The sequence below is a fragment of the Vreelandella sp. 162(4c) genome, from assembly GCF_058152265.1.
The window spans coordinates 3,437,326-3,668,011 of sequence record NZ_CM176981.1; the positions used below are offsets into that span (position 1 = coordinate 3,437,326).

Consider the following 230,686-nt stretch of genomic DNA (forward strand, 5'->3'; position numbering starts at 1 on the left):
GATTATCCCCTTAGAGGAGGCATTGAATACGGGTAACAGCAGTCAGTTTAATACCGCAAGGGAAATGGTGAGTGACTTAAATCAGCAGTTAATTGAGGCTGTTAGTGCTTACAATGATCATCGGGCTGAACGAAACAAGTCGATGATTGCCGATTATGAGAGCGGCATGCAGTTTCTTACTTATATTGATATCGCTGTACTTTTGATTGCCGCGTTAATCGTTCTGTTTGTTCGCATCGCGATGGTGGGCTCTATTGTAAAACCACTAAACGAAGCAGTGAAGCATTTTGAGCGTATTGCCCAAAATGATCTCTCTGGTAAAGTAGATGACCGTGGTAGCAATGAGATCGGCAAGCTGTTTAGTGCTATGCAGCATATGCAAAGTAATTTGGTTAAAACCGTTTCTGAGGTACGCGATAGCAGCGGTTCGATTCATATCGGGGCGCGTGAGATTGCCAGTGGTAACTCGGATCTATCCTCGCGTACCGAGCAGCAGGCGTCTTCCCTGCAGGAAACCGCCGCCAGCATGGAGCAGTTAACCGCTACCGTTAAACAGAATGCCGATAACGCCCGCCAGGCCAGCCAGTTGGCGAACGATGCCTCAAGCACTGCAAGCAACGGTGGTGAAGTGGTTGAGCAAGTGATTACCACCATGCACGGTATTTCTAGCAGCTCGCAAAAAGTGGCGGATATTATTACCGTTATCGACTCTATCGCCTTTCAAACCAATATCTTGGCACTCAATGCTTCTGTGGAAGCAGCGCGGGCAGGCGAACAGGGTCGTGGTTTTGCCGTGGTGGCGAGTGAAGTGCGTAACCTGGCCAGCCGCAGTGCCGATGCCGCCAAAGAGATCAAAGCACTGATTGAGGCGTCATCCACCCAGGTGAAAGAGGGCTCAGCATTAGTCGAAAGCGCCGGTGCTACGATGCGGGATGTGGTCTCCTCTGTGCGCCGGGTGACCGATATTATGGATGAAATCTCCGCGGCTTCTCAGGAGCAGAGTTCGGGCATTGAGCAGGTCAACCAAGCGGTTGCCCAAATGGATGAAGTGACCCAGCAGAACGCGGCCCTGGTTCAGCAGGCGTCGTCAGCGGCAAGCTCGTTGGAAGAGCAGGCGGCGCGGCTTGAAAGCGTTGTCTCGGCTTTTCGTTTAACTGAGGGGGAGAGCCGTACGCAACACGCCCCGCTTACCTCGCCCCAGCACACGCCACAACACTCATCTCAACAGACACCAGCGCTGATGCGGCCAGCGACGCGTAGCCAAACCAGTAGCAAAACCGCGGCTAGCGCTGAAGATGATTGGGAAGCTTTTTAAGCCAGCGTTTCTCGCCGCTTAGGCTGCGTTCCCCCCTCCGCCATTGCTGTAAGAGGGGGGGGAGTGAGCGCTTAGTTACCTGACGAGTTTAGTGCTACTGCAACTTCTTCAACCTGTAGCGCCAGACTCTGCAGGCCGCCGCCGGAGAGGTACCACAGCGCGGGCGTTAGCATAATGACCCGCGCTTTCTCAGCTCCCGCATCTAAGAGCGTTTGCGCTAAGGCATCCGCGTCGGCGGGTTCATCGCCAATCGCGGCGCTGCGATCAATCACCAGTACGACCTGCGGATCAATTTCGCTAATCGCCTCAGGAGAAAGCGGGGTAAAGGTACGGGTACCGCGGGTTTCAGAAGTGACACTTTCGGGCATCTCTAATGCTGCAATGCCCAGTACGTCGTGAACGACCGGGTGCTGATTCAGCATCAGATTGCCGCCGTTGTGGGTTACCACCAGCGTGCGAGGAGCGTTGCTTAGCGCTTCGCGCTGGGTCTCAATCTCGGCATGCAGTGTACCAAGCGCCTCTTCGGCTTTGCTTTCCACTGCTAAACGACTCGCTAGTTCGCGTACATTAGCGTCAAAAGTAGCCAGGTAGTCGTCACCCTGTAGGCTGGTGTTGAGCAGCGGGGCGATTTCGCCAAGCCCCTCTTCCCACTCACCCTGGCGGCCAGTGTAAAGAATCAGGCTAGGCTCGCTTTCGCCAAGGGCATCCATATCCGGTGAGCGCAGGCCGCCAATATCGGTGACGTCATCGGCTGCATACTGCTCAAGATAGCCAGGCAGGCTGGCTTTCGGTACACCCACTACCTGCTCGTTTAAACCTAGTGCATCCAGCGTATCCAGGCTGCCTAAGTCGAAGGTGGCGATTCGCTGGTCGGCGCTCGCGGTGGCGCTGGCAGTTGCTAAGAGTATAGCGGTGGTAGTGGTAGCGAACTTCATTGGGCTTCCTTTTGTGAGAAAGAATTTTATATGCGATGTTTTCTCATGTTCTCAAGGATGCTGACTTTTGTCGCTACTGGGTGATGGAACAGTATGTTGCAGAAAACGCGACCGCCCTCACAAACTGAGGGCGGTGGGTAGCGCTAACGGCTGTTTAAAAAAAAGAGGGTAAAGAGGTTAAGAGGCGACCCGGAAAGGATTGCGTGGGTCGTTATCCCAGGCCAGGAAGGGTTGGCCGGTCTCCTGGGGCACCATGGTGATGCAGTTATCTACTGGGCAAGTGATCTGGCAAAGGTTACAGCCCACACACTCCTCTTCGATCACTTCATAGCGTCGCGCGCCGTCCTGCTCGGTGAGCTTGGCAATCGACTGGTGGGAGGTATCCTCGCAGGCGATATAACAGCGGCCGCACTCGATGCACAAATCCTGATCGATCTTGGCGATGGTTTTGAAGTTGATGTCGAGGTGTTTCCAGTCGGTGGTTTGCGGTATCGCCTTACGGGAGAACGCCTCGATGGAGTCGTAGCCTTTTTCCGCCATCCAGCGAGAGAGGCCGTCTTTCATCTCCTCCACAATCCTAAAGCCGTTGAGCATCGCTGCCGTACACACCTGCACGCTGCCGGCACCTAGGGCGATAAACTCCGCCGCATCCCGCCAGGTGGAAATGCCGCCAATGCCGGAAATGGGTAGCGTTGGAGTGGACGGATCACGGGCAATTTCTGCCACCATGTTCATCGCGATAGGCTTCACGGCGCTGCCACAGTAGCCGCCGTGAGTGCTCTGGTGGCCCACGGTGGGCTTGGCGACCATATTGTCCAGGTCGATACTGGTAATCGAGTTGATGGTATTGATCAGCGATACCGCGTCGGCCCCGCCGCGCAGCGCCGCCTGGGCACCGACGCGAATATCGGTGATATTAGGTGTGAGTTTGACGATGACTGGTTTGGAGTAGTGCTTCTTGCACCAGTAGGTGACTTTCTCGATCAGGTCGGGGTTTTGGCCCACCGCCGCGCCCATGCCGCGCTCCGGCATTCCGTGGGGGCAACCCAGGTTGAGCTCGATGCCGTCCGCGCCAGTGGCTTCCACTAGCGGCAGAATGTAGGCCCAGGCTTCTTCATTACAGGGCACCATAATGGAAACGATCAGCGCACGATCGGGCCAGTCCTTTTTCACCTGAGTGATTTCTTTAAGGTTGATCTCCAGCGAGCGGTCGGTAATCAGCTCGATATTGTTAAAGCCGATCACCTCGCGGTTTTTTCCGTAGTGGGCTGAGTAGCGGGAGGAGACATTCACCGCAGGCGGCTCTTCGCCAAGGGTTTTCCATACCACGCCGCCCCAGCCAGCTTCATAGGCGCGTACCACGTTGTAGGCTTTATCGGTGGGCGGTGCAGAGGCCAGCCAGAATGGATTGGGGGCTTTAATACCGGCAAAGTTAACCGATAGGTCAACGCCATTGACCACGCTGTCACCGCTGTCTTTCTTACCCGGTGGTGTAAAAGTGAGTGTGTTCATGCGGCCTCCTGCTTGGCGACAAGCGCCTGATGAATGGCGTGAGCCGCCAGTTTGCCGTGTTGCACGGCCTGAACGGTAAGGTCTTGACCGGGCTTCACACAGTCGCCACCGGCATACACATTGGGCAGTGAGGTTTGGAACATCTCATTAACGTGAATGCGCTCGCCGTCCCGGGCAAGCTCAGCGGCGGTGGTATCGCTTAGGCTCGCGCCTTCGAAGCCTTGGCCGATGGCGGTGAAGACAGCATCGGCGGCGATCTCAAAGGTTTCTCCAGTAGGGGTTAAGCGGCCCGCTTGATCCTGGGTCTTGGCAAAGCGCATGCCCGTCACGCGGCCTTGATCATCCAGCAGAATCTCGTCGGGCTGGGCCCAGGTCACCATCCGCACGCCGTTGGCTTTGGCAATCTCTTGTTCATGGTCGGTGGCGGACATGGCTTCAATGCCGCGACGATAAACCAGCGTGACCTCGGTGGCACCTAAGCGCGCCATTTGAGTCGCCATATCAATGGCGGTATTGCCCGCGCCAATCACGATACAGCGTTTGGCCACCGCAAGGCTGCCCAGATCGTCGGTCTGGCGGAGAACCTTGATGTAGTCCACCGCTGGCATCAGACCAGGTGCTTGCTCCCCGGTTAAACCCAGGGCATGGCTAGCGCCCAGGCCCAAGCTGAGAAACACGCTATCGTACTGATTATGGAGCGTAGCAAGCTCCAGGTTTGCGCCCAGCCGTTGGCCGTACTGGATCTCGATGCCACCGATCTCAAGCAAGAATTCCACTTCCTTACGGGCGAAGTCGTCGGTCATTTTGTAGCGGGCGATGCCGTACTCGTTCAGCCCGCCAGGCTTTTGTTCGGCTTCAAAGATGGTCACCTGATGACCGAGCATCGCCAGTCGGTGCGCGCAGGAGAGCCCGGCAGGTCCGGCGCCGACCACGGCCACATGACTGCCGGTAGAAGTGGCGCGTTTGAAGGGGTGGCCGTCGAACTGCATATGGTCGGTGGCATGACGCTGCAGCAAACCGATCAGCACCGGCTGGCATTCGGCGTCGTGGTTGCGCACGCAGCTACGCTCGCAAAGAATTTCCGTGGGGCACACCCGGGCGCAGCTGCCGCCTAAAATGTTGGCTTCCAGAATGGTTTCCGCCGCGCCGTTGATATTGTTCTCGCTGATCTGGCGAATAAAGCTGGGAATATCAATATCCGACGGGCAAGCCTCGACGCAGGGCGCATCAAAGCAATAGAGACAACGCTGACTTTCGATCATCGCCTGGCGATGGGTCAGCGGCGGATGTAGATCGCTAAAGTTGCTTGCCAGCGTATCCGGGTCGTAGGTGCCGACCTCTTTTGCGCTGGGTAGGTGGTTCAGTGGGCTAGTCACAGTAAAGCCTCCGCTGTTGTTATGGGCACAGCTGTTATCTTTTTACGGCCATCGGCGCATTCAGCTCGGCGCGCTTGGCCAGCAATTCGAAGACACCGGGGTAGGCGGGGCGCTCCAAATAGCGGCCCGCACCGCGCTCGGCGCGCAGCTCACCATCCCGCCACACCCATTTGCCCTTGCTAATGGTGTGACGGGCAATGCCGCGCACCGTTTTGCCCTCGAAAATGTTGAAATCGACGTTCTGGTGGTGGGTTTTGGCAGAAATCGTCCGGGTGCCGTTGGGATCCCACACCACGATATCTGCATCGGAACCTACTTGAATCGCCCCTTTGCGCGGGTAGAGGTTGAAAATCTTGGCGGTGTTGGTCGATGTCAGCGCGACAAACTCCTGGGGCGACAGCTTGCCGGTGTTGACGCCTTCATCCCACAACACGGCGAGGCGGTCTTCCACGCCAGCGGTGCCGTTGGGGATTTTAGTAAAGTCATCCTTGCCCGCGGCTTTCTGATCGGCACAGAAACAGCAGTGGTCGGTGGCGGTGGTTTGCAGATTGCCCGACTGCAAGCCGTGCCAGAGCGCTTCCTGGTGGCCCTTGGGCCGGAAGGGCGGGCTCATCACGTGGGCAGCGGCGCGGCCCCAGTCGGTATCTTGGTAGACGCTATCGTCGATGAGCAGGTGCCCGGCTAAGCATTCGCCATAAACCGGATGACCCTGCTGGCGGGCGTAGGCAATTTCATCGACGGCATCTTTGGTGGACACGTGAACCAGATAGATCGGTGCGCCCAGGGTGCTGGCAATGCGAATCGCCCGGCTGGCCGCTTCGCCTTCCACCTGGGGTGGGCGCGAAAGCGGATGGGCTTCCGGCCCGGTCACGCCCTGGGCGAGCAGTTTTTGCTGCATGTGGTAGACCAGCTCACCGTTTTCGGCGTGAACCGTAGGTACCGCGCCTAGCTCCAGACAGCGCGAGAAGCTTTCCACCAGAATGTCATCAGTGGCCATGATCGCGCCCTTGTAGGCCATAAAGTGTTTGAAGCTGTTCACCCCGTGTTCATGAACCAGGGTGCCCATTTCCTCTCGCACGCTATCGTCCCACCAGGTAATCGCCACGTGGAAGGCAAAATCGGTGGCGGCTTTTTCCGCCCAGCCTTGCCAGGTTTCGAAGGCCTCAAGGAGCGACTGACCTGGCTGTGGGATCACGAAGTCGATGATCGAAGTGGTGCCCCCGGCCAAGGCCGCGGCGGTGCCGGTATAGAAATCTTCGCTGGCCACGGTGCCCATGAACGGCAGTTGCATGTGCGTATGGGGATCGATACCGCCGGGCATCACCAGTTGATCGCTGGCATCGACAATTTCACACCCTTCAGGGACATCTAGATCGGTGCCAATCGCATGGATTTTACCGTCGACACACAGTACGTCTGCGCGGTAGGTATCGGCGTGGGTGACCACGGTGCCGCCCTTGATTAATAAGCTCATCGTTCGCTCCTGTTGTTTTTAAATAGAAAACTTAACCAGCAACCTGTTTTTTACCAGCAGAATCATTCACCGTCGGTCAGGCGGGTATAGGTTTCCGGGCGACGGTCGCGGAAGAACTGCCAGTTGTTGCGTACCTCCCGCACCATGTCCAAATCGATCTCGTGCACCAGCAGCTCGTCTTCTGTTTCGCTGGCCTGAGCTTCGATTTTGCCGCGGGGGTTAACGATATAGCTGGAGCCGTAAAAGTCGCCGATGTTCCACGGCGCCTCGGTTCCAACTCGGTTGATCGCAGCGATAAAGCAGCCATTGGCGGCGGCAGAGGCAGGTTGCTCTAACTCCCACAGGTATTGGGAAAGACCGGCCACGGTGGCGGAAGGGTTGAAAATCACCTCAGCGCCGTTGAGAGCAAGCGCCCGCCAGCCTTCGGGGAAGTGACGGTCGTAGCAGATATACACGCCGATTTTGCCGTAGGCAGTATTGAACACTGGCCAGTTGGATTTTCCCGGCTTGAAGAAGAATTTTTCCCAAAAACCGGCTACTTGGGGAATATGGGTTTTGTGGTACTTGCCTAAGTAACTGCCGTCAGCGTCGAATACCGCTGCGGTGTTGTAGTAAACACCGGTTTCAGTCTCTTCATACACCGGCACGATGATCACCATGCGGTGCTCGGCGGCGAGCTTCTGCATCATCTGGCAGGTAGGGCCTTCCGGTACCCGCTCGGCGGCGGCGTACCACTTGCCGTCCTGGCTGGGGCAAAAGTAGGGCTGGTTAAACACTTCCTGGAAGCAAAGCACCTGCACGCCCTGGTCAGCCGCTTGCTGAATCATTGGCAGATGTGCCTCGTTCATGGCGTCGCGAATAGCTTCTGGTTCAAGATCGGTGCTGGTTTTCAGGCCCATCTGAATCAACCCGATTTTCATATTCTGCATGAGACGCTCCCTCTGATTGTTGATGTGTAGCGTATGTTTGTAGTGTTCTTGAAACTAGTTTTGTAAAGCTGACGAAATAGACAGCTTTTGTTGAAAGTAGCGCTGGGTAGGTGGTTTTAGCAAGTCTTTAAAGGAGATTTGTTAAATCGTCTTTAACTCATTGAGTTTGCTTATTTTTATTGTTCCATTTTGTGATATTCACTTTTTTGGTGAGGTCTTGCACTGTTTTGGATGGTTTTTTTATTCTTTTAAAATCATTGGTTTGGTATATTTATAGCGAGTGTTTTTGGTTTTTTTCTGTTTGAAATTGGTGCAAATATTTTTTTTGATCTAGCTTTGTTTAGTTGGTTTTTGTTTTAGGTGGGGAAAATATAAAGATAACAAGCTAACAATAATAATGTTGTCCAGGAAGGCAGCTTTTTAATCAATGAGTTAATTGACCTGCTTTTTCAAGTAGGCATGCTTATTGCTTGTTTTCTAAAAGCTATGGTTTCTAAGAACGATGGTTTTGAAAAACAATGGTTTCTAAAAGCCATGATTTCTAAGCGCCTTTTTGAAAAGCTCCACTGGCCGTGGGAGCTAGGCAGCGCAATAACGCAATGCTGAGGAGATAAAAAATGACCGAAACAACCTCTCAGATGGTGGATCGAGGTGGGCTGATAGAGCTAGATGTAGGGGACGATGTACGCAGTAGTTCGCGCTTTAATGAGGATATTGCGCCTACCCAGGCCAGCGAGCGCACCTGGAGTAAGTGGAATATTGCGGCACTCTGGGTAGGCATGTCGATCTGCGTGCCCACCTACACCCTAGGCGGGGTATTAACCGCCTACTTCGGGCTGAGCGTGGGGGAGGCGTTGTTTGCCATTTTGTTGGCCAACGTGATCGTGCTGATTCCTCTTACCTTAAACGCCTTTCCCGGTACGAAGTTTGGTATTCCTTTTCCGGTGGTTTTACGCTCTTCGTTCGGTATTTTAGGTTCCAACGTACCCTGTCTGGTGCGCGCCCTGGTCGGCTGCGGCTGGTTTGGTATTCAAACCATGTTTGGCGGTTTGGCCATTCATCTGTTGCTCTCCGAGTTGATTCCCGCTTGGGCTGCGATGGGCGGTGTTGGTGAAGTCATCGGCTTTTTTGTCTTTGGTGCGATGAATCTCTATGTGGTGATTCGTGGTGCAGAGTCGATTAAATGGTTGGAAACCTTCGCCGCACCGCTGCTGTTAGCCGTTGGTGTTGGGCTGATGATATGGGCGTGGCCAAATATGTCGATGTCCGAACTACTGGCACAGCCGCCGTCGCGGCCTGAAGGGGCATCGGTATACGGCTACTTCTTCGCGGGCTTAACCGCCATGGTGGGTTTTTGGGCCACGCTGTCGCTGAATATTCCCGATTTCAGTCGCTTTGCCAAAAGCCAAAAAGATCAGATCGTTGGTCAGGTGATTGGGCTGCCGCTAACGATGTTTTTCTTTGCCGCACTCGGTGTCGTGTTAACCGCTGCTTCCGAAACGCTGGTAGGGGAAACCGTTGCCGACCCGGTACGTTTGATTGGCTATATCGACAGCCCCTTCTGGGTGGTACTGGCGATGCTGTTGATCATTATCGCCACGATCTCTACCAATACGGCTTCTAACATCGTGTCGCCTACCAACGATTTTCAGAACATTGCGCCCAAATTGATTAACCAGACGCGCGGCGTGCTGATGACTGGCGCGGTGGGCGTGTTGTTGATGGGCTACGATCTGCTGCAAAAAGCGGGCGTTATTCCGCCAGGGGTTTCTCTGGAGCAGATGTACTCCAACTGGCTGCTGGGTTACTCCAGCCTGCTGGGGCCCATCGCGGGCATCATGGCGGTGGACTACTTCCTGATCAAAAAGCAGCGTTTGGATGTGCCCAGCCTGTATATGGATAACCATGCTTATCCTGCGGTGAACATCGCGGGTTTTATCGCCTTTGGCGTGCCGGTGGCGCTTACGTTGCTATCGCTGTTAACTGGCACCATGAATTGGTTCTACGACTACGGCTGGTTTACCGGCTCGGCGCTGGGGGCAATTGTTTACTATGTGGCAAGCCAAGTGTTGGCGTCATCGCCCCAGGCGGGGCCAGCGCCGATAATGGCCAATGAGGCAACCGAGCAGCGTTAAACATACTGCCGGGTTTAGCTGCTTTTGATTAAGCGTAGAAACGCATCGACCACTCGGTTGGGGCGGCGGTCGTGGCGGGTGATCAGCACAAAGGGGATGCGGTAGTGCTGCGTGTTGGCATGCAACGCTCGCATCTTGCCCGCTGCCACCCACTGTGCAGCTACGTGTTCAGGCAGAAAGCCGATAAATCGCCCGGTAAGAATCAAAAAAGCGGCGCCTTCTCGGTCGGATGCTGAGGCACGAAGGCTTAGCGCATCATGCGCCTGTCGGGCCTCAACCGGTAGCGGATAGCGGGGCGAAATAGCCGAGTGTTGGGCGATATCAGCACCACTGAGCGTGTCGTCGTCCTCCGTAAACAGCGGATGGCCAGCCGCGCAGTAAAGATACGATGGCTCGTCGTAAAGGTGCCGCGCTTCTAAGCTGGTGGGCAGGTTCACTGCAGGCACTACGCCGACGTGCAAGTGGCCATCCATGACGCCTCTAATGACCGCGTCAGAAGGCTCCATATGAATGTGCAGCGTTACCTCATGCTCCGGCGCGCTAAGCTCTGCCAGGGCGTTGGTCACGTGCATGGCGGGTAGCGTTACCAGGTTGTCGGTGATGCCGATATTCAGCTCGCCTTTGATCGTTTGATGCAGCGCGTTAACGTCGCTTTTAAACGTTTCAAGCGCGGTCAGTAGCGTTAACCCTGCCTGATAAATCTCTTTACCCTCTTCGGTTAAACTAAACCCGCCACGCCCCCGCTGGCAGAGCGAAAACCCCAGCCTCCCCTCCAAGTCGTTCATGTGTTGGCTAATCGCCGAACGACTAATGCCCAGCGTGGTTTCCGCCGCGGTAAAGCCACCGCACTCAACGACCGTCTTAAAAATACGGATTAGGCGTATCTCGTAGTCGCTCATTTGGCCCAGCGATGCCATAACAATTTCCTGGTAGATTGGCTATCCATGCATAACGTCACGCTTTTCAGGGCATTAACGGTGATAAAAACTGATATACATCCTAAAAGCACCGCGGCACTATCGGATAAAGCCACGTGTCAGCGCGTGTTATGTATCATTTTTAGTTACTTTTTACACTGTATCAGGTGTCCCCCTGGGTTACCTGAATAAGGCTTCTGCGCGATGTCCGCTACCTCCAATGATGTAAATGATGATGTATTGAAAGCCACCAAGACTTATCGCCAACAGCGCCGCCATGTGATTGCGCTATATCTGCTAGCACTGCTTGTCATGATGGTGCTTTTCGGCTGGCTGCTGAGTGAACAGTATCGGCAAGAAATTGAGGCCGCCGAGTCGCGGATTACCGCCCGCGCTAATGTGGTTGCTGAGTGGGCAAAAGGCGTATTTGCACAAAGCGGGCAAGCGCTTTTTGGGCTTGCTGAGATGCTAACCCTGCAAGGCATGCCAGATAGCGATAATGCCCAGGCCCTTCAGCGCTCGCTAGAAAACCTGACCCTGTATGTGCCCATGGTGGACGAAATCGCTGTGTTGAGCGCTGAAGGCCGAGTAATGGCGAGTGGCCGCAGCAGCCGAAGAGCAGGTGCTGATATCAGCGATACGACGTTGTTTAATGCCTTTAAGCAAGCAGGACAAGAAGAACTGATTACCCCGCTTTACTGGTCTATCAGTGACCAACGCTACTATTTGTACCATGGTCGACGATTAGAAACCTCGTCCGGCGAGTTTGCTGGGGTGGTCATCTCTAGCATTGTACCTGAAGTGTTTGCCGACGCCCTGGAGCAGATGAGTGTCTATGACGGCGAGAGCATTGCCCTGGTCGACCCCGGATTAAAATTTATTGCTCGCTACCCGACCCCCGAAAAGCCATTTTCGATTGGCAGTCAAATTGAGAGCCCAGAAACGGCCGAGTGGCTTACCCGTGGTGAGTCCACATGGTCAATCAACATTGACTCACCTATTGATGGCCGCAAACGGCTGTTTCGCATGCTGAGAGTAGGCAAGTATCCGATGCTGGCTGTGGTTGGCGTTGATCTTCACGAATTGCTCTCGGCCTGGCGGCAGCGTGCTTTGATTTTAATGTTGGTGACGGCAGTGATTGCCCTGCTGGGTGCTTGGGGGGCGCGCCACTACCTGAATCGTTTAGCGTTGTCGCATCAACTACGTCAGCGTATTGAGGAGCGTGAACAGGCCCGTGCCGAGGCCCAAATCGCCGCTGCCGCCTTCCAGACGCACTTAGGCATCCTTATTACCGATCCACAGGGCATCATTCTTAAGGTGAATGAGACCTTCAGCCGCATTACCGGCTATAGCGAAGCGGAGATAGTGGGTAACAATCCGCGCATGTTTAGCTCTGGGCTACAAAACGCCGCCTTTTACCGCCGTTTATGGAAGCGTGTTATCAAAACCGGCAACTGGGAAGGCGAGATATGGAACCAGCGTAAGAATGGTGAACTGTTTCCCGAGTGGCTAACCATTAGCGCTGTCTACAGCGTTGAGGGCACCTTAACTCACTACGTGGCCACCATGAGCGATATCAGCGAGCGTAAAGCCGCTGAACAAGAGATTCATCAGCTAGCATTTTATGACACCTTAACCGGGTTGGCCAACCGGCGGCTGTTTATGGATCGCATAGGTAATGCCCTTAAAGAGCTTCAGCGCCATCAGCGTTGCGGCGCACTGCTATTTATCGATATCGATAACTTTAAGCAAATCAATGACACTCTGGGGCACTATGCGGGGGATCAAGTATTGCAGAGCGTTGCTCGGCGAATGGGGCAGATGTTGCGCGATACCGATACCTTGGCGCGGCTGGGAAGCGATGAATTTGCGGTATTAATCGAAGGCGTGGATAGCAATTACGCTCAAACCACCCGGCTGGCAGAGCGTATTGCGCACAAGCTGCTGGCAACTCTTAACGAATCAATCACTCTGGCCGAAGAGAGCATCACGGTGACGGGGAGTATTGGTATTGCGATCATGGCCAGCAATGAGTACGGCGTGGATGACTACCTGCAGCAGGTAGATATGGCGCTCTTTCAGGCTAAGAACAACGGCCGCCATGGCGTGTGCTTTTTTGACCCCTCGATGCAGGCTGCGCTTCTGGCCCATGTGAAATTAGAAGCGGATCTGCGCCAAGCGCAGGCCAGCCAGCAGTGGCAGCTCTATTATCAGCCCCAAGTGGATCACCATGGCGTGATCACTGGCGTTGAGGCGCTGCTGCGCTGGCATCATCCTGAACGCGGCATTGTTTCACCAGGCGATTTCATTCCGCTGCTGGAAAGCAATGAGCTGATAAATGATGTAGGCGAATGGGTATTGGAAGATGCCTGCTATCAATTAGCGCGTTGGGCGCAGCATCCACAGCTCAGCAAACTGACCATATCGGTGAATATTAGTCCGCTTCAGTTTCGCGATGAGCAGTTTCTGGCTCGTGTAGAGGGGGTGTTTGCGCGCACTCAGGCGCCGCTTCAGCGGCTAAAACTGGAGGTGACCGAGTCACTGTTTGTGGAAGCGCGAGACGACGCCAGAGATAAAATGCTTGCCCTTAAAGCGCGCGGTGTACGCTTCTCTCTGGATGATTTTGGCACCGGCTACTCGTCCCTGGCCTATTTAGCGCAACTGCCGCTGGATCAACTGAAAATTGACCAATCCTTTGTGCAGCAGGTGCTCGAAAGCCAAGCCAACGCAGCGATTGTCGAGAGTACCATTGCCCTGGCAGAGAGCCTCAATCTAGAGGTCATTGCAGAAGGCGTAGAGACCAAAGCGCAGCAGGCGTGGCTACTGGCGCACGACTGTCACGCTTATCAAGGCTATCTGTTTGGGCGGCCGGTTACTGCAGAGGCCATCGAGAGATTGATTACGGGCGCTTAACCCAGCGTCAGTAAGCGGAGTTGGCCTTCGATATCGAGAGCGGGGCTCGTATCGGGAAGAATAACTTCCAGCCGGGAGTCTTGCCGCCACGCGCTGCTTTCAACGCTCAGCGTACCTCCGGCGCGGTTAAAGCGTTTCCAGCCGCTATCGGTATGAAACACGCCTTTAATGCGTGCCTCTCTGGGGAGTTCTCCCAAACAGGTGGCCAAGCTATCCAGGTCGAAGCGCTCGCTTGGGTGCCAACGTAACCCCGTACTGGTGTAGCCCAGCGAAGTGCCGGTTTCACGCTGGGGCTTGCCGGGCGGGGGCGGAAAATCAAAAAAAGACCCGGCTAAGCTGGGTGTTGCCGCCAACTGTTGATGGTTGGCGGGTACGCTGATATCGCTCCCTTCGGCGCGTCCGCTCTGGGTCAACAGTCCTATGGGTAGTTCGCCTTGGGGAGCTTCCTGCACCCATTTACGCGGCGGCCAGCGCTGTGCCACAAACGCATGAGCGGCGCCGAGCTGCTCGGGCGTGCTCTGGTCGAGCATGGTGAGTGCCACGGCATCGGCCATATCGAGCTGGTCGCGGAAGGTGTCGTGCGTTCGGGAGCGGGCGTCATCTAATCGGCGTGGGTCGAGAGTAGCAATAATATCGCGTACCTCGACCACTTCCTGGAAGGCTTCCCCTCGCAGTAGATCCAACAGACCTGCCGGGTGGCCAAGGCCTGAGGGCTCGATGATGACGCGATCAGGCTTGCTGCGTGCGAGTAAATTCACCAGCGCCGCTTGCAGTACAAAGGCGAGCTGGCAGCAAAGGCAGCCGCCGGGAAGGCCCTTCACCACCACATCGTCACGGGCATCAAACATCGCCTGGTCGATGCCGATTTGGCCAAACTCGTTGACCAAAATGGCCCAGGTTTCATCCACAGGCTTCTGTTCGATGAGGCTGTGGATAAGCGTTGTTTTACCGCTGCCGAGAAAGCCGGTAATGATATGCACCGGCACTTTTGCCAACCGTTCTGACGCTGCCAACGCCTAGCCCCCTGTCATATTCATAAAGCGTACTACCTGCACATCGCCATCGGTGGTGAAGTGATGGCGTTCTGGCTTAAGCGGCAGGGCGTTGATGATCGCCTCTTTTAGCGCCTGCATATTACCGGGGTGACGGCGCAGCACGGCGCGAAGGTCGACCGAGTGTTCGTTGCCTAAGCACAGCAGCAAACGGCCTTCCACGGTCACGCGCACCCGGTTACAGGTATCGCAAAAGTTGTGGCTATGGGGGGAAATAAACCCAACCCGGCTGTCGCTATCGGCCATCTTGAAGTAGCGCGATGGGCCGGGTGTGGTTTCGGTCGTGGGGATCAGCGGATAGCGCGTTTCGATCAAGTCTTGAACGTCATCGCTGGAGTAGAAGGTTTCCGCCCGTGAGTGGTCAGAAACATCGCCCAGCGGCATCTCTTCGATAAAGCTAATATCGAGGTTTTCCTGGCGTGCAAAGGTGACCAGGTCGATTACTTCGTCGTCATTGCGACCTTTTAAGATCACCGCGTTGAGCTTGATGCGTTTAAAGCCCGCTTCCTGGGCGGCATGAATGCCGTCGATCACTTTGGCTAAATCGCCGGTGCGGGTGAGCTGCTTAAAGCGCTCCGCATTTAGCGAGTCCAGACTAATGTTCAGCCGCCGCAGACCGCTTGAGTAAAGCTGCTTGGCGTGCTTGCGTAGGCTGGCGCCGTTAGTGGTCATGGTGAAGTCGTTAAGGCCTGGCATGGCGCCGATCTCATCGACCAGTTGCTCAATGCCGCGGCGTACCAGCGGTTCGCCGCCGGTAAGGCGAATTTTCTCGACCCCCAACTCAGTGAAGGCGCGCGCCACCATAGCGATCTCTTCCAGCGTCAGTACCTGGGCGCGGGGCAGAAACGTCATCTCCTCGCTCATGCAGTACACGCAGCGGAAATCGCAGCGATCGGTGACCGAGATGCGCACGTAGCTAATGCGCCGACCAAAGTCGTCGATCAGTTGCTGGTCAGCGTCTGGCTGGACAGATCGCTGCTGATTAGCTTGTGGTTGTGCGGGTCGTTGCTCGGTCATAGCCATCCCGTTAGTGGTTGTATGCTGACTACCTCGCCTGGCTGGGCGCCTGCCTGGTCGTCGGCAAGCTCAATCAAGCAGTTAGCAGCCACCATCGAGGTTAAAATGCCCGAACCCTGGGCGCCGGTACTACGCACGAGTAACCGTCCTTCGCTATCAGTATGGTAAACGCCACGGATAAAGTCAGTGCGCTTCAAGCGACTTTTTATGGCGGTGTCGGCAATCGCAGTAAGGCGATGGGGTGTTGATGTCGGCTGCCCATACAGCCGATCCAGCAGCGGCGAGACAAACTGTAGAAAGGTTACCATGACCGCCACCGGATTGCCGGGCAAGCCAACAAACGGCGTGCGCTTTTCACCCAGCCAGCCGCAAGCCATGGGGCGCCCAGGTCGCAGCGCTACCCGCCAGAAGGCTAGGCGGCCTAACTGTTCCAGAGCCTCACGGGTAAAGTCAGCCTGGCCAACGGAAACACCGCCGCTGGTGATTACCAAATCGCTCTGCTCTGCAGCGTCTTCAAGGGCCGTTTTAATGGCGTTTAAATCGTCTGGGAGAATGCCCAGGTCAATGACATCGGCGCCGTGTTCGGCAAGCAAGCCCATCAGGGTGAAGCGATTGGCATCGTATATACCTGCTTTGGGCAGCGGCTCACCGGGAGCAGCGACTTCATTGCCAGTGGAAAAGATCGCCACCCTTGGGCGCTGACATACGGCAACATCTGCGTAACCTAACGACGCTAAAAGCCCTAGGGCCGCCGCATCGAGCCGTGCTCCCGCAGGCAGTGCCGTGTCGCCGAGACCAATATCCTCACCGGCCTGGCGAACATGTTGGCCGTGTTTGAGGAGTTCTGGCGACGCGATGATCACATGCCCAGGCTGCTCATCTAACGGTTCGCGGAGCTGTTCACTCATCACCACGGTATCGGTGCCCGGCGGCAGTGGGGCACCGGTGGTGATGCGTACACAGTGACCGGCAGGTACTAATTCGCGGCGATACTGACCGGCCAACACCTCTCCAGCCAACGGCCAGCGGGTCTGCTTGGCTCCAACACCTTCTCTGGGCAAGGCTAGCGCTACGCCGTCCATGGCCGCATTGGTATTTTGCGGCACGTTAATGGGGGCTTTCACGGTTGTGGCCAATCGGCGACCATGAGCCTGCGCCAGCGGAATCCGTTCGCTGCCCAGCGGGCGTTCAATCAAGGTGGCGAGCGCCTGACGCGCTTCGTCCACGCTGAGCATCTGCTCGCCAAGATCAAAGCAGGAGAGGGTCATTTCACCTCCTTGCTCGAAGAACCCATGAGTACTTTTTCCAGGTGCAGCTTCTCTTCCTCAGTATTAAGGTTAGCAAAGGCATCAGGGCAGTCCGACATATCAACCTTGCACCAAGCATGGCGAGCATACCAACGATCGATCTTACGCTCGCCCTCGGCCAAGGTGGCGGCCAAATCATCGGCCAGCGAGGTACGCAGTAGTGCAACTACCGGGTGCAGCCGTTCGCCATCAAAAGCCACAGCGATATCATGCTGGCCAATACCTTGTACCATGCGCGCCACTAAATCGTCAGGTAGGGCGGGGGAGTCGCAGGGAACGACCAGTAGCCACGGCGTTTTTGCCGCCTGCAGGCCGCTATAGATCCCCATCAAAGGGCCTTTAAAGCCGCCTTCGGCACCGTCCATTACAACATCCGCTATAACGCGATCGGCGAAAAAGCGATAGGCGTCAGCATTGCGGTTGGCGTTAATCAGTAGCTCGGCCACCTGACCTTCAAGGCGCTTCACCACATGGCCGACGAGTGGCAGGCCCGCAAAAGGCTCCAGCCCTTTGTCACGACCGCCCATTCGGCGCCCTTCGCCGCCCGCGAGAACCATGCCAGTGAGGTCGTGAGTAGGGATCATGAGCTTGCCTTTTTTGATGAGCGGTATTCTTGCGATGAACGGGCATGGGATGGGCGCGGTGGAATAGCGTCCAGGGCTAAACGGTTTTGGGTGTTGATCGCTTGGAAATGGCGCCCTTTGGCGCGGGCAATTAACATCACGCCGAAGCGTTCGGCCAGTTCGACGCCTTTTTGGGTGACGCCTGAGCGAGAAACCAGCACGCTAATGCCCATTTGTGCCACTTTGAGTACCATTTCGGAAGTCAGTCTCCCGGTGGTGTAGAAAATATCCGCATTGGCGCTGTCGGCCTGTTGTAGCCATTGGCGCCCCGCCAAGGTATCCACCGCGTTATGCCGTCCTACGTCTTCAACAAAGTCGAGTACGTCGGTTTGCTGGCACAGCGCGCAGCCATGAACGGCGCCAGCGCTGCGGTAGGTCTCGTTGTAGGCGTTAAGGTTTTGCAGCAGCTGATAAAGCGTGGATTGTGCCAATTGAGTATCGGGTAGCGCCGTGAGAGCGGTTTGGTCGAGCAGTTTACCAAATACCGTGCCCTGGCCGCAGCCGGTGGTGACCGTACGGGTGCTTAAGCGTATTTCTAAATCCTCGGGCAGATGGCGAGTAATCACTACCGCGGCTTCTACTTCCCAATCGACTTGCACGGCCTCTAAATCAGCCGCGGCGTTCAGCAGCCCCTGATTGCGCAGATAGCCGACCACCAGAGCCTCCGGGTCGTCACCCAAGGTCATCAAAGTGACAATTTCACGCTTGTTGAGGTAGACCGTCAACGCTCTTTCAGCGGCAATCGCCTGCTGGCGTGCATCGCCATACTCGTCAACGATGCTGATCTCGGTAGTGGCCGGTAAGCGGGCTCGGCTTAACTGAAGGGCGTGCATCCGCAATCCTCGCTGCTGATATGAAAGCATCTGAGCCTGATAAAATACCTGAGTAAAAAGGTCAGAGTTGACGATGATGGCGCTGGAGAGGCTTACTTGTCTACCTGTTCGACTGCTATCCGTTCAAAGTCTAGGTGCTTCGCTTAAGTACTGTGCTCAAGTGCTGTGCTTAGATACTTCGCTAAGGGGTTTAACGCGATGTCTGATAATTTACGTTCACTGAGTATCACCCTGGTCGCCGAGGCTAAGCAGGTGAAAAGCTTTACGCTAACCCAGTGGCGTATTGCAGAGCTTACCCTGAGTGATCAGGGCCCCAATGTGCTTAACCTGCAGTTGTCGATGACCGAGCGTGCTGCCTACCGTTTCAACCTGACGTCTGCCACCCCACGGCTATTTGTGCGAGCGGGTTTTACTGGGCAAACACCCAAACCTGATGCGATTACCGCTAGTCAGGACGTGGCAGCCGGTTGGATGGACGGTGAGCAGCAGGTGCTCGAAGCATCAATGCCCATGGCCATTCAGGTCTGGATTGAGAGCTACCTCGCACGCCACGGCGAAGCGCCGATGGAGATGCGCAAGAAAAAACGCAAAGGAGCGGGGCGCGCCAAAGAGACCCCCACCAAGGAGCAGCCGCAATGAGCCGCCTAGAGCGCTGGTCGCGCCTAAAACGCAACGTTCCCCAAGAGCAAGATGCGCCGCCGGTTACAGAGCCCGTTGAGGAACTGGCGGCCAAATCGGATATTTCACCTGATGCCGCGCAGGAAGCGCCAGAGCAGGCATCACTAGAACAGTCTCCTGCAGAACAATCGCCTTCAGAACCAGCACCTAAGCCCGGCAGCTTAGACCACACCTTGCCCGACCCTGAAACGCTGGAAGCGGGCAGCGACTTCAGCGCCTTTATGGTGCCAGGAGTAAGCGGAGCCCTGCGGCGGCGTGCTTTGAAACGCCTGTGGGCCACCGGCAACTACAACGTTCGCGACGGCCTGGATGACTATGATGCCGACTACAATCAGCTGTTAAAGCCCATGGACTCCGAGCTCGCCAGCAAACTGCGCCGCTGGACGCATAAAGTGGAAGAGGCGGTTGATAAGTCGCTAGACGAGCCCGAGTCCCCAAAAGAGTTGGCAGAGAACGAGCAAACAAGTGAGAAACCGGTCGCGCTAGAGGACGACTCCTCAACACCTCGCGATGATGGTGTCAAAACTGTAGAAAACACCTTACTAGACGACCAGTCTGATTATTTATCTGATCCTAAGACGAAAACATGAGATTAGTGATAAAATTATAAAAATAAAATTATTGGGTGTGTTAACAGTCGCCAGCGTTGGCAGCGTTGACGGTAATTAATTTGGCAAAATACGTATTTCGCCATAGGCTGAACTTAGCTTCTATGCATTGTTATGCCACAATAGTTAGATAGTATAACTCAAAATTATAATAAGAATTATTCACTGACCGTGAGAGCGCATGAATCAACGAATCCAACTGGCGTCGCTAGACGACCAGCGCAATGCCGAGGCTCGGGAGACGGTACGCCAGCGTATCTCGTGGCCCGCTAACCTAACGCCTGCCAATGTGACCTATCACAGCCGTGGTCATGCGCTGCTGCTCGGCAGTGAGCGCGATACCCGACAAGCCGCGCGTATTCTGCAAGGGCGTGGTTTGGCTTCATTGACGCTGGTTTTCACCGCGCCCAACGCCGCAAATGTTGACGACGGGGTAAACGATAGCGATTTGCTTGCTGCCACCGAGATCCTCACCACCCAGGCGCTAACCCGCGCCCAGGCAGAAAAGCTGCGCATTAGCGGCCATTTGGGCATGTTCAAAACGCTGCTTGATGGCGATGAGCCGCTTGATCTTGCCCGTGCGCTGATCGAGAGAGAGGCGTTTGACCTAGTCCTGGATTTAAATGCCTCTCCTTGCCTACCGGTGGAATTACCACCGCCTGGCTATGTGGTAATGCAGTGGCAGAATGTCGAGCAGCGCAACGACATCCTCGACGATTTTGTGGGGCTGGTGGGCGAATTCGACAAGCCGCGTTATTTTCAGGTCAATAGCGACTTATGTGCCCACTCTACCAGCGGCAACATTGGCTGTACCCGCTGTTTGGATGTTTGCCCTGCGGATGCCATCTCCAGCATTCAGGGGCGGATTGAATCTCACATCGAGATTGATCCCTTTCTCTGCCAAGGCGTGGGCAGTTGCACCAGTGCCTGTCCCACTGGCGCTATCGAATTTCGCCTACCGGAAACGCGCCGCCAGCAGGATACGCTCTCTGCTTGGCTGGGCGCCTACCGCGAAGCGGGTGGTCAAGCGCCGGTGCTGCGTTTTATTACCCATGATTCCCAAGACGCTGAGCGCGCAGCGGGCGTAGTGCCCGCAGGTCATGTCATCGACGCACCGCTAGAAGAGCTGGGCGCAGCGGGCCATGACCAGTGGCTAACCGCTCTGGCCGCCGGTGCCGCCGAAGTGCGTATCCAACTGCACCCCAATATGCCCGCCCGCTTAAGCGCCTTTTTGACCGATCAGCTCACTCAAGCGCATGCCCTATTGGACGCCCTAGGCCATGACCGTGCTCGCATAAAGCTGATCGAGATAGCCGATGATGCAGGCAGGGATGCGCTACCGGCACTCACCCCGTTGACAGAGTCACCGCTAAGCCTGCCTGAGCCAGAAAAGCGTGCGCGCTTTAACCGTGTGCTAGCGCGGTTGGCTGAATTGGGCAACCCCAACGGCGAGCGGGCTGCTATGCCAGCAGGCGCTGCCTACGGCGCCATTCAAGTCGATAGCGATGCCTGCACGCTCTGCCACGCCTGTGTCAGCAACTGCCCGACCCCGGCATTAAAATCAGGCGGCAAAACGCCCGCGCTGAGCTTCCTTGAAGCGGACTGTGTGCAGTGTGGTTTGTGTGAGCAGGCTTGCCCGGAAAATGCGATTACTCTGATGCCAGGCTTTCTGGCATCCAATGCCCGAGAAACGCGCCACATCTGTCACGAAGAAGCGGCCTTTGAGTGCATCAACTGCGGTAAGCCGTTTGCCACTGTCAGCACGGTCGCTACTATTAAACAGAAATTGGCTAACCACCCCTACTTCGCCGGCGAGGCGATGATCCGCCTGGAAATGTGCGAAGACTGCCGGGTAAAAGATGTCTGGAAAACCATGATTCGCGACCCTGACGCGCAACTGAAGGTATAAGCCGATGACGGATGCACTGCCCACGCTCAAAGAAGCGGATGCGCTACGCGCCGATATCTACCGGCTGTTAGCCACGCTACTGCGCCAAGCGCCAGATCCAGAACTACTCGACTGGTTGGCTGAGCTAACTATCGAGCAAGATGGTAGCCGCCTGGCAGAGTGCTGGCAGTCGTTGGCGGTAGCGGCCAACGGTGCGGATGCTGAGAGACTGCAGCGAGCTCACTTTCGCCACTTGGTCGGTGTGATTCAAGGTGAGGTGGTGCCCTACGCCTCCTGGTACCGCAACGGCGAATTGATGGAGGCGGCGCTGGTGGCGCTGCGCCAAGACCTAAAAGTGCTTGGCTTTGAACGCAGTGAGCATACCCGGGATCCGGAAGATCATCTGGCTGCCCTGTGTGAAGTGATGGCGATGCTGATCGACGCCGAAAGCTCTGAGCAGGGTTATTTCTTTAGCCAACATTTAGCCCCCTGGGCGGCCAGCTGTTTTGCCGACCTGGGGCAGGTAGACACCGCTTTCTATGCAGCGCTGGGGCAGTTGGGTAGCGCTTTTATGGAGAGCGAACAGGCTCGCTTGAGGGTTGATGCGGGCCATACGCCAGTGCGTATTCTTGAGCCTTAACGCAGGCTTCATAAAAGAAACAGCAAAAAAAGACCCGCATAAAAAAGCATGCAAGAGGAGAAACCCATGCAACCGTCACACAACGCTGAGCGCCGTCGGTTTATGAAAACCGTTGGGTTGGGAACCGCCGCTGCTGGCGCCGCGGCGGCAGTCGGTCATGTCACTCTGGCACAGGCTGACACTGCCCCGGTGAAAAACGAAAAACCAACGGTTAACTACCGTGAGACTGATCACGTCCGTGCTTATTACGCCTCGCTGCGTGACTGACGGCGGAATGCCAGGAGATTTGCCATGCGCTTAACTCGCAAAACAGACACCCCCAAGGCCTCAGGGCTGGGTATTTCCCGTCGCCAGTTCCTCAAACGCAGCGGTGCAGCCACTGGCGGTATGGCCGCCGTTGGCTTTATGAGTGCGCCCATGATGCAGCGCTCAGAAGCAGCCGATAAAACCCCCGTGCTGGACTCGCCGGTCGAGACCAAACGCACCATCTGCTCCCACTGCTCAGTAGGTTGTGGCGTGTATGCTGAAGTTCAAGAGGGCATTTGGACTAAGCAGGAACCCGCTTTTGATCACCCTATCAACCGTGGCGCGCACTGTGCGAAAGGTGCTTCGCTGCGCCAGCACGGCCACTCCACGCGGCGTCTCAAGTACCCAATGAAGTTAGTCGCGGGTGAGTGGGAGCGTATGAGCTGGGATGACGCCATTAACGAGATTGGCGACAAACTGCTTGAGCTGCGCGAAGAGCACGGCCCGGACAGCGTTTACTGGTTGGGCTCGGCTAAGTTCAGCAACGAGCAGGCGTATTTAATGCGCAAGCTTGCCTCGCTGTGGGGCACCAACAATACCGACCACCAGGCGCGTATCTGCCACTCCACCACCGTGGCCGGCGTGGCGAATACCTGGGGTTATGGAGCGATGACCAACTCGCTCAACGACATGCATAACAGCAAGGCGATTCTGTTCATTGGCTCCAACCCCAGTGAAGCGCACCCGGTGGCGATGCAGCATATCCTGATCGCTAAAGAGCGCAACAATTGCGACATTATCGTCGCTGACCCTCGCTTTACCCGTACTGCCGCCAAGGCCAACAAATACGTGCGTCTACGTCCCGGTTCGGACGTCGCCTATATTTGGGGCTTGTTATGGCACATTTTTGAAAATGGCTGGGAAGACAACGAGTACATCAATCAGCGCGTTTACGGTATGGATGAAGTGCGCGCTGAAGTCGCCAACTTCCCGCCCAGCGTTGTAGAAGAAGTCACCGGTGTCCCCGAAGCCGAGATGTACGATGTCGCTAAACGCCTCTCCGACAACCGGCCTGGCTGTGTGGTCTGGTGTATGGGCGGCACCCAGCACACCACCGGCAACAACAATACCCGCGCTTACTGCATTCTTGAGTTGGCGCTGGGGAATATCGGTGTGGCGGGCGGCGGCGCTAACATCCTGCGTGGCCATGATAACGTACAGGGGGCGACCGACCTGGGCCTTGGCTGCGATTCATTGCCTGGTTACTACGGTTTGGCGGAAGGTGCCTGGCAGCACTGGGCGCAGGTGTGGGATCTCGACTACGAGTGGCTTAAAGGCCGCTATGACGATACCGAGTATGCCGATGGTAAGCCCATGTACACTGCCGGTATTACCGTATCGCGCTGGGTCGATGGCGTGCTCGAAGAGGACGAGAATATCTCCCAGCGTACCGCGCTGAAAGCAATGTTCTACTGGGGCCACGCGGTTAACTCCCAGACTCGCGGCGTCGAGATGCAAAAAGCGATGCAGAAGCTTGAGATGATGGTCATCGTTGACCCTTATCCTACCGTTGCTTCGGTTATGCATGATCGCAGCGACGGCGTGTATCTGCTGCCAGCGGCCACCCAGTTCGAAACCACAGGCAGTGTCACCGCGACTAACCGCTCGATTCAGTGGCGTGACCGCGTGATTGAGCCGCTGTTTGAGTCCAAGCCCGACCACGAAATCATGTACCTGTTTGCTCGTAAGCTGGGCTTCGGTAATGAGTTGGTCAAGAACTACCAGATGAACGGCGACGAGCCGCTCATCGATGACATTCTGCGCGAAATCAACAGCGGTATGTGGACGGTCGGTTACACCGGGCAAAGCCCCGAACGCCTCAAAGAGCACCAGAAAAACTGGCACACGTTCAGCTTCGAGAATCTGCGCGCAGAGGGCGGCCCGGCGGACGGTGATTACTACGGCTTGCCGTGGCCCTGCTGGGGCACGCCAGAGTTCGGCCACCCAGGCTCGCCTAACCTTTACGACACCAGCGTGCCGGTGATGGAAGGTGGCATGGGCTTCCGTGCCCGTTTTGGTATCGAGCGTGACGGCGTCAACCTTCTGGCGGAAGGTTCAGCGCCGGTAGGTGGCGATATCGACGACGGCTATCCAGAGTTCAACGACCAACTGCTCAAAGACCTAGGCTGGTGGGACGACCTGACCGCCGAAGAGAAACAGGCGGCGGAAGGCAAAAACTGGAAAACCGACCTCTCTGGCGGTATCCAGCGTGTCACCATTGAGCATGGCTGCGCGCCTTACGGCAACGCCAAGGCACGCGCTGTGGTCTGGACTTTCCCCGACCAAGTGCCGAAGCACCGTGAGCCGCTCTACACCACGCGTCGCGATTTGGTTGAACGCTTCCCTACTTGGGACGACTTCGACTCCATCATGCGCCTGCCGACCATGTACAAAACCATTCAGGATCGCGACAACACTGGCGAGTATCCAATGATTCTCACCTCTGGGCGCCTGGTTGAGTATGAAGGTGGCGGTGAAGAGACGCGCTCCATGTCGTGGCTTGCCGAGCTGCAGCAGGAGATGTTTGTCGAAATTAACCCGGCGGACGCCAACGACCTCAGCATCAAAGATGGTGACGATGTTTGGGTAGAAGGGGCAGAAGGGGGCCGTGTGAAGGTCAAAGCCCTGGTCACTCCTCGCGTCGATCGTAACGTAGCGTTTATGCCGTTCCACTTTGGCGGCATGTTCCAGGGCGAAAGCCTGCGTGACCGTTACCCGGATGGGTCTGATCCGTACATCATTGGTGAGGCGGCCAATACCGCCACCACCTACGGCTATGACCCGGTGACACTGATGCAAGAGACCAAGTGCACCATCTGCCGCATTGAGCGGGCTTAAGCTTCGACCGACCTGACAGCACGGCGGTGCGGGAGCCATCCCGCACCGGCATGAGGAGAACACCATGGCTCAAATGAAATTTATGTGTGACGCCGAACGCTGCATTGAGTGCAACGGCTGCGTTACCGCCTGTAAAAATGCCAACGATGTCGAGTGGGGCATTCAGCGCCGTCGCGTGGTCACGCTCAACGACGGTGAAGCGGATGAAATGTCCATCTCCGTCGCCTGCATGCACTGTGACGACGCCCCTTGCATGGCGGTGTGCCCCACCGACTGCTTCTACAAAACCGATGACGGCATCGTGCTGCACGACAAAGACCTCTGCATCGGCTGTGGTTACTGCCTTTACGCCTGCCCGTTTGGCGCCCCGCAGTTTCCCCAGCAGGATGCCTTTGGTGAGCGCGGCAAGATGGACAAATGTACCTTCTGCGCGGGCGGCCCGGCCGAAAGCAAAGAAGAGGAGTACGAGAAGTACGGTTCCAACCGTATTGCCGAAGGTAAACTGCCGCTGTGTGCTGAGATGTGCTCCACCAAAGCGCTGCTTGCCGGTGATGCCCAAGACGTGGCCGATATCTTCCGTCAGCGTGTTGTCCATCGCGGGCACAAAGATGGCGCCTGGTCTAATAACCCTCAGGCCAGTGCCGACAACCTAGCCTATGATGCTGCCCATAAAGGGTAAGGAGGCGTGTCATGAACCTGTTGACTGCACAGGCATCCGGTGGGGTGCCACGCTCAGGTAAAGGGCTCGCCCTGGGTATTTGGCGCTTTATGTTGGTGGCGTTTGCTCTGGTGCTTAGCCTCGGCTTCACGCAAGTGGCGTTGGCTCAAGCGGATCCTGACCGTGAAATGAACACCGCTGCCCCCGGCATTACCGCCGACCAGTGGCGTCAGGTACGCAGTGGAGAGACCGGGCCTAACTACCGTGACTCGCGTTATGAAAGCGACTACAGCTTGATCAATGCAAGCGGTGAAACCTGGCGGCAGATTCGCAACCGCTGGGTGTCGCCGTTTGGTTTGATTGCGGTATTTGGCATGGCGGCGCTGATCGCGCTGTTCTACTTCATTGTCGGGCGTAAAGAGCTTGAGGCGCCGCGCACGGGGCGTCTACTTTTGCGTTGGACGCTGATGAAACGCGCGCTGCACTGGACGGTAGCAACGCTGTTTATCATTCTGGCGCTGACCGGGATGACGCTGCTGTTCGGTAAATTCGTGTTCCGCCCACTGTTTGGCGATGGGATTTGGGCCTGGATGATTGCGGCGACAAAAGTGCTGCATAACTACCTAGGGCCGATCTTTGGCATTCTGCTGGTGATCCTGCTGGTCAGCTTGATCAAAGACAATATTCCTAAAAAGCACGACTGGGTATGGTTCAAGAAAGGCGGCGGTATGATTGGCAAAAAGCATGTGGATGCTGGTTTTGCCAACGGTGGTGAAAAAGCCTGGTACTGGCTGTTAGCGACGGTGGGAATCTTAGTGGTTGCCAGTGGCTTCGTGCTCGACTTCCCCAACTTCGAACAGGGCCGTGACACCATGCAGTGGGCCAATATTATCCACGCAGTTGGCGCATTGGGGCTTACGGCGGTTTCCCTCGGGCATATCTATATCGGCACGTTGGGTACCGAAGGCGCGCTAGAAGGTATGACCACAGGCTATGTGGATGAGACCTGGGCCAAAGAGCACCATAATCTTTGGTACGAAGAGGTCAAAGACCAAACGCTATCGGAACAAGAGGTGGCGGCCCGCAAGTCATCTGGCGGCAGCAATGAGCCGTCGGCAACGCGAACCAGTTAATAAGCATTTAATGGTCGCTAAGACACCGCCTTTCGGCGGTGTCTTTTGTTATGCTTCACCTTAAATTATTAAATAACCCAAGCCATGTATGAGAGGAACGGTTATGTCAGCGTTTGATGAGTTAGACCCAACCACGCGCACCGAGCTTGAAGCCGCCGCGTTTCGCCGCTTGCTACAGCATCTGGACGATAACAAAGATGTCCAGAATATCGATCTGATGATCCTGGCGGACTTTTGCCGTAACTGTTTATCTAAATGGCTGGTGAGTGCCGCTGAAGCGCGGGATGAAAGCCTCAACTACGAAGAGGCACGTGAGTACGTTTACGGTATGCCTTACAGCGAGTGGAAGGAGCTTTATCAGCCGCCCGCTACGCCTGAGCAAATGGCGGCCTGGGAAGCACACCACGCCAAAAAGAAAGCAGCCAAACAAGGGTGATGTCGATGAGTGAGCCAATGGTGCCCCTCAACATAGCCGTACTCACGGTCTCGGATACCCGCACGGAAGAGACGGATCGTAGCGGTCAAGCCCTGGTCGAGCGGCTAACCAACGCCGGTCACACTCTCGCTGAAAAGCGCATCGTGCCTGACGATGTCTATCGTATTCGCGCGGTGGTCGCGAACTGGATCGCCGAGACGGATGTGCAGGTGGTGATTACCACCGGCGGCACCGGCTTTACCGGCCGTGACTCCACGCCCGAAGCTATTTCGGTGCTGCTGGATAAGCGTATTGAAGGCTTTGGCGAACGCTTTCGTCAGCTAAGTGGTGAGGAAATTGGCAGTTCCACCATCCAGAGCCGCTGCCTCGGCGGCTTAGCCAACGCCACGGTAGTGTTCTGCCTGCCTGGCTCAACCGGCGCCTGCCGCACCGGCTGGGACGGCATTCTGGCAGAGCAATTGGATAGCCGCCACAAACCCTGCAACTTCGCTAATCTGGTCATCCCAGGTCGAGGCCAGCATGGTTGAATGAGTGGCATATTTTCCAGGCTGCCGCTTGCTGTAGCAACAAGTTTGCGTGGCGACTTGTATTGGGGTTGCGCTGTCGTCGCGCTCTTGAAAGTTAGTGTCAATGCAATAGCTGCATTGGTTTTAAACAGCTAGCTCAGTGCTTCTTCCTTTAGAAAGTTTAGTAATAAAGGGTGATTCGCTAGAGCAATATTGATTCGAAGAGCTGACCCTGACTCGTCATTGCCTAAAGTAAACAAATTTCCAGGTGCTAGGAAAATCCCCTGTGCAGAGGCTTTTTTTGCTAGCTCAAGGCCGTCTACGCTTTTTGGTAAAGGGCACCAAATGTAGTAACTCCCGGTGGGTGGCTGAATTTGGTTGAAACCAATATTTCTCAACGAGGAGATCGCTGCTGCGCTAGCCTTGGCCACTCTTTCGCGTAAACGAGTCATTTGGCGACGATAGCGACCATGAATGATCATTTCATGGATCATCCTTTCAATAATGCTTGAACTGGTAACCACCGTGAGCATTTTAATATCAATCAGTGACCGAACCAGCGTCTGATTAGCTGCAATGTAGCCACAACGCATACTGGCAGATAGCGTTTTGGAAAAAGTGCCAACGTATATGACTCGGTTAAGGCCATCGAGCGAAGCAAGGTGGGGCGTTGATCGGGGGAGAATATCACCAAAAGGGTCGTCTTCAATGATGGTTAAATCATGCTGTTCAGCGATACGTAATAAGGCATGCATATTCTGGAGAGACATGGATGTGCCGGTAGGGTTGTGAGCCATAGGCTGAACAAACAAAAGCCTTGGCCGGTATTCCCGGATACTCTGTTCCAGCATATCGAGATCCAGCCCTTGAGGCCCTCTAGTGATGCCGATGGTTTTGGCACGCTGTAGGCGTAATTTACCAAACATTGGGTAATAACCAGGGCTTTCAACTAGCACCACTTCACCGGGCTCTACAAAATGCCTAACAATCAGGTCGAGTGCATGGTTGGCGCCGAACGTCATCAAGATTTGATTTGGATGAACGCTAATTGCACGATCGTTTAGCGTTCTGGCGATATCTTCTCGCAGGCCGATCAATCCCTGAGGGTTGCCGTATTCGAACTCATCTCTGGCGTCATTATCCTGATTGCTGCGTTTGAAATAGCGGCGTATGTCCGAGCTTTCCATCCAACTTGCCGGCAGGCGTCCATCTCCGGCTCTGACTTCATAATGCTGATTCAATTGTTCTCTTAATAGAGAAACCAAGTCGACCGCTTCAGTAAAATGTTCAGGCTTGATAGCTGGGTGAGCTGGTCTGGTTGCTTCCACATAAAAGCCAGAACCGCGCCGAGGGCTGATATATCCGGTCGCGACTAAGCGGTCGTAAGCATCAATTATAGTATTTTTTGAAACCCCAAAGCTCAGGGTTGCATTGCGAATGGAGGGTAACCTTGTCCCCGCCGTTAGCTGCCCCTGCTCAATGCGCTCAATAACTGTATTGGCAACTTGTTGCGCTCGAGGTGTTTTTTGCTTCATAAAATGCTCAATTGTACCCATTAATGAAAGGGTACAGTACATGGGTCAATTTTGAATATTGTACCTTGTCCAGTTTTCTCTATCACCCTAACTTAAGATAAGAGTATGTTTTATTTCTAACAATAATCGGTGATGCAGCAGTCTCTAGTTAGCGCTAATAGCACTGCCATTCACCATGGAGAGCATCGTGAACTTAACAACTATAAATAAAAGCTGGTTCTTTTTAAAAACGATCGCAGCTGTGTCCACTGTGACAGCCTGTGTGGCTCCTTCTGTTGCTATTGCCGAGGATCTGCCCAGCGTAAACTGGCGAATGCAGGCGCTTTGGGATGCGGGGACAACGCCCTATGAATACGAAGAAAAATTTGTAGAGCGGGTATCCGAATTAACTGATGGGAAATTTGAAATTCGATTGTTCGCCGGTGGACAATTAGCGCCATCGGCCCAAGCATTTGAAGCTGTACGTGCAGGTGCCTTCCAGATGATGAAGACATTTGACGGCTATGAAGCAGGTTCTATACCTGCTTTCGCGTTCACCAGCACAGTACCGTTTGGTTTTCCTGAGTCTGACCAGTACGAAGCTTGGTTCTATGAGAAAGGGGGAATTGAGCTGGCTCGTCAGGCCTATGCGTCAGCAGGTCTCTACTACATTGCACCTACGGTTTATGGGCAAGAACCCATCCATTCTAAATTTCCTATCGAATCTCTGGATGATCTGGATGGCAAAAAAGGCCGTTTCGTTGGCTTGGCCAGCACGGTGATGAGCGAATTTGGTGTGTCTACGACAGGGTTGCCTACGGCAGAGGTGTATCAAGCACTTGAAAAAGGGGTCATTGATCTTGCCGATCGCGGCGACCTGACCGCTAATTTTGAAGCAGGCTTGGGAGAAGTGGCCGGATATATAGCTGTACCTGGCTTTCACCAACCCACGACAGCTACCAGTTATGTAGCGAACCAAGCGGCTTACGATAGTTTACCTGACTCTTACAAAGCGGCCTTGGAAGTGGCTGCCCGTGAGATTTCGTCTTCTTTACGGCAGCACATCCTTGCCCAGGATACTGTTGCTCTCGAAGAGTTCGAAGCGCAAGGCGTACAGATCACCCATTTGAGCCCCGATCTCATTGCAGAAGGGCGCCCGACCGCGATGAATGCATGGAGGAGAGCGGCTGGAGATGACGAATTGGCTAACGAAATTCTCAATAGCCAAATCGAATTCATGCAAGAACTTGGCTTGATTGACTGAGTTCCTACCTTACGGTTCCGCGCGCTGGCAATCCGGTAATAGGCCGGATTGCCTTCCCATCGAGGTTCAATTATGGCTGTTCTTCTTGGCTACTGCCGCCTTATAACGGCTCTTAACCGTTGGGTGGCCACGGTTGTATCGGCTTTTGTCTTCATTATGGTGGCCGTCATCAGCTACGAAGTAGTGTCCCGCTATTTTTTCAATGCACCCACTACCTGGGCTATGGAGCTTGCGACACTATTATTTGGCCCTTACTTCTTACTGGCTGGCCCTTATATTCTACATACTGCTGGACACGTCAACGTTGACATACTTTACCGTAAACTGCCGTTTAAGTTGGCAGGCTTAGTAGACTGTCTAACATATGCGCTGATTGTTGTAGTAACGGTGATTTTTATAGATCAGAGCCTACCTATAGCGCTGAATGCCTACGCAAGTGGTGAAACTTCATTTACCTCTTGGAATCCCCCCGTCTGGCCGGTGAAAGCGCTTATTCCGATCGCTTTTTTATTGCTTCTCATGCAAGCGCTGGCTGAAATTATTTGGGCAGTTAAGCGTATTCAAGGTCAAGAGGTGAAAGCATGAGTTCTACTCTTGTCCTTTCAATGATGTTTGTCTCACTGTTGGTATTGTTGCTCAGCGGGATGCCTTTAGCATTTGTACTGGCATTTTTGGCAATTTTATTCACAGTCATACTGTGGGGAGCTGATGCACTAGTGCTGACCGTTCTCCAAACCTTTGATGCAATGACATCAGACATCTTGCTGGCTATCCCACTCTATGTGCTGATGGCAAGCGTGCTTCAGCGCTCAGGTATTATTGAAGCGTTATATCGTGCAATGGAGCTCTGGTTCCGACGTTTGCCGGGAGGATTGGCCGTCGGTACCGTGGCGATCTGTACGGTGATGGCGGCGATGACCGGCATTGTTGGGGCGGCTGTTGCGGCAATGGGCATCCTCGCATTGCCATCTATGCTACAGCGCGGTTATGACCAGCGATTAGCACTGGGCACAATCTGTGCAGGAGGTACATTAGGCATTCTGATTCCTCCCTCAATTATTACGATTGTATATGCTTCTACTGCCCAGATATCAGTTGGCAAAATGTTTGCTGCCGGTATTGTTCCAGGAATAATACTGGCAGGACTGTATATTTTTTATATTATTCTGAGAGCAATTATCCAGCCAAACCTAGCTCCTCGGCAGTCTGGAGAGCAGACAAACCTAGGGGAGATGTTGAGTTCTCTTAAAGCTCTGATACTACCAGTACTGATTGTTTTATCCGTGCTGGGTAGTATCTATGCAGGTATTGCCACGCCCACCGAGGCAGCAGCAGTGGGTGTTGTTGGGGCGTTGATTTCAGCGGCCTTTCAGAAGCAGCTGACATTTAAAAACTTATCTGCTGCATCTATGGATACCTTGCGTGTGACCACTATGATTATGTGGATCACGATTGGGGCGAAGATATTTGTATCCATCTTCACCGGCACTGGCGGGGCGGACTCGCTTCTACAATTCATTCAAGACCTTGAAATGAATCGCTGGTTAGTACTGCTTTCCATGATGCTGGTTTTAGTCTTCCTTGGGTTATTCCTGGATGAAATTGGCATCATCCTTTTATGTGTGCCTGTCTTCTTACCTATCATAAACGCCTTTCAATTTGATCCGGTCTGGTTCGGAGTGCTTTTCCTTATTACTGCTCAGATGGGTTATATCACCCCGCCTTTTGGCTACACGCTTTTTTACATAAAGGGAGTACTGCCACCTGATATTGGTATGGGAACTGTATACCGGGCCATCGTACCCTTCTTAGTTTTGCAGCTCATTGCATTAATTTTATTTATGCTTTTTCCCGAAATCGTTACTTGGCTGCCTGAACAACTTTCACAGAAAGTACGCTCTTAAAAAAGGAGATAAAAACAATGACTACAACGACTTCTCGTATTCCAGGGTTGCACAAAATGTCACCTGAAGAGCGGCTACAAAAGGTAGTGGAAGTCACTGGGTTGAGCGAGGATGTTGTCAGGCACCTGGGTAACACGGGCAACCTGGATTCAGCCACAGCCGACTCCATGATCGAGAATGTCATTGGCACCATGAACATTCCTTTGGGTGTGGCGACCAATATGCTGGTAGATGGGCATGATGTCCTAGTGCCCATGGCGACAGAGGAGTCTTCGGTGGTAGCTGCTGTCTGTAACGCAGCCCGTCAGTGCCGTTCAACCGGCGGTTTTAAGACAGACATGTCGAATTCTCACATGATTGCCCAGGTTCAGTTGCTGGGTGTTCCGAATCCTGAATTCGCTCGTTTGCAGATACTAGAGCATAAGTCGCACGTTCAGTTGATATGTGATGAAACAGATCCGGTCTTGCTTAAACACGGCGGCGGGTTCCGTGATATGGAGGTGCGTGTTCTGAAAGGACGCACTGGGCCAATGGTGGTCACCCATCTGATTGTCGATACTCGTGATGCAATGGGCGCTAACGCAGTGAATTCCATGGCGGAAGCCGTAGCCCCCCATATTGCAAAATGGACGGGAGGGAAGACCTATCTGCGTATTTTGTCCAACTTGGCGGATCGTCGGTTAGCGAGAGCACGGGCTACTTGGGCTTTGGACGAAATTGGTGGTGCAGAGGTTCGTGATGGCATATTGGCCGCCTATGACTTCGCCGATATTGACCCTTATCGCGCAGCCACGCATAACAAAGGCATCATGAATGGGGTAAGTGCTGTGGTACTGGCAACTGGAAATGATTGTCGGGCCGTAGAGGCGGGAGCCCATGCTTATGCTGCCCGTACAGGGCAGTACAGCTCATTAACACGATGGGAAGCCGATGCTGACGGAAACCTGACCGGCACTATTGAAATGCCTTTGGCGGTAGGCTTAATTGGTGGAGCCACGCGCTCTCACCCTACAGCGCGTATTGCGCTGGATATAATGAACATAACGACTGCCGAACGGCTTGCCTGCACTATTGCTGCAGTCGGTTTGGCTCAGAACTTCGCTGCACTCAAAGCACTAGCGACGACGGGCATCCAAAAGGGTCATATGGCACTCCATGCGAAAAATATTGCGGTCATGGCAGGTGCGGTTGGTGACGAGATTGAGAAAGTAGCCGACGCGTTGGTGAAGCTTGGTAAGGTAAGGGTCGATGTAGCAGAAGAAATTCTCAACGAGGTGCGACAGTAACGCCTTAGCCAGCTTATATAGAACTGACTAGTCGTCTAGCTAGATGTAACCACTACGGGCTGTTTCTGAACGTTGATCGTGGCATTCTATCTACAGCGCTAATCTACTCTTTAAGGTTAACGACTCCGGTTTTTCTGTTTTAGAGACGACTATGCCATCACTTCATAATACCCAGTTCATGCTCGCCAACCTGGTCATCCCTGGCCGAGGTCAGCATGAGTGACTTGCAGCCAATATCAGCCGCGCTTGAGGCGCTACTGGCAGACGTCAGCGTAATAGGCGTCGAGAGTGTTCCGCTGGAAGCCGCTGCCGGGCGTGTGTTGGCCCAAGCCGTCACCGCACAGCTGGATGTACCACCCTTCGATAATAGCGCGATGGATGGCTACGCCTTGCGCGCTGCTGATGCGGGGCAGTGGCTGCCGGTGAGTCAACGCATTGCCGCCGGCACACAGGCGAAAGCGCTTGCGCCAGGAAGCTGCGCACGTATTTTTACCGGCGGTGAGATTCCTCCCGGTGCCGACTGCGTGGTGATGCAGGAGCGCGTACAAGTTGACGGTGATCGTGCGCTGATGCCTGCGGATATTCCCGCAGGTGATAATGTCCGCCGCCAAGGGCGTGACGTGCGCCAGGGCAGCGTACTGTTAGACGCTGGTGAGCGGCTCGAAGCAGCGGCCCTTGGCCACTTGGCAGGTCAGGGGATTACTCAGGTCAGCGTGCGCCGGCGCCCCTGTGTGGCGCTGCTTTCGACGGGCGATGAGATTATTGATCCGGGTACGCCACTAAAGCCGGGGCAGCTTTACAACTCAAACCGGCCGATGCTTAGGCGCCTGTTAGAGAACTTTGGCGCCGAGGTGGTGAGTACCGTTAGTGTTCCGGATGACTATGCCCGCACTGTGGCACTGTTAACGGCCGCCGCTGCTGAGGCAGACCTGGTGGTCACCACTGGCGGCGTCAGCGTCGGCGAAGAGGATCATGTCAAAGCTGCGCTGGAAGCGATTGGCCAGCTCGATATGTGGAAGCTGGCGATCCGCCCCGGTAAGCCGCTGGCACTGGGTCGTTTGCCTCGCGATGACGGCAGCCAGGTGCGGTTTGTCGGTTTGCCAGGCAATCCGGTCTCGGGGTTTGTTGGTGCCTGGTTGTTTTTGCGTCCCTTACTGGGCGCAATGCTTGGTTGTCCAGCGCTAACATCGCTGCCAGCGGTGACCGCGAAAGCGGGGTTTGCTACCTCCACCGGCCCACGTGAGCACTATATGCGTGTAACGCTTGAGTTCACGCCAAGCGGGGTGACGGCGACGGCCTTTGAGGATCAGAATTCCGGGGTGCTTTCATCCTGTATTAACGCCGATGCTTTTGCAGTGATTCCGGCCAATAGCGACATAGCCGAGGGCGATGCCATTAGCTGTTTGTGGTTGGCTGGCTAAGAGCAGGGGCTGAGAAAGCTAAGGATTAAGCTTGCGGGCATCCAGTAGCAGTACTAGCTGTTGCTGGACGAAGGTTAACCCGCATAGCGCCGTGGAAAATCGGCGGGAAAGCAGCAGTTTAGGCAGCGGGTAGAGGGTGTTGGCCGGCAGTTGCTGAAGCGTTATGTCACCGCTCACGCCCAGTTGCCAAGTGCTGTTGTTGTCGCTGGCTGCTTGAGCGTCGCGTAGGGTGAGCCAGCGGTTAGGTGGGGAGCCATGGTCACCACCTTCATAAAGCAACGTTTGAGCATTGGCAGTGCGCGGTGCCGTGGGGTGATCGGTCATGGCCAGCACATGGCGCGCTTCCAAGGCGGTACGGTAAGGCCCTACGCAAAACAGCACCAAGGCAACCTGGGCCTGTTCATGATGGCCGCGATGCAAGGGCACTTTAACCGAGCCCCTGCTGGTAGGCGTCGAAGAGCGCCTCTGGGTCAAGCAGGGCAAGCGCTTCTTGCTCATCTATCTGCCATAGCGCGCTGACATAAGGGCGCAACGTGCCGGAAAGCGTCTCTGGCGGCGCTTGCAGCATACTTTGAGTGACCTCGCACACATCATCAAGCTGTTCAATACGCACACCGCTAGTAATCCCTGCCGCGCTCACTAACAGAATCATCCCCTTACTGTTACCTTCCGGTGCAGGTAAACCGAGTAGTCGATGCAGGCTAATGACGGACTCGATTGTGCCCCGCAGGTGCAGCACACCTTCGGTAGAGGAAGGCAGTCCCGGCACGTAATAGACGGGTTGGTCGCTGGATAGAATTTCACTCACCGCGCTGCCGGGTAGTGCAAAAGGCTGGCCGTTGAGCCGGAAGAGCACTAGCTGTTGGGTAGGCTCATCAATATCTACCACCGCCTCAGCATCGCCGTGTGCTGCTAATGCCTCGTCAAGGGTTTGGGTAGCGGGCGGCTGGTCATTTGCCTCGCCGTTGCGGGGAAATTCAGCGGTCATCGGCCAGCTCCGGCGATATCACTACCTGATTGCGACCTTGGTGTTTGGCGCGGTAGAGCGCTTGGTCGGCGCTTAAACGCAGCGGCTCGGTAGAAGGTTGTGCGGGGAAGCTGCTAATGCCTGCACTGAAGGTGCAGCGAAAGCGAACCTCACCGGTGTGAAAATCAATCAGTGCAAAATCCTCGCGCAGGCTATCGATCAATGTGGCGGCTTTCTCGGCATTAATGCCCTTTAGCAGCACAACAAACTCTTCTCCGCCGTAGCGGCCGATAATATCGGAGAGACGCAGGCGACTCTTTAATAGTCTTGCCAGGGTGATAATTACCTGGTCACCCGCCAAATGACCGTGGGTGTCGTTGACATGCTTGAAGTGATCAATGTCGATCATCGCCATGGCGTGCTGGCTATTATCACGGTGCGCCTGAGCGAGGTTTTTATTGATCAGTTCAGTGGTGGTGCTGTGGTTATACAGCCCGGTCATGCTGTCGCGGGTCATTAATGAGCGCAGCAGACGCAGGCGTTCGGCGCGCAGTTGCACGGCAGAGACCAGCTCTTCGGGCTGAACGGGTTTGGTGAGAAAGGCTTCAACCCCCGCAGACATAGCGGATATCTGCTTTTGGCTGTCGGTTTCACTGGAGAGATAGATAATCGGTAGACCCAGGTGTTCCGGCTGCTGGCGAATAATCGATGCCAGCTCTTCCCCAGAACACACCGGCATATACACATCGACCAACAGTAAATCGGGGCTAAAGCGCTCCATTACCGTGAGCGCATCGGCGGGATGGTGAACCTGATGAGTCAGCATTCCGCTCTCTTCAAGCAACAGAGCGTGGTAAGCGGCTGCTTCGGGCTCATCATCCACCACTAGCACCTTGAGTGGCTCTTCTGCCGCCGGAGCGGTCAGTTCATCCACTGCCAGCATCAGATCCAGCGGTTTTACCGGTTTGGTAAAGTAGCCGCCGCAGCCTGCACGAACGGCACTCAGGCGCGAATGAAAGTCGCTGTGGGCCGACAAAACGATGGCAGGAAGCGGTTGGCCTGTCAGTTTGTTTAAGCTGGTCAGGGTTTCAGTGCCTGCCGTCTGCCCTTGGGGGAACTGCACATCCATGATGACTGCGTCAGGGCGACGAGTGAGCACGGCGTTAAAGAATGTGTCTGTATCGATAAACTGAACGACTTCGTGACCAAAGCAGCGTAGGTGATGGATTAATTGATCGACCTGCTCGGGCTCATCGTCGCACAGATAAATTAACCGCTGGCGCTTATTGCGCAGTGGCTCAACTTGGCTGGAAAGCTCGAAGCTGTTTACGGCCGCCAGCGCTTGCTGTTGACCGTGGTGGGAACGCAGGTGCTGCTGCTCGTGACCCATCTGGAGAAGCAATTGACTGATAAACGTATCGATATCGGCGCGGGCGGGGGAGGTAGTAAGCGCCTCTTGCGCCTGATCCGCCAGCTGGGCAAGCCGCTCAAATCCCAGCGACCTCCCGGTTCCTTTCAAACTATGAAAGAAACGGTGCAGCTCTGGCGCGAGTCGCGCCTGTTCTTCGCTCGTCGTGCGACTCTGCTGCCACAGCTCGGCGGTTTGCGCTAAGCGGGACGGAAGCTGCTCAATAAAACGCTCACGCAGCTGGTTCAGCTTATCGTGCAGCGAAGGGGCGGGCTTAGACATCAAACTACCTACGTAAGTGAACGAAAGCGGCGATCCATTCCATCAGTGATCCATTCCCACTAGCGATGGTTACTCATCAAGCGCCTGTTTTACTGCGGCTTCCAGGTTGGATGCCAGCTCGGCATCTTTACGCAAACAGGCATCCAGGCCTGGTGTTTGCTGAAGCGTTATGTCCGGCGTGTCTCCGGTGAGTAAAATAAACGGTAGGTGATTAGCCTGCTCGCGCAGCATCGCCAGCAGTGCTACCCCACTGATGAGGGGCATGTGCATATCGCTGACAATCAGCTTGATATCGCTGCGATTATCTAGCTGCTCAACGGCTTCCATCGCGTCAATGGCCAGCAGCGTCTCATGGCCCTGATGCTCAAGCAGTGCCGCCGTCATTTCCCCGGCAAGCGGATCGTCGTCTACGACCAGGATAGGCATTCCATGACCTCATGGTAGTTGTGTCTTTAATGGCTATGTCATTAACCGTCGTGTCAGTATCACTCGTGATTAACCCAGTAGGGCCTGGAGTGTCTCAACTAAATTGTTTTGGTCAAAGCTACCTTTGACGATATAAGCGTCAGCACCGACTTCAATACCGCGTCGCCGATCAGCCTCCTTTTCCCGCGAGGTGATAATAATAATTGGCCGATAACGATAAACCTCATTTTCGCGCAGTCGGGCAGTCAGCGCAAAGCCATCCATTACCGGCATCTCAACGTCGGTAAGTACGGCATCAAACGGCTCTGCCAGTGCTTTGGCTAATCCGTCGCGACCATTTTCGGCCAGGGTAACGTGGTAGCCCCACGCTTCGAGTACATCTTTCTCTATTTCGCGGGTATTCAGTGAGTCGTCGACCACCAAAATGCGTTTCGCGAGAGCGGAGGATGCACGCTCTTCGTTAGCACGTTGGGCACCGTGTCGGGTGGCTTCCAGTAAAGCGGGTACGTGGAGTAGGCTTACCAGCGCATTGCGTCCCATGGAAACCATGCCCGAGACCAGTGGTAAATAACGCAGATGCACGGGCAGTGGCTTGATGATCATATCGCGTTCATCAATCAGGGAGTCAATAATCAGAGCAAGCTTCTGGTGCCGCTGGTGGACGACCAGCAGTAGGGTGGTATCAGTACCGGACGCCGTCTCTGGTAGCTCAAGCAGTTGGGCTAGCGATACCACCGGCACAAATTCATTGCGTAAAATCAGCGTGCGCTGACCCGCAGCATCAATAAATGATTGTGATGAGCACTCTACCAACTCTGATACGTAAGGCGCCGTTACCCCTAGGTTGACGCCGCCGACGCTGACCAGCAGTACCCGCATCATCGCCAACGAGAGTGGCAGGCGCAGAGTAAAGCGGGTGCCGTTACCGCGTTCGCTGGCAAGCTGCAGGTCGCCGTTAAGCTCATCCACCACGGTGCGCTTGACCACATCCATGCCCACACCGCGGCCAGAAAAGTCGGTAATCATGCTCTTGGTAGAGAAGCCCGGCAGGAATATAAGCTCTAGCGTTTCCTGTTCGCTCAGTGCATGGAGCTGCTCTTCGCTCACCAACTGCTTGGCGAGCGCTTTTTGACGTACCGCTTCAAGCGAAATACCCGCGCCGTCGTCACGCATCTCTACCACCACCCAGCCAGCATCCTGCCAGGCTTCGATAATCAACTGCCCACGGGGAGGTTTACCCGCTACCTGGCGCTCGGCAGGCAGCTCTAAGCCGTGATCCAAGGCATTGCGCAGCAGGTGAATAAGCGGATCCGACAGGCGATCAATCATCTGGCGATCAAGTTCGATTTCGCTGCCTCGCACCCGGCAGTCGACCTGTTTGCCGAGTGACTGGGCCAATTCCCGGGACATATGCGCGAGTGGATCAAACACCACGCTTAACGGCAGCATGCGCATTTGCAGTGCGCGGTCGTGTAGGTCGCTCATCAGCGAATCGTGGCTTAACACGCTATCTTTCAGCTCACGGTGAAAGGCGTGAAAAGGCCCCTGCTGTTCGGCAGGAGGTGTGATGCTTAGCTCACGGGCTTGATCAACCAGGGTATGTAAATGATGATGGCCGGAAAGCACTTCGCCCATCAAACGAATAACATCGTCCAGTCGATCCAGGCGAACCCGCACAGTATCGCTGAGCCGCAGTTCGCTCTCCGCCACCAGCGCAGCGGAGGAAGGCGGTGTTGAGGAGGACGGTAGCGCAGGCACAGAGGATGGCGCCGCCTCAGCGGGAGTAATGGGCGGGGGTGGGGCCTGACCGAGGGCAGCCGCTTCCAGGGCGCTACATAGCGCCTCATCAGCCGCGGGTAGGTCGTCACCTGTCGCTCCTTCGGCGAGTCGACTGACTAAGTCAGCAAGACCGTCAACCGCCTGGCTGAGCAGGCTGGTCACCGTTGGCGTTGCGGTTAGGGTGCCGTCGCGCAGAGCGCTGAGCAGCTCTTCAGTGCTATGTGCCAGCGCCGTAATTGGCACCAGTTTAAGCATTCGCGACGAGCCTTTCAGCGTATGCGCTGCGCGGAACAGGTCGTTGATCTGTTCGCGATCAGCATGGCCCTGCTCCAGTGCGCTAATTCCTTCTCGCAAGCGGGGCAGGTGGTCGGCTGCCTCTTCCACAAAGCGTTGTATAAAGCGGCGAATATCCAGCGCCATAATTAACCCACTCCCTGGGTGGTACTGGTTGATGCCAGTGTTAGGTTCACCGCGTCTAAATAACGTTCGGCTAGAAAGCGCGCATCGCCTGGCGGTAGTGGTGGGGTGATGGTGTCTAGCCCTCCATCAGAGGTGGGCGCAGTGGTCAGCAAACGAACCACCGCAGCATAGCGCTGCTTGCGCTGTAATGGCTTGTCGGCCAGTTCGCCTTGGCGATAAAGTTCAGCTAAGTAGAAATGGGCCGGCCAACACTCCGGGGCGACGTAAATGGCCCGCTTAAAATGCTCGTAGGCGAGCTGGGGCCGCTGCTGCCAGCGGGCGACCAACCCGGCCAGCACCAGCGCATCGATCGACCACGGCTGTTGCTTAAGCAGCACCTCAAGCAGCGTAGCGGCGTCGTCAAACGCATTTTGGTTAAGCAACCGATGGGCGGTGTGCAGTTGGTGGCTAATGCTGTCCGTTGGCTCTTTTTCCGTTGCATGCTGACGTGGCGCCTGGGGTGTCACATCAGTGCAGTTGTCTAACGCTAGCTGTTTATTTGCGCTCTCAGCAACGCTAATACTGTCTTCAGTAATACTGTCTTCAGCCATGTTGTCCATCGCAAGTAATGAGGGCTGAAGGGGCGTCTCTGGCACTATCGCGGGTTGCTCTGCATGGCGAAAGTAAAATACGCCCTGAGCTTCGGTCAATTCAAACACGCCGAGATCGTTACCCAGGGTTTCGGTGACGCCGCAGAGTAAAATGCCATTGGGGGCCAGCAACTGGCTAAGTTGCTGATGGATATGGCGCCGCGTCTGCTGGTCAAAGTAGATCGAGACATTGCGAAACAGAATTACATCAAAGGGGCCGACGGGGCTGTCTTCGTTGGCGTTTAACAGGTTAAACGGCCGAAAGGTTACCCATTGGCGCAGCGGTTCGTGAAGCTTGTAGCGCCCCTTGTGGGGGCTGAAGTAACGCTTTTTGAAGGCGGGGGAGAGGGCGCGAAACGCCATGCCGCCATAAACTGCCTGGCGTGCCTTGGCGAGAACTTGGTGATCCAGGTCGCCGCCGGTAAGAGTAAACAGCGCTTTGGCCCGCTCGCCAAAGCGCTCAAACAGCATCATCGCTACGCTATAGGGCTCCTCACCGGAAGAGCAGCCCGCGCTGAAGATAGAGAGCGGCGGCTGCTCTGTCGTTAGGCGTTGCGGTAAATAGGTGTTGACCAGCCAGTCCAGGGCGTCAGGTTCGCGAAAAAAATAGGTTTCGTTGACCGTTAACTGGCTGACAAATTGATCGAATAGCGCCGGGTCGTGGCTTAATTGCTTGAGGAGCTGAGTGATGTCGGTTAGCCCCGTGGAGGCCTGTAAGCTGGCTACTGCTCGGAATAGCCGGGCTTCGGCCAAGCCATCTAGGTGTAAACCGCAGCGTTGATGCACCAGAGCTTTGAAGGGAGCAAACGCACTCATGCCAGAGGCTCCGGTCGGCTATCCATGCAGCCATGGACATCGCGTAGCAGCCGATCCGGAAGGCTATCGAGCGGTAATTCATACTGTATGACGCCTGCTTTGACGGCTTCCTGATTCATGCCATAAATCACCGAGCTGGCTTCATCTTGCGCGAAGGTGGTTCCGCCTGCGCGATGTATCGCCCGCATACCATTCACTCCATCGCGGCCCATGCCGGTCAAAATAATACCAATCGCATCGCTGCCGTAGACCTCCGCGACACTGTGCAGCAGCACATCGCAACAGGGGTGGTACAGGGAGCATTCAGGACTGGGTTGAAGCTGGAAGCGGTGGCGGGAGGATACGCATAAGTCACGCTCGGAAGGTGAGAGGTAAATATGCCCAGGGCGTAGCCGTTCGCCCTCTTGGCCCACGCTAACCGGCATAGTGCAAAGGGATGCCAGCCATTGTGCCATGCCATCAATAAATCCATGACTGATGTGCTGGGCGATCACAATGGGGGCTGGAAACCCGCTGGGTAGCCTCCGCAGCACCCGCACTAAAGCTTGCGGGCCACCGGTTGAGCAGGCGATCGCGACCACGTGCTGGAAGTTACGCGGCACCCCCCGTGGCGTTACAGCAAATGTCGCTATTGGAGGAGAGGGGGGGGGTGCTAAGCCGCGTCGACGTAGACGAGTGATGACCGCCACACCGGAAAGCAGGCGTACACGCTCCAGCAAGCGTTCGGCATCGGCTCCTTCCAGAGTGGGTTTAGGCATGACCTCCAACGCGCCTACCTCAAGGGCTTGATAGGCGGTTTGCGCATCGGAGCGGTCACTAACTACCAGAATGGGCACCCCTTTGCTGTACATGATCTCTTCGATCGCGGTCAAGCCGTCCATCACCGGCATGTTGAGATCCATGGTGATCAGATGCGGCGCAAGGCGCTTGGCCAGCTCCACCGCTTCGCGGCCATTCGCGGCTTCCCCCACGATCTCAATATCATCGTCCCGGCTGAGGATATCGCGTAGCACGTCGCGGGCTACTTGGCTGTCGTCGGCAATGACTACCCGAATTACACTCATCCGGTATCCTTATCAGCGATTTTTATTTGTTAGGGTGAACTCCTGCACCAGCGCGTTAAGCTCAGCCGACATATGGATCATGTCCTGGCTAATATCGGTAATACTGCGCACTGAGTGTGCGTTGCGAGAACTGGCCGTATCGATATCGCGTAGGGCCATCACCACCTGGCTGCTGGCGGTTTTTTGCTGCTGTGTGGAGAGCGATATCTGCTGGGCCGCGCTGCTGGTTTGACTCGCTGCCTTGAGCAGCGCCTCCAGATCCTGGGCGGTACTCATGCTTGCCTCAACGCCCTGCTCGATTGAGGAGGCACCTTTTTCAGAGGCCACCACCAAGCGATTAATCGCCGTCTGAATATCATCGGTATGCGCTTCAATCTCTTGGGTTGAGTCGGTCACGCTGTCAGCCAAGCGGCGTATCTCACTGGCGACAACCGAAAAGCGGCGGCCCGATTCCCCTGCGCTTGAAGCTTCCAAGGCGGCATTAAAAGCGATCAGCTTGGTCTGAGCGGCCAGGGTGTTGATCAGCTCCATAACCTTGTTGATCTGTTTGGATTTCGCCCCCAGCGTCATGATCTCTGTCAGGCTCTGTTCGCTGTCGCTACGGATATCCTGCATTTTTGACTGTAGCAGCTGCATGGCCGAACTGCCTTTCCGGCTGCGCTCCAGCGTCTGATTGGCAACGTCGACCACCGACTGAGAGTGATCGGCAATTTGGGTTGATGAGGTAGAGAGTTCTTCCATGGTGGAAGTTATTTCCGCTACCGAAGAGGCCATTTCCTCGACCGCTGCGGCCATGGTTTGGCTTGCTTCATGATCGATATCGCTACCGTGCACACCGGAAAGCCCGGCGGTTTTCGCCAGCCGGTCAGCGACTTGCGTTAGTGCCTGAGCGTTTTTGGCCACTGCCGCAATAGCGCGGGAGAGGCGCTCAAGGAGCTCGTTGGTTTGGTTGGCTAAGTCGCCAAGTTCGGCTTTGTCATCGGTGCTGACCCGCCGCGAAAGATCCAGGCTGTAGGTGATGTCTTTCAACTGGCGCTGGAAATCAATCAGCGGGCGGATGAGACTGCCAGTCAGCGGGTAGAGTACCAGCAGCCCAACGAGCAGAATGAGCAGCCCTATACCGCTGGACTCCAGGAAGCGCTCGTGGGTGGACGCCAGGTACGTCTTTTTATCGACTTCCACCATTAGGTAGCGCTGCAGCTCGGGGAGCCAGATCGTGCTGACCAACACTTCTTGACCGTCACGGGTCGCTTCATGCACCTGTAGCTGCTCGTTTTGCAGCAAACGCTGCGACGCTTGCTCTGGTAAGGCCTCGGTGGCTGTTGCGACAGTAGGAGCTGATTCATCACTACGATTGGCTTCGCCGCTGCGAACAAGCAGCTCACCCTCGGCGCTGAGCAGCGAAGCGTGTCCGCTACCGCCTAAGCGAAAGTCATCAATCAAACTGGCCATTTGGGAGAGATCAAGCCCCGCACCGGCCACGACCAGCGGTCGACCGTTGGCGGCATTTACCGTGCTGCGATAATTGACGTACACAAAGGCATCGTCGGGTGAGAAGGTGTCGCTATCTAAATTTAGCTCGTAAGCGTTGTCGCTGTCAGTAAAGTGGTAGTACCAGTCATCTTCGCTGCCGGGGGGCTGGATAATGCGCTGCAGAAATTCACCGTTGCGCAGCTGGAAATAGTAGCCCCGACCCTGGTGTTGAGCGGCGATAAACAGCAGCTCGGTGTCTAACTGCTCCATAAGACGCGCTAGATACGCCGCAATGTCGTTTTGTCGCTCTTCCGGTAGGCCTTCGCGAACCCACTGCTCAATAAAGTAGCTATTGGCCAAGCTTTCGGAAATGGCAAGATCCTGGCTAAGGCTGAGGTTTATATGCGCTGCCAGCCCTTTGACCTGTGCCGGTAGCTCTTGATTAAGCAGGTTATCCAGCCGCGCTTGGCTGTGTGAACGCGCTTGAAGATAGAGCGCCAAAAGCATCGCGAATGCTAAGACTGTCCCAAAAGAGAGAAATAGACGAAGCCGTAAAGGTAGGGATTTCCAGCGCGCCATCATGTTCGCCGTTGCTCCAAAGTAGACGGTGGCCCTAACGACGCTGCTCAATAGCGCTCAGGGTTAGAAGTAGAGTGATACTTACCACTCTACTTAGGGTAGTGGCAACGATTTCAGCTTTTTTGTGAGGACTGGCTAGCCTGTAATAAGTGTATTTTGGTACTTGCGCTTACACGATCGCGTGGGGCACAAAGCAGGAGGAGTCTTTGGTGATGCGACCAACGTCTTCACGAATGCCCATGCCGCAGGCGCGGTCGCCCACTACCCAACTGCCAATTAAGGCGTGGTTATTACCAAAGCGCGGCATCGGGTGGTAAGCCTGCCGAATCCATGGGCTGTCGGTATAGGGGCCGTCCACGGCCTCCCGCTGGCCAGTTGGAGTGATTAGCTCCACATTGCTGCCTTCCCGGGAGAAGAACGGTTTACGCACCCAGCCCGCAGGCAGTGGTGGGCTATTGGCATCCTCAAAAAACGCCGGTAGTAGATTGGGGTGGCCTTTAAAGTGCTCCCATAAAAGGGGCAGAATCCCCTTGTTGGAGAGAATGGCTTTCCAGGGCGGCTCAAACCAGTGGGTGTTTAGCTGTGGGATATATTCGCCAAACGCATCGTCGGCCATCTCTTCCCAGGGGTAGAGTTTGAACAGGGCGTGGATAGGCTGGTCATCAAGGTCAACAAAGTGCTCTGCCCCGGTTTGTAGGCCAATATCCTCGGTGTAGATAAAAGGCGCCTTGAGCCCCGCCTGCACCGCCACATCCTGCAGGTAGTGCACGGTGGCGCGCTCTTCAGCATTATCTTTGATGCAGGAGAAATAGAGTGTACGCGCTTCAATGCGATCGCCAAGGTGCGCCATGGCATTGATCAGGCGCTCTTGAATAGAGTTGTACTGATCCGCATGGCGCGGCAGGATGCCTTGCTGGATGGCTTGCTCAAGCCACACCCACTGAAAAAAGCCCGCTTCGTAGAGCGAGGTAGGGGTGTCGTAGTTGAGCTCCAGCAGTTTCGCCGGGCCATCGCCTGAATAGGCAAAATCCATTCGTCCGTAGAGGTGCGGCTGACCCGACTTCCAGGAATTATGGATGCTGTCCCACATGTGTTCAGGCAACGCCAGACGCTGCATAAGCGCATTGGAGTGGCAAACCTTGTCCACCAGCTCCATGCACATTTCATGCACTTCCTCGGTAGGCGCTTCGATATCTCGCTCTACCTGCTCTAGGCTGAACTGGTAGTAGGCGTCCTCTTTCCAGTAAGGCTCCCCGTCGATGGTATGAAAATGAAAGCCCAGCTCGTGAGCCAGGGCTTTCCAGTTGCTTCGTTCAGGGATATCGATTCGCAGCATAGTAATATTTGCCTGGGGGTTATGAGCCCCAGCCGCCGCGGGCAGAAGAGCGTGAGCCAAAGCCTCGGCGCTGAGACGCGGCTTGGCGGTTCTGAGCCACTGAGCTACGCATGGCATCGTTACGCTGAGTGACGCGCTGAGTCGCCTGGCTAGAGGCCGTGTTCCAGTTGCCCTGGTTCTGGCGATTGCGGTACACCGGCTCCTGATACACCCGCTCGAAGGAGCGTCCACGATTGGTGTTGGACATCATGCTGCCGACCATATAACCCATCATGGCAGGCATGAACCAGCTGCCGCCGGTGCTACCCGTAGCCGCTTGAGACTGCTCTTCGGTCGGCGCGGTACAAGCGCCTTCACCATTCTCCGCTTCGCACTCCTCCAGGGTGCTATAGCGCGGCACCTCTTTTAATGAGGCTTCGTAAGCATCTTCGCAGGCGCTACGGGTATAGACATTCTCCGCAACGCAATCTTCAACGCTTTGAAAGCTGCGCGGCTGGTCGAACTCTATATCGGTGATTTGCTCTTCCTGGGGCGGTTGGCCACAGGCGGTAAGACCAAAGGCGCTGGCGCCCATCATTGCCAGTGACAAGCGCCCGCTGCGCTTGCGGCGCGGCAAATGAGGGGTACTATCGTGTTTTGACATGCAGGCTCTCCTTTACCACGTCGTTACCAAGTCATCGAAGCGGCGTTGAGTAAGCCGACTGCCACGGCCACGCTGGCCATTAAAATGCCGTAGGCCTGGTGGCCTTCGGTAATGTGCTGAGACAGGCTTTCGCCCTGCTTGCGCAGAAACAACTTAACGCCAAAGAAGGTGGCCAGCTGAACGATAAAGGCGACAATGCCCCAGAGCACAAAATCGATGAAGCTAATGGAGTTTGCCATCGCGCTGTACAGCGGAATGGTGAAGCCTAAAATGGAGCCGCCATAGGCAGAAGCAGCGGCCGCATTACCTTCGCGAATCAGCGTCCACTCGTGGTGCGGGGTAATCCGGCTGTAGCAGTACATAAAGGCGGCGAGCAGGATAATCGCCGTGACTAGATAGGCGATAAATGATGGCAGGCCGTAGAGGTAATTCACCATGGTGGTTGCTTCCTTTTCAGTAGCTTAAAAATAGACTTGCGGGTCAAACAGCGTCGATATCGACGGAGGCCACATCTACCCCCACGTTGTGCACCGCCATAAAGCTGCCTTCGCCATCGCTTTCTGCGCTCAGCAGTAAGTACTCCATACGCTCAGCACCTTCGATGGTACGCTCATAGAGCATGGCATGGTGGGTCACATGGCGCGCCGACACGCTCTCGGTGGTCATTACCTGCTCTTCGAAAACCACCGGCGGCGACCACAGGCTGTCACCATTCCCCCACACTCGCTGATAGGTGCAACTGCGCGCCTCCTCAGTGGTTGAGGTGAGCGCGATGGTTTGGGCGCCGATGCTGTCGGGCTGTTTATCTTCACCGTTTATCAAATTATCAAATTCGGCATCCGAGAGATGGGCAACACGGTAAAAGTCGAACAGCTTATATTCAAGCACCTGACCGTTCTCAATATTGGCCTGCAGCCAGGTGTCGTTATCCAGATAGAAGCGCACCAAGTGCGCTCCTTGACCAAGATCGACGTGCCCCACGGCAGCTATATGATGGTAGGCATCGTCGTTCCAGCGAAACAGTGCATCGGGGTGGGCGCGCAGGCCGATCAGCTTAATATTGACGCGCCCATCCAGGCGTAGGCCCTCAAGGTCTTCCTGGCTGATACTCATAGGCAGGCCAGCGGCCACCGGGCGGCCTTCGTTAGGCTCGGGTGGCTTCTCCGTAGTAGCGCGAAAAAGTGCCTTGAGGGTGTTAAACATGGCCTGGCTCCCTAATAAATTTAAACGCTGATTTGCTCTTAACGCTTATTCCTGTGCGGCGTTTTTCTTCGCTTTCAGGCGCGCTAACACGTCGTCTGCTTTGCGATTCTGGCCACCCACCCCGGCTGCTTTCAGGCGTGCTTCAAGCGAGCTGCCGCTCTCTTCTGCGGCCATGTCGTCAGCGGCTTGCATTTGCGCTGAATTAAGCTGCTGGCGCTCTTTGATGCGCTCCAGTGACTCCATGGCGCTGCTCATGGCGCTGTTCTGGCCTGAGTGGCGAGCCGCAACGGCAGATTGGGCTTTTTGTGCTGACTCAGTCGCCTTAACGACGCTCACCTGCTGCTTGAGTTGGCGAAGCTGATTGTCGGTGCCGCGAATCGCGCCGCGTAGTTTTTCGATGCTGGCGTCGTACTCGCTGACAATAGCGCGCTCCGCTTCCAGGTCATCCTGCAGCGTCACCATGCGTTCAGCCACTTCCACGGCTAGCGCTTCTTCACCTTTATCCAGCGCGGCCTCAGCGCTTTTTTCCAGTTCGGCGATTTTGCTTTCCAGGGCGTCAGCTTTATTGCTGTTTAGCTGGCGCTGGCCCATCAGGCGGGTGAGTTCGGTTTTAGATTGGCTCAGGTGATTTTCCGAGTCGCGGATTTCCTGGTCTAAAATGCGCAGTGCTTGGGAATCCACCACGGCTTGACCGGTTTCATTCGCTTTGCCACGCAGGGCAGTCATAATTTTGCTTAACATATAAGTGTCTCTTCTTTAAGAATATCTTTAAATAAAGCGCCACTGTTTCAGTGTGCATGTCAGTGGCGATGACCGATTAACTCTGTTTTCGATAACCCCTGTTAGGCTTAGGCAAAGTGCGTTTGAATCAGTTCGGCGACGTCCATGGCCGCGCTGGCCGTGGCGTGTAGCTCGGCACAAATCGATTCAAGCTTTGAGTCGCCAAACAGCTGTCCGTAAGCCACATAAAAGTCGTGACCGTCGATTTCGACAATGCCCACGGAAGCCAGCGGTAACGAAATGCCCTGGCGCAACAGCACTTCGTTGAGCTCAGCGGTATTGTTGACGCTATCAACGGCCACAATGGGCGCCATGGCGACCCACTCATTTTCGCTGCGCGAGAGGGTAATCGGCAAGTTGCCGTAGTCGTTAAGCTCCCAGATCAGGGTCTGATTCGTCTCATCCAGGCTGATCGTGCCCTCGGGCCACTCAAGGGGGGCCTCTGTAGCGTTGTTGGATGCTGGCTGGCGGACTAATTTATATAGCTCGCTGGCGGTGATGCCGTTGGTAACGGTAGGCGTAGTCAAGGCGATCTGCTCCATCGTTCGTTAAGTGACCTTACCTTAACATTTAGTAGAGCAAATGGTTCCTTTTCGCAAAAAAACGCCCCGCCTCTTTCCCTTATCGTGTCAGGTGAAAGAGTTGGGGCAAACATTTAGGGGTGGGTAACGCTTAGGAATGGCGACTAAGGCGTTTGGTAGGTGTCGTTGAACCGTTTGCGCAGTTCATTTTTCTGTACTTTGCCCATGGTATTGCGCGGCAATTCATCGACAAAGAAGACCCGCTTGGGCTGCTTATACTTAGCTAGCCGACCATCTAAATGGGTGATTACTTTCTCCTCTTCAAGCTGGTTTTCTCCAAGATCAGCGCCTTGCTGGCGAACCACCACTGCGGTAACGCCTTCGCCAAAGTCAGGGTGCGGTAGACCGATCACTGCGGATTCGGCGACTTGATCAAGCTCGTCGATCACCTGTTCCACCTCTTTGGGGTAAACGTTGTAGCCGCCGGAAATCACCAGATCCTTGTCACGGCCAACAATATGCACATAGCCCTGCTCGTCGACCATGGCGAGATCGCCGGTAATGAAAAAGCCGTCGTCTAACAGCTCTTCGCGGGTCTTTTCGGGCATTCGCCAGTAGCCGATAAAGACATTCGGGCCGCGAATCTGCAGCATGCCAATCTCACCAAACGGCACCTCCGCGCCAGTTTCTCGGTTGGTAATGCGCATCTCCACACCGGGTAGCGGCATGCCCACAGTGCCTGCTCGGCGGGCACCGTCATAGGGGTTGGAGAGGTTCATATTGGTTTCAGTCATGCCGTAGCGCTCAAGAATCGCATGCCCCGTTTGGGCTTCAAATGCCTCGTGGGTCTCGGCGGTGAGCGGAGCGGAGCCGGAAACGAACAGCCGCATGTTGGCGGTAGCTTCTGGGGTCAGTCGTTCGTCCTGAACCAAGCGCGTATAGAAGGTAGGAACGCCCATCATCACAGTGCCACGGGGCAACTCTTCAAAAATGACATCGGCATCGAACTTAGGCAGGAAGAGCATGCTGGCGCCCGCCATCAAAGTGACGTTGCAGGCGACGAATAAGCCGTGGGTGTGGAAGATCGGCAGCGCATGAATCAGCCGGTCATCAGCGCTGAAGTGCCACGCTTTGGCCAGGGTCTTGGCGTTAGAGGCGAGGTTTTTGTGCGTTAGCATGGCGCCTTTGGAGCGCCCAGTGGTGCCTGAGGTATAGAGAATCGCGGCCAGGTCGCGTTCGCCAAGTGCCACGATGTCTTCTCTTGGTACTGCCGCTTGGGCGGTTTCCATCAGGCTACCATCGGCGGCGCTGCCCAGGGTGACCACCGCCGGACAGCCGGTTTCAGCAGCAAGCGACAGTGCTTGCTCTTCTATCTTGGGGCGACAAACGAACAGCGCGGGCTCGGCGTCATTTAAAAAGTAGCGAATCTCATCGCCGGTATAGCCCGTATTGAGGGGCAAATAGACGCCGCCGATGCGCAGGCAGGCCAGGTAAAGCAGTATCGCCTCAGGACTTTTATCCACCTGCACGGCAACGCGGTCGCCTTGCTTAACGCCTAGCTCGGTTAGTGCGCCGGCAAGCTGCGCACTGATGGTCAGCGCATCGGCGTAGCGATAGCGGCGGCCATCGCGGGTAGTAATAAAATCGGCCTCTGCGCGCTCGCGCATTTTGGCAGCAAAGGTTTCAAATAGGTTGTGGCTCATTTGGTGGTCTCTCCTTTGGCCAGCTTGCGAGCGCGTTTGGCGAGGTCGCGCACCTCATTCGAGCAAGCAACGGTCGCCTTGGCGGTATAGTTTTCGTGATTGCGCTCGATATCGTCCAACACATACAGATAGTTAACCATCAGTCCAGCGGCTTGTTTAAAGCCCTTCTCGGAGATATCGCCCAACCAATTAATACGGTGGAGTTCAGCGCCGTTGCCGAGGTGAAAGCGGGCCACCGGGTTGAGCGGCAGGCCGTGGCGGTTCTTCTCTTCGACCAAGTAACGGGCGGCCAGTGGGCGAATCGCGGCTTTAAGCTGCTCTTCAAGCGCTTTGTCCTGATGCCATCCTGGGGTTTCAAGCCCTTTGAGTGATTTACGCAGCGACGAGGGAAGCTGCTCATCCTCACGCTGCTCCTGCAGCCACTGGGCGAAGCCAGGTACCGGCGAGAGGGTGACGAAGTATTTAAGCTGCGGCAGCTCCTGGGAGAGCTCTTGCACCACCTGCTTGATCAAAAAATTACCGAAGGAGATGCCGCGCAGGCCGGTCTGGCAGTTGCTGATACCAAAGAACGCCGCAGTATCGGCATCCTCGGGCTCATCGATGGCTTTTTTAGTATGACGACTCTCTACGGAACCCTCTCCAGAACTTTCCCCCGACAAGATGGGCTGTATACGGCTTGGCAAGCCCTTGTGGAGGGCCACTTCCACAAAGATCAGCGGCTCGTCGCCAATGGCGGGGTGGAAGAAGGCGAAACAGCGGCGATCGCGGGCATCCAGGCGCCGGCGCAGATCATCCCAATCCTGTATTTCGTGTACCGCTTCGTAGCGGATGATCTTCTCTAGAATCGAAGCGGGAGTGTTCCAGTCAATGCGTTTGAGCATCAAAAAGCCGCGGTTGAACCAGGAGCCGAACAGATGGGCGAAATCGTCGTCGATGGGCGCTAATTCCGGTTGTTCGCGTAGTAGCCCCAGCAGGTCTTCACGCATTTTAACCAGCTCATAGGTGCCGTCGCTGGCCAGGTTTAAACGCCGAAAAAGCTCTTGGCGCCGGGGCTCGCAGGCTTCAAACAGGCGCTGTAGCGATTGGTTGTCGCGCACCTCTTGATACGCCAGATAGGCCGCGTCAATGGGGCCGGGCTCGGCCGCAAAGTCAGCCGTTAAGCGGGCAAAAAAGCTGCTTTTTTCAGCTGCCGAAAGGCGCTGATAAATCGCCAAAGCACGGCTTGCCAGAGCGATGCTGGAGGCTTCGCCATCGCTTTCCAACAGCTTGTGGCAGGCGTTAACCAACTGCCCATGGTCGGGCGTTAAAGTCTCGGGATGGCGGCGCCGCAACAGTGCATCGCGCTGAGTGATGTTGTTGAACAGCTCCTGCAAAAACAGCATGTTCATGGTCGAACTCCTTAACCCATGATCAAGTTAGGTAGCCAAAGCGCGATGCCTGGGAATAGACACAGCAGCAAGATACCCAGCACCATACATAGCGCGTAGGGCAAGCTTCCCATCAGAATGTCGCGCAGCGAAATATCCGGTGCGATACCTTTAATAATGAACAAATTGAGACCCACTGGCGGTGTGATCAGACCGATCTCCAGGTTGATGGTCAAAATCACCGCAAACCAGTAGGGGTCGAAATTAGCCGCCAGGATGATAGGTAACAGAATGGGCGCGGTCATCACGATCACGGCCACGGGGGGCAGGAAGAAACCGGCCACCAGCAGGAAGAGGTTAATCACCCCCATCAGCGCCCAGCGGTTGATCTCCAGATCAGCAATCGCGGCGGCGACGGTTTGGGTGATAAACATTGAGGAGAGCGCATAGGCGAACACTTCGGCGGTGGCGATCACCAGCATGATCATCACGCTTTCGCGCAGCGAGTCGCGCATAATCAGTTTTATCGGGCCCAACTGCCACATGCGGTAGATCAAAATAGCCAGCGCCAAACAGAGGAATGCACCCACACCCGCCGCCTCTGACGGTGTTGCCACCCCGCCGTACAAGGCAAACAGGATACCCGCGACCACGCCCAGGAAAGGCAGAACACGCACTAGCGCTTTCAGGTTGGTATCAACATTCTGCTTAACGTTCTGCTTTAGCCGTTCGACGGACTCCGCCATCGGGTTGTTATAGCCACCGGCCATCTTGCAGGCGATCATCGTCCAGATCATAAACAGGCCTGCAAGCATAAAGCCTGGCACCACCCCGGCAATAAACAGTCGACCAATAGAGGTTTCGGTGGAGATGCCGTAGATAATCATGGTGACCGACGGCGGAATCAGGATGCCCAGGGTGCCACCCGCGGCAATACAGCCCGCCGCCACGCCATCCGGGTAGCCGCGCATGCGCATTTCGGGAATGCCCATTTTACCAATTGCCGCACAGGTGGCTGGTGACGATCCCGAGAGCGCAGCAAAGATAGAGCAGGCGCCGATATTGGAAACCGCCAAGCCGCCGGGCAGCTTGCCCATCCATAGATCCAGCGAGCGATACAGATCGCGCCCGGTGGGGGAGGAGGCCACCGCGGCGCCCATCAGAATAAACATCGGAATGGCGACAAAACCAAACTCGGCGATGCGGTCAAAAAAGGTTTCCCCGAAGTAGGTGAGCTCAGCAAGACCACGGTCGTAGATCAGCGCCAGCATTGATACACCGCCCAGGGCGAAAGCGATAGGGGTGCCAATGGCCATCAGCGCAATCAGCGCGATGGCGACAATAATGCCTAAGGTAATGGGATCCATGCTTAGCTCTCCCCACGCAGAATTTCAGCTACATATTGCAGCGACAGCAGGGTGGCGCCGACGGCCATGGGCAGCAGGGCGGGCCACAGCGGTGGATTCCAGACGGAACCCGTCGTCCACTCACCGTGAAGTGCCTCAAAAACATAAACCCAGCTGGCATACGCCAGGGCGGCACAAAAACCTAATCCAAACAGGGAAGCGATCAAACGCATGATGGTGCGGGTAATACCGCCCAGCGCATCGGGAACAATAGTGATAGCCACGTGCCCTCCGGTCATCAGCACATAAGGGCTCCCCATCAACATCGCAGCCGTTACTGAGAAGATGGTGAATTCGGTCTGCCAACTGGTGCTCATTCCAAGCAAGTAGCGAATAAATACCATCTGGCAAATCACTAATACGCCAGCGATAAACATGGCGCAGGCTAAATAGGCGGAAAGCCGCGAAAGCTTGTCCATGACGCGAATGTAGCCGCCGATGATGCCCCCGCGCGCCAGGGCATTGTGAGTCGTTGCAGGTGCCATATTTCCCTCGTCAAGCTGGTTATTTCGCCAAGCTAAGCAAGCATCAGTTGAAAACGGCCACCCCGAAGGGCAGCCGAGCCGTTAGGCGTTTATGGGTTGCTTACTCGACGGCCAGCGCTGCATCGATAATGGCCTGGCCATTGGGAACATTGTCGGCAAAGTTTTTGTAGGAGGTTTCCTTGGCGATATCGAGCCAGGCGTTGTAGTCGTCTTCGCTCATGCTGACCACCTCAACGCCGTTCTCCTCGTAAAGATCGACCATTTCCTGATCAATGGCGGCGGCCTCTTCAGCAAAGAAGGCTTCGGCGGCTTCACCGGCTTCTATCAGCGCTGCTTGCTGTTCCTCGTTAAGCTCTTGCCATACCTGCTCAGAAATAAGAATGGGTTCGTACATGTACCAGAGCGCGAAGTCGCCCGGCTCGGTCAAGCATTCAACCTGTTCATAAAGCCGGAAAGAGATAAACGACATCGACGAGGTATTGGCGGCATCCAGCACACCTGTTTGCATGGCGGTATACACCTCGGAAGAGGGCATGGAGGCAATGGAGGCGCCAGCGGCCTCAAGCATTTGTTCAAATGCAGGTCCGGCAGCACGGAAATTTTGGCCCTCGACGGTATCCGGGGAGGTAACGCACTGTTCGCTAGATGCAAAGCCACCGGATAACCAGGCATCTGCAAGTACTCGAGCGCCACCTTCGCGAATGACTTCTTTAATCATGTCCATATATTCAGAGTCATTCAGGCGTTGAGCATGGGCCTGATTACGCACTAAGCCCGGCATCAGCGTAGCCGAAAACTCTGGATGCCGACCACTAGCGTAGTCCAGCGGTAGAGAGGTGATATCGAGGCGACCACGAGCGATAGCGCCCCACTGTTCACGCGCTTTGAACAGCGATTGGCCCGGATAAACTTCTATGGTCAGCCCTACATCCGCATCGGCTACTTTGCGGGCCATCATTTGCACCATTTCGTCGCGAACATCTCCCTGCCCCCCGGGGAATTGATGCGACGCGCGTAGCACGGTATCGGCAGAGGCGTGGGAAGCGGCAATGGCGAGGCCGAGGGCGGCAGCAGTTGAGATCAAATAGCGTTGCATGAGGCGTCTCCAACAGTTGTTGTTGTGTATTTGGATGGGCTGTATGTATCTATCAGTCGAGCTGATATATATATCAATAGGCGCTATGTATGCTAATGTCAACTGTATGACAGCATTAAAACGGCTAAGACGAGCCGCGATCCAAGGAGGTAAAAGATGACCGGCACCAAGCGATCCAATGCTCAGCGATTAAGAGATTCTCTTGAGGATGACATCATCAATGGCCGCCGTTTACCGGGAGAGCGCCTGGATCCAGAAGCCTTGGGTCGTGAGTTTGAGGTCTCGCGTACCCCAGTGCGTGAAGCCTTTCAGCAACTGGTTGCCAGTGGCTTGGTGACCGTTTCGCCTAAGAAGGGCACCTTCGTTGCGAAAGTGGGCATTGATCAACTCATCGAGATGTTCGAAGTGATGGCGGAGCTTGAGGGCATGTGTGGACGCTTGGCTGCACGGCGAATTACCGAACCAGAGCTGGCGGCATTAAAAGAAGCCCACCAGCGCTGCGAAGCGGCGGCGTTGGCCGGTGATAGCGACGAGTATTACTACGAAAATGAAGGCTTTCACAACTGTATCTACACCGCTAGCCACAACACTTTTTTGGCCAGCGAAGCGCGCCAACTTAAACAACGTTTAAAGCCTTATCGGCGCCTGCAGCTTCAGGTGCGCCAGCGGGTAAATAACTCCCTCAGCGAGCACCAAACCATTGTGGAAGCCATTGAACAGGGCGACCCCGTGGCGGCCCAGCAAGCACTGAGCGACCATGTATTGATTCAAGGCGAGCGCTTTAGCGATTTCGTTTCCAGTGTACGCAGGATGGAGGCACCGTTAGAGAGAACAGGCTGATTTATCTTATAGCTTATTGATTGGTATGCCTGTATCGGTTGGGTCGCGGTTGTCTTCACAGAACATAGTTTTTCACAAAGGTTTTTTGAGAAAAGCTATTCAGAAAAACAGGGCGGCAAACGATATTTCCAACTGGGCAAGATTGATTGGTAGGCTTGACCAAGTTGCAATAGCGCTAGCTCGGCTCGATGGGGTGCGATTACCTGAATGCCCATCGGTAGGTCGTTATCATTAAAGCCCGCAGGTACGTTTAATACAGGGCAGCCTGAGAGAGAGCCAGGTATGACAATTTGCATCCACCGGTGATAGGTATCCATTGGTTTGCCTGCAATTTCGCTTGGCCACTGGGTTGTCACAGGAAAGGGGAAGCACTGCGCGCTGGGCAGCATGACATAGTCGTAATGCAAGAACAGTTTATTTAGCTCTGTATACCACTGGCTGCGCGTCACATTGGCTTTATGGACATCCAGTGCAGACAAGGCAAGCCCTTGTTCTATTTCCCACTGCGCTTCTGGTTTCAATAAACGCCGCTTTTCAGGGGCTTGATAAGTGTCTACCAAGTTACCGGAAATAGCCCATTGCCGCAGTGTCAGCCAGCTTTCCCAAAGTGATTCCATCGACATCGGCATATCAGGTTGCTCAATGGTGCAGCCAATCTGTTCAAACTGTTTAACTGCGTTTTCGCATAGCTCAAGTACGCCGGGTTCGAGGGGCAATTCTCCCTGCCAATCGCCAAGCCATGCAATGCGTTTACCATGCTGGCAAGCGTTCAAAGAGCCAGAAAGGTTGGTTAAGGAGTCGGTTATAGAGAGTGGAACACGTGGGTCGTGACCAGATTGCGTGACCAGTAGACCTCGAAGGTCTTCGATATTTCTGGCCATAGGGCCTTCGGTGCTCAACTGATGCCCAAAAAGATCGGGTGCTGATACTGAAGGAATGCGCCCAAATGTAGGTCTAAGACCGTATAAATTTTGATAAGCAGCCGGGTTACGTAAAGAGCCCATCATATCGCTACCGTCGGCGACCGGTAGCATGCGAAGTGCCAGGGCTACCGCGGCTCCGCCGCTTGAGCCACCGGCTGTTAGATGTGGGTGATAGGCATTGCGCGTCGCACCGAAAACAGTGTTGAAGGTTTGGGAGCCCAAGCCGAATTCAGGGGTATTGGTTTTTCCTATGATAATGGCGCCATCGCGCTTAATCCGTGACACCATAATCGTATCAGTGTCAGGTATTTGGTTGGCCATAAGGGGAGAGCCAAGCGTCGTCCTTATACCTGCTGTAGAAGATAAATCCTTGATGGCTTGAGGAATCCCGTGTAACCAACCACGAGATTGCCCTTTAGCAAGTTCCCTATCTAATTGCGTGGCTTCAGCAAGCAAATCATCAGTGTCGCGCAATGAGACAATCGCGTTAACAATAGGATTGAGTAGTGAAATATGGGCGAGATAATCCGCGATTACCTCTTTGCAACTAATATCACGTGAGTGAATCGCATTCGATAGTTCTATCGCATTCATCCCAACGGTAGGAGGCATGCTATAGGCCTTGGGCCAAGGAAGAGGTTCGGGTAGTGAAAGCGGGGAAGGTGAAAGTATATTCATCGGTGAGAAATATCCATTTTTTGCTAAGTTATATACTTCATAAGCTATAATGGATATTTAAGGGGCTGGCAAGCTGTAAGCTGTCATGGTGGCCCCGTTAGATAAACCAGGCTGATGAATACTCTTCGGATAGCGTATCTAGCGAAATGTCCATATCGGTGGGGTAATGGTCCTTGCCGACATAGGGTGCAGCGCTGACACTCTCTCTAATGCTTCGATTCCCCGTTAGCGGAGAGAGACTGTGACTCGCCATGTTGCTCTATTTGCCTACCCCGACTGCCAACTACTGGATGTCAGCGGCCCCTGGCAGGTGTTTGCCAGCGCCAATGCGCTAAGCCCCCAGCCGTTGTATCAGTTGACCCTGGTCGCCGATGCCGTTGGCCCGGTTGTCACCAACGGCGGCCTAGCCGTGCACGCTACGCACACCTACCATCAACTTACCCCTTTACTGCCCCTGGATACGCTGTTGGTAGCGGGTGGCAGTGGTGTCATCCAGCAGAGTGAAATAGCCGCCGTGAAACAGGCGCTTTGTGAGATCGCCCCAGAGGTACGACGACTTGGGTCCATCTGCTCTGGAGCATTTTTGTTAGCCGCTGCAGGGCTATTGGATGGCTGCCGCGTTACCACCCACTGGCGCCATGCCCAGCAATTAGCCGAGGAGTACCCCGCGCTTAGCGTCGAGCCCGATGCGTTGTATGTCGAAAGCAACGCTCGCTATACCAGCGCAGGCGTAACGGCAGGGATTGATTTGGCGCTTTCGCTGGTAGAAGCAGATCACGGTGCTGATCTAGCTGGTCGAGTGGCCCGTGAGCTAGTGGTGTTTTTGCAGCGCCCTGGTGGGCAGTCGCAGTTCAGCGAGATACTGCGACACCAACAAGAGGCGGGGCCGCTGCGCCGCTTGCTGGATCAGCTCCACGCCGACCCCAGCGTAGATCACGGGCTTGAGAGCATGGCCGACCTGATGGCGGTCTCCCCGCGCCATTTAACCCGGTTATTTAGGCGCTACTTAAATACCACCCCCGGCGCTTACCTGACCCAACTACGTCTTGAACAAGCGCGCTTGGCGCTGCTTAACGGGCGCGAAAACGTATCCCTCGAGCGCCTGGCGCAACGCTGGCGGCTGGGCGGCGCAGAACAACTGCGCCGCCAGTTTCAGCGTTACTACGGCGTATCACCCTCGGTATATCGCCAGCGCTTTGCGTCTTCCCATACAGATGATTCTATTCAGGAGAGCGTTTCATGCCTTTAACCGTCACCCTATTGTCGCTCTGCCAGGCGCTACTGGTTACCGGTAATGTCTTACTGATTGCCGTTTCGCCGCTGATTGGGGCGTCTTTGGCGCCAAGTGCGTCCTGGTCGACCGCGCCGGTCGCCACCCAGTGGCTGGGGCTGATGTGTGCCACCATTCCCGCCTCGTTAATTATGGCCAGGCTGGGCCGAAAGCGCGGCTTTATACTGGGCAATCTTTTGGGATTGGTGGGCGCACTGGTTGCCGTGCAGGCGCTGATTGGCGAGCGTTTTGGGCTATTCTTGCTGTCGACCTGGCTAATCGGAATCGGCATTGGCTTTGGCCAGCTCTATCGCTTTGCCGCGGTGGAAGCCGCCCCCGCGCCGATGCGTGACCGGGCGATTGGTTTGGTGATGGGTGGCGGTGTGTTAGCCGCGTTTGCCGGGCCATGGCTGGCCAGGGTGAGCCGTGAGCTGGGTGAGGTGCCGTTTCTGGGCAGCTTTGTAGGCTTGGCAGCGCTCTACGCACTGGCGTTAGTGGTGCTGATGCTGACGCAACTACCGCCTGCTTCCCGCACCCACGGCGAAGGCAATGCACTGCCGCTGGGTAAGATACTCCGCCAGCCTGGATTTATTGTGGCGGTGAGCGCGGCGATGGTCGGATACGGCGTGATGAATCTGGCCATGACCGCCACGCCGCTCGCCATGGCGGGGGCTGGACACCACTTTAACCATGTTTCAATGACCATTCAGTGGCACGTGGTAGCGATGTTTTTACCCTCATTCTTTACTGGCCATTTGGCCACCCGCTTCGGCGCCAAGCAAGTCATTGTGGCAGGCTGTCTGCTGCTGGTGGCAAGTGCTTTGGTCGCTCAGTTGGGTATCAGTTTAGCCGGTTTCAACGTGGCGCTGATTTTGCTGGGCTTGGGCTGGAATTTTACCTTTTTGCCCGCCACCGGGCTGCTCACTGAGAGCTACCGCCCGGTGGATAAAGCGCGCACCCAGGCCGCCAACGAGTTTTTAGTCTTTGGCACCGCCGCTATCACTGCGTTGCTCGCTGGGCCCTTGGTCAGTGGATTGGGCTGGGCGACACTTAACCTAGTGTTGATCCCTATCTCGCTGGTGCCCTTGGCGGTGCTGGTTTGGCAGCACCGAACCAAGCTGGCAAACGCTTAAAAATCCCCCGGCGCGCACTGCAGGCAAGTAAGCCCGAGCGCGCGCCACTGGGCGACCACGGCATCACGATCATCCAGCACCAGCCAAGGCGCAAAGCCGTCGCTGCGCATGCGCTCCAGTAACGCCTCTTTTACCGCTTCATCATCCACATGGTCATCGCCCTCAGGGCGTAGATACATGGCATCAAAGGGGATGGTGTGGCGCTCTAGCCAGCGCTGGGTATGCGCACGATGGCTATCCGGGCGGCCGCTGCAGATAACGATCTGCTGGCCTTGGGCCTTCAGGATTTTAACCAGCTTGGCCACCGCTTCGATCACCGGCGCTTCGGCCATATGGGCAAAGAAGGGCTCCCACTGTTTTTGACTGCCCAGCACCCAGTCGCTGACCTGGTGGGGGTGAAACTCGGCTAAGGTGCCGTCGACATCGACAATGACTGCGGTCATACAAAACTCCCTAAACTGGAAAGGGTGACTAAACGTGAATGAGCAGATAAACGCTGGGCGGTGCAGAGGCGCTCGCCTAGTAGTCCATGCCAGGCATTCAATTCGTTATTGGCAAGCTGGGTAAATAGCGGCACCACTTGAGTAGCGCCCAACTGATCGGCGAGCGCCACCAGGTGCGACGCACGTAGGTGAACATTCCAGCGCTGCCAGCTGATTTGGCCTGCCGCTAGCTCGGCGCGGCGGTCAGGGGTCAGATAACCTGTGTGAAGTAGGTGGTGGTCGGGCCACTGTTCCGGCGTATCACTGCGATCGCACATCAACTGAAGGGTTGGCGGGCAAGCGTTTTGCCGCGCTAACAGCGAGCGAATCGAGGGGTCGAGCCCAGGCCGACGCAGTGTGGCAGGCAGTGCCAAGAGCGCGGCCAGGTTGTCGCGAATCACCGGGTCGATGGCGAGCGTTAACTGCCGCCGGTCAGCCTCTTCCGCCAGCCAGAGTGCCATCTCCAGGGCGCGGCCGGTTTCCGGTACCGGAAACGCCAGCGGCTGATCAAGGCGCTCACTAATAGCCTGAACACAGTACGCTTGGGGCTGGTCGTAGCTGCCGTAGGAGGCATCCAGTAGTGCAATATCCGCTTTCGGCGGGGTATCAAAAGGAAACAGTCGCGACTCAAAACAGGCGTCGCCGCTATAGTAAACACCGCCCCCTACCGCTAAATGTAGCCACACACCGCCTAGCGAGTGCCCCGCTTGGCCGGTGGTAACGGTGATGCCTTCCATCTCTAGCGTGCCGCGTTCGGGCAAGGGGCGCCATAGCCGGTTTTTGGGCAACGATTTAGCGACTAACGGGGTGCAATAAAGCGGCACGTTCTCCGCTAGCTCGGCCACGCCGCCGATATGGTCGATATGGTCATGGCTGATCAGTACGGCATCCACATCCAGGTTGTTCGCCCAAGTAATGGTGTCATCCGGGTGGAGTGCACCGCCTGCATCCAGCAGTAGGCGTTTTCCCTGGGCTTCTACCACTATCGCGGCAGGCCCTTTGGCGCCTAAACCACTGAGAATCTCGATAGTGACACTCATTGGTCGGGCTCCAGGCACCAGCCCTGCTGAAGGTCGACGGCAACCTGGCTACCCAGGTCAGGCGCGGTGTGGTGGTAGGCCAGCAGTGTTTCCCCACTGGGCAGGCGCAGTGTGAGCTCATAGCGCTCGCCGCGGAAAATCACGTTTTCCACCTGTGCGGCAAGCTGGTTATGAGTGGGAGTTGCGGAGGAAGCGGTTGCTGCGCTGATCTGAATATGTTCCGGGCGCACCAGCACGCTTTGGGTTCGTTCGGACTCGATGGCGTTCAGCCCGCGCATCAGGGCAGCGCCCTCAAGGAGCTTCCCTGGGTGACCTGCGGCGACCTTTAATTGGCTGCCCTGGCCGATAAAGCCCGCTACCCAGGCGGTTCTCGGCTGCCTGTAAAGGGTTTCAGGGGCGCCCCACTGAACCAGCTTGCCCGCTTTCATCACGGCGATTTTGTCCGCCAGCGCCATGGCTTCGGTTTGGTCGTGGGTGACATAGACCAGCGTGGCGCCAGTGCGCTGGTGAAAATCGCGGAAGCTGTGCTCCATGGTGGCGCGCAGGTGCCGATCAAGGTTGGCCAATGGCTCATCCAGCAGTACCACCGAAGGGTCGCTGACCAGGCAGCGCGCGAGAGCGACGCGTTGGCGCTGGCCTCCACTGAGGGCCTGGGGCATGCGGTCGGCGTAGGCATCAAGCTCCACCAGGGCCAGGGCCTGCTGCACCTTTTGGTGATACGCCGCCCCGCGCAGGCCGCGCAGCTTGACCGGGTAGCCGACGTTGTCCGCCACGCTCATATGCGGCCATAGCGCATAGGATTGGAACACCATGGCCATATTGCGCTGTTCAGGCGGCACATGGGTATCGGCGCTGGCCAGGGTGCGATTGGCTAATTGAATCGTACCGTCGTTGATCGTTTCAAAGCCTGCCAGCATGCGTAGCATGGTGGTTTTGCCACAGCCGCTGGGGCCGAGCAGGGCGACAAACTCGCCTGGATTGATCGTCAGCGACAGCGCATCAACGGCCGTCTGCTCGCCAAAGCGCTTGGTGACACGGTCGATCGTTAGCCCTGCTGTGCTTACCGCTGATGTGTTCAGCTCTGCCATGGAATGACTCCTTTAGGTAAACGCGGCGCCAGTAAACTGAGTGTCAGCATCAGCGAGGCGACCATGATTACCACCAGCACTGACACCGCAGAGGCCAGCACGCTTTCGCCGCCTTCGTCGAGGTTGAAAATCAGCACGCCGAGGGTTTCGTTACCGGCGCTCCATAGCAGGGCTGACACGGTCAGTTCGTTGACCGCCAGCAGAAACACCAGCAGGCCGCCTGCGAACAGCGCGGGCGCGACCAGGGGTAAAATAATGCTGCCCAGGCGCCGCCAGGGGCCTGCACCCGCGAGCTGTGCCGCCTCTTCAAGGGAAGGATCCAGCTGCGCCAAGCTGGCGGCGACGGGCTTGACGCAGACCACCAGAAAGCGCGCCAGGTAAGCGATAAAAATCAGCCCCAAGGTGCCGTAGAGCGCCACATTGATAATCGGCAGCGGGCGAACAAATAGCAGGATGCAGGCAATGGCCAATACCACGCCGGGAAGCGCATAGGGAATCTCAATGGCACTGAGTACCATACCCCGCCAACGCTCCGGCAGGCGCTGTAGCCGGTAAGCCAATGGCAGACTGAGCAGCATCAGCACCACAGCCGCGCTGCCCGCCAGCCACAGACTGTTGTTCACCGCTCGCCATGTGGCGCCTTGGCGACCCACCACTTCGGCGTAAGCGTTCAGGGTGGCGGTCTCGGCGTTTAATGGCACGCCCATGGCGGGTACCAGCGAGCTGATGATCAGGGCAAGCAGCGGCGCGACCAGAATAATCAGTAAGATCCCGACGAGCGTGGCGGTCACCAGCGAGCGCCAGCTTCCCAGGGTGAAATCATGGGAGCGCCCACTATGGCCGCCCAGCCCGAAGCGGCTGCGATTCATCAATTGCTGCTGCAACGCCACCCCGGCCAGTGCCAGTAAACCAATCAGCAAGGAGAGCGCAGCCATTTCTGCCAACACCCCGGTGCCAAAGTTGGCCATACGCTGGTAGATCAGCGTGGGAAGCACGTAATAGCCTGCGGGAATACCCAGCATGGCGGGGATGCCGAAGTTGCCGAGACTTGAGATAAACGCCATCGCGCCCCCGGCGATCAAGCCGCTACGGGTCACGGGTAGAATAATATGACCCCACACTTGGGTTTGTTTGGCGCCGCTAATGCGAGCGGCTTCAATAAGCTCCCGGGGCAGCGAAAGCAGGCTGGTGCGCAGGGCCAGAAATACCAGCGGAGCGCTCTGAATGCCTAGCAGTAAAGCGATCCCTTCAGCTGAGTAGAGCGGCTGCGGGCTGCCCAGTGGGGGCGCCAAGCCTATGCTTTTCAGTAGCGGGCTGGCCGGACCAAAGAGCTGCAGCCAGCTCAAGGCGGTAACCTGGGGCGGAATCATCATTGGCAGCATAAAGCAGAACACCAGCCACGATTTTCCGCGCACATTGGTGAGCGTGATGGCAAAGGAGAACAGGCTACCCAGGATCAGGGCGATCAGCATGCCGAGCCCCGATGTATACAGGCTATGCCAGAGTGCTCGCCAAGTGCTGGCACTGCTGAGCACCTGCCACAGCGGTGACTGGCGGCCCTGAGCAAGATCGCTCAACGCCTCCATCAGCAGACGCAGGCTGGGTGCCAGGCTCAGCAGTACAATGGCGATCAGCAGGCTTGAAAGCAGCCAGCGGTGCTGGCTGCCGTACTTGTTGTCGCTGCCGTACTTATTGTCATAGTTGAGAGCGGACGTCATGATTACCCGCCGAAGAGGTCACTAAAACGCTGTTTAAGCTCTTCTTCCTGCGCCAATGCCTGCTCGGTATCAACCGGCATCAGGGTAATACTATCGCGCTCGGGGAAGCCTTCCGGTGGGGTAACGTCGTTGTGAGCAGGCAGATAGCCTTGCTGGCTGACCAGCTCCTGACCCTGCTGGGAAAGCACAAAATCAACAAACTTTTGCGCGGCATCGACATTCTCTGCGCCTTGCATAATGGCGACCGGCTCGGTCACCGCGCTTACGCCCTCTTCCGGGAACACGAATTCGACCGGCGAGCCTTTGGCTGCTTCACGAATTGGCAGGAAATCCACCACGATGCCGTAGGGCTTGGTGCCCGCGGCCACGGCGTTAAATACGCCGCCATTGCCGCCCTGGGCTTCGGTGCGGTTTTCATGAAGCGCTTCGTAATACGCCATGCCAAGGTCAGGGTTGGCAGTGATCGCCGCCATATGGATCAGTGCCGCGCCGGAGTAAAGCGGACTAGGCATGGTGACCAACCCTTCGTAGTCAGGCCCCAGCAGGTCTTGCCAGCTCTGCGGCTGATGCTCGGCGCCGGTGTTATAGACAATCCCGGTGGTGATCAGCTTGGTGCCGTAGTAGTAGCCTTCTGGGTCATACAGGTCGGCGTCATAGGCCTGGCGCTCATCGCTTAGGTGAGGCTGTAAATGGCCCTCTTGCTTAAGTGATTCCATGGTCATGCTGTCGGCAATCAGCAGCACGTCAGGGTTGCTCACCCCGGCCGAAAGCTCCGAGCGCAGCCGAGTCATCAAGCGCGTGGTACCGTCGCGTACCCACTCCACTTCAATATCGGGATAGGCTGCTTCAAAGGCGTCAACGGTTTGCTGTGCATCGCTATTGGGCTGGCTGGTGTAGAGCGTTAGCGTTTCGTTCGCCGCTACCTGAGCCGAAAGGGAAAAGCTGGCTACCGCGATGGCAGTAGTAAGGGCAGATGTCGGAATAGATAACAGGGGGCGCTTCAACATGGGTAAACCTCCAGTGAGTGAACCCCACCTAAGCTACTGTCATCTGCTTACAACAAAGTGACACTATGCTTTCGTTCAACATTTTGTGGCTTTCGTTTGCTGCACTTTTTGCTTTCGTTGTGCCGAGAGGGGTTATGCGCCAGTTCGAACGTCGACAACAGCTGTTACAGCGAATCCACTCACAAGGGCGCCAGTCGGTAGACAGCCTGGCAGGCGAGTTTGGGGTTTCTGTGCAAACCCTGCGTGGGGATATTCGCCACCTAGCCGATAAAGGCCTGGTGCTGCGCCGCCAAGGGGAGGTGCTGCCGTTTCCCGAGCAGGAAAATATCGGCTACGACCAGCGTCAGATCGTTAACGTGGCGGGTAAACGGCAGATCGCGGCGCGGGCAGCGAGCTTGGTACAGGATCATCAAGCACTGTTCTTAGGCACGGGCACCACGGTTGAGCAGTTGGCCGATGCGCTGAGTGATAAGCAAGGCCTGCATATCATGACCAATAACCTGCATGCGCTGATTAAGCTGTGCCAGTTGAAGTGTGAGTTAGTAGTAGCCGGTGGGCGAGTGCGTCGTCGCGACCAGGATGTGATTGGCGGCGATGCCTGGCGCTTTTTTCAACGCTACCGTGCCGATGTGGGGATTGTGTCGGTGGGGGGAATGGATAGCCATGGCCAGCTTTATGACTACAACGACGACGAAGTGATGGCCCGTGAGGCGCTGTTGGCCCATGCCGGTTATCGCGTGTTAGTGCTGGATAAAACCAAGTTCGACCTGCCACTACGCTGCGCCGCGGGTCAACTTGGTGATTATGATGCCGTAGTGACCGATGTACCGCTGCCAGACAAACTACGCAGCCCCTTGGCTGCCCAAGGCGTTCGGTTTTTGGGCTGACGGTGCACGCTTCTCGTTACTGCTATGCTGATAGATTGCTAGTGCCGAAGCGAGGAGTGCGATTATGGCAGGTGGATGGGCAAAAGATGGCGCCGAACAAGAGCAGATGGAAAGCACGCTAGAGGATGCGGTGCAGCGTGCGCGTAGCCAGTTGCCCCGCGGCGAAAGTCTTGAGGTTTGCGAAGAGTGTGGCAATCCCATTCCTGAACCGCGCCGTAAAGCGATTCCGGGCGTTAGACTGTGTGTGGTGTGTCAGGGTGAATTGGACAAAAAGCAGTCGGCCTATAGTGGCTACAACCGTCGTGGTAGTAAAGATAGCCAACTGCGTTGAACGGGCTTGTGTCTAAGCGTCCTGGTCGGTGTCCGGCAACTGCTTAAAATAGACATAGCGGTGAAGGCGAATCGCTGGGCGAATCAGCAGTTGGATGCTACCTATCACAAACAGCCACACGCCGACAGTTTGAACCGCACCCTGGTAAAAAAAGCAGACACTGCCGATCGTAAACCAAATGCCCAGCATAAAGTCGTTGATCATGCTAAGCACCTCATAGCGTTGGTGCACAACGAGTTCGCGATGCCCAATGATGAAAGTCCAGTCGTTAGTCACCGGATCCTGTTGGCGCTGCATCATTAGTCTCCTGGTTGAATGTTCAATTAATGAAAATTGGGATGAGTTTCGTTTAACATGTGTACCAATATTCATTTTAACTAAACGCTATTGTGGCACACTATCGTCGTACTCAAAGGTAGTATTAGGCTTCTGATGTTCATTGATGATACATGAAAGCCACAAGTAACCGGGTGCGGCATTGAGGGCGAGTAATGATCAATGACACGCTGCTGACAGCGGTGGAAGATGAGTTGCGTAGAGGGCCTTGGCGGTTACGTTTTGCTGATGAAGTGGAAGCAAGGTTTGAAGAAGATACTCAGCGCCAACGTGGCCGTAGCATGGTCATGGCAGGGTTGATATCGGCGATCATCTACTGCTTGTTTTTGATCAACGACCACAGCTTTCGACCGGATACTTTCGCCACCGCGCTAGCGTTAAGGGTGGGGGTAATGCTGCCTTTTGGTATGCCAATTCTGTGGTGGGTTTACCGTGGTGTGTCTCCAGCCCAACGTGAAACGTTAATGGCGAGTACGGTGATCGTTGCTACGGTGATTTCATGTTTGATCTTGGTGGAATCCACCGTTCCTTACTCTTACCTGGATGTTTTCTCTTTCGGCCTTATTTTGCTGGTGGGTAATATTGTTTACTCACTGCGGTTTAACTATGCCTGCGTCTCATCTGCCATTTGTATATTTATAATACTGCTTTTTGTTCTATCTTATGACCCCATGCCGCCAGAGGCGAAGCGGCTAGCAATATTTACTATTATTGCTCAGACGCTGTTTACGTTAGTGGCCAACTATCGTTTCGAGCAGAGCGAGCGAACCTCCTACTTGCATGTATTGAAAGAAAAGCTCCGCGCTGGCTATTACTTAAAAGATAACCAGGAACTGTCGCGCATGTCGGTGACTGATCCTTTAACCAATCTTGCCAACCGGCGCCAGTTCGATACGGTTTTTCCTGTGCGCTGGCAGGAGGCTACCGATAAAGGCCTTTGTTTAGGGCTGATGGTGATCGATATCGATCATTTCAAAGCTTACAACGACTACTATGGGCATCCTCAGGGTGACGAGTGCTTGCGCCAAGTCGCTACTGCCATGCAGGCCAATAGCCGTGATGCCGATTTAGTGGTGCGTTTTGGCGGTGAAGAGTTTGTAGTGCTAATAGCCAATGCATCGCCTGAGGCGGCAAAACCGGCGGCCGAGCGCATTCGGTGCAACGTGGAGGCCTTGGAAATTCCTAATCACGGTGTCTCGGCGCAAAGCGTTGTTACCGTTAGCGTTGGCGTTGCAGTACTCTACCCGAAAGTTAGCCTTGCCCCAGCCGAACTATTATCCCAGGCAGATGAAGCGCTTTATGAAGCCAAGCGGCAAGGCCGCAACCGTGTATGGGTGGCTAGTGCGATTGATTCATCATCTGGCGATAATGCTATTGATGGCTTAAGCGCATCAGCCTAATCGCGGAGATTAACGGGCCCTAGCCAAATACGTAAACGTTTGTGAGGAGAGAACTGTGGAGATTGATCAACATTACCGCGCGCTAAGCGTTGACACTCTATCCCAGCGGCTTGGTGATGTTGAGGTGGTAGTTAGACGCGTGGGCGGAGAACCCGCGAGCTGGGACATTCGCGAGGTGGGTGACGGCAACCTCAACCTAGTGTTTATCGTCTCCGGTAACGTAGGCAGTGTAGTGGTTAAGCAGGCGCTTCCCTATGTACGTATGGTTGGCGAGAGTTGGCCGCTGCCGGTCTATCGCGCCCACTTTGAGTATTACGCCTTGGTGCGTCAGGCCAAGCGTGCACCGGGCATTGCCCCTGAAGTCTACTACTTCGACAAGCCCCAGGCGCTGTTTGTGATGGAGTATCTGCATCCCCACACTATCTTGCGCCGTAAGTTGATCAACGGTGAGCGAGTCGCTCGACTTGGCGAAACCATCGGCAAATTTTGCGCCCGCACGGCGTTTCGTGGCTCAGAGCTTTCGCTGAGTAGCCCAGAGAAAAAGGCGGACGTGGGGCTGTTTTCCGGCAATGTAGCGATTCCTGCCATCACCGAATCACTGGTATTTACCGATCCTTATTACGGCGCTGAAATGAATCACCACACCCCGGAGCTTTCACCGGTGGTGGACGAATTGCGCCGCAACGCGCGTTTAAAGGCCAGAGTACAGCGGCTGTTGATGAAGTTCACCGCGAACACCGAAACCATGCTGCACGGTGATTTGCACTCCGGCTCGATTATGGCCACTGATACCGACGTGCGGGTCATTGACCCCGAGTTTTCCCAGTACGGGCCGATGGCTTTTGACCTGGGTATGGCGGTGGCCAACTTCCTGATGGCCTACTTCAGCCAGCCCGCTCACCGTCACGAAGGTGAGCTTGATGAGTATCAGGCTTGGATCCTTGATGTGATCGAGGCGTGCTTTAGCCACTTTGATGCCGAGTTCCGCCACCTGTGGCAAACCGAGCGGACTGGCATTCTATTTCCCAAGTCGCTATTTGAAGAGCAGGGCAACAGCGCAGATGATGCCTGTGATGCACTGCTTGAAGAGATACGCCTGGATGCGCTGGCCTACTGCGGCATCGAAATGCATCGCCGTGTTTTATCACTGGCCCACAACGCCGATTTCGAAGAGATTGAAGACACCGCGCTGCGCGCCAAGCTTGAAGCGCGCAATGTGCTGATGGGCCAAACGCTGATTATGGAGCCGGAAGCCTATAGTGACCTTACCGCGCTGGCGGATTTAGCCAGGACGTATAACCAGCAAGAGGTTTTATAAGCGCTTGTCCCGTACCGCGGCATAACGAATCTCGCGAGGGACGAGCGTATGAGGCACCCGCCGCCTGGATGATGCCACCGGGCTTCATCCGGCCTGGGGGGCATCTTCGGCAACGCTCGCGCGTTGCTTCGCGGGTGCGCTGGCGCTTACGCCGCGCTACAGCTGCTTCCCACGATTCACTACTTACGATTTACTATTCACTAATCAAAGCTGATCCAGGCGATCGAACTTCCCGGCGATATCGCTTTCGGTCCAGTGGGGTACCCAGCCTTCCACATTATCGAAGAAGCGCAGCGCAGTGAATTCTGGCGCAGGGCCCATATCGAACCAATGGGGCGTGTTGGTGGGTACGCTGATCAGGTCATTGCGGGTGCACAGCACCTGATACACCTTGTCATCGATGTGCAGACAAAATAGCCCTTGTCCTTTGACGAAGAAACGCACTTCATCTTCATGATGGCGGTGCTCGTTTAGGAACTTCTGCCGCATGGCGTCTTTGTCTGGGTGCGTGGGTACCATATGCAACACATCGACGGTTTGATAGCCGCCTATGGCTTTGACGCGGTCGATGTCGTCTTGATAAAGCGCCAAAATATCTTCCTGGGTGGCGTCGTCGGAAATTTCGCCCGGCGCTGCCCACCGCTCAAACAGCACGCCCACCTTGTTTAGCTCAGCGGTAATCTGCTCGCCGTCGGTGGTGTCGATCAGGGCATCGTTAGGGTTCTGATCAGCAAAAACTTTCAGTTGCGACATCGTCGGTTCTCCTAAAGCGCAATTTCATCAAAGCGAGTAACGCAAGCATGGGTGTTGCCCGCCTGTGTGCCTTCGCGCACCAACTGCAGGGTTTGCATGCCTGCCTGTTTGGCGGCGTCCAGTTCTTCGACCACGTCCGACAAGAACAGCACCGCTGCTGGCGGCAGGTCAAGCTCGGTGACAATGCGATGGTAAGCGGCAGCCTCACGTTTATGACCAATATGGGTATCAAAGTAGCCGCTAAAGAGCGGGGTTAGGTCGCCCGCATCGCTATAGCCAAACAGCAGCTTCTGCGCCTGCACCGAGCCGGACGAGTAGACGTACAGCGCCTTGCCCGAGTCTTTCCACTGGCGCAGGGCAGGGGCTACATCGCTATAGAGATGGCCTTTAAAGTCGCCGCGCTGGTAGCCATCGGCCCACACCATACCTTGCAGTGCTTTCAGCGGAGTAACTTTTTGGTCAGTCTCGATCCAGTGCAGCAATTGGTCGATCACTGCCTCAAGGGGGGCGTTAGGGGAGCCCATTTCGCTGCGTACGGCATCAATTTGCTCGGCAACTGCAGGTGTATCTGCATTCGCAAGTAGAAAGTCGGGCAGCTTGGCGTGGGCGTAGGGAAAAAGCACCTTATGGACGAAGTTAATGTCCGTGGTGGTGCCTTCAATATCGGTCACAATGGCGTGAACAGTTGAATTACTCATTTAAGACCACCGACTCTCTTCAAGAACACAGGCAAGTAAAAACTCAATCGCTTCCAGGTGGCGGCGGCAACTGGCAATGCTATCGCCCACGGCATATATGCCATGCCCCGCGACCAAAAAGCCCCAGGGCATCGGCCAGCCGCTGCGTACGTGCTCGGCCAGTTCTTCCATATCCTGGGAGTTGGGCACTACCGGCAAGCGGATGGTAGCCTCGTGGGTCACGTTGCCCGCTAAGGCTTTTTGCATTTCAAAGCCGCTGAGCTCTATGCCCTTAGGAAATCGCCGCGACAGCACCGTGCTGGCCACGGTGTGAGTGTGCAGCACGCAGTTAATCGATGCGTCTAAGCGATAGAGCGCGGCATGTAGATCGCTTTCTGCGCTAGGTTTCCCATCGCCGGATAGCACCTTGCCATCCAGGTTGCAGAGCAAGAGGTCATCGGCCTGAATGCGGGTTTTATCGCGGCCAGAAGCGGTGACAAGATAGCCCGCCTCGGTACGGGTGGAAAAATTACCTCCGGTGGCTGGCGTCCAGCCTTGCTGCGCCGCCCATGAAATGGCGGCCAGCAGTTCAGTTTGTAGCGTCATCATAGGATCTGCGTCGCCTCTTCTAGTGGCAGCCATTCTATATGATAAGCTTCGCGCCTGATAAGCCGCGCCGTTGTTACGCTAGTTAAGTGCTCAAGGAGTCCATCAATGCCCCACTTACAGTCACGCAGTTTACGGGTCTATGCCGACCACCTTGAGTATTTGGATCAAACCCAACTGCCCCAGGTGGAGCAGTGGGTGCGTTGTGACTCGCCAGAAGAGTGGCAGCATGCGGTGAAAACCCTGGCGATTCGCGGGGCGCCGCTGATTGGTTTGAGCGCCGCCTTTGTGCTGGCCCAATACGCCGCTCGCCATCCACAAAGTGATTGGCAGTTGGTAAGTGATCGCTTACGCGCCACACGCCCCACTGCAGTCAACTTAATGTACTGCCTGGATGCCATGGAAGCCTGCTTTGAGCAAGGCGCCAACGCCCTGGCCGAACGTGCCGCTGAGCTGTTTTCAGAAGACCGCGCGCTATGCCAACGCATGGCTGAGCGGGGTGCTGACTTGCTGAAAACGGGTGACCGTGTGCTGACCCACTGCAATACTGGCGCGCTGGCGACCGCCGGGGTGGGGACGGCCATTGGCGCGTTGGCAGTGGCCAAACAGCGCGGTGTAGAGCTGCATGTGTTTGTGGATGAAACCCGCCCGCTGCTGCAAGGCGGCCGCTTAACCGCCTGGGAAATGGCCGACCTGGGTATTCCCTACCAGCTAATTACCGACAGCATGGCCGCCAGTCTAATGGCAGCAGGGAAAGTCGACAAAGTGATGGTGGGCGCCGACCGTGTCTGCGCCAACGGCGACTTCGCCAATAAAGTGGGTACTTACATGCTGGCGGTGATCGCTCACTACCACCAGGTGCTGTTCTATGTGGTGGCTCCCTACACCACGGTTGATCCCGCTTGTGCCACTGGTGCGGACATTCCTATTGAACAGCGCGACCCCGCCGAGATCCGCGGCGTCACTGGTGCCTTTGGTGAGGTTACCTGGGCACCCGATAATGCACCGGTGTGGAACCCCGCCTTTGACGTCACTCCCGCCAAACTCGTGACGGCTTGGGTGTTGGATACCGGCGTATTTGATGCCGCCGCGATAGCACGCGGCGAACACTGCCTGGGGCGCGGCGAAAATTAGGAGCGAAAGTTAATCGCTAGCCCAATAGCGTTAGCTCATAGACATGGCGGATATGCTGACCATCCCAGTCATAGCCAAGATGCCGTCCTTGCCTTGTGGCGGAGAGCACGGGCGGCCGTAGCACAGCGGCACACTCGCCTTCAGGGTCTCGAACGCTAGGGTAAACGATGCCGTCCGTGTGTTCCTCCCAGGCTTTTCTCCCCAAGGTTTGCCCAGCTGCCCAGCTATCCGGTCTGAGAAGCGTTTGGGCCGCATCCTGTCGGCGTAAATCAATTAGTTGGCCCGTTAAATCTGACAGATAAACACGCTGCTGAAGCATCATGGGCGGTTCGTTTGACTCCCCCATAAAGCGCTCTGCGTGGTAAACGGTTTCGGCAATGGCGGTGGCTTCGGTGAGTGCGCAGTAGTAGGCGCCAAAGGTGCCATCGCTAAAACGCGAACCGGTCGCGGGGAAGTGGCAGAAGGCCGCCATGACGGGCGTCCAGCCGGGGCCGTAGCGACGGTCGTCATCACGAACCAAGTGAATAGCTCCCGTTTCCTCACGTAGCCTTGCGGAGGTTTCACCCTCCAGCTCATTGAGTAAGTCCCAGTCATCAGCGTTGCTGTTGACGCCTTCGAATAAATCAATGGGAGGGAAACGCGAGGGAATAACGCGGTAACTGGGCCGCCACGTAACGTTGCTCAACGGGAATGTCACGTATGCCCCCCACCACGCGCGGCATCCAAATGCTGGCGAACAACGTAGAGGTCGGAGACTTGTCCGTTTAACAGGCGCTCCATTGGTGTGTGACCGGCAAAAAGAGGGTTACGGTTGGCTCGCTGCAACCAACTGTTAGCCGCTTCTTTGTTGGGCAACAGTATATGCAGCGCTTTGTAGATGCCGAGGATCAACGACATTCGCTCCAGATGATTGGCATCCAGGCGGGCATTCTCTGGTGCCTGCTTCCAACGCCGATAGGTGGAATCAGGCACCCCGAGCAGAAGAGCAGCTTCACTCTCTTTCAAACCCCATGCGTGTGAAATGTTGGGGTAGGTGCGCATCGCAGCGACCCCCATTTCGCGGCGCTTGTCGGCGGTTTTGTGTTGAATAGCCATCTATCTTCCTCCTCACTTATGTATAGAATACGCCAAGTGAGCGATTTTTGAAAATATTGACCATTTGAGCTTTTTTTAATGCCCGGCGCGCTGGTTCAACTGCTTTGCTCGGCTTCCTGATGCGACAGAATGACATCCAAAAAGCCCTCGCCGTAATCCGCCAGCTTGCGCGCGCCGATGCCGGAGATTGCGCCTAATGCCTCCAGGCTTTGGGGGTTCTGCTCGACCAGTTCGGCCAGGGTGGCGTCGTGGAAGATCACATAGGCTGGCACACCCTGGGCTTCGGCCAGTGCCCGGCGGTGCTGACGCAGGGCTTCCCACAGCGGGCCGTGGCCCTGCGGGGCAGAGGCGCCTTTGCTTCCCCGTCGGGCGGTTTTGGCTTTGCTGGGTTTGTTGCTTGGCTTGCGCAGAGTGAGGCTCTGCTCGCCGCGCAGCACTGGCTTGGCATTGGCAGTGAGCTTAATGCCGCCGTGGCCCTCCATATCCACGCTCAAAAAGCCGCTGGCAATCATCTGGCGAAAGAGCGCCTTCCATTCGTTGGCGGAGAGGTCTTTGCCTATGCCGTAGGTGCTGAGTCTGTCGTGACCAAAGCGGGTGATGCGCTCGTTGCTTTTACCTAGCAGCACATCCACAAGGTAGGTCACGCCGAAGCGCTGCTCAGTGCGGTAGACACAGGAGAGCGCCTTTTGCGCCGCCACGGTGGCCTCCCAGGTCTCGGGTGGGGTCAGGCAGTTGTCGCAGTTGCCGCAGGGGGCGTCCAGATGATCGCCAAAATAGTGCAACAGCGCCTGGCGGCGGCAGCTGATGATTTCACACAGCCCGAGCATGGCGTCGAGCTTCTGTTGTTCGATGCGCTTTTGATGGTCGGCGGCGCTGGAGTTCTGCTGCATCTGGCGCAGCGTGATCACATCCTGAAGTCCATAGGCCATCCAGGCATCGGCGGGCAGGCCGTCACGCCCGGCGCGGCCGGTCTCTTGGTAGTAGGCTTCGATACTCTTGGGCAGGTTGAGGTGGGCCACAAAGCGCACGTCGGGCTTGTCGATGCCCATGCCAAAGGCGATGGTGGCCACTACCACGACACCATCTTCACGCAGAAAGCGGGTCTGATGCTGCTGGCGCTGCTCGGGGGGAAGCCCCGCGTGGTAGGGCAGTGCCGTCAGCCCCTGGCGTTCCAGCAAGGCGGCGGTCTCCTCCACCTTGCGCCGGGAAAGGCAGTAGACGATACCCGCCTCGCCGTCGTGGTGTTCGCGAATAAAGCGCAGCAGCTGTTCCTTGGCGTTGCCCTGATTTTCGGCGATATGGTAGCGAATGTTGGGCCGGTCAAAGCCGCTGTTGTAAAGCGCCGCCGCCTGGAGCTGCAGATGCTCCATGATATCGCCCCGGGTGGGCACATCGGCAGTGGCGGTCAGGGCGATGCGCGGCACCTGGGGGAAACGCTGGTGTAGCTGGGAAAGCTGGCGATACTCAGGACGAAAATCGTGGCCCCACTGGGAGACGCAGTGGGCTTCATCAATGGCGAACAGCGCAATCCGGGTCTGCTCCAGCAGCATCTGCATACGTGGCGTGGCCAGCCGCTCGGGCGCGACGTACAAAAGATCCAGCTCCCCGGCCCGTAGGCGATTCTCTACCTCGACCGCCTCATGGTAATCGAGGCTGGAGTTCAGGTAAGCCGCCCTGACCCCGTTCTGCTTAAGCGCCGCCACCTGATCCTGCATCAGCGCGATCAGCGGCGAGACCACAATCGCGGTGCCTTCGCGCAGCAGTGCAGGGATCTGATAGCACAGCGACTTGCCTCCGCCGGTAGGCATCAGCACCAGCGCATCGCCACCGGCCATTACATGCTCGATGATGGCCTGCTGTGGGCCGCGAAAGCTGTCGTAACCAAATACTTCCTGCAACACCTTGAGGGCTGCCGGGTGAGGGTCGCCGTGCATCAATGCTCTCCTTATCTCGTGCTTGAGGAAGAATTGTCGCACGAAAACTCAAGGGATTTTGCCTAGCGAATCCCTGCGCGCAGATAACGACTGCACAAACTGGCGCTGGAAGAGCAAAATCTCTACCGAGTTGGTGACCTATAATGGCCGGATAAAGTTGTTCCAGTGGTGACTAATCGAGACCAGCCCGTAAGCAAGGTAGGTGGGCTTGGCGAGCGGTACATACACCTTCCACAAAATTTCCAGCCAGTACGAGAGGGAACCGCGCTCGCCAGCAGGCGAGCGCGCGGATAGCCAAGACTCAGGCCAGGAACTGGCTGCTCTCGACCAGTTCGGCGATGCCAATGCTCTCCACCGTGACATAGAGGCCGTCCCGGGCGATGACCACGTCATTGTCCATCTGATTGGCGCTGCCGAGCAGATCTTCCTGATCCGCGAACAACTCACCCATGAACACCAACCAGTCCTGATCCCCCGCATGCTGGTTGAAGTCCTTGATCACGGCACTGCCTTGATACCCCTCGTCGAACATGAACAGGTCGTCGCCCACTCCTCCATAGAGTACATCGTTGCCGCCACGCACAATCAAGGTATCGTCGCCCTCACCACCATAGAGTTGATCATCGCCCAGGCCGCCTACCAGCGTGTCATCTCCCTCGCCGCCATGTAGCAAACTACCGCTCTCCAGCGCCGTTAGGGTGTCGTTTCCTACACCGCCGAAGGCCACTGTTCCAGTGAGTTCGTCGTCGCCAGCGCTGCCTTCTACATGCTCGCCATACTCCAGGTCTTGGCTGAATAGGCCGAATGGGTCGAAGCGTTCGTCCTCGAGTCCGCGCTCGCCGACACTGTAGCGCTGCTGGGTCAATGAAATGTCGAGTAGCGACAGGCCCTCGAACTCCACGTAACTGACATTGTCCACTTGCTTCAATCCAAGATCCTGCTTGGAATTGAGGAACAGCGTGCCGTCCGAGAGTTGATAGGCATCCCAATCCGCCCCATTGCCTTTGAGGCGCAGAGTGTTGATCCCTGAGCCGCCATCGACGCGATCGGCACCGCTGGATAGCCGAATCAAGTCATCTCCCCCACCAGTGTAGATGTAGTCGCTATTCTCACCGCTGCGAACCTTGTCAGCATGTTCGGTGCCAATTAGAAACGCGGGTTGGCCGAAATGGTTCGAGCTCGAGGTCTGTTTGTCCTCTACCCAGACCGACGAGCGTGATAGAGAGGAAAGACTGGAAACAACCACCACGCTGTCACGGTCGGTGTATTCATAGAAGGGCGAATCAGCGATACGCTGAATGGCATCCGTGAATATGCCATCGATATGGGCATACCAGCTCACCGGAACGTTCAGCAGCGAGAAAGCCGGTAAGGGCCACAATGGTGAACCATACATATCGTTGAACAGTACGATATTGTCCGCGTTCGACTCGTAAGAGGTGTTGGGGTGGGTCAGCAGTGGCCCTTCTTGTTCCTGCAGCGCCTCAAGGAAGGTATCTGCGTCTCCTGCCACACGATGCACCGCATCATTCTCGTAGCCGTAGTTGTACACCACTTCGGGGTCGTCATAGATCAGTGGCGACTCGTGACCGATATAGTTGGCCTCAGCGAAGAAGCCGTTGGCCAACTCCTCGCGAAAGCGCGCCATAATGTTCACCATCCCGCCCCCCAGGCTGTAGCCGGTGATCAGTGTGTCCTCAGCCTCCAGGCCGTTGGTCTGACTGTAATTCTTGAGCGCAACGAGCAGCGGCTCAAGGTTGGGTGCGATGGTGCCAGCATTGAGTTGCAGGTAGTCGACAATATCCACCGGCGAGTTGGTGCCGGTGAAGGTCAGCGATACCCGGGTCAGCTGTCCCTGTTCATCGAACTCACCCAACAGCTTGGCCTGGGGGCCAGTCGGTAGGGTGCCGGTAATCGGGCTCTCGATGATGTAGTGGCCGGCCCCATCGACGGCGCTCGCGGGTAGGCCAAGCTCGGTCGGTGTCAGTTCCCGCCATCCCCCGGGCAGTTCGGTATCTATCTCATTGGGGTAGGCACCATCGGGGAACAGGTCTGTGAATCCTTGTACTATTTCCCGAGTCTGCGGAATGCCAAGGGCGCCCGACAGGCTGGCGTAGGTGGCGAGCTTGTGGGATGTCAGCAGCAATTCGATGGATGCTTCACTGGTATAGTTTTTGTAGTCGAGCATTGCCATTAAGATACCTCCGTATCTCGTGCTATATGGTTGTTATTGTTGATCCATGATGCTGAAGTCACTGCATCTACGAGTGTGCCAAGGGCAACTCGAGGTATGAAATGACTGATTAAAACACTCGTATCATTCGAGTGTTTTAATAGCACAAGATATCCCCGCAGGAGGCAATGCGACATTAGTGGCGAGACCTTGGTCGAATGAGACAGGCCGCCTTACTGGGTAAGTTGTGGAGGGGGGGGTAAAACAGGGAGTGCAAGGCGCCCCCATCCTTCGTTGTTGGCTTGCCGTCTTGAATAAAGCGGGTTTACCTAATCCCCGCCCGTAAAAACGACTGCACAAACTTGCGCTGGAACAGCAGGAAGGCGACCAGCAGCGGGGCGATACTGAGCAGTGTTGCGGCGCTGACCGTGGCCCAGTTAACGCCGGTTTCCGGGGCGGAGAAAACCCCAAGGCCGACCGTTAACGGGCGGCTCTCTACCGAGTTGGTGACCACTAACGGCCAGATAAAGTTGTTCCAGTGGTGGCTAATCGAGACCAGCCCGTAAGCAAGGTAGGTGGGCTTGGCGAGCGGTACGTAGACCTTCCACAAAATTTCCAGCCAGTTGCAGCCTTCGATGCGGGCGGCGTCTTCCAACTCACGGGGGATGGTTTTAAAGGTTTGGCGGAGCAGAAAAATACCCAAGGCGCTGGCCACGTAAGGTAAGCCAATCCCGGTGATGGTGTTAATCAGCCCCAGCTCGCTGGCGATGCGGTAGTTCTCGACAATCAGCACTTCGGGGAACACAAAGAGCTGAATCAGCACCAGCATAAATAAAACATTCTTGCCGGGAATCGGAAAGCGCGCAAAGGCAAACGCCGCCAGGGTACAGACTACAAATTGACCGATCACCACCCCTGTCACCAGCGCAAAGGTGTTCAAGTAGTAGCGGGCAAAGGGCGCTTGAGACCAGGCGTTAGTGAAGTTCTCCAGCGTCAGCGGGGCGAAGAGCTCAAAGTTCACCATAAACTCGCTGGGGTGAAAGGCAGCCCAAAAAGCATACAGCAGCGGAAAAATCCAAATAATCGCCAGTAGCCACGCGGCCACTGTTTCCAGTGCTGGAATTGAGACGAAACGGGAGCGGGGCGCATAGGTAGTGGTCGTATTCATTGATAGTGCGTCCTGCGATCTAAAATCGTGAACTTAAGCGTGGCCACTACCGCAAGCACCAGCAGAATAACCACCGTAATGGTGGCTGCCGTGGTGCGGTCAAAGAACGAGAACGCATTCTCGTAAACGTAGTAGAGCAGCAGGTTGGTGGCGTTATTGGGCCCGCCCTTGGTCAAGATAAACAGGTGATCCACGACCCGCACCGAGTTAATCAGCGCATTGATGAGCACAAACAGCGTGGTGGGCATGAGTAGCGGAAAGGTGACACGCCAAAAGAAGCTCCAGCGGCTAGTGCCTTCTAAGTCAGCTGCCTCTTTTAACTCGGGTGGCATGCTCTGTAGTGCCGCCAAGTAGAAGATCATAAAAAAACCGGCTTCTTTCCACACCGACATCACGATCACCGAGCTTAACGCAACGCTTGGATCGCCCAGCCAGTTCACCCCGGAAAAGCCCAACATGCCGAGCAGTTTATTGAATAGGCCAATCTGCGGCGCGTAGAAAAACATCCAGATATTGGCCGCGGCAATCATGGGTAGAATGGTCGGAGTGAAATACGCCATGCGCACAAAGCCGCGCCCGCGAAGCTTGCCATTGACGAACAATGCCATGCCTAGCGCCAGTGCGATGGAAGTAGGAATCGTACCGACTGCGTAGATTAAGTTGTTACGAGCTACTTTCCAAAACGTCGGATCATCGAACAACACCTGATAATTTTCAAGGCCTACGAATTCAGTGGGTGCACCGCGAAAGCCGGGTAAAAACAAGCTGTTAATGACCGTTGTTACGGTCGGTAAATAAGCAAAAGTCGTCAGCAGTAGCGCAGCGGGAAGCAGTAGAAGCGCGCCATAGAGCTGCATTTTGCGGTGGTTGGTGAATGACATAAAGACGTACCGCACGTTGGAAAAGCCGGGGCATGCCCCGGCGACAGTGAAATGCCTAGATTAGCGGGCGTAGCGGCGCAACACGCTGTCGGCCTCTTGCTGCGCCTGACTAAGCGCTTCTTGCGGCGTCATTTGACCGGTTAATGCCGCCTGCACGGCGTTATCCAAGGCGCGGCGAATGCGGCCACCCTGGTAGGTGGAAAGCTCTGCCGTGCCGTGTTCAAGCTGGTCGCGGGCGACTGCGGCGGGTGGGAACTCTTCCACATAGCCTTGTAACGCATCGGTTTCGTAGGCGGCGGGGCTAACGCCCATATAGCCAGTCTCAATCGACCAGGCAGCGGCGCGCTCGGGAGCGGTCATCCAGCGAATGAAGGTCATCGCCGCGCGCTGTTCTTCTTCAGTGGCGTCTTCAAAAATGTAGAAATTGCCGCCGCCGGTGGGGCTGCCGCGCTGGGTTTTCATCGGCAGCATGGCGACGCCAAAATCGAAATTGGCTTCGCTGCGTACGGCGGTCAGGTTGCCCGTGGTGTGCCACATCATTGCCGTGGACTCTTCAAGGAAGTTCTGGCGCAGGGTGCCCCACTCGATGGTGCCGTCGGGCATGGCATTGTGCTCGCTGGCCAGTGATACCCAGTACTCCAGCGCTTCAACCGCTGCGGGGTCGTCGAAGTAGACCTCGGTGCCATCTTCGCTCATTAGCCGGTGGCCGTTCTGAAAGGCAAAGGCTTGGAACATCCAGTAGGGGTAGCCAGTCGACGGCACCATCACGCCCCACTGCTCGCCGTTGGAGGCTTCGCGAACGGTCGCGGCCATCTCGGCCATCTCTTCCCAGTTTTCCGGGGGTGTTTCGGGGTCTAGGCCAGCGGCTTCAAAGGCGTCTTTGTTCCAAAACAGTACGATGGTGGAGCGCTGGAAGGGGATGCCGTAGGTTTTGCCATCCAGTTGGCCATTTTCCATCAGCCCTGGATAGAAGCCATCGAGCCATTCGCGCTCTTCATCGGTTTCGACCAGGTCGTCAAAGGCGACGATGGCGTTCTGCTCAATCAGCTCGTACAGGTCGATGGAGAACATGACCGATAGTTGGGGCGTATCATCCGCTTCCATCGCCGACATGGCGCGCACGCGGGTGTCGTCGTAGTTGCCGGCGTAGATCGCTTCCACGTTGATATCGGGGTATTCGCTTTCAAACTCTTCCACCAGATTATCAACGACGTCGGTGAGTGCACCACCCACCGCGACCGGGTAATACATGGTCAGATCGACGCTATCCGCGTTTACCTGGGCGGCGCTTAACAAGCCCGCTGCCAGGGCGGTCATTGTAAAAGGGGTACGCAAACGCATAGGAGACTCCGCAAGTGTCAATACTGCTGTCAGTGTTGGAAAGAGCCCACCGCCGGTGGACGAGGAACGCTTCGAGATGAGCTGGGTAAGGGGGGCGGCGTCAGGTCATCACGCCGCAGGCCTTCGGCATCGAAAAGGTGTGTATTCTTTGAAGCCCAATAGAGGCTGCATGGCTGGCCTGTCAGTGCCTGCTTGCCGCTAAGCCGCACGCGAAGGGTGTGCGATCCCACCGCGACATAAGCAATGGTGTCCGCTCCCAGATACTCTTCACTTAATACGTTAGCGGGTACGCCGGAAGCGGGTGCGGTTCGTAGTTCGATATCTTCCGGGCGGATGCCCAAGTGTCCACCAATGGCATCCAAGGGGGCTACGGGGGTACTTGGTTCGCCTTCGATAACGGCGCCATTCTCACCGGCCACTAGGGGCAGCAGGTTCATGGCGGGGCTGCCAATAAAGCTAGCGGCAAAAGCGCTAGCGGGGCGGTTGTAAAGCTCGTCCGGGGTGCCGTCCTGCACGATTTTGCCGTGCTGCATCAGAATCACACGATCGCCCATGCTCATGGCTTCCACCTGGTCGTGGGTAACGTAGATAACCGTCATATTCAGGCGGTTCTGTAATGCTTTGATTTCCCGGCGCATGTCGCTGCGCAGCCGGGCGTCCAGGTTGGATAGCGGTTCATCCATCAGGCAGATCGGGTGTTCGGAAATAACCGAGCGCGCCAAAGCAACCCGCTGGCGTTGGCCGCCGGAAAGCTGGGCAGGTTTGCGGTTCAGATAATCGGTTAAATCAACCAGTTCGGCCACTTTGGCTAGCCGCTCGCGCTGCTCGGCTTTGGGTACCTTGCGGCTGCGCAGGCCAAACACGATATTGTCAGCCACACTCAAATGCGGAAACAGCGCGTAGGACTGAAACACCATGCTCAGCCCACGGTCGCCGGGTGGCAGGCGTGTGACGTCGCGCTCGCCGATATGAATCCGCCCGTTGCTGGCCTCTTCCAGGCCCGCGATCATGCGTAGCGTGGTGGATTTACCGCAGCCTGAAGGGCCGAGCAGAATGACAAATTGCCCAGGCGTGACATCGAAGGAGATTGCATCGACGGCAGTGGTCGCGTCCCAACGTTTAGTGACGCGTTCCAGGCGAATACGCGATTGGTTTGACATAGCACACACATCACCGGCTGTTGGTTGTTATTGGTTCAGCTTGTGTTGAAGGTGTTGCCGTTTCATGACACTTACATGGATGGTTTATGACAGCCGCTGTGTCAAGCAGAAAATCACTTGGCGACTTTAATGCCATAGCGCTGCAGCCGACGCACCACGCTGGATTGACTAATGCCCAGCCGCTTGGCAATGGCATAGGTGCTTGGGAGCGTGTTGCACAGCTCTTCAAGCGTTTCACGCTCCAGCCGCGCTAGGTACTGTTTGAGGGTTTCCTGGGGCTCGAGTGCTACTGCCGACGCTGCTGGCGAGGCGCTCGGCAAACTGGCTGGGTGCTGCTCGGCGTGAGGAAGCGCAGTAGGTACTTCGATTTGATCGGTGGGGCTGGAAAGCCAGGCTCTCTCTAGCCAGTTCTCCAGCTCGCGGACGTTACCCGGCCATTCGCCACCCATCAGCGTCGACCAAACGCGGGTATCAAGGATTTTTTGCCGCCCATAACGCTGGTTGAGCCGGTTTAAACACGCTTCAACCAGGTCGGGGATATCCTCCCGGCGGTCACGCAGCGGCGGCAGGGTGACCGGGATCACATTGAGGCGGTAGTAAAGATCCAGACGGAAAAGTCCGGCCTCTACTTGCTTGCCCAAATCCTGGTTGGTCGCCACGACCAAGCGAAAATTGACCTTGCGTGATCGGGTGTCACCCAGCCGGGTCAAGCTGCCGTCCTGAATCACCTTGAGCAGTTTGGTTTGCATCAACAGCGGCAGCTCGCCGATTTCATCCAAAAATAGCGTACCGCCCTCGGCCTGCTCTAACAGCCCGGCTTTGCCCTGGCGAGCGGCACCGCTGAAAGCGCCGGGCTGGTAGCCAAACATCTCGGATTCAAACAGATTCTCTGGAATCGCCGCACAGTTAACGTCAATAAAGGGGCCGTCACAGCGCTGGCTCCAGCGGTGTAGCTGCTTGGCAAAGGCGGTTTTACCCACACCTGATTCACCCAGCATCAGCACATTGGCATCCGAAGGGGCGACCCGCTTAAGCAGTAGCGCAATTTCACGCATCACGCTGCTACGTACCTGCAAATTGTCCAGGGCGTCATCCAACGCCTGCTCTTCCGCGTCTGGCGCTGCCTGACTGCGCTTTAAGTGTTCGCTAAAGCGTTTTTGTAGCAGCGCATACTCGTCCTGCAATAGCTGCAAGTCGGTTAAGTCCCGCGAGCGGCTGATAATGCGCTCCAGCTTGCCGTCGACGAATACAGGGTAGGCTTCGGCAATCACCCGGCGACCTGTTCCGGTGACCTGCATAAGCTGCGCAGGCCGGCGGGTGCGCATCACTTCCATGGTGATAGAGGGCTTGAGCACCCCGGCCGCTTGCAGTTGCTGCACACTACTGGAGAGCAGCTCTTCTCGGGATACTCCGTAGACCGCTTCGGCCCCTGGGCTAATGTCAACTACTTGCCCATCGCCACTGACGATAAAGAAGTGGTCGTTTGCGGTCTCCACAATGGTTCGCAGCACGCGTTTATCTATTTCACTCATCGCAGCCGACTCCTCTGAGTGATTCATTTATGAATCTTTAATTCATAAATGAATTAAAAAAGCCTCTGGTTGATTCATTTTTGCATTGTTTGGTCGCTAATCCCACCACTTTATAGGCATCTACGACTTGGCATGGTCTGTGCAATGTCTTTAGAAGGTTAGTAAAAAGAGCTAGGCCAATACCTACACCGTGCTCACCGCCAAAAATATAAGGAGATGTGTATGTCGGAGTTTAATCAGCCCCTGGGTGGAAACACCATGCCGCGCTTTGCAGGCCCTGCCACCATGATGCGCTTGCCTACTCAAGAGACAGCCGAGGGATTAGACGCTGCGTTCATTGGCATTCCCATGGATATCGGCACTTCAAACCGCCCCGGGACGCGGCTTGGGCCACGCCAGATTCGCGATGAGTCGCGCATGCTGCGCCCCTACAATATGGCGACCCGCGCCGCGCCCTTTGAAAGCCTGCAGGTGGCGGACATTGGTGATGTACCCATCAATACCTTCCACCTGCCTAAAAGCGTCGACATCATCACCGCCTTTTACGATGACGTGCTGAAACATGATTGCATTCCGCTGACCCTGGGCGGTGAACATACGCTCACGCTGCCTATCCTTCGCGCCATGGCCAAAAAGCACGGCCCGGTGGGATTGATTCATATCGATGCTCATGCCGATGTAAACGAGCACATGTTCGGTGAGCCAATTGCCCACGGCACGCCGTTTCGTCGTGCCCAGGAGGAGGGCTTATTGGCCCATGGCAAGGTAGTGCAAATCGGCCTGCGCGGTACCGGCTATGCCGCTGAAGATTTTGACTGGTGCCGCGACCAGGGCTTTCGAGTCGTTCCCGCCGAAGAGTGCTGGTATCGCTCGCTAGCGCCCTTGATGGCCGAGGTGCGTGAGCAGATGGGTGATATCCCGGTTTACATCAGTTTCGACATTGACGGCCTGGATCCTTCTGTTGCCCCCGGAACCGGCACGGTGGAGATGGGTGGACTGACCTCTAGCCAAGGATTGGAGCTGGTTCGCGGTGCCGCTGGGCTGAATATTGTCGGCGGCGACCTGGTGGAAGTGTCACCACCTTATGACCCCAGCGGCAACACCGCGCTGATGGGCGCCACGCTGCTGTATGAAATGCTTTGCGTACTGCCGGGCGTTAAACACAGCGAGTGACGCCGACCAAATAGCTAACAAAGAAATAGCGACTAAATAAAAAAGTACTGACCTAGCTACGCCGCCAGCCACCTCCAATAATCACTTCCAATGGGTGACCCCTATGTCGTATAGCAACGTTAAATCGGAACAGCCGACCTCGTCGGCACCGATACCCCGCGCGCACTTACTGAAATTTATCATTCCATCGCTAATTGGGGTGCTGCTGTTTCTCGTCCCTTTTCAAGTGGGCGATACCATCAATATCGGCATGGGGCTCATGGCCGATAGTCTGCAGGCTTTGCTGGGCTCGGCGCTGCCGGCCATTGCTGTCGTTGTGCTCTGCCTGTCGGTGGTAGCGACGATTTACGCCAAGCTAGCTAACCCTTCCTGGGCCAAAAAGGGCATGCTGCACGAAATGTTTCATGTCGGGCCAGTGTGGTTGGTGATGCGCGTTTTAGGCGCGCTGTTTGCTGTGATGACCTATTTTCAGTTCGGGCCTGAGTTCGTGACCGCTTCCTTTACCGGTGGCGTGATGCTCAATGACCTGGCGCCGGTACTGCTCACCTTCTTTTTCTTTGCCGCGCTGCTGCTGCCGTTTCTGGTCGAGTTTGGCTTTATGGAGTTCATCGGCAGCCTGGTACGTAAACCGTTTCGGATAATTTTTAACTTGCCGGGACGCAGCGCCATTGATGCCACCGCTTCATGGATGGGCTCGGGCACTGTCGGTGTGCTGATCACCACGCAGCAGTACGAGCAGGGATTCTATAACCGCCGGGAAGCCTCGGTGATTGCCACCAATTTTTCCGTGGTGTCGATTGCGTTTGCGCTGCTCGTCACCAGTTTTGTCGATATCAACCACCTGTTCGTGCAATTCTACTTTACGGTGGTGGTTTCGGGGTTAATCGCTGCGGTCATTGTGCCGCGCTTGCCGCCCCTGTCGCGCAAATCCAATGACTACTACGAGCCTGTAGGCTGCCAACTGAATGAGGAGCGGACGGAGAAAGTGGGTCTGTTTCGTTACAGCTTGATTCAGGCCACCAATCGCGCCGCCGGTGCTCCCGGCCCCCGTGAGCTGGCACGTTTGGCGCTCCTCAACGTGATGGATATTTTCCTCGGCTTACTTCCTCTGGTGTTTGCCATTGGTACGGTGGCGCTGATTCTGGCGGAATTTACCCCGCTGTTTACCTGGCTTTCCTACCCCATGGTACCGGTGCTTGAGCTGCTGCGGATTCCTGAAGCAGAAGCGGCGGCGCCTGCCACGCTGGTGGGTTTTGCTGATATGTTCCTGCCCGCGGTGTTGGCGACCAATATCGAAAGCGAACTCACCCGCTTTGTGATTGCATGCCTGTCGCTCACCCAGTTGATCTACATGTCGGAAATCGGCGCGCTGCTGCTCAAGTCGAAAATTCCCATCAAGCTCTGGGAGCTGGTCGCCATCTTCCTGCTGCGTACCGCCATTACGCTGCCGATTATTGCCTTCATGGCCCACACGTTTTTCTTCTAAGGGGCCTGCAATGAACGCTGATGCAACGAGCAATCAATCGACTATGACCTGTGCCGAACTGCTGATCCGGCTGCTGCGCGATACTTACGGGGTACGTGCCCTGTTCGGCATCCCGGGCGTGCATACGGTGGAGCTTTACCGCGGCCTGGAAGGCAGCGATGTGAGGCACGTTACGCCACGCCATGAGCAGGGCGCCGGGTTTATGGCCGACGGCTATGCCCGCGCCAGCGGCCAACCGGGGGTGTGCCTGATTATTACCGGGCCAGGGATGACCAATATCGCCACCGCCATGGGCCAGGCCCTGGCGGACTCGATCCCTATGTTGGTGATCTCCAGCGTTAACCGCCGCGACACCTTAGGGTTAGGCCAAGGGCGACTGCACGAGCTGCCCAGCCAGCAGCAGATGATCAGCGGCGTGGCGCGGTTCAGCCACACCCTGTTGGACGCCAATACGCTACCCGAAGTGCTGGCCCGCGCCTTTGCCGTGTTCAACGGCGCGCGACCGGGCCCAGTGCACATCGAAATCCCCATCGATCTGTTCAATGCACCGGTGAAAACGCCGGCGAGTTGGCAGGCGCCTAGGCTCTATCGGGCCGCGCCTGATCCAGAAGGGCTTGCCGAAGCCGCCCGTTTGTTACATGCGGCGAAACAGCCCCTGGTGCTATTAGGCGGTGGCTGCGTTTCAGCCCCAGAAGCAGCGCGAGCATTAGTAGAAAATCTTGATGCCCCCACGGTAACGACCATTAACGCCAAAGGGTTGCTAGGACGTGACCATCCGCTGGATTTGGGCGCTAATGCCGCGTTGCCCGCAGTTCGTGAACTAGCCGTCAATGCCGATGTGATTCTGGCGGTGGGCACCGAGCTTGGCGAGACCGACTACGATGTGGTGTTTGATGGCGGCTTTCATCTCAACGGCACGCTGATTCGTATTGACCTCGACCCAGAGCAGTTGGTGCGCAATCAGCGCGTAACGCTGGGGCTAGTCGGCGATGCTGGGCGTAGCCTTGAACTTCTTCTTGGGTACTTCCCCGAGCCGCTATACCGCCACGGCAAGGCGCGAACCGCGGCCGTATTGAGCGCGCTGAGCCTTCACAACGACCCGGCCTTTAGCGACTTTGTGCCGTTGTATGCAACGCTTGCCGAGCATCTACCCGAGGCCATTCTGGTAGGCGATTCCACCGCGCCGGTGTATGCCGGTAACCACTTGGTCAGCCAACCGGCCCCCAGGCGTTACTTCAATGCCTCTACCGGCTACGGCACCCTGGGCTATGGGCTACCGGCGGCGCTGGGCGCACAGTTGGCGCGAGCGGATCTGCCGGTGGTGGCACTGGTGGGCGATGGCGGGGTGATGTTTACACTCTCGGAAATGGCAACGGCCGTAGAGGAGCGCCTGCCCGTGGTGATTGTGCTCTGGCATAACGCTGGTTACGAAGAGATTCGTCGCTATATGGATGCCAACGGTGTGGCGCGCCTGGGCGTGGATATTCAGGCGCCCAATTTCCTCACCCTGGCCGAGGGCTTTGGTTGTCCCGGCGTACTGGTAGAAAGCCCCGCGGAACTTGCCAAGGCGCTCGCCAACCGGGAAACCAGCGGGCCTCTACTGATCGAAATTGACGCCGCTGCCTGGCAGAAAAACCTGATGCCACCAGGAGATAACAATGAAGAATAATCATGTGCTCGGCCAGGACACCCTGTCAGCCGACGACGTTGAACACAGCCTTGGACTGCCGGGAACCTTTGCGCTGTGGCTCGGCGCCAACGTGGTAGTGACCACTATTCTAACCGGCATGTTTTTAGTCCCCGACCTGACCTTTCAGCATGCGATGCTGCTGATATTAATCGGTTCGGCGATCGGCATCATCCCGCTGGTATTGATCGGGGTAATGGGCCAGCAAACCGGCATGACCACCATGGTGCTGGCGCGGGGCACCTTCGGCAGACAAGGCGCTAATTTTCCCGCCTGGGTGAATCTATTGGCGCTGATTGCCTGGAGCTGGATCCAGGCGCTGCTCGCCGGCATGAGTCTGGACTACGCCGTAGAAAGCCTGACCGGTTACTCCAATGTGGCGCTCTTTACGGTTATCTGTGAATCCCTGGTGGTGCTGATTGCCCTGCGTGGTCACCTGGGGATCGAGAAAGTCGAGAAAATAGCGGCCTTGCTGATGCTGGGGCTCTCGGCGGTGGTGCTGTTCGCGCTTAATCGCCATTACGATCTGCCGAGCATCACCCAGCTGGAACCCGAAGGCGTGTTGGGCGGCGGCGTGGTGTTCGATATTGTCGTGGCAACCGCTTTTTCCTGGATTCCGTTAGCTGCGGACTACAACCGCCACTGCCGCTCGCTAAAAGCCGCGGTGGTGGGCACCTGGGGCGGCTACGTGGTGGCAACGCTGGTAGCGATGGGCCTGGGTGCCACGGTGTCAGCGCTGTCGATCAGCGTGGGCATGGAGCCCACCTACGACCCGACGACCCTGCTCAGCGGCTTCGGTTTCGGCCTGCCCGCCGCCCTAGTGATTTTCTTCTCGGTGCTGACCACTAACGTGATGTGCGTCTACAGCGCGACGCTTTCGTTCATGAGCGTGCGTCCCAAGGTGTCGTTCTGGAAACCGGCGTTGATCATTGGCGTGGTGTCGGTCATTGGTGCGCTGATCCCCGGCATTCTCGACCAGTTCCAGACCTTTCTGTTGATTATCGGCAGTGTCTTTATTCCGGCCTTTTCCCTGATGATCGTGGATTACTACCTGCTGGGTCGCCAGCGCTATACCTCGGCACAGCTGATCCAGGCTGAACATAGCCTTCCCGCCTTCAACTGGCTGGCGCTGGGCAGCTACGCGGTCGGGGCGTTGCTGGCTTACTACTGGAACTGGGTCGCGCCGCTTGATTTTGGCGCGTCGCTGCCGGTTTTCGTGATCACCGGCGCGCTCTATTTCGTGGTCAGCAAGGTCGCGGTCGCCAGGCGGGTGCCCGCATGAGCCTTGAGCGCATCACTGCACAGCAGTGGTACCGTACCGTCCCCAAGGCGGACGGTATCACTCTGATCGACGAACCGTGGATCAAGCCGTTTTATCGCTGCAATATCTGGCATGTCCAGGGCAGCAAGCGTGGCATGGTCGTGGACTTTGGTCTGGGCGCGGTGCCGCTACGCCAGCACGTGGCGCAGCTTGCCGAGCGTGACCTGCTGGCGGTGGCCAGCCACACGCACTTTGACCATATCGGCGCCGCCCACGAGTTTGGCTGTTGCCATGTGCATGCCGCCGAGGCGGACATCCTGGCCTCACCCGACAATACGCGTACCCTGGCCGACCAGTTTCTCAGCGATGACATGTTTGAGGCGCTCCCTGCCAAGCCTTATTCGCACAGCCGCTACCGCATCACGGCACCGCAGCAGGTGTGCCCGCTGGCGGATGGCGAAATACTGGACTTGGGGAACCGTCAGTGGGAGGTGATCCATACGCCGGGCCACTCCCCCGGCGGCATCGCCCTGTGGGAGGCGGCCACCCAGACGCTGATCTCGGGCGATCTGATTTACGATGGCCCGCTCATTGAAGACCTCTGGCACAGCGATCTTACCGACTACGCTGCCAGCATGCGGCGGCTGCGCAAGCTGCCCGTCCGCACCGTCCACGGCGGCCATTTCCCCAGCTTTAGCGGCCAGCATCTCACAACGCTCATCGATGATTGGCTTCGCCAACACGACTTCTAAAGGAGCCTCGACAATGCCCATGACCTCCCAGACCGATTACCCTTCGGTTGTTGACCACCAATTCATCAACAATCAATGGGTGCCCTCGGCGGGCACCCGCCTGCTCGACGTAATGAATCCTTTCCGCGAAGAGCGGATTGCCCAGGTTACGGCAGGTGACGCCGCGGATGTCGACGCCGCCGTCAAAGCCGCAAAGCTGGCGCAGCCCGCCTGGCAGGCGCTGGGCGGAACCGCACGGGCTAAATACCTTGAGGGGTTTGCCGATGCACTGGCAACGCGCCGAGACTCGATTATCACGCTTTCAGCGACCAACAACGGCAAGCCGCTTGCAGAAGCGGAGATCGATCTAGACGATGCCATTGCCTGCTATCGCTACTACGCCGGGCAGGCCAAGGCACTGGATGCCCGCCAGGGCGAGTTGGTTAGTGTGGAAATGGAGGGCGTTGAGGCGCGCATTTATCACGACCCCGTGGGCGTCGTGGGGCTGATCGCGCCGTGGAATTTCCCGCTGGTGACCAGCGCCTGGAAGCTGGCGCCCGCCTTGGCGGCCGGTTGTGCCGCGGTGCTTAAACCGTCCGAAATTACGCCGCTCCCCGAGCGGGTGCTGGCAGAAATAGCCCTAGAGATTGGCCTACCTGCTGGGGTGCTCAACCTTCTAAACGGCGACGGTGAGGGCATCGGTGCACCGCTGACCCATCATGCCGACGTGGACAAAATTTCTTTTACCGGCAGTAACCGCGTCGGTGAAGCGGTGATGCAAGCGGCAAGCGCCCGTACCGCCAGCGTCTCCCTGGAGTTGGGCGGAAAGTCTCCGATCCTGGTGATGGAAGATGCCGACCCCGAACAGGCCGCCGACTGGGTAATGGCGGGTATCTACTTCAACGCCGGGCAAATCTGCTCCGCAACTTCGCGTTTATTGGTGCACGAAAACGTGGCCGAAGCCCTTTATGCCGCGCTTGCCGAACGTATGGATGCGCTGACGCTGGGCGACCCCCTCGACGAAGGCACCGACTTAGGGCCCTTGACCAGCACCAGGCAGCGCGACGCCGTGCAGCGCTATCTGGATCTGGCTGAACAGGAAGGGTTGACGGTCGTGCGCGACGGCCAACACCGCACGCTGCCCGCTCAAGGCTACTTCCTGGCGCCCACGCTTTACCGGGATGTACCGCTAGAGAGCCGCCTGTGGCAGGAAGAAATTTTTGGCCCGGTGCTCTGCGGACATAGCGTGGCAAGCGAAGCTGAGGCGGTTCAGCTTGCCAACGACAGCGTCTTTGGTCTGGCAGCCACGGTGATTAGCGGCGACCCCGGGCGGGCAAAGCGCATTGGCCGCCAGCTTAAAGCCGGTAGCATCTGGTACAACAGCGAGCAGCTAGTACTACCTGAAACCGCCTGGGGCGGCTTCAAGCGCAGCGGTATTGGGCGTGAACTAGGCCCTTGGGGGCTAAGTGCTTATCTGGAAGTGAAGCATGTGATTGGGCCTGCCTAACGCTTAGGCGTGAGCTTTAGGCATGAACTTATGGCATCGCATAACGCCGAGTCGATTTCCCGGCTTTTACCACCTGCCCCGGCACATCATGGCCGATAAGGTCGGGAAGGGTGGCGGCGACTTCAAGCAGTGCATCCAGATCAACACCGGTATCGACGCCCATGGCTTCAAACATATGCACCAGGTCTTCGGTGCATACATTACCGCTAGCGCCGGGGGCGAAGGGGCAGCCGCCGAGCCCACCTAGTGAGGCATCAAAGCGGGTAATCCCTGCTTGCCACGCCGCTAGGGCGTTGGCCAGACCCATGCCGCGAGTGTTGTGGAAGTGCAGCGTGAACGGTGTTTCCGGCCAGCGCTCAAGCACGGCTTCGCATAGGCGTTTGACCTGGGCAGGGTTGGCCATGCCGGTGGTATCGCAGAGCGTGACGCCCTGAATGCCAAGGTCGATAAGCTTCTCAACCAGTTCCAACACCCGTGCTTCGGGTACTTCGCCCTCAAACGGGCAGCCAAAGGCGGTGGAGAGCGAGGCGTTGATAAACGCACCGCTGACTTTGCTGACCTCCAAAATCGCCGCGAATTGTTCAAGGGATTGCTCTGGCGTCATGCGCAGATTGGCCAGCCCGTGGCTGTTGCTGGCGGACATCACCAGATTGATCTCATCCACCTGGCAGGCAAGCGCTCGCTCGGTGCCTTTTACATTAGGCACCAGCACGGTGATATCGACCCCTTCACGACGCTGAATGCCGGTTACTACGTCGGCGGCATCGCGCAGGTTGGGAATCGCTTTAGGTGAAGTGAACGACGTTGCTTCGATGCGTCGTAGGCCGGTGGTGGAGAGCGCATCGATCCAGCGGATTTTCCCTTCGGTGGGCACAAAGCGTGCCTCAATCTGCAGGCCATCACGGGGGGCGACTTCGTTGATTTCGATTTTTGCAGGGCAGGGCGATGGTTGGCTCATTGGCTTATGCATAGTGCTGTCCTTAAGTACTCTTCTTAGATTATGCCCGCTTGGCGCAGTTTGGCTCGGGTTTCATGGTCAATGCCCAGCTCATCCAATACGTCGTCGGTATGCTGGCCAAGCGTGGGGCCGCCGTCGCCGATTCGCCCAGGGGTAGCGCTCAGCTTGGGCAGTACGCCGGGTACTTTTAGCGGTTTACCGTTGGGGCGAGTAAAGGTTTGAATCATCTCCCGCGCCAAATAGTGGGGATCAAAGGCGATATCTTCCGCCGTGTAGGGGTAGCCTGCGGGCACACGGGCTTCATCCAGTGCCTGTAAAATGGCATCCCGTGGGCGCTCTTCCGTCCAGGACTGAATGGCGGCATCAATCATATCGGCTTGCTGGCTGCGCCCATCGTTGTGGGCCAGTGCCGGGTCGTTGGCGAGATCATCACGACCAATCACGCCCATTAAGCGTTTGAAAATGCTGTCGCCGTTACCGGCAATCAGCACGTAATCGCCACCCTGGCAGCGGTAGGCGTTTGAGGGGGTAATGCCGGGCAGGGCGCTGCCGCTAGGTTCGCGCACCTGGCCGCTGGCATCGAACTCGGGCAGTAGGCTCTCCATCATGGCAAATACTGATTCATACAGGGCAACGTCGATCTCTTGGCCCAGGCCGCTGCGGGTGCGCTCCTGAAGAGCGAGTAGTGTACCGATGACGGCGTACAGCGCGGAAAGCGAGTCGCCGATGCTCACGCCCACGCGCACGGAAGGCTCCCCCGGCTGACCGGTAAGATAACGCAGCCCGCCCATGGCTTCGCCAATCACGCCAAAGCCGGGCTTATCGCGGTAAGGCCCCGTTTGCCCGTAGCCGGAAATATGCACCATGATCAGCCGTGGGTTGAGTTGGGAGAGTGCCTCCCAGCCTAGCCCCCAGTTGTCTAAGGTGCCTGGACGGAAGTTTTCCACCACCACATCGGCCTCGGCGGCGAGCTGGTGCACCAAGCCTTGACCTTCTTCGCTGCGCAAATCCAGCGCCACCGAGCGCTTGTTGCGGGTCTGAACGTGCCACCACAGCGAGGTGCCCTCTTCAAGCATTCGCCATTTGCGAAGTGGATCACCGGTGCCCGGCGGTTCGATTTTAATCACGTCGGCACCGAATTCGCCCAGCAGTTTGGTGGCGAAAGGCCCCGCAATCAGTTGGCCAAGCTCAAGTACTTTTAAGCCCTGTAGCGGAAGCTGGCGCGCTTCGGAAGCATTCATTAAGGCTCTCTCTTATCATTGGATTATCACTATTAGCCAGCATGCGTGAGCTAAACAAGGGCGACAATTAGGCAATGGATAACAAAGGGTTCGTGGCTGGCGAAGGTGTGGGCTACCATAGGGAGCTTGCTTTCAAGGAGTTCGTAGGATGCGCCGCTTTGATTTTGTCACCCTTAAACTGTTTATCTCCGTGGCGGATGAGGGGCGTCTGACGGCGGCGGCGGAGCGTGAACACTTAGCTCTCGCCGCGGTGAGCAAACGCATAAGTGACCTGGAAACGTTGGTCGGCACCACGCTGCTCTATCGTCGCCCCAGAGGTGTAGAACTGACTCCCGCAGGTCAGGCGTTTTTGCACCATGCCCGCCGTATTATGGATAACATTGAACGCCTGCAGGCCGAGCTCAGCGAATATGGCGAAGGCGTCCGCGGTCATGTGCGTATCCACTCCAATACTTCGGCGATCATTGCCTTCCTTCCCCAGGATCTCAGCGCCTTCTCACACCTCTACCCGGAAATCAAAATTGATCTTCAGGAGCGGGTCAGCAGCGAAATTATCGCTGCCGTTCGCGACGGACTGACCGATATCGGTATCTTTGCTGGCCATGTAGCGGCGCCCGACCTTCAACAGCTCTTCTATCGACAAGATCGACTCGTGTTAATGACCCCTATCGATCATCCTTTGGCTGGGCGTGAAAGCATCGCTTTTAATGAAGCGCTAGCTTTCGATTTTATCGGCTTGCAGCAGGATGCCTCGCTGCAGTCGCTGTTGAACGAACAGGCTAACCTGGCGGGTAAAGCGCTGCGCATGCGTATTCAGGTACGCAGCTTCGATGCCATTTGCCGCATGATCCACCATGGTATGGGTGTTGGCGTACTGCCTGAGCAAACCATCTATCGTGATCTGGGAGACTTACAGCTTAAAAGTATCCCGCTTAGCGATCCATGGGCTCAGCGCGAACTGGTGATTGGCATGCGGCGCTATGCCTCGTTGCATGTGACTGCCCGGCATTTGGTGGATCACCTTACCCAGAAAGAGGATGAGCAATAGTTCAAGAAATTCTCCTTATGGCTTCGTGGTTTGAGAAAGCAAAGCTCCAATAGCTACCCTTTCAATGGCCTAAAGCAAGCTAAACAGTGGTTGATTAAAGGAGCTCGGTATTCATCTTTGGTCGTACGGCCGTGATGGGATGGATTTAAAAGCCCGTTATAGCAGCGTTTCTAGCCATCGTGTTTTACGAAGTCAGCCTTCTTGAACGTCGATTTGAGCCCTTGGGATGCATGTTTCAAGATCACGTAAGCGTTACCTGAAAGTTACAAGAACCACACCCAATAACGACAACCGTAGAGAGTCTATCCCATGCGGAAACAACTGTTTGCCACGCTGGCTACCCTAGGCATGCTAACGACGGCGCCGTTCGTCTTGGCGAATCCCATCGAAATCCAAGTTAACAACACCATGAGTGAGGGCGGTTCGGAAAGTGCTGCGGTGGAGCGCTTTGCTGAGTACTTAGAAGAACAGGCACCGGGTCGCTTCGATGTTCGTCCCTTCCTGGCGGGTTCATTGGGCGGCGAAAATGCCGTTTTGGAACTACTGAACCTTGGTCAAACCCAGCTCTCTATCACTGGCGGTAACTGGCGCCAGCAGTACGCGCCTGAATACGATGCCATTACTGTGCCCTTTGTGTTCTCAACCTGGGACGAAGTCGATGCCTATATGGAGAGCCCCTCCGGCCAGGCGTTGATTGAAAAGGCGGAGAGTCAGGGCGGCCTTAAATACTTCGGCACCCAGCACCGCGGCCCGCGCCACATGACCGCCAATAAAGCCATCGAAACCCCGGAAGATCTTGATGGTTTCCGCATGCGCCTTCCTGCGCTGCCAGTATGGATGGAAGTGTGGGAAGAGATCGGCGCCCAGGTCGTCAATGTGCCCGCTCCCGAAATTTACCTTGCCATGCAAACGGGGCAGGTTGATGGTCACGAGAACTCGCTCTCATCGCCCTATACCCGCCGCCTGTGGGAAGTGCAGGATCATCTCATCATGACCAGCCATGTGCAGTTCCCGTGGAACTGGGTGGCGAGTGCGCGCTGGTGGGAAGGTCTTGAAGCCGAGGATCAGGAACTGATCGAAGAGGCCATTCATGTGGCGCGTCAGCACGGTACCGAGCGTGAGCGCGAACTCGATGAGTACTACCTGGAAGCACTGCAGGACGAAGGCATGACGGTTATTGAGCCTGATATTGCCGCTTTCCGCGAAGCCGCGTTACCGGCGATTGATCGTGTCATGGCCGAAATGGCCGACGGTGTTCGTGAAGATGCCCTGGGTAACCAGAGCGAGTAACACACCTTTGGCAAAAACAGCGGCGGCCCATTGGGCTGTCGCTGTTTTACAAGACAAGCCAGTTTTTCATGACAAATAAGTTTTCATAACCAAAAAAAAGACGTCAGGGTAAGGAGTTCTGCTGTGGAAGACGCTGTAGCGCCCAGCCAAGGGCCGGATCGAATCGCTTTCTATACGCTGCGCGGCGTCACCCGCCTGTGCGATGGGGTAGGCGTGGCGTTAATGGCGGCCATCCTGCTATTGATCGTGGCGGCGGTCATTGCCCGCGACTTGTTGGGGCTGGGCATGCCCTGGACCGAAGAAGTAGCGTCTATGTTGGCCATCTACGCGATTGGCTTTGGCTCGCTATCGGCGTGGGTGCGCAGTGAACACCTGGTGGTCGATCTGTTTAGCCACAAGCTTTCCGGGCTGGGTAAGAATATTCAGTATCGGTTTACTGCACTGGTTTCCTGCGGTTTTTTTGCGCTTGCTGCTTGGGGTGCATGGATCATGTCGGACATGAGCGCCAACAATAAAACCGTCTCGTTAAGTATCAGCTTCAGCTATCTCTATTACGGCATCTTTTTCAGCTTTGTGGGCATGGCGCTGATTGCCCTTTGGCAAACTTTGCGCGGCCCGGTGGCGTGGTTGGAAACGTCCCATGAAGAGGAGGCTTCTCAACCATGACCGAACTACTGATTTTCGTCGGTGGCCTGTTAGTACTGATGGCCATTGGCTTGCCTGTGGTGGTCGCCATTGGCGTGACCTCCTTTATCGCCCTGGTGGCTACTGGTACCGGTGGGCTGCCCGTTGAGTTACTGCCGCTGCGCATGGTGCAAACGCTCAATAACTTTACCCTGCTGGCGATACCGTTGTTTATTCTGGCCGCCAACATCATGAATATTGGCTCCACCACTACGCGTATTTTCGACTTCGCCACCGCGCTGGTGGGCTTTACCAAGGGCGGCCTGGGTCACGCGAATGTGGTGGCTAGCTCCATTTTTGCCACTATGTCGGGCACTGCCGTTGCCGATGCCGCAGGGCTTGGTAGCATCGAAATCAAAGCCATGAAAGAGCGTGGCTATGCGCTGGATTACTCCACCGGTGTTACCGCTGCTTCCAGCGTTATTGGGCCGATTCTGCCGCCCAGTATTGCCTTGGTTGTGTACGGCTGGTTAGCCAATGTGAGCATTGGCGGGCTGTTTATGGCGGGGCTGCTGCCGGGTATTTTGATGGCGCTGCTGCTGATGGGGATGACCGTGCTACTGGCTGCCAGTGGCAAGGTGGTGATGCCCAAGCCCACACCCTTTGATGCCTGCGAAGTCGCCCGTACCGGTAGGCGTGCCATCTTGCCATTAATGATGCCGGCGATTATCGTCGGTGGTATTTGGGGTGGTTTCTTCACACCCACCGAGGCGGGTGCTATTGCCTCGCTCTACGCGGTAATTCTAGGCGGGCTGATCTACCGTGACTTGAACTGGCGAGACCTCTATAACGCTTTCCGCCGTACCCTGATGTTCAGTGCAGTGATCCTGCTGATTATTGCGGTCTCCAGCTTTTATGGCTGGATCCTGGTGCGTATGGGGATCCCTCAGGCGTTGGCGGGGCAGGTGGCCAGCATCGATATGCCAACGATCCTGCTGTTGCTCTGCTTTGCGCTGTTCTTCCTGCTTATCGGCTGCTTTATGTCGGTGATTGAAAGCATCCTGATTTTTACCCCGATTGTGGTTCCCGCGGCGCTAAGTGCCGGATTAGACCCCGTGCATTTCGGTATTGTGATGGTGATCACGCTTTCAGTAGGGGTTATTACCCCGCCCTTTGGCACGGTGCTGTTCCTGATGGTGGGCATCACACGGTTGCGCTACGGCCAGGTCGTCACAGCGATCATGCCGTTCTTACTGCCGATTATCGCCACCATTCTACTGCTCATCGCCGTGCCGGGGCTGGCTACTTGGCTGCCAGACGTTATGGGGTATTGATGAAAAGGAAAGCGAATGAAAATGCCGCACAACGCGTTTAAGCAGCAGCTGCTGGCGGGGCAGCCCCAGACGGGGATTTGGCTCGGCTTGGCCAGCGCCTACACCGCCGAGATCGCTGCCACGGCAGGCTTCGACTGGCTGCTGCTTGACGCCGAGCATGCTCCCAACGATGTATCGAGCCTGCTTGCTCAACTACAGGCACTGGCCCCCTATGACAGCCACCCGGTGGTGCGTCCGCCCACCGGGGATACGGTGCTGATCAAGCGCTACCTGGATATTGGCGTTCAGAACCTGTTAATCCCCATGGTGGATACGGCCGAGCAGGCTGCCCAGCTGGTGGCGGCCACACGCTATCCACCCCGCGGTAGTCGCGGCGTTGGTCATGTGCTGGCACGCGCCTCGCGCTGGGGGCAGGCAGAAGACTACCTCTCCCGCGCCGATGACGAAATCTGCCTAATGCTGCAGGTGGAGAGCCCCCAGGCACTTGCCAATCTGGAGGCAATCGCCGCAGTAGAAGGTGTCGATGGGGTGTTCATTGGCCCGGCGGATTTATCGGCCTCAATGGGGCACCTGGGCAACGCCAGTCATCCTGACGTCACCGCGGCGATTAGCGATGCTATCACCACAATACGTGCGGCAGGGAAGGCCGCAGGTATCGTGACGGTGGATGAGCAGGCAGCCCGCGGCTATCTTGCAGCGGGCTGCACCTTTGTTGGGGTGGGTATAGATACCCTGCTCTATGCCAATGCCCTGCGCGGTCTGGCGGAGCGGTTCAGGCACGAATGAACAAAGCGTCGGGGTTACTCCACGGCAGGCAAGATCCTGCCTGGATTCATCAGCCCCTTGGGGTCGAACAGCGCCTTAACGCCGCTGACCAGTTCCCGCTCAACAGGCGATAGCCGTGCCAGGTAGGGTGCCTGCTTGGTGCGGCCAATGCCGTGCTCGGCGCTGATGCTGCCGTTGAAACCGTCAAGTACCTCAAACAGCCGCTCCTCCAGGTCGTGCAGGTGGGCTTTCTTATCGCTATCCGCCATTGCCGTGGGCGGTAGAATGTTGAAGTGCAGATTGCCGTCGCCCACATGCCCGTAGGCAATAATTTCGCACTCGGGCGACGCCGCTATCACCACCTCGCTTGCCCGGGTAACGAAATCGGGTATCGTCGAGATGGGCACCGAGATATCGGTACGCAGGTGCTCACCGCGCCGCCGCTGGCCTTCCAGCATGCTTTCACGGAACTGCCATAGCTGGGCGGATTGGGTGTCGCTGGAAGCCAGCGCGCCATCCAGCACCAGCTCGCGCTCCATGCCGGTTTCCAGCAGCGCTTCCAACATCGAACCCAGATCCACTGGCCCCGTGGCCGCGACCTCCATCAGCACGTACCAGGGGTACGCGTCTTCAAGCGGGTCACGCAGCTCTGGCGTCGCTTCAATCGCCAGTTCGATACAGCGGCGAGGAATCAGCTCAAAAGCCGTCAGCAGGTCGCAGCACTCCCGGCGCGCCAGACCATACAGGTTGATGACCGCTTGGACGGAGGGCAGGCCCAGTAGAGCAGTCCGGTTCTGGGTAGTGCGTGGTGAAAGCTTTAACACTGCGCCCGTAACAATACCCAGCGTACCTTCACTACCGAGAAACAATTGCTGAAGGTCGTAACCACGGTTGTCCTTGTGCAGCGCATTCAGGCTTTCCCAGACGCGCCCATCGGGCAGCACCACTTCAAGCCCCAGCACCAGCTCGCGCATCATGCCGTAGCGGAGTACGTTAAGTCCGCCCGCATTGGTGGCAATATTGCCACCAATCTGACAACTGCCTTGGGCGCCCAGCGAGAGCGGAAAGTCACAGTCATGATCAAAAGCTGCCAGCTTGACGTTCTCAAGGATGCAGCCAGCGTCTACGGTAATGGTGAAGTTAATCGGATCAATGGCGCGCACGCTATTTAAGCGCTCAAGACTGATCACCAACTCCTGATCATTGGCAGCGGGCAAGGCGCCCGCCACCAGACCGCTATGGCCGCCCTGGGGCGTCATCGCGATTCCTTGGGCGTAGCAGCGCTTTACCACCTCGGCGACTTCTTCCGTGTTAGCCGGACGGGCCACCGCCAGCGGTGTGCCCAGCGTATCCCCCGCCCAGTCGCTAACGTAGCGCGCTATGGCGTCTGGTTCGCGCAGCAGGCCTCGCTCGCCGAGCAGGCTGATTAGCTCATTTAGAAAGGAGGTGGTGTCTGTCATTCATTCTCTTCCTGCCAGGCCGCGCCCTCGGGGAAGCGGTGCTGTGCTTGGGATTCTGCGTGCATGGCGATACTGTAACCTGGCGCTTCAGGCACTTGATAGCGGCCACGGTTGATTACTACTGGGTCGATAAAGTGTTCGTGCAAGTGATCCACATACTCAAGCACGCGACCTTCAAGGCTGCCGGATACCGCGATATAGTCGAATAGGGAGATATGCTGGGTGTACTCGCACAGACCGACGCCACCGCCGTGGGGGCAAATCGGCACGCCGAACTTGGCGGCCATCAGCGTTACTAAAATCACTTCGTTAAGCCCGCCCAAACGTGCCGCATCGAGCTGGCAATAGTCGATGGCATCCGCCTGGAAGAACTGTTTGAACATCACTTTGTTGTGACAGTGCTCGCCAGTGGCGACGCCGATAGGCGCAACCCGGTGGCGGATTTCGGCGTGGCCGAGAATGTCGTCAGGGCTGGTGGGCTCTTCTATCCATAGCGGGTCAAATTCGGCCAGCCGACGCATCTTGGTGATCGTCTCGTCGACTTCCCACACCTGGTTGGCGTCCATCATCAGCACGTTGTCCCAGCCGATCTCTTCGCGCAGCAGCGCCGCTCGGCGGGCATCCTCTTCGATGTCGCCGCCAATCTTCTGTTTGAAGTGAGTCCAGCCTTCGGCCAGCGCTTCACGCGCCAGACCGCGCACTTTCTCGTCGCTGTAACCCAGCCAGCCCGCTGATGTGGTGTAGCCGGGGTAGCCGTCACTGCGCATTTCGGCTTCCCGTGCGGCCTTGCCGGGGGCTTGGCGGCGTAGCAGGCAGATCGCTTCTTCCGGCGTTAGTGCATCAGCCACAAAGCGGAAGTCGAGACAGCGAACCAGCTGTTCCGGCGTCATGTCCACCAGCAACTTCCAGACCGGCTTACCTTCGTTTTTCGCCCACATATCCCACACGGCGTTAACGATAGCGGCGGTGGCTAGGTGAATTGCGCCTTTATCGGGGCCGATCCAACGCAGCTGGCTGTCGCCAGTAATTTCTCGCCAGAACGTGCCCATGTTGTCGGTTATCGACTCAAGCGTTCGTCCCTCGATCAGCGGCGCTAGGGAGTGCAAAGCGGTCACCACAATCTCGTTGCCGCGGCCAATGGTAAAAGTTAAGCCGTGCCCCTCGGGGCTGCTGTCATCGGTGTGCAGGATGACGTAGGCGGCGGAGTAGTCCGGCGCGGCATTCATGGCATCCGAGCCATCCAGAGAACGCGAGGTGGGAAAACGAATATCCTGGATCTCGACGCGAGTGATGGTTGTCATTGTGCGCTCCTAGGCTGTGATATGAGTGGCGTATTGATTGTTAGAATCAGCGGCGCGCTAAGTGGCGCATCAGTTCGCGAATACCGTAGGTCCAGGGCGGCAATTGATCGCTTCTGCCTACCCGGTTGACCAGGGCGCCCAGGGCCGGGGTGGTGATGGTGACGCGATCACCCAGGTGATGGGTAAAGCCCTGGCCTTCCCCGTCGCGATCCTGAATGGGCGAAAACATGGTACCGAGGAACAGCATAAAACCATCCGGATATTGGTGGTGGTCGCCGATAGTTTGGCTTACCAAGTCCAGCGGGTCGCGGCTGATTTCGCGCATATCGCTCTCGCCCTGGAGCAAGAAGTCGTCATCCTCACCCTCGATACGTAGCGATACCTGGCAGTTGCGCACGCTGTCGATATCGAAATGGTCATCAAATAGGCGAATGAAGGGGCCAATGGAGCAGGAGGCGTTGTTGTCTTTTGCCTTGCCGAGTAACAGTGCGCTGCGCCCCTCCACGTCGCGCAAGTTGACGTCGTTGCCTAAGGTCGCGCCACGCACCTGACCACGGCTATCGACTGCCAGGACAATTTCCGGCTCGGGATTATTCCACTGCGAGGACGGGTGCAAGCCCACCGGGGTGCCAAAACCAACTGATGAGAGTGGCTGGGCTTTGGTAAATACCTCCGCATCGGGGCCGATGCCGACTTCCATATATTGCGACCACCCACCGCGCGCTTGAAGCGCTTTTTTAAGCGACATCGCCTCTTCAGAACCCGGCGCAATCTTGGAAAGGTCGGTGCCGATCAGTGCCTGCAGGTCGTTGCGCAGCTCCACCGCTCGTGCTGGGTCGCCGCCCGCTTGCTCTTCGATCACTCGCTCTAACAAACTCACAGCGAAGGTGACGCCGCAGGCTTTAACGGCCTGAACATCGCAGGGGGCTAGCAGGTAGGGCGCTTGTGGTTGGGGTAACTGAGAGTTTTCCAGCAGTGCCTCGACACTACCTAGGTTGGGGCCTTCCGCTCGCTGCACTACCGCTTGTAGGTCGTCGCGTTCCAGCAGGTCAGCCATGGTGGGCCCATAGGCGGTAATGTCGATCACCTGACCGTTGTTGACGGTCACTAGCGCGGGGCCAGGATGGCTGCCCTCCAGCCAAACGCGGCCAACCAGCAGCGCGTTACCCAGGTCGGCGGGAAGTGTGTCCGTCGATGAAAGTGGATTCATGTACTTCTCCATTCGTTCTTAGAATTAGTTTTAATCGTTAGCAGTGGTAGGAGACTGGCGCTAAACACGCCATCGCCTATCATGTTATAGATGTCGCTTTGTATGACAGGTATGCCAGTTCATTGCTTACTTTAGCGCACCGCTCCATTTCGGGTCGATAGTTAAATCTATCTAGAGGACGACGGTTTCGCTAAGTGTGGCTCTCACAATAAAAGCAAAAGTGTTAAGGAGAATTTCATGTTAGACGAGTGGAACGGTAAGCGAGTACTTATCACCGGTGCTAGCCGTGGCATTGGCGCGGCTGTGGCGAAGCAATTGGGGGCGCTGGGAGCGCATGTAGCGGTGCACTATCACAACAGTGAAGCGCCCGCTGAAGCAGTGGCTAAGGCGATTCGCGATGCGGGTGGGGAAGCCTTTACCGTTAAAGCAGACGTCAGCCACACCAGCGAGACCCAAAAACTCGTCGACGATGCCGCCGAGCGTCTGGGCGGTTTAGACCTGTTGATCAATAACGCGGGGGACATGCTGGGCCGGGTTGGCTTAGGTGAGATGGACGATGACCAATATGACCGGGTCATGGATCTCAATGTCCGTTCAGTGATTATGGCTAGTCGGGCGGCGCTACCGCATTTTCGTCGCGCAGGTGGCGGCAATATTATTCACACTACCTCGATTGCCGCACGTAATGGCGGCGGGGGAGGCGCTGGCCTATACGCCTCAGCAAAAGGCTTTGTGAGCACGATAACGCGAAATATGGCCAAGGAACTTGCCGGGGATAATATCCGCGTGAATGCTGTGGCCCCCGGTACGATTGCGACCGATTTTCATGAGCGCCACTCAAGCGATGCTCATCTAAACGCAGCTCGGGCATCGATTCCCATGGGGCGTTTGGGCACGGCGGAAGAGTGCGTGGGCGCGTACGTTTTTCTGGCGACCGATACGCTCAGTGGCTATGTCACTGGTCAAATCATTGAGGTCAACGGCGGGCAGTTAATGCCATGAATAGCTCCCCACGCTGTTATGAAATTGCTATCACCATGGGCGACCCTGCTGGCATCGGCCCTGAGATTATTTGCCGCGCGCTGAGTGCTATGTCCGCCACCGAACGTGCCACGGCGATGGTCATCGGTGACCCGGCTATTTATCGCCGTGCGGCGGCAAGTGTTGGTGTTGTGCTTGAGTTCGTGCCATTGGAGCAGGCAGAGAGCGATAAGGATTGTGTGGCGGTCGGTGTGGTCGAGGTGCCGAAAGGCGTTGAGATTGCTGATGGTCAAATTAGCGCCGGTGCGGGTGATATGGCGTTTCGCTGCGTTCATAAAGCCGTGGAATTGGTGCAGGCGGGGCGGGCGCAGGTGATTGTCACCGCCCCGCTGAACAAGGCGGCGTTGCATGAATCTGGGCACCATTACGATGGCCACACCGGGATGCTGGCATCGCTGACCGGTGCGCCCTCGTCGTTTATGCTGCTGGCATCTGAGACGCTTTCGACGCTGCATGTTTCCACTCACGTGTCGCTACGTGATGCGATCGACCGGGTGACCCCTGAACGCATCATTGCCACCGTTGAAGCAGGACACGCGCACTTGCTCGCGTTGGGTATGAATGCCCCGCGCATTGCCGTGGCAGGCCTCAACCCGCACTGCGGTGAAGGGGGGATTTTTGGCGACGAAGATAGTCGCTGTATCGCCCCAGCGGTGGAACGCTTGCGGGAACGGGGTTTTGATGTGAGCGGGCCGATCTCTGCGGATACGGTGTTTTACCGCGCTTCGAAAGGCGAGTTCGATTTGGTCATCGCCCAGTATCACGACCAGGGCCATATTCCCGTCAAACTGATTGCTTTTGATACCACGGTCAATGTCAGCCTTGGCTTGCCGCTGCAGCGTACCTCGGTGGATCACGGCACCGCCTTTGATATTGCCTGGCAGGGCAAAGCCGATGCCACCAACATGGGGTCAGCGATTGCCTATGCGCGACGGTTAGCCAGTGGCGCCAAGGCATGAGCGGCTGCCGATTGGCGATTATTGCCGATGATCTTTCGGGCGCGCTGGACACTTCAGCACCCTTTGCCGCGCGAGGCGCAGATGTCCGCGTGGTGATTAGCCTGGAGGCATTAGCGACAACGCTAGAGGCATGGCAAGGCCAGTGGCCAGAGGTCATCGCCGTGAATACCCAGTCCCGCCATCTGCAATCTGAGGAGGCGGCGCTTCGGGTAAGCGAAGCAGTGCGTTTGCTCACGCGAGTCGCGCCGCAGGAGTGGTTCAAGAAAGTCGATTCAACCCTGCGTGGCCAAGTAGTCGCAGAGTGCACAGCACTGCGGGAAGCGCTTGGCTTTCCCCTGCTGTTGGCTCCTGCGGTACCGGCCCAGGGGCGAGCAGTGCGTAATGCCGAAGTGTGGGTGGACGGCATTCCACTGGCTGATACCACCTACCAACAGGATGCCCTCTCAACACCTCTGATCGGCCCCATTGATCAGGCATTTGCCGTCAGCGGACAACCGCTGCAGCGCTATCGCTCTGGTCAGGGCGCTCAACTCCCTAACGGGGACTGTATCGCCGATGCCCAAAGCGACGAGGAGCTTGCTGCGCTCTATCAGCTCGTGTCGAGTGCTGGCTGCCGCCGAGCAATGGCGGGGGCTGCGGGGCTGGCAACGGCTATCGCCCAGCGCTTTTTCGGGCGGCCTGATGCACCATTTCGAGCGTTGAATAGCGTCAATGCAGTGCTTTATGCCATCGGTTCTAGAAGCTCTCGTGCTGCCGAACAGCTCCAACAGTTGCGACAATACGTGCCCGGTTTGGCCGTGATTAAAGCGTGTACCGAGCCCTCTGCTACACCCTGTAATAGTAGCCCTGTCTTAGGGGCCTATGTGGTCGTGCCCGGAGAGAGTGAGGAACGCACGGCAAACCAAGTCGCCGAGTCGATGGCTTCCAAAGTGGCCGACCTTACGTCTGCCTGGCGGGACGATGATCCGTGTTTGCTATTCTTAACCGGTGGGGATATCGCCATGGCCGTGCTGACTCAACTGGGGGTGAGTTATATCTGTGTCGAAACGGAGTGGTCACCCGGGGTGGCGCTAGGGAGTATGGATGGCGATAGGCGAAAGCGAGTGATGACTAAAGCAGGTGGCTTTGGCGATCCTCAGTTGCTTGTGCGCTTACACCATCAGTTTGCTCCACGGCTTGTAACATCATAGGCACTACTAAAATCGTTACCTGGATAGTTGCGCGATTGCGGGCAGCCAACTAAGTTTGAAGCTGGTGGTATGACACGTATACAGTACTGTGATCGGTTACGTTGGTTGCCGCCGCTTAAAAAATAACCAATACATCACAATAAATAGCAGCAAATCACACTATCCAACAACAAATCCAATGGTTGTGAGGAGTACACGATGAGTCACAAACGCCAACACTCGCTTAAGATGGCCCGCCTGCTGACCGCTACGCTTATCGCCGGTGGTCTCTCAGTGACCGGTGCTGTGCATGCGCAAGAAGAACTCACCTTTGCTCACGTCTATGAGACATCCGAGCCCTACCACGAGTGGGCACTGTGGGCGGCAGATGAAATCGAGGAGCGTACTGATGGCCGTTATTCGATCAGTGTCCACCCGGCGTCATCACTGGGTAAGGAGTCGGACATCAACGAAGGCCTACAGCTTGGCACGGTTGATCTGATCTACACCGGCAACCAATTTGCCGGTCGTTTCTATGGCCCGGTGGGGATCGCTGGCGCGCCCTATATGTTCCGCGATTTTGACCATTGGCAGGCCTATGCTGATAGCGACCTGTTCAAGGAAATCGCCCAGGGCTACCAGGATGAAACCGGTAACGTACCGCTGGCCATGAACTACTACGGGCGTCGCCATGTAACCTCCAACGAACCGATCAATACGCCGGAGGACATGCAAGACCTGAAAATTCGTACGCCCAATGCGCCAATGTACATGATGTTCCCCGAAGCGGTGGGCGCCAACCCCACTCCGATCGCTTTCTCCGAGGTTTATCTGGCGCTGCAGCAAGGTGTGGTGGATGCTCAGGAAAACCCACTGCCGACCATTCGCGCCAAAGCGTTTCATGAGGTGCAGGACTATATCAATCTGACCGGGCATATCACCGATTCGCTAATCACCATCGCCGGTGGCCCGTTGTGGAATCGCCTCTCCGAGGAGGATCGTGAGGTTTTCCGTGAGGTCTACACCGAAGCCGGCGAGCGCATCACTCAAGATATCCTGAAATCCGAGGAAGAGCTGGTGGCTTGGTTCGAGGAGCAGGGTGTGACCGTCAACGAAGTCGATATAGAACCCTTCCGCGAAGCCACGATTCCTGCCCATAACGGTGAAGCGGCGACTTGGGATCAGGAAACCTATGATCGTCTGCAGGCTATCGGCCAGTAATCAGGCTATCGGACGGTAATGCCGTGAGGCCTGAGTTTTCCAGAATCCGTACGTTTCCGGGATCGTTTTTTTCGTAGACCAAGACTCGCCCCGCCCAAGCCTCGGGTGGGGCGAAGCGGGAGCCTTCCATGAGCCAAACTGACTCTACTGACGAGACCAGCCTTGCAGGTCTCGACGATGATTCCTTCAACATTCACGACTATGCCCTAGAGGATTTCCTGACGCTTGGGATCTTCTGGCTACTGGCACTGGATGTCTTTATGCAGTTTTTCAGCCGCTATGTGCTGGGTAATTCCATCGCCTGGACGGAGGAGATGGCGCGCTATCTATTGGTTATGGTGGGCTTTATGGGCAGCACCATGGCCGTGCGAAAGGGATCGCATATCGCAGTGGAATTTTTCTATCGCTACATGCCGGGGTGGCTGGGGCGCGTGATGTCGACGCTGGTAGACCTGATCAATATTGCCTTCTTCGCCAGCATGGCCTGGATCACCTTCAAACTGGCTGATCGTACCAGTGCCATGATGACCTCTGTGGATATTCCTAAAAGCTGGCTTTACTACTTGGTGATGGTGGGCTTTATCATCATGCTGGTGAGAGGGGTGGAGGTGGCTATTCGTCACTGGCGCTCGGGCACCAGTGAACTGCTCAATACCCAATAACAACACGCCAACACGCTACTCTCTCGGAGATCACCCCAATGCCCAACATTCTGGCTGTGAGGCGCGGCGGTGCGATAGTACCGCCATTGGTCGCGGCTGTCGCGATACTCGGCTGTATCGCATTGGCCGCCACCCAGCACTATTTACTGTTCCTGTTTGCGGCGCTCTTTACCCTGCTGGTGATGGGGGTACCGATCGCCATTAGTCTTGCCGGCTCGTGCCTGCTGTATGTGCTGCTGACCGGCAGAGTCCCCGATGTTGTCGTGATGCATCGCATGATCAACGGCGTCGACAGCTTTCCCCTGTTGGCGATTCCGTTTTTTATACTCGCCGGTAACCTAATGAACAATGGTGGCATTACTGTGCGGATATTTGACTTTGCCAAGGCCTTGATGGGCTGGATGCGTGGCGGTCTGGGGCACGTCAATGTAGGCGCCAGCATTGTTTTTTCCGGCATGTCAGGAGCCGCAGTCGCCGATGCTGGGGGGCTAGGTACCATTGAAATCAAGGCCATGAAAGATGCCGGTTACGACGAGGAGTTCTCGGTGGGTATCACTGCGGCATCTTCGACCATTGGCCCGATTATTCCGCCGAGTCTGCCGATGGTTATCTATGGCGTAATGGCCTCGGTGTCGGTCGGCCAGTTGTTCGTCGCCGGCCTGATACCGGGCCTGTTAATGGGGCTGGTGCTAATGGCCATGATCACGATCATTTCACGGCGGCGCGGCTATACCCGCGATGCGGTGTTCTCGTTTCCGGTGCTTGGTCATACGTTCAAGCGCGCCTTCCTGTCACTCTTAACACCGGTCATCATCGTCGGCGGCATAATGTCGGGGGCCTTCACTCCTACCGAAGCGGCGATTGCTGCGGTGGTCTACGCCTTGGTGCTGGGGGGAGTGGTTTATCGTAGCCTGACCTGGCGCCGCCTGCTCAAGGTGAGCATGGAAACTATTGAAACCACTGCCGTGATCCTGCTGATCGTCGCTGGTGCCTCGATATTTGCCTGGATCCTGACCAGCAACCAAGTCACGCAGCATGTCGTGACCCTGCTCGGGCCATTTGCCGATAACCCCATAGCCACGCTGATCATCATCAACCTGGTGCTGATTCTGGTGGGCTGCTTTATGGAGACCATCGCGGCGATCACCATCCTGGTGCCGGTATTGTTGCCGGTGGCCATTACCGCTGGCGTCGATCCGGTGCACTTTGGCGTGATCATGGTGCTAAACCTGATGATCGGCTTGTTAACGCCGCCGGTAGGCATGGTGCTGTATGTACTGTCGCGAGTGTCCGGAATTTCCTTCGAGAAATGCATGCGTGGCACGCTGCCGTTCCTGGTGCCGCTGGTCATCGCATTGCTATTGGTTACCTTCATTCCAGCTATCTCGCTGTGGCTGCCAACACTGATTTATCGTTAAGCATTACCGGGGCTGGCCAATGGTCAGCCAGTAGCCCGACTGAAACCAGGAGCTATCGATTAATGAAAGATACGTCGTCAAATTTCCGCGTCGCTCGCGAAGACCTTGCCCGCTTCATGCAAGCCGTTCTGAAGGCGGCAGGTGCTGATCAGGCATCAGCAAACGCGGTCACTCGCGCGCTGATTACTGCCTCACGTATGGGCACCGACAGCCATGGCCTGCGTCTGCTGCCCCACTATCTGCAGGCCCTCAAGGGCGGGCGGGTCAACGGCGCGCCCGAGATGCAGTTCCACCAGCGCCTGGCGGCGACCGGTTTTCTGGATGCTGACGATGGGTTGGGACACCTCGCGGGTTATACCGCCATGGAGCACGCCATGGCGATGGCCGAGACGGTGGGGATGGGCGCCGTTGCGGTGGGCAACTCGTCGCACTTCGGTGCGGCGGGGTGCTATGCGTTGGCAGCGGCTGAGCGCGGTTATCTCGGCATGGCGTTCTGCAATTCGGATCCTTTCGTGCTGTTGCATGAGGGCGCCAAACCCTTTCACGGTACCAACCCCATCGCCTTTGCGGCGCCGGTGGCGGGCGAGTCGCCTTACCTGCTGGATATGGCGACCAGCTCGATTCCCTGGAATCGCGTGCAGCAGTACGGGGCTATTGGGCGTGAACTGCCTGACCAGGTCGCGGCGGATGCTGCCGGGCAGGTAAGCCGCGTTCCTGGTGAAGTGGCCGCACTGTTACCGCTGGGTGGTAGCGGCTTCGGCTTCAAGGGCGCGGGGTTGGGTGGCATGGTTGAGGTTCTGAGTTCGATGCTGTCGGGTATGCAGCATGGCTTTAAGCTGCTGCCCATGGGTGGGCCAGACATGGCGACGCCACGCGGGGTAGGGCACTTCTTCCTGGTCATGCAACCGGATGCGTTTGTGGATGCAGGCACTTTTGCGCAAGGAATGGCCGAGTATCTAGCCGACCTGCGCGCCCAGCCTGCTGCACCCAATGCCCAGGTAATGGCACCAGGTGATCGCGAATGGCGCTGCCAGGCCCAGCGCGACGCCGAAGGCATTCCGCTTGATTCTGCCAATCAAGTAGCCTATGCCGAGATCGCCGAGCAGTACCAAATAGCGCCGCTCTCTCGGCTGGTTTGAAGGATAATGACCAGAAATGCAGTAAAATGGCGGAAAATTCCAGGTTAACCAGGGGTGACTGCCTATGAGCAGATACCGGATCGAGCGTAAAACGCTATCGGAACAGGTCGCTGAGCAGCTTGAGGCGGAGATTCTCGAGGGGCGGCTGAGTGAAAACGATCAACTGCCATCAGAGAGGGAGTTGATGGAGCAGTTTGGTGTTGGCAGACCCGCGGTGCGTGAAGCACTGTTCCACCTGCAACAGCTAGGACTTATCGCCATCAACAGCGGTACCCGCGCCAGGGTAATTCGTCCCACCGCTGAGGCGGTGATGGCCAGGCTTTCTGGGGTAACCCGACAGCTACTTTCTAAGCCCGATGGTCAACAGTATTTCCAGGAAGCGCGGGCCATGTTCGAGATATCTTTGGCTCGCTACGCGGCGCGTAATGCCAGTGAAGAGGATCTAGCGAGGCTGCGCGATGCATTAGCGGATAATCGCGATGCAATAGGTGATGAAGCACGCTTTAAACGCTCTGATAATGACTTCCATGGCGTGTTGGCCAGCATTGGCCGTAACCCCATTTTTGATGCTATCCATGTGGCGCTCTCTGAGTGGTTGGACGATCGCCGCGCGCTGGTGCTGCAACAGAAGGACGAAGACAAAGCGGCTACCGCTGCGCATACCGAAATCATCGCAGCGATAGAGTCTCGTGACCCAGATGCGGCCGAAGCAGCCATGCGGCGCCACCTAGACCGTCATTACGGCACCTATATGCAGCTTAAAAAGCGCCTCTCGGACGCTTCTTAATTTTCATGCTACCCAATTAATCCTGCCGCCTTTTTTATTCGGCGGCAGGGATGGGATCACTCGGCCATTGTCGATTCAGCAATCTCTTGGAATTCAGTCACGAGATCTTCGCCGATGCGTGGTGCCCACTCTTCGTAAACCGGCTGCACGGCTTCCTGGAAAGCGGCAATCTGCTCGTCATTAAGACGGGTAATTTGCATGCCGCGCTCTTCAAGCTGATCCCGTGCCCAGTCGTCGTACTCGCTGGAAAGCTGGATTTCGTAATCCGCTGCTTGCAGCGCGGCTTCCTGAACAAGTTCCTGATACTCTGGATCGAGGCGATCCCAGGTACGCTGAGAGATCATCTTGATGAAGGGTGTATAAACGTGACGGGTTTCGGAGCCGTAATCCTGCACCTCATAGAAGTTGGAGGTCAGGATGGTGCTCCAAGGGTTTTCCTGGCCATCGACAACGCCTTGTTCCATGGCGGAGAAGAGTTCACCAAATGCCATCGGGGTCGGGTTGGCGCCCAGCGCTTCCCAAATAGCCAGGTGCACTGGGTTCTCCATGGTGCGAATAGACAAGCCACGAACGTCCAGGCCCGCCACATCTTCTGGTGAAGCGACTTCACGAGCACTATTGGAGAGCTGGCGGAAGCCGTTTTCAGAGAATGCCAGGGCTTTTAGACCAGTGCCATCGAAGGCATCAAGCATCTCCTGGGCAGCATCGCTACGCATGGCCTTTATAGCCGCTTCCCGAGTAGGCAGTAGGAAAGGAAGGTCAAAGACTGCCAGCTCCTCGACATAACCTGTGGCGGGTGAAGAGGAAGGGTAGGTCATATCCAGCGTACCGGTTTGCAGCATTTCCATCATCTGCACGTCATCGCCAAGCTGGCTGTTGGGAAAGATATTAACGCTGATACGCCCTTCGCTGCGCTGGTCGAGAATATCCGCAAAGTATTGGCTAGAGATATATTGAGGCGAGCTTTCCGCCAAGCCCAATCCCATGCGCAGAGTGACGCTGCCGTGGTCACCCACGGTGCCACCCTCTATCTCTGGCGGATCGGAAAGGTCAGGCGTTTGCGCGTAGGCAATGCCTGAGCTGAGCAGTGTAGCGCCGGTCATTAATAGGGTGCGTTTCCAAAGATGGTGCATAGTCGTCGCTCTCCTGGCGTGCTGCAGGTCGCTACGCTAAGGGGATATTCCTAGCGAGCTGCAGCGTGGTTGATTGTTGTTGTGTGTAAGCGGCACTCGCTTATAGAGGTGTAAGTGCCGCTCCCTTAGGTGAATGTCTAACGTTTTTGGTATATGTTCAACATATACTTTTGTATGTATCGACGCCGCGGGTAAGAACGCGTACCGTCATGGCAACTCTTCCCTACATTTTAGGAAGCTTTCTTCATCGTTAGTGTTGGTGGGCAGTTTGAGTGCCTAAAGCGCGCCTGCCGACTTGTATATTTACTTTAGGCGTGGAGCGGAACCATGGCCAATTTTCAGCGAATAACTCCTGAGCAGTTGCGTTCACGCTACTGGTTCGATAACCCTGATCACCCCGGAACCACGGCGCTATGTATTGAGCGCTACCTCAATTACGGTATTACTCTGGATGAGCTGACCAGCGGTAAGCCGATCATTGGTATTTGCCAGTCGGGCTCTGATTTAACCCCGTGCAACCGCCACCACATTGACTTGGTCAAGCGGGTTAAAGACGGAATTCGCGCCGCAGGTGGCGTGCCGTTTGAATTTCCCATGCATCCTATTCATGAGAACGTGCGCCGACCCACTGCTGCGCTGGATCGGAACCTCGCTTACTTGGGCATCGTGGAAGTGCTCCATGGCTACCCGCTAGATGGCGTGGTATTGACCACCGGCTGTGATAAAACCACCCCGGCTGCGCTGATGGCCGCGGCAACGGTGAATATTCCGGCCATTGTGCTCTCCGGTGGTCCGATGCTAAACGGCTGGCGCGGTGCCGAGCGGGTGGGCTCAGGCACGATTATCTGGGAGCTTCGCAAGCGGCTGGCCGCAGGGGATATCGACTACGCAGAGTTCCTTTCCCGTGCCAGCGATTCAGCACCCTCGATAGGCCACTGCAACACCATGGGCACCGCCTCTACCATGAATTCCATGGCGGAAGTCCTGGGCATGAGCCTGCCGGGGTCGGCGGTGATTCCTGCGCCCTATAAAGAGCGCGCAATGGTGGCTTACGACACGGGTACGCGGATTGTCGATATGGTGTGGGAAGACCTGCGCCCGCTGGATATTCTGACCCGGGAAGCGTTTGAGAACGCCATCGTGGCGTGCTCGGCACTGGGCGGTTCATCCAATGCGCCGGTACATATCAATGCGATTGCCCGCCATGCAGGCATCGAGCTGGATAACGATGACTGGCAGCGCCTGGGCCATGAAATTCCACTGCTGGCCAACGTAATGCCTGCCGGTGCTTTCCTGTGCGAAGAGTTCTACCGCGCCGGTGGTGTGCCCGCGATCCTCCATGAGCTACACACTGCCGGTAAGCTGCACGGCGAGGCGCTAACGGTCAATGGCCGCTCCATCGGCGATAATTTGCAGGGCCGTGAAACTCAAGACACTGATGTGATTTGTCGCTATAGCGACCCGTTGGTGGATCATGCGGGCTTCCTCAATCTCAAGGGCAATCTATTCGACTCGGCGCTGATGAAAACCAGCGTGATCTCGCGGGATTTCCGCGAACGCTTCCTGAATGACCCCAATGACCCGGAAGCCTTTGAGGGCAAGGTGGTGGTATTCGATGGCTCCGAGGATTACCACGCCCGTATTGATGACCCAGCGCTGAACATTGATGCACGCACCATCCTGGTAATGCGCGGTGCAGGGCCGGTAGGGCATCCTGGCGGTGCCGAAGTGGTTAATATGCAGCCGCCGGAGGCGCTGATCAAACAGGGCATCGAATCGCTGCCGTGCCTGGGCGATGGTCGCCAGTCGGGTACTTCCGGCTCACCGTCGATTCTCAATGCCTCCCCGGAAGCCGCTACCGGGGGTGGCTTGGCGCTGCTGGAGAGTGGCGACCGTCTGCGGGTCGATCTCAAGCGCGGTGAGGTGCAGCTGCTGATCGAACCCAGTGAACTGGAAGCCCGCCGGGAGCGTTTAGCCCAGCAGGGCGGTTACCGCTACCCTGGCCACCAGACGCCTTGGCAGGAGATCCAGCGCAGCATGGTCGAACCGCTGGACCGCGGTATGACATTGGAACCCGCCACCAAGTACCGCGATGTGGCTCGCCAGCATCCGCCCAGGGATAATCACTGAAGAGGCGAATACTAAAGATGAGTCGTTGGAGTACCTTATCGCATCGCCAGCAGGGACTACTATTGACCGCTGGCGGGGCGCTGATCATGGCCCCGGATGCCCTGCTGATTAAAGTGGCCGATCTGCCCGATGCCGAGATATTGATGTGGCGTGGCTTTCTTTCGGGCTTAGGTTTTCTACTGATCGCCCTGATGCGCTATGGCCGTGGCACGCTGGCAGCCTACCGTCGCTGCGGCTGGACGGGTATCGCCGTGGCGCTGCTGTTCAGCCTGACCACCTGCGGTTTCGTGCTGGGCAACCAGTACACCAAAGCGGGCAACGTACTGATGATACTGGCCAGTTCGCCGTTAATCGCTGCCGTGCTCTCCTGGATCATCCTCAAGGAGCGTCTGCCAAGGCGTACCTGGTTAGCGATATTGCTGTGCATGGTGGGTGTCGCCATGATCGCCCTCGATGACGCGGGCGCAGGTTCTTGGGTCGGAAACGCTTTCGCTTTGATGGCGGCAACGACCCTGGCGATTAACTTTACCCTCTGCCGTACGCGGCCGGGGGTGGATATGAGCCCGATGCTGGTGTTCAACGGCCTTATTGTGGGTAGCACCGCAGGGCTGTTTTGGCTGGCGGGCAGCGAACCAACCCTGCCTGCAGCCAACCAGCTTGCTGTCGTTATCCTGCTCTGCCTGATTATTGTGCCTTGCGGCGTGACGCTACTGCAGCGTGGGCCGCTCTATCTGCCCTCCGCCGAAGTGGGCCTGCTAATACTGCTGGAAGTGGTGATAGGCACGCTGTTGGCCTGGTGGATTCTGGCCGAACAGCCCGCGCCAATGGCCATGGTTGGCGGCGTTCTGGTGCTGGGCACACTGGGTGCTAAAGGCCTCTATGAACGGCGGCTGGAACTGAAACAGCGGGCGGGGCTCGATGCTACGCCGTCGATAACAGTCGACCGGTCAAGTACGGTATGATTGACAGGAATCGAAATAGGGCCTTATCGCAGTGACGTCATCTCCTAGTAAGCCAGTAGCTCGCCCCAGTATTGCCGAACATCTCGCCGAGGAGATCTTTGGTGGGCGCTATCACCCCGGTGACTTAGTACCCCGAGAAATGGATCTATGCGAACGCTTTGCGATCAATCGCTCAGCGGTGCGTAGCGATCTTCGCCAACTGGTCGATGCCGGGATTATTGAGCGGATTTCTGGTCATGGTTCCAAGGTGCGCGAATACTCAGAGTGGCATATTCTTGATGCCCAGGTGACTGACTGGCTGACCCGCTACGCTGCCCCCAACCCGGATATTCAGCGCGAGATTCTTGCCTTCCGTCTGGACGTTGAGCCCTATGTGGCGATGACCGCCGCCAAGCGGGCCAAGGCGCGTGATTTAGTCGCCATCGAAGAAGCCTTTGAAGGGCTAGGGCAGAATCTACGCAATGCCACCTGCGAAGAGGAGCGGCGGCTGCACAGTGAGTGTGATGTCGCTTTTCACGAGGCGATCTTCAAGGCGACCCACAATATTGTCTGGGCGCAGCTATCGCATATCCTGCGACCCTCCATCTACATGCTGATTTCCATGTCCAACGAGAACGCCCCAGATCCTGAAGAGAGCCTGGAGCGTCACCGTCAACTGATGGAGAGCATCCGGCTGCGCCGCCCCCGGGAGGCGTTTTTAGCGTCCCAAGCGGTGTTGGCAGGTACCGCCGCAGCGCTAGGGCTTGAGCACAGCGTTAGCTCATTAGGGCGCAGCGTTGAGCTGCCCCACACCACCCCCTGAACCCATTTTCAATGGTTAAAAACAAAGGCAAGCGTATGTCTGACTTCAACTCTGGCTTTAGCTCTGGCTTTAAGTTCGGCCTAGTGGGCGTGGGTAAAATTGTCCGAGACCAGCACCTTCCTGCCATAGCCGCCACCCCAAACTGCCATCTTGTCGCCACGGCGGATCCTCATGCCTCGCTGCCGGAACTACCCGCCTATCAAGACCTGGAAGCGATGCTAGACGCCCACCCTGAAATCACCGCCGTCTCAATCTGCACGCCGACGCACCTGCGCTACTCCCAGGCGCGGGCAGCGCTGATGCGTGGCAAGCACGTGCTGCTTGAGAAGCCGCCAGGGGCGACGTTAAGCGAAGTGGAGGATTTGATTGCCTGCGCTCAGAAGCAGGGCGTTAGCCTATTTGCCGCCTGGCATTCGCGGTTTGCCCCCGGCGTGGCTCAGGCCCAGCAGTGGTTAGCCGATCGCCAGGTTCAGCGGGTTGAGATCGAGTGGAAAGAGGACGTGCGGGTATGGCATCCAGGCCAGGCGTGGATCTGGCAGCCCGGTGGCATGGGGGTTTTTGACCCCGGTATTAACGCGCTGTCGATTGCGACTGAAATCCTGCCCCAACCGTTCTTTCTGCAACGGGCGCGGCTGCTGGTACCGAGTAACGCGCAAACTCCGATTGCGGCAAAGTTATCCTTTATTGATCCAGAAGGCGCGGCGATCGAGGCCGATTTCGACTTCCTCCAGAGCGGCCCGCCAACCTGGGATATGCATATCGACAGCGATGGCAACCGTCTGAGTCTCACCCAGGGCGGCTGTCGATTGGTCATCGACGATGAACTGATCATTGAAGAGGAGGAGCGCGAGTATCAAGGTTTATATGCGCGCTTTGCCGAGCTGATCGCCAACGGGCACAGCGAGGTGGATGTGGCCCCGCTGCGCCAGGTCGCCGATGCGTTTCTATACGGTCATCGTGAGGCTACCGAAGCGTTTATCGAGTGAAGGCTTTATCTGGAAATATGAGGTAGCCAAGAAGCTATCTTAGTGGCCTTAATCGGATACGATCTTATTGCGTTTTATACAGCTGTCATACGCTTGGGGAACGAAACTATCTTCCCCCACGTCGTCTCGAGCTAACGTAAGAAACTCGCAAAGCGGTGGCAGCATATGGGGGGCTAGCTGATAGGCGTTTAACGTTTCAGTCAGGTAGCGCATATCTTTTTCAGCATTACCAAGACTGAACTGTAACTTTGTGCACTCCTTCTGCAGTACCCACTCCATAACGGGAGCGAACATCGCGCTGTTGGCTCCCCCTTGTGAGCAAATTTCCAGGAGTTTGTCTTGTGAAACGTCCATGCCAGCCGCCATAGTGGCCGCCTCACTGACTAGGGCAGCAGCCCCTAACGAGAGAAAATTATTAATCAGTTTCAGTTTATGCGCTGAACCAACCTTACCCACATGAAAGATGTTTTCTGCGAAACTTTCCATGACCGGCGTAATACGCGCCACTGTGGAGGCATCGCCACCCACCATGACATTTAGTCGTCCATCTCTGGCTTCACGAGGCGTGCGTGCTAAAGGCGCGTCAACGAGTACCCCCCCTTGATGTTCTACGTTTTTCGCAAGGCGCTCAGTTGATTCGGGATGAGCTGTAGAGCAGTCGACGATAATAAGCCCTTCGTGGCTTCCGGCCATTAAACCGTCAGCCCCGCTGACGATTTCGTTGACCTGTTCGGATGTCTTTACGCAGATAAAAACAATATCACTATTTCTTGCCATCTCTGCGGGAGTGCTAACTTCTGTCGCGCCTTCCTTGCATAGCGCTTCAAGGGGGGATCGATTCCTATGGGCCATCACCGTTAGCGGATAACCGTTACGTACGATATGTCTGGCCATTTCCTTGCCCATTAAGCCGAGCCCAATGAATCCGATGCGTTCTTGTTTCATAGTCGCCTCTGATGAGTTGGTTCACCACACCTGAATATCGCCCACTAGACCTTTGCATGAGCGGCTGTTATTGCAGTGCCCGAGGGAAAGTAACCCCCAGACGTTCCGACCAATCGGCTAGAGCTTCGGGAACACCGTCTGGAAGAGGCACGCCCTCCTGCGCATAACGCTTATGGAGGGCAAGTCCGCGCTCGCCAGGAATCCGTACTGGAGGGCTACCTTCCGCAACAGGATTGTTACGGCAAGCATCCACCAAAGCGCCAGTTTCGCGTTTGAAGGCGTCAAGCCCACCAAAGGCTTCGGGATCCATGATCTGTACCATGACCGAGGCACCCCATTGTGCAGGCGCCTGCACACGGCCAAATCCAGCGAGCCCAGACGTTAAGGCTTCCACCATTAGCCCCAGCGCATATCCCTTGTGGCCGTGGTCAAGCCCACCAATTGGCATGATGCTCCCCTTAGGCTCATCGAACAGCACGCTAGGTTGATCGGTCGCATTGCCCTGGTGATCCTTAAGCCACGGATACGGCAGTTGGCTGTTTTGTTTGTGAAGTCGGCCGACCATGCCATTAGTGGTAATGGATGTGCTGACATCTAACAGAACCGGGCCTGAAGCCGTCGGATAGCCCACAGCGATAGGGTTAGGGGTGTGGGTCGCTTGCAAACCGCCATACGGGGCAACCGACTTAGTCGCCGGATCGGATGATTCGATCACCACCACGAGGTCTTGATCAGTGGCACGTTTCAGATAGGCTGCCAAGCAGGCGATATGATTTGAGCATCGAATCACGACTGTCCCTGTGCCGCAGGAGCGAGCCATCAATTCGGCGGTTTCCATCGCTTTAATGATCAACCAGGGGCCGGGAAGATAACGACCATCCCATGTCTGCACGGCAGCGCGTTTGGAGATTACCTCATACTCACCTGACACAGGCATCCGGCCAGACTGAATCTCGCCAAGGTAAGGGGATAGTAGCTGAAGCCCGTGAGTCGTGTGTCCCATTAAATCGCCTTCGACGAGTATCTCGGCAACTGCTTGAGCCTTTTCTTCTTCGAGCCCGGCTGCCACAAGTAAAGCGGTGCTGAATTGAGTAATGTCCTGCACGTCGTAATGGTGGCTCATTGTATTTATTCTCCTAAATTTGTTGTTGTCAGGCTCTCTTAATCATTGCGCCGTCTGAGTTGATTGATTAAGGCGCTATGGTCTAACTCGCCATCCCCTTGATCGACGAGCTCTTCAAAAAGTGTGTTGACCAATGACGAAATCGGTAGCTTAAGATGTAGCGTGTCGGCAAAAGCCATCGCGGTCTGGGTATCTTTCAATTGCCATTTCGCTGGCCCACCCGGGGTAAAGTTTTCCTGAATCATACGCTGCCCGTGTATACGCAAAATGGTCGAGTCAGCAAACCCACCTTCAAGCGCACTGAGCATTCGCTCGGGGTTTGCCCCGCCCTGTTCTGCCAATAGTATGGCTTCTGCCACGGTAGCAATGGTGTTGGCCACAATCATTTGATTGGCGAGCTTAGCAAGTTCCCCGCTACCTGCAGGGCCAACATGAACGGGCCTGCCGAGAGATAAGAGAATGGGTTCTACTGCTTTAAAACTTACGGCATCGCCACCCACCATAATGGCCAGCGTGCCGTCGATCGCTCCCTGCTCACCGCCGGAAACCGGCGCATCAAGGTAATTAATCTGGCTCTTGGCGGCTTCTCCTGCTTGACGGCGAGCGGTTTCGACAGGTATTGAACTCATGACAATAAGTGTGGCGTCACGCTGCATGGCATTGAGTAGGCCGCTAGGGCCCAACAGCATTTCATCACACACAGGCCCAGAGCTAAGCATAACGATAACGACATCGCTTTCGGCAACGGCTTCTTCGGGCTTTTCTACGATGGTGGCACCCACCGACTCTAAACGGTTGGCTTTGCTTTTTGTTCGATTCCAGACAAGCACTTGGTGTCCTGCATGTGCCAAGCGTGCTGCCATCGGCGCACCCATAATGCCCGTGCCAATAAATCCGATAGTACGTGACGTTGTCATTATTAGTTCCTCTATCTAGATGAGCCATTGAAGAGAAGGGGCGGTGCGTTTCTATATCTCATGCAAGATTTCAGCTACGTTTCTCAGCTACGTTCCAGCGTGATGGGGCATCCACGTTCGTTATTTGGTTGTTAGCGCAGGTAAAGCGGTATATCGATATCACCTGATTCTCGGAAGTTAATCAGCCGGTCGAGTACCTTGGATTCTGAACGCTCTAAATGGGTTGCCAAGGCTTTGCCTGCTTGCGCAGGTTGTTGCAGGCGCATTTTTTCAAATATCCATAAATGTTCATCGAAGAAAGGATCTTGATCGGGAAGCTTTAATACTCGTCCAAGCAGGTGTTTACTGACTAATAAGATAGGATGCGTGCGCCGGAGCATATTCATGACCTCCTGGTTATCACCTAAACTAACGGCGGCATGATGGAGGTCATTTTCTAACTCATCCAGTAGCTCCCCCTTTATATCAGGATAGCTCTCAGCAGCGTGTTTGAGTTTGGTAATATAGCCTTTAATGGCACTTTCTGGCATATGTTTTGTGGATCGCGCAATCATATAAGGTTCTAATTGGCGACGTGCTTCATAAAGATTATGTAACCGCTGATCATTCAGAGGCACCACGCTCCAGCTATTATATTTAATCTTCTCGACTAAACCGATAGACTGTAAATAGAGCAAGATTTGGTGAGTGACTGTGCGGCTGACATTAAGCGTTTTGGAAAGCTGCAGCTCATTGAGTTCAAACGCACCCTTAATCGAACATAAAACGATGTCATGCTCAACGCTGTCGATATGCGCCCGCCAAGAAACGATACGGTCTACTTTTGGGGCATGGCCAAGTTGTTTGAAATCATGCTCACTGAGCGCACGTCGCACTACCTCACCTGGCGATGCGCCTACTAAATAGCCGCGCCCCTCAAAACGGCAGATATACTGCTCTTCGTGCAACCGGCTTAATGTTTGCCGAACGGGCGAGCGGCTAATACCAAACAGCTCCGCTATATTTCCCTCAAGCAGTACTAAACCGGGTTCAAGACGTTTCCCAACAATACTCTGCTTAAGAGCCGTGTAGAGTTGGTCGCGCAGCGTTTTTGTCATAGTCAGTTAATGGCTCTCTAATGGAAATTTAGGTGACGGCACCTACCAGCCAGGGAACGAATTCATTATTACCGTAACCCAATGATTCGCTGGCGCTCATATCACCTGAAGCGATGGCAATAATGCGCTCAAAAATCTGCTCTCCAACACTTTCTACACTGTCAGTGCCATCAACAATAACGCCACAGTTTATATCCATGTCTTCATGCATTTTCTCATACATGGAGGTATTCGTTGCGAGCTTAAGGCAGGGGGCGGGTTTGAAGCCTGAGACTGAACCTCGCCCAGTGGTAAAGCAGACTACGTTAGAACCGGAGGCGATTTGACCCGTGACCGAAATCGGGTCATAGCCAGGGCTATCCATAAAGTTAAAACCGCGCGTGGTCATCTTCTCAGCATACAGCAGCACGTCGTTAAGGCTCGACGTTCCGCCTTTAGCTACTGCGCCCAATGATTTCTCAAGGATAGTTGATAGCCCACCCGCTTTATTGCCTGGGGAAGGGTTGTTGTTTAGCTCAGCGCCATTTATCTCAGTGTAATGTTTCCACCAGGTAATCCGGTCGAGTAGTTTCTGGGCGACGTTCTCATTAATGGAGCGGTCTATCAGGAGGTTTTCAGCGCCATAGATTTCGGGGGTTTCGGCGAGTATAACGCTGCCACCATGTTGCACGATAAGGTCGGCGGCATGGCCCAAAGCTGGGTTCGCGGTAATACCTGAGTAGCCGTCTGACCCGCCACACTGCAATGCAACCACTAAGTGCTCAAGGGGCGCAGGTGCACGCTGCTGTTGGCCGTGTTGGGTGGCCATTTGCATGATGTGATCACAGGCCGTTTTGATGCTAGTGCGTGTCCCTCCCGCGTCTTGAATATTAAAGTAAGCCAGCCGCGAGGCATCTTCCAACCCCTTTCTTTTGACTAATGTTTTGACCTGGTTGGTCTCACAACCCAGGCCAATGATGAGTACAAAAGCAAAGTTGGGGTGCTGGGCATACCCTGCGATAACACGCTCAAGAAAGGCAAAACCTTCTGAGTCAGTATTCATGGCGCAACCAGAACCATGGGTAATGGCCACTACACCATCGAACCCCATTTGGCTTAATTCCCCAGACTGATTGAGCGCGTCCGCAGCGGCTTTAGCCACCGTGGCAGAACAGTTCACGGTAGAGAGAATACCAATATAGTTACGCGTTCCCACGCTACCATCAGCCCGTTGGTAGCCTTGAAACGTCCGTGAATGGCTAACGGTGACGGTTTTTTGATGGGGCTGAAAATCTTCCAATGAAGAACTAAGTTCAATCATGGTGAGGTTGTGGGTGTGCACATGCTCACCAGGATTAATATCCCGTGCAGCCAGCCCAATCAGTTGGCCATATTTAAAAACGGCCTCACCATTTTTGATAGGCGTGAGCGCAACTTTATGCCCCGCATCAATATTTTCTTGAGCAAGCGTGCCCTTTTTATCAATGGGTATATCTTTTGGAACTGCTTTTGAGGCAACGCCTACGTTATCCCGCGGATTGAGATGAATAATAACTGACGGGGAATTAATGAGATTCATCGTTTACCTCAAGCTGATTATTGGGCTTTTGTTGCAAGGGTCAGGCGCAAGCTTAAAAGCGATCATTGTGGGTGCACTCTAGCAAGCCGGCCGCGTACGTCGATTAGACTATTGTTCTATATAATGTTCATTGAGCGCAATGGTCATCTAGTCTAGATTGCTTTCATACACGCGGCGCACAAAGCTAATTGCCGATTGCGGCTCAGTTGGAAGGCCAGCTCACGATTACGCCGCAGATGGATGATGTGATTTGGATACGGCGCGGCCATCCATCGCTTCTTACGGCCTGTGTGTTACCAAGATCTCCCCATGGCCTTGCTGCCGGAGGCGCTGAAGGAGAGCAATCCCCTGAAGGTAATCCGCTTGGTGGATGGGCAGCGTGAACATGCCCATATTTGAGCCGCCGTTCACAGTTTTGCTAGGCGTTTTTTGTAAAGGCCTTGGCAGCTGCAAAATACATTACTAGACTGTTATCACGCAGTCATACTGTATGACACCTTGAGTGAAGAGATTGCTGGGTTCACGAGCAAAACAATAATGAGAAATGACAATGCCCCACATAATCAATTATTTAACAAAAATTCAGTTCGGTGAAAGCGCTATTGCTGAATTAGCCAATGAGCTGCAATTGCTGAAGATAAAACGACCGTTGTTTGTGACTGATAAGGGGCTCAGTGCTACCCCTCTTATCACACACGTTATTGAGTCTGCTCAGCTTGATGATGGCGCATGTGTTTTCGATGATACGCCGTCCAACCCTACGGAAGTAGCGGTAGAGCAAGCGCTTACTTACCTGCGTGAAAGCAAATGTGATGGCATTATTGCCATTGGCGGTGGTTCCAGCATTGATTTAGCTAAAGCGGTCGCCTTACTTTTTAATCATCCTGGGCCGTTACGCCAATACGCTGCGATTGAAGGCGGCGTGACAAAAATTAAAGCCGATGTGCTGCCATTAATAGCAATACCGACAACGGCGGGAACCGGTAGTGAGGTGGGAAGAGCCTCATTGATTACCATGAAAGACAATCGCAAACTTGGCTTTCTTTCTCCTTATCTGATTCCTTCGGTCGCTATTTGTGATCCTCGTTTGACGCTAGGTCTACCACCTTTTTTGACTGCCGCCACGGGTATGGATGCGATTGCTCACTGCGTTGAAACCTTTTTAAGCCCCAAAGTGAATCCTCCGGCTGAAGCGATTGCTTTAGATGGGCTGACGCGCGCTAGCAAATATCTAGTAGAGGCAGTTGAAAACGGAGAAAACTTAACGGCTAGAAATGAAATGATGATGGCGGCCCTTGAAGGCGCCATGGCTTTTCAGAAGGGGCTGGGAGCGGTGCACTCCTTATCCCATGCATTAGGCGGCCTGCACGAGTTAAAACTTCATCACGGTACGCTCAATGCTGTGTTGATGCCGACTGTGCTTAGATTTAACCAGCCCGGCTGTGAGGAAAAGTTTGCTCGTCTCAAAGAGGCGATGGGCCTCAACCCTAGTGACGATTTAGCTGAAGCATTTGAAAAGCTCAATGTGAAATTGGGGATGCCTGCTGGCTTGAGCGAAATGGGCGTCATGGAAGAGCACTTGGATCAACTGGCTCAGTGGGCATTGGAAGATCATTCCACGGCGACCAATCCGCGCGCGCCCTCTAAGGCAGACTTTTATGACATGCTCAAAGAAGCTTTCTGATAAATAGAGTTCTGTCCACTTAATAGTCCGTAAAGGAGGTCTTTGACAAGAAAAACGTAAAGTAATAAAGCATGCAGTTCCAAAAATGATAATTAATTGTAAGCAATACATTACTAAAGGAAAATGAATATGATAATTACAAACCATTCCCTTAAAACTATTTTTGCTTCAAGTATAGCCGCAGCTGTTATGACAGCGTCTGGCTCTGCCCTTGCGGATTACCCCGAACGCCCCCTTACGTTGATTGTGCCTTGGGCTGCTGGTGGTGGCACTGATGCGACGGCGCGAACTATCGCCCGTGCTCTGGAAGAAGAGCTGGGGCAGAACGTCAATGTTGTCAACCGAACAGGGGGCAGTGGCGTTGTTGGTCATACCGCCATGATTAATGCTGAGCCGGATGGTTATACGATTGGCTTGGCTACTGGCGAAGTTAACATGATGCATTGGTTGGGTTTAACTAACCTTACGTATGAAGATTTTACGCCTATTGCTCAAATCAACTACGACTTTCCAGGCATACAGGTAGCAGCCGACTCTCCTTATGAAACCCTTGAAGAGCTCCTTGAAGCGATACGCTCTGAACCTAAAGGCACGTTTACTGCTTCGGGTACTGGCCAAGGCGGTGTGTGGCATTTAGCCTTTGCTGGCTTTTTGATGGATCAAGGTATTCCCGCCGACCAAGTGATTTGGATTCCTAGTGAAGGAGCAGCACCAGCGATGACTGAGCTGGTGTCTGGGGGGATTGATATCGTACCAAGCTCGGTGCCTGAAGCCCGCTCAATGATCGAGGCCGGTCGCGTTAAGAGCTTTGCGGTAATGTCTCCAGAGCGTATACCCAGCTTCCCTGATGTGCCCACTACTAATGAGTTAATCGGTAGTAGCTATCAAGTGGGCGAGTGGCGTGGAATTGCAGGGCCTAAAGGCATGGATCCAGAAGTAGTAGCAACACTTGAATCAGCACTAGAGGCTGCTTACAACAGTGATACTTATCAAGGGTTTATGAGTCAGCAAGGGTTTGGTACCGAGTGGCGTAACGCGGAAGAGTTTGGCCAACTCATGGAAGATATGGATAGCGTATTCGGTGAAATTGTTGAACAAGTTGGCTTAGCTAACTGAGGAATGACAATGCGGGATTTTTTCGCCGGAATAGCGTTCGTTATTGCTGGGATTGTTACGATCATTACTGCCCAGCAGTTTCCTACTCTACCAAGCCTGCAGTATGGGCCTTCGCTTTTCCCCTCCCTCATAGGGGGGGGATTTTGCCTCGGCGGGGCTGTACTTGCCTTGAATGCATTATGGCTTAGAAAAAAAGCTGTCGCGCAAGAAGCACACGGTAATCCATCCCTAGCTGGCTCACTGCCTGAGAAAAAGAATTGGGCAATGTTGTTGCCACCAATATCTATTGTCTTTTATATCCTGGCAAGCGACTACCTTGGTGCAATGTTGACGATAATGATCATTATGTTTTTGCTGATGTTATTAAGAAAAACATCACCCTACATAGCATTGGCAACGTCTCTAGCAGTGTCGTCAGCTATTTATTTTATCTTCTCGCGCTACTTGCTCGTTCCATTGCCGCAAGGTCTTCTATTAGGGGGTAGCCTGCCATGGATATCTTAATGAATGGGGTTGGGCTGGTTTTAAATTTTGAAACCTTGCTGGTTATTTTAGCGGCGTCACTGTTTGGTATATTTGTAGGTGCAGTCCCCGGCCTTACTGCGACAATGGCAGTAGCACTATTAGTACCGTTGACTTTCTACATGGATACCATCCCGGCTATTGCTGCCATTGTAACGACATCGGCGATGGCGATCTTTGCGGGTGATATCCCGGGCACCTATCTAAATATACCGGGCACGCCTGCATCGGCTGCTTATGTAGGGGAGTCCTACGCATTAGCGAAAAAAGGCAGGGCAAGAGAGGCCTTAGGTATTAATTTAGTATGTTCTGTTTTTGGCGGTATTTTTGGCACCATCGTTTTAATTGTTGTGGCTCAATCCCTTGCTGAGGTAGCGCTGCAGTTCAGTGCATTTGAGTACTTTTGGCTTGCGGTGCTCGGGTTAAGCTGTTCAATTTTTATTTCAGTTGGTTCTAGAACAAAAGCATTCCTCTCACTTCTTTTTGGCATTCTGCTTTCAACCGTCGGGCTTGATATGATGAGTGGTGCTCCACGTTTTACATTTGGAGTGCCCGACCTTATGGCCGGTATTAACTTTATACCCGTTATGATTGGTATGTTTGCTCTAAATGAACTGATGAGCTATTACGCTTCAAAATCTGAGAAGAAAACAATCAGTATCGTCGATAACGATAGTGTCTTCCACAATGTACCTGGGCATATTAAACGTTACTGGCGTAACATGATACGTGGTAGCTCAATCGGCACGTTGATTGGTGCACTGCCGGGCGCGGGTGCAGATATTGCGGCCTGGATCTCGTATGGTGTGGGAAAGGGTAGGTCAAAAGAGAGTGCCAAATATGGCACCGGTAATATAGAAGGCATCATGGATGCAAGCTCCGCTAATAATTCCGGCATCAGTGGTGCATGGGTGCCCGCTTTAGTCTTTGGGATTCCTGGTGACTCTATTACGGCCATCGTCATTGGCGTTTTATACATGAAAGGGATGAATCCTGGGCCCACTATTTTTATGGATGGGAGTGGGTTGATCTATGCGCTGTTTATGGTGTTTATTTTAGCTAACTTGATGATGCTACCTATTGGCTATATGGCTATCCGACTTTCAAAGTTTTTCATCCTAACACCCAGCCGGGTACTCATGCCCATAATATTATGCTTTTGTATTGTAGGGGCTTTCGCTATCAATAATAGCGTTGTGGATATTTGGTTAATGCTTATTGTAGGGCTAGTGGCTTATGTATTGGCTGTGAATGACTTTCCAATGGCGCCAGCCATTCTTGGGTTAGTGTTGGGTTCCGTTGTTGAAAATAATTTCATGAGCGCAATGTTGCGTACCGGTGGTGACTTAACGAGCTTCTTTGCAAGACCAATCAGTGCGGGGCTTGGCATTGCGGTGATTCTACTATGGTGCTCACCGCTTTTGATTAAAGCTTATCGCTATCAGCAGCATAAATCAGGAAGTGTATATTAGGGCCTGTTGACGTTTCATCGCGAACCGCGTTGCCCCACAAAGCGCGTCAGACAAGGCGCAAAACGCTGGGAAGGGTGGTTCCCTTTTCAAGTTTTGCAACGCCGTATGGCGCGCTTTGTGGGGCAACCCGAAGGGCTGGGCCCGTTTTTATCCGCGGCGGCGTTAGTCGTCGTTCATTTGGAACCACCAAACGTCTCTCCTCCTGCCTTGCCGCGAATAAAAACGGGCTCCAGCGCGGCCGCGAGTGAAACGTCAACAGGCCCTAGTCTGTCAGTTACTATGAAATAAGCGCAGCGAGGCAAATATGGCCTCGCTGCGCTAGTTCGTAAGTCTGTTTTATAAGACTATCGTGAAGCCATCGCTGGCTTTATTACGTTATTCACGCTTGCCATCGACCAGGCGCGATACTCCTGCAGGATTGCCATCACGAATAGCGTCGGGCAGTAGCCCTTCCGGCAGCGCCTGATAGCACACTGGGCGCAGGAAGCGGAAAATCGCAGCGCTACCTACTGAGGTCGTGCGTGAATCCGAGGTGGCAGGATAAGGGCCGCCATGCACCATGGCGTGGCACACTTCTACACCCGTCGGCCAGCCGTTGGCCAGGATACGTCCGGCCTTGCGCTCCAGCGTCGGCAGCAGTTGCTTGGCAGTCGCCAAGTCACCGTCATCCATCTGCAGCGTAATGGTGAGCTGGCCTTCTAACTGAGCCGCAACGCGGGCCACTTCCTGGGTGTCAGCACAGGCGATCACCAATGAAGTCGAACCGAACACCTCTTCCTGTAACGCGGGGTCGCTCAGAAACGCCTCGGCTTGGGTAACGAACAGCCCGGCCTGGCAGGGGTGAGCTGTCTCACCTGCCTGGCCGCGTGCCACCTCGGTCACCTTGGCGTGGCTGGCGAGTCGGCCTACGCCCTGTTGGTAGGCATCATGGATACCCGGCGTCAGCATGGTCTGGGCAGCACTGCCCTTAACTGCTTCACCGGCCGCCGCAACAAAGGCGTCCAGTTCAGGGCCCTGAACCGCAATGACTAGCCCCGGGTTGGTGCAGAACTGCCCGGCACCCATGTTGAGTGAACCGACAAATCCCTCCGCAATCGCTTTACCGCGTGCCTTGAGGGCTTCCGGAAGTAGAAACACCGGGTTAATGGAGCTCATCTCGGCGTAAACCGGGATCGGCTGCGGCCGCGCCTGGGCGGTAGCCATGAGCGCCGTGCCGCCGTTACGTGAACCGGTAAAGCCTACTGCCTGGATGCGAGGGTCGGCAACCAGCGCCTGACCGATTTCGCGGCCCGAGCCAAACAGCAGCGAGAAAACGCCCTCAGGGAGTTCGCACTTGGCAACGGCGCGTTGAATGGCGCGACCTACCAGCTCAGAAGTGCCGGGGTGGGCAGAGTGGCCCTTGACCACTACCGGGCAGCCGGCGGCCAGTGCGGAGGCGGTATCGCCACCGGCAACGCTAAAGGCGAGCGGGAAGTTGCTGGCGCCAAACACTGCCACCGGGCCCAGGCCGATATGGCGCTGACGCAGGTCGGCGCGGGGCAGCGGCTGACGATCGGGCATGGCCGGATCGATACGTACATCCAGCCATTCACCTGCGCGCACTACCGAGGCGAACAGCCGCAACTGGCCACAGGTACGTCCACGTTCGCCCTCTAAACGCGGGCGGGGCAGGCCGGTTTCGGCCATGGCACGTTCGATCAGCTCATCGCCGATCCCTTCGATCTCGGCGGCAATGGCTTCAAGAAAGCTGGCCCGCGCCTCTAAGGAGGTCTCGCGATAGCTATCGAAAGCCGCCTCGGCTAATGCGCAGGCCTGTTCGACCTCGGTCTTGCTGCCGCCGGGGTAGGCGGGCGCCAGCGTTTCGCCGGTGGCGGGATTTACCGCATGAATGTCAGCCTGTTGGCCGCTAATGGCCTGCTGACCGATCAGTAGTTTACCTTCCAGAGTCATACTTCCTCCTGCTGGGGTGGTTAGAGTACGTTAAAGCGACTTTACGCTGATGGGCGGTGGGTCTGCTTCCACCCGTAGAGGGTTGCGCAGGGCGCGACCAAACTCCTTGATTTTGATCTCAAAGCGATCGCCCTCGCGCACCTTGATGCCGTCGGCGAAGCTCAGTGTCGCGGTACCGAAAAAGTGCACATGCACATCGCCGGGGCGGCGGAAGCCCGGGTATTTAAAGTGGTGATATTCCAGGTTGGCCAGGCTATGGGCCATGTTGGCCTCGCCGGTGAGAAAGGGCTTCTCCCACACTGTTTCACCACTGCGATGAATAGCGCTGGTGCCTTCCAGATGATCAGGTAGTTCGCCGATCAACAGTTCGGGACCAAAGCTGCAGGCGCGTAGCTTGGAGTGAGCTAACCACAAGTAGTTGAAGCGCTCGGTCACGTGATCAGAAAATTCGTTACCGAGGGCGTAGCCGACCCGCCAGGGCTGGCCGTCATCACCAATCACATAGAGGCCCGCCAACTCAGGCTCCTCGCCTGCATCTTCGGCGAAGGCGGGGGATGGAATCTCCGCTTCTGGCGCCACCACGCACTGGCCATCGCCCTTGTAGAACCACTCCGGCTGTGCACCTACCTGGCCTGCATCGGGTTTGCCGCCCTCCACGCCCAGCTTGAACATGCGCATGGAGTCGGTCATATCCTCCTCCGCGGCCTGGGCTTTGGCATGCATTGCCGAGCGGGTATCGGCACTTCCCAGGTGGGTAAGGCCGGTGCCGGTGACCAGGCAGTGGGCCGGGTCGGTATGGGTCAGCGGGGGTAGCAACTGTTTAGTGTCGACCAGCGCTTGATAATCCAGGCGTGTGTCGGTCAATGCTTCCGTCAGCATGTCGCTAAGTGGCTTGCCGGCGGCAATGGCCCGATTGGCCAGGGTGTAGGTGTCGCAGTCGAGCAGTCTGACCTGCTCTTCGCTTTCGACCAGGGCGGCGCGAACCTGGCCCTGGTGGTCACACTGAATCAGTCGCATGGCGGTCTCCTTATGCAGAGTCAGTCAATAGTGTAGCGGTCATCATAGTGGCCAAATGGCCAGTTGCGGCCACATCAATAGCGCCGCGAGTACGCACAGCTGAATGGCCATAAAGGGTAGTACGGACAGGTAAATATCCTTGAGGCTGATATCCGGCGGTGCCACGCTTTTAAGGTAGAAGGCGGCGGGCCCAAAGGGTGGCGACAGGAACGATACCTGCATATTCACGGCGAATAGAATGCCGAACCAGATCGGATCGAAACCGAGCTGAATAACGATGGGTAGAAAGATCGGCAGAGCCAGCATGGCGATCCCGATCCAGTCTAGGAATAGCCCCAGCACGAGCATAATCGCCATCATCACCAGAATGATCACAATGGGCGCTACATCGAGTCCCAGGATCAAGCTCGAAACAAAACGGTTGCCTCCCATTAAATTATAGACGCCCACCAGGGCGGCGGCGCCGATGCCGATCCAGATGATCATGCCGCAGGTATTCATGGTCTGCCCAAGGCTATGGTGCAGCATACCCGGGGTGAATTCGCCGCGAACAATAGTGGCGAGCAGTACACCGAAAACACCCATGGCCGCGGCTTCGGTGACCGAGGCGATACCACCGTAGATAGTGCCCAGCACTAAAAAAGCGATCAGCCCTGGTAACAGAATGGCCTTGACCGCGTCCAGCTTAGTGGCGAAAGGGTTATCCTGGGTATCTCTATCTAACGGCGGGCCCAGTGCGGGATTTCTCAGGCAGCGCACCAGCACATAGGCAATGTAGCAACCCATCAAAATCACCGCTGGCGTCACGGCTGCGGCGAACAGGTCAGCAATCGATACGCTGGCGATCAGACCGTAGATAATCAGCACGATTGAGGGCGGCATCATGGTGCCCAGGGCGCCCCCGGCACACACCACCCCAATAGAGAGGTGTTTGTCGTAGCCCAGGCGGAGCATTTGGGGCAGCGCCAGAATCCCAAGCAGCACGATCTCACCACCGATAATGCCCGAAAGAGCGGCCAGGAAGAACGCTACCACGATGGTCTGCACCGCCACGCCACCTGGCAGGCGACCGGCGAAGACGCGCATGGCGTTGAACAGGTCTTTGGCGATTCCGGAGCGATCCAGCAGTGATGCCATCAACACGAACATGGGCACCGCCACCAGCGAATACTCGGTGATAAACCCATAAACGCGGCTGGTGACCAGGGGCAGCGCCGCCTCGCCGAACCAGCCGAAGGTGAACGCCATCGCTACCAAGCCGGTGATAAACGCCAGCGGCAGACCGGTGACCAGTAGCGCGAAAATGGCCCCGACCATGAGGATCGTTGCGGTTGAAATATCCATCAGCGAGCCTCCTCGATGTTGGCAGCGGGTTTCGCTTTAATCGATTCCCACAGATGCAGGCAGGCCTGTAGCGTCATCAACACCAGAGCAAACAGAATCATGCCCTTGACCATAGCGGGAAAGGGCGGATTCCAAGAGGTGCCGGAGCGCTCCAGCGACCACTCACCGAGCGGGTTATGCGAAGCTCCCCAGAACATATGAAAGGCGGCATAGCTCATCGTCAGGCAGAAAATCAGAGTGAGCAGGTCGTTGAAACGATCCATCCAGCATTTCAACCTGGGCCCGGCGCTGTCGTAAAGCACCTTGACGCGGATATGGCTATTGCGCGCCATGGCCGCTGGGCCGCCCAGTACAAAGATAACGGCGATCAGAAACACGACGGTTTCGTGTACCCAGGAGGTGGGGTTGTTGAAACCGTAGCGCATAAAGACTTCGACGACGCTGATGCCCATCGCGACCAGCACGAGCCAGGAAACGGCACGGCCGCCCCGTGCAATTAAGCGGTCTAAAGCATTACGTTCGGGAGACACCTCCTCCACCGTTTCGAGGATCTCGGGGAGATCCTGGGTATTCGGCGAAGGAGTTTGATTGTCAGGCGTTTTTTGGGACATGGCGCGACTCTACGCGCAGCGCTCGGGGTGTTTGCCCGAGCGCTGCGTTGGTTAGATTAATGAGGCCGGTTGTGAGCAGAGAGTTGAGAGCACAGAGTTAGAGCAGATTGCGCGAGCGCAAAAAGGCGGTCGCCGAGTCATAAATCTTCTGAGTCATCTCATTTTCACCCGCCCACTCTTGCCACTCCTGCTCAGCCGCGGTGCGGAATTTCTGACGCTCTTCTTCGGGCAAGTTGAAGGGGTGAACGTCTGGGTCATCCTGAAGCCGCTGCAGGGTCTCAATATCCTGCTCCTTGAGGCGGGCAATCAGGTCGTAGGCCATGCCATCAAAGGCGGTATTGAGGGTCGTCTGTAGCTCCTCGGGCAAGCCATCCCAGATGTCTTTATTGATCGACACAGCGATCATGGGCATGGAGTGAAAGCCAGGGTAGAGCGGGTAGGGGGCGAAAGCGTGCAGACCCATGGCGTCGTTATTCGAGAGCACCGTGGAGTCTGCGGCGTCGATTACGCCTTTTTCCAGGCCGGTATACACCTCAGAGCCCGGCAGATTAACGGGTGTGGCGCCAATGCGCTCGAAGATGTTGTACACCATGCCTTGAGGGGCACGGATTTTTAGCCCTTCAAAGTCAGCGATGGATTCGATGGGCACCGTGGAGGGTACCGACTCCAACGGAAAGGTCGCTGCGCAAATGGGCGCCATAGGGTTCGACCAGTTCGTTGTAAAGCTCTTCACCGCCGCCGTATTTCATGTACTCCAGGAAATCGTAGGGGTTCTGCCAAGCACCAACAAGATTGCCGAGCATACCAAAAGCCGGATCCTGGCCAGAGAAGTAGCTGGGGTCGGTCATATGACCCTGCAGAATCCCTGAGCTAACGGCGGTCAATGTCTCAGTAGGGCCAACCACGGAATTAATCGGCATTACCTCGATTTCAACACGGCCATCGGTCATTGCCGTAATTCGCTCGGCCCACTCTTGTTTGATCTTAAAGCTGGGTTCGCCCGAGGTTTCTGACGCCTGAAATTTCCATTCGTACTCGGCTGCCTGGGCCGCAGAGAGGCCCAGCAGTAGCACGGAACCAGTGAGTAGCGAGCTGTATTTCGATTTGAGCATAGCACTATTCCTCAAGTTTTTTGTTGTGGAGAGCGTGGTGGTTAACGCTGTAATGCAACGGGCCAATGACCCACGTGGGAGGGTAATGTTGAACATTAAGAGCAATTGTTCAACATATACTTTTGTATGGTCGACTAGATTGACGGGGTAGTTTAGTGTCTTGCGCATTCGGCACCCACTCTCGACGCCAACTCTCAGGTCGTCAGCCGTCACCGAACTAAAACAAGGAGTTAACCTCATGGGCCAACGTCAACGTCCGCTGCGCAGTGCTGAATGGTTTGGCACGGCTGATAAGAACGGTTTTATGTACCGCAGTTGGATGAAAAACCAGGGCATTCCCGACCATGAGTTTCAGGGCAAACCGATCATCGGTATCTGCAACACCTGGTCGGAGCTCACACCTTGCAATGCGCACTTTCGTAAGTTGGCGGAGCACGTGAAGCAGGGCGTGCTGGAGGCGGGTGGCTACCCGGTGGAGTTTCCGGTGTTCTCCAACGGCGAATCCAACCTACGGCCTACCGCGATGTTTACCCGCAACCTGGCCAGCATGGACGTGGAGGAAGCGATTCGCGGTAATCCCATCGATGCGGTGGTGCTGCTGGTGGGCTGCGACAAAACCACCCCGGCGCTACTGATGGGTGCGGCAAGCTGCGACATTCCCACCATCGTGGTCACCGGCGGGCCAATGCTCAACGGCAAGCACAAAGGTAAGGATATTGGCTCCGGCACCGTGGTCTGGAAACTCTCTGAGCAGGTCAAGGCGGGTGAGATTTCACTCCACGACTTTATGGCCGCCGAAGCGGGCATGTCCCGTTCTGCGGGCACCTGCAACACCATGGGCACCGCCTCCACCATGGCCTGCATGGCGGAATCCCTGGGCACCTCGCTACCCCACAATGCGGCGATCCCTGCGGTAGACTCTCGCCGCTACGTGCTGGCACACCTTTCGGGTAACCGGATTGTCGAGATGGTCAACGAAGACCTGCGGCTCTCCAAGATCCTTACCAAGGAAGCTTTCGACAACGCCATCCGTACCAACGCCGCCATTGGCGGCTCCACCAATGCGGTGATTCACCTCAAGGCGATTGCCGGACGGATTGGTGTGGATCTGACCCTGGACGACTGGAGCCGAGTGGGGCGCGGCACGCCCACGGTGGTCGATCTACAGCCCTCGGGGCGGTTCTTGATGGAGGAGTTCTACTACGCCGGTGGCCTGCCCGCGGTGCTTAGACGTCTGGGTGAGGCCGACCGGCTGCCCTTCAAAGACGCCTTGACCGTCAACGGCAAAACCCTGTGGGAAAACGTCCAGGACGCCCCGCTGTACAACGACGAAGTGATTCGCCCGCTGGATAATCCGCTCACCGCGGACGGCGGCATCTGCGTGGTGCGCGGCAACCTCGCCCCTAATGGCGCGGTGTTAAAGCCCTCGGCAGCCACGGCCGAACTCATGCAGCACCGAGGTCGTGCGGTGGTGTTCGAGGACTTCGACGACTACAAGGCGCGCATCAACGACCCGGACTTGGACGTGGAAGCCAATGACATTCTGGTCATGAAGCACTGCGGCCCACGTGGTTATCACGGCATGGCGGAGGTGGGCAATATGGGCCTGCCGCCCAAGATCCTCGCCCAGGGCATTACCGACATGGTGCGCATCTCCGACGCCCGCATGAGCGGTACCGCCTACGGCACTGTGGTACTACACGTCGCCCCCGAAGCCGCTGCCGGTGGCCCGCTAGCCGCCGTGCGCAACGGTGACTGGATTGAACTCGACTGCGAAAGTGGCCGGCTGCATCTGGAACTCAGCGACGAAGAACTGGCCTCGCGCCTGGCCGAAAGTGACCCCACTGCCGCCTCAACGCTGATTGCCAGCCAGGGCGGCTACCGCCAGCTGTATATCGAGCGGGTGCTTCAAGCCGACGAAGGCTGCGACTTCGACTTCCTGGTGGGCTGTCGGGGTTCTGATGTGCCGCGGCACTCGCATTAACTGGACTGAGCAATCACTTCCCGCAGAGTGCTCATTAATGCGGCGGCACCGGGGGAGAGTCGCTGGTGGCGTAAGCTCACCAGCCCATAGGGCTGAACGCTTAGCGCCTCGCTAAATGGCAGTAGATGAAAACGCTGCGGTGGGCAGAGCAGGTCAGCGGCTTCCCGTGTAGTCACCGTGATGGTATCGGATTTGTCGACGAGGGCCAGCGACAGCAGCAGGTCAGCGGTATCGACGATCTGGCGGGGCGGCGCGACCTGATGGTGCAGAAATAGGCTATCCACCCGCTGGCGCATCAACGCGCCAGCGGGCTGCAGCGACCAAGGGAAGCCCGCCATATCAGCAAGGCTCAGCGTTTGTTTATCGGCTAATGGATGCCCTTGGCGGCACACAAAGCAGAGTTCCTCCTCGCCAATCTCCTCGAAGACAAAGCGCTCGGCATCGACGCCTGCGGGTATGCGGGTAATCGCGAAATCCAGTTCGCCTTCCAGTAGGCGTGGTACCAGCACTTTGCTGACATCCACATCTACGCTGATTTTTAGCCCTGGCCGGTCGCGGTGCACCCGTTCGATGGCGCTGGTGAGCAGCGTAACCGCTGGCGCCATTACCGTGCCGACGGCTACCGTGCCGGCACTGCCCTCGCCGAGAGCGTTTAGCTCCTCACCGGTGTGGCGTAGCGCTGAGAGCATGCTGTGGGCGTGGCGAATCATAATTTCGCCATACCAGTTAGGCGTTAGCCCACGGGGGTGGCGATCGAACAGCCGAATACCCAGGTTGGCTTCCAGGTCGCTGAGCAGTTTTGAGGCGGCGGGTTGGCTCATATTGAGCTGAGCCGCCGCGCGGTGCAGGTTGCGCTGCTCGTCCAGGGCTAAAAATAGCTGAAAATGACGCAACTTTAGTCGCACGTCTAAAAACCAGTTTTCGCCGAGAATGCCCATGGCATAAGCCTCGTGTTGTTATTGATACTTAGAAGTATATCGATAGTGAGGCATTTGTATATTGGTTGGTTATGCCAGACATGGCTACTGTAGTGTCTGTATCGGTCATGATGAACTGTGGTAACTCACTGAGTTTTCTGACCAAGCCTAACAACAATAATTTAGCAACAAAGTATGCCTCCAGGAGGAAGCTCATGCCTCTCATGTACAGCCAACGATTAAGAAATGGTTCACCTCTTCTGCTCGGTGCAATTGCCGCGGTGCTGTTGGCAAACACTGCACAAGCCCAGAGCAGTTCTGAAGCCAACGCGAGCAGCAGCGTCGGCAGTGGTATCCAAACGTCGGTGTTTGGTCATCTACCCGATGGTCGCCAGGTGGATGTCTATCAACTTACCAACGCCAATGGTATCGAGCTGCGGGTGACCAATTACGGTGGCATCATTCTGTCGCTGAAAACCCCTGATATGGACGGTAAGTTTGACGATATAGCGCTGGGCTTTGACTCTTTGGAAGCCTACCTCTCCGATGAGTACCGTCAGGCCAATCCTTACTTCGGTGCCATTATTGGTCGTTACGGCAACCGTATTGCGGGTGGGCAATTCTCCCTCGATGGAGAAACCTATTCATTGGCTACCAACGATGGCAGCAACCACCTGCATGGCGGCGACCAGGGATTCGATAAAGTGCTATGGCAGGCCGAACCATTCGAGAGTGACGCAGGCAATGGATTGGTACTGCGCTATACCAGTGAGGATGGCGAAGAGGGCTACCCCGGTAAGTTGGAGAGCGAAGTTACCTATACGCTGACCGATAATGACGAGCTGATGGTGGATTATCGGGCGGTAACCGATAAAGCCACCCCGATTAACCTAACCCAGCACAGCTACTTCAACCTAAAGGGTGAGGGTAGCGACACCATTCTCGATCATCAGCTGATGATCAATGCCCCTGAGTTTACCCCGGTCAATGACACCTTGATTCCAACCGGTGAAATCCGCTCGGTGGAGGGCACGCCGTTTGACTTCACCCAGGCGACGCCCATTGGCGAACGGATCGAGCAGGAGAACGAGCAGCTTGCCTTTGGTGGCGGTTATGACCACAACTTTGTGCTTGCCCGCGATAACGCTGCATCAGATGAGCTGGTCTTGGCTGCCAAAGTATGGGAGCCCCAAAGCGGACGCCTGGTGGAAATCACCACCACCGAACCCGCGATCCAATTCTATTCCGGCAACTTCCTTAACGGCGACCTGACCGGCAAGCAGGGCCAGGCCTACGGGCACCGCTCCGGCTTTGCGCTGGAAACTCAGCACTACCCTGACTCTCCCAATCAAGAGGCGTTTCCCAGCACGATCCTAGAGCCGGGCGAGACTTATCGCTCACGCACGGTCTATCGCTTTTCCGCGCAGCAAGACCTGGGCTCGTAATCTCGATTCATCATTACTATTACCAACCGTCAGTGGTTAGTAATCAAAAATATCAATAAAAACAACTCTCAAAATAGCAGGAGTACAACAATGAAATTGACGACAACATTTACCCGTTTAGCACTTGGTAGCGCGATTATGCTGGCCTCACTAGGGTCAGTACAGGCCCAGGAAGACGAGGTGAAGATTGGCTTTATCGTTAAAAAGCCGGAGCAGGCGTGGTTCATTAACGAACAGGAGGCGGCTACTGAAGTAGGCGAAGAGCTCGGCTTCGAAGTGGTACGCCTTGGCGGCGAAGATGGCCAAGAGGTGCTTAGCGCTATTGATAACCTCTACTCCCAAGGCGCTGAAGGGTTCGTAATCTGCCCGCCAGACGTACGCTTGGGGCCAGCGATTATGAACCGTGCTAACCAGTACGGCATGAAAGTAGTCACTGTGGACGACCAGTTTGTTAACTCAAGCGGTGAGCCCATGGAGGGCGTGCCGCACCTGGGTATGTCGGGCACCAAAATTGGGCGTCAGGTGGGCGAAGCCATTAACGCCGAAATGGAAGCGCGCGGCTGGAACCCCGAAGAGGTAGCCGCGCTGCGGATCACCAACAACGAACTGCCGACCGCCGTTGAGCGTACCGACGGCGCCACCGAGGCGCTGATAGCCGCGGGATTCCCAGAAGATAATATTTTCGACGCGCCTCAGCAGAGCACCGATACCAGTGGGGCTTTCTCTGCTGCCTCGCCGGTGCTTTCCCAGCGTGGCGATTATGAGCACTGGGTGATCTATGCCCTTAACGAAGAGAGCGTGCTCGGCGGTGTTAGGGCGACCGAGCAATATGGCTTAGCGCCGGAAGATGTGATCGGCGTGGGTATCAATGGCTCCGGCGCCGCCTTTGCCGAGTTTTCCCGGGATAACCCCACTGGCTTTCACGGCACGGTAGCGGTCAGTTCCACCATGCACGGCCGCCAGACCGCCGAAGACCTCTACCGCTGGATTAGCGAGGATCAAGAGCCCCAGGCCAACACTGAAACCTCCGGCACGTTAATGACGCGCGACAACTGGGAAGAAGTGCGCGCAGCGCTCGGTCTATAAAGCGCTTGATTGGCAATGAAAGAGGCCTGTAACGGGCTCGCTGTTACAGGCCATCTGTGGAGTATTCATGCATGTCTGATGCTTATTTACGGTTCGACGGGATTAGCGTGGTGTTCCCCGGGGTGCGCGCGCTGGATGGGGTGAGCTTTGCCGCCCACGCCGGTCAAGTGCATGCGCTAATGGGTGAGAACGGCGCGGGTAAATCCACCCTGCTCAAGGTGCTCAGTGGCGTTAACCGGGCAGCCGAAGGCGCGCTATGGATCGATGGCCAGCGCCACGTATTCAGCAACGCCCGGGAGGCGCTGCGGGAAGGCATCGCGATTATCTACCAGGAGTTGACGCTCTCGCCCAATATGTCGGTGGCCGAGAATCTGCTGCTGGGCCAACTGCCCACACGGCAGGGGTTTGTTAACCGCCGCGAGTTAAAACAAAAAGCCCTGGCGATTCTGGCTGATCTTGGCGAGGGGGAGATTCACCCCTCGACCAAGGTGCGCGAGCTCTCCATCGGCCAGCAGCAGATGATCGAGATTGGCCGTGCGCTGCTGCGAGACGCCAAGGTTATCGCGTTCGATGAGCCCACCAGTAGTCTCTCTATTCAGGAGATTCGCCAGCTAAAACGTATCGTCCAACGACTGCGTGATGAAGGGCGGGTGGTGCTCTACGTGACGCATCGCATGGAGGAGGTGTTTGAGATGTGCGATGCGGTCACCATCTTCCGCGATGGCCAGCATATCCGCACCCATGAGGATATGTCGGCACTCAATCACGACCTGTTAGTGAGTGAAATGGTCGGCCGGGATATCGACGATGTTTACGGCTACCGCCCGCGCACACAGGGCGATGTGGTCTTGAACGTGGAAGGAATCCACGGGCGCGGCCTCAAGGCGCCGGTGAGTTTCTCCGTCAAACGCGGGGAAGTCTTCGGGCTGTTTGGTCTGGTGGGCGCGGGGCGCAGCGAACTGCTGAGGCTGATCTGCGGGGTCGAATCGCCCAAGGCCGGCAGCGTACAGTTCAACGGTGAATCGCGACGTTTTAAAAGCCCTGGCGAGGCGATACGCGCCGGTATTGCCATGTGTCCAGAGGATCGTAAATCCCAGGGTATTTTCCCGGTGGCCAGCGTGGCTGACAACCTCAATATCAGCTGCCGGCGCTTTTTCAAACGCTGGGGCATGTTTCGCCACCCCGGCCGTGAGCGGCGCAATGCCGAGTCGTATATCCAGCAACTCAGTGTCAAGACACCGGGGCCACGTACGCCGATCGGCAAACTTTCCGGCGGCAACCAGCAGAAGGTGATTCTAGCCCGCTGGCTTGCCGAGGAGATTGATCTGTTTGTGATGGACGAGCCGACCCGAGGCATCGACGTCGGCGCACGGCGGGATATTTACTCGCTACTTTACGATTTGGCCGAACAGGGCAAAAGCGTGGTGGTGATTTCCAGTGACCTGGCAGAAGTCAGCTCCATCTGTGACCGCATCGCGGTGATGCGCGACGGTGAACTGGTGGACATAGTGCCGCGGGAATCGGCTACGCCGGAACGCCTGCTGGGCTTGGCGCTACCCGCCTAAGTGTCAGCTTTTTTTAAGGTTTCCAAGATATTCGTTCTTAAGAGAACAAGCTCAGGACAACAACCATGACAACTAACAATGCAACCCAAGGCGAGACTGCGCCCGCCCGCCCGGCGGGCCGTCAGGGGCTGATCAAGCCACTGCGCACGCTGCTGGATACCTCAGGGCTGATTGCAATTTTCTTGCTGCTATTTGTGGCCCTGGCGGTACTCATCCCTGACTTTCTGACCGGCCGCAACATGGTCGGGCTACTGCTCTCGATCACCCTGATCGGCAGTTTGGCCACCACCATGATGCTGGTGCTGGCACTGGGTGAGGTGGATCTCTCCGTGGCCTCTACGGTGGCCTTTGCGGGGGTAGTCGCAGCGGTGGTGACCTCCAGTACCGGTAGCGTGTTTATCGGCGTGATCGGTGGCATTGTCGCTGGGGGCGCGGTGGGCGCTTTTAACGGCCTGGTAATTGCCAAGTTCGGTATTAACTCGCTGATTGCCACCCTGGCAGCAATGGAGTTTGTACGCGGGCTGGCCTATATCACCTCCGGCGGCGACGCGGTAATGATCACCGTGCCGGGTTTCTTTGACCTGGGCAGTGCCTCGTTCCTCGGCCTAACCCTGCCGGTCTGGACCATGCTGGCCTGTTTCGTGATCTTTGGTGTGGTGCTCAACATGACCGCTTTCGGGCGCAATGTGCTGGCCACCGGGGGGAACTCGGAAGCCGCCGCGCTTGCCGGGGTTAATGTTCGCCGCCTCAAGATTATTGTTTTCGGCCTCCAGGGCGTAGTGGCGGGTGTCGTCGGTGTACTGCTAGCTTCACGCATGGGGCTGGGCGACCCCAATACCTCCATGGGCCTGGAACTGGCGGTGATTTCCGCCTGTGTGCTGGGCGGTGTGGCGCTATCCGGTGGCGTTGCCACCATTACCGGTGTGGTGGTCGGTGTGCTGATTATGGGCTGCGTCCAGAACGCCATGGGGCTGCTCAACGTCCCCACCTTTTACCAGTACCTGGTGCGTGGCGCGATTCTGCTGCTGGCGGTGATGTTTGACCGCTGGAAACAGACCCGTCGTCAGCGGGCCTGACGCTTAAGCCGTTACCCCTTTATTAGTTGGTCACTTTCTTTCCGGTTTGTACGGAGGCTTTGTTATGTCTGATCGTCAGCGCCCATTACGCTCTGCCCAGTGGTTCGGCACCGCCGACAAGAACGGCTTTATGTACCGCAGTTGGATGAAAAACCAGGGCATTCCCGACCATGAGTTTCAGGGCAAACCGATCATCGGTATCTGCAACACCTGGTCGGAGCTCACACCTTGCAATGCGCACTTTCGTAAGTTGGCGGAGCACGTGAAGCAGGGCGTGCTGGAGGCGGGGGGCTACCCGGTGGAGTTCCCGGTGTTCTCCAACGGCGAATCCAACCTGCGCCCCACCGCGATGTTTACCCGCAACCTGGCCAGCATGGACGTGGAGGAAGCGATTCGCGGCAACCCCATCGATGCGGTGGTGCTGCTGGTGGGCTGCGACAAAACCACCCCGGCGCTACTGATGGGCGCGGCGAGCTGCGATATTCCCACCATCGTGGTCACCGGCGGGCCGATGCTCAACGGTAAGCACAAAGGTAAGGATATCGGCTCCGGCACCGTGGTCTGGCAGCTCTCCGAGCAGGTCAAGGCGGGGGAGATATCGATGCACGATTTCATGGCCGCGGAAGCCGGCATGTCCCGCTCCGCCGGTACCTGCAACACCATGGGCACCGCCTCCACCATGGCCTGCATGGCCGAGTCGCTGGGCACCTCGCTGCCGCACAATGCAGCGATTCCGGCGGTGGACTCCCGCCGCTACGTGCTGGCGCACCTTTCGGGTAACCGGATTGTCGAGATGGTCAACGAAGACCTGCGGCTCTCCAAAATCCTCACCAAGGAAGCCTTCGATAACGCCATCCGTACCAACGCCGCCATCGGCGGCTCCACCAACGCAGTGATTCATCTCAAGGCCATTGCTGGGCGGATTGGTGTGGATTTGACCCTGGACGACTGGAGCCGTGTAGGCCGCGGCACGCCCACGGTGGTCGATCTACAACCCTCAGGGCGTTTTCTGATGGAAGAGTTCTACTACGCCGGTGGCCTGCCCGCGGTGCTCAGGCGTCTGGGTGAGGCCGACCGGCTGCCCTTCAAGGACGCCTTGACCGTCAACGGCAAAACCCTGTGGGAAAACGTCCAAGACGCGCCACTGTATAACGACGAAGTGATTCGCCCGCTGGATAATCCGCTCACCGCGGACGGCGGCATCTGCGTGGTGCGCGGCAACCTCGCCCCTAATGGCGCGGTGTTAAAGCCCTCGGCAGCCACGGCCGAACTCATGCAGCACCGAGGTCGTGCGGTGGTGTTCGAGGACTTCGACGACTACAAGGCGCGCATCAACGACCCGGACTTGGACGTGGAAGCCAACGACATACTGGTCATGAAGCACTGCGGCCCACGTGGTTATCACGGCATGGCCGAGGTGGGCAATATGGGCCTGCCGCCCAAGATCCTCGCCCAGGGCATTACCGACATGGTGCGCATCTCCGACGCCCGCATGAGCGGTACCGCCTACGGCACTGTGGTACTACACGTCGCCCCCGAAGCCGCTGCCGGTGGCCCGCTAGCCGCCGTGCGTAACGGTGACTGGATCGAGCTCGACTGCGAAAGTGGCCGGCTGCATCTGGAACTCAGCGACGAAGAACTGGCCTCGCGCCTGGCCGAAAGTGACCCCACTGCCGCCTCAACGCTGATTGCCAGCCAGGGCGGCTACCGCCAGCTTTATATCGAGCGGGTGCTCCAGGCGGACGAAGGCTGCGACTTCGACTTCCTGGTGGGCTGTCGGGGGGCTGCTGTGCCGCGGCACTCGCATTGATGGTCATTCGAAGATCCTGAGGTAGCGCCAAAAGGGTCGCGAGCTAAAGCTACCTCCCTCGGGGGCAATTATCAGCCTGGCAGAGATAGCTCCACGCAGAGTGACGAAGAGCTTAAAAAAGAGGACGCGCAATGACCGCCAGGTTGACCGACAAGCATATTCTGGTAACCGGTGCTGCCACCGGCATCGGCCGCGCCATTGCCGAGGCCTGCGTCCGCGAGGGTGCCACGGTCGCCTTGCTGGATAGAGACGGTGATAACGTCGAGAGGCTGGCAGCGCAACTGCGCAGCGAAGGACACAATGCTCAGGCGTTGGTGGCAGATATTGCTGATCGCGCAATGGTGGACGCCGCCGTGGCGAAGGCACGGGAGATTAACGGGCCCTTGACCACCTTGGTTAATAACGCCGGAATGAATGTCTTCCATGATCCACTCGCCATGCCGGATGACGCCTGGCAACTTTGCCTAGCGGTCGATCTGGAAGGTGCCTGGTTCTGTAGCCGGGCGGTGTTGCCGGACATGTTGGCGCAGGGCGACGGTGCCATTATCAACATCGCCTCCACCCACAGCTTCTCGATTATTCCCGGTTGTTTTCCCTACTCGGTAGCCAAGCACGGCTTGATTGGCTTAACCCGATCGCTCGGCATTGAATACGCACCGCGGGGCGTGCGGGTCAATGCCATCGCGCCGGGCTATATTGCCACCTCGGCGGTAGAGGCGCATTGGCAGTCCTTCGATGACCCCGTCGCGGCTAAGGCACGCATCGAAGCCTTGCTGCCACCAGGGCGGTTAGGGCAACCCGAGGAAGTCGCCATGACGGTGGTCTTCCTGGCTTCAGATGAGGCCCCCTTTATCAACGCCAGTTGCCTGACTATCGACGGAGGCCGCAGCGTGGTTTATCACGACTGACAGTTGTTATGGTCGTTGAGTGCTTGCAAGGAATATCTGGATATTAGTGGCGTGAATAGAGTTTAGGCTGTATCCACGGGTTTAAACGTTAGTGCTTAGTTTTCCTTCAGCGAGCTCAATCTCTTGAGTAGATTGTCTTGGAAGAAATATTCCTTTTATACAATCTGGATTAATGATGGCAAGTTGAATATGGTTTTCAGAAAAAAACTTGGCTCCATCGTATAGTGGATCGCCTTCGATAAACGCGGCTCTAACAGAGTCAAAGGGTTCACCCTGTTCCTTGGCTAATGCACATGCATAACGGATTACAGCACAGTCAAGCTCACGGGCTTTAAAATCAAAATCTGTTTTTCCAAACGATCTATTCTCAGGCAGTGGTGTACCTTCTGCCTCTAAATCGTCTTTTAGCTGCTGATAAGCTTCTTTAAGAAAATCATTATATTTTTGGTCAAGCAAATCCAGACAGTTGCCGAGCTCAATTACTGCGCCCAGTACAAAGGGATCTTTAACATTAGAAGCAGCCCGCTGGCTATCTTGAAGGGCATACTGATGCGCTCTTTCAAGATTATTTTCCCAAAAGTAAACGCCATTGCCCAGCCAATCATACTTATTATTACTGTGTTTGAATTCAGATTTTTGGTTCAGGATACTGATGGCAATATCTTTATCTAACCCATGAAAACCATAGACAATTGTCGGTTTTGATGAATACATTAGGTCTTAACGTGTGCCGTATGGTTGCCTTTAGACTTAGATGGACTGAAAAAACGCTTATCAAGACGTCCTTGTGAATCAAGGATGTGCGCATCTTTAAGCAATTTCATTCTTTGCTCATGAGTGCGGTTCTGCCCAGCTGCCTTAACTTTTTGTGTCAATTGATGAATAGACATAAAATACTCCCTTGTACATTTTCATGCTAATCGACCTTTTGGCTACAGGCAAGTAGCTGATCCAGACTTAGCCTGGCTATCTAACAGCGTCTCGCCATCGGTGGCATTTAGCGCCATGGTGATGCCTCCCATGCAGGTCATGTCGCGATCCCAGGCGCAGTGTTCGATGCGGGTGGTGCCCATCAGTTCGGCCACTAGGGCATCGTCAATGGCGGTGTGCATGGCGGCTTGCATGGCGTCAAAGCCGCGCACGCCGGAGCCGGTAATCAGCACGAGATCGGGGTTAAAGAGCGCCAGCACATTGGCAATGCCGAACCCCAGCGCCCGCCCAGCCTCGGCGTAAATACGCTGGGCTGTCGGGTCGCCTTTTAATGCTAACTGTGTCAGCGCCTGCATCTGCTGCTCTGAGGGGTGTGCGCTGTCGCCGGAGGGAAGCGCTAAATGATCCGCGGCGGCGCGATAGAGCGCATAATCGCTAGTGTAAGCTTCAATGCAGCCCCGTCGCCCGCAGGCGCACAGGGCGCCATCGGGTTGGTATTTGCTGTGCCCAAACTCCGCCGCTGAGCCATTGGCACCTAGAAAGGGCACGCCGTTAATCAATACCGACATACCGATACCGTAGCCCAGCATAATGACCACCAAGTTGGGGCAGTCTGCATAGGCGGGCTGTGCCGCTAGAACGCTGGCGATGCAGTTGGCATCGTTTTCCAGCAGTACGCTGCAGTGAAAACGCTCCGCTAATCGCGTCGATATCGGTGCGTTACGAAAGCTTAAAGCGGGGGACCAGATAATCGTACCGCTTTGCGACGAGACTACCCCCTGCACTGCCAAACAGATCCCCGCCAAGCGTTGAAATCCCTTTAGCTGTTGCGCGCAAACAGTGCTGATCTTCTCTTCCAGCAGCGCTTCCAGGTCGTCGGCGCTCAGCGTCAGGGTGGGCACTGCGTGGTGTTCGCTATGGCGTACCTGACCCGAAAAATCGCCCACCACCAACTGGATCTCATTGATCGATAGCTTGATACACACCACGCAGGCGGCATTAGGGTCGAGTTCAATCAAGGTTTTTGGTCGGCCACGCCCGGTGGGGCGGGGTGTTTCGGGTGGCCGTTCCGTGATCAACCCCTGCTGGAGTAGTTCGGCGCTGATCGAGGTGACGGTGGCAGAGCTAATGCCATTGAGTGCGCCTAGGTCGATGCGTGCCACCGATCCTTGGTCACGCAGAGTGCGTATCACCGCCAGGGTGTTGTCGAGGCGGCTAGTATCAGTCGACGGAAGGGCCATAGGGTCGCCGTTATAGTTCGTGTTGAAAAAAAGCAGTGCTGCACATTGCTGAGCGCTCTCATCGTGGGGTGTGAGCGCAATTGTCAAAATACGACCTAAGTTGCATATGCAAATATTTATTTTAGCACCTAAAGTAAATCAAGCATCAACCTAAATCAATCGATGTTGATAAGCCCCCAACACAATAACAACAGACTTCATCAGGTGGCCTCATGCTGTTATCAGCGCGCAAACTCTGCCGCTCGTTTGGCGAAAACCAAGTGTTATTCGACGTTGATCTCGACCTGCAGGCGGGCGAAGTGCACGCCTTGCTGGGTGAGAACGGCGCCGGTAAATCGACCCTGGTAAAAATCCTGGCCGGTTACCTTCGCCCCACCTCCGGTGAGGTCCTGGTGGACGGCAGCCAACGGCACTATCGCTCCAGCGGTGAGGCAGAGGCCGACGGCGTGGTGATGATTCACCAGGAGTTGGCACTGGCGGAACAGCTCAGCGTAGAGGAGAACATCTTCTTGGGCCGCGAACTGCGCCGTGGAGTGTTTCTGGATCGACGAGCCATGCGGGAACGCAGCCGGACGGCACTGTTGGAACTCGAAACCGACGTTGATCCACGCGCTCGAGTAAAAGACCTCAGCACCTCTGATCAGCAGATGGTGGAAATTGCCAAGGCGATCACCCGGGATGTGCGCGTGCTGATTATGGACGAGCCCACTGCCACGCTGACGGAAAACGAAGTATCGGTGCTGTTCGCACTCATCGACCGTTTGCGCCAGCGTGGCGTGGCGATTCTATATATCTCCCACAAACTGCGTGAAATTGAGCAGATTGCCGACCGCGTGACGGTATTGCGCGACGGCCATTTGGTCGATAGCGGCTCCATGACTGGACGCAGCAAGGAGGAGTTGGCACGGCTGATGGTGGGGCGTGAGATCACTGAAATGTACCCACCGCGTACGCATCTCCCCTCCGATGCGCCGGTGGTGCTGGAAGCGCGGGATATGGTGGTGCCCGGGGCCGTTAAACAGGCCAGCTTTACCCTGCGCCAGGGGGAAGTGTTGGGGTTTGGTGGCATCGTGGGCGCTGGCCGAACCGCGCTGATTGAAGCCGTGCTGGGTCTGCGCAGTAAAAGCGCCGGTCAGGTGCTACGCAATGGTCAACCGGTGGTATTGCGACACCTGCGCGATGCGGTGCACCAACGAATTGCTTATCTCACCGAGGATCGCAAGGGCAAAGGCTTGGTGCTCAATATGGATCTGCGCTCCAACGTTACGTTGCTCAATTTACGCGCTCACTGCCATCCGCTTATTGACCGCCGGCGTGAAGAGCAGGCCTTTCAACAGGCCATCCAGCGCTTTGATATCCGCCTGCGGACGGCAGCGCGCACCGCTGCCGAACTCTCCGGCGGTAATCAGCAAAAGCTGCTGCTCGCCAAGGTGATGTCCATTGACCCTGAAGTCGTGATTATCAATGAACCGACCCGGGGCATCGATGTGGGTACCAAGCACCAGATCTATCACTTTATCCATGAATTAACCGAGGCGGGCTGCTCGGTGATATTGATCTCTTCAGAAATGGGCGAGCTGATCGGCCTTTCCCACCGGGTGGCGGTAATGTGCGCCGGGGTACTCACCGGGGTGCTTGAAGGCGAGCAAATAAACGAACACGAAATCATGCAGTACGCATCCGGCATTAAGGGAGTAGAGGTCGATGAGCAGCGTCATGGCTAATAACAAAACGACTAATAAAGCAGCTAACCAAATGATCAAGCAAAAAGGCTTCGCCATAGACCTGAAAACCTGGGGGCCCTTTGTAGCACTGGTGGTTCTGGCGCTACTGGGCGTGCTGATTAATCCGGCTTTTTTGGGGCTGGATAATCTCTCGAACATGCTCACCCGCAGTGCCTTTATCGGCATTATTGCCATCGGCGCCACCTTCGTGATTACCGCCGGCGGGTTGGATCTTTCGGTAGGGGCAATGGCGGCCTTTATTGCCGGGGTGATGATTATTTTGATGAACAGCCTCGTCGAGCAGTTTGGCGCCGGGCTGACCACCGTGCTGTTCGGCGTGGGTGCCTCGCTGCTGCTGGGGCTGTGCGCTGGCTTTATCAACGGCATGGTGACTACCAAAGGCAAAATTGAGGCGTTTATTGTCACCCTCGGCACTATGGGGATTTACCGCTCACTGGTCACGTACCTCGCCGATGGCGGCACCCTTACCCTGGACTGGGCAGTGCGTGATATCTATCGGCCGATGTATTACGGCAGCTTCCTGGGCATCACCATTCCGGTCTGGGTGTTTCTATTTGTCGCCATTGTTGGCTACATTCTGCTCAACTACACCCGCTTCGGGCGCTACTGCTTTGCCATCGGCTCCAATGAAAAAGTGGCCGAATACAGCGCTATTCACGTCGATCGCATCAAAACCATGACCTACATGCTGCAGGGTGTTTGCGTGGCCTTGGCGACAATTATCTATGTGCCCCGGCTGGGCTCTGCATCGGGTGCCACCGGGGTACTCTGGGAGCTGGAGGCGATTGCCGCGGTGATCATCGGCGGCACCATGCTCAAGGGCGGGCATGGGCGTATCTGGGGCACGGTGGTGGGCGCCATCATGCTCACCATGATTGGCAATATTCTCAACTTGACCGATGCCATTTCCAACTATCTCAACGGGACGGTGCAGGGGATCATCATCATTGTGGCGGTCTACCTGCAGCGTGCCTCGTGGAGAAAAGCAGCGCCTTAAGGCACTGAAACGAATGTAAAAACCAGGAAAACGTTCGCAACATCAACCCTTAGCAGCTCGCAACACAGCAAGTAAAAACAGCAAAACAATTACAAACACGAAAGGAGCATCACTATGCGAACCATCAAGACAGCAGTGAAGGCCTGCGTCACTACTGCAGCACTCACTTCAGCAATAGGGCTCTCCGGCGCCGCGGTTGCCCAGGAGTACACCATCGGTGTCTCCATTCCCGCCGCCACCCATGGTTGGACGGGGGGCGTTAACTACCATGCCGAAGAGGCCAAAAAACGCCTTGAGGCGCTCTATCCTGACATTGAGATCACCATCTCCACAGCAGGCACGGCCGGCGAGCAGGCCAATGATCTAGAAGACTTGGTGTCGCTGCGCAACATCGACGCGCTGGTGGTGCTGCCGTTTGAGTCTGGGCCACTGACCGATCCGGTGCGCCGGGTTAAAGAGTCCGGGGTGTTCGTCACCGTGGTAGATCGAGGCCTGACGGAAGAGGGGATCCAGGATCTCTATGTAGCGGGGAATAACCATGAACTAGGCCGCGTTTCCGGTGAGTACATCCGCGAACGCCTTGATGATCAGGGCGACATTGTGGTGCTGCGCGGTATTCCCACGGTGATCGACGATGAGCGGGTGCAGGGCTTCCAGGAAGCGATCGAAGGCTCCGAGGTCAACATCCTCGATATGCAGCATGCCAACTGGAACCGTGATGATGGCTTTGAAGTGATGCAGGACTACCTATCGCGCTTCGACAATATCGACGCCGTCTGGGCCCAGGATGACGATATCGCGCTAGGGGTAATTGAAGCAGTGCGCCAAGCGGATCGTGAAAACGAGCTGTTTATCGTCGGCGGGGCGGGCATGAAGGACATTATTAAACGGGTGATGGATGGTGATGAGCTGGTGCCAGTGGACGTGTTGTATCCACCTGCCATGATCGCCACCGCCATGGACCTGACCGTACAGCACTTTGTCTCCAATGGCCCGGTGTTGGGTGAGTACATTCTAGGCTCGCCGCTGATTACCCAGGAGAATGCCGAGCAGTACTACTTCCCCGATTCGCCGTTCTGACCGCGTATTGATTGCGTAGTGATTAATAGGCGCGGGTAAAAGCACCACTCCTTCCCGCGCCTACCCAAGCACTTAATCCAAACGATATTGAGAGAGTCCTATGAAAACAATCAAAGGGCCAGCGCTCTTTCTCGCCCAGTTCGCCGGTGATGAAGCCCCCTTTAATAGCCTCGACAGCATTGCTGCTTGGGCGGCGGGGCTTGGGTATCAGGGCGTGCAGATTCCCAGCTGGGATGCACGCATGATCGATCTCAAACGTGCTGCCGAGAGCCGCACCTACTGCGATGAGATCAAAGGCACACTGGCCGAACACGGCTTGGCGCTCACCGAACTCTCCACCCATCTTCAGGGCCAGTTGGTCGCCGTGCATCCCGTTTATGACGAGATGTTCGACGGCTTCGCGGTGCCCGAAGTGCGCGGAAATCCCAAGGCGCGCCAGGCCTGGGCGGTTGATCAACTAAAGCTGGCCGCCAAGGCATCGCAAAATCTCGGCCTCACCGACCACGGCACCTTTTCCGGGTCGCTGGCGTGGCCGTTCATCTATCCCTGGCCCCAGCGTCCGGCGGGTTTGGTCGAGACGGCGTTCGACGAGTTGGCGAATCGCTGGCGGCCGATTCTGGATGCATTTGATGAAGCGGGCGTGAACCTCTGCTACGAGATTCATCCCGGCGAAGACCTGCACGACGGCATCACCTTTGAGATGTTCCTTGAGCGGGTCGGTAACCACCCCCGCTGCCACATCCTTTACGATCCCAGCCACCTGATCCTGCAGCAGCTCGACTATCGCGGCTTTCTGGACGTGTATCGCGACCATATTCAGATGTTTCACGTTAAGGACGCCGAGTTTAACCCCAGCCCCAAGCAGGGCGTTTATTCCGGCTATCAGTCATGGACAGAGCGCGCGGGGCGCTTTCGCTCCCTGGGCGATGGCCAAATCGACTTCAAGTCGATCTTTTCCTGGATGGCGGCCAACGACTATCACGGCTGGGCGGTGCTGGAGTGGGAGTGCTGCTTGAAGCATCCGGAAGTCGGCGCCCGTGAAGGCGCAGCCTTTATTCGCGACCACATTATTGAGGTCACCGAGCGGGCGTTTGATGACTTCGCTGACGGCGGCTCCGACGAGGCCGCCAATCGCCGCATTTTGGGTCTTAATTAACCAAAGGGGAGGGCAATACGACATGAGCAATCAACACGACACGCCGCGTCGGCTGCGCCTGGGCATGGTCGGCGGTGGCCAAGGAGCCTTTATCGGCGGGGTGCACCGCATCGCCGCGCGGTTGGATGACCATTTCGAACTGGTTGCCGGGGCCTTTGCCTCTGACCCTGATCGCAGCCGGGCCGCCGCCGCGGAGCTGCACGTTGACGCCGAACGCGCTTACCCCGACTACCAGACCATGGCCGAAGCGGAGCAGCAGCGGCCGGATGGCATCGATGTGGTCGCCATTGTGACCCCCAACCATGTTCACTTCGACGTAGCGCGCACCTTTTTAGAAGCGGGTTTTCACGTCATCTGCGACAAGCCGATGACGATCACCCTGGACGAGGCGCAAACCCTCGCCGAGCTGGTGGAACGGACGGGGCTGTTCTTCGGTTTAACCCATAACTACTCCGGCTACTCGCTGGTACGCCAGGCGCGTGAAATGGTCGCCAACGGTGAGCTGGGTGACCTTCGCGTCGTCCAGGTGGAGTACCCGCAAGATTGGCTCTCCACCCGCCTGGAAGAGAGCGGCGTCAAGCAAGCTGAGTGGCGCACCGATCCCAAACGCAGCGGCCCGGCAGGTTGTTTGGGTGATATCGGCACTCACGCCTACCACCTGGCGCGCTATGTGACCGGCCTGCAACTGGAGTCACTCGCCGCCGATATGCACACCTTTGTCGAAGGGCGAGCGTTGGATGACAACGTACATATGCTGCTGCGCTTCAAGGGCGGCGCGCGGGGCATGCTGTGGTCTAGCCAAGTCGCGCCGGGCAACGAAAACGGTCTGCAGCTCCGCGTTTATGGCAGCAAGGGTGGCCTTGCCTGGCGCCAGGAAACGCCCAATCAGCTAGTGCATTCGCCACTGGGAGAGCCGCCACGGATATTGACCCGCAACGGCCCTGGCCTGGGCGAAGCTGCCATGGCGGCTGCACGCATTCCACCGGGGCATCCGGAAGGCTATCTCGAAGCCTTTGCCCAGCTCTATCGCGATTTCGCTGTGCAAATTCACGCCCATCAACGGGGTGAGCGCGCTGAGGCGCTGGCGTTGCAAACCCCGGGAGTCGCCGACGGTGTCGATGGTCTTACGTTTATTACCCGCGCGCTGGCCTCGTCCGCTGCCGGTGGGCAGTGGGTGGATATTTAAAACGCGGTTAAAGCACGCCTAAAAGAGAAAGGTGGGAAACAATATGAATCAGCACTCAGCGCGCTATACAAGCCTTGAACAGCGTGTGGTCTTTATTACCGGCGGCGGCAGCGGCATTGGCGCCTCGCTTACCCGAGCCTTTCACCTTCAGGGCGCGCGGGTGGTGTTCGTCGATATTAACGATGAGGCCAGCGAAGCGCTGGTCGAAGAGCTCCGCGCCGAGACCGGCGAGGCACCGCACTACCACCACTGCGACATTCGCGATGTGGCCAGCCTACAGCAGGTTATCGCCGAGACCGGCCGGGAGATCGGGCCTATTCATACCCTGGTCAATAACGCCGCCAGCGACGACCGCCACGACTGGCGAGAAGTGGATGTGGCCTATTGGGACGAGCGTATGTCGCTCAACCTGCGGCCGATGTTTTTTGCCGCCCAGGCGGCGGCTGAACAGATGATCGAGGCGGGTGGGGGATCGATTATCAATTTTGGCTCGGTCAGCGTGCAGATGGCGCTGGGTGGGTTACCCGCTTATGTCACTGCCAAAGCGGCGGCCCACGGCCTGACCCGCAGCCTGGCCCGGGAGTTGGGTGAGCATAACATCCGCGTTAATACCCTGGTGCCCGGTTCGGTGATAACCGAACGCCAGCTAGAAAAGTGGATTAGCCCTGAAGACGAAGCCGCTATTCAACAACGTCAGTGCCTAAAAATGCGCCTTGAAGCCGAGCATATTGCCCCCGTAGTGCTGTTTTTAGCCAGTTCTGAAAGCCAGGCGATCACCGGGCAGGAGTTGGCGGTAGACGCGGGCTGGGCTTGATGGATGATTCAACAGCAAGCTTTAAAATAACATTAGGAGAATTTCATGCACGTATCTAACAAATACAACGTGCCCTGTTCACGCCCTCGTCACTTAGCGCTGGTTGTTGCCGCTGTTGCTGCTTTGGGGTCAGTAACCGCAGCCGCCGATACCACGGTGACGGTGCTAAGGATTGAAAGCAGTAGCGCTGAAAAACGCTACTACGAGGAAGTGGTTGCCGCCTATGAGGCGGAGCACCCCGACGTTAATGTCGAGTTCGAATACCTTGCCAACGAGGCGTACAAAACGCGCCTGCCCACCATGCTGCAGTCCAGCCAGCGCCCGGATATCTATTACACCTGGGGCGGTGAAGGGCTGCGCGATCAGGTGGATGCGGGGTTTGTCCGCGACCTGAGCGAGCCGATGCGCGATGGCTGGCAGGATATCTACCCAGAATCTGCGGTAGGCGCCTTTACCCTGGATGATCGTGTCTATGGCGCGCCGCTCTACGCCACGGTGGTGGGTATCTGGGCAAACACCGCGCTGACGGAACAGGCAGGGGTCGATGTCGACGCGATCAAGACCTGGGAGGATTTTGAAAACGCCGTGGTGGCGCTGCGGGAAGAGGGCATAACGCCGCTGGTGGTTGGTGGCCAGGATGGCTGGCCGCTGCATTTCTATTGGGGCTCTTTAGTCACCCGCCTGGCCGGTGGCGAGGGCATCGAAGCGGCGAAAAATGGTGAAAACGGCGGCTTTGAAGGCGAGCCCTTTGTACGCGCTGGCGAGATGCTGCAGTCGCTGGTTGAGCTTGACCCTTTTCAGCCCGGCTTTATGGCCACTTCCTACGAGCGCGCCAGCGGCATGTTTGGCGATGGCGAGGCCGCCTTCCACGTGATGGGCGACTGGGATTATCTGCCTTCCAAGCAGCGCTCAGTCAGCGGAGAGGGTGTCCCGGATGACGACTTGCTGTTTGTCCCTTTTCCAGAGGTCGAAGGTGGTGAGGGCAACACACAGAGTTTTGGCGGGATGAACGGTTTTGCTGTCACCCGTGATGCGCCCGATGAAGCGGTCGATTTCCTGCGTTTTTTGCTCAATGCCGACAACCAGCGTAAAGCCGCCGCGACAGGCATCTTTGTACCGGTTGCCGAGGGCTCAGCGGAAGCCCTTGAAACGCCCTATGCTCGCCGCGTTGCAGAAATTCTTGATGAATCCGAGTTTCATCAGGTGTTTCTGGATCAAGCGCTGGGTACGTCTGTCGGTGCGACGATTAATGATATCAGCGGAGATTTGGCGCAAGGCGTCGTGACGCCCGAAGAGGCCGCCGCCCGGGTCGAAGAAGCCTGGCAGTTCAGATGATCCGCCCGCTAAAAGAGCACGCGCGATACCACCCGTGCTCGTCCACGCTCTGGCTCGGAGTTTGCCATGACCACGCTTGACCGAACCGCCGTGCCGCGGAGAGGGAATGCTGACCGGGTGAAGAAAGGTTTGGTGAGCGGTAAATTCACCGCGCTATTGATCCTGCTTCCACCAGCGTTAATCCTTTTTTCGCTGTTCGTCATTCTGCCGCTAGCGGATGCCGTCTATTACAGCGGCTTTTCCTGGAATGGTTACGGTGCGCCCAGTGACTTTGTCGGCGCGCAAAACTATCAGCGCCTGCTCGATCACTCGGTGTTTCATACCGCGCTGTGGAATACCGCCAAACTGATACTGGTATCACTACTGATTCAGATGCCCCTGGCACTGGGGTTAGCACTGTTGGTGTACCGTAAAACGCCCACCAATACTCTGTTTAGGCTGGTGTTTTTCCTGCCCTACATCTTGGCGGAAGTGGCCGCGGGGCTCATCTGGAGCTTTGTTTTTGACGGCGACTACGGCATTACCAGTTCGCTGTTGCATGCCATGGGCCAGGAGTCGGTATATGTACTGGCCGACCACCAGTGGGCGTTTCCGGCGATTATGACCGTGATCGTTTGGAAGTACTTTGGTTTCCATATGATGATCTACATTGCCGCCCTGCAGGGCGTGCCCAAGGATCTGGTTGAAGCCGCCAAGCTTGAAGGGGCTAAACCCCGCCAAGTGGCGCTTTTTGTACAAATCCCGCTGATTAAGCATGCCATCGTGGTGAGTGGTTTCTTTGCCATTATCGGTTCGCTACAGATTTTCGACATTATTATCCCGATGACCAACGGCGGCCCCTCTAACTCGACTCATACCATCGTTACCTACCTGTACAGCTTCGGTCTCTCACGGCTCAATATTGGCTTTGGTAGCGCCGCTGCGGTTGTGCTGTTTGTGCTCGCTATCGGAATCGCCTTCTTCTACCAACGCACCACCGGCAAGGGGAGTAAGGCATGAAAAGTATCACTACCCGTAACACCCTGCGCGTGATCATTCTGATCGTGGTAGCGAGCGTGGTGATCGGGCCCCTGTTAGCGGCGTTCTTCGGTGGCTTTAAGGGCAATTCTGAGCTGCGCACCAATCCGCTGTGGCTGCCCGATAGTTGGGATGCCGGCAATTACATCGGCATCCTGATGGACGGCAATTTCTGGCGCTATTTGGGTAACTCTTTCTTCATCTCGTTAATGACGGTGTTTTTAACCCTGGTGGTGGGGGCCGCAGCGGCTTATGTGTTTTCGCAGATCCGCTTCTTCGGCGCCAAGATGATCCTCTCCTATCTGCTGCTCGGCCTGATGTTTCCCTTTGCGGCGGCCATTCTGCCGCTGTTTATCAAGGTGCGGGATTTGGGCCTGCTGGATACCTATTGGGCGGTGATCCTGCCCCAGACGGCGTTTGGCTTGTCGTTAGCCATCCTGCTCTTTAAGGCCTTCTTTGACCAACTGCCTAAAGAGCTGTTTGAAGCGGCCTACGTCGATGGGTGTAGCTATTTACGCTTTTTCTGGTCGTTCACGCTGCCGCTCTCGACCCCCATTCTGGCCACTGTGGGCGTGTTTGTGTTTGTGCAGAGCTGGAACAACTTCCTACTGCCGTTAGTGGTGCTCAACGACCGCTCTATCTACACCTGGCCACTGGGCATGATGCAGTTCCAGGGCGAGTACCTTACCCAGTGGAATATGATTCTAGCCTTCGTGACCTTGACCATCATACCGGCAGTTATTTTCTTTCTCGCCGCCCAGAAGTACATCGTGGCTGGCCTGACCGGCGGCTCGGTTAAGGGATAAAGGAGGATCCATAATGAACGATGTTATTCATAACCCGATTCTGGCCGGGTTCAATCCTGACCCCTCTATTTGTCGGGTAGGCGACGACTACTACTTGGCCACATCGACCTTTGAGTGGTACCCAGGCGTTCAGATCCACCACTCCCGCGACCTGGCTAACTGGAAGCTGGTCACACGGCCGTTGAGCCGGGCCAGCCAGCTGGATATGCGCGGCAATCCAGACTCCTGCGGGATCTGGGCGCCCTGTTTGAGTTACGCCGACGGCCTATTTTGGCTGGTCTACACCGATATGAAGCGTTACGAGGGTAACTTTAAGGATGGCCATAACTACCTGGTCACTGCCCCGCATATAGAGGGCCCCTGGAGCGATCCGGTCCATCTCAATTCGAGCGGCTTTGACCCTTCGCTATTTCATGACAGCGATGGCCGCAAGTGGCTGATTAACCTGCAGTGGGATTATCGCCAGCGGGAAGGGTGGGATCGCTTCGGCGGCATTGTGCTGCAACAGTACGATCCTGAGCAACGACGCTTGGAGGGCGATATCAACAATATTTTCGCCGGTACCGAAATGAAGCTTACAGAAGGTTCGCATCTCTACTGGCGCGATGGCTGGTACCACCTCTTGGTGGCCGAGGGCGGCACGGGTTACCAGCATGCGGTGACCATGGCGCGTTCCAAAACGCTGACAGGCCCTTACGAGGTACATCCCAACAATCCACTTCTGACGAGTCGACATGATCCTGAAAACCCGCTACAGCGGGCTGGCCATGCAGACTTGGTCGACTCCCCTGAAGGTGACACTTATCTGGTGCATTTATGCAGTAGACCTCTGACAGGCACCCGGCTATCGCCGATGGGGCGCGAGACCGCTATTCAGCGCGTGGAGTGGGGCGAAGATGGCTGGCTACGGCTCGCTGATGAGGGCAATGTACCAGCGTTAGAGGTGGCGATGAGTGGGGTGACGCAGAAGCTGCCTGCTCATGCAGAGCACTACGATTTCAAATCAGCAACGCTGCCCGATGCGTTTCAGTGGCTGCGTACCCCCTATCCGGAACGGCTGTTTTCGCTCACCGAACGGCCCGGCTACTTACGCCTTTTTGGCCGTGAATCGGTAGGTTCCTGGTTTGAGCAGGCGCTAGTGGCGCGCCGTCAGGACAGCATCCACTGCAGTGCCGAAACGACACTCACCTTTGAACCCGAGGATATTCAGCAGTTTGCCGGGCTTATCGCCTACTACAACCGCTTCAAGTTCCATTATTTAGCGGTGACCTTGAACGGTGCAGGCGACAAGGTGCTCAGCATTATCAGTTGCCTGGATGATTGGCCAAACGGCAACTTGAGTATCGCCGAGGAAGGCATCCGCATTGAGCCTGATGCCACGATTCGACTTGGGCTGGATATCCATGCCCAGGAGCTGCGCTTTCGCTATGCCCAGGGAGATCAGCCCTGGCAATCGATTGGGCCTGCCTTAGATGCTGGCCTGCTTTCCGACGAAGGCAGCGGTCGTGCCCACGGTTATTTCACCGGCAATTTTCTAGGCATGGCCGCCCACGACATTAGTGGACGCGGCACCCACGCCGATTTCCAGGCGTTTTGCTATCGCCGCGCCCCTCTTTCAGAGACGAGATAAGCTCATGGCTGAAGTAACACTACGCGACATCGAAAAGACGTTTCATGGCAAAACCACGGTAATCCCTGATTTAAATCTGCATATCGAAGATGGCTCTTTCACCGTGCTGGTTGGGCCTTCGGGCTGCGGAAAATCCACCTTGCTGCGAATGATTGCGGGCCTGGAGACCGTGACTCAGGGCACGATCACTATCGGCGGGGAAGACGTTACCACCGCCGAGCCAAGTGACCGGGACATTGCCATGGTTTTCCAGTCCTACGCGCTTTACCCGCACATGACGGTCGCTCGCAATATCGACTTCGGCATGCGGCTGGCAAAAGTGCCCAGCAAAGAGCGAGAAGCCAAAGTGGCCGAGGCCGCGCGCTTGCTCAATCTTGAGGATCTGCTCGAGCGTAAACCCGCGGAGTTATCCGGTGGGCAGCGCCAGCGGGTGGCGATAGGGCGCGCCATTGTGCGCAGCCCCGGCGTATTTCTGTTCGACGAGCCGCTCTCTAATCTGGACGCTTCGTTACGCAACCGCATGCGGGTCGAGTTGGCCGAACTGCATCAACGGCTCGAAACCACCATGGTGTATGTCACCCACGATCAGGTCGAGGCGATGACCCTGGCCGACTGCATTGTGGTGATGAACGCCGGGAAGATTGAGCAAATGGGCAAGCCCATGGCGCTTTATCAACGCCCCGAAACGCTGTTTGTGGCGGGTTTTATTGGCTCGCCGAAAATGAATTTGATCGAAGGTGACCTAGCGGCGGCTTACGGTGCCACCACGCTAGGCATACGGCCCGAGCATCTAGAGGTGAGCCGCGAGAAGGGCGAGTGGAAGGGACGTGTGCGATTCATCGAGAAGCTGGGTGCTGACGCTTTCGCCTATATAGATAGCGAGCAGACCGGCCCGCTCACCGTCCGTCTCTCTGGCGATGTCGATCTTAGCCATGGCGATACGCTTTTTATCACTCCCCAGCAGGCCCAGCTCCACGCGTTTGATGCCGATGGAAAGCGGTTGCCTGATGGCGCGTTGCAGCAACCTTCAACCCGTCACGAAAGCACCCTATATCACTGACGATTTTCAATTTTTCCAACTACCAATACGCAAAACAACGCTCAATAACAAATCCAAGGAGCTAGACAATGACAACACAAAGAACGCTAAGCCGCTCATCGTATATCTTGGTGATCTGTTGTATTGCCGCCATCGGCGGTTTCCTGTTTGGTTTCGACAGTGGCGTGATCAACGGCACGGTGGATGGCCTACAGGCCTCTTTTAACTCCGATAGCGCAGGCACTGGTTTCAATGTGGCGTCGATGCTGCTGGGCTGCGCGATCGGTGCTTTCTTTGCGGGTCGCCTGGCGGATCGCTTTGGCCGCCGTACGTTGTTGATCGTGGCCGCTGTGTTCTTCCTGATTAGTGCCTGGGGCTCCGGCGTTGCCGGTAGTTCTATGGAGTTTGTGATATATCGCATTCTCGGTGGGCTTGCCGTAGGCGCCGCCAGTGTCATGACCCCGGCTTATATCAGTGAGGTAGCACCATCGGCCTACCGAGGACGCTTAGCTACTATTCAACAGGTGGCGATTATTTCTGGCCTTTTTATGGCATTTTTGAGTAATTATGTCTTGGCCTATGTAGCGGGCTCGGCCATGTCAGAACTATGGTTTGGCTTCGCGACCTGGCGTTGGATGTTCTGGATTGAACTGATACCGGCTGCCGTTTTCCTGGTGGCATTGCTGTTTATTCCTGAAAGCCCGCGCTACCTGATCAGCACCGGTAAGCAGGGCGAAGCCCGCCGTGTGCTTGGGTTAGTAATGCCTGAGCGTGATGTCAGCAGCAAAATTGATGAAATTAATACCACTCTGGATCAAGATCACAAGCCACGGTTGAAAGATGTGATCAACCGTTCCACGGGCAAGATACATGGCATCGTCTGGGTGGGTATTGGCTTGGCGGTTTTCCAGCAGTTGGTGGGCATTAACGTCGTTTTCTACTATGGCGCAGTGCTATGGCAGTCAGTGGGTTTCTCCGAAGGTGATGCGCTACTCATCAATGTGATCTCTGGCGCCGTGAGTATTGGTGCCTGCCTGCTCGCCATTGCGCTGATCGACAAAATTGGTCGCAAGCCGCTGCTTTGGGGTGGTTCGGTTGGCATGGCGGGGACACTGGCGTGCCTCTCCTATGCGTTTTCTACAGCGACGATGGTGGATGGCAGCCTACAGTTATCGAGTGATATGGGCGTATTTGCGCTGCTGTGCGCCAACCTTTATGTGCTGTTTTTTAACGCCTCGTGGGGGCCGGTGATGTGGGTCATGCTGGGTGAAATGTTCCCCAATCAAATGCGCGGCTCGGGGCTGGCGATTGCCGGTCTTTTCCAATGGCTAGCCAACTTCGGTATCACCATGACCTTCCCTATCATGCTGGCATCTATTGGCTTGTTTGGGGCCTACGGGTTTTATGCGATCAGTGCCGTTGCCTCTGTCTTCTTTGTTATCTACTTCGTCAAAGAGACGCGCGGGAAAGAGCTCGAAGAAATGGCTTACGAGTAAGTCACTTTCACTTTGTTGCCCCGATTGCATGATTAACCGGGGATCATGTGTCTATTTTAAACAGTATAAGGCTAGTTTTTATTAATAAAATCAAAGGGTTGGTGTGTGTTTAAAACATATAAGCAATTGTTTAACAATGCTTTTTGTTAACTATTGGCACAGGCTGGCACGGGCACTGCAATGCAGTAGGTAAGAGTGGAACAGGTAGGACGATCTGACGCTCTTACCCATTAAACCCAGTGCGATGCTCGCACAGATGTTTAAGTAGCAACGTTTGATAGGAGCAGTATCATGATGAAGACGGAATCTCTCAAGAAACTTGGCATCCTAGGTGTATCATTTGGCCTGTTGGCCAGCCCACTTGCGTTTGCTCAAGTGGACAGCAGTGACGAGTACGAACCGACCCCGCAAGAAGAAACGACGCAGGATGATCAAGGTACCTACAACAGCTACGACACTGAGCAAGATAAAGGTTCGGATGTAGGCACTGAGTACGAAGAGGAAGAGCAAGAATTCACTTACGAAGAAGAGGAAGAGGAGCAAGAAGTACCCGCCACCGATGAAGAGGAGGATGATTCCGGCTGGTAATTGCAATCTTTAAGGAATAACTTTTCTCGGGCTCAAGGATGAGTCGACGGATGCCCCGCCAACTGCGGGGCATCCTTGTGTGTGGCCGCTAACAGTATCAACCAAAGCGCACGATATAATTTCGCGCTAAGGTGTTAAGCACCTTCATGCTTAACCAATGACTACGGTGCCCACAAGGATGACTCAATGCCGCTGAAATGGACGCCCCTAAAATGGACAGAAATTCCCCAACTGCCCAAGGCCGAGGGCCGCATAGCGGCGATTGACCTGGCCCGTGGTGTAGCCATCGGCTTGATGATTATTAGCCACTCAGTCAGTGGGTTAGTCGGCATTCGCAATGTACCTGATTGGGGGATGGTGCCGGTTCATTTTCTGACTAAATTCTCCTCTTCGTTGTTTATTTTGGTGTTTGGCATTGCCCTGGCGGTGGCGTTTCTTTCCCACACTCAAAGCGATGACTGGCCTAAGCGTCGGTTAAAGCTATGGCTGCGCGCTGTAGAAGTGTGGTTCTGGTACAAAGCGCTCCTAGTCATTGAGATGCTGCCGTTCTACTCGCCCAGCGAGATCGTCGATGCGTTGCTCTATGGCCGATTTGCCATTTGGGTCGAAATCTTAGGCTTCTACGCCATCGCGCTGCTTTGGGTGCCGCTGATTCTGCCGCTCTGGGCGCGGGCGCCGCTCTGGAGTCGGCTTGCCACCATTGGCGCATTAACCGCGCTGACTATTTGGCTGCAAAGCCTTACGTTTGGTGGCAACGATGTTCTGAAGGCGCTGCTGGTAGATCATGAAGACCATTACACCTGGGGGCAGATCAGTCGCGCGCCGTTGATTTTGGTGGGCCTACTCATCGGCGAAGCGTTGCTGCGCTGCTACTTTGACTCCGCCAAACGGCGCCGCTTAGTACTCACTCTGTTGAGCCTGGGTGCGATGATGGTGGCGGGGTTTTATGCGTTGGCGTTTATCAGTGGCGATGTACATGCGGCGATGCTGGCGGTGGCCAACAATGTCGGCAAACACCCGCCAGGGTTTGAGTTTATGCTGTTTAGCCTGGGCGGTGCGCTGGTGCTGTTAGCCCTCGCTTTAGCCGGTGGCGCCAAAGCCGCCAAGGCACTTTTGCCGCTGACGATGGTCGGTTCAAATGCCCTTAAAGCGTTTATTTTCCACATTGTGATGATTTTCTTAGTGCTGCGCTTTTTGTGGGAAGGCGAGGGAATGTACACCTATCCACAGGCGCTTGGCGTGGGCGGCCTGTTGATACTTGGCGCTGCAGCGTGGATTTGGTTGACCCGTTGGATGGCTAAATACCGTTAAAAACGATCAATAACTGCTGGAGTGACGAATTGCGACACTGGATACAACGTGGGCTGGTGGCAGTAGCGCTGATTATAGCGCTCCCTGCTCATGCCAATGAGTATGATACAAATTGGTACGATGCTCATTGGTACTATGAAGTCGATAAAAAGAGCACCTGGCAGGGCGATTTAACCGCGCGCTTGAAGGCTATCGAAGACATCTTTGAGGGGCAACTGGGCGTTTATGTACAAAACCTCGCCAGTGGTGAAGCGTTTTCATGGCGTGCCGATGATCCTTGGTATTTAGCCTCGCTGATTAAAATACCGGTGGCAGCGCAGGTGCTTGCAGAGCGCCAGATGGGTACGCTGACGTTGGATGATCGGTTAACGCTTGCGCGTAGTGACTTTGTCGATGGCGCGGGCCCCACTAATTGGCACGACCCCGGCACGCCTATCTCTATCCGTTACTTGATGGAGCAGATGATTACCGTCAGCGATAACACTGCCACCGATATGCTGATTGACCGCGTGGGGCTGGCGGCAGTTAACGCACGCGCCCGTGCGATGATCGCCGCAAGCGGCGGCAACCCCGATGAACTCGGCCCTATCTCGAAGTTGGTCGGCGTTCGCCAAGGCGTTTACGGTGAACTCCACCCTGATGCGCGAGAGCTTGGCGGAATGGACTTTATCGCCCTGCGTCAGCACTCGGTGAGCCAGCGTGGTCAGGCGTTAGCCCGCGTTCTAGACGTTAGTACGGCGTCCTTCACCCAGCCTGATTACGACCATGCGTTTGATGCTTACGAAGCCAGTGGTGAAAACGTGGGCACCCTAAGCGCCTTTGGCGACCTGCTCGCCAGCCTGCACTCTGTTCAACAAGGAAGTGCCATGGATGATTTAAACGACGAGCAGCGGCAAACGTTGTTGGCGCTTATGCAGCGAACCAGTTCCGGCAAACAGCGTCTTAAGGCAGGTATGGGGAGCGGCATAAGCTTCGCCCATAAAACCGGCACTCAGCAGCGGCGTAGCTGCGATGCCGGTATAGCCCAGCGCACTAACGCGGATACGGCAACACAAGGGCCCTGGGTGATTGCCACCTGTACTCGCGGGCCAGAGGCGGTAAGCGCTCACGAACGCACCTTGGCCCGTGTGGGCGAGGCGTTGCGTTATAGCGGAGCCTTGGGTAAGCCGTGGTAAACTATCGCCCCGAATGACCCTCAGAACTTCATTAACTAGGAGCAACCTATGACACGCGCCAGCGCCCGCCACATTTTGGTCAGCAGCGAAGAGCAGTGCCTAGCACTCAAAGAAGAAATTCAAAATGGCCGCGACTTTGCTGAAGTCGCTAAAGAGCACTCCAGCTGCCCCTCCAGCCGTCAAGGCGGCGACCTTGGCAGCTTTGGCCCCGGCCAGATGGTGCCCGAGTTCGATAAAGTCGTCTTTAACGACGAAGTAGGCCAAGTACACGGCCCAGTGAAAACCCAGTTTGGTTACCATCTACTGGAAATTACCGAACGCACTTAACTTTTCCTAACCAAACGCTCTTAATTGCGCCTAAAAGGCCGTCAAGCGTTGCGGTCATTCGACCGCAACGTGAGGAGTACGCCTTGAACGACCCGATTATTACTATTAACGGCCTGAACAAAACCTACGAGGGTGGCTTTCAGGCGTTGACCCATATCGATTTAACTATCCACCGTGGCGAGATATTTGCCCTGCTTGGCCCCAATGGCGCAGGTAAGACCACGTTGATTAGTGTGGTCTGCGGTTTGGTTAACCCCTCCGCTGGTCATGTGTTGGTAGACGGGTTCGATAATATTACCCACTACCGCCAAGCCCGCGAGCGCATTGGGTTAGTGCCCCAAGAGCTGACCAACGAAGCGTTTGAAACCGTCTGGAACACCGTCAGTTTCAGTCGTGGTCTGTTTGGCAAAGCGCCCAATCCTGCGCATATCGAAAAAGTGCTTAAATCGCTGGCACTTTGGGATAAGCGCAACAACCGCTTGATGACACTCTCGGGTGGCATGAAGCGCCGTGTGCTAATTGCCAAAGCACTTTCCCACGAGCCGCGCATACTGTTTTTGGATGAGCCCACTGCAGGGGTCGACGTTGAACTGCGCCGGGATATGTGGGAAGTGGTGCGCCAGCTACGCGATAACGGCGTGACGATTATTTTGACGACCCACTACATCGAAGAAGCCGAAGAGATGGCCGACCGCATCGGCGTTATTAATCGCGGTGAGCTGGTGCTGGTGGAAGAAAAAGCGGCGTTAATGAGCAAACTGGGCAGCAAACAGCTAACCCTGAACCTGCACAGCCCGCTGGCAGAGATACCTGCAAACCTGCAGCGCTTTGAGCTAAGCCTGGCCGCTGAAGGGTATGAGCTGATCTACACCTATGACGGTAGCCAGGAAGAGGATGGTCACGCGATTTCGGAGCTGTTGACCGCACTTGAGCGAGAGGGTGTCACCTTTAAAGATCTGAATACTCGGCAAAGCTCGCTTGAAGATATTTTTGTTGATTTGGTTAAGGAGCGAGCATGAACCTGCATCCCGTTCGCGCTATTTATATGGCGGAAATGGCGCGCACGCGCCGCACGCTGCTGCAAAGTATTGTCTCGCCGGTCATCTCCACGTCGCTTTACTTCGTCGTCTTTGGTGCCGCAATTGGCTCGCGCATCAGTGAGGTCAACGGCGTTAGTTACGGCGCTTTTATTGTACCGGGTCTGATTATGTTGATGCTGTTGACCCAAAGCGTCTCAAACGCCTCTTTCGGCATCTTCTTTCCGAAGTTTTCTGGCAGTATTTACGAGCTGCTGTCGGCGCCTATCTCGCATTTAGAAATTGTGATCGGTTACGTGGGGGCGGCAGCCTCGAAATCGATTCTGCTGGGGGCGATTATTTTGGCGACCTCGGGCTTGTTTGTACCGTTGGAAATCGCCCACCCGTTTTGGATGTTGTTCTTTCTGGTGCTGACGGCTGTCACCTTTAGCCTGTTGGGTTTTATCATCGGCATTTGGGCCGATGGCTTTGACCGACTGCAGCTGGTGCCGCTGTTAGTGATCACCCCGCTGACCTTTTTGGGTGGCAGCTTCTACTCCATTGATATGCTGCCGCCGTTTTGGCAAACCATTACCCTGGCAAACCCCGTGGTGTATCTGGTGAGCGGCTTTCGCTGGAGCTTTTACGGTATCAGCGATGTAAGCCTTGCCGCGAGTGTGGGCATGATTGCCCTCTTTCTCGCGGCCTGCCTGGTCGCCATTGGCTGGATTTTCCGTACCGGTTACCGCCTCAAACCCTGACTCTTTTTTTAAACCCTGGAAGCTAGTAGACCTTTATGCCACTACTGCAAAGTATTGTGCACCGCCTCGATCCGACGCTTGACGGTGAGCGCCTAACCCTAACCGCTGCGCCTCAATCAGAGCAGGCAGCGCCCAGTGACGATTCGGTGATGGCGAGCCTGGTGGGTGCGCTCAATGACACCTACAACACCAAGCCCAAAGGCTGGGGGCGCTTTGCCGAAGAGGGTGAACAGGCAGGGCCGCTTGCCATGTGGTTGCGCGACTATTTGGCGGGCGATAAAAGCTTTGCTGAGCTTTCTGTTGAACTGGCTGAACGGCTCGCCAAGCAGCTTCAGGAGCAGTTGTCAGTAAGTGGTTACTTAGTGTTCAGCCACCAGCGCCAGGGTGATACTGAAACGCTGCTGATGGCATTGGTGCACCAGCGCGAAGGGATTGGCATTAATGATGACCACCACGCGGTGCCTGCTGCCCAGCTCAACACCAGCCAGCTTACCCTGGCGGCGCGTATCAACCTTACCCAATGGCAGAGCGAGGCACCGAATGCCCAGTATGTCTCGTTCCTCAAAGATCGCGGCGGTAAAAAACTCGCTGAGGGTTTGGTCGCATTGCTGGGTATGGAAGAGGGCGTCGATGCTCCGGCCGAAACCCGCACGCTGCTAAAAGCGTTTAGCGACTACGTCGAGAAAGAGGATTACGACGACGAGGTGAGCCGAGAAAAAACCGACACGCTGGTGGATTACGCCAATGAACAGCTTCGCCGTGGCGAGCCAATGACCTTGGAAGAGCTTTCTGGGCTGGTGGACGAACAGCAGCCGAAAGCCTTTTACGACCATATTCGCAACGCCGATTACGGGCTCTCGCCGGAGATCCCTCCCGATAAGCGCACCTTGAGCCAGTTCCGCCGCTTTACCGGCCGAGCGGGTGGCGTTTCGATTAGCTTTGATTCGCACCTGCTGGGCTCAAGCATCGAGTACGATGCCACTCAGGATCGCCTGATTATCAAGCAAGTGCCCAAGCAGTTAAGAGAGCAGCTTACCAAGAAGGATTGAGGTAAGGGCATCTAGTCAGTAGAGCTCTTTTTTGTTGATGTGCAGATAGCATGAAGGGGTATCGCGCTAGCTAGGCGCCACTGTGCTAGCATTTGAGTGGAATAGGAGTTTGCATGAGCGAAGCGGATACCTCCCAGCCTGCTGACCACGACAGTCCTTGGAAAATGGCGCTTGATGGGTACTGCCAAGAATTTTTGGATCTGCTGTTCCCAGCCATTCATGAACAAGTGGATTGGTCGAAAGGCTTTAGCTTTCTCGATAAGGAGTTACAGCAGATTACAGCGGATGCCAACAGTGGCAGGCGTTACGCCGACAAGTTGATCAAGGTCTATGCACAGGACGGCAGCGAGACGTGGGTTCTGATCCACGTTGAGGTGCAGGGGGAGCCGGAGGAGGCGTTTTCTGAGCGAATGTACACCTATCAGTACCGGCTACGTGACCGCTACGGGGTGGATGTGGTGAGCTTGGCGGTGTTGGCAGATATCCGCGATAGCTTCCGGCCCACCACTTTTCGCTATCAGCGCTGGGGATGCGAGCTGACCTTTACCTTCCCCACGGCTAAACTGATGGATTGGGAAGCAAACTGGACGAAGCTCGAAGCAAGCGATAACGTCTTTGCGCTGGTGGTCATGGCCCAGATCTACGCTAAGCGATTGAAGGACGGTGCAACGCGTAAGGATGTCAAGATTGCTCTCATTCGGCTGCTGTATGAACGAGGCTACAGCCGTGAACAGATTGTGCGGTTGTTCAATATCATCGACTGGATGCTCCAACTGCCGAGAGCTCTGGAGTCTGAGTTTGTCCAGGCGGTCTACGCCATACAGGAGGAAAAACACATGCCTTATGTCAACACTGTTGAGCGCTTTGAGCGAGAAAAAGAGCGTCAAGAAGGGCGCCAGGAAGGGCGTCATGAAGGAGTGGAAGGTACGTTGCGTAAGCAAATCGCCTTGAAGTTTGGTGAGATGCCCGATTGGGCAGATCAGCGCCTGACATTGGCTTCAGACACGCAGCTAGACGAGTGGGTAGTACAGATTCTGACGGCAGATAGCTTGGAAGCTCTGCTTGATAAGCAATAACCTGCTAGTCAGTATCCTCACTCATCGCACTAAAGAGGGCAGCCCTGAGGCTGCCCTATGTGTATCCGCTTAATAATGGTTTTTCACTCAGTGATACTCATTTGGGTATACCCTAAGTGCTTCCGCAACTCGTACTTAATAGTTACCCAATATCTATGAATGCACTTCAAGGCTTAAGTACGGTCAGAAGTCGGTAGCTATAAATGGAGAGTAAAATGCTGAACGCCATTAGTGATTTCTTCCAGCGCTCGCTGGCGCAACCCGAGCAGCGCGAAAATCAAACGCTTACCCTGGAACTGGCCACCGCAGCACTGCTGTGTGAAATCGTCCGCGCCGATTATGACACCACCGATGAAGAGCTTGCCGCGCTGCGCCTTATGCTGACCGAGCGCTACCAGCTCAGCGCTAGCGATGTGGAAGAGCTGATGACGTTGGCACAAACAGAAGTGGATGAGGCCGTCGATCATTACCAGTTTGTTAGCCTGATCAAAGAGCACTATAACTACGACCAGCGCTGTGAGCTGGTCGCGCAAATGTGGCAGCTGGCCTGGGCCGATGGCAGCGTTGACCCGCTTGAAGAGCACCGTATTCGTCGCTTGGCGGATTTACTGTATGTTAGCCATAGCGATTTTATCCGTACCAAACTGCACGTAGAGGAGCGCAATAAACCCGATGCATAACCGCAACGAAGACTCGAATTTAATGGATCTAATCAGCTCGATTGAGCGTATGGAGCAGGATGCTTCGCGGGTCAGCGTTGACGATGTTGTTCACGCCGTTGGGCGGCGCTCGTTTGGGCCGCTGCTGCTGGTTGCCGGGCTGATTACGCTCACCCCGATCATTGGCGATATACCCGGCATGCCGACCTTAATGGCCGCATTGGTATTGCTGGTTTCCGTACAGTTACTAGCGGGAAGTGAGGCGTTTTGGCTGCCCCGTTGGTTGCTAAAACGCTCTCTCTCCCGTCAAAAGTTTGATAAAGGCATTCAGCTGATGAAAAAGCCTGCCCGCTGGATAGATGGACTATTGCGGGTGCGATTACCTTGGCTGACGGGCTACATCGGTATCCGGGTAACTGCCTTGATGTGCTTATTGATTGCCTTGGCCATGCCGCCGATGGAGTTTATTCCCTTTTCGGCCAACGGAGCGGGGCTTGCGCTTACCCTGCTGGGGTTAGGCTTGGTTGCCCGTGATGGTATCGTGCTACTGCTGGGGTTCGTGCTGTTCGTCGCCACCTGCGTATTGATCACGATGAGTCTGATATAGCAGCGTTATATAACAACTTTTATATAACAACAGGAGTATGCCATGACTGATCCGGTTTCAACGCCGCCTAAGCCCCCCGAGAGCCAGAGCCACTGGGAGCGACGCATTGAAACAGCGCTGTGGAATTCGCGCTTTTTGGTCATGCTGGCGGTCGTGCCCAGCTTATTGGGTTCATTGATGCTGTTTATCGTCGGTACCGTGGATATTTTCAAGGTAGTCGCCGACGTGATGGGTTACTACCTATTGGGTGGCACCCAGGACATTCACGACAGCCTGGTGCCCGATATCATCATTGCGGTGGACATCTATCTGATTGCCATCGTATTGCTGATTTTCGGCTTAGGTGTTTACCGACTGTTTGTCTCCCGTATTGACCAAGCCGAAGCGAGTAATCTGCGCCACCCGTTTAACGTCGCTTCATTAGACCAACTGAAAGATAAAATCGCCCGGGTGGTGATTCTAGCGGTGATCATTGAGTTTTTCCGCGCCGTGGTGGATATCCGTTTTGCCACGCCCCTGGAAGCCATCTACTTAGCGCTTTCAGTGCTGGCGCTGGCCGCCGCGCTCTACTTGATGAGCCTAGGCCATAAAGGCGAGTAAGCGCACCCGCGACCTGGCTGTGCTACTCGTCATTTTCAGCTAACAAACCTTCTACCAGCCTGTTTAACCGCTGCTGGAACTGCCCGCCCGGCGAGGGTGGGTTAGGGTCTGAGGTGATCACTACAGTCATCTCACGTTCTGGAATAACGTAAAGCGCCTGACCGCCATAGCCACGCCCGTAGTACACGTCTTCGCCTGCCAACTGCGTAATAAACCAACCATAGCCGTATCCGTCGCCAGTCCAGCGCGATGTACCGCGCGGCTGCCATGATTCTTCCACCCAACCCTCCGGCAGAATGCGCTGCTCGCCTCCTGCTTCATTCACTACGACGCCATCATTACGATACAGCTCGCCTACCTCAATGAGTGCTCGTGGCGAGAGCTGCATATCATTGCCGCCAAAGTAGATCCCTTGGGGGTCGCGTAGCCAGGGGCGAATGGTGATATTAAGCGGATCACCCAATAGGCGCTGGGCAAGGGAATGGGTCGTCTCGCCGCTGGCGTGGGTGAGTGCGGCGGAAAGTAGATGGCTGGTGCCGGTGGAATAGAGCATCTGCCCACCCGGCTCATCCACGAATGGGCGCGTCATCGCATCGTTCACCCAGTTGGCGCTGGCCACCCAGGCGCCATAGTTGCTGCCAGAAGTGCGCTCAAGCCCAGCCTGCTGGGCGAGCAGATGCGCCACGGTGATATCCCCAACTTGCGGATCAATACCGCGCGGTAGATGCTCGCCAAACAGCGCCACCATAGGTTGCTCAGCGGATTCAATGATGTCCGTTTCAATCGCTGCACCCGTAATGGCAGCCAGCACCGTTTTGGACAGCGATTTAATATTGGTAGGCGACGCCACCCCCGGCCCACCTTGGTGAAGCTCGTGGATAATCTCACCGTCATAGGCCACTACCACGCTGTGCACGCGGTTTAGCTGGCGGGTTTGCCGGTCTAGCGTCTGGAGTGTGTTTGCAGAAGGTTCATTAGCGGCTGCATAGGCGGTGGGTAACAACGAAGTAACAGCAAACGAAACAAGCAAAGCAGTAGCGCGCATCGCAACACCTTCGGTATAAGTGGCAACGGTTCGAGGTTTAGAAGTAGCAGAGGTTCCACAGCAGATAACCGCTAGAAGTAAGGCCAGGTAGTACTTTCTGAGCCTGGAACTATGTGTCTGTGTCTTAAAAGATCACATGTGGTCTTTTATAGCCATTTTTAGTGTATAATGGATTATAAATGAGCCATTATTTAGAGGTTTCCATGGCCCTGACTCACTCTCTACTTGCCCCTGGTGAACTGTCCCAGCAGGTCGGTGCCAATGCACGAGAAGCGCGACTGGCGCAGAACCTTTCCCGTAAAACCTTGGCGCAGATGGCGGGTATTTCTGAGTCCACCATTAAACGATTCGAATCCAGTGGGCAAATAACTCTCGATGGCCTAGTGCTCATTGCCACAGCGCTGGGTGCCACACGCGAAATTGCCGAGCTCTTCAAGCATGAGCACCCTATCTCACTTGAAGAGATCAAGCAGGTAGGGCGTGTCCGGGGGCGAAAATGAAGCCATATTACGCAAAAGCAGAAAAAGCCTGCTAGGCTGGAGGTGTTGGCTAATGGGTAAGCAAGCCTTTGATTTCCCTAAAACGCAATAAGCAAGGAGTGCCCTATGCGTAATATTATCTACATTATTGGCCTTATCGTGGTTGTGCTGTTCATTCTGTCAATGCTCGGCCTGCGCTAAGCTACATAGAACTAGGTCTTATAGGGTCAGGCTTTAAAAATGAGCCTGAAGAACATAAGACCAAGCAAAAAACGCCCAAAGCTTTCGCTTATGGGCGTTTTTTTTGATCAGCTGTTTAGGGCAGCAATGTTTGGTGGCAGAGGGATTAGGCGCAGTCAGCGGCCCCTTGGCCAAACATATCAAACATCAATTCGCGGCCAAGGCAGGTTAATACAAAACGGCCATACTCATTAAAGGTTGCTGCCTCACTGTCTTCCATCACCTGTTGGCAGGTTGCCCAGGTGGGCGTGGCAGAACTAAGTGCCGACAACTCGCGGCGGGCTAAGCCGCGCTGGGGAAGGGTAATGGTTTCAAGTACATGACCATGATCGTACAGCAGCTCAGCGGCAATCGATAAACACTGGCGAAGGCTACGTTGAACGTTTGCGGTGGTCGATGACCCATAAGACGATGGAGTAGAGCGTTCTTTCGTCAGTTCTGGAGGCGTAGGTTTTGAAGTCATAAGTCTCGGAGTCATAGCATGTTCTCCTGCGGTCAGCACCAAGTCGGGCTTGTTGCAGCGCATTATAAACCAAAATCGATGTTAGACCAAGGTCTATAGTTTAGAGAGAATCTCCCACTATTGAACTCATCAACGGTAGGTCAATGTGCTACGCTCGCTACCACGTATTTTAGCGAGTTAATAAGTCATGCATATCAGTGTATTCGGAACCGGTTATGTCGGCCTTGTCGCAGGCGCCTGTTTAGCCGATGTTGGTCATCAAGTCACCTGTATGGATGTTAACGCTGATCGGATTGATCAGCTTAATGGCGGAGAGGTGCCGATCTTCGAGCCAGGGCTAAGCACTATCGTTGCCCATAACGTGGCGGCTGGCCGTTTACGCTTTACTACCGACGCTGCCCAGGCGGTAGCCGATGGCGAACTGCTGTTTATCGCCGTGGGAACGCCGCCCGATGAAGATGGCAGTGCCGACCTACGCTATGTATTAGAGGTGGCGCGCACCATCGGCCAGCATATGGATAGCTATAAGCTGGTGATTGATAAGTCTACCGTGCCGGTGGGCACCGCGGAAAAAGTCCACGCCGTTATCAGCGATGTGCTCGAACAGCGCGGTGCATCGCTCGCGTTCGATGTGTGCTCGAACCCTGAGTTTATGAAGGAGGGGGCGGCGATCGAAGACTTTACCCGTGGCGCGCGGATTATCGTTGGCACGGAAAGCGAGCGGGTAAAAGCGCATATGCAAGAGTGCTACGCCCCCTATAACCGCAACCACGAAAAGCTGATGTTTATGAGCGTGCGGGCCGCAGAGCTGACCAAATATGCCGCCAACGCCATGCTCGCCACCAAAATCAGCTTTATGAACGAGATCGCCAATCTTGCCGAACGCCTCGAAGTTGACGTTGAAGACGTACGCCGAGGGATTGGCAGCGACCCCCGCATTGGCTATCACTTCATCTACCCTGGCTGCGGCTACGGCGGCTCCTGCTTCCCCAAAGATGTCCAGGCGTTAGAGCGCGCCGCGCGTCAATTAGGCTATACACCGGAACTGCTCAGCGCCGTCGAGTCAGTGAATTTACGCCAAAAGCAGACCCTGTTCACAAAACTGCAAGATAACTTAGGCAATCTAAGCGGTAAGACCATTGCAGTATGGGGCTTGGCCTTTAAACCCAACACGGATGATATGCGTGAAGCCCCAAGCCGCACGTTAATGGAAGCACTCTGGCAAGCGGGCGCTAAGGTGCAGGCGTTTGATCCCGAAGCCATAGCAGAATGCCGACGTATTTACGGGGAGCGGGATGACTTGATGCTAGCAGGCGACCGTATCCAGGCAGTCAAAGGCGCAGATGCCCTAGTGATCTGCACCGAGTGGAAAGAGTTTCGTAGTGTCGATTTCAAGTGGTTAGCCGATCAGCTGGCTGAAAAAGTCGTCATCGATGGGCGTAATTTGTACACGCCAAGTGCCGTTAAAGAAGCGGGGCTGCGTTACGTTGGGGTAGGGCGGAAGAGCAGCTAAAAGAAGAATCTATTATTGTGATTTTTCTCATTAATTGGTGATGTCTGTTACGCCTTGTTACTTTAAACAACGTCTTAATACGAAAAAAAGAAGAAGAATATTTAAGTTATTCTTCACCTAGCCGAGGTTTTAAGGTAATTGTATTAAAAACAGTGTTACGCAGGCTTCGCAGATAAAGGGTATTGGGAGCAGTCAGCGTAGCTACATGTATTCAAAAAAGGCATTGGTTCTATGGCTTCTATTGCATCACTAGGCATCGGTTCTGGGCTGGATCTCAACGGATTGCTTGGTCAGTTGAAAGAGGCAGAGCAAGCAAAGCTTGAGCCCATTGCGCAGCAGATTAAGTCTGAGCAAACGCAGATATCTGCCTACGGTCAGCTTAAAAGTGCGCTTGAGCAGTTTCAAAGCTCTGCTCAAGCCCTCAATGATGGGTCGTCATTCGATAGTCTGACAACCAATGTAGAAGGCAGTGCAGTTGGTGCTGTTAGCAGTAATGAGGCTCAGCCAGGCCAGTACGAAGTGGAGGTCAATCAGTTAGCTACTGCCAGTAGCTTGGTGACGGAGCGTCTGGAAACAGCAGTGGAAAGTATAGTGACGGGCGAACAGTCTTTAGATTTTACTATCGCTGATGGAAACCTGACCACGATTACTATCCCCGACGGCAGTTCTCTTGAAGATATGCGTGACGCCATTAATGAACAGAGCGATGGCCGCTTAAACGCCTCAATTATCAATGATGGCGAAGGATATCGGCTTTCCGTTAATGCTACAGATACCGGCGCAGATGCGAGTATTGAAAGCACTAATTTTTCTGACATTCTGGCCGCTGGCGTCGCAACCTCCGATGCACAGGTGGTTCAAGCGGGCCAGGATGCAGCGTTTAACGTCAATGGAATCGATATCGTTAGCCCCACCAATCAAGTGGAAGGTGCAATTCAAGGCGTTACCTTGAACCTTGCTGAGGCTGGCGCGACGAGCACTGTAACCGTTGAGCAGGATGACGAAGCTATTCGCGAGCAGGTCACCGCTTTTGTCGATGATTTCAACACACTTAAAGAGACCATTACGACTTTGACAGCCTTTGACCCAGAGACGGGCCAGGCGGCAGGGCTGAATGCCGATGCCACCACTCGCGCTGTTGAAAGAGAGATTCGCCAAACAATCAGTGCTGTTGTCGGCGGAGATGGCTTTAACGTGTTATCCGATATTGGCATTTCACTCCAAGTGGATGGCAAGCTGGAGATTGACGAAGATAAATTAGATAGCATTGTCGCTACTCAGCCAGACCAGCTAGCCAGTTTTTTTGCAGGCAATAGCGAAGAGGGCGGCATGGCTGGACAAATAGCTTCAGCGCTTGAGGGCCTTGTGGGTACAGGTGGTCGGCTTGAAAGCGCTGTTAGCTCATCTGAAAGCCGTGTTAGTTCTTTAGAAGACCGTTTTGCGACCACTGAAAACCGTATCGAACAAACCGTTGAGCGTTATCGCACGCAGTTTCAAGCAATGGACGGTATGGTGGCGCAAATGAATCAGACCAGTGCCTATTTGACCCAGCAGTTTGCCGTGTTGGGACAGCAAAACCAAGGTTAAGCAGATAAACTAGCTAAATTAATAGCTTACAAGATGCCCTGCACTATGTGCTGGGCATTTTTCTTTGCAATGCTTTAAAAACAGCTTAAAAAAGGCATTACCTCTAAAGTTTGTTCCTCCGCAGCCGATAGATTACCTAGACACCTTTCTCTACTTCTTATAAGGAATGAGCCCCATGGCATCGATCACAGCACTCGGTGTAGGTTCTGGATTGGATCTTTCAGGTTTGGTGGATCAGCTAAAAGCGGCCGAACAGCAAAAGCTTGTGCCTATTCTAGAGCAGAAAAGTGCTCAGCAAACCAAGATTTCTGCCTATGGGCGCCTTGAGTCAGCAATGGATAGGGTGCAAACCTCTATCGCTGCGCTGAATGACGCTTCTACGTTTAAACAGCAAAAAAGCACCGTGACGGGCGATGGCGTATTGGCGACCGCAGGCGAAACCGCTAATGCCGGGCGCTATGAAGTAACCGTTACCCAACTGGCTCGCGCAGGCAGCGCTGCTTCCAGCAGCGTAGCGCTAGACCAAGAGCTAACAGCAGCCGATGCGACGCTAACGCTTGAGTTTGGTGCTGGCGGTACCCAAACAAGCTACGACGTGACTATTTCAGCAGGCAGTACGCTGGCGGATGTCCGTGACCAAATTAACGCGGATAAAGAGTCTGGCGTCACCGCTTCTATCGTGAATGACGGCACTGGGTACCGCTTAGCGCTGAGCTCAAAAGAGACGGGCCAAGATGCTTCACTGGAGGGCTTCTCAGGTTTGGCATCGCTGACCATGGATGCAGCCACCCAGCGTTCAGGTCAGGACGCTGAACTGAATGTTAATGGCATTGCTATCACCAGTAAAACCAATCGCGTTGAAGAGGCAATTCAAGGCGTAACGCTTGATCTCACAGAGGCCTCTGGAGACCCCGTTACGCTGGTGATTGAACGTGATGACGCGTCGCTGAGAGGAGCCATTGACGAGTTCGTTAAAAACTATAACGAAATGAAATCCACCGTTGGTCGAATGACCGCATACAACGGCGAAGGCGAAACGTCTGGCGAACTAATTGGCGACCGCACCGTGCGTACCATTGAAGACCGCCTACGCCGGGATATTACCGACAACCTCGGAACCGGCGATATCTCACGGCTTTCTCAACTAGGTATTGCCATTGATGAGAAGGGACGACTTAAGGTCGATGAAGATAAGTTGGACGATGCAGTAGCCAATAACCCTGAAGGGCTATCTGCCTTTTTTGCGGGCGACACCGAAGAAGGCGGCTTTGCAGGGCGCTTAAATGCAACGCTTGAAACCATCACTGCAGAAGATGGCATTATTCAAAGCTCGGTGACTAGCGCTGAGCAGCGGGTTGATAGCCTGGATGTGCGTAAGCTGCGTATGGAGGCAAGTATTGAGCGAAGCACAGAGCGTTACCGCAAGCAGTTTGGGCAATTGGATGGCTTGATCGCCCAAATGAACTCCATGAGCAGCTATCTCTCCCAGCAGTTCAGCATGCTGAGTAACATGCAGAACAGCAAATAAGAAAGTAGTTCAGAACGCAGTTGAGAGGGTAGTTGAAATAGTTACAGTGAATTACATAAAAAAGCGTAATTTTTTCTAAAGAATTTGATGGGCCTGCCGTTAATTAATATAACGGCGACGCAAGCGCCGCTAAGCAGGCCAATTGGCCAGTTAATCTTCGAGGAGCACTCACATGTCTGTAATCAACACTAACATTACGGCCCTGATTGGCCAGAACAACCTGTCCAACTCTCAGTCTATGCTGGCCAAAGCGCAAGAGCGTCTTTCTTCTGGCCTGCGCATCAACAGCGCCTCTGATGACGCTGCTGGCCAAGCCATTGCCAACAAAATGACTGCTCAGATCAAAGGCATGGATCAAGCTAGCCGTAACGCCAGCGACGGTATCTCCCTGGTACAAACCATGGAAGGCGGCCTTGACCAAATTAACGACAACCTGCAGCGTATCCGTGAGCTGGCGGTACAGGGTGCCAACGATACCAATGCCCAAGAAGATCGTGATGCGATCGTCACCGAGATCAATGAGCGCTTAGAAGAAATTGAGCGTGTTGCTGACAGCAATAATTTCAACGGAACTAAACTACTTAACGTCGCAAGTGGCGGTACTACTGGCCAGCTAAACATTCAGGTAGGGTCCAATACTGACGGTGAAGACGTAATTAAAGTCAATCGTGTAGATGCTACGGTTAGTGGACTTGGCCTAGAAGAGGCTACTGATGGCGGTACTGTTGCGGCAGTATCTGGTGGCAAATTTGTTGCTACTGCTGCAGCTTCAGGTGGCGCTACGCATGAAGAATTCCAGAATCTGATTGACGGGATTGATGAGGCAACCCAAGGGCTCGATACCAACCGCGCTGAGCTGGGTGCTACGCTTAACCGCTTCGACTCGGTAATCGATAACTTGGCGACCACCTCCACTAATCTCTCCGAGGCCCGTTCGCGAATTGAAGACGCCGATTACGCAGTGGAAGTATCGAACATGACACGTGCTAACATTCTCCAGCAGGCTGGTACTTCGATGCTGGCACAGGCTAACCAGACCCCACAGTCTGTACTGTCTCTGCTGGGCTAATACCCTTGCTGGTAATGCTGAACTAGAAAATAACGACGGGGCCAATCGGCCCCGTTTTTATTTGCTCCAGCTCCTGCGCAAAGCTGATCGCGAGAACACCTACTTTATTATAGGCGCATTCGCGCCTTTGCTTGCCGCGCTAGAACAGTAAACTAGGTAAATTGTCCCTTTTCTGTGTGAGTCGCTTCATGGTTAAAACCACTGCCACATCTACTACTCAAAAACGCAAGCCCCGCATCCTTTGGGCCAATCCTTTCTGTTTGATGGATACTTCAAGCGGTGCCAGCATGACCGTTCGTCAAATGTTGATGCAATTGGTTGCGCATGGCTATGACGTTCAGATACTGGGTGCGACCGTATTCGACAACACCAAGGGGATGGGGCGGCTCAAAGAGCAATTTCCAAACTTAAGTACCCACCTGCATCAGTTGATCGAAGCTGATGACGGATCACTTAAACACCAGCTGGTAGTGAGCTATAGCCATAACCGTGACCACTTTACGGCGCATGAAGAAGGGCTTTGGTACAGCCAGTACCTTTATCTACTGGATTCCTTTAAGCCGGATGTTGTTTGGTATTTCGGTGGTCAAACCTTAGAAATGCTAATTGCCAATGAGGCTCGTGATCGCGGTATTCCTGTCGCCTTCTATCTGGCGAACGGCAACTATAAAGCACCGAACTGGTGCCGTGATGTTGATTTGATACTGACTGATAGCCAAGCTACGGCGGATATGTATCGTAAAACGGTAGGTTATACGGCCAAGCCGGTGGGCAAGTTTATCTCACCAGGAAACTTCATCGCCGAACAGCATGAACGTAAACGTCTGCTGTTTGTTAACCCTAGTTGGCAAAAAGGCGCGAGTGTATTTGTCCAGTTGGCTGAAAAGCTGGAGCGCGAAAGGTCCGATATTGAGCTTGAAGTGGTTGAGGCGCGAGCCGACTGGCCAGCGGTACTGCGGCAAACCACTCGCCAAATGGGTAAGCAACGTGACTCATTAAGCAATGTGATCATCACTGCCAACACTAGCGATATGCGCGGCCCTTATAGCCGCGCTCGTGTTGTGGTGGCGCCGAGCTTATGGTGGGAAAGCTCAGGGCGTGTGCTGGCAGAGGCAATGCTTAATGGGATTCCGGCGCTAATTACCAACCGCGGTGGCATGCCCGAAATGATCGGCAATGCCGGTATCGCCTTTGATTTTCCAGCCGCTTGTTACGAAGAGCCCTACCAACACCTGCTTAGCGATGAAGAGCTTCAACCGTTAGTGGATGCAGTCATCAGCTTTTTCGATGATGAAGCGCTTTACCAAGACTATGTGGCTCGCGCTTGGCAAGTAGGCAAAGAGAAACACCACCTTAACCGAGCAACCGACAAGCTACTTACCGCGTTAACGCCCCTGGTAGGGCTTCGTGCTGGCAACAAAGATTTCGCCATTACCCAAAAGAAGCGTCACCGCCAGCGCTTAGCCAGTCGCGCAACCAAGCCTGAATTTAAGGTCGATAATTCACTGCAGCAGTTGCTTAGCGCCGAACAACCCAGCGCTAAGCAGAGCAACACAGAGCTTCAGGCTAACCGTTTGACGCTTACTGACGATTTTACCTGGCAAATCAAAGGTAAAATTATGGTGCTCGACAACCGCGCCAGCCTGATCAAAAGTGGCCTTGCCGATCAAATGGTGGCGACAGGTGCCTTTGGTATTGTTGCCTTTGATCCCGCAAGCGAAATAAAGAATACCAAGCAATACGAAGGCAGTGAGTATATACAGCTATTTCAGCACGCTCTGCTCGGCAATGGGGAGCCAACAAAGCTGCATGCCTGTGTCGCTCCGGAAATGACCAGCACGCTGCTACCGCTGCCGGTCGAGCAACTCCCAAAGCGCCATCACCTAGGCGCAAAACCATTGGCTGAACTGCCCATTAATACCGTAGCGCTGGACAGTATTGATGGTCTGGGAAGTCTTGACTGGCTAATTCTTGATGAGTTGAGCGATACCATGGCCGTGCTAGAAAATGGTAAAGAGTCACTCACAGACACGCTACTGATTCAGGCGAGGATCCCCTTTCAGTTTACCCACGAAAAACAGCCCAGACTGGCCGAACTTCAGCATTGGGCTAGCCGAAACGGTTTTCGTTTTTATCGCTTCCATAATATTAGCCACTACAGCCATTTGCCAGAAAAGCTAAGCGCCAAAACAGTCTGCGCCACTGAGCAGGAGAGCGGCGATGTGCTCTTCCTTCCTAGTCACGAGCGCATGGCTAATCTGAGCGAGAAAGAAAGGATGAAGCTAGCCTTTATTCTCAGTGCAGGCTTTGCAGCGCACGATGTGGCTTTTGATTTGATAGCAGGCGTTAGCCAGGATAAAGCGCTTGAGTTTCTTGAAGCGCAGGAGCTTTTACCTAAAGTGCCAGCGCCAAAATCACAGGTGCCACCACCAGCAGGCCCACCGATCCCACAGATCGAGCATATTAAGGGTGAGCCTGTAGTGAGTGTGGTTTGCGCCACATATAACCATGTTGAATTTATCGAGGATGCGATAAAGGGATTTATTGCGCAGAAAACATGCTTTCCTTTTGAAGTGATCATTCACGATGATGCTTCTACAGATGGTACTCAAGAGGTTATAAAGCGCTACGCAGATCAATATCCTGAATTAATTCGCCCTATCTATCAGAAAGAGAACCAGTATTCTCAAAATAAAAGACCATTAGACCACTGCCTTCCTGTGGCTAAGGGTAAATATATTGCTATATGCGAGGGCGATGATTATTGGACAGATGCTAATAAGCTAAAGATTCAGCATGACTACATGGAGAAAAATCCTGAGTGTGTTGTAACACATCATAATGCATTTGTTTTTAATAGTGAATTTTTATTAGAAAAATCAAAGCTTCCAGAACACTGTATTAGAAATTTTACAAGTGAAGAGTTGCTGAAGAATGAATGTTTTTTGCTCTCGCTTTCAATTATGTTTAGGAAAAAATTTAGTAAGTTTCCAAAGGAAAAGGGGAATGTTGGGAATGGAGATAATTTTCTTATTTCACTGCTAGGGCTTTATGGAAATAGTTGCTATTTAGATGAGGTGCGCCCAGCAGCTTATAGAGTGCACCCAGGCTCTACTTGGTCTAGCAAGAGTATAGAAGAGAAAAACAAGATGCTTGCCAATAGCTTATATTGGATTGGAAAATATCATGAGAGAAAAGGTCGGAATGACATATCGTGTTATTATTATACAAAATCTAAAATGATAGAATAAAAAAATATTTGGATCGCACTTAATGATTTAAGGACGATAAGTTCATTTATCTATACAAGGTTTTTGATTCCACTCATTGCTCTGGAAATACTTCCGACGTGACTGATGTTCAACGCACGAATTGCTCTAGACGAGTTCCGGCCACATCAGCGTAAACTTCTTCAATGATGTGGGGGGACAGTTCAAATCGCCATTTTTCCGCAACACTCTTGTTTTTGTAAACGGCATAGTAGCTATCCCCATGTACAGATGTGCTCTCCCGCAGGAAGCGTTGAGTGGCTTCATCATAGGAAATTCCTAGAAATTTAAAAAGTGCAGAAATGGTTCGTTGCGGATCATAAACGACATCTTCATAACGTAGCAGTGCGAACCTATCTGGGTACTTATCACGCAGATCCAAATACATATGTGCGACCTCCTTCCACTTGTAGTAGCCGAAATAGTCCTCGTTGCCTTTGTTCTTGCAATTGCCAAAACGCCATTCTCTAAGAAGCTCCGAGCCAGGAGGAAACTCCTTTGGATTCTTGCTCCATGAGTTGAGTACAGCACATGGATGGCGCACAATACCGACAGCTTTCAAGTATGAAACGCGGCGTAACATGGGTTCTAGCATGGACTGATAGCGATTTTCCTTAAATACCAGAGTATGAGGATTGGGGTGCTTCTCGAACTGTGGATAATCTCCAGCGGTGCGTTTATCTTCCTGCGTCAAGAATGAGGACTCAGTATTATACATGTCGAGAAAAAGCTGATGATACTCATCAGGGCTGGAATCCTCGTTTACGCGTCCCTTGAATTCATAAGCAAAAAAGGGCTGAAAACGAAAACATACATCTGGATGGCTGTTCAAGATTTGGGCGATCCAGCTTGTGCCACTTCGGGCCACGCCGGCAACATAGGCAACATTATTGAGTGCAATCATCGCTGTACTCTCAAATCAAAACGAAAATGGGCATAAATTTGTTCGTATGGCTGTTGGATTACATTTGCGTGCTGGAAGCCAGTGCTTTCCGCAAGCCGCAAAAACCATGACGTATCAAACCATGTGCCGACAACGTCCCGATCACCGATCTGGTTGTCGAAATACAGGGCTAGCCTCTCTGGGGTGTTGTAAAAAGACCACAGCCTCCCACGATCTGGGATTTCGCCCACGAAGAGTATGCCGCCGGGCTTCAACCACTTGAATATCTGACGTAAGAGAGCAACGGTTTCACCCTCCGAAAGATATTGAATTCCTGCATATAGTAAGACGCGTGAGAATGAACTATCTTCAAAGCTAAGCTTTCGGATGTCTGATCGCAGCGTCTTTACATTTTGTTGTTTCCGCTGATCGATTTTAGCGAGTAGATCCTCTGATATGTCCACGGCAGTTACTGACCTGCAACGAGGTGCCAAATGCGCCGTAATCAAGCCATTGCCACTGCACAGATCTAGGACGTCATCGGTTGCACTAACAGGAAACTGTTTGTCTAAGTAATCCAGCGTAAGCTGCCAACGTTCAGCTGTAATCGGCTGCTTGTTAAATGTGCGTAGCACTTGCGTTTGTTCATCCGCTCCTATAGAAGTGCGGCCATGTCTCTTCCAGAAATCCAGCCAGTACTCGGCGCTCATATAGCGTTCCTCAAACGATCAACCATGGGTTGCAAGTCTCTTGGTGTGTACCGATGATCAATCGGCAGTGGGAGCAATTCCACACTAAGACGCTTTTCAAAATCGAAACCGCCCACGTTACGAGTAAGTATATCTGGCCACAAAGAGGGGACGAATATGCCATCGGCATAAAGATTGTCCCGTTTTACAGTAGAGTTCGGCAAGTACGGGTAACAGAATGGCACATCACTCACTTGTTGCAATGACAGCTGGTTGTGTTCTCCAAGTGCTGAATGTAGGAATTTAAAATTGCGATGCCTCGCCTCAGCAACGCTGGCTATATCAACACCACGTAGTATGCCTTCTGAAACCTCAGAAATACGATAAATGCTACAGTCTAAGTTTCGTTCGTATCGTTTGTACGCTTCGTAAGCTTCGTTCTGGCGTCCTAGCCTTCGCAACAAGCCATGCGTGAGGGAGATACCTTTGAACCGCTCTGCCTCCACATTAAGAGCCTCAGGTGCAAATAGGAAGGCGCCATCAGGCACCCCGAAATACTTTCGAGCGGACGTAAATGACCAGTGCCCAAGGTGCCCAGATCTAAAGAAATCATGAGTATCATCTAGCAATGCTTGCTGACCGAAGCGCTTCTTAATCTCATCGGTATGCTGGCCACAAACTCCGAAATAATTAGTCCAAAGAATGTATTCCCCCTCATCCAACGAAGGTAAATTCTGAGGAAATAAAGTTTCGTCCAATGCATAGGTTCTAGTTTCGATGCCCAGATGCACGAATGGTTCGAGCGCGGCATCGCAAGTATAAAAAGGAACATGTACTCGCTTAGGTGCCAAATGCTGGAGCATCACCATCATGCAAGCGCGGCCCGTGCTTAAGGCATGTGCCTGCGTGTGTAAACGCGCTCCGGCACATGGCAGTTCAAGTTCAAAAAATCCACCGATTGTTGTCATGCGCGCAGCTCTTCAAGAATTGTTATGAGTCGATCAGTGAGGCGTTCAAGGTCCGCTTGATCAGTATCCTGATGAATAGGCAGGTTGAGTATGCTCTTTGATAGTGCATGACTAGCTGGAAATTCTTCTGCAGTGATCGCTTCAATCAATCGGTAGTACAGAGCAATTGTAGGTAAGTCTTCTTCCATAAGTTTGAAATAAAGTTTTTCGCGCAGACCGTCATGCACAACTATTGGAAAATCGTGTGGAACCAATTGCTCGCTATCAGGATAGAGAACCGTGAGGCCGTCAATATTTGCCAGGCGGTTAGCTAGCCACTGGTAATTATCGCGTCGTTCGTTTGCAGCAGAGACCATATCCGTACGCAGGAATTGCTCCAAGCAAGCATATGCGCAACGATCGGCGCCACTAGGTTCGGGCAGAGTCATATTTGGATCATTCACCCTCAGAATACCGCCGGTTGGCACGGCAATAGATTTGTGCAGGCTATAGAAGGCCGCATGCCCAACACTGCCTGGGCCTGTGTTGTTATAAAGCGGCCATGGGATATGCGCGCAATCTTCAATCAAGAGGGTTTGATATCGTTCGCAAAGTTCTCTTAGTTTTAGAAGGTCAACGTGGACAATACCGAAGTAGTGCACCGCTAAGAGGAGTGGATGCCGCCCAGTCTTCATCATCGATTCTAACTGATCCAAATTGGGTCGAAGATGATCGTCAAGGGGGTATAAAGTATAGGGCGTGTGTGTTGCTTGAATCGGGTCGATGATGCCCGAGCCTTCACGATCTGTTATCCCGACATATGCAGGAAGCAACATAGATTCGCCCTCCTGGAAGCGAATTCCTTCAAGAATAAGCCTCCACCCAACTCTGGCAGACGAAGTAAATGCTAATCGCTTGGCGAAACGCATGGGATTAGTCGCAGTACGTTGGATCATAGTTTTCCGGCCCGATAGCATATAAATAATTTAAAGGTTTAATTATCATGCCTTTTTCGTATTGAAGCTTAAGTATTCATCATGAAGATAAAGCAATTGATTTTCACATCGAATCGTAGTTTTTCTGTAAACAATGTAGGTTTAAATATTTTTTTAGTTGATAGCGGTTTCTGTCTCATATTGGTATATTGAGTAGAATGGTTTTTTAATTTATAAATTTTCAATTTGTTGCTTGCTGAGCATAGAGAAGTCATTTTCCAATATTTTCTGTATAGAGTTTTTATCATTCCACATCATAATGTCAATAATTGATAATCCTTCTACAAATTTTTCTCGATATTGAGGGTATGCATTGAGTGATGGTTTTAAGAATCGAAGAGCGATTTTTTCTTTATCAAATTCATTTTGGTTAAATATTTTACTGCCACCATAAAGGTTGGTATATTGTTCTGCTTTCTTTGCTTTAGATATCTCGAGTGCCCATTGTCCAGGGTGGCTTATTTCTGGCAGATCCCAGCTTTGTTTTGATTGAGATGATATAGGCGTTTGAATGCCAATATATTTTGCTGTTTGATTTAGTGTTCGTTCTAACATTGTGCTTAGTTTTTCATCTTTATAAGACAGGCATTCATATAAGAAATCTAATGTTTCATTATAATGAGGTGCCTTTTTGTAGATTGTTAATTTCCCCAGGATATTGTCAACCCATCGATGATTGGGCGATATTTTAATTTCATTGATGTGAGGGAATTGGCCACGCTTAGACAACGGTACAGTAATATACTGCCAAGCTTTTTCTATGTTTGGATGTAGAATTCGATTTCGATTTACCCATCCTTTGTCAATAAACTGTATATCATCAAAAATTATCCACTCATCGACATGATTCATTAGCTGAAAATAGCCGATGTATGGAAAAAAATATGGCTGCATGATCGCCAGATTCATAATTTTAATTCCATCTTTATTAATTCAATAATACGTAATTGCTCTAGCTGGGTTAGCCTTTCAAAAATCGGTAAGCACAATATGCTACTGGCAATGTCTTGTGATATCGACTTTTTTACATGGATACCCAAGCTCTCGACTGACTCTAGCGACGGGTAAAAGTACCGTCGGGACTGTACGCCGTTTTCTTTGAGGATGGCGGCAACGTGCATGGCTTGGTCTTCGCTTTCGAACACCACAGGAAAGTAGGCGTAGTTGTACATAAGAGTATCGTGTTTGGCTTGTAGTTGCAGGGGTTTCGGCAATGTTTGCTCGTACCTATGCCAAACTTGTGCCCGTGCCTTCAAGTTTTCCTTCATTTCATCCAGCACACAAAGCCCCATTGCCGCATTTAGCTCGCTCATTTTGGCGTTGATGCCCAGCTCTTCGATGCTCTCCTGGCCGGTGATGCCGAAGTTGATCATTTTCTTTGCCCGTTCCAGGTCTTCTTTTTTCTTAAAGATAATTGCGCCGCCTTCACCGGTGTGAAATAGCTTGGTGGCGTGGAAGCTAAGCGTAGAGGCGTCGCCATGTTTGAGCAGGCTTTCGCCTTTGTAGCCTACGGCGAAAGCGTGAGAGGCGTCGTAGATCACTTTTAGGTTGTGTTTGCTTGCAATGCCATCAATGGCTTCTACGTCGCAGGCGTTGCCAAATACATGTACAGGTATAATGGCACGGGTTTTCGAGGTTATTGCTGGCTCAATGTTTGTTGGATCCAGGCACCAGGTGTCTGGGTCAATATCTGCAAATACGGGATCCACTCCTTCCCATCTCAGGGAGCTTGCAGTGGCTACAAAGGTGAAAGGCGTGGTTATGGCCTCAGTAGGCGCACGATGGCCGGTAATGCCCAGTGCGCGATAAGCAATCTGTAGTGCTAGTGTGCCATTAGCGACGAGCAATAGGTTTTCTACCCCAAGGTATTCTTCCAGTCGCTTTGTTAGCTGCTGTACCAATTCACCGTTGTTGGTGAGCCAAGCACGTTCGTAAATGCCGTCTATGTAGCGGTCAAGCTTTTCACGGCTAGGCAAGTAGGGCTTGGTTACAGGGATCATAATGTGCCTTTTATTGAACTGAGCAGTTCCACACGCGTCATTTATTTTTCGTTTGCCAGCTGTTGTAAATAAGCTCCGTATCCACTTTTCTCAAGAGGTTCGCTCAGGTTCATCAACTTCCCTTGGCTTAACCAACCCTGATTAAATGCAATCTCTTCCAGACAAGCGACTTTGTAACCTTGTCGTTTCTCAATTGTTTCTACAAATTGTGCTGCTTCTAAAAGGCTTTCGTGTGTACCTGTATCCAGCCAAGAAAAATTAAGACTCAACACTTCTACATGAATATCGCCACGTGACAGGTATCTTTTGCATGATGTCTATCATGCTACGCCACTGTTCTATGCCGTTGTATTGGTATATCGGCAATTTCCTTGGCTTCTTAACCTTTGACATTTGCCTAGCGTGGTTCCTGAGCATCCTGGTGGCATAGCTTATCAAAGTATGCCTGCTCTGATGATTTTGTTCGTGTGATCTCATGAAATAGGCATGTGAAAACAGGTGTTGTTATCGCCTATGTTGCCATAAGGGGCTTGATGGCAAATAGGAGAAAAGGCCTTATGTTAAGGCCTATGCTGAGCATTCGCACGCAGAATGAAGCCGAGTGGCTGACGTTGGATGCCCCAGTAAGTAGGGCATCGCGCCTTCACTTCAAAGGCTGAGCTAGCGGCGCCAGCTCTTCGATATCGAGTGTCTCTTTTGTGTTAAATTCTTCATAAACCTAGGTTGGCTGAGTTCAGCGCTGGACGGTCACAGGATTTGGGTATCTACTCCAGAGAATCCTAAAGTTCCTACCGCTCCTGCCGTTACCTATTGCAACCAATTGTGTACAAGGATGTCCTTAATGGCATTTATTAATACAAATCAACTCTCCTTGGGTGGCCAGAACCAGCTCAAGCGCTCGCAGTCTTCCATGGAGACCGCTATTGAGCGCCTGTCGTCGGGGTTGCGTATCAACGGGGCGAAGGACGATGCAGCAGGGCAGGCTATTACTAACCGCATGGAGTCCAATCTTCAGGCGGGCAAAGCCTTAACCCGAGGCATCAACGATGGCATTTCGCTGATGCAAACTGCTGAAGGTGGTCTTGATAGCATTAACGATATTTTGCAAAGAGCGCGTGAGCTGGCCATTCAATCCGCCAACGGCACCCTATCTGATGCTGATCGCTCCTCGGTCAATGCCGAGTATCAGCAGCTCTCAGAGGAGATCGACCGACTGTCCTTCGGTACAGAGGCGTTTGGTAAGACACCACTCGCTCCCGCTGAACCGCGCCCCTTACCGGTTAAGCTCGGCGAGGCACCTCATATTACTGAGCTTCTTGGGCCTGGTTTTGAGAGTTTTACCTCCGGTACAGTTTCATTGGCTTACATACCTGAGGGGGCCACTAACGTCACGCTGGAGATCGACTCTTTTGGTTTAGATGATGACATTCAGATCTTCACGCAAGATGGGAAGCATCTGATAGGGACGCCTATTGATGGGGCTCATCCTGACCATGTATGGCAGTCCCGGGACGCTACGGATCTTAATGCTTCACTACTCACGCCTGATAATGGATTTGAACCTGGGGCCAGTTACGATGCTAGCCTGCTACAAGATGCAGCGGGGAGCTATGACCTAAACTCGCCGCCTGTTGAACTTGATTATAACGACATGAAAATTACTTATAGCGGCGACGGTGATCGGCTTGATGAGGCATCGGCTGATGATGACGGTACCGAGTTTAACAACGGCAACCTGTCAGAAAATATGCTGGAGCGAGTAACTTTCGATAAAGTCACCGAAAACCTGATTGTTTTCGTGGTAGGCCAAGGTTCATTTAATGCCAGAGCTACCTGGGATGAAATGCCAATTGAGTATGACGACCCCGAGCCAGTATCAACCCCCGTTAGCACTCCTACTAACATCGTGGTCAGTGCGGGGGTTGGTCAGAAAATGGATTCCATCACGATCACTCCTACGCCTTCTGATACACAATCACTGGGGCTTGAAGGAGTGGCGCTGGATCCAATAGAGAAGGCCTTAGAAGCAATACAGAAGCTTGAGCAGGCAATGGGACAGGTTGATGAGTATAGAGGTCAGTATGGGGCGCTCAACAACCGCTTTGAATCTGCCATTGGCACCTTGAGCCAGGAGCAAGTGAGCTTGGGAACTGCTAAGTCGCGAATCGAGGATGCGGATTATGCCGTAGAGACATCTAATATGATGCGCGCACAGATTTTGCAGCAAGCTGGTACTTCGATGCTAGCCCAGGCCAACCAGAATCCCCAAAGCGTGCTTTCTCTGCTGGATTAATTAACTAACCGATTGGTGTGTTAATTGTGCAAGTCCTGACATACGGGCTTGCTTCTTCTAAAACCTCTGCCACTAATTACTTAGCCTGCAAAATTGATCTTCCTGGCGTTTGCTCGATAATGAGTAGTTATCTTCGGTACTCGTCAGCCTGAGGGTGCTCAAACTGTACGTTCCTAACTGGTCAGGAAAACACCCCATGGATCCGCATAAACTGGCGGTAACCTTAGCGATTGCTGCAGGTTGGTTGAGTTTTAACAGCCTTATCGTTTGCATGTATTTCCTACTGAGCGGTAGAGGCGTGCTGGAAGGGGGAATGTGGCGAGGTGGAGAGTGGCTAAGGCTCGGGCAGTCAGTGTCAGCCGATGAGAACAATGAACTGGCCGCTCATCCCCCTGCTGTTGCTAAACAGGTGAATACCTCCTCTACGTTACCCGAGAATGAAGATAGCGTAGAGGAGGTGGCACCTGTAGAGGCAGAAGAGAGCACTCATGTACTGTTTGTGATGTTTGATCAACCGGATATCGCACTCAACAAAAAGCTGTTCTCGAGCCTGCAAAAGTGGGAGGCCCACTACGATGAGGCCTTTCAGGTTTATAGCGTGCCAGGCGTTACCCCGCAAAACCCATTGCGGGTTACCAATGCCTACCCGCCTGGATTGATGCCATCTCCAGAAGCCTTTCAGCAAGAAGAACATTTGATCGGTGGCGTAAGTGTCATCCTCAAAAAGCCAAAGCGCAGGCGCGGGTTTGATAAGGTACAGTTGGAAAAACTGGTTACGTTTGCTCAGGAGTTGGCAGCGCTGGGTGGAGGTGTGCTAGATGCCGATCGCCAAGCCGCTACCTTTAAAACGTTTCAGGCCATTCGCCACAAATAGCCATACATCACGGTGTGACTGCATATTCAATAAAAGAATAAAAATTATCTTTAATATTCTTTTGTATGCTTTTGTCGTAGAGGTAAACTAGCAGCCATCAATGCCTCATGATTATTTGTGTGGCTATTCGGATCGTCGGGATATCGACTAACGAGGAAACAGACTCATGCCACTACCATGCAAGTTGACTACCACCCTCGCTGCGCTTTCGTTGAGCGTTGCTAGCGGGTTTTTCGCCGCCTCTGCCCAAGCCGATACGCTCCGGGTGGGCATGTCCGGCGGTTATTTCCCCTTTACCTTCGTTGAGCAAGATGAACTCAAAGGCTTTGAAGTTGATGTCATGAATGCCGTGGGTGAGATCACCGGTGATGATATCGAGTTCGTCACGGCGAGCTTCTCGGGCTTGGCGGGGATGCTTGAATCTGGTCGTATCGACACCATTGCCAATCAGATCACCATTACCCCGGAGCGAGAAGCGAAGTACGTGTTCACTTCGCCTTACGTGTATGACGGCGCGCAGGTCGTGGTACGGGCAGGCAATGACACCATTAAAGGTGTTGAAGATTTGTCCGGCAAAAGCGTGGCCGTCAACTTGGGCTCTAATTATGAGCAATTGCTACGTGAGCAGCCCAACGCCGATGAAATCGATATTCGTACCTATGAGTCCAATATCGAACAGGATGTGGCGTTGGGACGGGTAGAAGCCTTTGTGATGGATCGCGTGAGTGCTACGCAGGTCATTAAAGAGAAAGGCCTACCGTTAGAGCTGGCGGGGCAGCCGTTCTCGACCATTGAGAACGCATTGCCGTTCCGTGATGATGAAGCGGGCCGTGAGCAGCGCGACCGTGTCGATGCAGCGCTGAGTGAGCTGCGTGAGAATGGCGAGCTGCGTGAGATATCGGAAAAGTGGTTCAATACTGATATCACCCAGCCCTAAACGCTGAACTGATCCGTTCAACGCGGCCGTGGCATTGCCACGGCCGTTTGCTTATAAGCGATTTAGCCTATGTTTAATTATCATGCTTAACCTTGAATACATGTGGGGGCTGATGCCGGTTCTGTTGCGCTACTTGCCGCTCACCCTTCAAATGGCAACGATTGCCATGTTCTTTGCGCTGATTCTGGCGTGCCTGCTGGCGGTAGTTCGCGTATCGAAAATGCCGTTCTTAAATGGCTTCTCACTGCTGTTTATCTCGTTTTTCCGGGGTACGCCGCTGCTGGTTCAGCTGTTCCTGTTCTATTATGGCCTACCACAACTGATTAGCGCCTTGATCTCAATTACCGGCGTTACCGCCGCTGTGCTAGGCCTGACGCTGCACTTCTCTGCCTATATGGCCGAATCCATTCGTGCGGCGATTGTCGGGATTGATCGCAGCCAGACTGAAGCCGCGCTTTCCATCGGGATGACCCAGTCGCAACTGATGCGGCGCATCATTCTGCCCCAGGCAACCCGCGTGGCAACGCCGACGCTGATGAACTATTTCATCGATATGATTAAAGCGACCTCGTTGGCCTTTACGCTGGGGGTGACCGAGTTGATGGGCGCTACCCAAAAAGAAGCTGCGGGCAGCTTCCTCTATTTAGAAGCATTCCTGCTGGTGGCGCTGATTTATTGGGCGATTGTGGAAGTGCTCTCTTGGGGGCAGCGTCGGTTAGAAATTTACTTGAATAAGGCCTACCAACGATGATTTCGCTGCAAGGCATTACCAAGCGTTTTAGTGGCCATACGGTGTTTAAAGATATCGACTTGAGTCTTGCCCAGGGCGAGATCATTGTGATCATTGGGCCTTCCGGTACAGGTAAATCGACGTTGCTGCGCTGTATCAACTTTCTTGAACGCCCTGATGCAGGCCGTTTGCAGGTGGGTGATTTGAGCGTTGATACCCAGCGTGCCAGCCGGGCAGATATCCTGGCATTGCGCCGGCGTACCGCCTTTGTATTTCAGAACTACGGCCTGTTCGCCAATAAAACCGCGCTGGAGAATATCAGCGAGGGGATGATCGTGGTGGACAAACTGCCGAAGGCTAAGGCCCATGCACGGGCAAGAGAGATCCTTGAGCGCATCGGTCTGGCAGACAAAGCAGATGCTTATCCCGCTTCTCTCTCCGGCGGTCAGCAGCAGCGGGTGGGTATTGGCCGTGCCATGGCCGCCAACGCCGACGTGATTCTTTTTGACGAGCCCACCTCTTCACTTGACCCTCAATGGGTAGAGGAAGTATTGAGCCTGATGAAACAGTTAGCGGTAGAGCGCCAGACGATGATCGTGGTCACCCACGAGATGCAGTTCGCCCGGGAAGTAGCGGATCGGGTTGTCTTCATGGACGAGGGCGGCATCGTCGAGGAAGCGCCTCCTGAAGAGTTGTTCACTGCACCCAAAGATGAGCGAACGCGCCATTTCTTGCGCAAAATTTTAGCGCCCACGGGGCAGGCTGTGCCTTAAATGCTGAATACAGTTACTGTCCGCGGTGCACCGCTAAGAAAAATGCCTGTTTTGCACTTTGCCTGTTTTGCACTTTTTACATTAACGTGACTTCAAAGCTATCGGCAGTAACCACAGGGGTCTTGGCATGTCGTGGGCCTTCTTGGATTTCCACTAAGCCATAATCGCCCATCTTTTTAATGGTGCGACTCAAACTTTCTTTTCGACGCCCGGTTATCTCAGCAAGCTCCCCTAATGATTGCGGCTTGCAGCGCCGAATCGTTTTGAGAAGTTCAAGGTTTTTCGTGTTTAACAGACGAGACATGGACTCGACACTATCAAACCATACCTTAGGCTCATCAGGAGCAGGTTTATAGAAACCTTTGGCAATTGAGATTGTGCGCTCACGGAATTCATCACGGTTCATGATGCCGATCTTGACGGTTGTCATATTCCTTCCTCTCGGAGTATTTCGTCGACATGCTTCCAAAAGTCTTCAATCAAGTGAGCCGCAGAATCAAAGAAGTAATCACTGACAACGCTGCGATAATGGCGGTGATCCCACTCTTCGCGTCGTCCCGCAAACTTTCTGCGTTTGATTTTTGGAGCATGTGCGTTGTCAAAGCCAAGTAGCCGTGTCCCGCTCTTATGATGCAAGGTCAAGCTATATTTTATTCCATGGGGGATGTTCGGTGTTGCCTTGACTCGCCGCACCTCAAACTTGACCCAAAAATCACCTTGGATGCCGTACTGAGTTCCATCGAGCGCTAATAAAGTATCTAGCCCTTGATCATCCATACGCTCCTTCCCTATTTCATAGATAAAATATAGTAGGGTTGATTGTAGATGTCAATGGTTGGGTGTGGAGTTGCGCCTATCTACGAGCCGGGCTTGAGCTGCTATCAGGCACTCTGGACACGAACATGCTGGGTCGATTTGCAATACGCGCTGGCGATTTTGGACTGGTGGCACGCCCGTGCTGCACTTGTTGGTTGAGTTCAGGCCATTGGGCCCAGCAAACATCCGCAAGCGGGGTGTCTCATCCATTAGGTAACCTTGAGCTTCATTCCTATGGGAGCTTTATGCTTAGGAGGTGCTTTCTTCAGAACCTGCGTAGCGCTAGTGACCATGTTTATTCTGTGCACTATATCGAAGTACCCATAATTGGCAATTACAGCAGTGTTTTGGCTGTGCAAGCTGTACCTTCGAGCACGTAATCCTGCTACGCCGCGTTAACAACCACTTGATTACGGCCATTATCTTTAGCCTGATATAACCCTATATCGGCGCGTTTCAGGGCAGGCTTAAGTGCTTTTTCGTTGTCTAGAATAGTCGTTACCCCTAGCGAAGCAGTCAGCCAAAGTGCCTGTTCGGCGTGCTCAGCTGTGACGTTAATGGGGGTAACTGCCGTTGTTCTACGTATTCGCTCGGCCACCTGTTCCGCTTGAGAAAGCGAGGTATTGGGAAGCAAAATAGCAAACTCTTCGCCGCCCACTCGGCATAGCAAGTCTTCCTGGCGAAGCAGTTTGGTTACTATTTTGGTGAAGTTTTTCAGTACGTCATCGCCTGCGTCATGTCCGTACGTATCGTTAATGTGCTTAAAGTGGTCAATATCAATGGCGATGAGCGCGATTGGGAGATTTTGCCTTCGCGCCCGGGATATTTCAGTCGTTGCTTGGGCCTGTAAATAGCGTCGATTGAAGACCCCCGTTAAGGGGTCGGTCATGGCTTGGGCGCGTAGTTTCTCTTCTAGCTCTTTGCGCTCGGTAAGGTCAAAGACGGTAGCGCGCGAATGCACAAACTGACCATTGCGGCAGAAGGCTGAGGCTTGAATCATGACGTGACGCTGCTCGCCGTTTCGGGTTAGCAGGCTGCATTCAGCGCTACTGGGTTGATTTTGTTTAACGTTTGCGAAAGCTTTATCAAACTGATCGCGGGTTTCTGGCGTGATCAATTCTCGGTAAGTGATGTGACCAATAACTTCTTCGTCGGTGTAGCCTAGCCTAGCCAAGCGAGCTCGGTGCGGTTCATTTTGATCACTCGCCCTGTGGTATCGAGCGAGTGGTAGCCACAGGGGGCGTTTTCATAAAGATCGCTGACTTCATGAGCGTGGCGCTGAGCCGCCCTACGTAGCTGGCGCTGAGCCGCCCTACGTAGCTGGCGCTGACGCTGGCTGCTGAGAGCCCAGAATATTCCAAAGGCGACGGCGACACCGTAGGTCAACAGTAGAAACCAGAGCACGGTGGTCTCTTCTTCTATTAAGGATCGCCAAGTAGGTAGTGGTAATGTCACGCCCAGCTTCCAAGGGTAGTAAGCGTTTTCGCTGAAAACAGTACCCGCTAGGCTACGGTAGCGCTGAGTGCGTATATCTTCAGTCTGAAAGCGTAATAGCTGGCCATCGACCTTGGTATGGCCTGTGTTGCGCTGCTGCATGGCTTGCCAATAGAGAGGTGAAAGGGCGGCAAAATCGCTGCCAAAGCTCGTCGTATTTAATGGCGGGATGCCTTCATCGAGCAGCCATCGTCCTTGGGCGTCGATTAAAATCGCATTGGCATCTTGGTCAAGCAACATGGCCTGACGTAGGGCGCTGGTAAGGTAATCCCAATTGAGGCTCAAAAGCACCACGCCACGGCGTTCCCCCATGGCATCAAAAACGGGTGTCGACACATTGACCACAGGAATCACGTCGCTACCCATTAGCTCAAATTGGAGGTTACGGCCCGGCGGCGAGATATAAAGATCGCGTGGCTGCAGTGAAGAGGCTTCTTTGAAGTAGTCGGTATAGGCATGATGATTGGCATTCACGCGGTGCCCCGTTTGAATACTTTTAGGTGCGCGGAGTACTTCGCTGCCATGATTATCAATGAGTACCAGCTTGGTATAGCGAGGGTTGTGGCTGATCAACGTGTTTAGAAAGGTTGAAAGTTGCGATAAGTCGCTAAGCGAATAAGGCTGGGCTGATATCGACGAGTTGTCCTGTGCTGCCAGGTACCGCCTTAACGCAGGCATTTCGGCAATCGCCAGCGCGTAATTTAGGCTTTCATTAATATCGCGGGTTAGTGCCTCCTGGCCAACTTTCAATAAGGCATCTGCTTCGGTATGCAGGCTATCTAGCCGGGACTCCATATGGACATGGAGCACAGGCAGCAGTGTTGTCGATACGAGGATCAACGGTATGCAAATGGCTAGTAGTAAGCGAGTGTGTAAACGCCGCAATGACACTGACATGTTTCCTTTGAGTAGGTCTGCGCCGGGCAGCCTGCTTTTAAAGTTATACGTTGTACTTGTAAAGGCGTAGCTAGCAAGCTCGCCAAGCGCGTGATAGACTACGCCATCCTCTCAGACAAGTCCCGTGAGCGGGCAGCTTATTTCGACTGCCTGCTACACACTTTGGTAGGGTGATACGCCTGCCAAATCAATTGGTTGTTGCGGAAACGTCGTGCTGTGGCAGCACAGCAGACGAACACATATTTAATTTCGTTGCCGTTCTATCGGCAACCTTTATTCTCCAAGGAGATACCCTGTGGCGAACAGCAAGCAAGCACGCAAGCGCGCCCGCCAGGCCGAGAACCGTCGCGTCCTGAAATCCAGCCAGCGCAGCATGGTCCGCACCTACATCAAGCGTGTAGTGAAAGCGATCAGCACCGGCGACCACGCTAAGGCAATGGAAGAGTTCAAGGCAATGCAACCGGTCGTTGACCGTATTGCAGACAAAGACGTGCTGTCTAAGAAGAAAGCAGCTCGCCTGAAGAGCCGTTTGAACAAGCGTATTAAGGCACTGGCGGCGTAAGCCGGCAGGCGCCATAAAAAAACCGGCTGCGGCCGGTTTTTTTGTGTCTGGATGATTTTTCCAGATGCTTTTTCTGGTTGGTTTGTCTGATGTGTTTTTCTAAATAGTTTTTCTGAGTGGTTTTTTTAGGTGGTTTTTCCGGATAGCTTATGACAGCGAAGAAAGCGCCCCATACATCTCCAAGCACCGCAGTCGTGCGCCGTGGGCTAATGCGCTCTGGGCTAGTGGTCAGTGCCATGACCATGCTGTCGAGGGTGATGGGGCTGGCGCGGGATGTGGTTATCGCTACCTTGTTAGGGGCGGGGAATGGTGCCGATGCTTTTTTCGTGGCGTTTAAAATTCCTAACTTTCTACGCCGTCTGTTTGCCGAAGGGGCGTTTAACCAAGCTTTTGTACCCGTGCTCTCAGAGTACTCTACCCAGCGAAGTCGGGAGGAGATACGCGAGCTGCTGAATGCCACTGCCGGTAGCTTAACGGCGGTGCTGGCGCTGATTACCGCCGTGGCGATGCTCTGTGCGCCGTGGCTGATTTGGGTGTTTGCCCCTGGTTTTGGCAGTGATCCGGAAAAGTTGGCGCTGACTGCGGATATGCTGCGCTTAACGTTTCCCTATTTACTGTTGATTTCGCTTACCGCATTTTCCGGTAGCGTACTGAATACCTGGAATCGTTTTGCGGTGCCCGCGTTTACCCCGGTGCTGCTTAATCTTTCGCTGATTGGGGCGGCGCTGTTTTTAATGCCGCTAATGGAACAGCCCGCCATGGCGTTGGCCTGGGGCGTGTTGATCGCCGGGGCGGCACAGTTGGTTTTTCAGGTGCCCTTTTTACTGCGCTTGGGGTTGATGCCCACGCCCTGGCCTAATTTTGCTCATGAGGGCGTGCGACGCATACTGACACTCATGGGGCCTGCGCTGTTTGGGGTATCGGTATCGCAAATTAACCTGCTGTTGGATACCGTTTTGGCGTCACTGCTGGCGGCGGGTAGCGTATCGTGGCTCTACTACTCGGATCGTTTGGTGGAACTGCCGCTAGGTGTGTTTGGGGTGGCCATTGGTACCGTGATTTTACCGGCGCTGTCTAAACGCCATGCTGATCAGTCCAAGGAGCACTTCGCGGCGATGCTTGATTGGGCTATCCGCATTGTATTGCTGTTAGGCTTGCCTGCGGCGCTGGCGCTGGCGGTGTTGGCCGAGCCGCTGTTGATTACGCTATTCCATTACGGGGCGATGACCGACAACGACATCCAGATGGCGGCCATGAGTCTGCGTGCTTATGCCTTTGGCTTGGTGGCTTTTATGCTGATCAAAGTATTGGCGCCGGGTTTTTTTGCCCGCCAAGACACCAAAACCCCGGTGAAGGTAGGCATTATTGCCATGGTCGCTAATATGGTGTTTAACCTGTTGCTGATTTGGCCGCTGGCCCACGCGGGGTTGGCGTTAGCCACCGCACTTTCTGCCTTCTTAAATGCTGGCCTGCTGGGTTACTTGCTGTATAAGCAGAAGGTGTTGGTGTTTCAGCCGGGCTGGAAACGCTATTCGGTGCAGTTGCTAGGTGGCAGCGGACTAATGTGTGCGGCACTCTATTTTATCGCACCCGACTGGCAGGCGTGGCTCACGTTTGGCCTTTGGCAGCGGGTAGGCTTGGTCACCGGGTTAGTGGTACTGGGCGGCTCGCTCTACTTCGCGTGGCTGGCTGCACTGGGGTTGCGCGTCCGTCATTTTAAAATGCACTCATAACACTGCATCCTGGGGTGTGGGTTCGTTATAATCAGAGGCTTTATGTCCTCCAACGGCTGAGGTGCCATGCGCGTCATTCGAGGTCTGCACAACTTGAAAGCGGCTCATCGTGGCTGCGTTGCCACCATTGGTAATTTCGATGGTGTGCATCGCGGTCATCAAGCCATCCTGCAGCAGTGCCGCGAGCATGCGGCGCGCTGGAGTGTGCCGCTGACAGTGGTGGTATTCGAGCCCCAGCCGCGGGAGTTTTTTGCTGGCGATCAAGCGCCGCCGCGTTTAACCCGGCTGCGCGAGAAAGTGCGGCTGCTACGCGATTTTGGCGCTGAGCAAGTACTCTGCTTGCCGTTTAACGATGCGCTGCGCAGCCTTACCGGGCGTGAGTTTATCGATCAGGTATTGATTGGTGGGCTAGGCGTTAAGCACCTGGTCGTGGGCGATGATTTTCGCTTCGGCTGCGATCGCCGCGGTGATTTCGCACTGCTGGCGGAGGTCGGGCGTGAGCAGGGGTTTGGCGTAGAACACACGCGTACTTTTACCGTGGATGACGAGCGGGTTTCCAGTTCTCGGGTGCGTACCTTGCTTGCCAGCGGCAATTTTTCTGCCGCTGCGCGTTTGCTGGGTCGCGCCTACTCGTTACATGGCCGCGTGGTGCGCGACCAGCAGCTGGGGCGCACCATTGGTGTACCGACTGCCAACTTGCCGCTGATGCCCCAGCCGTTAACGCTGCGTGGAGTGTATGCAGTGGTGGCTGAACTTGAAAATGGTCAGCGCTACCCGGCAGTGGCGAATGTCGGCTTTCGCCCTACGGTAGGTTCAGCACGGCCAACGCTTGAGGTGCACCTGCTGGATTTTAACGGTGACCTTTACGGCCAACGCATGACGGTGTTTCCCTGCGCACGCCTGCGGGGCGAGGTGAAGTTTGACAACCTTGAGGCGCTTAAAGCGCAAATTGAACGTGACCAGGCCCGTGCTCGCCACTATTTAACGGCGGCGATGGGTGAGAAAGACAGTGCTCAGCACCACGATGCTGAGCAAGACGATGGTGAGCAAGACTATTCTCTTCCGCTGGCCTCGGCCCCGCTTGGGCGTGAGACCGCTTCTTCTGATTCTTCCTCGGCGGGAAATTCCGCTGATGCTAACGACGGCTGACCGGACTATGGATTATAAGCACACGCTGAATTTGCCTGAAACTGATTTCCCCATGCGCGGCATGCTGCCAAAGCAGGAGCCAGGGCGGGTTTCCCAGTGGCAGGATATGAACATTTACCAGCGCCTGCGGGAAGAGCGCGCGGGTGCGCCGCTGTTTGTGTTGCACGATGGCCCTCCCTACGCCAACGGCAGTATTCATATTGGTCACGCCGTTAATAAAATCCTTAAAGATATTATCGTTAAATCGAAGAATTTAGCCGGCTTTGACGCCCCCTACGTGCCGGGTTGGGATTGCCACGGCTTGCCCATTGAGCACAAAGTGGAAACGACTCACGGCAAGCACCTGGCTCCAGAACACGCCCGTGAGCTTTGCCGTGAATACGCCGGTGCCCAGGTTGAAACACAGCTGGCCGACTTTGTTCGTTTGGGCATTATTGGCGATTGGGATCACCCGTACCGCACCATGGATTTCGCCAACGAAGCGGGCGAAATTCGTGCCTTGGCCGAGATGGTCGACGCGGGTTACGTGTTTAAAGGCTTGAAGCCGGTCAACTGGTGCTTTGACTGTGGTTCGGCGCTGGCGGAAGCCGAAGTCGAGTACGCTGATAAGAAGTCCGACGCCATCGACGTCGCCTTCCCGGTAGAAGATGCCGACAAGCTCGCCGCCGCCTTTGGTTTAAGTGAATTGGCTAAGCCTGCGGCAGTGGTTATCTGGACAACCACGCCGTGGACCATTCCGGCCAACCAGGCGCTTAACGTTCACCCTGAGTTCACCTATGCACTGGTCGATACCGGTGAGCGTTTGCTGCTGCTGGCGGAAGAGTTGGTGGAGAGCTGCCTAGAGCGCTTTGGCCTGCAAGGTGAAGTGATTGCTACAACTCAAGGCAAGAATCTTGATCTGATCAATTTCCGTCACCCGTTCTACGATCGTCTCTCTCCCGTCTATCTGGCCGAGTACGTCGAGTCAGAAGTGGGCAGCACCGGTATCGTTCACTCCGCACCCTCTTATGGCATGGATGACTTTATCACCTGCCGTGAGCATGGTATGGAGTTTGATGACATGCTCAACCCGGTGCAGGGCAACGGCGTTTACGTTGACGACCTGCCGTTCTTCGGCGGCCAGATGATTTGGAAGGCCAACCCGCATATCGTCGAAAAGCTGCGCGAAGTGGGTGCGCTGATGGCGCATATTCCGATCAAGCATAGCTACATGCACTGCTGGCGCCACAAAACGCCGGTGATCTACCGTGCCACGGCTCAGTGGTTTGTGGGAATGGACATCAAAGGCAAAGACGGCAAAACCCTACGCGAACGTGCTCTTGAAGGTATCGAAGCCACGGCGTTTACACCTGCCTGGGGCCAGGCGCGTCTGCACAGCATGATCGCCAACCGCCCGGATTGGTGTATCTCCCGCCAGCGTAACTGGGGCGTACCGATCCCGTTCTTCCTACACAAGCAAACCGGTGAGCTGCACCCGCGCACTGTTGGGTTGATGGAAGAGGCGGCCAAGCGCGTTGAGCTGGAAGGCATCGATGCCTGGTTCAAACTCGACCCGGCAGAGCTGCTGGGTGCCGAAGCGGCGGATTACGATAAAGTCACCGATACCCTGGATGTCTGGTTCGACTCTGGCACCACCCACCGCCACGTACTTCGCGGTTCGCACCCCCATGGCCACGAAAGCGGCCCGCGGGCGGACCTCTACCTGGAAGGCTCCGACCAGCACCGTGGTTGGTTCCACTCATCGCTGCTCACCGGTTCAGCGATTGATGGCCATCCGCCGTATCGTCAGCTGCTGACCCACGGCTTTACCGTCGATTCCCAGGGCCGCAAGCAGTCCAAGTCGCTGGGCAATGTGGTCGCGCCCCAGGAAGTGATGGACAAGCTGGGCGGCGATATTCTGCGCCTGTGGGTCGCCTCCACCGACTACTCTGGCGAAATGGCTGTTTCTGACGAAATTTTGAAACGCACCTCTGATGTGTATCGGCGGATTCGTAACACCGCTCGCTTCCTGCTGTCGAACCTTAACGGGTTTGATCCAGAGAAAAACCAGGTAGCGTTTGACGATATGCTGGCACTGGATCAGTGGGTGGTGGATCGTGCCCACCAATTGCAGGCGCGGATCGAAAAAGCCTACGAAGAGTACCGCTTCCTGGATGTTTACCAACAGGTGCATGGTTTCTGCGCCCGGGAACTGGGTGGCTTCTATCTGGATGTGATTAAAGACCGCCAGTACACCACGCAAACCGATTCGTTGGCGCGGCGCAGTGCACAAACCGCGCTCTATCACGTGGTGGAAGCGCTGAGTCGTTGGATTGCGCCGATTCTCTCCTTTACCGCTGAGGAGATTCACGAAAACATCCCCGGTAAGCGCGGCGACAGCGTGCTGCTGGAGACTTACTACACTAACCTTGGCAGCCTGGAAGAAAATGCTGAACTGGGTCGTGCTTTCTGGGAGCAAGTGCTGGAAGTCAAGCACTCGGTCAACAAGTGTCTTGAAGATGCCCGTAATGCCAAAGTCATTAAAGGCAGCTTGGCAGCTGAAGTCACGCTGTATGTCAGCGATGACCTGCAGGCGACTCTGGCTAAACTGGGTGATGAACTTCGCTTTGTGATGCTAACTAGCGAAGTCACGCTGAAGCCCTTGTCTTCTGCAAGTGAGACTGATGCAGGCGATGCAGAAGCGACGGAACTTGATAGCCTGAAAGTCTCAGTCAAAGCCAGCGACAACACCAAGTGCGAGCGCTGCTGGCACCATCGCCCGGATGTCGGCACTCACGCTGATCATCCGGATCTATGTGGTCGCTGTATCAGCAACCTCCCCGAAGGCAGTGGTGAGATTCGCCACTATGCGTAAAGATAAAAGCATGCCTAATGAACAGCAGGCACCTAAGGATACAAACGCACGGCCGACGATGCAGCGGCCACTGCGCTGGCTGTGGCTGGCTGTGGCAGTAGTTGCCTTGGATTTGATCACCAAATACGTGGCCAGCAGTCAGTTAGGCTACGCCCAACCGGTCGAAGTACTGCCGTTCTTTAACCTGACGCTACTGCACAACACTGGCGCAGCGTTCAGCTTTTTAGCCACACATCCTGGCTGGCAGCGCTGGTTCTTTGCGTTGATTGCCGTAGGTGCCAGCGTAGCGTTGACGGTGTGGCTTTCACGCATCAAACACGATGAAAAGTTATTGGCGATAGCGCTGCCGCTGATTATTGGCGGGGCGCTGGGGAATCTCTACGACCGCCTGATGCATGGCTATGTGGTCGACTTTTTATCGTTTCACGTCGCTGGGTGGTACTACCCGGCGTTTAACGTGGCGGATATAGCGATTACCCTGGGGGCGGTCGCTTTAATCTGGGAATCCATTATGGGCGAGCGGCGGCGCAAAAAAGCGGCCAAGACTTCCCATTAATTGAACGTTGAGAACAACGTATATTGAGAACTGCTATGAGCGACTATCTGATCGATGAAGGCATGGAGGTGACGCTACACTTCACCTTAAAGCTGGAAGATGGCACTTTGGTGGACTCCACCAAAGACAAAGCACCGGCTACCTTCGAGTTTGGCGACGGAAATTTGCCGCCCGGTTTTGAGCATCCGATTAAAGGCTTGGCTGCGGGGCAGGAGGGTACCTTTCAGATAACCCCTGAGCATGCATTCGGCCAGCACAACCCGCAAAATATTCAAACCCTGAAGCGGGCAGATTTTGGCGATGAAGCCCCGGAAATTGGTATGGTGATGTCGTTTGCCGATAAAGCGGGAACGGAATTGCCAGGTGTGGTCAAAACCATTGACGGTGATCGTATCGAGGTGGACTTTAATCACCCGCTGGCAGGGCGTACCCTGACGTTTGAGGTCGAAGTGCTCGACGTTAAACCGGTGACCACGCATTAATTCACTAAGCGATGCCGCTTACGCATCAAGGCGCTATTATGCAAACGACGCAAGCACAGCCCATACAGATTAAGTTGGCCAATCCGCGCGGTTTTTGCGCCGGGGTGGATCGCGCGATCGATATCGTCAATCGCGCCCTGGATGTGTTTGGCCCGCCCATTTATGTGCGCCACGAGGTCGTGCATAACCGTTTTGTGGTCGAAACGCTGCGTGCCCGTGGGGCTGTGTTTGTTGAAGAGCTGGATGAAGTGCCGGACGATGTCATCGTTATCTTCTCCGCCCACGGCGTTTCCCGTGCGGTGCAAGCCGATGCAGAGCGGCGGGGGTTGAAGGTGTTCGATGCGACCTGTCCGCTGGTCACTAAAGTGCACCTGGAAGTATTGCGCTACGCCAAGCGTGGTCAGGAGTGCATTCTCATCGGCCATGAAGGCCACCCGGAAGTCGAAGGCACCATGGGGCGTTATGACACCTCACACGGCGGGCGTATCTACCTGGTAGAGGACGAAAAAGACGTTGCTAAGCTGGAGGTAAATGACCCCTCGAAGCTGGCCTTTGTAACCCAAACCACGCTGTCAATGGATGATACCGCCAAGGTGATCGATGCGCTGCGCGAGAAGTTTTCTGACATCCAGGGGCCGCGCAATGACGACATTTGCTACGCTACGCAGAACCGCCAAGATGCGGTGCGCGAGCTAGCCGCCCAGAGTGATTTATTACTCGTGGTAGGTAGCCCTAATAGCTCAAACTCTAACCGCTTGCGTGAGCTTTCTGAGCGTATGGGAACGCCTGCCTACTTGATCGATAACGCTGATCAAATCGATCCCCAGTGGCTTGAGAACGTAGCGCGTGTCGGGGTAACCGCTGGTGCCAGTGCCCCTGAAGTATTGGTAAAAGGTGTGATTGCCAAGCTGCAGACCATGGGCGCTGCATTACCTGAAGAGCTACAGGGCCGCGAAGAGACCATTACCTTCTCTATGCCGAAAGAGCTGCGTGAAAAGGTAATCGCCAGCAGCTGATCAGAGGTATTCGTAATGCAATGCGTATTGGTTTGCGACATACTGAAACAGTATGAGCCAACTAATACGGGAGCGAAGCCGCGTGTCTTACGTCTCTAATCTTTCCACTGGCCGTTCTTTACTGAATGGTCAGCGCGGCTTCACCCTCATTGAATTGATGATTGTGCTGGTGATCATCGGTATCGTCGCTTCTATTGCCTACCCCAGCTATACCCGCTACGTACAAAAATCAGTTCGAACCGACGCCCACGCAGGCCTTATGCAAGCCGCTTCAGAGCTTGAGCGCTGTTACACGCGCTCTTACAGCTATAGCGATTGCACCATCAGCGAGTTATCCCCCGAAAAAAATTATGAGATTGCTGAGAGTATTAACGGTGACGGCTACCTACTGACTGCGAGCACCGTTCAAGATGATGGCTGTGAAGAGGATATAACCTTAAGTTCGAGTGGCGAAAGGTTACCCAATGCCTGTTGGTGAGTTAAGGCGACAACGCTTTCAAAGTGTGGGCAACGCTGCCACTTCCAACTGTCCTGACTCTCCCTGCGAAATGACGTTAAACCCCACCCATCAAAGTGCTTCAGCTCCTTCTGTAACGCTGGTGATTAGCACATCGGACAGCCTTCGCAGGAAGGAGAGTGAATCATGAATTCTCAGCGCGGCTTTAGCTTATTGGAAGCGCTAATCGCACTGGTGGTTCTCTCGATTGGCCTGATCGGCGTTGCCGCCATGCAGCTTAAAGCACTGCAAAGTGCCAATGCAGGCTATCAGCGTTCGGTGGCAAGTGTTGCGGCTGTGGATGCTCAGGAGCGGCTTTGGGCTCAGCTAGCCACGCTCGAAACAGGCCAGACCTGCGAGGATGTCTACATCTCCGGCGTGCAGAGTGCATGGAAGGAACATTGGTTTCAAAATAGTGATGCGACACCGCTACGGGGAGCCTCTTCTTCCCACAGCTATATTGCAAAAGATGACAGTGGAAGTGATTGTCGCATTGACGTGACTGTGGCCTTGGGCGAGAACAATGACGATCAATTTAGCTACTTCTTTCTTCTTCCCAAGGTCGAGAGCTCACCATGAGGCAGCGTCAGCAGGGCTTTACACTGGTGGAGTTGATGGTGGCGTTGGCGATCGGCACGGTCATTATCCTTGGGGCTGGCCAACTGTTTCTAACGACCTTTCAGACCTTTCAAAATGTTGACAAGGTAAGCCGTAAGCAAGAGAACCTGATTTTTATTGCCCAGAGGCTTACCAGTGAAATTCGTCAAAGCGGGCCGGGTCGCTATACGTTACGGTGTGAACGGAATCAGGATGCCTGTAGCTGTACGGTGGCGGATCAGGAAGAGAATGGGCAGCCGATGGTAAGTTTTCTTAAAGATGTACCGAATCATGATTCGTCAAGCCAGTGTAATGAGGACGAGCACGTGTTAGGCGAACTTGTGTCGGGTGACGCACCGCTTTACCGGGTGGAACTGCCCTTAGAGAACAATGGTGAGGCGATTGTATTTCATGTCATGGAGCGACAGGGCATATATGCCAGCTTCTTTGATACTCCTACCAGTCAGAAGGGGAAGGGCGATGCAGTGATTGCGGGAGGTGCCGTGAGCGGGGCGGAAAATATCCTGGTAAGTGAATCAACGGTTAACTCAAATTTAGATCCATCGATCATTCCTTCTCCGCAATCAAGCGACTCGCATGATTACTACACAGGCTATATCAATAACATTAAAAATCTGGACGGCGTGATTGCTACCTGTACCGAAAACGAAATCATGTTTTCATCGGGCAAGGTCTTTTATTGCGATGGAAATATAAATAAGTTAAACGTGACTGAACTTAGTGGAAAGGTGGTCGTAGTAGAGCAAGACATTTCAATACAGCAGAATGATAACTCCTCAGTCACTGATGTCGCCATTGTCGCTGGTGGCGAAATTAATTTTAATGGCAATAATACCAATGCACTGTTTCGAGGACTTATCTGGGGAGCGGGTAGTGTCAATTTAAGCATGTCTGGCGTTGAGTTTGTTGGTAGTGTTATCTCCAATGGCTCTGTTGTATTCAATAATGTCAATAGTATTAATGCTGACCTGAGTGTTTGGGAGTTACTGTCAGTATATGGTTATGAGTTCTCTATGCGTCAAGCATTAGAGGGTTTGTCAGAAAATATCGATTTTGGTGACGACTGATGACTCTGCAAAATCGTCAGAAAGGCGCTGCATTGGTCATCGTCATGGCGCTACTAGCCGGGGCACTGCTACTGGGGACTGCCGGCATGCAGTCAGCAATCATAAATGAGCATTTGGCAGGTAACTACCGGATAGTGGCGCAAGCCAATATGAATGCAGAGTCGGCTTACGCAAAAGCGGTTGAGGAGAATCTCGAAACAATAAACTGGGGGAGTGAGTCTTATGACCAAAATTATATTGAAAAGATGAATTGGGAGAGTATCAAAGGGCTTGGGCAGGTCGTAGATCAGTGTGAGGGGGAGGCCTTCCTGTGTTTTTATTTTCCTTTGCTTGTTGATGGAGAAAAGTGCTTCGTCGCGTTTGGAGCTGTATATGATGATCAGGAAGAGCCGCTTGCCTTTAGTGACCCCTATTTTCTTTTCATCGATTGAGCATTTCTTTCAGAATGATAACGGCATAATGCTCTTGTAAATCCTCATCACTCTCTGCGGATATTGTAAAACCAAATTCTGCCTGTCGCATCCCCAGGTTCATACAAGTATCATACGACAATGTACGTTCAATGATGAGCCTAAAAACCATGAGCCAGACCGCAAAAACCCGCGTCCTCACCGGTATCAACACCACCGGCACGCCCCATTTGGGCAATTATGTGGGCGCTATCAAGCCCGCCATTGAGGCAAGCCAGGATCCAACCGTGCAGTCGTTCTATTTTCTGGCCGACTATCACTCCCTAATCAAGTGCCAAGACCCCAAGCGGGTGCAGCAGTCTCGCCTGGAGATTGCCGCGACTTGGCTTGCGCTAGGGCTGGATACCGATAATGCCATTTTCTATCGCCAGTCTGATATTGGCGAAATTCCCGAGCTGATGTGGATGCTCTCCTGCGTATGTGCCAAAGGTTTGATGAATCGCGCCCATGCTTACAAAGCAGCGGTGGCTGAAAACGAAGAGGCAGAAAACCAAGACCCTGATAAAGGCATTACGATGGGCCTTTTTGGTTACCCCGTGCTGATGGCGGCGGATATTTTAATGTTTAACGCCAACAAGGTGCCGGTAGGGCGCGATCAGATTCAGCATATTGAAATGGCGCGCGATATCGCCGGGCGCTTTAACCATCTTTATAAAGGGCAGCACTTTACCCTCCCTGAGGCCGTGGTAGACGACAAAGTACAGCTGTTGAATGGCTTGGATGGGCGCAAGATGTCCAAAAGCTACGATAATACGATCCCGCTCTTTTCCGCTGAGAAAAAACTGCAGAAGCTGGTACGTAAGATTAAGACCAACTCGCTGGAGCCCGGTGAGCCGAAAGATCCAGACACCTGCACGCTGTTTCAAATCTACTCCGCTTTTGCGACACCTGAAGAGACCGCTAGTCTACGTGAGCAGTACGTGAACGGTATTGGCTGGGGCGCGGCTAAGGATCAAGTGTTTGAGTACTTGAATGCACACTTGAGCGCGCCGCGTGAACGCTATAATGCGCTGATGGAAGACCCGGCCCACATTGAGGCTGTGTTGCAAAAAGGCGCCGAACGGGCGCGGGAAGAAGCTGTTGTAACGATGGATCGTCTCCGTTCAACGGTAGGTTTGGGGCGGTTTGTTTAATCCCAGAGCCTTGGCGCAATACCAATAGCGAAACACCTGCAGCAATAGAGCAGAAACGACGAAGCCCCTTCCAAGTGGAAGGGGCTTCGCTTGTTTCAGGCCTTGTTTTTCAGGCCAGGGCTAGGCTATTAGCAACAGCTTAACCTTCGATCGGGGCGCGCCAGTCGTCGGAACCAGAGGTGCCAGCAACAGTGTGTTCCCAATCAATTTTACGGTAAGCCAGTGACACGTCCATCAACTGGGTGAATTCAGACTTGGTGATGTCTTGGGCGTGTGGCATACGCAGGTTGATGTCAACGATAGTGGCATCGGTCAGCGTGGTCGTGAAGAAGTGCTCCTGCTTACCTTCAACAGAGGTGCGGTACCACTTCAGCTCAACGTTGGGCAGCATTTCACCAGACGCTAGTGCGTTGTACATCAGCGGTACTGATTTGTTCAGGGCAACGGTAAAGATAAAGGGCTTGTGTGCACGCTGACCGGATGGCTGACCAGACTGCGGATCAGTGGGTACGGTAACGACATGCTTAAATTCTTGTACCAGCATTTGGTCTTCATGGCCCTCAACGTAGATGTTGCCTACGGAGTCAGGGGTAAAAGCGCCTGCTGTGATGTTGCCCTGAGTTTGGCCTTCGATGCTGATATAACATGGTGTTGGCATGGTCTGCTCCTTGACTGAAAAATTAAAGAAATGTCACGTGGACGAAGACAATAGAGCAACTTCAGGGCCAAGTTTTTAAATTTGTTATATATCAATATGTTATGTGTTTGTTGTGTAGGGCGCTTCTTTCTGCGGGGCAAAAAGTTGCCTGTGCTGGGCAAGATATTGCCTGGCAGGGCAAGAACTTGCTTGCTTGCTCGTTACATCTACAAGCGCTTAGTAACGCTGGGTTGCATCTACCGTTACCTTGCTTTATGACTAAAGCCTTTCTTGGGATTTTAAGCAGAACTAGGGCCATGGGAGCAATATTTTTGCCGCTAAAAATGACGGCGCTGCCCATTTAAGCACCCTTGGCCGCAGAAATTGAGTGCAACACCTGAGCATTTCGCTAAGGTGTTGTCCCATGTCTTACCTCGAACTCAGCATTGAAGAACGTGCCAGCATCCAAGTGGGTCAAGCCCAAGGGATGAGCCTTCGGCATATTGCCCAGCTCTTAGGGCGAGCTCCTTCAACCATCTCTCGTGAAATACGCCGTAACCAAATAGCCCAGAACGGTTACTGTGCCCGGCACGCTCAACGTCAGCGAGAAAAGCGTCGAGCTGCCTGTCGCCCGACACAGAAGCTTGTGCCGGGCACGGAGCGTTTTGACCTCATCGTTTATATGTTGCGACAACGCTTGTCTCCTGAACAAATTAGCGGCAAGCTCAAAATGATGAAACTACCTGATTTGCGCGATGCCTACGTCTGCCGAGAAACCATCTACACGGCCATTTATGCCTTGCCTGTTGGCCACCTTCGCAAGGAACTGATTCACTGCTTGCGACAAGGTAAAACCACACGCAAGCCTCGCCGTGGCGAAGTGGATCGACGTGGACAGATCCCTGACATGGTCAGCATTCACTTACGTCCGCCCGAGGTCAGTAAGCGTGAAATGCCCGGCCACTGGGAGGGCGATCTGATTAAAGGTAAGAATAACGCGTCTGCGGTAGGCACCTTGGTAGAACTTAGTAGTGGCTATCTGATACTCGCAAAAATGGATGACGCCACCGCCACATCCGCCGTCGCAGGCTTTAGTGCTGCCCTGAACCGAATGCCGACCACCGCTCGAAAAAGCATGACTTATGATCAGGGGCGTGAAATGGCACACCATGCAAAAATTACTCAAGAAACCGGTGTTGCGATTTACTTTTGCGATCCCCATAGCCCCTGGCAGCGGGGGGCCAATGAGAATATCAATGGCCTAATCCGTCAATATTTACCGAAAGGAACGGATCTTTCAGTGCATAGCCAGGAAGAGCTAGACGCCATTGCCTTTGAGCTAAATATGCGACCTCGAAAACGCTTTGGGTTTAAATGTCCGATAGAAGTGATGAGCGAGCTGATGACCAAGTACCATGAAAGCCCATCAACCATCCAGTGAGTGTGTTGCACTCAGAGTCTGCATCCGCCACCTCTCTTGTATGAATTTTGCTCTCCGTTTTGTAAGAAATCACTGACAGTTTTTGTAAGAGATCTCTTACAAATGCGGTTTTTAATAATTAGTTTTAATTAGCTTCTTTTATTGTGCTGCTAAAATTCGCGAAAAAGGTCGTAAAACACGTCTTCTTGAAAGTCTTCTTCTCTCAGATTGTCGCAGTACCTGCTTAGAGCCATTTGGTACTTTCGGTGTAAATCCGGTACTTTCCCGCAATTAATAAGCATTCTTCTTTGAATCGAAAATGTTCTAATTTTTACGGGCGAAAACCATGGCTAAGCAAGGAACGGTCGCGCCGAAAGAGCGCATCAATATCAAGTATGTACCCGCTACAGGTGATCAGCAGGCCGAGACTGAACTGCCGTTGAAATTATTGGTGGTCGGTGACTTCAAGGGAGGCGAGGAAGATACCTCCATTGAGGAGCGTGAGGCTGTTTCTGTTGATAAGAATAACTTCCAGTCTGTTATGCGCGAAGCGAACCTTGGCTTGCAGGCTGCGGTTCCCAATCGGTTGCAAGAAGAGGGTGAAGCAAGCGATTTGGCCGTCAATTTGGAATTTAAATCACTCCATGATTTTGCGCCCGACAGTATCGCTCGGCAGGTGCCGGAGCTGCGTAAGCTAGTCGAATTAAGGGAGGCGTTGGTGGCATTGAAGGGGCCGCTGGGCAACGTACCTGCTTTTCGTGATCGTTTGCAGAAGCTACTCGAAAGTGACGAAACGCGTCAGCAGCTGTTGGCGGAGCTAGAGCTGCTTGATTCTGACCCTAATCGTAACGATTAAGCATTCTTATTTTCGTGCTAGTCCAGTAACCGGATTGTATTCGAGGCATCTCTATGAGTGATACGGCGCAAAAGAAAAGCCAAACGGTGGAAGCCCAGGAAGAGGTTTCTTTACTTGACCAAGTGATGGCGCAGACGCGTATGGCGCCAGCGGATGAGGGCTACGACGTTGCCAAGCAAGGCGTTGCCGCTTTTATTTCCGAACTGTTAAGCGGCGAGAACGCTGCCCCGCAGGTTAATAAAGCCGTTGTAGATAGCATGATCGTTGAACTTGACCGGAAAATTAGTCGGCAAGTTGATGAGATTCTTCACGACAATAGCTTTCAGCAGCTGGAGTCTGCGTGGCGTGGCTTGAAGCTGTTGGTCGACCGCACCGATTTCCGCGAAAACATTAAGCTTGATGTGCTTCACGCCACCAAAGAAGAATTGCTGGATGACTTTGAGTTTGCCCCGGAAATTACCCAAAGCGGGCTCTACCAACACGTTTATGCTGGCGGGTATGGTCAGTTTGGCGGTGAGCCGGTAGCAGGGATTATCGGGCATTATGATTTCACCCCCTCGACCCCTGATATGAAACTACTGCAGCACACGGCTGCTGTAGGGGCGATGGCCCATGCGCCGTTCCTGTCAGCGGTGGCACCCTCCTTCTTCGGCATCGACAGTTTCGAAGAGCTGCCCAATATCAAAGATTTTAAAGCCATCTTTGAAGGGCCTAAGTACGCTCGCTGGCGTAGTCTGCGCGAGTCAGAAGACGCGCGCTATTTAGGTCTGACGGCGCCTCGTTTCTTGCTGCGGATGCCCTACGACCCGGTCGAAAACCCCATCAAGACATTTAACTATCGTGAAACCGTCAGCGAAGATCACGACCATTATCTGTGGGGTAATACGGCGTACCTGCTGGCCGAGCGCTTGACCGACAGCTTTGCAAAATACCGCTGGTGCCCGAACATTATTGGTCCTCAAAGCGGCGGTGCGGTTGAAAACCTGCCTGTCCATACCTACGAAGCGCTAGGCCAGTTGCAGGCTAAAATCCCCACCGAGGTGCTGGTAACGGATCGCCGCGAGTTCGAAATGGCTGAAGAAGGCTTTATTTCGTTAACGATGCGTAAGGGCAGCGATAACGCTGCTTTCTTCTCGGCTAACTCCGTACAAAAGCCCAAGGTATTTCCGAACACGCCCGAAGGCAAAGACGCTGAGACCAACTACAAACTGGGTACTCAACTGCCGTATATGTTCATCATCAACCGCCTGGCTCACTACATTAAAGTGCTCCAGCGTGAACAGATCGGTTCATGGAAAGAGCGTCAAGACCTTGAGCGTGAGCTGAATACCTGGATCCGCCAATACGTGGCCGACCAAGAGAACCCGCCCTCCGATGTACGCAGCCGCCGCCCGCTGCGTGCCGCCTCTATTCAGGTGTCGGATGTCGAAGGCGATCCGGGTTGGTACCAGGTGTCTATGTCGGTGCGCCCGCACTTTAAGTACATGGGTGCCAACTTTGAGCTGTCGTTAGTCGGACGTCTCGACAAGGAATAAGGGAACCTCTCCATCATGGCTATTAACCATGGCAGCCTGCTAGGTAGCCGTCTGTTTGAGCGTCTTGCGATGCCTGAACAGCCGTTAGCGCATGGGGAGGATGAGAGGCTGGCGGAAACTGTTGAGTCGATCAAACGCCACTTGGTGGAGTTGCTCAACAGTCATCCGGGCAATAGCGCCTGCGAGCCTGAGTTGGGGTTGCTGGACTTCAATGATGCAACGATCGGCGTGCTGGATTTAGAGCTGAATATCCAGCGCGCCATTCGGCAATGCATCGAACGCTTTGAGCCGCGGGTTCAGCACGTTGAAGTTGAGTCATTACCCAATAATGGCGATCCCTTACAACTGCATTTTCAAGTACATGCCACCGTAGCGTTAGGGCGAGATAACGCCCACGCCACGATCGACTTATTGCTCAATAATAAGCGCTATCAGTGTCTTAACTGATAGGCTTGCGAGGCCCGAATGCTAAATCGCTATTACCGGGACGAGCTCAATTTTCTGAAGCGCCAAGGGCGAGAATTTGCGGAGGGCAACCCCGGCCTGAGTCGCTTCTTGTCAGAGCGCAGTACCGATCCTGATGTTGAACGTCTATTAGAAGGCTTTGCCTTTCTAACTGGCCGTATGCGCGAAAAAGTGGAGGATGAGTTCCCCGAACTTACCCATTCGCTGATCAGCATGCTATGGCCGAACTACTTGCGCCCGGTGCCTAGCATGACTGTGGTGCAATTTACCCCTACGTGGCATGCGCTGAGTACCCATCAGTTCCTGGAGCGGGGTACGGAATTAGCTAGTAAGCCAGTGGATGGCACTACCTGCATGTTTCGCACTTGTCATGACGTGACGCTCTATCCGCTCGAACATGCGGGGGTTGAGGCACGCCATACACGCGATGCCTCCATTGTTGAGTTGGCGCTTGATGTACATAGTGATCAGCCCCTCAGCGCGATGGGGATTGATACATTGCGTCTGCACCTGGGTGGAGACGCTTATACAGCGCGCACGCTTTACCTGTGGATGAGCCACTACCTAGCGCGCGTAGAGCTGGAAATTGATGGCAAACGGCTGCCTCTGCCCAAGCAGTTGCTGCAGCCGGTTGGTTTTGATCGCCATCATGCACTACTGCCCTACCCGAGGAATGTGTATCAAGGGTATCGGATACTGCAGGAATACTTGTGTTTTCCAGAGGCTTTCCATTTCTTTGATGTAACAGCCCTGAGCCAACACTTGCCGGCCATTCCCGCAGACAAAATTATTTTGCGCCTAGAGTTTGAGCGTACGTTACCGACCGACGCACGGGTGAGGGACGAGCATTTCGCTCTGTATTGCTCGCCGGCGATCAACCTGTTCTCTCACGATGCAGAGCCTGTTGATGTTAGCGGGGAGCGCAGTGAATACCGCATTCACCCCAATAGTCGATCTCCCGGCCACTATGAAATTTTTAGCGTCGATAAGGTGGAAGGCTGGTTAGAGAACGAGACCGGTAAAGGGCGCGGTACGCCGCGTGAGTACGTGCCTTTTGAAAGCTTTCAACACCAAGTCAAGAGAGACCGTGGCAACGATGCCTCCTACTACCGTCTTCGCGTGCGCGACAGCTTGCGCGGGGATGGGTTTGATCACGACATCTCCTTTGTGCGTGGCGATGAGCGCAGCTACATCGGCATGTCCGAAACCGTCTCGCTCGGATTGACGTGTAGTAATCGAGAGCTGCCTGAGCGTTTGACGGTAGGCGATATTTGCTACTCAACGGAAGAGAGCCCCTCGTATGCCATGTTTCAAAATATCACCCGCCCCACGCCAGTGTTGCGCCCCACGCTGGATGGCAGCTTGCTATGGACACTGATTTCTAATCTATCGCTTAACTACTTATCGCTACTGGAGCGTGATGCGCTGTGTTCTGTGCTGCGTGCCTACGATTTCCGTGCCTTGGTCGATAGGCAGGCCGAGCGAGTGGCTCAAAAACGGCTGGCAGGCATTGTTAGCATTGAAACCCAGCCCATTGATCGGCTGAAAAGAGGGCTGCCCATTCGTGGTCTGCGTTCGGTCATGACGCTAGATCAAGATGCCTTTGGCGACGAAGGGAGTCTGTATTTATTTGGCAGTGTGCTGGCGCGGTTCTTCTCCTTGTACGCCAGCATCAACTCGTTTCATGAGCTGCATGTTATTAACCGTCAAAATCACGAGCGCTACAAATGGACCTTACAGTCGGGGCAACAGCCTCTGATGTAGCGCTTGCCCCTTTGATGGCAAAGGCGCGGCGTTACGATTTTTATCAGCTAGTAGAGCTTCTGCATCGTCATCATGGCGATGACCTAGAGTGCGCTCAGCGAGGTGCGCCCGCTTTTGAGCGCGTGCGCTATAGCGCTTCAGCGTCACTAGGCTTTCCCAGCAGTGATGTGCTCTCACTGGCTTTTCAGCCTGAGGGCCATTATGAGCTGGAAGTTAGCTTCTTGGGTCTGCAGGGGTCTCAGTCGCCGCTGCCCAGCTATTACCTTGAAACATTGGCACATGAGGCAGCCCACCACGACGGTGTTGCAGGCGATTTCCTGGATTTTTTCAATAATCGCTTACTGGCGTTAGTGCACCGCAGTTGGCGTAAATATCGCCACTACATCCGCTATCAGGATGGTGCTAGCGATGGGTTCTCGGCGGCCATTTTTGCTTTGGTGGGGTTGGCGGACAGTGACCTGCGCGTTGAGACGCCTATCAACTGGAGCAAGATGCTGGCTTATGCCGGTTTGCTGGCAGGCCGTTCGCGTTCACCCGAGGTCGTCTGCAGCATCGTAGGGCACTGCTTTGACCTTGATGATGTGCAGATTGAAGAGTGGGTACATCGCTGGGTTCAGATTCCGATGGATCAACGCAGCCGAAGCGGTATGGCAGCAATGACGTTAGGCAGCGATGTAGTGGCCGGTGAGCGCGTTGCTGATGTTAACGGCAAATTTGTGCTGGGTTTATTTGGTCTTACTTTGGAGCGTTTTCGCGACTTCCTACCCGATGGCAGGGAGCATGCTCCATTGCGCACCTTGGTTGAGTTTGTGCTGCGCGAGCCGTTGGCCTACGACCTCGAGTTAGAGCTGTTACCCAGCGCCGTAAAACCGATGCGGTTAGGCGATGCTGGCACCTGCCAGCTCGGCTGGACCACCTTTGTTAATCCCGAGTCCGGCAGCGCCTCAAAACGCCGCCGAGTGCGTATTCAGATGACAGGTTAAACAATGAACGCCAACCCAATTTCCGCTGTAACGCTGGTCATTGCCAATAGTGAGCGCCTAGAAGGCCGTTCAACAAGTAGTCATGTCTTTCATGAAGTCGGCGGCACCTTAGGCTGCTCAACCGATGATGACTGGTTATTGCAAGATCACGCCGGCCGAATTCGCCCGCAGCATGCCCAAGTGAGCAAAATTGACGGCAAGTTCTGCCTGATTGATAGCAGCGGGCACACCTTTATCAATCGCGCCACCCTGCCGATTGGGCGAAACCGTAAGGTCGCTTTGAGCGAGGGCGATGAAGTGCTAGTCGGCGAGTACCGTCTTAAAGTGCATTTGGGTGATCGGCAGAGTACTCAACCCGGTGCTCAACCTCTGGCCTCGTTAGTCAATGAAGAGCAGGAGGCGGTAGATGCGTATGGCCGCCCGTTGGTTCAAGAAGACCAGCCGCTACGTGCGGAAGCCGCCAAAAAAGAAGATCCCATGGAGGCATTAGGCGGGGTAGCGCGTGGAGTAGGACATGAAGACCCAATGGCCGCTCTCGACCCCCGTTCTGCCAATGCTCAGCTTTCCGAATCCATTGAAGAGATGCCTGAGTTGCTGGGTTCAGAGCGGCGCGGTGAAGGAAGTGTGGGGCGAGACCAGCAGGAACGGCGCGAAGGCGCTGTTCGCATGCCAGCGATCAAGCGCAAGTCAGGCAGCTATTCACCGGGCGGTCATTCAACAAGCGATTATTCACCAAGCAGTCATTCGCCAAACGGCTATACAGCAGGCAACCAGACAGAGAGGAGCAGTAGCATGGATGAGCGGGCAATAGATGACCTCGAACGTTCCGTTGGCGAGCAGTTAGAGGATCGCTGGCAAAAGCCTAGTGGCCGTTCCCTTGGCCATGTGGGGGCCGACCCGCTATTAAGGGGGTTGGATATCGACATTCCCTTCCGTGATAGCGAAGAGCAGCAGGCGTTTCTTGAAGAAGCGGGCCATACGTTACGGGCTGCTATTAATGGCTTACGTGCTCTGCAGCAAACCCAAAACGATAGCAAATACCCCCTCCGGGATCGTCGTTTACAGCCTATCGAAGATAATCCCCTGCGCCTTGGCCAGGCGTACGAGGCCACTGTCGAGACGATGTTTTCGGCCCAGCGCAGCCCGGTTCACCTTTCGGCGCCCGAAGCAGTGGGGGAGTGCCTGCGTCATCAAGGCCATCACCAAGCGGCAGTTGAGGAAGCCATCGAGTACGCCCTAACCGCTATTTTGGATGCCTTTTCACCTGAAGCGCTACTCAAACGTTTCCATGCTTACCGTGGTGCCGGCACGCGCATGGAAGATGAAAACGGCTGGGCATGGGAGATGTATCGTCACTACTACCACGAGCTTAATTCAGGCCGCCAGCTAGGCTTCCAAAAACTGTTCTGGGAGGTTTTCGAGCAGGCGTATGACCAGTCTGTTCGTCGCCAGCAGCGGGAGGGCGCATGAGCAAGGCCAAGAGCCTCGGGCTTATTGGGGTGCTTGTCGTGCTGCTGTCGATCACGGGCTGTGCCTCGACCCGTGAAGCAGCCGGTAAAGCCTGGGAGGTCATGCTAGACCCCTCGATACCCGTGGGCTATCCGGAAGACCAGCCCACGTTGGTCGATTTAAGCATGGTCGCAGAACCCGATGTGAACCCGAACAGGGAGGGTGACGGGACGCCACTGCGCTTTCAAATTTTGCAGCTCAAAGATGACTCCATGTTGATGGCCGCTGACATGGATCAGCTCAGCGAGGATCTGGAAGCGGCGTTGGGTACGAACTATCTGGCCCATGACGACTTCACCTTGCTACCTGGCCAGTGGAAATTCTACGAACCCTTCGCCATTGAAGAGGACACGCGCTATATCGGTTTGATTGCGTTCTACGCTGAGCCAAACGAGGCGGAGTGGAAGAAAGTCGTCAAAGTGAAGGCCAGTTCAGAGAATTATCACTTGCTGGTTCATCTGCGCAACAGTGAAGTAGAACTAAGGAAGGAAGAGTGATGGCCAGTCGCAATCGCGTGGTATGGAGTGAAGGGCTATTTATCAAGCCGCAGCACTTTCAACAGCAGCAGCGCAGCCTTGAAGGGTTGATTGATACGCGGCTTAAAGGGGTTAGTCACTATCTATACGGATTTTTAACCCTGGAGTTGAACAACGAGTTTTTAAGCTTTGGCCGGATTGCGATTAGCCGGGCGAGTGGCGTCATGCCCGATGGCGTTGCCTTCCAATTGCCTGAGGATGATTTAGAGCCTTCTGCGCTGGAAGTTGCAGACTCGGGCATTACCAATCAAGTGGTGTACTTAGGCTTGCCATTGGCCACGGATAGCGTCGGGGAAGTGCGCTGGCCCGATGACGAACTGCCCGCACGTTATCGCCTTTCGCCGCGCAGCGTGCGTGACCTGCACTCCCGCGACGGTGATATGGCCGACCTGGACGTCGCGCGCGTTTCACCGCGCTTGTTATTAGAGCAAGAAGACCGCAGTGGTTATGCCTGCTTGGCCGTTACGCGCATTCTAGAGCGCCGCCCCGACGGCAGCTTGGTACTGGATGAGCAATTTATTCCCACCTTAATGAACGTGCAAGCAGCGCCAAGCCTGCAGCGGTTTGTGGGTGAGATGGCCGGTTTGATGCGAGAGCGGGCGCGCAATATTGCTCAGCGGCTGTCGACGCCTAATCAGGCAGGTGTTGCCGATGTGACCGATTTCATGCTGTTACAACTACTGAACCGCGCCCAGCCACGGTTTCAGCATCTGTCACGCTTGGGGCAAGTTCACCCGGAGCGGCTCTACGACACCATGTATGAAATCGCTAGTGAGTTGGTGACGTTTACCGATGAGTCGCGTTTGCCGCCTGAGTGCCCTGCTTATGACCATGAGCATCCCGAACGCGGATTCCGGCCCTTGATGCAGATGATGCGCCAAGCGCTCTCCACCGTGCTTGAACCCCGCGCGATCGCCATTCAGATACAGGCACGGAAATTTGGCTTACTGGTGGCGCCGCTCTCGGATACCAGCCTGTTTGAAACAGCCGAATTCATTTTGGCAGTGCGTGCCGACATGCCCAACGAGCGCCTGCGTAAGCAGTTTCTACAGCAAACCAAAGTGGCCAGCGTCGAGCGTATTCGCGACCTTATTAGTCTGCAATTACCGGGTGTGCCCTTGGAGCCGTTACCGGTGGCCCCTCGCGAGTTGCCTTATCACGCGGGCTATACCTACTTCCAACTCAGCCGACAAAGCGAAGCCTGGGGAATGCTGGATGGCGCAAGCGGTTTTGCCTTCCACGTGGCGGGCGAATTTCCCGGGTTGGAGATGCAGTTTTGGGCGATCAGGAGTTAAGCCATGCAAGATATTGCCACGCATCAAGATGACGCCAAAAACGACTACCCGATGGGTGAGCCGGTTCGCCATGAAGACCACATAAAAGACAGCGGCGTTGAGCAGTTGGTGCATAGCCATGCCCAACACCTCAATGCTGACGAGGACTACTGGTTTCGGCTGCGCGGGCACAACTTAAACCCGCTGGTCGATGCATCGAGCAGCCTGCTGGGCATGGCGGTGCGCGTCCGACAGGTGGACGGCGCTGATGATCTCGAGCGCTTATATCGTCAGGTGGTGGACGAAATTGCCTCTATCGAAATTGAGCTAACCGAACAGGGGTATGACCGCCCGACACTGCTCGCCTACCGCTATGTGCTTTGCTCGTTTATCGATGAAACCGTGATGGGCATGCCCTGGGGGAGGCAGAGCGTGTGGGCTGAGCACTCGCTGCTAGCGAGGTTTCATAACGAGACCTGGGGTGGCGAAAAAGTTTTCTCTATCCTCGCGCGGCTGCAGCAAGAGCCTCATCGCTATCGCGACATGCTGGCCTTTATCTATTTGTGCCTGTGCCTTGGGTTTGAGGGGCGTTACCGGGTGAAAACCCATGGTCGTGAAGAGTACGACCAGATTGTACGCGCGCTGGGCGATCAACTGGCGTCACTTGATGAGCCGCCAGATGAGATGCTGACCCAGCCACTTAGGCATGTGGTGAAAGGGCGTGGCAAAGGGATGCACGAGGGGTTACCGCTGTGGGCCATCTTTGCCCTGTTCGGCGTTACGTTGGTGGGTATTTATTTGGGGCTTTCTTGGTCTCTGGATCAGCAGGCTGAGCAAGTCAGAGCTTTACTCGATCAGATTTATCGTTAGGAGATAGCATGCTTAGGGTAGAGCTACCGGCGCTTATTAGTCGACTGAATGGAATTTCTCGTCATGGCCTCGAGCAGGCCGCCGTGCTGTGCGCAGAGCAGCAAGCACCGGAGGTGACCACCGGGCACCTGCTGCTGGCGCTGGTCGACCAGCCGCTATGTGATGTGCGCTTACTGCTGGAAACGCTTGATATTGATGTCGAGGAGCTGCGCGCACGAATGGCTGAGGAGAGCCGTCCGCCTCGTGATCTTGAGGTGTCGACACCCAGCTTTTCGCCGTTATTGGTAGAGCTGCTGCAGGACGCGTGGTTACTGGCAGCCACCGAGTATGGACATCAAGCGCTTCGCAGCGGCGTGCTTTTCACGGCGCTACTGCACAACGCCCCGCGCTATTTAGGTCCGAAGAGCACGGCGCTACTGGAAGATATCAATCGCGAAAATCTACGCCGCCACTTGGAGCGTCTTACGGCCGATTCAGCCGAAGCACCTCGGGAGGGTGCCGACGCTAAACAACGCCAGGCTGCTCATCCTGCTGGCGATGACAGCGCACTCGCCCGTTTTGCTACCTCGCTGACCGAACAGGCGCGCAATGGTGAGCTTGACCCTGTGCTGGGGCGCGACCCGGAAATCGACCAAATGCTCGATATCCTGGGGCGTCGGCGCAAAAACAACCCCATTGTGATTGGCGATGCCGGGGTGGGTAAAAGTGCTGTGGTAGAAGGTTTAGCGTCACGCATTGTGGCGGGGCAAGTACCCGCTGCGCTAGCAGATGTCGAGCTGCTGACCCTTGATCTAGGGGCGCTACAAGCCGGTGCCGCGGTGAAAGGCGAGTTTGAAAAGCGCCTTAAAGCGGTGATTGACGAAGTCAAAAACGCCCCGCGTCCCACGCTGCTATTTATAGATGAAGCACACACGCTGATCGGTGCTGGTAACCAGGAAGGTGGCGGTGACGCGGCCAACTTGCTCAAGCCTGCCCTGGCCCGGGGCGAGCTGCGTACTATCGCCGCTACTACCTGGCGTGAGTACAAAAAGTACTTTGAAAAAGACCCGGCGCTGTCGCGACGCTTCCAGCCCATTGCGCTTTCCGAGCCAAGCGTTGAGCAAGCGCTGGTCATCCTGCGCGGTTTGCGGGATGTGTATGAGCGCGCCCACGGCGTGCTGATCGGCGACAGCGGCCTGCGTGCTGCCGCTGCGCTTTCTGCCCGTTACCTGGCCGGACGGCAACTGCCTGACAAAGCCATTGATGTGCTGGACACCGCCTGTACCCGATTGGCGCAGGCTCTGGATACCCCGCCCCGCAAGCTAAGCCACTTACAGAGTGAACATATCGCCGCGCTGCGTGAGCGCGATCAGGTCGAGCGTGAACGTCTGCTGGGGCGCGAACCGGATAGTGAACGCCACCACGACTTAACCGAACGCTTAGCCAAGCTGGAAGAGGAGTTGGCAAGCCTGGAAGCCGCCTGGCAAGCGCAGCGCGAATGCGTCGATGCCATTGTGGCGCTACACCGCCAACTGCTAGAGGCAACGGATAATGATGCCGTTGATCAACTTCCCGAGGGCGTGCATCAAGAACTCGCCGAACGGGAGCAGCAGCTGGCCCAACTGCAAGAGACGTTTGCGCTGGTTAATCCCAGCGTTGAAGAGGCGCAAATTGCCCAGGTGATTGGCGACTGGACCGGCGTACCGGTCGAGCGTATGACCAGCGACGAGCTAACCCGCCTCACCGAACTGCCGACCCATCTGGATGCGCTAATCCAGGGGCAGGGCAGTGCGATTGAGCGTATCCATCGCCACTTGCTAACCGCGCGTGCGGATCTCCGTCGCCCGGGGCGGCCATTGGGCGCATTTCTGCTGGTAGGCCCCAGCGGCGTGGGTAAAACCGAAACCGTGGTGCAAATTGCCGACCAGCTGTATGGCGGTCGTCAGTTTCTTACCACGATCAATATGTCGGAATACCAAGAGAAGCACACGGTTTCACGTCTGATTGGTTCGCCGCCGGGGTATGTCGGGTTTGGCGAGGGCGGGCTACTCACCGAAGCGATCCGTCAGCGCCCTTATTCGGTGGTGCTGCTGGACGAAGTCGAAAAAGCCCATCCCGATGTGCTTAACCTCTTCTACCAGGCGTTTGATAAAGGCGAACTGGCCGACGGGGAAGGGCGCGTTATCGATTGCAAAAACGTGCTGTTCTTCCTGACCTCTAACCTGGGCTACGAAGCCATCGTTAGCTATGGCGATGACCCAGCAGCGCTGGATGCCGCGCTCTACCCGGTGCTGGCTGAGTTCTTTAAACCGGCGCTATTAGCGCGTATGGAAGTGGTGCCTTACTTGCCGCTGGACGGCGATACCCTGCGTGACATCGTCAAGGCCAAGCTGGATACCTTGGCAACACGCATCCGTGAGCGCCATCGCCATGCCGAGGTGGTGCTGGATGACAGCCTGGCCGAGGCAATTTGTAAACGTGCGACGCGGAGTGAAAACGGCGCACGCATGCTGGAGTCGGTGATCGACGGTGAACTGCTGCCGCCGCTTTCCCGTGCCCTGCTTGAGCGTATGGCACGGCGCGAGAACGTTAGCCGGGTAGTGTTGGGCACGGATGCCGACAGCGGTGTCTTTACTGCGGAGGTGGCATAGCGCCATGCAGGTAAAGGCTCTTGACCAGCGCAATGCTAGCGAAGCGCAGCCTTTAGCTGGGCTGGCGGCTATGCCCATGGCGCTTGCGTTGGTTGAAAGTACCACACCACGGGAGCTGCGCTTACGCAGTCGGCAACTGCTGGGTAATAGCCTGGGCTTGGCGTGGGTGGAGTGCCTCTATCTAGACAGCAGCGGCCGCTGGGTGGGCCGTGATAATAGTGAGGCGCGCTTCAACTGTGATGAGTTTAGTCACCCCTACGCCCATGCCATCCGCAGCGGTAAACCGGTGACACTGGGCGTGGGGGAAGCGCGTACCCGGCTTGATCATCCCGGTTTTCAAGCCCAAATAGCCTCCCTCAGTGGCGACTTGCGGCTACACGTGAGGCCGTTACGACTCCAGGACAGTTCGCGGGAGTGGCTAGGCGTGCTGGCCTTCGTCACGGAAGCGGCAACCTTGACGAACCTCATGGAGTGTAGCGATTTTGTCGCTTTTGAGGCCCTGCTGTGTCGGTTGTGGTCGCGCCTGGCAAGCAGTCAGGGAGAGCGTCAGAAATCAGCGGTATTGCGTGACTCGTTAGCCAAGCTCAACGACAACACCCGGCGCCAGGGGTTAGCGGCCAAGCTTGCGAGTGATTTGCTGGGTAACTCCATCGCCATGCAAGAGCTTCGGCAGCAGGTGATTCGTGCGGCCGAAACCAATTTAGCGGTGCTGCTCCAGGGCGAAACCGGTACCGGCAAAGACCTCGTGGCGAGAGCGATTCACCGTTTCTCGGCGCGCGCCAAGGCGCCGTTCATGGCGATTAACTGTGCCGCGATCCCCGAATCGCTGCTGGAGTCGGAGCTGTTCGGCCACTCCAAAGGGGCGTTTTCAGGCGCTGATCAAGCCAGGGAAGGGCTCATCGCCCAAGCCGACGGCGGTACGCTGTTTCTGGATGAAATCGGCGATATGCCGCTAGCGCTGCAAGCCAAACTGCTCAGGGTGCTGGAGAGCGGCCGCTATCGCCCCTTAGGGTCGAATGAAGAACGCTGTGCAGACCTGCGTCTTATTGCGGCTACCCATCAGCCGCTACGCGAGCAGATCAAACAGCAGCGGTTTCGCGCTGACCTCTATTATCGCTTAGGCCAGTTCCCGCTTTCGCTGCCTTCGCTGTCGGCACGGCGTGAAGACATCGCCTTTCTGGCCGAGCACTTTGTTGCTGATTTCTGTGTACGGGAAGAACGCAGTGAGATGGGCATCACACCCGCCGCGTTGCGGCAGCTAAAAGAGCGTGATTACCCCGGCAACGTGCGTGAGCTCAAAAACTTGATCGATTATGCCTGCGCCATGACCCCCGCCGGTGGCGATATTGAAGCCTTGCTCCTGCCCAGCGATACCGCCAGTGGCGCTGATTCAGCGACATCAGAAGCCAGCGGCACGCTGAATAAGATCCATGATCTGCGCCAAGCGGTTCGCGATTATGAAGCGCAATTGATTAGCCAGCGATTGCTTTACTACGGCGGGAATCGTGCCCTCGCAGCAGAGAGCCTGGGAATACCCAAGCGAACGCTCTCCCACAAATGCCAATTGCTAGAACTGGATGCTAAATGAAAGTGACATTCGTAAGTTGCCGATGGCAGCACAGGCTATTGATTTGCCTCTGGCTATTAAGCATGAGCAGCGCACTACAAGCAGAGGATAGCTCGGCTGTATTGGAACAGGCGCATCAGTGTGGCCAAGAAAGCTCACGTTTGGATCGCCTGGGTTGCTACGACAATCTTTTCCTGGACGAGCAGAGTACACCGAGTGATAGCGCTGAATTGCCGCCACTTTGGCACGCAGTGGTCAGCCAAGAGGAGAAACGCAACGCCGATGACTTTGGCCTGATAGTGAGCGCCGAGGGGGATCAAGTGTTAATGACGGTACCTGCACGGGGCACAACGCCCCCGCGGCCCGTCTTGGTACTGGCCTGCGAGAAGTTAATTACCCGCTTCCAGGTGCACCTGCCCAATGCCTTGGATACGCCCCGCGTGTCGTTGCGGGTCGTCGCGGATGGGCGTGATGTCTCTCAACAATGGCGAGTGCGCGATGACGGCCACGTGGTAAGCGGTGGGCGCGGCCTGCCCGCCATTGAAACGCTGCGGCAATTATTAAGCGCCAACGAGCTTGTGTTGAGTAGCGACGCAGCGGCTCTGGACGGGCTGCGTTTTGATGTATCAGGACTGCGTCAGCAAATTCAACCGCTTCGCAGCGCCTGTCGCTGGTAGTGGGTATAGGAGTTCGTGATGCGTATAACGGCGGATAGTCACCTTGAACCCCTGCTAGCGCCTCTGCCTGCCAATGAGCAGGGCGAGGAGATCGGCGTTGTGCTGGAGGACAGCGCCGACTACCTGCGCCTTGAGGCTGAAATGATGAAGGTTGGTTCATTGCAGCACCAAGACGTTGATTGGGACACGGCAGAAGCATTAGCAATCACTATGCTCAGCTACAAAGGCAAAGACCTAAAGGTGTTGGGGCACTTGCTGCACTGCCTGCAGCATGAAGGCAATGGCGTGCGTTTCGCGCTTTCCCTAAGGCTGCTGGCCGGTTGTCTTGAAGCCTGGTGGGCGTTGGCATACCCCTTCAATGGCGCACGTGGGGCTAAGTTGCGGCCCAGGCTGTTCCAGCAATTTACCCAACGCACGCTGAAGCTTGCCGCGGGCCTCGACTTTCATAATGCCGAGGATGAGTTTCTGGCCTGCCGCCACTCGTTGGAAAAACTGCAAACGTTAGCCGCGGACAAGCAGTTGCCTGCTGACTCACTTGACGAGCTGATGCGCCTGCTGGATGAAAAGCAGCCTAATCAAAACCGTGCTGCATCGGACTCTCAAGGTGGCAACGCGTCCGGTGGCGAAGCACGGACGGCCGCGTCTTCTTCCCCCAGTGGTGCTGAAAAGGTTGAGCAGCCCGGCGCGGCAAAAGTCCCCGAACTGCGTCTGGAGGCAGGCAATGAGCGCGCCAACCGCCAGTCTCTGCTCAAAATGGCCGATTTTCTAAACGAGCAAAACCCGGGCGAGCCGCTGGCATACCGCTTGCGTCGCTATGCCATCTGGAGCGCCATCCAGGCGTTACCTGCTGCTCGGGAAGGCGGGCGTACCGAGTTAGCCCCCGTGGCTGCTGACCGTGTGGCGGATTATCGAGAAGCGCTTTCCCGGGGCGGTGACGAAGCGCTTTGGCAGCGCATAGAGAAAAGCGTCGCGGTTAGCCCCTACTGGTTAGAAGGACACCGCTTGAGTGCCGAGCTAGCCAAGCGCCTAGGGCGGCCGCGCTGCGCTGAGGCTATTCGCGATGAGTCGGTGCGGTTTGTGGAAAGGCTCCCCGGTATTGAGTCGTTAACGTTTAACGATGGCTCGCCTTTTTTAGATAAAGAAACGCAGCAGTGGCTGTATAGCGGCGCTGGCAGCGGCTCAAATGATGGCGCCGGTGGCGGTGAAGCATGGCACGCGGGGTTAGAAGAAGCGCGTAGCTATATGGGGAGTGAAGGGTTAGGGCCTGCCTTGCAGGTGCTTGACCAGGGGTTAGCGTCGGCACGCTCCTTGCGCGAGAGCACGTACTGGCGCTTGGCCAGCGCTGATTTGTTGCAGGAGGCGGGACTAGAAACGCTCGCCCAGCAGCACTACAGCACGCTGCACCAAACTGTTAATGAACTTGATTTAGAGCAGTGGGAACCAGCGCTGGTTTCGCGGCTTCAGGCATCGCTTAGGACATGACAACGATGATCGACTTTATCACTAGGGACGAGGATTAAAGGCTCATGTGGGGAACATTGAAATCAAGGCTGAGCCGCTGGGTGCCCGGCTTTTCACGTGCACAGAGCACTCACAATCGCGCCAAAGCGCAAGCTAACAGAGTCAAGGGGCTAGGGCGGCTTTCCATGGCCATGTGGGGCGTATTAATCGTGCTCCTATTAGTGGCTATCTGGTGGTTAGGACCTAGTTGGGAAGTGCGAGACAGCTACCCATTAGGCCCCTGGGTCAATCGGTTACTGGCCACCTTGGCGCTGGTAACGTTAGTGGCGGTGATTTGGGGCGTTCGGCTTTCCCGTCGACTGCGCGAAGCCGATGAGCTCGCGCAGGATATGGAATCGCAGCAGTCAGACCCCATACAGGAGAGTATCGACCAGCAGGAAACTTCGCTGAACAGCGTGCTATCCGAAATTATTGATAGTGTTGGCGGTGGGGACAGCAGCCGCTATCGCCTTCCCTGGTATTTGGTCATGGGGGTCGAAAACGCGGGCAAAACCAGCTTGGTCAATCGCTCGGGGCAAAATTTTGCGTTGTCCAATGTCATGAAAGCCTCTGGCATCAGCAGCAAGAAAAACCGCTTTGGTTTTGACTGGTGGATTGGCGATAAAGCGATACTCATCGACCCTGATGGTGAGTTATTGACCCAAGGCGCACTGGAAACGGGCGAGCCTGACGAACTGAATAGCCGCCTATGGGATCACTTCACCGAGTGGCTAGAGCGTAACCGGCCACGCCGCCCGCTGGACGGCGTTGTGCTGGTGTTGGATCTAGCCCGTCTTAGCCACGCCCAGGTAGCCGTTCGTAAAGCGTACGCAACGCTGTTACGCAGCCGCCTGCGCGAATTGATGGAGCGCCACGGCAGCCGACTACCGGTTTACGTCACCTTCAGCAAAATGGATTTGCTGCACGGTTTTGACGATTTCTTCCGCCATTACTCCCGTGCTGCACGGCGGGCGCCGTTAGGCTTTACCTTCTCGGCTAAATCCATTGATACACCGGGACAGTGGGAAGAAGAGTTCGCCGCCGCTTACGACAATATGCTGGAACGCCTTAACCGCGCAATGCCCACCATGCTGGCAGAGTGCCGTGACCGGGAAGAACGGGAGTCGGTGTTTCGCTTTGTGCGCCAGCTAGCAGGGCTGCGCGATGTGCTGCTCGGCTTCCTCAACGAAGCGCTCTCCAGCGACCGCTTTTCCACCGCGGCGATTGTACGCGGCACTTATTTCACCTCGGTTTATCAGCAGGGGGTGCCTGAAGATCCTTTCGTTGATGCCGCGGCCCGCCGTTATGGCATGCCCGAAAGTGTTCAGCCAGCGCACCGTGCCACGCGCAGCGCCCTGTATTTCACCGAAGAGCTGTTTGAAAAAGTTATTTATCCAGAAGCTGGCCTGGCCGGTGACAACGCCAAAGTAGCCCGCCGCCGCCAGCGCACTCGCCAGGCGTGCATCGTCGGTTGCATGTTAGTGAGTGCGGTAATGATCGGTGGGTGGAGTCATTTCTACCAGAAAAACGCGACCTCGCTTTCCACCGTCGAGCATCGGGCGGAAACTTTCCTGGCCACCCATCCCGAAGAGTTTCAGAGCGACGACCCAACGGGCTACGAAATGCTGGCGCCGTTGGATCGCCTACGCGATGCGATGCAAACCTTCGAGGGCTACCGTACACACACACCTTTCCTTGCCGATATGGGGCTTTATCAAGGCCACATTATTGGTGGCCAGTTAGAGAATGCTTACCTCGCCATGTTGGAGTACCAATTCCTGCCAGCGTTGATGGTGGGCATCATGGATGACATGAACCGCGAAGAAGAGGGCAGTAACGCCAAGCTGGCGCTGCTGCGCATTTTGCGCATGATGTCTGACGCCAGTGGCCGCCAGCCCGAACGCGTACACGACTTTATGGCGCAGCGTTGGCAGTCGGATTTCCCCCAGCGTGGTGAAATCCAAGACCGCTTACTGGCTCATTTAGATTACGCCCTGCAGCACAGCGATTTGGAAAGCCGGGTTGCCGCTGGTAATCGGCGCGCTGAATATGCCATGGCGCCACTACGCGGCAGCTTAGTCGCCGCGATTGACGACCTATCACGCCTGCCGATGGATGAGCGGGTCTACGCCACCATGAAAGCTGACAGTAGCCGTCGCGGAGATCCTCTCGACCTGCGCCGTCAGGTGGGGTCGATGTTCAACACGGTGTTTATGGCGCGTAACGATGAGCCCTCGTATGTGCAACTGCCGTATCTGGTTACCCGGGGTGGCTTCGAAAATCACTTCCTGCAGCAGTTGGATAGGGCAACCGAGCTAGCGCTTATCGACTTGTGGGTATTGGATCAGCGCGAAGACATCAATTTCAGCAACGCTGACCGTCAGCAACTGCAAAACGCCCTGCGTGACTATTATGTCAGTGACTATCGCGTGAGTTGGCGTGATGCCCTGCGCAATACCCAGCTTGTGCCCCTGCCGGACATTCATCAGGCAGCGGTGGTCGCCGATGCGCTGGTCAGCGCCGAGCGCCCCCTAGACCGTCTGTTAGCAGCGGTCGAGCAGAATACCCGTCTCTATCCGGAACTGCCTGCAGATGACGAGGAAGCCCGTGAAGCGCTGCAGCGTTCACCGCGCTATCAGCTTGCTCACGATATCGAGCAGCAGTTTACCGCGATTAACAAGCTCTCCAATCCTCAAGAGGGGGATCCCTCCTCCCTGGAAGAGATCAAATCGGCGGTAACGGAGCTGCGTGATTACCTGCTTGATATAGAAGAAGCCAGCGACCCAGGGCGCGCCGCTTTCATTGGCGCGCGTGACCGCTTATCGCTGCGCGGTGATGACCCTATTTATCGCCTGCAGCGTATTGCTGACAGCTCGCCCGAGCCTGTCGCAAGCATGTTGAAAAGCCTGGCGGATCAAAGCTGGCAGCTCATCATGGCAAGTGCTATCAGCCACTTGGAAAATATCTGGATAGATGAAGTGGTGGCTCCTTACCAAGAGCGTTTAGCCGGGCGCTATCCGCTGGTGCCCAGTGCAAGCCGGGATGCTTCGCTAAGCGACTTTGAAGCCTTCTTTGCTCCTGAAGGTATCCTCGACAACTTCTATCAGGATAACTTGCAGCCCTTTATCGAAGGTGCGCCTGAGCAACTGGTGGATACCCAGGGTAATTCGCTACTGCGTGAAAGCGTGTTTGCCGCCGTGTCACAGGCGGAACAAATTCGCCGTGCCTATTTTGGCCCTGATGGTGCGCTAGACGTCGAGTTCGCTCTTGAGCCGATCAGCTTAAGCCCCGACAAGCGGCGCAGTGTGATCAGTGCCGATGGCCAGCTCATTGATTACACTCACAGCGCCAGTAGTCGGGTCTCCATGATTTGGCCAAATACGTTGCGTGGCGGCACGGATAGCCGCATCACCATGGTGCCCAGCCAGGTAAATCACTCGCCGCGGAGTATAACCCGCGATGGCGCCTGGGCTTGGTTCCGGCTGTTGGAAGAGGCAAACATCACCAGCGTTAATGAGCGTGAGTTAGAGCTACGTTTCAACGTGGACGGGGGCGCTATGCGTTATCGCCTATTTACCGATAGCGCCCCCAACCCCTTTACCCGTTCGCCCGCCGCAGGCTTCCAGTTACCGTCGGCACTCTATGCAGAACGAGGGCCCTATGCTGACGAAACTTAAGCAGTGGCTCTCCCCCTCAGCTAGCACGACCCATGACC

Annotated in this window: 205 protein-coding genes and 2 pseudogenes (2 of these 207 running past the window's edge); 122 read left to right on the forward strand and 85 right to left on the reverse strand. The window is 55.2% G+C overall.

From position 1 onward, the window contains the following. Positions 1-1,315, forward strand: partial view of a methyl-accepting chemotaxis protein gene (locus tag AC4EYZ_RS15785; RefSeq protein ID WP_474191918.1) — the 3' portion only. It extends 104 nt beyond the left edge of the window; only the last 1,315 of its 1,419 coding nucleotides appear in the window; its start codon lies beyond the left edge, outside the window; the stop codon is at positions 1,313-1,315. Between the two features lie 71 nt (positions 1,316-1,386). Here the strand turns inward: AC4EYZ_RS15785 and AC4EYZ_RS15790 are convergent, their stop codons facing one another. The 5 genes from AC4EYZ_RS15790 to AC4EYZ_RS15810 form a co-directional block, all read right to left on the reverse strand. Next, on the reverse strand, positions 1,387-2,250 hold the full coding sequence (locus AC4EYZ_RS15790; protein WP_141440601.1) for an ABC transporter substrate-binding protein: 864 nt from the start codon (positions 2,248-2,250) through the stop codon (positions 1,387-1,389). 177 nt (positions 2,251-2,427) lie between these two features. Further along, the gene (preA, locus tag AC4EYZ_RS15795; RefSeq protein WP_159177409.1) at positions 2,428-3,762 is read right to left on the reverse strand and encodes an NAD-dependent dihydropyrimidine dehydrogenase subunit PreA; all 1,335 of its coding nucleotides are present in this window, start codon (positions 3,760-3,762) and stop codon (positions 2,428-2,430) included. Continuing rightward, positions 3,759-5,138 (reverse strand): NAD(P)-dependent oxidoreductase, encoded by a 1,380-nt coding sequence (locus AC4EYZ_RS15800; RefSeq protein ID WP_490203868.1) that lies wholly within the window; start codon positions 5,136-5,138, stop codon positions 3,759-3,761. Before AC4EYZ_RS15800 ends, preA begins: the two co-directional genes overlap by 4 nt. A gap of 34 nt (positions 5,139-5,172) precedes the next feature. Continuing rightward, positions 5,173-6,612 carry a dihydropyrimidinase gene (hydA, locus tag AC4EYZ_RS15805; RefSeq protein WP_490203869.1) on the reverse strand — a complete coding sequence of 480 codons (1,440 nt, stop codon included), beginning with the start codon at positions 6,610-6,612 and terminating at the stop codon, positions 5,173-5,175. Between the two features lie 62 nt (positions 6,613-6,674). After that, positions 6,675-7,541 (reverse strand): nitrilase-related carbon-nitrogen hydrolase, encoded by an 867-nt coding sequence (locus AC4EYZ_RS15810; protein WP_457547664.1) that lies wholly within the window; start codon positions 7,539-7,541, stop codon positions 6,675-6,677. Between the two features lie 617 nt (positions 7,542-8,158). Between AC4EYZ_RS15810 and AC4EYZ_RS15815 the strand changes: the two genes are divergently transcribed. Further along, positions 8,159-9,676 (forward strand): NCS1 family nucleobase:cation symporter-1, encoded by a 1,518-nt coding sequence (locus AC4EYZ_RS15815; protein WP_009285884.1) that lies wholly within the window; start codon positions 8,159-8,161, stop codon positions 9,674-9,676. 14 nt (positions 9,677-9,690) lie between these two features. On the opposite strand, the gene AC4EYZ_RS15820 is transcribed toward AC4EYZ_RS15815, so the two are convergent. After that, positions 9,691-10,593 (reverse strand): LysR family transcriptional regulator, encoded by a 903-nt coding sequence (locus AC4EYZ_RS15820; protein ID WP_022521820.1) that lies wholly within the window; start codon positions 10,591-10,593, stop codon positions 9,691-9,693. A gap of 204 nt (positions 10,594-10,797) precedes the next feature. On the opposite strand from AC4EYZ_RS15820, the gene AC4EYZ_RS15825 reads away from it, so the two are divergent. Further along, positions 10,798-13,506, forward strand: a complete 2,709-nt coding sequence (locus tag AC4EYZ_RS15825; protein ID WP_490203870.1) for a bifunctional diguanylate cyclase/phosphodiesterase — start codon at positions 10,798-10,800, stop codon at positions 13,504-13,506. Here AC4EYZ_RS15825 and AC4EYZ_RS15830 read toward each other — a convergent pair. From AC4EYZ_RS15830 to AC4EYZ_RS15850, 5 genes are read right to left on the reverse strand one after another with little or no spacing between them, the layout of a single operon-like run. Next, a complete protein-coding gene (locus AC4EYZ_RS15830) occupies positions 13,503-14,519 on the reverse strand; it encodes a CobW family GTP-binding protein (protein WP_141440604.1) in 1,017 nt (338 codons plus the stop codon). The genes AC4EYZ_RS15825 and AC4EYZ_RS15830 overlap by 4 nt on opposite strands. Before the next feature lie 3 nt (positions 14,520-14,522). Then, complete coding sequence (gene moaA / locus AC4EYZ_RS15835) at positions 14,523-15,575, reverse strand: GTP 3',8-cyclase MoaA (RefSeq protein ID WP_022521823.1); 1,053 nt, start codon at positions 15,573-15,575, stop codon at positions 14,523-14,525. After that, a complete protein-coding gene (gene moeA / locus AC4EYZ_RS15840) occupies positions 15,572-16,843 on the reverse strand; it encodes a molybdopterin molybdotransferase MoeA (RefSeq protein ID WP_039857293.1) in 1,272 nt (423 codons plus the stop codon). The genes moaA and moeA overlap by 4 nt, the downstream gene beginning before the upstream one ends. After that, on the reverse strand, positions 16,840-17,466 hold the full coding sequence (gene mobA, locus AC4EYZ_RS15845) for a molybdenum cofactor guanylyltransferase MobA (protein ID WP_009285880.1): 627 nt from the start codon (positions 17,464-17,466) through the stop codon (positions 16,840-16,842). Before mobA ends, moeA begins: the two co-directional genes overlap by 4 nt. Further along, entirely contained in the window at positions 17,463-18,338 is an 876-nt protein-coding gene (locus AC4EYZ_RS15850) for a formate dehydrogenase accessory sulfurtransferase FdhD (protein WP_022521826.1), read from the reverse strand. The genes mobA and AC4EYZ_RS15850 overlap by 4 nt, the downstream gene beginning before the upstream one ends. Before the next feature lie 198 nt (positions 18,339-18,536). Between AC4EYZ_RS15850 and AC4EYZ_RS15855 the strand changes: the two genes are divergently transcribed. The 10 genes from AC4EYZ_RS15855 to moaB all read left to right on the forward strand — a co-directional run bounded on the left by AC4EYZ_RS15855 (position 18,537) and on the right by moaB (position 28,050). Continuing rightward, complete coding sequence (locus AC4EYZ_RS15855) at positions 18,537-18,977, forward strand: DUF3305 domain-containing protein (protein WP_490203871.1); 441 nt, start codon at positions 18,537-18,539, stop codon at positions 18,975-18,977. Continuing rightward, positions 18,974-19,606: a DUF3306 domain-containing protein gene (locus AC4EYZ_RS15860; RefSeq protein ID WP_490203872.1), complete on the forward strand. Its 633-nt coding sequence runs from the start codon at positions 18,974-18,976 to the stop codon at positions 19,604-19,606. The genes AC4EYZ_RS15855 and AC4EYZ_RS15860 overlap by 4 nt, the downstream gene beginning before the upstream one ends. A gap of 199 nt (positions 19,607-19,805) precedes the next feature. Then, positions 19,806-21,533: a 4Fe-4S dicluster domain-containing protein gene (locus AC4EYZ_RS15865; protein ID WP_490203873.1), complete on the forward strand. Its 1,728-nt coding sequence runs from the start codon at positions 19,806-19,808 to the stop codon at positions 21,531-21,533. A gap of 4 nt (positions 21,534-21,537) precedes the next feature. Continuing rightward, positions 21,538-22,152 (forward strand): TorD/DmsD family molecular chaperone, encoded by a 615-nt coding sequence (locus AC4EYZ_RS15870; RefSeq protein ID WP_041159346.1) that lies wholly within the window; start codon positions 21,538-21,540, stop codon positions 22,150-22,152. Positions 22,153-22,218: 66 nt separating this feature from the next. Continuing rightward, the gene (locus AC4EYZ_RS15875) at positions 22,219-22,419 is read left to right on the forward strand and encodes a twin-arginine translocation signal domain-containing protein (RefSeq protein WP_022521831.1); all 201 of its coding nucleotides are present in this window, start codon (positions 22,219-22,221) and stop codon (positions 22,417-22,419) included. Positions 22,420-22,443: 24 nt separating this feature from the next. Further along, a complete protein-coding gene (locus AC4EYZ_RS15880; protein ID WP_009285876.1) occupies positions 22,444-25,296 on the forward strand; it encodes a molybdopterin-dependent oxidoreductase in 2,853 nt (950 codons plus the stop codon). A gap of 64 nt (positions 25,297-25,360) precedes the next feature. Then, a complete protein-coding gene (fdh3B, locus tag AC4EYZ_RS15885) occupies positions 25,361-25,975 on the forward strand; it encodes a formate dehydrogenase FDH3 subunit beta (RefSeq protein WP_022521832.1) in 615 nt (204 codons plus the stop codon). 11 nt (positions 25,976-25,986) lie between these two features. Further along, positions 25,987-27,087 carry a formate dehydrogenase subunit gamma gene (locus tag AC4EYZ_RS15890; RefSeq protein WP_490203874.1) on the forward strand — a complete coding sequence of 367 codons (1,101 nt, stop codon included), beginning with the start codon at positions 25,987-25,989 and terminating at the stop codon, positions 27,085-27,087. A 103-nt stretch (positions 27,088-27,190) separates the two neighbouring features. Next, positions 27,191-27,523 (forward strand): DUF1244 domain-containing protein, encoded by a 333-nt coding sequence (locus AC4EYZ_RS15895; protein ID WP_088701875.1) that lies wholly within the window; start codon positions 27,191-27,193, stop codon positions 27,521-27,523. A 5-nt stretch (positions 27,524-27,528) separates the two neighbouring features. Beyond that, a complete protein-coding gene (gene moaB / locus AC4EYZ_RS15900) occupies positions 27,529-28,050 on the forward strand; it encodes a molybdenum cofactor biosynthesis protein B (protein ID WP_490203875.1) in 522 nt (173 codons plus the stop codon). Between the two features lie 131 nt (positions 28,051-28,181). On the opposite strand, the gene AC4EYZ_RS15905 is transcribed toward moaB, so the two are convergent. Beyond that, complete coding sequence (locus AC4EYZ_RS15905) at positions 28,182-29,564, reverse strand: aminotransferase-like domain-containing protein (protein ID WP_490203876.1); 1,383 nt, start codon at positions 29,562-29,564, stop codon at positions 28,182-28,184. Positions 29,565-29,751: 187 nt separating this feature from the next. Here AC4EYZ_RS15905 and dctP (AC4EYZ_RS15910) point away from each other — a divergent pair, with 187 nt between their 5' ends. The 5 genes from dctP (AC4EYZ_RS15910) to AC4EYZ_RS15930 all read left to right on the forward strand — a co-directional run bounded on the left by dctP (AC4EYZ_RS15910) (position 29,752) and on the right by AC4EYZ_RS15930 (position 35,418). Next, on the forward strand, positions 29,752-30,807 hold the full coding sequence (gene dctP, locus AC4EYZ_RS15910) for a TRAP transporter substrate-binding protein DctP (RefSeq protein WP_342584101.1): 1,056 nt from the start codon (positions 29,752-29,754) through the stop codon (positions 30,805-30,807). Positions 30,808-30,879: 72 nt separating this feature from the next. Beyond that, complete coding sequence (locus AC4EYZ_RS15915; RefSeq protein ID WP_027957017.1) at positions 30,880-31,392, forward strand: TRAP transporter small permease subunit; 513 nt, start codon at positions 30,880-30,882, stop codon at positions 31,390-31,392. Next, a complete protein-coding gene (locus AC4EYZ_RS15920) occupies positions 31,389-32,711 on the forward strand; it encodes a TRAP transporter large permease (RefSeq protein WP_009285872.1) in 1,323 nt (440 codons plus the stop codon). Before AC4EYZ_RS15915 ends, AC4EYZ_RS15920 begins: the two co-directional genes overlap by 4 nt. An 8-nt stretch (positions 32,712-32,719) precedes the next feature. Then, on the forward strand, positions 32,720-33,997 hold the full coding sequence (locus AC4EYZ_RS15925) for a hydroxymethylglutaryl-CoA reductase, degradative (protein ID WP_258955994.1): 1,278 nt from the start codon (positions 32,720-32,722) through the stop codon (positions 33,995-33,997). 215 nt (positions 33,998-34,212) lie between these two features. Then, positions 34,213-35,418, forward strand: coding sequence for a molybdopterin molybdotransferase MoeA (locus tag AC4EYZ_RS15930; protein WP_039857282.1), 1,206 nt, complete (start codon positions 34,213-34,215; stop codon positions 35,416-35,418). An 18-nt stretch (positions 35,419-35,436) separates the two neighbouring features. Here AC4EYZ_RS15930 and AC4EYZ_RS15935 read toward each other — a convergent pair whose 3' ends face one another. The 19 genes from AC4EYZ_RS15935 to dctP (AC4EYZ_RS16025) form a co-directional block, all read right to left on the reverse strand. Continuing rightward, positions 35,437-35,844 (reverse strand): hypothetical protein, encoded by a 408-nt coding sequence (locus tag AC4EYZ_RS15935; protein WP_027957015.1) that lies wholly within the window; start codon positions 35,842-35,844, stop codon positions 35,437-35,439. 1 nt (position 35,845) lies between these two features. Beyond that, positions 35,846-36,406, reverse strand: a complete 561-nt coding sequence (locus AC4EYZ_RS15940; RefSeq protein ID WP_041159342.1) for a chemotaxis protein CheW — start codon at positions 36,404-36,406, stop codon at positions 35,846-35,848. After that, entirely contained in the window at positions 36,396-38,075 is a 1,680-nt protein-coding gene (locus AC4EYZ_RS15945) for a diguanylate cyclase (RefSeq protein WP_457547669.1), read from the reverse strand. The genes AC4EYZ_RS15940 and AC4EYZ_RS15945 overlap by 11 nt, the downstream gene beginning before the upstream one ends. Positions 38,076-38,144: 69 nt before the next feature. Beyond that, positions 38,145-38,501: a response regulator gene (locus AC4EYZ_RS15950; protein ID WP_457547670.1), complete on the reverse strand. Its 357-nt coding sequence runs from the start codon at positions 38,499-38,501 to the stop codon at positions 38,145-38,147. Between the two features lie 69 nt (positions 38,502-38,570). After that, positions 38,571-40,700, reverse strand: a complete 2,130-nt coding sequence (locus tag AC4EYZ_RS15955) for a hybrid sensor histidine kinase/response regulator (protein ID WP_490203877.1) — start codon at positions 40,698-40,700, stop codon at positions 38,571-38,573. Between the two features lie 2 nt (positions 40,701-40,702). Next, entirely contained in the window at positions 40,703-42,145 is a 1,443-nt protein-coding gene (locus AC4EYZ_RS15960) for a CheR family methyltransferase (protein ID WP_400670318.1), read from the reverse strand. Continuing rightward, positions 42,142-43,209, reverse strand: a complete 1,068-nt coding sequence (gene cheB / locus AC4EYZ_RS15965; protein WP_474192234.1) for a chemotaxis-specific protein-glutamate methyltransferase CheB — start codon at positions 43,207-43,209, stop codon at positions 42,142-42,144. Before cheB ends, AC4EYZ_RS15960 begins: the two co-directional genes overlap by 4 nt. Before the next feature lie 12 nt (positions 43,210-43,221). After that, positions 43,222-45,264, reverse strand: coding sequence for a methyl-accepting chemotaxis protein (locus tag AC4EYZ_RS15970; protein ID WP_474192236.1), 2,043 nt, complete (start codon positions 45,262-45,264; stop codon positions 43,222-43,224). 166 nt (positions 45,265-45,430) lie between these two features. After that, entirely contained in the window at positions 45,431-46,597 is a 1,167-nt protein-coding gene (locus tag AC4EYZ_RS15975) for a glutathionylspermidine synthase family protein (RefSeq protein ID WP_027957009.1), read from the reverse strand. A 19-nt stretch (positions 46,598-46,616) separates the two neighbouring features. Beyond that, a complete protein-coding gene (locus tag AC4EYZ_RS15980) occupies positions 46,617-47,240 on the reverse strand; it encodes a DUF1190 domain-containing protein (protein ID WP_027957008.1) in 624 nt (207 codons plus the stop codon). 23 nt (positions 47,241-47,263) lie between these two features. Continuing rightward, positions 47,264-47,677 carry a DUF350 domain-containing protein gene (locus AC4EYZ_RS15985; RefSeq protein WP_022521852.1) on the reverse strand — a complete coding sequence of 138 codons (414 nt, stop codon included), beginning with the start codon at positions 47,675-47,677 and terminating at the stop codon, positions 47,264-47,266. 43 nt (positions 47,678-47,720) lie between these two features. Beyond that, complete coding sequence (locus AC4EYZ_RS15990; protein ID WP_490203878.1) at positions 47,721-48,443, reverse strand: DUF2491 family protein; 723 nt, start codon at positions 48,441-48,443, stop codon at positions 47,721-47,723. Between the two features lie 45 nt (positions 48,444-48,488). Continuing rightward, complete coding sequence (locus AC4EYZ_RS15995) at positions 48,489-49,184, reverse strand: PspA/IM30 family protein (protein WP_490203879.1); 696 nt, start codon at positions 49,182-49,184, stop codon at positions 48,489-48,491. Between the two features lie 107 nt (positions 49,185-49,291). After that, complete coding sequence (locus AC4EYZ_RS16000) at positions 49,292-49,750, reverse strand: DUF2170 family protein (protein WP_230803468.1); 459 nt, start codon at positions 49,748-49,750, stop codon at positions 49,292-49,294. Positions 49,751-49,908: 158 nt separating this feature from the next. Continuing rightward, positions 49,909-51,447, reverse strand: a complete 1,539-nt coding sequence (locus tag AC4EYZ_RS16005) for a malonate--CoA ligase (protein WP_490203880.1) — start codon at positions 51,445-51,447, stop codon at positions 49,909-49,911. Beyond that, entirely contained in the window at positions 51,444-52,835 is a 1,392-nt protein-coding gene (locus tag AC4EYZ_RS16010; RefSeq protein WP_233974384.1) for a malonyl-CoA decarboxylase, read from the reverse strand. Before AC4EYZ_RS16010 ends, AC4EYZ_RS16005 begins: the two co-directional genes overlap by 4 nt. 11 nt (positions 52,836-52,846) lie before the next feature. Then, complete coding sequence (locus AC4EYZ_RS16015; RefSeq protein WP_474192978.1) at positions 52,847-54,181, reverse strand: TRAP transporter large permease; 1,335 nt, start codon at positions 54,179-54,181, stop codon at positions 52,847-52,849. Between the two features lie 2 nt (positions 54,182-54,183). Beyond that, positions 54,184-54,705 carry a TRAP transporter small permease subunit gene (locus AC4EYZ_RS16020; protein WP_027957005.1) on the reverse strand — a complete coding sequence of 174 codons (522 nt, stop codon included), beginning with the start codon at positions 54,703-54,705 and terminating at the stop codon, positions 54,184-54,186. A 100-nt stretch (positions 54,706-54,805) separates the two neighbouring features. Further along, positions 54,806-55,801: a TRAP transporter substrate-binding protein DctP gene (dctP, locus tag AC4EYZ_RS16025; protein ID WP_009285859.1), complete on the reverse strand. Its 996-nt coding sequence runs from the start codon at positions 55,799-55,801 to the stop codon at positions 54,806-54,808. 156 nt (positions 55,802-55,957) lie between these two features. On the opposite strand from dctP (AC4EYZ_RS16025), the gene AC4EYZ_RS16030 reads away from it, so the two are divergent. Further along, a complete protein-coding gene (locus tag AC4EYZ_RS16030) occupies positions 55,958-56,641 on the forward strand; it encodes a GntR family transcriptional regulator (RefSeq protein ID WP_490203881.1) in 684 nt (227 codons plus the stop codon). 95 nt (positions 56,642-56,736) lie between these two features. Here AC4EYZ_RS16030 and AC4EYZ_RS16035 read toward each other — a convergent pair whose 3' ends face one another. Beyond that, positions 56,737-58,176: an amidase gene (locus AC4EYZ_RS16035; protein WP_141440612.1), complete on the reverse strand. Its 1,440-nt coding sequence runs from the start codon at positions 58,174-58,176 to the stop codon at positions 56,737-56,739. A 307-nt stretch (positions 58,177-58,483) separates the two neighbouring features. On the opposite strand from AC4EYZ_RS16035, the gene AC4EYZ_RS16040 reads away from it, so the two are divergent. Both AC4EYZ_RS16040 and AC4EYZ_RS16045 read left to right on the forward strand, forming a co-directional pair. Further along, entirely contained in the window at positions 58,484-59,491 is a 1,008-nt protein-coding gene (locus AC4EYZ_RS16040) for a GlxA family transcriptional regulator (protein ID WP_443604499.1), read from the forward strand. After that, the gene (locus AC4EYZ_RS16045) at positions 59,482-60,645 is read left to right on the forward strand and encodes an MFS transporter (protein ID WP_443604497.1); all 1,164 of its coding nucleotides are present in this window, start codon (positions 59,482-59,484) and stop codon (positions 60,643-60,645) included. Before AC4EYZ_RS16040 ends, AC4EYZ_RS16045 begins: the two co-directional genes overlap by 10 nt. Here AC4EYZ_RS16045 and AC4EYZ_RS16050 read toward each other — a convergent pair. From AC4EYZ_RS16050 to AC4EYZ_RS16070, 5 genes are read right to left on the reverse strand one after another with little or no spacing between them, the layout of a single operon-like run. Continuing rightward, complete coding sequence (locus AC4EYZ_RS16050; protein WP_443604495.1) at positions 60,642-61,088, reverse strand: phosphatase domain-containing protein; 447 nt, start codon at positions 61,086-61,088, stop codon at positions 60,642-60,644. The genes AC4EYZ_RS16045 and AC4EYZ_RS16050 overlap by 4 nt on opposite strands. Then, positions 61,085-62,167, reverse strand: coding sequence for an MBL fold metallo-hydrolase (locus tag AC4EYZ_RS16055; protein WP_443604493.1), 1,083 nt, complete (start codon positions 62,165-62,167; stop codon positions 61,085-61,087). Before AC4EYZ_RS16055 ends, AC4EYZ_RS16050 begins: the two co-directional genes overlap by 4 nt. Next, the gene (locus AC4EYZ_RS16060) at positions 62,164-63,255 is read right to left on the reverse strand and encodes an ABC transporter ATP-binding protein (protein WP_443604491.1); all 1,092 of its coding nucleotides are present in this window, start codon (positions 63,253-63,255) and stop codon (positions 62,164-62,166) included. The genes AC4EYZ_RS16055 and AC4EYZ_RS16060 overlap by 4 nt, the downstream gene beginning before the upstream one ends. Next, entirely contained in the window at positions 63,243-64,973 is a 1,731-nt protein-coding gene (locus tag AC4EYZ_RS16065; protein ID WP_443604489.1) for an ABC transporter permease, read from the reverse strand. The genes AC4EYZ_RS16060 and AC4EYZ_RS16065 overlap by 13 nt, the downstream gene beginning before the upstream one ends. 2 nt (positions 64,974-64,975) lie before the next feature. Next, positions 64,976-65,980 (reverse strand): ABC transporter substrate-binding protein, encoded by a 1,005-nt coding sequence (locus AC4EYZ_RS16070; protein ID WP_443604487.1) that lies wholly within the window; start codon positions 65,978-65,980, stop codon positions 64,976-64,978. A 134-nt stretch (positions 65,981-66,114) separates the two neighbouring features. Between AC4EYZ_RS16070 and AC4EYZ_RS16075 the strand changes: the two genes are divergently transcribed. After that, a complete protein-coding gene (locus AC4EYZ_RS16075; protein ID WP_035538847.1) occupies positions 66,115-66,867 on the forward strand; it encodes a DeoR/GlpR family DNA-binding transcription regulator in 753 nt (250 codons plus the stop codon). 64 nt (positions 66,868-66,931) lie between these two features. Then, positions 66,932-67,198 (forward strand): DksA/TraR family C4-type zinc finger protein, encoded by a 267-nt coding sequence (locus AC4EYZ_RS16080; RefSeq protein WP_022521873.1) that lies wholly within the window; start codon positions 66,932-66,934, stop codon positions 67,196-67,198. 12 nt (positions 67,199-67,210) lie between these two features. Here AC4EYZ_RS16080 and AC4EYZ_RS16085 read toward each other — a convergent pair whose 3' ends face one another. Continuing rightward, the gene (locus tag AC4EYZ_RS16085) at positions 67,211-67,498 is read right to left on the reverse strand and encodes a YrhK family protein (protein WP_309599324.1); all 288 of its coding nucleotides are present in this window, start codon (positions 67,496-67,498) and stop codon (positions 67,211-67,213) included. Between the two features lie 191 nt (positions 67,499-67,689). On the opposite strand from AC4EYZ_RS16085, the gene AC4EYZ_RS16090 reads away from it, so the two are divergent. Both AC4EYZ_RS16090 and mtnK read left to right on the forward strand, forming a co-directional pair. Next, on the forward strand, positions 67,690-68,934 hold the full coding sequence (locus AC4EYZ_RS16090; protein ID WP_490203882.1) for a GGDEF domain-containing protein: 1,245 nt from the start codon (positions 67,690-67,692) through the stop codon (positions 68,932-68,934). A 55-nt stretch (positions 68,935-68,989) separates the two neighbouring features. Then, positions 68,990-70,252, forward strand: a complete 1,263-nt coding sequence (gene mtnK, locus AC4EYZ_RS16095) for an S-methyl-5-thioribose kinase (protein ID WP_490203883.1) — start codon at positions 68,990-68,992, stop codon at positions 70,250-70,252. A gap of 204 nt (positions 70,253-70,456) precedes the next feature. Here mtnK and AC4EYZ_RS16100 read toward each other — a convergent pair whose 3' ends face one another. Genes AC4EYZ_RS16100 through mtnB form a run of 3 tightly spaced genes read right to left on the reverse strand, consistent with a single transcriptional unit; the run spans position 70,457 to position 72,291 of the window. Continuing rightward, a complete protein-coding gene (locus AC4EYZ_RS16100; protein ID WP_027956993.1) occupies positions 70,457-71,005 on the reverse strand; it encodes a 1,2-dihydroxy-3-keto-5-methylthiopentene dioxygenase in 549 nt (182 codons plus the stop codon). 11 nt (positions 71,006-71,016) lie between these two features. Next, on the reverse strand, positions 71,017-71,703 hold the full coding sequence (mtnC, locus tag AC4EYZ_RS16105; RefSeq protein WP_027956992.1) for an acireductone synthase: 687 nt from the start codon (positions 71,701-71,703) through the stop codon (positions 71,017-71,019). Beyond that, a complete protein-coding gene (gene mtnB, locus AC4EYZ_RS16110; protein ID WP_027956991.1) occupies positions 71,704-72,291 on the reverse strand; it encodes a methylthioribulose 1-phosphate dehydratase in 588 nt (195 codons plus the stop codon). A gap of 105 nt (positions 72,292-72,396) precedes the next feature. On the opposite strand from mtnB, the gene mtnA reads away from it, so the two are divergent. Further along, positions 72,397-73,422 carry an S-methyl-5-thioribose-1-phosphate isomerase gene (gene mtnA, locus AC4EYZ_RS16115; protein WP_490203884.1) on the forward strand — a complete coding sequence of 342 codons (1,026 nt, stop codon included), beginning with the start codon at positions 72,397-72,399 and terminating at the stop codon, positions 73,420-73,422. A 16-nt stretch (positions 73,423-73,438) separates the two neighbouring features. On the opposite strand, the gene AC4EYZ_RS16120 is transcribed toward mtnA, so the two are convergent. The 10 genes and pseudogenes from AC4EYZ_RS16120 to AC4EYZ_RS16165 form a co-directional block, all read right to left on the reverse strand. Beyond that, the gene (locus tag AC4EYZ_RS16120; protein WP_041159320.1) at positions 73,439-74,119 is read right to left on the reverse strand and encodes an RES family NAD+ phosphorylase; all 681 of its coding nucleotides are present in this window, start codon (positions 74,117-74,119) and stop codon (positions 73,439-73,441) included. Next, positions 74,116-74,517 (reverse strand): MbcA/ParS/Xre antitoxin family protein, encoded by a 402-nt coding sequence (locus AC4EYZ_RS16125; protein WP_141440620.1) that lies wholly within the window; start codon positions 74,515-74,517, stop codon positions 74,116-74,118. The genes AC4EYZ_RS16120 and AC4EYZ_RS16125 overlap by 4 nt, the downstream gene beginning before the upstream one ends. A gap of 95 nt (positions 74,518-74,612) precedes the next feature. Further along, positions 74,613-76,451, reverse strand: coding sequence for a DNA helicase RecQ (gene recQ, locus AC4EYZ_RS16130; RefSeq protein ID WP_490203885.1), 1,839 nt, complete (start codon positions 76,449-76,451; stop codon positions 74,613-74,615). 62 nt (positions 76,452-76,513) lie between these two features. Further along, positions 76,514-76,700: pseudogene (locus tag AC4EYZ_RS16135) on the reverse strand (carbohydrate ABC transporter permease); the annotation flags it as partial. Positions 76,701-76,752: 52 nt separating this feature from the next. Further along, complete coding sequence (locus tag AC4EYZ_RS16140) at positions 76,753-78,645, reverse strand: calcium-binding protein (protein ID WP_490203886.1); 1,893 nt, start codon at positions 78,643-78,645, stop codon at positions 76,753-76,755. 304 nt (positions 78,646-78,949) lie between these two features. Beyond that, positions 78,950-79,792, reverse strand: a complete 843-nt coding sequence (locus AC4EYZ_RS16145) for a carbohydrate ABC transporter permease (RefSeq protein ID WP_490203887.1) — start codon at positions 79,790-79,792, stop codon at positions 78,950-78,952. Continuing rightward, complete coding sequence (locus tag AC4EYZ_RS16150) at positions 79,789-80,673, reverse strand: carbohydrate ABC transporter permease (RefSeq protein WP_035580701.1); 885 nt, start codon at positions 80,671-80,673, stop codon at positions 79,789-79,791. Before AC4EYZ_RS16150 ends, AC4EYZ_RS16145 begins: the two co-directional genes overlap by 4 nt. 60 nt (positions 80,674-80,733) lie before the next feature. Continuing rightward, positions 80,734-82,014 (reverse strand): ABC transporter substrate-binding protein, encoded by a 1,281-nt coding sequence (locus tag AC4EYZ_RS16155; protein WP_474192075.1) that lies wholly within the window; start codon positions 82,012-82,014, stop codon positions 80,734-80,736. A 29-nt stretch (positions 82,015-82,043) separates the two neighbouring features. After that, positions 82,044-83,174: an ABC transporter ATP-binding protein gene (locus AC4EYZ_RS16160; protein ID WP_474192074.1), complete on the reverse strand. Its 1,131-nt coding sequence runs from the start codon at positions 83,172-83,174 to the stop codon at positions 82,044-82,046. 113 nt (positions 83,175-83,287) lie between these two features. Then, complete coding sequence (locus tag AC4EYZ_RS16165) at positions 83,288-84,706, reverse strand: sigma-54 interaction domain-containing protein (RefSeq protein WP_490203888.1); 1,419 nt, start codon at positions 84,704-84,706, stop codon at positions 83,288-83,290. A gap of 222 nt (positions 84,707-84,928) precedes the next feature. Here AC4EYZ_RS16165 and speB point away from each other — a divergent pair, with 222 nt between their 5' ends. From speB to AC4EYZ_RS16195, 6 genes are all read left to right on the forward strand, one after another. Next, positions 84,929-85,879 carry an agmatinase gene (speB, locus tag AC4EYZ_RS16170; protein ID WP_041159311.1) on the forward strand — a complete coding sequence of 317 codons (951 nt, stop codon included), beginning with the start codon at positions 84,929-84,931 and terminating at the stop codon, positions 85,877-85,879. A gap of 103 nt (positions 85,880-85,982) precedes the next feature. Further along, complete coding sequence (locus AC4EYZ_RS16175) at positions 85,983-87,365, forward strand: YjiH family protein (RefSeq protein ID WP_490203889.1); 1,383 nt, start codon at positions 85,983-85,985, stop codon at positions 87,363-87,365. 10 nt (positions 87,366-87,375) lie between these two features. Beyond that, complete coding sequence (locus AC4EYZ_RS16180; RefSeq protein ID WP_490203890.1) at positions 87,376-89,034, forward strand: 5-guanidino-2-oxopentanoate decarboxylase; 1,659 nt, start codon at positions 87,376-87,378, stop codon at positions 89,032-89,034. Continuing rightward, positions 89,024-90,334: a purine-cytosine permease family protein gene (locus AC4EYZ_RS16185; protein ID WP_474193225.1), complete on the forward strand. Its 1,311-nt coding sequence runs from the start codon at positions 89,024-89,026 to the stop codon at positions 90,332-90,334. Before AC4EYZ_RS16180 ends, AC4EYZ_RS16185 begins: the two co-directional genes overlap by 11 nt. Then, positions 90,331-91,065 (forward strand): MBL fold metallo-hydrolase, encoded by a 735-nt coding sequence (locus AC4EYZ_RS16190; RefSeq protein WP_474193226.1) that lies wholly within the window; start codon positions 90,331-90,333, stop codon positions 91,063-91,065. Before AC4EYZ_RS16185 ends, AC4EYZ_RS16190 begins: the two co-directional genes overlap by 4 nt. Before the next feature lie 13 nt (positions 91,066-91,078). Next, complete coding sequence (locus tag AC4EYZ_RS16195; RefSeq protein ID WP_490203891.1) at positions 91,079-92,551, forward strand: aldehyde dehydrogenase family protein; 1,473 nt, start codon at positions 91,079-91,081, stop codon at positions 92,549-92,551. 28 nt (positions 92,552-92,579) lie between these two features. Here AC4EYZ_RS16195 and AC4EYZ_RS16200 read toward each other — a convergent pair whose 3' ends face one another. Then, positions 92,580-93,509, reverse strand: a complete 930-nt coding sequence (locus AC4EYZ_RS16200; RefSeq protein WP_490204289.1) for a hydroxymethylglutaryl-CoA lyase — start codon at positions 93,507-93,509, stop codon at positions 92,580-92,582. Positions 93,510-93,544: 35 nt separating this feature from the next. Then, on the reverse strand, positions 93,545-94,750 hold the full coding sequence (locus AC4EYZ_RS16205) for a CaiB/BaiF CoA transferase family protein (protein ID WP_474191108.1): 1,206 nt from the start codon (positions 94,748-94,750) through the stop codon (positions 93,545-93,547). A 148-nt stretch (positions 94,751-94,898) separates the two neighbouring features. Here AC4EYZ_RS16205 and AC4EYZ_RS16210 point away from each other — a divergent pair, with 148 nt between their 5' ends. The 5 genes from AC4EYZ_RS16210 to hpaI all read left to right on the forward strand — a co-directional run bounded on the left by AC4EYZ_RS16210 (position 94,899) and on the right by hpaI (position 99,832). Continuing rightward, positions 94,899-95,798 (forward strand): LysR family transcriptional regulator, encoded by a 900-nt coding sequence (locus AC4EYZ_RS16210; protein ID WP_474191107.1) that lies wholly within the window; start codon positions 94,899-94,901, stop codon positions 95,796-95,798. Positions 95,799-96,107: 309 nt separating this feature from the next. Further along, complete coding sequence (locus AC4EYZ_RS16215) at positions 96,108-97,088, forward strand: TRAP transporter substrate-binding protein (protein ID WP_474191106.1); 981 nt, start codon at positions 96,108-96,110, stop codon at positions 97,086-97,088. A 123-nt stretch (positions 97,089-97,211) separates the two neighbouring features. Then, positions 97,212-97,754 (forward strand): TRAP transporter small permease, encoded by a 543-nt coding sequence (locus tag AC4EYZ_RS16220; RefSeq protein ID WP_141440630.1) that lies wholly within the window; start codon positions 97,212-97,214, stop codon positions 97,752-97,754. Further along, positions 97,751-99,046: a TRAP transporter large permease gene (locus AC4EYZ_RS16225; protein WP_009287487.1), complete on the forward strand. Its 1,296-nt coding sequence runs from the start codon at positions 97,751-97,753 to the stop codon at positions 99,044-99,046. Before AC4EYZ_RS16220 ends, AC4EYZ_RS16225 begins: the two co-directional genes overlap by 4 nt. A gap of 15 nt (positions 99,047-99,061) precedes the next feature. Next, positions 99,062-99,832 (forward strand): 4-hydroxy-2-oxoheptanedioate aldolase, encoded by a 771-nt coding sequence (gene hpaI, locus AC4EYZ_RS16230; RefSeq protein ID WP_474191105.1) that lies wholly within the window; start codon positions 99,062-99,064, stop codon positions 99,830-99,832. A 14-nt stretch (positions 99,833-99,846) separates the two neighbouring features. Here the strand turns inward: hpaI and AC4EYZ_RS16235 are convergent, their stop codons facing one another. Genes AC4EYZ_RS16235 through AC4EYZ_RS16245 form a run of 3 tightly spaced genes read right to left on the reverse strand, consistent with a single transcriptional unit; the run spans position 99,847 to position 103,782 of the window. After that, complete coding sequence (locus tag AC4EYZ_RS16235; RefSeq protein ID WP_474191104.1) at positions 99,847-101,271, reverse strand: FAD-binding oxidoreductase; 1,425 nt, start codon at positions 101,269-101,271, stop codon at positions 99,847-99,849. Next, complete coding sequence (locus AC4EYZ_RS16240; RefSeq protein WP_474191103.1) at positions 101,268-102,572, reverse strand: L-fuconate dehydratase; 1,305 nt, start codon at positions 102,570-102,572, stop codon at positions 101,268-101,270. Before AC4EYZ_RS16240 ends, AC4EYZ_RS16235 begins: the two co-directional genes overlap by 4 nt. Positions 102,573-102,618: 46 nt before the next feature. Further along, positions 102,619-103,782 (reverse strand): fumarylacetoacetate hydrolase family protein, encoded by a 1,164-nt coding sequence (locus tag AC4EYZ_RS16245; protein ID WP_474191102.1) that lies wholly within the window; start codon positions 103,780-103,782, stop codon positions 102,619-102,621. Between the two features lie 237 nt (positions 103,783-104,019). Between AC4EYZ_RS16245 and AC4EYZ_RS16250 the strand changes: the two genes are divergently transcribed. The 8 genes from AC4EYZ_RS16250 to nanR all read left to right on the forward strand — a co-directional run bounded on the left by AC4EYZ_RS16250 (position 104,020) and on the right by nanR (position 112,178). Continuing rightward, positions 104,020-104,784, forward strand: a complete 765-nt coding sequence (locus AC4EYZ_RS16250; RefSeq protein ID WP_474191101.1) for an SDR family NAD(P)-dependent oxidoreductase — start codon at positions 104,020-104,022, stop codon at positions 104,782-104,784. Then, entirely contained in the window at positions 104,781-105,782 is a 1,002-nt protein-coding gene (gene pdxA / locus AC4EYZ_RS16255; RefSeq protein ID WP_159177380.1) for a 4-hydroxythreonine-4-phosphate dehydrogenase PdxA, read from the forward strand. The genes AC4EYZ_RS16250 and pdxA overlap by 4 nt, the downstream gene beginning before the upstream one ends. Continuing rightward, the gene (locus AC4EYZ_RS16260; RefSeq protein ID WP_474191099.1) at positions 105,779-106,972 is read left to right on the forward strand and encodes a four-carbon acid sugar kinase family protein; all 1,194 of its coding nucleotides are present in this window, start codon (positions 105,779-105,781) and stop codon (positions 106,970-106,972) included. Before pdxA ends, AC4EYZ_RS16260 begins: the two co-directional genes overlap by 4 nt. 198 nt (positions 106,973-107,170) lie before the next feature. Beyond that, on the forward strand, positions 107,171-108,172 hold the full coding sequence (locus AC4EYZ_RS16265) for a sialic acid TRAP transporter substrate-binding protein SiaP (protein WP_190374598.1): 1,002 nt from the start codon (positions 107,171-107,173) through the stop codon (positions 108,170-108,172). Positions 108,173-108,300: 128 nt separating this feature from the next. Further along, a complete protein-coding gene (locus AC4EYZ_RS16270) occupies positions 108,301-108,834 on the forward strand; it encodes a TRAP transporter small permease (RefSeq protein WP_009287494.1) in 534 nt (177 codons plus the stop codon). A 38-nt stretch (positions 108,835-108,872) separates the two neighbouring features. Then, complete coding sequence (locus AC4EYZ_RS16275) at positions 108,873-110,252, forward strand: TRAP transporter large permease (RefSeq protein ID WP_474191098.1); 1,380 nt, start codon at positions 108,873-108,875, stop codon at positions 110,250-110,252. Positions 110,253-110,314: 62 nt separating this feature from the next. Further along, entirely contained in the window at positions 110,315-111,391 is a 1,077-nt protein-coding gene (locus tag AC4EYZ_RS16280; RefSeq protein WP_474191097.1) for an Ldh family oxidoreductase, read from the forward strand. A gap of 64 nt (positions 111,392-111,455) precedes the next feature. Continuing rightward, entirely contained in the window at positions 111,456-112,178 is a 723-nt protein-coding gene (gene nanR, locus AC4EYZ_RS16285; protein WP_022521913.1) for a transcriptional regulator NanR, read from the forward strand. A 56-nt stretch (positions 112,179-112,234) separates the two neighbouring features. On the opposite strand, the gene AC4EYZ_RS16290 is transcribed toward nanR, so the two are convergent. Beyond that, positions 112,235-113,311: a TRAP transporter substrate-binding protein gene (locus AC4EYZ_RS16290; protein ID WP_138799382.1), complete on the reverse strand. Its 1,077-nt coding sequence runs from the start codon at positions 113,309-113,311 to the stop codon at positions 112,235-112,237. Positions 113,312-113,638: 327 nt separating this feature from the next. Between AC4EYZ_RS16290 and AC4EYZ_RS16295 the strand changes: the two genes are divergently transcribed. The 4 genes from AC4EYZ_RS16295 to AC4EYZ_RS16310 are packed head-to-tail and all read left to right on the forward strand — an operon-like array spanning position 113,639 to position 118,191. Continuing rightward, on the forward strand, positions 113,639-115,441 hold the full coding sequence (locus AC4EYZ_RS16295; protein WP_009287496.1) for an IlvD/Edd family dehydratase: 1,803 nt from the start codon (positions 113,639-113,641) through the stop codon (positions 115,439-115,441). Between the two features lie 17 nt (positions 115,442-115,458). Next, positions 115,459-116,403 carry a DMT family transporter gene (locus tag AC4EYZ_RS16300; RefSeq protein ID WP_009287497.1) on the forward strand — a complete coding sequence of 315 codons (945 nt, stop codon included), beginning with the start codon at positions 115,459-115,461 and terminating at the stop codon, positions 116,401-116,403. 31 nt (positions 116,404-116,434) lie between these two features. Beyond that, positions 116,435-117,205 carry a FadR/GntR family transcriptional regulator gene (locus tag AC4EYZ_RS16305; protein ID WP_027956964.1) on the forward strand — a complete coding sequence of 257 codons (771 nt, stop codon included), beginning with the start codon at positions 116,435-116,437 and terminating at the stop codon, positions 117,203-117,205. A gap of 35 nt (positions 117,206-117,240) precedes the next feature. Next, positions 117,241-118,191 (forward strand): Gfo/Idh/MocA family protein, encoded by a 951-nt coding sequence (locus AC4EYZ_RS16310; RefSeq protein ID WP_051052052.1) that lies wholly within the window; start codon positions 117,241-117,243, stop codon positions 118,189-118,191. 48 nt (positions 118,192-118,239) lie between these two features. On the opposite strand, the gene AC4EYZ_RS16315 is transcribed toward AC4EYZ_RS16310, so the two are convergent. The 5 genes from AC4EYZ_RS16315 to AC4EYZ_RS16335 all read right to left on the reverse strand — a co-directional run bounded on the left by AC4EYZ_RS16315 (position 118,240) and on the right by AC4EYZ_RS16335 (position 123,831). Next, a complete protein-coding gene (locus AC4EYZ_RS16315; protein ID WP_474191096.1) occupies positions 118,240-119,136 on the reverse strand; it encodes an NAD(P)-dependent oxidoreductase in 897 nt (298 codons plus the stop codon). Positions 119,137-119,203: 67 nt separating this feature from the next. After that, the gene (locus AC4EYZ_RS16320; RefSeq protein ID WP_009287499.1) at positions 119,204-120,259 is read right to left on the reverse strand and encodes an Ldh family oxidoreductase; all 1,056 of its coding nucleotides are present in this window, start codon (positions 120,257-120,259) and stop codon (positions 119,204-119,206) included. Positions 120,260-120,297: 38 nt separating this feature from the next. Continuing rightward, positions 120,298-121,176 (reverse strand): NAD(P)-dependent oxidoreductase, encoded by an 879-nt coding sequence (locus AC4EYZ_RS16325; protein WP_009287500.1) that lies wholly within the window; start codon positions 121,174-121,176, stop codon positions 120,298-120,300. Between the two features lie 131 nt (positions 121,177-121,307). Continuing rightward, positions 121,308-122,273, reverse strand: coding sequence for a GntR family transcriptional regulator (locus AC4EYZ_RS16330; RefSeq protein ID WP_009287501.1), 966 nt, complete (start codon positions 122,271-122,273; stop codon positions 121,308-121,310). A gap of 28 nt (positions 122,274-122,301) precedes the next feature. Further along, on the reverse strand, positions 122,302-123,831 hold the full coding sequence (locus tag AC4EYZ_RS16335; RefSeq protein WP_027956961.1) for a UxaA family hydrolase: 1,530 nt from the start codon (positions 123,829-123,831) through the stop codon (positions 122,302-122,304). A 550-nt stretch (positions 123,832-124,381) separates the two neighbouring features. On the opposite strand from AC4EYZ_RS16335, the gene AC4EYZ_RS16340 reads away from it, so the two are divergent. From AC4EYZ_RS16340 to AC4EYZ_RS16355, 4 genes are all read left to right on the forward strand, one after another. Then, the gene (locus AC4EYZ_RS16340; protein WP_039859518.1) at positions 124,382-125,515 is read left to right on the forward strand and encodes an iron-containing alcohol dehydrogenase; all 1,134 of its coding nucleotides are present in this window, start codon (positions 124,382-124,384) and stop codon (positions 125,513-125,515) included. A gap of 189 nt (positions 125,516-125,704) precedes the next feature. Further along, positions 125,705-126,631 (forward strand): tripartite tricarboxylate transporter substrate binding protein, encoded by a 927-nt coding sequence (locus tag AC4EYZ_RS16345; RefSeq protein ID WP_223828101.1) that lies wholly within the window; start codon positions 125,705-125,707, stop codon positions 126,629-126,631. Between the two features lie 9 nt (positions 126,632-126,640). Beyond that, positions 126,641-127,135, forward strand: coding sequence for a tripartite tricarboxylate transporter TctB family protein (locus AC4EYZ_RS16350; RefSeq protein WP_022521926.1), 495 nt, complete (start codon positions 126,641-126,643; stop codon positions 127,133-127,135). Beyond that, positions 127,123-128,625, forward strand: a complete 1,503-nt coding sequence (locus AC4EYZ_RS16355; protein ID WP_009287504.1) for a tripartite tricarboxylate transporter permease — start codon at positions 127,123-127,125, stop codon at positions 128,623-128,625. The genes AC4EYZ_RS16350 and AC4EYZ_RS16355 overlap by 13 nt, the downstream gene beginning before the upstream one ends. Before the next feature lie 375 nt (positions 128,626-129,000). On the opposite strand, the gene AC4EYZ_RS16360 is transcribed toward AC4EYZ_RS16355, so the two are convergent. The 5 genes and pseudogenes from AC4EYZ_RS16360 to AC4EYZ_RS16380 form a co-directional block, all read right to left on the reverse strand. After that, on the reverse strand, positions 129,001-130,575 hold the full coding sequence (locus AC4EYZ_RS16360) for an aldehyde dehydrogenase (NADP(+)) (RefSeq protein ID WP_022521927.1): 1,575 nt from the start codon (positions 130,573-130,575) through the stop codon (positions 129,001-129,003). Between the two features lie 30 nt (positions 130,576-130,605). Beyond that, a complete protein-coding gene (gene araD1 / locus AC4EYZ_RS16365; RefSeq protein ID WP_022521928.1) occupies positions 130,606-131,592 on the reverse strand; it encodes an AraD1 family protein in 987 nt (328 codons plus the stop codon). Positions 131,593-131,634: 42 nt separating this feature from the next. Further along, positions 131,635-132,936 carry a TRAP transporter large permease gene (locus AC4EYZ_RS16370; RefSeq protein WP_009287507.1) on the reverse strand — a complete coding sequence of 434 codons (1,302 nt, stop codon included), beginning with the start codon at positions 132,934-132,936 and terminating at the stop codon, positions 131,635-131,637. Then, positions 132,936-133,547 (reverse strand): TRAP transporter small permease subunit, encoded by a 612-nt coding sequence (locus AC4EYZ_RS16375; RefSeq protein ID WP_009287508.1) that lies wholly within the window; start codon positions 133,545-133,547, stop codon positions 132,936-132,938. The genes AC4EYZ_RS16370 and AC4EYZ_RS16375 overlap by 1 nt, the downstream gene beginning before the upstream one ends. A 97-nt stretch (positions 133,548-133,644) precedes the next feature. Further along, positions 133,645-134,659, reverse strand: a pseudogene (locus tag AC4EYZ_RS16380) (TRAP transporter substrate-binding protein). Positions 134,660-134,897: 238 nt separating this feature from the next. Between AC4EYZ_RS16380 and AC4EYZ_RS16385 the strand changes: the two are divergent. Then, positions 134,898-136,643, forward strand: a complete 1,746-nt coding sequence (locus tag AC4EYZ_RS16385) for an IlvD/Edd family dehydratase (protein WP_427770126.1) — start codon at positions 134,898-134,900, stop codon at positions 136,641-136,643. On the opposite strand, the gene AC4EYZ_RS16390 is transcribed toward AC4EYZ_RS16385, so the two are convergent. Further along, positions 136,640-137,581 (reverse strand): LysR substrate-binding domain-containing protein, encoded by a 942-nt coding sequence (locus tag AC4EYZ_RS16390; protein ID WP_009287509.1) that lies wholly within the window; start codon positions 137,579-137,581, stop codon positions 136,640-136,642. The two genes, AC4EYZ_RS16385 and AC4EYZ_RS16390, sit on opposite strands and share 4 nt — an antisense overlap. A 194-nt stretch (positions 137,582-137,775) precedes the next feature. Here AC4EYZ_RS16390 and AC4EYZ_RS16395 point away from each other — a divergent pair, with 194 nt between their 5' ends. The 6 genes from AC4EYZ_RS16395 (at position 137,776) to AC4EYZ_RS16420 (ending at position 145,450) form a co-directional block, all read left to right on the forward strand. Continuing rightward, positions 137,776-139,005: an aldose epimerase family protein gene (locus AC4EYZ_RS16395; RefSeq protein ID WP_041159275.1), complete on the forward strand. Its 1,230-nt coding sequence runs from the start codon at positions 137,776-137,778 to the stop codon at positions 139,003-139,005. Positions 139,006-139,095: 90 nt separating this feature from the next. After that, positions 139,096-140,091, forward strand: a complete 996-nt coding sequence (locus tag AC4EYZ_RS16400; RefSeq protein ID WP_009287511.1) for an arabinose ABC transporter substrate-binding protein — start codon at positions 139,096-139,098, stop codon at positions 140,089-140,091. A 71-nt stretch (positions 140,092-140,162) separates the two neighbouring features. Further along, positions 140,163-141,656, forward strand: coding sequence for an L-arabinose ABC transporter ATP-binding protein AraG (araG, locus tag AC4EYZ_RS16405; RefSeq protein WP_027958970.1), 1,494 nt, complete (start codon positions 140,163-140,165; stop codon positions 141,654-141,656). A gap of 65 nt (positions 141,657-141,721) precedes the next feature. Then, complete coding sequence (araH, locus tag AC4EYZ_RS16410; RefSeq protein ID WP_009287512.1) at positions 141,722-142,732, forward strand: L-arabinose ABC transporter permease AraH; 1,011 nt, start codon at positions 141,722-141,724, stop codon at positions 142,730-142,732. Between the two features lie 64 nt (positions 142,733-142,796). Next, the gene (locus tag AC4EYZ_RS16415) at positions 142,797-144,542 is read left to right on the forward strand and encodes an IlvD/Edd family dehydratase (RefSeq protein ID WP_490204290.1); all 1,746 of its coding nucleotides are present in this window, start codon (positions 142,797-142,799) and stop codon (positions 144,540-144,542) included. A 131-nt stretch (positions 144,543-144,673) separates the two neighbouring features. Beyond that, the gene (locus tag AC4EYZ_RS16420; RefSeq protein WP_159177364.1) at positions 144,674-145,450 is read left to right on the forward strand and encodes an SDR family oxidoreductase; all 777 of its coding nucleotides are present in this window, start codon (positions 144,674-144,676) and stop codon (positions 145,448-145,450) included. Positions 145,451-145,531: 81 nt separating this feature from the next. Here AC4EYZ_RS16420 and AC4EYZ_RS16425 read toward each other — a convergent pair whose 3' ends face one another. The 3 genes from AC4EYZ_RS16425 to AC4EYZ_RS16435 are packed head-to-tail and all read right to left on the reverse strand — an operon-like array spanning position 145,532 to position 147,621. After that, positions 145,532-146,164: a hypothetical protein gene (locus AC4EYZ_RS16425; RefSeq protein WP_022521937.1), complete on the reverse strand. Its 633-nt coding sequence runs from the start codon at positions 146,162-146,164 to the stop codon at positions 145,532-145,534. Next, positions 146,164-146,340: a hypothetical protein gene (locus AC4EYZ_RS16430; protein WP_022521938.1), complete on the reverse strand. Its 177-nt coding sequence runs from the start codon at positions 146,338-146,340 to the stop codon at positions 146,164-146,166. The genes AC4EYZ_RS16425 and AC4EYZ_RS16430 overlap by 1 nt, the downstream gene beginning before the upstream one ends. Before the next feature lie 42 nt (positions 146,341-146,382). Then, positions 146,383-147,621, reverse strand: a complete 1,239-nt coding sequence (locus AC4EYZ_RS16435; RefSeq protein ID WP_138799396.1) for an ROK family transcriptional regulator — start codon at positions 147,619-147,621, stop codon at positions 146,383-146,385. A gap of 212 nt (positions 147,622-147,833) precedes the next feature. On the opposite strand from AC4EYZ_RS16435, the gene AC4EYZ_RS16440 reads away from it, so the two are divergent. From AC4EYZ_RS16440 to AC4EYZ_RS16550, 23 genes are all read left to right on the forward strand, one after another. Continuing rightward, positions 147,834-149,345, forward strand: coding sequence for a sugar ABC transporter ATP-binding protein (locus AC4EYZ_RS16440; RefSeq protein WP_474192741.1), 1,512 nt, complete (start codon positions 147,834-147,836; stop codon positions 149,343-149,345). Next, a complete protein-coding gene (locus tag AC4EYZ_RS16445; protein WP_223828102.1) occupies positions 149,338-150,363 on the forward strand; it encodes an ABC transporter permease in 1,026 nt (341 codons plus the stop codon). Before AC4EYZ_RS16440 ends, AC4EYZ_RS16445 begins: the two co-directional genes overlap by 8 nt. Positions 150,364-150,477: 114 nt before the next feature. Then, the gene (locus AC4EYZ_RS16450) at positions 150,478-151,443 is read left to right on the forward strand and encodes an ABC transporter substrate-binding protein (protein WP_041159273.1); all 966 of its coding nucleotides are present in this window, start codon (positions 150,478-150,480) and stop codon (positions 151,441-151,443) included. Between the two features lie 100 nt (positions 151,444-151,543). Continuing rightward, entirely contained in the window at positions 151,544-152,599 is a 1,056-nt protein-coding gene (locus tag AC4EYZ_RS16455; protein ID WP_027956952.1) for a sugar phosphate isomerase/epimerase family protein, read from the forward strand. A 22-nt stretch (positions 152,600-152,621) separates the two neighbouring features. Next, positions 152,622-153,785, forward strand: a complete 1,164-nt coding sequence (locus tag AC4EYZ_RS16460) for a Gfo/Idh/MocA family protein (protein WP_027956951.1) — start codon at positions 152,622-152,624, stop codon at positions 153,783-153,785. A gap of 43 nt (positions 153,786-153,828) precedes the next feature. Then, positions 153,829-154,599: an SDR family NAD(P)-dependent oxidoreductase gene (locus AC4EYZ_RS16465; RefSeq protein ID WP_474191175.1), complete on the forward strand. Its 771-nt coding sequence runs from the start codon at positions 153,829-153,831 to the stop codon at positions 154,597-154,599. Positions 154,600-154,644: 45 nt separating this feature from the next. After that, positions 154,645-155,934, forward strand: a complete 1,290-nt coding sequence (locus AC4EYZ_RS16470) for an ABC transporter substrate-binding protein (RefSeq protein WP_474191173.1) — start codon at positions 154,645-154,647, stop codon at positions 155,932-155,934. Between the two features lie 66 nt (positions 155,935-156,000). Further along, positions 156,001-156,933 carry a carbohydrate ABC transporter permease gene (locus tag AC4EYZ_RS16475; protein WP_022521947.1) on the forward strand — a complete coding sequence of 311 codons (933 nt, stop codon included), beginning with the start codon at positions 156,001-156,003 and terminating at the stop codon, positions 156,931-156,933. Then, entirely contained in the window at positions 156,930-157,757 is an 828-nt protein-coding gene (locus AC4EYZ_RS16480) for a carbohydrate ABC transporter permease (protein WP_474191172.1), read from the forward strand. The genes AC4EYZ_RS16475 and AC4EYZ_RS16480 overlap by 4 nt, the downstream gene beginning before the upstream one ends. Positions 157,758-157,770: 13 nt before the next feature. After that, complete coding sequence (locus AC4EYZ_RS16485) at positions 157,771-159,387, forward strand: glycoside hydrolase family 43 protein (protein ID WP_474191171.1); 1,617 nt, start codon at positions 157,771-157,773, stop codon at positions 159,385-159,387. A gap of 4 nt (positions 159,388-159,391) precedes the next feature. After that, positions 159,392-160,447 (forward strand): ABC transporter ATP-binding protein, encoded by a 1,056-nt coding sequence (locus tag AC4EYZ_RS16490; protein ID WP_138799401.1) that lies wholly within the window; start codon positions 159,392-159,394, stop codon positions 160,445-160,447. Positions 160,448-160,515: 68 nt separating this feature from the next. Then, positions 160,516-161,922: a sugar porter family MFS transporter gene (locus AC4EYZ_RS16495; RefSeq protein ID WP_009287519.1), complete on the forward strand. Its 1,407-nt coding sequence runs from the start codon at positions 160,516-160,518 to the stop codon at positions 161,920-161,922. Between the two features lie 291 nt (positions 161,923-162,213). Then, positions 162,214-162,510 carry a hypothetical protein gene (locus AC4EYZ_RS16500; protein WP_474191170.1) on the forward strand — a complete coding sequence of 99 codons (297 nt, stop codon included), beginning with the start codon at positions 162,214-162,216 and terminating at the stop codon, positions 162,508-162,510. Between the two features lie 186 nt (positions 162,511-162,696). Beyond that, a complete protein-coding gene (locus tag AC4EYZ_RS16505) occupies positions 162,697-163,821 on the forward strand; it encodes an acyltransferase family protein (protein ID WP_474191169.1) in 1,125 nt (374 codons plus the stop codon). Between the two features lie 29 nt (positions 163,822-163,850). Next, positions 163,851-164,996, forward strand: a complete 1,146-nt coding sequence (locus AC4EYZ_RS16510; protein ID WP_474191168.1) for a serine hydrolase — start codon at positions 163,851-163,853, stop codon at positions 164,994-164,996. 48 nt (positions 164,997-165,044) lie between these two features. Next, entirely contained in the window at positions 165,045-165,323 is a 279-nt protein-coding gene (locus tag AC4EYZ_RS16515; protein ID WP_007112840.1) for a peptidylprolyl isomerase, read from the forward strand. A gap of 83 nt (positions 165,324-165,406) precedes the next feature. Continuing rightward, complete coding sequence (locus AC4EYZ_RS16520; protein ID WP_474191167.1) at positions 165,407-166,342, forward strand: ABC transporter ATP-binding protein; 936 nt, start codon at positions 165,407-165,409, stop codon at positions 166,340-166,342. Beyond that, positions 166,339-167,100: an ABC transporter permease gene (locus tag AC4EYZ_RS16525; RefSeq protein WP_009287521.1), complete on the forward strand. Its 762-nt coding sequence runs from the start codon at positions 166,339-166,341 to the stop codon at positions 167,098-167,100. The genes AC4EYZ_RS16520 and AC4EYZ_RS16525 overlap by 4 nt, the downstream gene beginning before the upstream one ends. A 35-nt stretch (positions 167,101-167,135) precedes the next feature. Then, on the forward strand, positions 167,136-168,149 hold the full coding sequence (locus AC4EYZ_RS16530) for a nucleoid-associated protein (protein WP_474191166.1): 1,014 nt from the start codon (positions 167,136-167,138) through the stop codon (positions 168,147-168,149). A gap of 113 nt (positions 168,150-168,262) precedes the next feature. Then, positions 168,263-169,225, forward strand: coding sequence for an RpnC/YadD family protein (locus AC4EYZ_RS16535; protein WP_474191165.1), 963 nt, complete (start codon positions 168,263-168,265; stop codon positions 169,223-169,225). Positions 169,226-169,440: 215 nt separating this feature from the next. After that, a complete protein-coding gene (locus AC4EYZ_RS16540; RefSeq protein WP_138799404.1) occupies positions 169,441-169,905 on the forward strand; it encodes a tellurite resistance TerB family protein in 465 nt (154 codons plus the stop codon). Next, positions 169,898-170,491 (forward strand): exopolysaccharide biosynthesis protein, encoded by a 594-nt coding sequence (locus tag AC4EYZ_RS16545; protein WP_009287523.1) that lies wholly within the window; start codon positions 169,898-169,900, stop codon positions 170,489-170,491. The genes AC4EYZ_RS16540 and AC4EYZ_RS16545 overlap by 8 nt, the downstream gene beginning before the upstream one ends. A gap of 42 nt (positions 170,492-170,533) precedes the next feature. Beyond that, entirely contained in the window at positions 170,534-171,091 is a 558-nt protein-coding gene (locus tag AC4EYZ_RS16550; RefSeq protein ID WP_138799405.1) for a YqhA family protein, read from the forward strand. Between the two features lie 22 nt (positions 171,092-171,113). Here AC4EYZ_RS16550 and AC4EYZ_RS16555 read toward each other — a convergent pair whose 3' ends face one another. Next, positions 171,114-172,136, reverse strand: a complete 1,023-nt coding sequence (locus AC4EYZ_RS16555) for a serine hydrolase domain-containing protein (RefSeq protein ID WP_474191164.1) — start codon at positions 172,134-172,136, stop codon at positions 171,114-171,116. A gap of 179 nt (positions 172,137-172,315) precedes the next feature. Here AC4EYZ_RS16555 and AC4EYZ_RS16560 point away from each other — a divergent pair, with 179 nt between their 5' ends. Next, positions 172,316-172,636, forward strand: coding sequence for a helix-turn-helix domain-containing protein (locus AC4EYZ_RS16560; protein WP_278369351.1), 321 nt, complete (start codon positions 172,316-172,318; stop codon positions 172,634-172,636). 325 nt (positions 172,637-172,961) lie between these two features. Here the strand turns inward: AC4EYZ_RS16560 and AC4EYZ_RS16565 are convergent, their stop codons facing one another. Next, the gene (locus tag AC4EYZ_RS16565) at positions 172,962-173,333 is read right to left on the reverse strand and encodes a hypothetical protein (RefSeq protein WP_039859540.1); all 372 of its coding nucleotides are present in this window, start codon (positions 173,331-173,333) and stop codon (positions 172,962-172,964) included. A gap of 172 nt (positions 173,334-173,505) precedes the next feature. Here AC4EYZ_RS16565 and AC4EYZ_RS16570 point away from each other — a divergent pair, with 172 nt between their 5' ends. The 5 genes from AC4EYZ_RS16570 (at position 173,506) to AC4EYZ_RS16590 (ending at position 182,266) form a co-directional block, all read left to right on the forward strand. After that, complete coding sequence (locus AC4EYZ_RS16570; RefSeq protein WP_490203892.1) at positions 173,506-174,831, forward strand: UDP-glucose dehydrogenase family protein; 1,326 nt, start codon at positions 173,506-173,508, stop codon at positions 174,829-174,831. A 231-nt stretch (positions 174,832-175,062) separates the two neighbouring features. Continuing rightward, on the forward strand, positions 175,063-176,418 hold the full coding sequence (gene fliD / locus AC4EYZ_RS16575) for a flagellar filament capping protein FliD (RefSeq protein WP_490203893.1): 1,356 nt from the start codon (positions 175,063-175,065) through the stop codon (positions 176,416-176,418). Between the two features lie 175 nt (positions 176,419-176,593). Next, positions 176,594-177,946 carry a flagellar filament capping protein FliD gene (fliD, locus tag AC4EYZ_RS16580; protein WP_490203894.1) on the forward strand — a complete coding sequence of 451 codons (1,353 nt, stop codon included), beginning with the start codon at positions 176,594-176,596 and terminating at the stop codon, positions 177,944-177,946. 172 nt (positions 177,947-178,118) lie between these two features. Then, a complete protein-coding gene (locus AC4EYZ_RS16585) occupies positions 178,119-179,015 on the forward strand; it encodes a flagellin N-terminal helical domain-containing protein (RefSeq protein WP_490203895.1) in 897 nt (298 codons plus the stop codon). Between the two features lie 188 nt (positions 179,016-179,203). Beyond that, complete coding sequence (locus AC4EYZ_RS16590) at positions 179,204-182,266, forward strand: glycosyltransferase (protein ID WP_490203896.1); 3,063 nt, start codon at positions 179,204-179,206, stop codon at positions 182,264-182,266. A gap of 109 nt (positions 182,267-182,375) precedes the next feature. Here the strand turns inward: AC4EYZ_RS16590 and AC4EYZ_RS16595 are convergent, their stop codons facing one another. The 7 genes from AC4EYZ_RS16595 to AC4EYZ_RS16625 all read right to left on the reverse strand — a co-directional run bounded on the left by AC4EYZ_RS16595 (position 182,376) and on the right by AC4EYZ_RS16625 (position 188,097). Beyond that, positions 182,376-183,188 carry a sulfotransferase family protein gene (locus AC4EYZ_RS16595; protein ID WP_490203897.1) on the reverse strand — a complete coding sequence of 271 codons (813 nt, stop codon included), beginning with the start codon at positions 183,186-183,188 and terminating at the stop codon, positions 182,376-182,378. Beyond that, the gene (locus AC4EYZ_RS16600; protein WP_490203898.1) at positions 183,185-183,877 is read right to left on the reverse strand and encodes a class I SAM-dependent methyltransferase; all 693 of its coding nucleotides are present in this window, start codon (positions 183,875-183,877) and stop codon (positions 183,185-183,187) included. Before AC4EYZ_RS16600 ends, AC4EYZ_RS16595 begins: the two co-directional genes overlap by 4 nt. Next, entirely contained in the window at positions 183,874-184,824 is a 951-nt protein-coding gene (locus AC4EYZ_RS16605; protein WP_490203899.1) for a hypothetical protein, read from the reverse strand. Before AC4EYZ_RS16605 ends, AC4EYZ_RS16600 begins: the two co-directional genes overlap by 4 nt. Then, positions 184,821-185,639: a DegT/DnrJ/EryC1/StrS family aminotransferase gene (locus AC4EYZ_RS16610; protein WP_490203900.1), complete on the reverse strand. Its 819-nt coding sequence runs from the start codon at positions 185,637-185,639 to the stop codon at positions 184,821-184,823. Before AC4EYZ_RS16610 ends, AC4EYZ_RS16605 begins: the two co-directional genes overlap by 4 nt. Positions 185,640-185,969: 330 nt before the next feature. Next, positions 185,970-186,707 carry a WbqC family protein gene (locus AC4EYZ_RS16615; protein WP_490203901.1) on the reverse strand — a complete coding sequence of 246 codons (738 nt, stop codon included), beginning with the start codon at positions 186,705-186,707 and terminating at the stop codon, positions 185,970-185,972. Continuing rightward, the gene (locus AC4EYZ_RS16620) at positions 186,704-187,798 is read right to left on the reverse strand and encodes a DegT/DnrJ/EryC1/StrS family aminotransferase (RefSeq protein ID WP_490203902.1); all 1,095 of its coding nucleotides are present in this window, start codon (positions 187,796-187,798) and stop codon (positions 186,704-186,706) included. Before AC4EYZ_RS16620 ends, AC4EYZ_RS16615 begins: the two co-directional genes overlap by 4 nt. 41 nt (positions 187,799-187,839) lie before the next feature. Then, positions 187,840-188,097 carry a hypothetical protein gene (locus AC4EYZ_RS16625; RefSeq protein ID WP_490204291.1) on the reverse strand — a complete coding sequence of 86 codons (258 nt, stop codon included), beginning with the start codon at positions 188,095-188,097 and terminating at the stop codon, positions 187,840-187,842. 542 nt (positions 188,098-188,639) lie between these two features. Here AC4EYZ_RS16625 and AC4EYZ_RS16630 point away from each other — a divergent pair. The 5 genes from AC4EYZ_RS16630 to AC4EYZ_RS16650 all read left to right on the forward strand — a co-directional run bounded on the left by AC4EYZ_RS16630 (position 188,640) and on the right by AC4EYZ_RS16650 (position 193,405). After that, entirely contained in the window at positions 188,640-190,091 is a 1,452-nt protein-coding gene (locus AC4EYZ_RS16630) for a flagellin N-terminal helical domain-containing protein (protein WP_490203903.1), read from the forward strand. Positions 190,092-190,287: 196 nt separating this feature from the next. Continuing rightward, positions 190,288-190,965, forward strand: coding sequence for a hypothetical protein (locus AC4EYZ_RS16635; RefSeq protein ID WP_490203904.1), 678 nt, complete (start codon positions 190,288-190,290; stop codon positions 190,963-190,965). Between the two features lie 166 nt (positions 190,966-191,131). Beyond that, a complete protein-coding gene (locus AC4EYZ_RS16640) occupies positions 191,132-191,902 on the forward strand; it encodes an amino acid ABC transporter substrate-binding protein (RefSeq protein ID WP_490203905.1) in 771 nt (256 codons plus the stop codon). An 82-nt stretch (positions 191,903-191,984) separates the two neighbouring features. Continuing rightward, positions 191,985-192,653, forward strand: coding sequence for an amino acid ABC transporter permease (locus tag AC4EYZ_RS16645; protein ID WP_490203906.1), 669 nt, complete (start codon positions 191,985-191,987; stop codon positions 192,651-192,653). Then, a complete protein-coding gene (locus AC4EYZ_RS16650; RefSeq protein WP_027956927.1) occupies positions 192,650-193,405 on the forward strand; it encodes an amino acid ABC transporter ATP-binding protein in 756 nt (251 codons plus the stop codon). The genes AC4EYZ_RS16645 and AC4EYZ_RS16650 overlap by 4 nt, the downstream gene beginning before the upstream one ends. A gap of 76 nt (positions 193,406-193,481) precedes the next feature. Here AC4EYZ_RS16650 and AC4EYZ_RS16655 read toward each other — a convergent pair whose 3' ends face one another. From AC4EYZ_RS16655 to AC4EYZ_RS16670, 4 genes are all read right to left on the reverse strand, one after another. Further along, on the reverse strand, positions 193,482-193,835 hold the full coding sequence (locus tag AC4EYZ_RS16655) for an HVO_A0114 family putative DNA-binding protein (RefSeq protein ID WP_022521973.1): 354 nt from the start codon (positions 193,833-193,835) through the stop codon (positions 193,482-193,484). After that, complete coding sequence (locus AC4EYZ_RS16660; protein WP_155706041.1) at positions 193,832-194,182, reverse strand: toxin-antitoxin system TumE family protein; 351 nt, start codon at positions 194,180-194,182, stop codon at positions 193,832-193,834. Before AC4EYZ_RS16660 ends, AC4EYZ_RS16655 begins: the two co-directional genes overlap by 4 nt. 424 nt (positions 194,183-194,606) lie before the next feature. Then, entirely contained in the window at positions 194,607-195,395 is a 789-nt protein-coding gene (locus AC4EYZ_RS16665; RefSeq protein ID WP_490203907.1) for a GGDEF domain-containing protein, read from the reverse strand. After that, complete coding sequence (locus AC4EYZ_RS16670) at positions 195,383-196,612, reverse strand: cache domain-containing protein (RefSeq protein WP_490203908.1); 1,230 nt, start codon at positions 196,610-196,612, stop codon at positions 195,383-195,385. Before AC4EYZ_RS16670 ends, AC4EYZ_RS16665 begins: the two co-directional genes overlap by 13 nt. Positions 196,613-196,907: 295 nt before the next feature. Here AC4EYZ_RS16670 and rpsT point away from each other — a divergent pair, with 295 nt between their 5' ends. From rpsT to AC4EYZ_RS16730, 12 genes are all read left to right on the forward strand, one after another. Then, positions 196,908-197,174 (forward strand): 30S ribosomal protein S20, encoded by a 267-nt coding sequence (gene rpsT / locus AC4EYZ_RS16675; RefSeq protein ID WP_008959243.1) that lies wholly within the window; start codon positions 196,908-196,910, stop codon positions 197,172-197,174. Positions 197,175-197,323: 149 nt separating this feature from the next. Continuing rightward, entirely contained in the window at positions 197,324-198,907 is a 1,584-nt protein-coding gene (gene murJ, locus AC4EYZ_RS16680; RefSeq protein ID WP_490203909.1) for a murein biosynthesis integral membrane protein MurJ, read from the forward strand. Between the two features lie 66 nt (positions 198,908-198,973). Then, positions 198,974-200,056, forward strand: coding sequence for a bifunctional riboflavin kinase/FAD synthetase (gene ribF / locus AC4EYZ_RS16685; protein ID WP_490203910.1), 1,083 nt, complete (start codon positions 198,974-198,976; stop codon positions 200,054-200,056). Continuing rightward, positions 200,040-202,910, forward strand: coding sequence for an isoleucine--tRNA ligase (gene ileS, locus AC4EYZ_RS16690; protein ID WP_490203911.1), 2,871 nt, complete (start codon positions 200,040-200,042; stop codon positions 202,908-202,910). Before ribF ends, ileS begins: the two co-directional genes overlap by 17 nt. A gap of 10 nt (positions 202,911-202,920) precedes the next feature. Further along, positions 202,921-203,466, forward strand: a complete 546-nt coding sequence (gene lspA / locus AC4EYZ_RS16695; RefSeq protein WP_490203912.1) for a signal peptidase II — start codon at positions 202,921-202,923, stop codon at positions 203,464-203,466. Between the two features lie 35 nt (positions 203,467-203,501). Continuing rightward, a complete protein-coding gene (gene fkpB / locus AC4EYZ_RS16700; protein WP_022521982.1) occupies positions 203,502-203,948 on the forward strand; it encodes an FKBP-type peptidyl-prolyl cis-trans isomerase in 447 nt (148 codons plus the stop codon). An 11-nt stretch (positions 203,949-203,959) separates the two neighbouring features. Next, positions 203,960-204,964 carry a 4-hydroxy-3-methylbut-2-enyl diphosphate reductase gene (gene ispH / locus AC4EYZ_RS16705; RefSeq protein ID WP_490203913.1) on the forward strand — a complete coding sequence of 335 codons (1,005 nt, stop codon included), beginning with the start codon at positions 203,960-203,962 and terminating at the stop codon, positions 204,962-204,964. Positions 204,965-205,046: 82 nt separating this feature from the next. Then, positions 205,047-205,442: a type IV pilin protein gene (locus AC4EYZ_RS16710; RefSeq protein WP_490203914.1), complete on the forward strand. Its 396-nt coding sequence runs from the start codon at positions 205,047-205,049 to the stop codon at positions 205,440-205,442. A 165-nt stretch (positions 205,443-205,607) separates the two neighbouring features. Beyond that, entirely contained in the window at positions 205,608-206,039 is a 432-nt protein-coding gene (gene pilV / locus AC4EYZ_RS16715) for a type IV pilus modification protein PilV (protein ID WP_159177957.1), read from the forward strand. Beyond that, on the forward strand, positions 206,036-207,145 hold the full coding sequence (locus tag AC4EYZ_RS16720; protein ID WP_022521986.1) for a PilW family protein: 1,110 nt from the start codon (positions 206,036-206,038) through the stop codon (positions 207,143-207,145). The genes pilV and AC4EYZ_RS16720 overlap by 4 nt, the downstream gene beginning before the upstream one ends. Beyond that, positions 207,145-207,576, forward strand: coding sequence for a hypothetical protein (locus AC4EYZ_RS16725; RefSeq protein ID WP_022521987.1), 432 nt, complete (start codon positions 207,145-207,147; stop codon positions 207,574-207,576). Before AC4EYZ_RS16720 ends, AC4EYZ_RS16725 begins: the two co-directional genes overlap by 1 nt. A 149-nt stretch (positions 207,577-207,725) precedes the next feature. After that, a complete protein-coding gene (locus AC4EYZ_RS16730; protein WP_027956918.1) occupies positions 207,726-208,748 on the forward strand; it encodes a tryptophan--tRNA ligase in 1,023 nt (340 codons plus the stop codon). 139 nt (positions 208,749-208,887) lie between these two features. Here the strand turns inward: AC4EYZ_RS16730 and AC4EYZ_RS16735 are convergent, their stop codons facing one another. Beyond that, positions 208,888-209,406, reverse strand: coding sequence for an Hcp family type VI secretion system effector (locus AC4EYZ_RS16735; protein WP_009287534.1), 519 nt, complete (start codon positions 209,404-209,406; stop codon positions 208,888-208,890). 403 nt (positions 209,407-209,809) lie between these two features. Here AC4EYZ_RS16735 and AC4EYZ_RS16740 point away from each other — a divergent pair, with 403 nt between their 5' ends. From AC4EYZ_RS16740 to AC4EYZ_RS16815, 16 genes are all read left to right on the forward strand, one after another. Beyond that, positions 209,810-210,826, forward strand: coding sequence for an IS30 family transposase (locus AC4EYZ_RS16740; RefSeq protein ID WP_317998401.1), 1,017 nt, complete (start codon positions 209,810-209,812; stop codon positions 210,824-210,826). Between the two features lie 325 nt (positions 210,827-211,151). Continuing rightward, entirely contained in the window at positions 211,152-211,661 is a 510-nt protein-coding gene (gene tssB / locus AC4EYZ_RS16745; RefSeq protein WP_009287535.1) for a type VI secretion system contractile sheath small subunit, read from the forward strand. 53 nt (positions 211,662-211,714) lie between these two features. Then, positions 211,715-213,196 carry a type VI secretion system contractile sheath large subunit gene (gene tssC, locus AC4EYZ_RS16750; RefSeq protein ID WP_009287536.1) on the forward strand — a complete coding sequence of 494 codons (1,482 nt, stop codon included), beginning with the start codon at positions 211,715-211,717 and terminating at the stop codon, positions 213,194-213,196. 15 nt (positions 213,197-213,211) lie between these two features. Continuing rightward, positions 213,212-213,643, forward strand: coding sequence for a type VI secretion system baseplate subunit TssE (tssE, locus tag AC4EYZ_RS16755; RefSeq protein ID WP_022521991.1), 432 nt, complete (start codon positions 213,212-213,214; stop codon positions 213,641-213,643). A gap of 18 nt (positions 213,644-213,661) precedes the next feature. Next, positions 213,662-215,425, forward strand: coding sequence for a type VI secretion system baseplate subunit TssF (gene tssF, locus AC4EYZ_RS16760; protein WP_490203915.1), 1,764 nt, complete (start codon positions 213,662-213,664; stop codon positions 215,423-215,425). Then, the gene (gene tssG, locus AC4EYZ_RS16765) at positions 215,389-216,408 is read left to right on the forward strand and encodes a type VI secretion system baseplate subunit TssG (protein WP_027956916.1); all 1,020 of its coding nucleotides are present in this window, start codon (positions 215,389-215,391) and stop codon (positions 216,406-216,408) included. The genes tssF and tssG overlap by 37 nt, the downstream gene beginning before the upstream one ends. Positions 216,409-216,411: 3 nt before the next feature. Then, positions 216,412-217,878, forward strand: coding sequence for a type VI secretion system-associated FHA domain protein TagH (gene tagH, locus AC4EYZ_RS16770; RefSeq protein ID WP_490203916.1), 1,467 nt, complete (start codon positions 216,412-216,414; stop codon positions 217,876-217,878). After that, a complete protein-coding gene (tssJ, locus tag AC4EYZ_RS16775; protein ID WP_490203917.1) occupies positions 217,875-218,414 on the forward strand; it encodes a type VI secretion system lipoprotein TssJ in 540 nt (179 codons plus the stop codon). The genes tagH and tssJ overlap by 4 nt, the downstream gene beginning before the upstream one ends. Beyond that, on the forward strand, positions 218,414-219,748 hold the full coding sequence (tssK, locus tag AC4EYZ_RS16780) for a type VI secretion system baseplate subunit TssK (protein WP_027956914.1): 1,335 nt from the start codon (positions 218,414-218,416) through the stop codon (positions 219,746-219,748). The genes tssJ and tssK overlap by 1 nt, the downstream gene beginning before the upstream one ends. A 3-nt stretch (positions 219,749-219,751) precedes the next feature. Further along, positions 219,752-220,597: a type IVB secretion system protein IcmH/DotU gene (gene icmH, locus AC4EYZ_RS16785; protein WP_022521997.1), complete on the forward strand. Its 846-nt coding sequence runs from the start codon at positions 219,752-219,754 to the stop codon at positions 220,595-220,597. 8 nt (positions 220,598-220,605) lie between these two features. Continuing rightward, entirely contained in the window at positions 220,606-223,227 is a 2,622-nt protein-coding gene (gene tssH, locus AC4EYZ_RS16790; protein WP_490203918.1) for a type VI secretion system ATPase TssH, read from the forward strand. A gap of 4 nt (positions 223,228-223,231) precedes the next feature. After that, entirely contained in the window at positions 223,232-224,815 is a 1,584-nt protein-coding gene (locus tag AC4EYZ_RS16795; protein ID WP_490203919.1) for a sigma-54 interaction domain-containing protein, read from the forward strand. Positions 224,816-224,877: 62 nt separating this feature from the next. Further along, positions 224,878-225,471 carry a type VI secretion system-associated protein VasI gene (vasI, locus tag AC4EYZ_RS16800; RefSeq protein WP_342411141.1) on the forward strand — a complete coding sequence of 198 codons (594 nt, stop codon included), beginning with the start codon at positions 224,878-224,880 and terminating at the stop codon, positions 225,469-225,471. Positions 225,472-225,489: 18 nt separating this feature from the next. Further along, entirely contained in the window at positions 225,490-226,953 is a 1,464-nt protein-coding gene (gene tssA, locus AC4EYZ_RS16805; protein WP_490203920.1) for a type VI secretion system protein TssA, read from the forward strand. A gap of 44 nt (positions 226,954-226,997) precedes the next feature. Continuing rightward, a complete protein-coding gene (tssM, locus tag AC4EYZ_RS16810; protein ID WP_490203921.1) occupies positions 226,998-230,648 on the forward strand; it encodes a type VI secretion system membrane subunit TssM in 3,651 nt (1,216 codons plus the stop codon). Continuing rightward, a protein-coding gene (locus AC4EYZ_RS16815; RefSeq protein WP_035538127.1) for a GNAT family N-acetyltransferase crosses the window boundary here: on the forward strand, positions 230,632-230,686 show its 5' end (the start). Its footprint extends 557 nt past the window's final position; 55 of the gene's 612 nt are visible here — the first part of the coding sequence; it begins with the start codon at positions 230,632-230,634; its stop codon lies off the right edge, out of view. The genes tssM and AC4EYZ_RS16815 overlap by 17 nt, the downstream gene beginning before the upstream one ends.

Bases quoted from the DNA above. Each gene is read 5' to 3' on its own strand.
- AC4EYZ_RS15790 (WP_141440601.1), bottom strand. From the start codon at position 2,250: ATGAAGTTCGCTACCACTACCACCGCTATACTCTTAGCAACTGCCAGC.
- preA (WP_159177409.1), bottom strand. From the start codon at position 3,762: ATGAACACACTCACTTTTACACCACCGGGTAAGAAAGACAGCGGTGAC.
- hydA (WP_490203869.1), bottom strand. From the start codon at position 6,612: ATGAGCTTATTAATCAAGGGCGGCACCGTGGTCACCCACGCCGATACC.
- AC4EYZ_RS15810 (WP_457547664.1), bottom strand. From the start codon at position 7,541: ATGCAGAATATGAAAATCGGGTTGATTCAGATGGGCCTGAAAACCAGC.
- AC4EYZ_RS15815 (WP_009285884.1), top strand. From the start codon at position 8,159: ATGACCGAAACAACCTCTCAGATGGTGGATCGAGGTGGGCTGATAGAG.
- AC4EYZ_RS15820 (WP_022521820.1), bottom strand. From the start codon at position 10,593: ATGGCATCGCTGGGCCAAATGAGCGACTACGAGATACGCCTAATCCGT.
- AC4EYZ_RS15825 (WP_490203870.1), top strand. From the start codon at position 10,798: ATGTCCGCTACCTCCAATGATGTAAATGATGATGTATTGAAAGCCACC.
- moaA (WP_022521823.1), bottom strand. From the start codon at position 15,575: ATGACCGAGCAACGACCCGCACAACCACAAGCTAATCAGCAGCGATCT.
- moeA (WP_039857293.1), bottom strand. From the start codon at position 16,843: ATGACCCTCTCCTGCTTTGATCTTGGCGAGCAGATGCTCAGCGTGGAC.
- mobA (WP_009285880.1), bottom strand. From the start codon at position 17,466: ATGATCCCTACTCACGACCTCACTGGCATGGTTCTCGCGGGCGGCGAA.
- AC4EYZ_RS15850 (WP_022521826.1), bottom strand. From the start codon at position 18,338: ATGCACGCCCTTCAGTTAAGCCGAGCCCGCTTACCGGCCACTACCGAG.
- AC4EYZ_RS15855 (WP_490203871.1), top strand. From the start codon at position 18,537: ATGTCTGATAATTTACGTTCACTGAGTATCACCCTGGTCGCCGAGGCT.
- AC4EYZ_RS15860 (WP_490203872.1), top strand. From the start codon at position 18,974: ATGAGCCGCCTAGAGCGCTGGTCGCGCCTAAAACGCAACGTTCCCCAA.
- AC4EYZ_RS15865 (WP_490203873.1), top strand. From the start codon at position 19,806: ATGAATCAACGAATCCAACTGGCGTCGCTAGACGACCAGCGCAATGCC.
- AC4EYZ_RS15870 (WP_041159346.1), top strand. From the start codon at position 21,538: ATGACGGATGCACTGCCCACGCTCAAAGAAGCGGATGCGCTACGCGCC.
- AC4EYZ_RS15875 (WP_022521831.1), top strand. From the start codon at position 22,219: ATGCAACCGTCACACAACGCTGAGCGCCGTCGGTTTATGAAAACCGTT.
- AC4EYZ_RS15880 (WP_009285876.1), top strand. From the start codon at position 22,444: ATGCGCTTAACTCGCAAAACAGACACCCCCAAGGCCTCAGGGCTGGGT.
- fdh3B (WP_022521832.1), top strand. From the start codon at position 25,361: ATGGCTCAAATGAAATTTATGTGTGACGCCGAACGCTGCATTGAGTGC.
- AC4EYZ_RS15890 (WP_490203874.1), top strand. From the start codon at position 25,987: ATGAACCTGTTGACTGCACAGGCATCCGGTGGGGTGCCACGCTCAGGT.
- AC4EYZ_RS15895 (WP_088701875.1), top strand. From the start codon at position 27,191: ATGTCAGCGTTTGATGAGTTAGACCCAACCACGCGCACCGAGCTTGAA.
- moaB (WP_490203875.1), top strand. From the start codon at position 27,529: ATGAGTGAGCCAATGGTGCCCCTCAACATAGCCGTACTCACGGTCTCG.
- AC4EYZ_RS15905 (WP_490203876.1), bottom strand. From the start codon at position 29,564: ATGAAGCAAAAAACACCTCGAGCGCAACAAGTTGCCAATACAGTTATT.
- AC4EYZ_RS15915 (WP_027957017.1), top strand. From the start codon at position 30,880: ATGGCTGTTCTTCTTGGCTACTGCCGCCTTATAACGGCTCTTAACCGT.
- AC4EYZ_RS15920 (WP_009285872.1), top strand. From the start codon at position 31,389: ATGAGTTCTACTCTTGTCCTTTCAATGATGTTTGTCTCACTGTTGGTA.
- AC4EYZ_RS15930 (WP_039857282.1), top strand. From the start codon at position 34,213: ATGAGTGACTTGCAGCCAATATCAGCCGCGCTTGAGGCGCTACTGGCA.
- AC4EYZ_RS15940 (WP_041159342.1), bottom strand. From the start codon at position 36,406: ATGACCGCTGAATTTCCCCGCAACGGCGAGGCAAATGACCAGCCGCCC.
- AC4EYZ_RS15945 (WP_457547669.1), bottom strand. From the start codon at position 38,075: ATGTCTAAGCCCGCCCCTTCGCTGCACGATAAGCTGAACCAGCTGCGT.
- AC4EYZ_RS15950 (WP_457547670.1), bottom strand. From the start codon at position 38,501: ATGCCTATCCTGGTCGTAGACGACGATCCGCTTGCCGGGGAAATGACG.
- AC4EYZ_RS15955 (WP_490203877.1), bottom strand. From the start codon at position 40,700: ATGGCGCTGGATATTCGCCGCTTTATACAACGCTTTGTGGAAGAGGCA.
- AC4EYZ_RS15960 (WP_400670318.1), bottom strand. From the start codon at position 42,145: ATGAGTGCGTTTGCTCCCTTCAAAGCTCTGGTGCATCAACGCTGCGGT.
- cheB (WP_474192234.1), bottom strand. From the start codon at position 43,209: ATGAGTGTAATTCGGGTAGTCATTGCCGACGACAGCCAAGTAGCCCGC.
- AC4EYZ_RS15970 (WP_474192236.1), bottom strand. From the start codon at position 45,264: ATGATGGCGCGCTGGAAATCCCTACCTTTACGGCTTCGTCTATTTCTC.
- AC4EYZ_RS15975 (WP_027957009.1), bottom strand. From the start codon at position 46,597: ATGCTGCGAATCGATATCCCTGAACGAAGCAACTGGAAAGCCCTGGCT.
- AC4EYZ_RS15980 (WP_027957008.1), bottom strand. From the start codon at position 47,240: ATGTCAAAACACGATAGTACCCCTCATTTGCCGCGCCGCAAGCGCAGC.
- AC4EYZ_RS15985 (WP_022521852.1), bottom strand. From the start codon at position 47,677: ATGGTGAATTACCTCTACGGCCTGCCATCATTTATCGCCTATCTAGTC.
- AC4EYZ_RS15990 (WP_490203878.1), bottom strand. From the start codon at position 48,443: ATGTTTAACACCCTCAAGGCACTTTTTCGCGCTACTACGGAGAAGCCA.
- AC4EYZ_RS15995 (WP_490203879.1), bottom strand. From the start codon at position 49,184: ATGTTAAGCAAAATTATGACTGCCCTGCGTGGCAAAGCGAATGAAACC.
- AC4EYZ_RS16005 (WP_490203880.1), bottom strand. From the start codon at position 51,447: ATGAGCCACAACCTATTTGAAACCTTTGCTGCCAAAATGCGCGAGCGC.
- AC4EYZ_RS16010 (WP_233974384.1), bottom strand. From the start codon at position 52,835: ATGAACATGCTGTTTTTGCAGGAGCTGTTCAACAACATCACTCAGCGC.
- AC4EYZ_RS16015 (WP_474192978.1), bottom strand. From the start codon at position 54,181: ATGGATCCCATTACCTTAGGCATTATTGTCGCCATCGCGCTGATTGCG.
- AC4EYZ_RS16020 (WP_027957005.1), bottom strand. From the start codon at position 54,705: ATGGCACCTGCAACGACTCACAATGCCCTGGCGCGCGGGGGCATCATC.
- dctP (WP_009285859.1), bottom strand. From the start codon at position 55,801: ATGCAACGCTATTTGATCTCAACTGCTGCCGCCCTCGGCCTCGCCATT.
- AC4EYZ_RS16030 (WP_490203881.1), top strand. From the start codon at position 55,958: ATGACCGGCACCAAGCGATCCAATGCTCAGCGATTAAGAGATTCTCTT.
- AC4EYZ_RS16035 (WP_141440612.1), bottom strand. From the start codon at position 58,176: ATGCCTCCTACCGTTGGGATGAATGCGATAGAACTATCGAATGCGATT.
- AC4EYZ_RS16045 (WP_443604497.1), top strand. From the start codon at position 59,482: ATGCCTTTAACCGTCACCCTATTGTCGCTCTGCCAGGCGCTACTGGTT.
- AC4EYZ_RS16050 (WP_443604495.1), bottom strand. From the start codon at position 61,088: ATGACCGCAGTCATTGTCGATGTCGACGGCACCTTAGCCGAGTTTCAC.
- AC4EYZ_RS16055 (WP_443604493.1), bottom strand. From the start codon at position 62,167: ATGAGTGTCACTATCGAGATTCTCAGTGGTTTAGGCGCCAAAGGGCCT.
- AC4EYZ_RS16060 (WP_443604491.1), bottom strand. From the start codon at position 63,255: ATGGCAGAGCTGAACACATCAGCGGTAAGCACAGCAGGGCTAACGATC.
- AC4EYZ_RS16065 (WP_443604489.1), bottom strand. From the start codon at position 64,973: ATGACGTCCGCTCTCAACTATGACAATAAGTACGGCAGCGACAACAAG.
- AC4EYZ_RS16070 (WP_443604487.1), bottom strand. From the start codon at position 65,980: ATGTTGAAGCGCCCCCTGTTATCTATTCCGACATCTGCCCTTACTACT.
- AC4EYZ_RS16075 (WP_035538847.1), top strand. From the start codon at position 66,115: ATGCGCCAGTTCGAACGTCGACAACAGCTGTTACAGCGAATCCACTCA.
- AC4EYZ_RS16080 (WP_022521873.1), top strand. From the start codon at position 66,932: ATGGCAGGTGGATGGGCAAAAGATGGCGCCGAACAAGAGCAGATGGAA.
- AC4EYZ_RS16085 (WP_309599324.1), bottom strand. From the start codon at position 67,498: ATGATGCAGCGCCAACAGGATCCGGTGACTAACGACTGGACTTTCATC.
- AC4EYZ_RS16090 (WP_490203882.1), top strand. From the start codon at position 67,690: ATGATCAATGACACGCTGCTGACAGCGGTGGAAGATGAGTTGCGTAGA.
- AC4EYZ_RS16100 (WP_027956993.1), bottom strand. From the start codon at position 71,005: ATGTCGCAACTGAAAGTTTTTGCTGATCAGAACCCTAACGATGCCCTG.
- mtnC (WP_027956992.1), bottom strand. From the start codon at position 71,703: ATGAGTAATTCAACTGTTCACGCCATTGTGACCGATATTGAAGGCACC.
- mtnB (WP_027956991.1), bottom strand. From the start codon at position 72,291: ATGATGACGCTACAAACTGAACTGCTGGCCGCCATTTCATGGGCGGCG.
- mtnA (WP_490203884.1), top strand. From the start codon at position 72,397: ATGCCCCACTTACAGTCACGCAGTTTACGGGTCTATGCCGACCACCTT.
- AC4EYZ_RS16125 (WP_141440620.1), bottom strand. From the start codon at position 74,517: ATGGCTATTCAACACAAAACCGCCGACAAGCGCCGCGAAATGGGGGTC.
- recQ (WP_490203885.1), bottom strand. From the start codon at position 76,451: ATGCACGGCGACCCTCACCCGGCAGCCCTCAAGGTGTTGCAGGAAGTA.
- AC4EYZ_RS16140 (WP_490203886.1), bottom strand. From the start codon at position 78,645: ATGGCAATGCTCGACTACAAAAACTATACCAGTGAAGCATCCATCGAA.
- AC4EYZ_RS16145 (WP_490203887.1), bottom strand. From the start codon at position 79,792: ATGAATACGACCACTACCTATGCGCCCCGCTCCCGTTTCGTCTCAATT.
- AC4EYZ_RS16150 (WP_035580701.1), bottom strand. From the start codon at position 80,673: ATGTCATTCACCAACCACCGCAAAATGCAGCTCTATGGCGCGCTTCTA.
- AC4EYZ_RS16155 (WP_474192075.1), bottom strand. From the start codon at position 82,014: ATGCGTTTGCGTACCCCTTTTACAATGACCGCCCTGGCAGCGGGCTTG.
- AC4EYZ_RS16160 (WP_474192074.1), bottom strand. From the start codon at position 83,174: ATGTCAAACCAATCGCGTATTCGCCTGGAACGCGTCACTAAACGTTGG.
- AC4EYZ_RS16165 (WP_490203888.1), bottom strand. From the start codon at position 84,706: ATGAGTGAAATAGATAAACGCGTGCTGCGAACCATTGTGGAGACCGCA.
- speB (WP_041159311.1), top strand. From the start codon at position 84,929: ATGTCGGAGTTTAATCAGCCCCTGGGTGGAAACACCATGCCGCGCTTT.
- AC4EYZ_RS16175 (WP_490203889.1), top strand. From the start codon at position 85,983: ATGTCGTATAGCAACGTTAAATCGGAACAGCCGACCTCGTCGGCACCG.
- AC4EYZ_RS16180 (WP_490203890.1), top strand. From the start codon at position 87,376: ATGAACGCTGATGCAACGAGCAATCAATCGACTATGACCTGTGCCGAA.
- AC4EYZ_RS16185 (WP_474193225.1), top strand. From the start codon at position 89,024: ATGAAGAATAATCATGTGCTCGGCCAGGACACCCTGTCAGCCGACGAC.
- AC4EYZ_RS16190 (WP_474193226.1), top strand. From the start codon at position 90,331: ATGAGCCTTGAGCGCATCACTGCACAGCAGTGGTACCGTACCGTCCCC.
- AC4EYZ_RS16195 (WP_490203891.1), top strand. From the start codon at position 91,079: ATGCCCATGACCTCCCAGACCGATTACCCTTCGGTTGTTGACCACCAA.
- AC4EYZ_RS16200 (WP_490204289.1), bottom strand. From the start codon at position 93,509: ATGAGCCAACCATCGCCCTGCCCTGCAAAAATCGAAATCAACGAAGTC.
- AC4EYZ_RS16205 (WP_474191108.1), bottom strand. From the start codon at position 94,750: ATGAATGCTTCCGAAGCGCGCCAGCTTCCGCTACAGGGCTTAAAAGTA.
- AC4EYZ_RS16210 (WP_474191107.1), top strand. From the start codon at position 94,899: ATGCGCCGCTTTGATTTTGTCACCCTTAAACTGTTTATCTCCGTGGCG.
- AC4EYZ_RS16215 (WP_474191106.1), top strand. From the start codon at position 96,108: ATGCGGAAACAACTGTTTGCCACGCTGGCTACCCTAGGCATGCTAACG.
- AC4EYZ_RS16225 (WP_009287487.1), top strand. From the start codon at position 97,751: ATGACCGAACTACTGATTTTCGTCGGTGGCCTGTTAGTACTGATGGCC.
- hpaI (WP_474191105.1), top strand. From the start codon at position 99,062: ATGAAAATGCCGCACAACGCGTTTAAGCAGCAGCTGCTGGCGGGGCAG.
- AC4EYZ_RS16235 (WP_474191104.1), bottom strand. From the start codon at position 101,271: ATGACAGACACCACCTCCTTTCTAAATGAGCTAATCAGCCTGCTCGGC.
- AC4EYZ_RS16240 (WP_474191103.1), bottom strand. From the start codon at position 102,572: ATGACAACCATCACTCGCGTCGAGATCCAGGATATTCGTTTTCCCACC.
- AC4EYZ_RS16245 (WP_474191102.1), bottom strand. From the start codon at position 103,782: ATGAATCCACTTTCATCGACGGACACACTTCCCGCCGACCTGGGTAAC.
- AC4EYZ_RS16250 (WP_474191101.1), top strand. From the start codon at position 104,020: ATGTTAGACGAGTGGAACGGTAAGCGAGTACTTATCACCGGTGCTAGC.
- pdxA (WP_159177380.1), top strand. From the start codon at position 104,781: ATGAATAGCTCCCCACGCTGTTATGAAATTGCTATCACCATGGGCGAC.
- AC4EYZ_RS16260 (WP_474191099.1), top strand. From the start codon at position 105,779: ATGAGCGGCTGCCGATTGGCGATTATTGCCGATGATCTTTCGGGCGCG.
- AC4EYZ_RS16265 (WP_190374598.1), top strand. From the start codon at position 107,171: ATGAGTCACAAACGCCAACACTCGCTTAAGATGGCCCGCCTGCTGACC.
- AC4EYZ_RS16270 (WP_009287494.1), top strand. From the start codon at position 108,301: ATGAGCCAAACTGACTCTACTGACGAGACCAGCCTTGCAGGTCTCGAC.
- AC4EYZ_RS16275 (WP_474191098.1), top strand. From the start codon at position 108,873: ATGCCCAACATTCTGGCTGTGAGGCGCGGCGGTGCGATAGTACCGCCA.
- AC4EYZ_RS16280 (WP_474191097.1), top strand. From the start codon at position 110,315: ATGAAAGATACGTCGTCAAATTTCCGCGTCGCTCGCGAAGACCTTGCC.
- nanR (WP_022521913.1), top strand. From the start codon at position 111,456: ATGAGCAGATACCGGATCGAGCGTAAAACGCTATCGGAACAGGTCGCT.
- AC4EYZ_RS16290 (WP_138799382.1), bottom strand. From the start codon at position 113,311: ATGCACCATCTTTGGAAACGCACCCTATTAATGACCGGCGCTACACTG.
- AC4EYZ_RS16295 (WP_009287496.1), top strand. From the start codon at position 113,639: ATGGCCAATTTTCAGCGAATAACTCCTGAGCAGTTGCGTTCACGCTAC.
- AC4EYZ_RS16300 (WP_009287497.1), top strand. From the start codon at position 115,459: ATGAGTCGTTGGAGTACCTTATCGCATCGCCAGCAGGGACTACTATTG.
- AC4EYZ_RS16310 (WP_051052052.1), top strand. From the start codon at position 117,241: ATGTCTGACTTCAACTCTGGCTTTAGCTCTGGCTTTAAGTTCGGCCTA.
- AC4EYZ_RS16315 (WP_474191096.1), bottom strand. From the start codon at position 119,136: ATGAAACAAGAACGCATCGGATTCATTGGGCTCGGCTTAATGGGCAAG.
- AC4EYZ_RS16320 (WP_009287499.1), bottom strand. From the start codon at position 120,259: ATGAGCCACCATTACGACGTGCAGGACATTACTCAATTCAGCACCGCT.
- AC4EYZ_RS16325 (WP_009287500.1), bottom strand. From the start codon at position 121,176: ATGACAACGTCACGTACTATCGGATTTATTGGCACGGGCATTATGGGT.
- AC4EYZ_RS16330 (WP_009287501.1), bottom strand. From the start codon at position 122,273: ATGACAAAAACGCTGCGCGACCAACTCTACACGGCTCTTAAGCAGAGT.
- AC4EYZ_RS16335 (WP_027956961.1), bottom strand. From the start codon at position 123,831: ATGAATCTCATTAATTCCCCGTCAGTTATTATTCATCTCAATCCGCGG.
- AC4EYZ_RS16340 (WP_039859518.1), top strand. From the start codon at position 124,382: ATGCCCCACATAATCAATTATTTAACAAAAATTCAGTTCGGTGAAAGC.
- AC4EYZ_RS16345 (WP_223828101.1), top strand. From the start codon at position 125,705: ATGACAGCGTCTGGCTCTGCCCTTGCGGATTACCCCGAACGCCCCCTT.
- AC4EYZ_RS16350 (WP_022521926.1), top strand. From the start codon at position 126,641: ATGCGGGATTTTTTCGCCGGAATAGCGTTCGTTATTGCTGGGATTGTT.
- AC4EYZ_RS16355 (WP_009287504.1), top strand. From the start codon at position 127,123: ATGGATATCTTAATGAATGGGGTTGGGCTGGTTTTAAATTTTGAAACC.
- AC4EYZ_RS16360 (WP_022521927.1), bottom strand. From the start codon at position 130,575: ATGACTCTGGAAGGTAAACTACTGATCGGTCAGCAGGCCATTAGCGGC.
- araD1 (WP_022521928.1), bottom strand. From the start codon at position 131,592: ATGCGACTGATTCAGTGTGACCACCAGGGCCAGGTTCGCGCCGCCCTG.
- AC4EYZ_RS16370 (WP_009287507.1), bottom strand. From the start codon at position 132,936: ATGGATATTTCAACCGCAACGATCCTCATGGTCGGGGCCATTTTCGCG.
- AC4EYZ_RS16375 (WP_009287508.1), bottom strand. From the start codon at position 133,547: ATGTCCCAAAAAACGCCTGACAATCAAACTCCTTCGCCGAATACCCAG.
- AC4EYZ_RS16385 (WP_427770126.1), top strand. From the start codon at position 134,898: ATGGGCCAACGTCAACGTCCGCTGCGCAGTGCTGAATGGTTTGGCACG.
- AC4EYZ_RS16390 (WP_009287509.1), bottom strand. From the start codon at position 137,581: ATGGGCATTCTCGGCGAAAACTGGTTTTTAGACGTGCGACTAAAGTTG.
- AC4EYZ_RS16395 (WP_041159275.1), top strand. From the start codon at position 137,776: ATGCCTCTCATGTACAGCCAACGATTAAGAAATGGTTCACCTCTTCTG.
- AC4EYZ_RS16400 (WP_009287511.1), top strand. From the start codon at position 139,096: ATGAAATTGACGACAACATTTACCCGTTTAGCACTTGGTAGCGCGATT.
- araG (WP_027958970.1), top strand. From the start codon at position 140,163: ATGTCTGATGCTTATTTACGGTTCGACGGGATTAGCGTGGTGTTCCCC.
- araH (WP_009287512.1), top strand. From the start codon at position 141,722: ATGACAACTAACAATGCAACCCAAGGCGAGACTGCGCCCGCCCGCCCG.
- AC4EYZ_RS16415 (WP_490204290.1), top strand. From the start codon at position 142,797: ATGTCTGATCGTCAGCGCCCATTACGCTCTGCCCAGTGGTTCGGCACC.
- AC4EYZ_RS16420 (WP_159177364.1), top strand. From the start codon at position 144,674: ATGACCGCCAGGTTGACCGACAAGCATATTCTGGTAACCGGTGCTGCC.
- AC4EYZ_RS16425 (WP_022521937.1), bottom strand. From the start codon at position 146,164: ATGTATTCATCAAAACCGACAATTGTCTATGGTTTTCATGGGTTAGAT.
- AC4EYZ_RS16430 (WP_022521938.1), bottom strand. From the start codon at position 146,340: ATGTCTATTCATCAATTGACACAAAAAGTTAAGGCAGCTGGGCAGAAC.
- AC4EYZ_RS16435 (WP_138799396.1), bottom strand. From the start codon at position 147,621: ATGGCCCTTCCGTCGACTGATACTAGCCGCCTCGACAACACCCTGGCG.
- AC4EYZ_RS16440 (WP_474192741.1), top strand. From the start codon at position 147,834: ATGCTGTTATCAGCGCGCAAACTCTGCCGCTCGTTTGGCGAAAACCAA.
- AC4EYZ_RS16445 (WP_223828102.1), top strand. From the start codon at position 149,338: ATGGCTAATAACAAAACGACTAATAAAGCAGCTAACCAAATGATCAAG.
- AC4EYZ_RS16450 (WP_041159273.1), top strand. From the start codon at position 150,478: ATGCGAACCATCAAGACAGCAGTGAAGGCCTGCGTCACTACTGCAGCA.
- AC4EYZ_RS16455 (WP_027956952.1), top strand. From the start codon at position 151,544: ATGAAAACAATCAAAGGGCCAGCGCTCTTTCTCGCCCAGTTCGCCGGT.
- AC4EYZ_RS16460 (WP_027956951.1), top strand. From the start codon at position 152,622: ATGAGCAATCAACACGACACGCCGCGTCGGCTGCGCCTGGGCATGGTC.
- AC4EYZ_RS16465 (WP_474191175.1), top strand. From the start codon at position 153,829: ATGAATCAGCACTCAGCGCGCTATACAAGCCTTGAACAGCGTGTGGTC.
- AC4EYZ_RS16470 (WP_474191173.1), top strand. From the start codon at position 154,645: ATGCACGTATCTAACAAATACAACGTGCCCTGTTCACGCCCTCGTCAC.
- AC4EYZ_RS16475 (WP_022521947.1), top strand. From the start codon at position 156,001: ATGACCACGCTTGACCGAACCGCCGTGCCGCGGAGAGGGAATGCTGAC.
- AC4EYZ_RS16480 (WP_474191172.1), top strand. From the start codon at position 156,930: ATGAAAAGTATCACTACCCGTAACACCCTGCGCGTGATCATTCTGATC.
- AC4EYZ_RS16485 (WP_474191171.1), top strand. From the start codon at position 157,771: ATGAACGATGTTATTCATAACCCGATTCTGGCCGGGTTCAATCCTGAC.
- AC4EYZ_RS16490 (WP_138799401.1), top strand. From the start codon at position 159,392: ATGGCTGAAGTAACACTACGCGACATCGAAAAGACGTTTCATGGCAAA.
- AC4EYZ_RS16495 (WP_009287519.1), top strand. From the start codon at position 160,516: ATGACAACACAAAGAACGCTAAGCCGCTCATCGTATATCTTGGTGATC.
- AC4EYZ_RS16500 (WP_474191170.1), top strand. From the start codon at position 162,214: ATGATGAAGACGGAATCTCTCAAGAAACTTGGCATCCTAGGTGTATCA.
- AC4EYZ_RS16505 (WP_474191169.1), top strand. From the start codon at position 162,697: ATGCCGCTGAAATGGACGCCCCTAAAATGGACAGAAATTCCCCAACTG.
- AC4EYZ_RS16515 (WP_007112840.1), top strand. From the start codon at position 165,045: ATGACACGCGCCAGCGCCCGCCACATTTTGGTCAGCAGCGAAGAGCAG.
- AC4EYZ_RS16525 (WP_009287521.1), top strand. From the start codon at position 166,339: ATGAACCTGCATCCCGTTCGCGCTATTTATATGGCGGAAATGGCGCGC.
- AC4EYZ_RS16530 (WP_474191166.1), top strand. From the start codon at position 167,136: ATGCCACTACTGCAAAGTATTGTGCACCGCCTCGATCCGACGCTTGAC.
- AC4EYZ_RS16535 (WP_474191165.1), top strand. From the start codon at position 168,263: ATGAGCGAAGCGGATACCTCCCAGCCTGCTGACCACGACAGTCCTTGG.
- AC4EYZ_RS16540 (WP_138799404.1), top strand. From the start codon at position 169,441: ATGCTGAACGCCATTAGTGATTTCTTCCAGCGCTCGCTGGCGCAACCC.
- AC4EYZ_RS16545 (WP_009287523.1), top strand. From the start codon at position 169,898: ATGCATAACCGCAACGAAGACTCGAATTTAATGGATCTAATCAGCTCG.
- AC4EYZ_RS16550 (WP_138799405.1), top strand. From the start codon at position 170,534: ATGACTGATCCGGTTTCAACGCCGCCTAAGCCCCCCGAGAGCCAGAGC.
- AC4EYZ_RS16555 (WP_474191164.1), bottom strand. From the start codon at position 172,136: ATGCGCGCTACTGCTTTGCTTGTTTCGTTTGCTGTTACTTCGTTGTTA.
- AC4EYZ_RS16560 (WP_278369351.1), top strand. From the start codon at position 172,316: ATGAGCCATTATTTAGAGGTTTCCATGGCCCTGACTCACTCTCTACTT.
- AC4EYZ_RS16565 (WP_039859540.1), bottom strand. From the start codon at position 173,333: ATGACTCCGAGACTTATGACTTCAAAACCTACGCCTCCAGAACTGACG.
- AC4EYZ_RS16570 (WP_490203892.1), top strand. From the start codon at position 173,506: ATGCATATCAGTGTATTCGGAACCGGTTATGTCGGCCTTGTCGCAGGC.
- fliD (WP_490203893.1), top strand. From the start codon at position 175,063: ATGGCTTCTATTGCATCACTAGGCATCGGTTCTGGGCTGGATCTCAAC.
- fliD (WP_490203894.1), top strand. From the start codon at position 176,594: ATGGCATCGATCACAGCACTCGGTGTAGGTTCTGGATTGGATCTTTCA.
- AC4EYZ_RS16585 (WP_490203895.1), top strand. From the start codon at position 178,119: ATGTCTGTAATCAACACTAACATTACGGCCCTGATTGGCCAGAACAAC.
- AC4EYZ_RS16590 (WP_490203896.1), top strand. From the start codon at position 179,204: ATGGTTAAAACCACTGCCACATCTACTACTCAAAAACGCAAGCCCCGC.
- AC4EYZ_RS16595 (WP_490203897.1), bottom strand. From the start codon at position 183,188: ATGATTGCACTCAATAATGTTGCCTATGTTGCCGGCGTGGCCCGAAGT.
- AC4EYZ_RS16600 (WP_490203898.1), bottom strand. From the start codon at position 183,877: ATGAGCGCCGAGTACTGGCTGGATTTCTGGAAGAGACATGGCCGCACT.
- AC4EYZ_RS16605 (WP_490203899.1), bottom strand. From the start codon at position 184,824: ATGACAACAATCGGTGGATTTTTTGAACTTGAACTGCCATGTGCCGGA.
- AC4EYZ_RS16610 (WP_490203900.1), bottom strand. From the start codon at position 185,639: ATGTTGCTTCCTGCATATGTCGGGATAACAGATCGTGAAGGCTCGGGC.
- AC4EYZ_RS16615 (WP_490203901.1), bottom strand. From the start codon at position 186,707: ATGAATCTGGCGATCATGCAGCCATATTTTTTTCCATACATCGGCTAT.
- AC4EYZ_RS16620 (WP_490203902.1), bottom strand. From the start codon at position 187,798: ATGATCCCTGTAACCAAGCCCTACTTGCCTAGCCGTGAAAAGCTTGAC.
- AC4EYZ_RS16630 (WP_490203903.1), top strand. From the start codon at position 188,640: ATGGCATTTATTAATACAAATCAACTCTCCTTGGGTGGCCAGAACCAG.
- AC4EYZ_RS16635 (WP_490203904.1), top strand. From the start codon at position 190,288: ATGGATCCGCATAAACTGGCGGTAACCTTAGCGATTGCTGCAGGTTGG.
- AC4EYZ_RS16640 (WP_490203905.1), top strand. From the start codon at position 191,132: ATGCCACTACCATGCAAGTTGACTACCACCCTCGCTGCGCTTTCGTTG.
- AC4EYZ_RS16645 (WP_490203906.1), top strand. From the start codon at position 191,985: ATGCTTAACCTTGAATACATGTGGGGGCTGATGCCGGTTCTGTTGCGC.
- AC4EYZ_RS16650 (WP_027956927.1), top strand. From the start codon at position 192,650: ATGATTTCGCTGCAAGGCATTACCAAGCGTTTTAGTGGCCATACGGTG.
- AC4EYZ_RS16655 (WP_022521973.1), bottom strand. From the start codon at position 193,835: ATGACAACCGTCAAGATCGGCATCATGAACCGTGATGAATTCCGTGAG.
- AC4EYZ_RS16660 (WP_155706041.1), bottom strand. From the start codon at position 194,182: ATGGATGATCAAGGGCTAGATACTTTATTAGCGCTCGATGGAACTCAG.
- AC4EYZ_RS16670 (WP_490203908.1), bottom strand. From the start codon at position 196,612: ATGTCAGTGTCATTGCGGCGTTTACACACTCGCTTACTACTAGCCATT.
- murJ (WP_490203909.1), top strand. From the start codon at position 197,324: ATGACAGCGAAGAAAGCGCCCCATACATCTCCAAGCACCGCAGTCGTG.
- ribF (WP_490203910.1), top strand. From the start codon at position 198,974: ATGCGCGTCATTCGAGGTCTGCACAACTTGAAAGCGGCTCATCGTGGC.
- ileS (WP_490203911.1), top strand. From the start codon at position 200,040: ATGCTAACGACGGCTGACCGGACTATGGATTATAAGCACACGCTGAAT.
- lspA (WP_490203912.1), top strand. From the start codon at position 202,921: ATGCCTAATGAACAGCAGGCACCTAAGGATACAAACGCACGGCCGACG.
- fkpB (WP_022521982.1), top strand. From the start codon at position 203,502: ATGAGCGACTATCTGATCGATGAAGGCATGGAGGTGACGCTACACTTC.
- ispH (WP_490203913.1), top strand. From the start codon at position 203,960: ATGCCGCTTACGCATCAAGGCGCTATTATGCAAACGACGCAAGCACAG.
- pilV (WP_159177957.1), top strand. From the start codon at position 205,608: ATGAATTCTCAGCGCGGCTTTAGCTTATTGGAAGCGCTAATCGCACTG.
- AC4EYZ_RS16720 (WP_022521986.1), top strand. From the start codon at position 206,036: ATGAGGCAGCGTCAGCAGGGCTTTACACTGGTGGAGTTGATGGTGGCG.
- AC4EYZ_RS16725 (WP_022521987.1), top strand. From the start codon at position 207,145: ATGACTCTGCAAAATCGTCAGAAAGGCGCTGCATTGGTCATCGTCATG.
- AC4EYZ_RS16730 (WP_027956918.1), top strand. From the start codon at position 207,726: ATGAGCCAGACCGCAAAAACCCGCGTCCTCACCGGTATCAACACCACC.
- AC4EYZ_RS16735 (WP_009287534.1), bottom strand. From the start codon at position 209,406: ATGCCAACACCATGTTATATCAGCATCGAAGGCCAAACTCAGGGCAAC.
- AC4EYZ_RS16740 (WP_317998401.1), top strand. From the start codon at position 209,810: ATGTCTTACCTCGAACTCAGCATTGAAGAACGTGCCAGCATCCAAGTG.
- tssB (WP_009287535.1), top strand. From the start codon at position 211,152: ATGGCTAAGCAAGGAACGGTCGCGCCGAAAGAGCGCATCAATATCAAG.
- tssC (WP_009287536.1), top strand. From the start codon at position 211,715: ATGAGTGATACGGCGCAAAAGAAAAGCCAAACGGTGGAAGCCCAGGAA.
- tssE (WP_022521991.1), top strand. From the start codon at position 213,212: ATGGCTATTAACCATGGCAGCCTGCTAGGTAGCCGTCTGTTTGAGCGT.
- tssF (WP_490203915.1), top strand. From the start codon at position 213,662: ATGCTAAATCGCTATTACCGGGACGAGCTCAATTTTCTGAAGCGCCAA.
- tssG (WP_027956916.1), top strand. From the start codon at position 215,389: ATGGACCTTACAGTCGGGGCAACAGCCTCTGATGTAGCGCTTGCCCCT.
- tagH (WP_490203916.1), top strand. From the start codon at position 216,412: ATGAACGCCAACCCAATTTCCGCTGTAACGCTGGTCATTGCCAATAGT.
- tssJ (WP_490203917.1), top strand. From the start codon at position 217,875: ATGAGCAAGGCCAAGAGCCTCGGGCTTATTGGGGTGCTTGTCGTGCTG.
- tssK (WP_027956914.1), top strand. From the start codon at position 218,414: ATGGCCAGTCGCAATCGCGTGGTATGGAGTGAAGGGCTATTTATCAAG.
- icmH (WP_022521997.1), top strand. From the start codon at position 219,752: ATGCAAGATATTGCCACGCATCAAGATGACGCCAAAAACGACTACCCG.
- tssH (WP_490203918.1), top strand. From the start codon at position 220,606: ATGCTTAGGGTAGAGCTACCGGCGCTTATTAGTCGACTGAATGGAATT.
- AC4EYZ_RS16795 (WP_490203919.1), top strand. From the start codon at position 223,232: ATGCAGGTAAAGGCTCTTGACCAGCGCAATGCTAGCGAAGCGCAGCCT.
- vasI (WP_342411141.1), top strand. From the start codon at position 224,878: ATGAGCAGCGCACTACAAGCAGAGGATAGCTCGGCTGTATTGGAACAG.
- tssA (WP_490203920.1), top strand. From the start codon at position 225,490: ATGCGTATAACGGCGGATAGTCACCTTGAACCCCTGCTAGCGCCTCTG.
- tssM (WP_490203921.1), top strand. From the start codon at position 226,998: ATGTGGGGAACATTGAAATCAAGGCTGAGCCGCTGGGTGCCCGGCTTT.